This is a genomic window from Clostridium sp. AM27-31LB (assembly GCF_003480745.1).
Classification (GTDB): domain Bacteria; phylum Bacillota; class Clostridia; order Lachnospirales; family Lachnospiraceae; genus Butyribacter; species Butyribacter intestini.
The window spans coordinates 1-230,686 of sequence record NZ_QUJS01000004.1 but is presented as its reverse complement, the minus strand read 5'-3'; the positions used below and the strand labels follow the sequence as shown (position 1 = coordinate 230,686).

184 protein-coding genes, 2 tRNA genes, 1 pseudogene and 1 other annotated feature (1 of these 188 cut by a window edge) are annotated in these 230,686 nt (G+C 36.5%); of the genes and pseudogenes, 32 read left to right on the top strand and 155 right to left on the bottom strand.

The window, feature by feature from the left end; translation table 11 throughout:
- The 9 genes from DW721_RS08100 to DW721_RS08060 form a co-directional block, all read right to left on the bottom strand.
- Nucleotides 1-1,469 carry the 5' portion of a methyl-accepting chemotaxis protein gene (locus tag DW721_RS08100; protein ID WP_118745431.1) on the bottom strand. Its footprint begins 427 nt before the window's first position, so only the first 1,469 of its 1,896 coding nucleotides appear in the window; the start codon lies at nucleotides 1,467-1,469; its stop codon lies off the left edge, out of view.
- A 32-nt stretch (nucleotides 1,470-1,501) separates the two neighbouring features.
- Complete coding sequence (locus DW721_RS08095) at nucleotides 1,502-2,032, bottom strand: chemotaxis protein CheW (RefSeq protein WP_022013355.1); 531 nt, start codon at nucleotides 2,030-2,032, stop codon at nucleotides 1,502-1,504.
- 12 nt (nucleotides 2,033-2,044) lie between these two features.
- Complete coding sequence (locus tag DW721_RS08090; RefSeq protein WP_118745430.1) at nucleotides 2,045-4,228, bottom strand: chemotaxis protein CheA; 2,184 nt, start codon at nucleotides 4,226-4,228, stop codon at nucleotides 2,045-2,047.
- A gap of 283 nt (nucleotides 4,229-4,511) precedes the next feature.
- The gene (locus DW721_RS08085) at nucleotides 4,512-4,907 is read right to left on the bottom strand and encodes a response regulator (protein WP_022015018.1); all 396 of its coding nucleotides are present in this window, start codon (nucleotides 4,905-4,907) and stop codon (nucleotides 4,512-4,514) included.
- Between the two features lie 158 nt (nucleotides 4,908-5,065).
- Nucleotides 5,066-6,094 carry a chemotaxis response regulator protein-glutamate methylesterase gene (locus DW721_RS08080; protein ID WP_118745429.1) on the bottom strand — a complete coding sequence of 343 codons (1,029 nt, stop codon included), beginning with the start codon at nucleotides 6,092-6,094 and terminating at the stop codon, nucleotides 5,066-5,068.
- Between the two features lie 51 nt (nucleotides 6,095-6,145).
- A complete protein-coding gene (locus DW721_RS08075) occupies nucleotides 6,146-6,952 on the bottom strand; it encodes a protein-glutamate O-methyltransferase CheR (protein ID WP_022015016.1) in 807 nt (268 codons plus the stop codon).
- Between the two features lie 116 nt (nucleotides 6,953-7,068).
- Nucleotides 7,069-7,557 (bottom strand): metallophosphoesterase, encoded by a 489-nt coding sequence (locus tag DW721_RS08070; RefSeq protein ID WP_243020521.1) that lies wholly within the window; start codon nucleotides 7,555-7,557, stop codon nucleotides 7,069-7,071.
- Nucleotides 7,558-8,154 (bottom strand): XTP/dITP diphosphatase, encoded by a 597-nt coding sequence (locus DW721_RS08065; protein WP_118745428.1) that lies wholly within the window; start codon nucleotides 8,152-8,154, stop codon nucleotides 7,558-7,560.
- Nucleotides 8,151-8,963: an N-acetylmuramoyl-L-alanine amidase gene (locus DW721_RS08060; protein ID WP_022015013.1), complete on the bottom strand. Its 813-nt coding sequence runs from the start codon at nucleotides 8,961-8,963 to the stop codon at nucleotides 8,151-8,153. The genes DW721_RS08065 and DW721_RS08060 overlap by 4 nt, the downstream gene beginning before the upstream one ends.
- 202 nt (nucleotides 8,964-9,165) lie before the next feature.
- Between DW721_RS08060 and DW721_RS08055 the strand changes: the two genes are divergently transcribed.
- Nucleotides 9,166-12,066, top strand: a complete 2,901-nt coding sequence (locus tag DW721_RS08055) for a sugar-binding domain-containing protein (protein WP_118745427.1) — start codon at nucleotides 9,166-9,168, stop codon at nucleotides 12,064-12,066.
- A 199-nt stretch (nucleotides 12,067-12,265) separates the two neighbouring features.
- On the opposite strand, the gene DW721_RS08050 is transcribed toward DW721_RS08055, so the two are convergent.
- The 3 genes from DW721_RS08050 to DW721_RS08040 form a co-directional block, all read right to left on the bottom strand.
- Entirely contained in the window at nucleotides 12,266-17,743 is a 5,478-nt protein-coding gene (locus DW721_RS08050) for an immunoglobulin domain-containing protein (RefSeq protein WP_118745426.1), read from the bottom strand.
- Between the two features lie 223 nt (nucleotides 17,744-17,966).
- Nucleotides 17,967-19,712, bottom strand: a complete 1,746-nt coding sequence (locus DW721_RS08045) for an ABC-ATPase domain-containing protein (protein ID WP_118745425.1) — start codon at nucleotides 19,710-19,712, stop codon at nucleotides 17,967-17,969.
- A 116-nt stretch (nucleotides 19,713-19,828) separates the two neighbouring features.
- Nucleotides 19,829-20,704 carry a LysR family transcriptional regulator gene (locus tag DW721_RS08040; protein ID WP_022013880.1) on the bottom strand — a complete coding sequence of 292 codons (876 nt, stop codon included), beginning with the start codon at nucleotides 20,702-20,704 and terminating at the stop codon, nucleotides 19,829-19,831.
- A gap of 348 nt (nucleotides 20,705-21,052) precedes the next feature.
- Here DW721_RS08040 and DW721_RS08035 point away from each other — a divergent pair, with 348 nt between their 5' ends.
- Nucleotides 21,053-21,778, top strand: a complete 726-nt coding sequence (locus DW721_RS08035; RefSeq protein WP_022013879.1) for an NAD-dependent protein deacylase — start codon at nucleotides 21,053-21,055, stop codon at nucleotides 21,776-21,778.
- A gap of 253 nt (nucleotides 21,779-22,031) precedes the next feature.
- Nucleotides 22,032-22,289: a TIGR03905 family TSCPD domain-containing protein gene (locus tag DW721_RS08030; RefSeq protein ID WP_022013878.1), complete on the top strand. Its 258-nt coding sequence runs from the start codon at nucleotides 22,032-22,034 to the stop codon at nucleotides 22,287-22,289.
- Between the two features lie 157 nt (nucleotides 22,290-22,446).
- Here the strand turns inward: DW721_RS08030 and DW721_RS08025 are convergent, their stop codons facing one another.
- The 4 genes from DW721_RS08025 to DW721_RS08010 form a co-directional block, all read right to left on the bottom strand.
- Nucleotides 22,447-22,827 carry a BlaI/MecI/CopY family transcriptional regulator gene (locus DW721_RS08025; RefSeq protein WP_022013877.1) on the bottom strand — a complete coding sequence of 127 codons (381 nt, stop codon included), beginning with the start codon at nucleotides 22,825-22,827 and terminating at the stop codon, nucleotides 22,447-22,449.
- Between the two features lie 222 nt (nucleotides 22,828-23,049).
- Nucleotides 23,050-23,757: a LytTR family DNA-binding domain-containing protein gene (locus DW721_RS08020; RefSeq protein WP_118745424.1), complete on the bottom strand. Its 708-nt coding sequence runs from the start codon at nucleotides 23,755-23,757 to the stop codon at nucleotides 23,050-23,052.
- Between the two features lie 27 nt (nucleotides 23,758-23,784).
- Nucleotides 23,785-25,701 (bottom strand): LTA synthase family protein, encoded by a 1,917-nt coding sequence (locus tag DW721_RS08015; RefSeq protein ID WP_118745423.1) that lies wholly within the window; start codon nucleotides 25,699-25,701, stop codon nucleotides 23,785-23,787.
- Between the two features lie 137 nt (nucleotides 25,702-25,838).
- On the bottom strand, nucleotides 25,839-27,680 hold the full coding sequence (locus DW721_RS08010; RefSeq protein ID WP_082440576.1) for a trypsin-like peptidase domain-containing protein: 1,842 nt from the start codon (nucleotides 27,678-27,680) through the stop codon (nucleotides 25,839-25,841).
- A gap of 343 nt (nucleotides 27,681-28,023) precedes the next feature.
- Between DW721_RS08010 and DW721_RS08005 the strand changes: the two genes are divergently transcribed.
- Together DW721_RS08005 and DW721_RS08000 are read left to right on the top strand one after the other, a co-directional pair.
- On the top strand, nucleotides 28,024-29,454 hold the full coding sequence (locus tag DW721_RS08005) for an undecaprenyl-phosphate glucose phosphotransferase (protein ID WP_055940966.1): 1,431 nt from the start codon (nucleotides 28,024-28,026) through the stop codon (nucleotides 29,452-29,454).
- 63 nt (nucleotides 29,455-29,517) lie between these two features.
- Complete coding sequence (locus DW721_RS08000) at nucleotides 29,518-31,083, top strand: HAMP domain-containing sensor histidine kinase (protein ID WP_182436267.1); 1,566 nt, start codon at nucleotides 29,518-29,520, stop codon at nucleotides 31,081-31,083.
- Nucleotides 31,084-31,244: 161 nt separating this feature from the next.
- On the opposite strand, the gene DW721_RS07995 is transcribed toward DW721_RS08000, so the two are convergent.
- From DW721_RS07995 to ftsH (DW721_RS07935), 13 genes are all read right to left on the bottom strand, one after another.
- Complete coding sequence (locus DW721_RS07995) at nucleotides 31,245-32,219, bottom strand: Rpn family recombination-promoting nuclease/putative transposase (RefSeq protein ID WP_118745421.1); 975 nt, start codon at nucleotides 32,217-32,219, stop codon at nucleotides 31,245-31,247.
- Nucleotides 32,220-32,330: 111 nt separating this feature from the next.
- Nucleotides 32,331-33,020, bottom strand: a complete 690-nt coding sequence (locus tag DW721_RS07990) for a response regulator transcription factor (RefSeq protein ID WP_022013870.1) — start codon at nucleotides 33,018-33,020, stop codon at nucleotides 32,331-32,333.
- Nucleotides 33,021-34,162: 1,142 nt separating this feature from the next.
- Nucleotides 34,163-35,140 (bottom strand): GTP-binding protein, encoded by a 978-nt coding sequence (locus tag DW721_RS07985; RefSeq protein ID WP_022013868.1) that lies wholly within the window; start codon nucleotides 35,138-35,140, stop codon nucleotides 34,163-34,165.
- A gap of 96 nt (nucleotides 35,141-35,236) precedes the next feature.
- Nucleotides 35,237-36,373 carry a CobW family GTP-binding protein gene (locus tag DW721_RS07980; protein WP_118745420.1) on the bottom strand — a complete coding sequence of 379 codons (1,137 nt, stop codon included), beginning with the start codon at nucleotides 36,371-36,373 and terminating at the stop codon, nucleotides 35,237-35,239.
- A 138-nt stretch (nucleotides 36,374-36,511) separates the two neighbouring features.
- Nucleotides 36,512-37,234 (bottom strand): TrmH family RNA methyltransferase, encoded by a 723-nt coding sequence (locus DW721_RS07975; protein WP_118745419.1) that lies wholly within the window; start codon nucleotides 37,232-37,234, stop codon nucleotides 36,512-36,514.
- A gap of 89 nt (nucleotides 37,235-37,323) precedes the next feature.
- Nucleotides 37,324-37,776, bottom strand: coding sequence for a chemotaxis protein CheX (locus DW721_RS07970; protein ID WP_022013387.1), 453 nt, complete (start codon nucleotides 37,774-37,776; stop codon nucleotides 37,324-37,326).
- A gap of 315 nt (nucleotides 37,777-38,091) precedes the next feature.
- Nucleotides 38,092-39,132 carry a peptidyl-prolyl cis-trans isomerase gene (locus DW721_RS07965; RefSeq protein ID WP_118745418.1) on the bottom strand — a complete coding sequence of 347 codons (1,041 nt, stop codon included), beginning with the start codon at nucleotides 39,130-39,132 and terminating at the stop codon, nucleotides 38,092-38,094.
- Entirely contained in the window at nucleotides 39,119-42,730 is a 3,612-nt protein-coding gene (gene mfd, locus DW721_RS07960; RefSeq protein ID WP_118745417.1) for a transcription-repair coupling factor, read from the bottom strand. Before mfd ends, DW721_RS07965 begins: the two co-directional genes overlap by 14 nt.
- A gap of 99 nt (nucleotides 42,731-42,829) precedes the next feature.
- On the bottom strand, nucleotides 42,830-43,390 hold the full coding sequence (pth, locus tag DW721_RS07955) for an aminoacyl-tRNA hydrolase (protein WP_022014414.1): 561 nt from the start codon (nucleotides 43,388-43,390) through the stop codon (nucleotides 42,830-42,832).
- A 23-nt stretch (nucleotides 43,391-43,413) separates the two neighbouring features.
- Nucleotides 43,414-44,535 carry an HD domain-containing phosphohydrolase gene (locus tag DW721_RS07950; RefSeq protein ID WP_022014413.1) on the bottom strand — a complete coding sequence of 374 codons (1,122 nt, stop codon included), beginning with the start codon at nucleotides 44,533-44,535 and terminating at the stop codon, nucleotides 43,414-43,416.
- Nucleotides 44,536-44,568: 33 nt separating this feature from the next.
- Complete coding sequence (gene hprK / locus DW721_RS07945) at nucleotides 44,569-45,531, bottom strand: HPr(Ser) kinase/phosphatase (protein WP_118745473.1); 963 nt, start codon at nucleotides 45,529-45,531, stop codon at nucleotides 44,569-44,571.
- Complete coding sequence (uvrC, locus tag DW721_RS07940; RefSeq protein ID WP_022014411.1) at nucleotides 45,531-47,405, bottom strand: excinuclease ABC subunit UvrC; 1,875 nt, start codon at nucleotides 47,403-47,405, stop codon at nucleotides 45,531-45,533. The genes hprK and uvrC overlap by 1 nt, the downstream gene beginning before the upstream one ends.
- Nucleotides 47,406-47,449: 44 nt before the next feature.
- Entirely contained in the window at nucleotides 47,450-50,314 is a 2,865-nt protein-coding gene (gene ftsH / locus DW721_RS07935) for an ATP-dependent zinc metalloprotease FtsH (RefSeq protein WP_022014410.1), read from the bottom strand.
- Between the two features lie 417 nt (nucleotides 50,315-50,731).
- Here ftsH (DW721_RS07935) and DW721_RS07930 point away from each other — a divergent pair, with 417 nt between their 5' ends.
- A complete protein-coding gene (locus DW721_RS07930; protein ID WP_022014409.1) occupies nucleotides 50,732-52,345 on the top strand; it encodes a CTP synthase in 1,614 nt (537 codons plus the stop codon).
- 223 nt (nucleotides 52,346-52,568) lie between these two features.
- Nucleotides 52,569-53,912: a family 10 glycosylhydrolase gene (locus DW721_RS07920; RefSeq protein ID WP_182436266.1), complete on the top strand. Its 1,344-nt coding sequence runs from the start codon at nucleotides 52,569-52,571 to the stop codon at nucleotides 53,910-53,912.
- Nucleotides 53,913-54,118: 206 nt separating this feature from the next.
- On the opposite strand, the gene DW721_RS07915 is transcribed toward DW721_RS07920, so the two are convergent.
- From DW721_RS07915 to pta, 30 genes are all read right to left on the bottom strand, one after another.
- Nucleotides 54,119-54,796, bottom strand: a complete 678-nt coding sequence (locus DW721_RS07915) for a polysaccharide deacetylase family protein (protein WP_118745414.1) — start codon at nucleotides 54,794-54,796, stop codon at nucleotides 54,119-54,121.
- Between the two features lie 178 nt (nucleotides 54,797-54,974).
- On the bottom strand, nucleotides 54,975-56,360 hold the full coding sequence (locus DW721_RS07910) for a PD-(D/E)XK nuclease family transposase (RefSeq protein WP_118745413.1): 1,386 nt from the start codon (nucleotides 56,358-56,360) through the stop codon (nucleotides 54,975-54,977).
- Between the two features lie 706 nt (nucleotides 56,361-57,066).
- Nucleotides 57,067-58,425, bottom strand: a complete 1,359-nt coding sequence (locus DW721_RS07905; RefSeq protein ID WP_118745412.1) for a hypothetical protein — start codon at nucleotides 58,423-58,425, stop codon at nucleotides 57,067-57,069.
- A gap of 412 nt (nucleotides 58,426-58,837) precedes the next feature.
- Nucleotides 58,838-60,226 (bottom strand): glycine--tRNA ligase, encoded by a 1,389-nt coding sequence (locus DW721_RS07900; RefSeq protein WP_022014826.1) that lies wholly within the window; start codon nucleotides 60,224-60,226, stop codon nucleotides 58,838-58,840.
- A gap of 207 nt (nucleotides 60,227-60,433) precedes the next feature.
- Nucleotides 60,434-61,180: a DNA repair protein RecO gene (recO, locus tag DW721_RS07895; RefSeq protein ID WP_182436265.1), complete on the bottom strand. Its 747-nt coding sequence runs from the start codon at nucleotides 61,178-61,180 to the stop codon at nucleotides 60,434-60,436.
- On the bottom strand, nucleotides 61,119-61,322 hold the full coding sequence (locus DW721_RS15900) for a hypothetical protein (RefSeq protein ID WP_022014828.1): 204 nt from the start codon (nucleotides 61,320-61,322) through the stop codon (nucleotides 61,119-61,121). The genes recO and DW721_RS15900 overlap by 62 nt, the downstream gene beginning before the upstream one ends.
- A gap of 158 nt (nucleotides 61,323-61,480) precedes the next feature.
- The gene (gene era, locus DW721_RS07890) at nucleotides 61,481-62,389 is read right to left on the bottom strand and encodes a GTPase Era (RefSeq protein WP_022014829.1); all 909 of its coding nucleotides are present in this window, start codon (nucleotides 62,387-62,389) and stop codon (nucleotides 61,481-61,483) included.
- A gap of 201 nt (nucleotides 62,390-62,590) precedes the next feature.
- A complete protein-coding gene (locus DW721_RS07885; protein WP_118745410.1) occupies nucleotides 62,591-65,548 on the bottom strand; it encodes an insulinase family protein in 2,958 nt (985 codons plus the stop codon).
- Between the two features lie 26 nt (nucleotides 65,549-65,574).
- Complete coding sequence (locus DW721_RS07880; protein ID WP_118745409.1) at nucleotides 65,575-67,497, bottom strand: EAL domain-containing protein; 1,923 nt, start codon at nucleotides 67,495-67,497, stop codon at nucleotides 65,575-65,577.
- Complete coding sequence (locus tag DW721_RS07875; RefSeq protein ID WP_118745408.1) at nucleotides 67,487-69,421, bottom strand: EAL domain-containing protein; 1,935 nt, start codon at nucleotides 69,419-69,421, stop codon at nucleotides 67,487-67,489. Before DW721_RS07875 ends, DW721_RS07880 begins: the two co-directional genes overlap by 11 nt.
- Nucleotides 69,418-71,289: a diguanylate cyclase gene (locus DW721_RS07870; protein WP_182436263.1), complete on the bottom strand. Its 1,872-nt coding sequence runs from the start codon at nucleotides 71,287-71,289 to the stop codon at nucleotides 69,418-69,420. The genes DW721_RS07875 and DW721_RS07870 overlap by 4 nt, the downstream gene beginning before the upstream one ends.
- Nucleotides 71,290-71,767: 478 nt before the next feature.
- The gene (gene trpA, locus DW721_RS07865) at nucleotides 71,768-72,544 is read right to left on the bottom strand and encodes a tryptophan synthase subunit alpha (RefSeq protein WP_118745406.1); all 777 of its coding nucleotides are present in this window, start codon (nucleotides 72,542-72,544) and stop codon (nucleotides 71,768-71,770) included.
- A complete protein-coding gene (trpB, locus tag DW721_RS07860) occupies nucleotides 72,537-73,721 on the bottom strand; it encodes a tryptophan synthase subunit beta (RefSeq protein WP_118745405.1) in 1,185 nt (394 codons plus the stop codon). Before trpB ends, trpA begins: the two co-directional genes overlap by 8 nt.
- Nucleotides 73,722-73,853: 132 nt before the next feature.
- Complete coding sequence (gene trpC, locus DW721_RS07855; RefSeq protein ID WP_118745404.1) at nucleotides 73,854-74,660, bottom strand: indole-3-glycerol phosphate synthase TrpC; 807 nt, start codon at nucleotides 74,658-74,660, stop codon at nucleotides 73,854-73,856.
- Between the two features lie 2 nt (nucleotides 74,661-74,662).
- Complete coding sequence (gene trpD, locus DW721_RS07850; protein ID WP_118745403.1) at nucleotides 74,663-75,670, bottom strand: anthranilate phosphoribosyltransferase; 1,008 nt, start codon at nucleotides 75,668-75,670, stop codon at nucleotides 74,663-74,665.
- Between the two features lie 131 nt (nucleotides 75,671-75,801).
- Nucleotides 75,802-76,365 (bottom strand): aminodeoxychorismate/anthranilate synthase component II, encoded by a 564-nt coding sequence (locus DW721_RS07845; protein WP_118745402.1) that lies wholly within the window; start codon nucleotides 76,363-76,365, stop codon nucleotides 75,802-75,804.
- A 12-nt stretch (nucleotides 76,366-76,377) separates the two neighbouring features.
- Complete coding sequence (trpE, locus tag DW721_RS07840; protein ID WP_118745401.1) at nucleotides 76,378-77,835, bottom strand: anthranilate synthase component I; 1,458 nt, start codon at nucleotides 77,833-77,835, stop codon at nucleotides 76,378-76,380.
- Nucleotides 77,836-78,549: 714 nt separating this feature from the next.
- Complete coding sequence (locus DW721_RS07835) at nucleotides 78,550-80,349, bottom strand: AAA family ATPase (RefSeq protein ID WP_118745400.1); 1,800 nt, start codon at nucleotides 80,347-80,349, stop codon at nucleotides 78,550-78,552.
- 159 nt (nucleotides 80,350-80,508) lie between these two features.
- Nucleotides 80,509-82,989: a YfhO family protein gene (locus tag DW721_RS07830; protein WP_182436262.1), complete on the bottom strand. Its 2,481-nt coding sequence runs from the start codon at nucleotides 82,987-82,989 to the stop codon at nucleotides 80,509-80,511.
- A 135-nt stretch (nucleotides 82,990-83,124) separates the two neighbouring features.
- Nucleotides 83,125-84,087 (bottom strand): glycosyltransferase family 2 protein, encoded by a 963-nt coding sequence (locus DW721_RS07825; protein ID WP_243035972.1) that lies wholly within the window; start codon nucleotides 84,085-84,087, stop codon nucleotides 83,125-83,127.
- 32 nt (nucleotides 84,088-84,119) lie between these two features.
- The gene (locus tag DW721_RS07820; RefSeq protein ID WP_118745398.1) at nucleotides 84,120-84,362 is read right to left on the bottom strand and encodes a hypothetical protein; all 243 of its coding nucleotides are present in this window, start codon (nucleotides 84,360-84,362) and stop codon (nucleotides 84,120-84,122) included.
- A complete protein-coding gene (locus DW721_RS07815; RefSeq protein WP_118745397.1) occupies nucleotides 84,349-85,896 on the bottom strand; it encodes an NAD(P)/FAD-dependent oxidoreductase in 1,548 nt (515 codons plus the stop codon). The genes DW721_RS07820 and DW721_RS07815 overlap by 14 nt, the downstream gene beginning before the upstream one ends.
- 38 nt (nucleotides 85,897-85,934) lie before the next feature.
- Nucleotides 85,935-88,037 (bottom strand): hypothetical protein, encoded by a 2,103-nt coding sequence (locus DW721_RS07810; RefSeq protein WP_118745396.1) that lies wholly within the window; start codon nucleotides 88,035-88,037, stop codon nucleotides 85,935-85,937.
- 3 nt (nucleotides 88,038-88,040) lie between these two features.
- Entirely contained in the window at nucleotides 88,041-89,522 is a 1,482-nt protein-coding gene (locus tag DW721_RS07805; RefSeq protein WP_118745395.1) for a glycosyltransferase family 39 protein, read from the bottom strand.
- Between the two features lie 13 nt (nucleotides 89,523-89,535).
- Nucleotides 89,536-90,039 (bottom strand): acetolactate synthase small subunit, encoded by a 504-nt coding sequence (gene ilvN, locus DW721_RS07800; protein ID WP_055942933.1) that lies wholly within the window; start codon nucleotides 90,037-90,039, stop codon nucleotides 89,536-89,538.
- 132 nt (nucleotides 90,040-90,171) lie between these two features.
- Nucleotides 90,172-91,893, bottom strand: coding sequence for a biosynthetic-type acetolactate synthase large subunit (gene ilvB / locus DW721_RS07795; RefSeq protein WP_118745394.1), 1,722 nt, complete (start codon nucleotides 91,891-91,893; stop codon nucleotides 90,172-90,174).
- A 111-nt stretch (nucleotides 91,894-92,004) separates the two neighbouring features.
- Nucleotides 92,005-92,325: a binding site (T-box leader), on the bottom strand.
- Between the two features lie 100 nt (nucleotides 92,326-92,425).
- Nucleotides 92,426-94,525 (bottom strand): serine hydrolase domain-containing protein, encoded by a 2,100-nt coding sequence (locus DW721_RS07790; protein ID WP_118745393.1) that lies wholly within the window; start codon nucleotides 94,523-94,525, stop codon nucleotides 92,426-92,428.
- A 288-nt stretch (nucleotides 94,526-94,813) separates the two neighbouring features.
- Nucleotides 94,814-95,050, bottom strand: coding sequence for an HPr family phosphocarrier protein (locus tag DW721_RS07785; protein WP_055940859.1), 237 nt, complete (start codon nucleotides 95,048-95,050; stop codon nucleotides 94,814-94,816).
- A 134-nt stretch (nucleotides 95,051-95,184) separates the two neighbouring features.
- A complete protein-coding gene (locus tag DW721_RS07780; protein WP_182436261.1) occupies nucleotides 95,185-96,315 on the bottom strand; it encodes an AraC family transcriptional regulator in 1,131 nt (376 codons plus the stop codon).
- A 193-nt stretch (nucleotides 96,316-96,508) separates the two neighbouring features.
- Complete coding sequence (gene pta / locus DW721_RS07775) at nucleotides 96,509-97,501, bottom strand: phosphate acetyltransferase (protein ID WP_118745391.1); 993 nt, start codon at nucleotides 97,499-97,501, stop codon at nucleotides 96,509-96,511.
- Nucleotides 97,502-97,709: 208 nt separating this feature from the next.
- Here pta and DW721_RS07770 point away from each other — a divergent pair, with 208 nt between their 5' ends.
- Together DW721_RS07770 and DW721_RS07765 are read left to right on the top strand one after the other, a co-directional pair.
- Nucleotides 97,710-98,792 carry a CPBP family glutamic-type intramembrane protease gene (locus tag DW721_RS07770; RefSeq protein ID WP_118745390.1) on the top strand — a complete coding sequence of 361 codons (1,083 nt, stop codon included), beginning with the start codon at nucleotides 97,710-97,712 and terminating at the stop codon, nucleotides 98,790-98,792.
- A 401-nt stretch (nucleotides 98,793-99,193) separates the two neighbouring features.
- A complete protein-coding gene (locus tag DW721_RS07765) occupies nucleotides 99,194-101,188 on the top strand; it encodes a beta-galactosidase (RefSeq protein ID WP_118745389.1) in 1,995 nt (664 codons plus the stop codon).
- Nucleotides 101,189-101,319: 131 nt separating this feature from the next.
- Here DW721_RS07765 and DW721_RS07760 read toward each other — a convergent pair whose 3' ends face one another.
- Entirely contained in the window at nucleotides 101,320-101,505 is a 186-nt protein-coding gene (locus DW721_RS07760; RefSeq protein ID WP_022015341.1) for a hypothetical protein, read from the bottom strand.
- A 465-nt stretch (nucleotides 101,506-101,970) separates the two neighbouring features.
- Between DW721_RS07760 and feoB the strand changes: the two genes are divergently transcribed.
- A complete protein-coding gene (gene feoB, locus DW721_RS07755) occupies nucleotides 101,971-104,313 on the top strand; it encodes a ferrous iron transport protein B (RefSeq protein ID WP_347560365.1) in 2,343 nt (780 codons plus the stop codon).
- A gap of 169 nt (nucleotides 104,314-104,482) precedes the next feature.
- Here feoB and DW721_RS07750 read toward each other — a convergent pair whose 3' ends face one another.
- The 3 genes from DW721_RS07750 to rplM form a co-directional block, all read right to left on the bottom strand.
- A complete protein-coding gene (locus tag DW721_RS07750; RefSeq protein ID WP_118745387.1) occupies nucleotides 104,483-104,656 on the bottom strand; it encodes a hypothetical protein in 174 nt (57 codons plus the stop codon).
- 776 nt (nucleotides 104,657-105,432) lie between these two features.
- Complete coding sequence (rpsI, locus tag DW721_RS07745; protein ID WP_118745386.1) at nucleotides 105,433-105,825, bottom strand: 30S ribosomal protein S9; 393 nt, start codon at nucleotides 105,823-105,825, stop codon at nucleotides 105,433-105,435.
- Nucleotides 105,826-105,844: 19 nt separating this feature from the next.
- Nucleotides 105,845-106,285 carry a 50S ribosomal protein L13 gene (gene rplM, locus DW721_RS07740; protein ID WP_022015334.1) on the bottom strand — a complete coding sequence of 147 codons (441 nt, stop codon included), beginning with the start codon at nucleotides 106,283-106,285 and terminating at the stop codon, nucleotides 105,845-105,847.
- A 468-nt stretch (nucleotides 106,286-106,753) separates the two neighbouring features.
- Here rplM and DW721_RS07735 point away from each other — a divergent pair, with 468 nt between their 5' ends.
- The gene (locus tag DW721_RS07735) at nucleotides 106,754-109,054 is read left to right on the top strand and encodes a glycoside hydrolase family 3 C-terminal domain-containing protein (protein WP_118745385.1); all 2,301 of its coding nucleotides are present in this window, start codon (nucleotides 106,754-106,756) and stop codon (nucleotides 109,052-109,054) included.
- A 151-nt stretch (nucleotides 109,055-109,205) separates the two neighbouring features.
- Here the strand turns inward: DW721_RS07735 and DW721_RS07730 are convergent, their stop codons facing one another.
- The 3 genes from DW721_RS07730 to DW721_RS16605 all read right to left on the bottom strand — a co-directional run bounded on the left by DW721_RS07730 (nucleotide 109,206) and on the right by DW721_RS16605 (nucleotide 111,650).
- A complete protein-coding gene (locus tag DW721_RS07730) occupies nucleotides 109,206-110,096 on the bottom strand; it encodes an MYG1 family protein (RefSeq protein WP_118745384.1) in 891 nt (296 codons plus the stop codon).
- A gap of 204 nt (nucleotides 110,097-110,300) precedes the next feature.
- On the bottom strand, nucleotides 110,301-111,512 hold the full coding sequence (locus DW721_RS07725) for an NADP-dependent isocitrate dehydrogenase (protein WP_055942925.1): 1,212 nt from the start codon (nucleotides 111,510-111,512) through the stop codon (nucleotides 110,301-110,303).
- A 3-nt stretch (nucleotides 111,513-111,515) separates the two neighbouring features.
- On the bottom strand, nucleotides 111,516-111,650 hold the full coding sequence (locus tag DW721_RS16605; RefSeq protein WP_270393378.1) for a hypothetical protein: 135 nt from the start codon (nucleotides 111,648-111,650) through the stop codon (nucleotides 111,516-111,518).
- A 339-nt stretch (nucleotides 111,651-111,989) separates the two neighbouring features.
- Here DW721_RS16605 and DW721_RS07720 point away from each other — a divergent pair, with 339 nt between their 5' ends.
- Nucleotides 111,990-113,009, top strand: a complete 1,020-nt coding sequence (locus DW721_RS07720; protein ID WP_118745383.1) for an Ig-like domain-containing protein — start codon at nucleotides 111,990-111,992, stop codon at nucleotides 113,007-113,009.
- A gap of 45 nt (nucleotides 113,010-113,054) precedes the next feature.
- Here the strand turns inward: DW721_RS07720 and DW721_RS07715 are convergent, their stop codons facing one another.
- From DW721_RS07715 to DW721_RS07705, 3 genes are all read right to left on the bottom strand, one after another.
- Complete coding sequence (locus tag DW721_RS07715; protein ID WP_147353231.1) at nucleotides 113,055-114,482, bottom strand: AMP-binding protein; 1,428 nt, start codon at nucleotides 114,480-114,482, stop codon at nucleotides 113,055-113,057.
- Nucleotides 114,428-115,561, bottom strand: a complete 1,134-nt coding sequence (locus tag DW721_RS07710) for a thiolase family protein (protein WP_118745472.1) — start codon at nucleotides 115,559-115,561, stop codon at nucleotides 114,428-114,430. Before DW721_RS07710 ends, DW721_RS07715 begins: the two co-directional genes overlap by 55 nt.
- 134 nt (nucleotides 115,562-115,695) lie before the next feature.
- Entirely contained in the window at nucleotides 115,696-116,637 is a 942-nt protein-coding gene (locus tag DW721_RS07705; RefSeq protein ID WP_118745382.1) for a hypothetical protein, read from the bottom strand.
- 295 nt (nucleotides 116,638-116,932) lie between these two features.
- Here DW721_RS07705 and DW721_RS07700 point away from each other — a divergent pair, with 295 nt between their 5' ends.
- Entirely contained in the window at nucleotides 116,933-117,493 is a 561-nt protein-coding gene (locus DW721_RS07700) for a biotin transporter BioY (RefSeq protein WP_243035971.1), read from the top strand.
- A gap of 120 nt (nucleotides 117,494-117,613) precedes the next feature.
- Here the strand turns inward: DW721_RS07700 and ispF are convergent, their stop codons facing one another.
- The 3 genes from ispF to DW721_RS07685 form a co-directional block, all read right to left on the bottom strand.
- Nucleotides 117,614-118,159 carry a 2-C-methyl-D-erythritol 2,4-cyclodiphosphate synthase gene (ispF, locus tag DW721_RS07695; RefSeq protein WP_118745381.1) on the bottom strand — a complete coding sequence of 182 codons (546 nt, stop codon included), beginning with the start codon at nucleotides 118,157-118,159 and terminating at the stop codon, nucleotides 117,614-117,616.
- Nucleotides 118,160-118,341: 182 nt separating this feature from the next.
- Nucleotides 118,342-118,415, bottom strand: a tRNA-Met gene (locus DW721_RS07690).
- Nucleotides 118,416-118,448: 33 nt separating this feature from the next.
- A tRNA-Val gene (locus DW721_RS07685) sits at nucleotides 118,449-118,521 on the bottom strand.
- A gap of 513 nt (nucleotides 118,522-119,034) precedes the next feature.
- Here DW721_RS07685 and DW721_RS07680 point away from each other — a divergent pair.
- Nucleotides 119,035-119,901, top strand: a complete 867-nt coding sequence (locus DW721_RS07680; protein WP_022013910.1) for a VanZ family protein — start codon at nucleotides 119,035-119,037, stop codon at nucleotides 119,899-119,901.
- Nucleotides 119,902-119,958: 57 nt separating this feature from the next.
- Here DW721_RS07680 and ytvI read toward each other — a convergent pair whose 3' ends face one another.
- Nucleotides 119,959-121,086, bottom strand: coding sequence for a sporulation integral membrane protein YtvI (ytvI, locus tag DW721_RS07675; RefSeq protein WP_118745380.1), 1,128 nt, complete (start codon nucleotides 121,084-121,086; stop codon nucleotides 119,959-119,961).
- Nucleotides 121,087-121,512: 426 nt separating this feature from the next.
- On the opposite strand from ytvI, the gene DW721_RS07670 reads away from it, so the two are divergent.
- Nucleotides 121,513-123,651 carry a lectin like domain-containing protein gene (locus DW721_RS07670; protein WP_118745379.1) on the top strand — a complete coding sequence of 713 codons (2,139 nt, stop codon included), beginning with the start codon at nucleotides 121,513-121,515 and terminating at the stop codon, nucleotides 123,649-123,651.
- A 138-nt stretch (nucleotides 123,652-123,789) separates the two neighbouring features.
- Here DW721_RS07670 and DW721_RS07665 read toward each other — a convergent pair whose 3' ends face one another.
- On the bottom strand, nucleotides 123,790-124,470 hold the full coding sequence (locus tag DW721_RS07665; protein WP_022013913.1) for a 3'-5' exonuclease: 681 nt from the start codon (nucleotides 124,468-124,470) through the stop codon (nucleotides 123,790-123,792).
- Nucleotides 124,471-124,656: 186 nt separating this feature from the next.
- Here DW721_RS07665 and DW721_RS07660 point away from each other — a divergent pair, with 186 nt between their 5' ends.
- Nucleotides 124,657-124,896: a Veg family protein gene (locus DW721_RS07660; RefSeq protein ID WP_022013914.1), complete on the top strand. Its 240-nt coding sequence runs from the start codon at nucleotides 124,657-124,659 to the stop codon at nucleotides 124,894-124,896.
- Between the two features lie 54 nt (nucleotides 124,897-124,950).
- Here the strand turns inward: DW721_RS07660 and DW721_RS07655 are convergent, their stop codons facing one another.
- The 14 genes from DW721_RS07655 to spoVT form a co-directional block, all read right to left on the bottom strand.
- Nucleotides 124,951-126,234 (bottom strand): ATP-binding protein, encoded by a 1,284-nt coding sequence (locus DW721_RS07655; RefSeq protein WP_118745378.1) that lies wholly within the window; start codon nucleotides 126,232-126,234, stop codon nucleotides 124,951-124,953.
- Between the two features lie 58 nt (nucleotides 126,235-126,292).
- A complete protein-coding gene (locus tag DW721_RS07650) occupies nucleotides 126,293-127,375 on the bottom strand; it encodes an HD domain-containing phosphohydrolase (RefSeq protein ID WP_055940796.1) in 1,083 nt (360 codons plus the stop codon).
- 6 nt (nucleotides 127,376-127,381) lie between these two features.
- Nucleotides 127,382-128,872, bottom strand: coding sequence for an ATP-binding protein (locus DW721_RS07645; protein ID WP_182436260.1), 1,491 nt, complete (start codon nucleotides 128,870-128,872; stop codon nucleotides 127,382-127,384).
- 84 nt (nucleotides 128,873-128,956) lie between these two features.
- Complete coding sequence (locus tag DW721_RS07640; RefSeq protein ID WP_022013918.1) at nucleotides 128,957-129,463, bottom strand: SEC-C metal-binding domain-containing protein; 507 nt, start codon at nucleotides 129,461-129,463, stop codon at nucleotides 128,957-128,959.
- Between the two features lie 494 nt (nucleotides 129,464-129,957).
- Nucleotides 129,958-131,853 (bottom strand): ATP-dependent zinc metalloprotease FtsH, encoded by a 1,896-nt coding sequence (gene ftsH / locus DW721_RS07635; RefSeq protein WP_055940788.1) that lies wholly within the window; start codon nucleotides 131,851-131,853, stop codon nucleotides 129,958-129,960.
- Nucleotides 131,854-131,949: 96 nt separating this feature from the next.
- Complete coding sequence (hpt, locus tag DW721_RS07630) at nucleotides 131,950-132,480, bottom strand: hypoxanthine phosphoribosyltransferase (RefSeq protein ID WP_055940785.1); 531 nt, start codon at nucleotides 132,478-132,480, stop codon at nucleotides 131,950-131,952.
- Nucleotides 132,481-132,495: 15 nt separating this feature from the next.
- Entirely contained in the window at nucleotides 132,496-133,923 is a 1,428-nt protein-coding gene (gene tilS / locus DW721_RS07625) for a tRNA lysidine(34) synthetase TilS (protein ID WP_118745376.1), read from the bottom strand.
- 3 nt (nucleotides 133,924-133,926) lie between these two features.
- Nucleotides 133,927-135,750, bottom strand: coding sequence for a SpoIIE family protein phosphatase (locus DW721_RS07620; RefSeq protein ID WP_147355390.1), 1,824 nt, complete (start codon nucleotides 135,748-135,750; stop codon nucleotides 133,927-133,929).
- 169 nt (nucleotides 135,751-135,919) lie between these two features.
- Nucleotides 135,920-136,231 carry a septum formation initiator family protein gene (locus tag DW721_RS07615; RefSeq protein ID WP_055940776.1) on the bottom strand — a complete coding sequence of 104 codons (312 nt, stop codon included), beginning with the start codon at nucleotides 136,229-136,231 and terminating at the stop codon, nucleotides 135,920-135,922.
- A 31-nt stretch (nucleotides 136,232-136,262) separates the two neighbouring features.
- The gene (yabQ, locus tag DW721_RS07610) at nucleotides 136,263-136,613 is read right to left on the bottom strand and encodes a spore cortex biosynthesis protein YabQ (RefSeq protein WP_118745374.1); all 351 of its coding nucleotides are present in this window, start codon (nucleotides 136,611-136,613) and stop codon (nucleotides 136,263-136,265) included.
- The gene (gene yabP / locus DW721_RS07605) at nucleotides 136,610-136,915 is read right to left on the bottom strand and encodes a sporulation protein YabP (protein ID WP_055940771.1); all 306 of its coding nucleotides are present in this window, start codon (nucleotides 136,913-136,915) and stop codon (nucleotides 136,610-136,612) included. Before yabP ends, yabQ begins: the two co-directional genes overlap by 4 nt.
- Before the next feature lie 57 nt (nucleotides 136,916-136,972).
- A complete protein-coding gene (locus DW721_RS07600; RefSeq protein WP_022013926.1) occupies nucleotides 136,973-137,212 on the bottom strand; it encodes an RNA-binding S4 domain-containing protein in 240 nt (79 codons plus the stop codon).
- A 213-nt stretch (nucleotides 137,213-137,425) separates the two neighbouring features.
- Nucleotides 137,426-137,701, bottom strand: coding sequence for an HU family DNA-binding protein (locus tag DW721_RS07595; protein WP_022013927.1), 276 nt, complete (start codon nucleotides 137,699-137,701; stop codon nucleotides 137,426-137,428).
- A gap of 139 nt (nucleotides 137,702-137,840) precedes the next feature.
- The gene (gene spoVT, locus DW721_RS07590) at nucleotides 137,841-138,386 is read right to left on the bottom strand and encodes a stage V sporulation protein T (RefSeq protein ID WP_055940767.1); all 546 of its coding nucleotides are present in this window, start codon (nucleotides 138,384-138,386) and stop codon (nucleotides 137,841-137,843) included.
- Nucleotides 138,387-138,946: 560 nt separating this feature from the next.
- Here spoVT and thrS point away from each other — a divergent pair.
- Complete coding sequence (thrS, locus tag DW721_RS07585) at nucleotides 138,947-140,719, top strand: threonine--tRNA ligase (RefSeq protein WP_055940763.1); 1,773 nt, start codon at nucleotides 138,947-138,949, stop codon at nucleotides 140,717-140,719.
- A gap of 234 nt (nucleotides 140,720-140,953) precedes the next feature.
- On the opposite strand, the gene DW721_RS07580 is transcribed toward thrS, so the two are convergent.
- On the bottom strand, nucleotides 140,954-142,657 hold the full coding sequence (locus DW721_RS07580) for a methyl-accepting chemotaxis protein (RefSeq protein ID WP_118745373.1): 1,704 nt from the start codon (nucleotides 142,655-142,657) through the stop codon (nucleotides 140,954-140,956).
- A gap of 142 nt (nucleotides 142,658-142,799) precedes the next feature.
- Here DW721_RS07580 and DW721_RS07575 point away from each other — a divergent pair, with 142 nt between their 5' ends.
- The 3 genes from DW721_RS07575 (at nucleotide 142,800) to DW721_RS07565 (ending at nucleotide 146,778) form a co-directional block, all read left to right on the top strand.
- Entirely contained in the window at nucleotides 142,800-144,002 is a 1,203-nt protein-coding gene (locus DW721_RS07575) for a helix-turn-helix domain-containing protein (protein ID WP_118745372.1), read from the top strand.
- A gap of 138 nt (nucleotides 144,003-144,140) precedes the next feature.
- Nucleotides 144,141-144,848: a response regulator transcription factor gene (locus tag DW721_RS07570; protein ID WP_022013932.1), complete on the top strand. Its 708-nt coding sequence runs from the start codon at nucleotides 144,141-144,143 to the stop codon at nucleotides 144,846-144,848.
- Entirely contained in the window at nucleotides 144,820-146,778 is a 1,959-nt protein-coding gene (locus tag DW721_RS07565) for a HAMP domain-containing sensor histidine kinase (protein ID WP_118745371.1), read from the top strand. The genes DW721_RS07570 and DW721_RS07565 overlap by 29 nt, the downstream gene beginning before the upstream one ends.
- A 242-nt stretch (nucleotides 146,779-147,020) precedes the next feature.
- Here the strand turns inward: DW721_RS07565 and DW721_RS07560 are convergent, their stop codons facing one another.
- Nucleotides 147,021-150,221, bottom strand: a complete 3,201-nt coding sequence (locus DW721_RS07560; protein WP_118745370.1) for a CAP domain-containing protein — start codon at nucleotides 150,219-150,221, stop codon at nucleotides 147,021-147,023.
- A 317-nt stretch (nucleotides 150,222-150,538) separates the two neighbouring features.
- Between DW721_RS07560 and DW721_RS07555 the strand changes: the two genes are divergently transcribed.
- The gene (locus tag DW721_RS07555; protein ID WP_118499947.1) at nucleotides 150,539-150,823 is read left to right on the top strand and encodes a helix-turn-helix domain-containing protein; all 285 of its coding nucleotides are present in this window, start codon (nucleotides 150,539-150,541) and stop codon (nucleotides 150,821-150,823) included.
- Here the strand turns inward: DW721_RS07555 and DW721_RS07550 are convergent, their stop codons facing one another.
- The 7 genes from DW721_RS07550 to DW721_RS07520 all read right to left on the bottom strand — a co-directional run bounded on the left by DW721_RS07550 (nucleotide 150,824) and on the right by DW721_RS07520 (nucleotide 157,785).
- Complete coding sequence (locus tag DW721_RS07550) at nucleotides 150,824-151,660, bottom strand: hypothetical protein (protein ID WP_118745369.1); 837 nt, start codon at nucleotides 151,658-151,660, stop codon at nucleotides 150,824-150,826.
- A 6-nt stretch (nucleotides 151,661-151,666) separates the two neighbouring features.
- The gene (locus DW721_RS07545) at nucleotides 151,667-152,302 is read right to left on the bottom strand and encodes an ATP-binding cassette domain-containing protein (protein ID WP_022013936.1); all 636 of its coding nucleotides are present in this window, start codon (nucleotides 152,300-152,302) and stop codon (nucleotides 151,667-151,669) included.
- A 114-nt stretch (nucleotides 152,303-152,416) separates the two neighbouring features.
- The gene (locus DW721_RS07540) at nucleotides 152,417-153,283 is read right to left on the bottom strand and encodes a hypothetical protein (RefSeq protein WP_118745368.1); all 867 of its coding nucleotides are present in this window, start codon (nucleotides 153,281-153,283) and stop codon (nucleotides 152,417-152,419) included.
- 4 nt (nucleotides 153,284-153,287) lie between these two features.
- Nucleotides 153,288-154,547 carry a hypothetical protein gene (locus tag DW721_RS07535; protein WP_118745367.1) on the bottom strand — a complete coding sequence of 420 codons (1,260 nt, stop codon included), beginning with the start codon at nucleotides 154,545-154,547 and terminating at the stop codon, nucleotides 153,288-153,290.
- 72 nt (nucleotides 154,548-154,619) lie between these two features.
- A complete protein-coding gene (locus DW721_RS07530) occupies nucleotides 154,620-155,246 on the bottom strand; it encodes a hypothetical protein (RefSeq protein WP_147353229.1) in 627 nt (208 codons plus the stop codon).
- Entirely contained in the window at nucleotides 155,225-156,073 is an 849-nt protein-coding gene (locus DW721_RS07525; protein ID WP_118745366.1) for an ATP-binding cassette domain-containing protein, read from the bottom strand. Before DW721_RS07525 ends, DW721_RS07530 begins: the two co-directional genes overlap by 22 nt.
- Before the next feature lie 20 nt (nucleotides 156,074-156,093).
- The gene (locus tag DW721_RS07520) at nucleotides 156,094-157,785 is read right to left on the bottom strand and encodes a hypothetical protein (protein WP_147355389.1); all 1,692 of its coding nucleotides are present in this window, start codon (nucleotides 157,783-157,785) and stop codon (nucleotides 156,094-156,096) included.
- A 419-nt stretch (nucleotides 157,786-158,204) separates the two neighbouring features.
- On the opposite strand from DW721_RS07520, the gene DW721_RS07515 reads away from it, so the two are divergent.
- The 3 genes from DW721_RS07515 (at nucleotide 158,205) to DW721_RS07505 (ending at nucleotide 159,417) form a co-directional block, all read left to right on the top strand.
- Complete coding sequence (locus DW721_RS07515) at nucleotides 158,205-158,558, top strand: PadR family transcriptional regulator (protein ID WP_182436259.1); 354 nt, start codon at nucleotides 158,205-158,207, stop codon at nucleotides 158,556-158,558.
- Between the two features lie 64 nt (nucleotides 158,559-158,622).
- Nucleotides 158,623-159,078 (top strand): hypothetical protein, encoded by a 456-nt coding sequence (locus DW721_RS07510; protein WP_118745363.1) that lies wholly within the window; start codon nucleotides 158,623-158,625, stop codon nucleotides 159,076-159,078.
- A gap of 15 nt (nucleotides 159,079-159,093) precedes the next feature.
- A complete protein-coding gene (locus tag DW721_RS07505) occupies nucleotides 159,094-159,417 on the top strand; it encodes a hypothetical protein (RefSeq protein WP_118745362.1) in 324 nt (107 codons plus the stop codon).
- A 108-nt stretch (nucleotides 159,418-159,525) separates the two neighbouring features.
- Here the strand turns inward: DW721_RS07505 and DW721_RS07500 are convergent, their stop codons facing one another.
- The 26 genes from DW721_RS07500 to DW721_RS07375 all read right to left on the bottom strand — a co-directional run bounded on the left by DW721_RS07500 (nucleotide 159,526) and on the right by DW721_RS07375 (nucleotide 185,827).
- A complete protein-coding gene (locus DW721_RS07500; RefSeq protein WP_118745361.1) occupies nucleotides 159,526-160,314 on the bottom strand; it encodes a hypothetical protein in 789 nt (262 codons plus the stop codon).
- A 33-nt stretch (nucleotides 160,315-160,347) separates the two neighbouring features.
- Nucleotides 160,348-162,117, bottom strand: a complete 1,770-nt coding sequence (locus DW721_RS07495) for a hypothetical protein (protein ID WP_118745360.1) — start codon at nucleotides 162,115-162,117, stop codon at nucleotides 160,348-160,350.
- Complete coding sequence (locus tag DW721_RS07490) at nucleotides 162,101-162,781, bottom strand: ABC transporter ATP-binding protein (RefSeq protein WP_118745359.1); 681 nt, start codon at nucleotides 162,779-162,781, stop codon at nucleotides 162,101-162,103. Before DW721_RS07490 ends, DW721_RS07495 begins: the two co-directional genes overlap by 17 nt.
- A 119-nt stretch (nucleotides 162,782-162,900) precedes the next feature.
- Nucleotides 162,901-163,080 carry a hypothetical protein gene (locus tag DW721_RS07485; protein WP_118745358.1) on the bottom strand — a complete coding sequence of 60 codons (180 nt, stop codon included), beginning with the start codon at nucleotides 163,078-163,080 and terminating at the stop codon, nucleotides 162,901-162,903.
- A gap of 36 nt (nucleotides 163,081-163,116) precedes the next feature.
- On the bottom strand, nucleotides 163,117-163,248 hold the full coding sequence (locus DW721_RS07480; RefSeq protein ID WP_118745357.1) for a cyclic lactone autoinducer peptide: 132 nt from the start codon (nucleotides 163,246-163,248) through the stop codon (nucleotides 163,117-163,119).
- A 128-nt stretch (nucleotides 163,249-163,376) separates the two neighbouring features.
- Nucleotides 163,377-164,669 (bottom strand): GHKL domain-containing protein, encoded by a 1,293-nt coding sequence (locus tag DW721_RS07475; RefSeq protein ID WP_118745356.1) that lies wholly within the window; start codon nucleotides 164,667-164,669, stop codon nucleotides 163,377-163,379.
- Nucleotides 164,666-165,394: a LytTR family DNA-binding domain-containing protein gene (locus DW721_RS07470; RefSeq protein ID WP_118745355.1), complete on the bottom strand. Its 729-nt coding sequence runs from the start codon at nucleotides 165,392-165,394 to the stop codon at nucleotides 164,666-164,668. The genes DW721_RS07475 and DW721_RS07470 overlap by 4 nt, the downstream gene beginning before the upstream one ends.
- Entirely contained in the window at nucleotides 165,394-165,906 is a 513-nt protein-coding gene (locus DW721_RS07465) for an accessory gene regulator B family protein (protein WP_182436258.1), read from the bottom strand. The genes DW721_RS07470 and DW721_RS07465 overlap by 1 nt, the downstream gene beginning before the upstream one ends.
- A 239-nt stretch (nucleotides 165,907-166,145) precedes the next feature.
- Complete coding sequence (locus DW721_RS07460) at nucleotides 166,146-167,852, bottom strand: AAA family ATPase (RefSeq protein ID WP_118745353.1); 1,707 nt, start codon at nucleotides 167,850-167,852, stop codon at nucleotides 166,146-166,148.
- A gap of 292 nt (nucleotides 167,853-168,144) precedes the next feature.
- Nucleotides 168,145-170,160, bottom strand: a complete 2,016-nt coding sequence (locus DW721_RS07455; protein WP_118745352.1) for an ABC transporter permease — start codon at nucleotides 170,158-170,160, stop codon at nucleotides 168,145-168,147.
- Between the two features lie 25 nt (nucleotides 170,161-170,185).
- The gene (locus tag DW721_RS07450) at nucleotides 170,186-170,956 is read right to left on the bottom strand and encodes an ABC transporter ATP-binding protein (protein ID WP_022013718.1); all 771 of its coding nucleotides are present in this window, start codon (nucleotides 170,954-170,956) and stop codon (nucleotides 170,186-170,188) included.
- Nucleotides 170,957-171,130: 174 nt separating this feature from the next.
- A complete protein-coding gene (locus DW721_RS16680) occupies nucleotides 171,131-172,009 on the bottom strand; it encodes a sensor histidine kinase (protein ID WP_118745351.1) in 879 nt (292 codons plus the stop codon).
- A complete protein-coding gene (locus DW721_RS07440) occupies nucleotides 172,010-172,384 on the bottom strand; it encodes a hypothetical protein (protein ID WP_118745350.1) in 375 nt (124 codons plus the stop codon).
- A gap of 94 nt (nucleotides 172,385-172,478) precedes the next feature.
- Nucleotides 172,479-173,150 carry a response regulator transcription factor gene (locus tag DW721_RS07435; RefSeq protein ID WP_055940708.1) on the bottom strand — a complete coding sequence of 224 codons (672 nt, stop codon included), beginning with the start codon at nucleotides 173,148-173,150 and terminating at the stop codon, nucleotides 172,479-172,481.
- Nucleotides 173,138-173,497: an Hpt domain-containing protein gene (locus DW721_RS07430; RefSeq protein ID WP_022013721.1), complete on the bottom strand. Its 360-nt coding sequence runs from the start codon at nucleotides 173,495-173,497 to the stop codon at nucleotides 173,138-173,140. The genes DW721_RS07435 and DW721_RS07430 overlap by 13 nt, the downstream gene beginning before the upstream one ends.
- Before the next feature lie 175 nt (nucleotides 173,498-173,672).
- On the bottom strand, nucleotides 173,673-175,007 hold the full coding sequence (locus DW721_RS07425) for an aminotransferase class III-fold pyridoxal phosphate-dependent enzyme (RefSeq protein WP_118499933.1): 1,335 nt from the start codon (nucleotides 175,005-175,007) through the stop codon (nucleotides 173,673-173,675).
- A 40-nt stretch (nucleotides 175,008-175,047) separates the two neighbouring features.
- The gene (locus DW721_RS07420; protein WP_118745349.1) at nucleotides 175,048-176,202 is read right to left on the bottom strand and encodes an iron-containing alcohol dehydrogenase; all 1,155 of its coding nucleotides are present in this window, start codon (nucleotides 176,200-176,202) and stop codon (nucleotides 175,048-175,050) included.
- 230 nt (nucleotides 176,203-176,432) lie between these two features.
- Complete coding sequence (locus tag DW721_RS07415; RefSeq protein WP_118745348.1) at nucleotides 176,433-177,671, bottom strand: PucR family transcriptional regulator; 1,239 nt, start codon at nucleotides 177,669-177,671, stop codon at nucleotides 176,433-176,435.
- 43 nt (nucleotides 177,672-177,714) lie between these two features.
- Nucleotides 177,715-178,182 (bottom strand): hypothetical protein, encoded by a 468-nt coding sequence (locus tag DW721_RS07410; protein ID WP_055940695.1) that lies wholly within the window; start codon nucleotides 178,180-178,182, stop codon nucleotides 177,715-177,717.
- A 136-nt stretch (nucleotides 178,183-178,318) separates the two neighbouring features.
- Nucleotides 178,319-178,762, bottom strand: a complete 444-nt coding sequence (locus DW721_RS07405) for a DUF1292 domain-containing protein (RefSeq protein WP_055940693.1) — start codon at nucleotides 178,760-178,762, stop codon at nucleotides 178,319-178,321.
- Nucleotides 178,763-178,967: 205 nt separating this feature from the next.
- Nucleotides 178,968-179,627 carry a PilZ domain-containing protein gene (locus DW721_RS07400; RefSeq protein ID WP_055940690.1) on the bottom strand — a complete coding sequence of 220 codons (660 nt, stop codon included), beginning with the start codon at nucleotides 179,625-179,627 and terminating at the stop codon, nucleotides 178,968-178,970.
- Nucleotides 179,628-179,780: 153 nt separating this feature from the next.
- Nucleotides 179,781-180,653 (bottom strand): ATP-binding cassette domain-containing protein, encoded by an 873-nt coding sequence (locus tag DW721_RS07395; protein WP_182436257.1) that lies wholly within the window; start codon nucleotides 180,651-180,653, stop codon nucleotides 179,781-179,783.
- 61 nt (nucleotides 180,654-180,714) lie between these two features.
- The gene (locus tag DW721_RS07390; protein WP_118745346.1) at nucleotides 180,715-182,754 is read right to left on the bottom strand and encodes a hypothetical protein; all 2,040 of its coding nucleotides are present in this window, start codon (nucleotides 182,752-182,754) and stop codon (nucleotides 180,715-180,717) included.
- A gap of 7 nt (nucleotides 182,755-182,761) precedes the next feature.
- On the bottom strand, nucleotides 182,762-183,955 hold the full coding sequence (locus tag DW721_RS07385; protein ID WP_118745345.1) for a hypothetical protein: 1,194 nt from the start codon (nucleotides 183,953-183,955) through the stop codon (nucleotides 182,762-182,764).
- Complete coding sequence (locus DW721_RS07380; RefSeq protein WP_118745344.1) at nucleotides 183,930-185,423, bottom strand: hypothetical protein; 1,494 nt, start codon at nucleotides 185,421-185,423, stop codon at nucleotides 183,930-183,932. The genes DW721_RS07385 and DW721_RS07380 overlap by 26 nt, the downstream gene beginning before the upstream one ends.
- 17 nt (nucleotides 185,424-185,440) lie before the next feature.
- Nucleotides 185,441-185,827, bottom strand: a complete 387-nt coding sequence (locus DW721_RS07375) for a hypothetical protein (RefSeq protein ID WP_147353228.1) — start codon at nucleotides 185,825-185,827, stop codon at nucleotides 185,441-185,443.
- A 192-nt stretch (nucleotides 185,828-186,019) separates the two neighbouring features.
- On the opposite strand from DW721_RS07375, the gene DW721_RS07370 reads away from it, so the two are divergent.
- From DW721_RS07370 to DW721_RS07350, 5 genes are all read left to right on the top strand, one after another.
- Nucleotides 186,020-186,409, top strand: coding sequence for a DUF6120 family protein (locus DW721_RS07370; RefSeq protein WP_055940672.1), 390 nt, complete (start codon nucleotides 186,020-186,022; stop codon nucleotides 186,407-186,409).
- Between the two features lie 24 nt (nucleotides 186,410-186,433).
- Entirely contained in the window at nucleotides 186,434-186,829 is a 396-nt protein-coding gene (locus tag DW721_RS07365; RefSeq protein ID WP_118745343.1) for a DUF6120 family protein, read from the top strand.
- Between the two features lie 18 nt (nucleotides 186,830-186,847).
- A complete protein-coding gene (locus tag DW721_RS07360; protein WP_118745342.1) occupies nucleotides 186,848-187,345 on the top strand; it encodes a hypothetical protein in 498 nt (165 codons plus the stop codon).
- Nucleotides 187,346-187,507: 162 nt separating this feature from the next.
- The gene (locus DW721_RS07355) at nucleotides 187,508-187,855 is read left to right on the top strand and encodes a PadR family transcriptional regulator (protein WP_022013737.1); all 348 of its coding nucleotides are present in this window, start codon (nucleotides 187,508-187,510) and stop codon (nucleotides 187,853-187,855) included.
- A gap of 515 nt (nucleotides 187,856-188,370) precedes the next feature.
- Nucleotides 188,371-188,934: a MerR family transcriptional regulator gene (locus tag DW721_RS07350; RefSeq protein WP_022013738.1), complete on the top strand. Its 564-nt coding sequence runs from the start codon at nucleotides 188,371-188,373 to the stop codon at nucleotides 188,932-188,934.
- Between the two features lie 232 nt (nucleotides 188,935-189,166).
- Here DW721_RS07350 and DW721_RS07345 read toward each other — a convergent pair whose 3' ends face one another.
- The 10 genes from DW721_RS07345 to DW721_RS07300 all read right to left on the bottom strand — a co-directional run bounded on the left by DW721_RS07345 (nucleotide 189,167) and on the right by DW721_RS07300 (nucleotide 197,426).
- Nucleotides 189,167-189,754: a VanZ family protein gene (locus tag DW721_RS07345; RefSeq protein ID WP_118745341.1), complete on the bottom strand. Its 588-nt coding sequence runs from the start codon at nucleotides 189,752-189,754 to the stop codon at nucleotides 189,167-189,169.
- Nucleotides 189,755-189,956: 202 nt separating this feature from the next.
- Nucleotides 189,957-190,217, bottom strand: a complete 261-nt coding sequence (rpsR, locus tag DW721_RS07340; protein ID WP_022013740.1) for a 30S ribosomal protein S18 — start codon at nucleotides 190,215-190,217, stop codon at nucleotides 189,957-189,959.
- A 42-nt stretch (nucleotides 190,218-190,259) separates the two neighbouring features.
- Nucleotides 190,260-190,724, bottom strand: coding sequence for a single-stranded DNA-binding protein (locus DW721_RS07335; protein ID WP_022013741.1), 465 nt, complete (start codon nucleotides 190,722-190,724; stop codon nucleotides 190,260-190,262).
- Nucleotides 190,725-190,744: 20 nt separating this feature from the next.
- Nucleotides 190,745-191,032: a 30S ribosomal protein S6 gene (rpsF, locus tag DW721_RS07330; protein ID WP_022013742.1), complete on the bottom strand. Its 288-nt coding sequence runs from the start codon at nucleotides 191,030-191,032 to the stop codon at nucleotides 190,745-190,747.
- Between the two features lie 174 nt (nucleotides 191,033-191,206).
- A complete protein-coding gene (locus tag DW721_RS07325) occupies nucleotides 191,207-191,392 on the bottom strand; it encodes a DUF951 domain-containing protein (protein WP_022013743.1) in 186 nt (61 codons plus the stop codon).
- A 5-nt stretch (nucleotides 191,393-191,397) separates the two neighbouring features.
- Nucleotides 191,398-193,491 carry an ABC transporter substrate-binding protein gene (locus DW721_RS07320; RefSeq protein ID WP_118745340.1) on the bottom strand — a complete coding sequence of 698 codons (2,094 nt, stop codon included), beginning with the start codon at nucleotides 193,489-193,491 and terminating at the stop codon, nucleotides 191,398-191,400.
- Between the two features lie 97 nt (nucleotides 193,492-193,588).
- Nucleotides 193,589-194,212 (bottom strand): NUDIX hydrolase, encoded by a 624-nt coding sequence (locus DW721_RS07315; RefSeq protein WP_118745339.1) that lies wholly within the window; start codon nucleotides 194,210-194,212, stop codon nucleotides 193,589-193,591.
- Nucleotides 194,213-194,332: 120 nt separating this feature from the next.
- Entirely contained in the window at nucleotides 194,333-194,812 is a 480-nt protein-coding gene (gene ybaK / locus DW721_RS07310) for a Cys-tRNA(Pro) deacylase (protein ID WP_118745338.1), read from the bottom strand.
- 36 nt (nucleotides 194,813-194,848) lie between these two features.
- Nucleotides 194,849-196,081 carry a polysaccharide deacetylase family protein gene (locus DW721_RS07305; protein WP_118745337.1) on the bottom strand — a complete coding sequence of 411 codons (1,233 nt, stop codon included), beginning with the start codon at nucleotides 196,079-196,081 and terminating at the stop codon, nucleotides 194,849-194,851.
- 139 nt (nucleotides 196,082-196,220) lie between these two features.
- Nucleotides 196,221-197,426, bottom strand: a complete 1,206-nt coding sequence (locus DW721_RS07300) for an asparaginase domain-containing protein (protein ID WP_182436256.1) — start codon at nucleotides 197,424-197,426, stop codon at nucleotides 196,221-196,223.
- Nucleotides 197,427-197,717: 291 nt separating this feature from the next.
- Between DW721_RS07300 and DW721_RS07295 the strand changes: the two genes are divergently transcribed.
- On the top strand, nucleotides 197,718-199,175 hold the full coding sequence (locus DW721_RS07295) for an aminoacyl-histidine dipeptidase (RefSeq protein ID WP_347560362.1): 1,458 nt from the start codon (nucleotides 197,718-197,720) through the stop codon (nucleotides 199,173-199,175).
- Nucleotides 199,176-199,518: 343 nt separating this feature from the next.
- On the opposite strand, the gene DW721_RS07290 is transcribed toward DW721_RS07295, so the two are convergent.
- Complete coding sequence (locus DW721_RS07290; protein WP_182436255.1) at nucleotides 199,519-200,412, bottom strand: phosphatidylglycerol lysyltransferase domain-containing protein; 894 nt, start codon at nucleotides 200,410-200,412, stop codon at nucleotides 199,519-199,521.
- A gap of 338 nt (nucleotides 200,413-200,750) precedes the next feature.
- On the opposite strand from DW721_RS07290, the gene fliD reads away from it, so the two are divergent.
- Nucleotides 200,751-201,266, top strand: a complete 516-nt coding sequence (gene fliD, locus DW721_RS07285) for a flagellar filament capping protein FliD (RefSeq protein WP_118745333.1) — start codon at nucleotides 200,751-200,753, stop codon at nucleotides 201,264-201,266.
- A gap of 275 nt (nucleotides 201,267-201,541) precedes the next feature.
- Here fliD and rplA read toward each other — a convergent pair whose 3' ends face one another.
- The 5 genes from rplA to rpmG all read right to left on the bottom strand — a co-directional run bounded on the left by rplA (nucleotide 201,542) and on the right by rpmG (nucleotide 203,927).
- On the bottom strand, nucleotides 201,542-202,234 hold the full coding sequence (gene rplA / locus DW721_RS07280; protein WP_022013752.1) for a 50S ribosomal protein L1: 693 nt from the start codon (nucleotides 202,232-202,234) through the stop codon (nucleotides 201,542-201,544).
- A 142-nt stretch (nucleotides 202,235-202,376) separates the two neighbouring features.
- Nucleotides 202,377-202,802, bottom strand: a complete 426-nt coding sequence (gene rplK, locus DW721_RS07275; RefSeq protein ID WP_022013753.1) for a 50S ribosomal protein L11 — start codon at nucleotides 202,800-202,802, stop codon at nucleotides 202,377-202,379.
- Between the two features lie 60 nt (nucleotides 202,803-202,862).
- The gene (gene nusG, locus DW721_RS07270; RefSeq protein WP_022013754.1) at nucleotides 202,863-203,387 is read right to left on the bottom strand and encodes a transcription termination/antitermination protein NusG; all 525 of its coding nucleotides are present in this window, start codon (nucleotides 203,385-203,387) and stop codon (nucleotides 202,863-202,865) included.
- A gap of 11 nt (nucleotides 203,388-203,398) precedes the next feature.
- The gene (gene secE / locus DW721_RS07265; RefSeq protein ID WP_118745332.1) at nucleotides 203,399-203,716 is read right to left on the bottom strand and encodes a preprotein translocase subunit SecE; all 318 of its coding nucleotides are present in this window, start codon (nucleotides 203,714-203,716) and stop codon (nucleotides 203,399-203,401) included.
- A gap of 46 nt (nucleotides 203,717-203,762) precedes the next feature.
- The gene (gene rpmG / locus DW721_RS07260) at nucleotides 203,763-203,927 is read right to left on the bottom strand and encodes a 50S ribosomal protein L33 (RefSeq protein WP_270393414.1); all 165 of its coding nucleotides are present in this window, start codon (nucleotides 203,925-203,927) and stop codon (nucleotides 203,763-203,765) included.
- A gap of 850 nt (nucleotides 203,928-204,777) precedes the next feature.
- On the opposite strand from rpmG, the gene DW721_RS07255 reads away from it, so the two are divergent.
- Entirely contained in the window at nucleotides 204,778-205,179 is a 402-nt protein-coding gene (locus DW721_RS07255) for a NusG domain II-containing protein (RefSeq protein WP_055940631.1), read from the top strand.
- 58 nt (nucleotides 205,180-205,237) lie between these two features.
- Here the strand turns inward: DW721_RS07255 and DW721_RS07250 are convergent, their stop codons facing one another.
- The 16 genes and pseudogenes from DW721_RS07250 to DW721_RS07175 all read right to left on the bottom strand — a co-directional run.
- Nucleotides 205,238-206,524, bottom strand: coding sequence for a hypothetical protein (locus tag DW721_RS07250; protein WP_118499922.1), 1,287 nt, complete (start codon nucleotides 206,522-206,524; stop codon nucleotides 205,238-205,240).
- Nucleotides 206,525-206,846: 322 nt separating this feature from the next.
- Nucleotides 206,847-207,257, bottom strand: coding sequence for a C-GCAxxG-C-C family protein (locus DW721_RS07245; protein ID WP_118745331.1), 411 nt, complete (start codon nucleotides 207,255-207,257; stop codon nucleotides 206,847-206,849).
- Between the two features lie 275 nt (nucleotides 207,258-207,532).
- Complete coding sequence (locus DW721_RS07240; protein WP_118745330.1) at nucleotides 207,533-210,103, bottom strand: ATP-binding cassette domain-containing protein; 2,571 nt, start codon at nucleotides 210,101-210,103, stop codon at nucleotides 207,533-207,535.
- Nucleotides 210,104-210,170: 67 nt separating this feature from the next.
- The gene (locus DW721_RS07235; protein ID WP_118745329.1) at nucleotides 210,171-212,765 is read right to left on the bottom strand and encodes an ABC transporter ATP-binding protein; all 2,595 of its coding nucleotides are present in this window, start codon (nucleotides 212,763-212,765) and stop codon (nucleotides 210,171-210,173) included.
- 376 nt (nucleotides 212,766-213,141) lie between these two features.
- Nucleotides 213,142-213,579, bottom strand: a complete 438-nt coding sequence (locus DW721_RS07230; protein WP_243035970.1) for a helix-turn-helix domain-containing protein — start codon at nucleotides 213,577-213,579, stop codon at nucleotides 213,142-213,144.
- 103 nt (nucleotides 213,580-213,682) lie between these two features.
- Entirely contained in the window at nucleotides 213,683-214,966 is a 1,284-nt protein-coding gene (gene serS / locus DW721_RS07225; protein ID WP_118745328.1) for a serine--tRNA ligase, read from the bottom strand.
- Nucleotides 214,967-215,270: 304 nt separating this feature from the next.
- On the bottom strand, nucleotides 215,271-217,781 hold the full coding sequence (locus DW721_RS07220; RefSeq protein ID WP_118745327.1) for an EAL domain-containing protein: 2,511 nt from the start codon (nucleotides 217,779-217,781) through the stop codon (nucleotides 215,271-215,273).
- Nucleotides 217,782-217,802: 21 nt separating this feature from the next.
- Nucleotides 217,803-220,265, bottom strand: a complete 2,463-nt coding sequence (locus tag DW721_RS07215; RefSeq protein WP_118745326.1) for an ATP-binding protein — start codon at nucleotides 220,263-220,265, stop codon at nucleotides 217,803-217,805.
- 511 nt (nucleotides 220,266-220,776) lie between these two features.
- The gene (locus tag DW721_RS07210; RefSeq protein WP_118745325.1) at nucleotides 220,777-221,241 is read right to left on the bottom strand and encodes a low molecular weight protein-tyrosine-phosphatase; all 465 of its coding nucleotides are present in this window, start codon (nucleotides 221,239-221,241) and stop codon (nucleotides 220,777-220,779) included.
- A 167-nt stretch (nucleotides 221,242-221,408) separates the two neighbouring features.
- Nucleotides 221,409-223,508, bottom strand: a complete 2,100-nt coding sequence (locus DW721_RS07205) for a zinc-ribbon domain-containing protein (RefSeq protein WP_118745324.1) — start codon at nucleotides 223,506-223,508, stop codon at nucleotides 221,409-221,411.
- A 108-nt stretch (nucleotides 223,509-223,616) separates the two neighbouring features.
- Nucleotides 223,617-224,000 carry a tyrosine-type recombinase/integrase gene (locus tag DW721_RS07200; protein WP_347560364.1) on the bottom strand — a complete coding sequence of 128 codons (384 nt, stop codon included), beginning with the start codon at nucleotides 223,998-224,000 and terminating at the stop codon, nucleotides 223,617-223,619.
- A gap of 3 nt (nucleotides 224,001-224,003) precedes the next feature.
- Nucleotides 224,004-224,114, bottom strand: a pseudogene (locus DW721_RS07195) (transposase); the annotation flags it as partial.
- Nucleotides 224,115-224,507: 393 nt separating this feature from the next.
- Nucleotides 224,508-226,157: an extracellular solute-binding protein gene (locus tag DW721_RS07190; RefSeq protein WP_022014680.1), complete on the bottom strand. Its 1,650-nt coding sequence runs from the start codon at nucleotides 226,155-226,157 to the stop codon at nucleotides 224,508-224,510.
- Between the two features lie 3 nt (nucleotides 226,158-226,160).
- Nucleotides 226,161-227,720: a response regulator gene (locus tag DW721_RS07185; RefSeq protein WP_182436254.1), complete on the bottom strand. Its 1,560-nt coding sequence runs from the start codon at nucleotides 227,718-227,720 to the stop codon at nucleotides 226,161-226,163.
- Between the two features lie 27 nt (nucleotides 227,721-227,747).
- Nucleotides 227,748-229,511, bottom strand: a complete 1,764-nt coding sequence (locus tag DW721_RS07180; protein WP_118745322.1) for a histidine kinase — start codon at nucleotides 229,509-229,511, stop codon at nucleotides 227,748-227,750.
- A 154-nt stretch (nucleotides 229,512-229,665) separates the two neighbouring features.
- Nucleotides 229,666-230,686: leucine-rich repeat domain-containing protein (locus DW721_RS07175; protein ID WP_147355388.1), on the bottom strand; the 1,021-nt coding region annotated here is incomplete at its 5' end.

Sequence of the window (230,686 nt, the reverse complement as noted above, 5' to 3'; positions counted from 1 at the left end):
TCCTCAACATTTCCTGCTATGGCTGCAAGTTTTGAAGCTGTTTCACTTGCTATAACTGAACCGTTCTGAGTCTTTTCGATAGAATCTTCTATCATTTCTGCTGTCTCACTCGCTGCTGCCGCACTCTTTGCTGCAAGGTTTCTTACTTCCTCAGCTACTACTGCAAATCCCTTGCCATGCTCACCTGCTCTCGCTGCCTCTACCGCTGCATTAAGTGCAAGTATGTTCGTCTGGAATGCAATATCATCAATCGTCTTGATAATCTTTGATATATTTTCTGATGACTCTGTAATATCCTGCATTGCCGACATCATTCTGTTCATCTCATCTGTTCCGGCTGATGCCTCATCCTTTGCCTGATTCACAAGATTTTCAGCTTCTTTTGCTTCCTCTGCATTCTGCTTAGTTCTGGATGTTACTTCTGTAATTGATGCTGTCACCTGCTCAATTGCACTTGCCTGCTGTGTAGAACCCTGTGCAAGTGACTGGCTTGCTATTGCCACCTGCTGTGCTCCTGCACCTACCTGATATGCAGATTCTTTAATATTTCCAAGCGTCTTATTATTTGAGTCAACCATCAGTTTAAATGCAAAACCAAGCTGATCTGCTGTTGTCTGTGGATTTATCTGCATTGAGAGATTTCCTCCTGCAACATCATTCGCTACGGCAACCTCTCTCTTCATTCTTTCAACAACTTTATTAAAGCTGTTTATCATTTTTCCAAGTTCATCGTTTGTCGTCGCAACAATCTTATCACCTGAAAGGTCACCTGTTGAAATCTTTTCTGCCAGGTCGGTAAGTGCTTTGATAGGTTTTGTAAGAAATCTTGTATATGTAGTGGCAATAATGATAAAAAATACAAGACATATAAATGTTATAATACTCAAAACAACACTTGACTGCTCATTTCGTTTTTCAACATTTTTTCTTCCTGCATCACTCTTATCACTAAAATACTTTGATACGCTTGAAACTTCCTCGTCAACATCATCTGATACTGCTTTTACGGAATCATTGTATATCTTCATTGCCTGAGTATATTTTTTCTGTGATACAAGTGTCATTATCTGCTTAAATGCTGCAGTTCCGTCATTCAATATTTTTTTAACATTTTCAAGAGAAGTTTTAGCCTGTCCGTTCTCATCCGTCTTTGGAATAGAGTCTATAAGATCATCAAGCTCTTTTGTACAGGTTTCTGACGATTCCGTAATCTCTTTTGAAAGTGAACTCAAATCTATACCGTCATTTGCTGCATATGCATAGTCAGACAAAAGACTTGCAAGTTCTTTATAATTCTTAGTAAAAGTTCCTATATCAATGCATTTTTGTGTATATGTATCATATACCGTATTATATTTATCGGCTATTGTTCTCTGTGCATTTATTCCCATAATACTAAATACTATCAAAATAATTCCTGCGACTCCATATCCAATAAAAGTCCTTTTAGCCAAACTCAAATTCTTCATATGTTTTTTCCTCCATTTATATTGATTTTTATTTATTCTTCCTCTGTTTCATCTTCCGCTTCATCATCCTTTTCAGGCTCCGGGTCATTGATAAGCTTGTCCGGGTCAAGTAAAAGCTTAACCTCGCCGTTTACCCTGCCTATTCCAAACACATATTTTTTCGCCTGCATTGCAAGGTCGCTGACGCTTGGCGGAGGAGTTATCTCATTTTCAGCAAATGCTGCAACTTCATCAATCGCATCTACGATAAGACCTATGACTGTTGACTTGACATCTATAACTATAACGCAAGTTCTGTCATTGTATTCAAGTGGTTCTTTTCCAAACCTTATCCTTACATCTATAACAGGTATAATCTTTCCTCTAAGATTTATAAGCCCTATAAGATAATCCTGCGTTTCAGGTACTTTTGTTATCTGCGATAAGCCGATTATCTCGTTTACATATTTGATTGAAATACCATATATCTCGTCCGAACACTTAAATGTCATATATTGTTCTTTTTGAATTTCGTCCTCAACAATAACATCAGGTATATCCATTTTTCCATCGGTTAAATCCATTCTGCACCTCCATCAATTCATCACAAGTCCGCCTGTGTCAAGTATCAGGCTGATGCTTCCATCACCAAGCTGCGTACATCCCGATATACCCTTTACTTTCTTTACATAGGAAGGTATAGGTTTGACAACTATCTCCTGTTCACCTGCCAGTCTGTCAGCAAATACAGCAAGTTTTCTGTCCTCATGATTAAGTATGATAACTATTCCTTCATCAATTTCTTCAACCGCATTATCAAGATGGTAAAATCTGTTTAATCTGATAAGCGGATAACATTCCTCCCTTATCATGACATATTCTTCACCGTCAGGTTCTACTATAAGTTTATCTTTCTCAATGCGTATAAATTCTGTAACAGAGTTCGTCGGTGTAACAAAATTCGTCTCTCCGACAGAAAAAATTATTCCATCAATTATCGCAAGTGTGAGAGGAATCTTCATCGTCATAGTAGAACCCTGCCCCTCAACACTCTCAATGTCAAGCACACCGCCAACCTGCTGGATATTCTTAACAACAACATCCATTCCTACACCTCTGCCCGAATATTCGGTAACTTTCTTCTTTGTAGAAAAGCCCGGTACCGTTATGAAATTGAATATTTCTTTTTCTGTAAGGTCTTTTTCTGTTCTGTTTCCCAAGAGACCATTTGCCTTTGCCTTTTCAAGGATTTCATCCTTTTTAAGACCCTTACCGTTGTCTGATACCGATATCCATACCTGACCGCCCTCATTTTTGGCTTCGAGCACAACCTTTCCCTTTTCCGTCTTTCCGATGGCTTTTCTGTCCTCGTCACTCTCAATTCCGTGGTCAACAGAATTTCTTATAAGATGCATGAGAGGATCTGAAATATGTTCGATAATATTTTTATCAACCTCAGTGTCCTCACCGATAACCTCAAGTTCTATATCTTTGCCAAGCTTTTTGGATGTATCATAAACTATTCTGTTCATCTTCTGGAATGTATTTTTAAGCGGCATCATACGCATTGCCATTATGGCATCCTGAAGTTCTGATGTTATTTTTGAAAGCTGGCCTGCTGACTTTTGGAAGTTTGTAAGGTCAAGTCCCGGCACTTTAAGGTCAGGATTTTGCAAAACTACTGCTTCTGCGATAACAAGCTCTCCGATAAGATCCATCAAAAGATCCATCTTTTTAATATTTACACTGATAAAACTCTGTGCTTCACCTTTCTTGACCGGAGCACGCTTTGGCTTTTTCTTTGGCTTTGCCTTCTGCTCTGCCTTATCCGTTTCGTTTTCCTTTGTCTGTTTGTCAGCTTCTTCTTTTTCTTCCCGCGAACTGCCCGGCTTCTGGCTGTCTACAAGTATCGTAGGTTTCTCTACCGGAGCTGTGAGAACATCTCCTGCACTCGATGCCGGTTTACTCTCAGCCTCCACACAAAAATCAAGAAATTCATCACTGGTACACTCTTTTATCTCTATGTTTTCTATTCCTGCACTTGAATTTATAAGTTCAGTTATAGTTTGTGGTCCCTCTGTAGTCTGAAGTGCAATCCTAAAACCAAATTCAAGAACAACATCTGCACTGTCAGGATTTGAGATAATGTCAGATGGCGTATAAAGTATATCCTCCGCAATCCCTTTAAGTGAATTGACAGCCATATATGCTCTTATGTTCGCCATCTCAGTCTCTTTATAATATGTAATATATATATTGTAGAACTTGCTGTCATCCGATGCCACAGGTGCAATATAAAAATGTGGTTTTTCACTTTCTTTTGCTTTTTCCTGTTTTTCAGCTATAACCTGTTCTGCGTCTTTATCTGATTTGTTTTGAATTTTCTTTAAAAACTTATCGAGTTTCTCTATCAATGCTGCTGGATCTTCGTCAGGATCAGCGCCATCTTTTATCTTTTCCAGTTCTTCTGTTATAAAATCCGATACTTCAAGTACATCATCGACAAGCTCGTCATGTGGTACATCATCAGGATGACTTTCTCTGATAAAATAAAATACATCTTCTAGTTTATGTGCAAGTGTTGCAACATTCTGAAACATCATAACTGCCGATGATCCCTTTATAGTATGCATGATACGAAATATCTCGTTTACATTGTCTTCGTCAAACTCTCCAACATCCTTACTTTCAAGACATATGTTTTCGAGGTTTTCAAGTCCCTGCTCTGTTTCAAAGATGAACATATCGAGCATACCTTCGGTAATCATATCATCTCCCATAACACCCTCCTATTCTGTCTGTACTATTTATCCGGCCGTTTCATAGCGGCGATATGTTTTATTTTCCGTGTCCCAATCCCTTTTGCATAACACAAAAATTTATGATAAGTAAACCGGTGCGGTTCTAGTGCACTGTATCAATGACATTTCGCCAAATAACTTGTATAAGTTTTCATCTGCTGCGTTGTCGTCAATCGCCGTAGCACGCTACGGCTCATTCCTCCGCCTTGCAGAATGAAAATTTACCCTGCGTTATTTAGTTGAAAATCAATGATACAGTACACTAGTCAATAAGTTCAAGTTTGCGAAGCACGCTCTCAAATTTCACCTGGTCGATAGGTTTTCCTGCGTATGCTACACAGCCAAGATCAAATGCTTTGTTTACATTTGCCCCCTCATTGAGTGCCGTTGTCATAATTATCTTTGCTCTCTGATCCTCCGGAATCTTTCTCTCCTGCTCAATATCTCTTATCGCTTTAAGCGCCTGATAACCGTCAAGTGCCGGCATCATAATGTCAAGGCACACAAGATCGTATGGTGTATCAGCGTCAAGTGCCATAAGATATGCATCTACAGCCTCCATACCGTCTACTGTAATATCACATTCACCAAATTTTGATAAAAATTTAAGCATAAACTTTCTGCTTGCAAAATCATCCTCTGCTATTAATATTCTCATAATTTCTTCCTCCTGTTATCTGGAATTTTTATATTTATTTCTATCTGTTTTCTATAAAAAAGTTTTACTATGGAACGATGTTTTGCTTGGACATCGTTACTATGGAATGATGTTTTGACATCGTTACTATGGAATGATGTTTTGCTTTGACATCATTACTATGGAATGGTATTCAAAATATTATATATTTTTGATGCTATATTCTCAAGCGGTTCCTGATATTGCACAGCCCCTATGTCATATGCAACCTTTGGCATTCCATAAACAACACAGCTTTTCTCATCCTCACCGATAGTATGTGCTCCTCTTTTCCTCATGGCAAGAAGCCCTCTCGCACCATCCGAGCCCATACCGGTAAGTATAACACCGACAGCATCACTCGCCGCCGCTTTTGCAACAGATTTGAACAAAACATCCACTGACGGACAATGACCGTTTACTTTTTCTGCTTCAAAACATTTAACATAATATCTGCCATTCTCACGCATAAGCGTCATATGCTTGTCACCGGGGGCTATAAGTATCTTGCCATCCTCTACAAGATCGCCGTCCTTTGCCTCCCTGACTTTAACACGGCATTCTTTGTCAAGTCTTGCTGCATACATCTCTGTAAATCCCGGCGGCATATGCTGCACTATTACCGTTCCCGGAATATTGGGATAAAAATTTTTGACAACACTGAGTATTGCCTCCGTCCCACCGGTAGATGCCCCTATCGCAACTATTTTATTGTTGTATTTTCTTTTAATATTGTTTGGAGAAACCGCAATCTGCTTTTTCTTCTCCTCTGCAAGCTTATCATGATATGCCGCTTTTACTTTTGCAATAAGTTCTTCGTGCACCCATTTATATATCGCATCACCGTCCATGTCATGCGGCTTCTGAAGATAATCAACTGCCCCGTAGATAGCATAATCCGTCGGTGTCTGCTGCATCGAACTAATCATTATAACTTTCATCGGATGCTGCGGCATAAGTTTTTTCATAAATTCTATACCGTTCATCCTCGGCATCTCTATATCAAGTGTCATAACATCAGGATTAAATCTGATTATCATATCTCTTGCCTGATATGGATCTCCCGCCATGGCAACGACTTCTATCTCAGGATCTTCGTCAAGAAATTCCGACAACATTTTTCTAAACATAATCGAATCATCAACTACAAGAACCTTTACCCTCCTCATATAATCCCTCATTTCCTGTGTCAGTTACTCCCGTATTTTTTGAAAATAACCTTATATTTTTCTGTATATCGACGGCTGTATATACTTAAATCCGGAACTTATCTTATCTATACTCTCCGTCGTACCAATAAAAAGATACCCGCCGTCTTCCATATGGTCATATATCTTTTTCAAAAGATTAAGCTTTGTCTGATCCTCAAAATATATCATAACATTTCTCAGGAAAACCACTTGAAATCTCCCCTTAAACATTATGTCATCCATAAGATTAAACCTCTTAAAGACAATCTGTTTTCTGAGCTCTCTGCTTACCTGAAACTGCTCATCATTTATTTTTCTGAAATACTGTCTTTTCCATCTGTCGGGAATACTTTCTATCTGTTCTGTAAGATAAATCCCATCACTTGCTTTTTGCAAAACTTCCATTGAAATGTCAGTTGCAAGAAGCTGGGTATCCCAACCGGGCTCCATGCCGAAATAATCATTTAATATCATCGCTATGGTATATGGTTCTTCACCTGTTGACGCTGCCGCCGACCATATCCTTACATCCTTTGTCCCCGCTTTTTTTTCTCTTATCCAGGGAAGTACATATCTGCTAAGATATTCAAAGTGCATGAATTCACGCATAAAGAATGTATGATTTGTCGTCAGTATATTTATCATGTCGCCTGCCTCTTCACCATCCGGCGATGAAGCTATCCGGTTGATAAACTCACCATAACTCGTATAACCGTTTTTTAAAAGATAATTTTCAAGCCGTCCCTCTATCAATACTCTTTTATGTCCAAGCTCTATACCATAACGGTTATGCATATATTCAACTATCCAATTAAATTCTTTTTCTGTCAGTTTCATTTTTAGAAAATTCCCTATTATTTCCTGTTACGGATTAATGTTTTGTATTATGTTTTTATATTGCTGCCGCATCTCAGATGCAGGTTATAAAATTTTATTTGTATCTTACATCTGCATCACATAGTTACAAGGACAAAATCCGTTCTGCCATCATCCTCTATGTTCATAACCATATAGGTTGGTCTGAATCCATCCTGTCTCGGTCTTGAAATACTTCCCGGATTTATGACTGTCACATCTCCACTCTTTTCAATAACAGGTTTGTGTGAATGCCCAAACATCACTATATCTGCACCGTTTTCCTTTGCAATATCTTTCATCGTCGGTATTCCAAACTCGCCGCCATAGTGATTTCCATGTGTTATGAATACTTTATGCCCACCTATCTGAATAAGCTTCGCACCCTGAAGTTCATTGCCATAATCACAATTTCCTTTTACCAGCTCGACCGGACAGTCAACAAGCTCTCTTATCCTGTCAGGACTGCACTCCATGTCTCCAAGATGTATCATCATATCCATTGTACCAGACATATTTTTGACAGCCTGTATCAGGTTTCTGTTATTTCCATGAGAGTCACTGACAATAAGTATCTTCATCGCCATCTATAACACTCCCTCCAACTTTTTATACATTGCCGTAAGAGCACGGCCTCTGTGGCTTATCTCATTTTTATCCTCAGGTGAAAGTTCTGCCGTTGTGCATCCCTTTTCAGGAAGATAAAATATAGGATCATATCCAAATCCGTTTTCACCTTTTTCTTCATATCCTATCTGACCCTCTATCGTACCTCTGGTCGTTATTACATTTCCATCAGGCATAACGCAGGCGATGACGCATACGAACCTTGCACTTCTCTCCCCGCCCCTGGCATCCTTAAGAAGCTCTATGATATGATTGTTTTTTACGGTGTACGGAGTATCTTCACCCATATATCTTGCCGAATATACTCCCGGTGCCTTATCAAGATAATCAACTTCAAGTCCCGAATCATCGGCTATAACAATAGTGCCTGTGATGTCGGCTATCGTTTTTGCCTTAATAATGGCATTTTCCTCAAATGTATCTCCATCCTCAACGATTTCAACATCAGAAAGTCCCTCGTCTTTAAGAGATACAAATTGAATATCATCTCTTTTTATTATCTGTCTTATTTCTTTCATTTTATTTTCATTGCCTGTGGCAACTATAATTTTTGTCATCCTCGTTTCTTCCTCCTGCTCATTTCTTTAAGAGTCTTTATTATACCTTTATAAATTCCATCTGCAATCTCATACTGTCCCTTTTGTGAATTTATGTAACTCATATCCTTTCTGTTCGACATATATCCTGTCTCAACTATAACAGCCGGCATATCCGTATGACGAAGTACAAAAAGATCCTCTCTTCTTATACATTTTCTTGCTTTATTTAAAGAAGAAGCCTCTACGGTATCTAACAAAATATGTGCAAATCTGCGGTTTGTCATAAGCCTGTTATCACCTTTACGCTTTGCATAAAGTGTCTCGATGCCTGATGCCCTTGAATGAATATTATCTGAAGCATTGCAATGTATGCTTATAAACAGATCTGCTTTTTTCATATTTGCTATAACAGTCCGCCTCTTTTTAGTAATATATCTATCCTCCAGCCTTGTATATATAACATTTATATCTGTCTGATCTAACATCTGCTTCAGCTTTTTTACCATGGCAAGATTGCAATCTTTCTCTCTGTATCTGCGGTTATTTGACCTCGCCCCCTCATCTTTTCCGCCATGACCGGCATCCACTACAACCGTAATATTTTTAAATCCTTCCGCTTTATAATCATCCTTATCAAATAAAGCATTTTTTACGGTTTTACTTTGCTTTTTTTCTTCATGCACAACACCGTTTTTATTTTCTTCTTTTAATACATTTCTGCTTTTTGAAAGCTCTGCCGTATAGAGACAACTTACTATTACTAAAGCTATCAGAAGTATGCAGCTTTCAATAACTACCTTTACTCTTCCATTATTACTCATATACATCTAAGTATATCTCATTATAAAATGGCTTGCAATAAAAATACCGATATTACACCATCAAAAGGAGATATTTTCTTTTGCCACTTGCATCATACTGAGTTTTTTAAGGTAATTTGTGTAGGCTTTTTATATTGAAAGCCCTTATATCAGCGTTTATAATAAATAAGATAATGCGAAAACATCATAATTGATACGGAGGACTTAAATGATTAAGAAAATTGATTTATCAGGAATTTGGAATTTTGAACTTGACCCTGACAAAAAGGGAATTGAAGCAAGATTATTTGACAAAACAAAAAATGACACTATCACTCTTCCGGGAACCACTTCTATTGCCAAAAAAGGAACTTTCAGTGATAAAAAGGAAACGGGATTTCTGACCGACCCTTATCTTTTTGAGGGATATGCATGGTACTCTAAAGATGTACATATTGATGAGAGCGATACAGATAAAAATATCTTTCTTTTTTTGGAGCGAACAAGACTTACAAAAATATGGATAGACGATACCTTTGCAGGTGAATTTGACAGTCTCACGACACCGCATTATTACGATATTACAAGGTTTGTTAAAAAGACTGATTTTAGGATAACCGTGCTTGTGTCTAATGTGAATTACCCTACAAAAGGCGGTCATCTCACTTCACCGGACACACAGACTAACTGGAACGGTATCATAGGTGAAATTTCACTCCGCATATTTGATAAGATATACATTTCAGATGTTAAAACTTATCCTGATGTTGACAAAAAATCCGTGACCGTCATATTAAAAACAGTTAATGACACGGCGGAGGATAAGAAAGTCACTTTAAATGTCAATGCTTTTCTTACGGACATAAATGGAGACACAGGTATAAAAGCACCGGCAGCAGAGATTCAGGTTATATTTGCAAAAGGTGAAAGCACGGCAGAGTTTGAATACTTCCTTGGTGAAGATGCCGTTTTATGGAGCGAATACACACCTGTTATCTACCGTCTTGAGATTTCTTTATGCGGTTCAGACGAAAAGACAGTCACTACTTTTGGTCTTAGAAAGTTTTCAACAACCGAGACTAAATTTCTTATAAACGGTGAGCCGGCATTTCTCCGCGGAAAACATGATGGACTTGTATTTCCACTTACAGGTGCAGTTCCAGCTGATGTGGACGAGTGGGTACGCGTTATGAAAATTTCAAAGTCTTACGGCATAAACCACTACAGATACCATACCTGCTGCCCGCCTGAAGCCGCCTTTATCGCAGCAGACCTGCTCGGTATTTATATGGAACCACAGCTTCCATTCTGGGGAACACTCACAGCACCGGGTGATGAAAACCACAATGAAACCGAGCAGAATTATCTTATCGAAGAAGGTTTCCGTATGTTAAATACTTTTGGAAACCACGCTTCATACTGCATGATGTCACTCGGAAATGAACTCTGGGGCAGCAAAGAGCGTATGGCTGAAATAATCACGGGCTACCGCAATGTAGACAACCGCCACCTATACACACAGGGTTCAAACAACTTCCAGCACACACCGGTTCTTCTGCCTGAAGACGATTTCTTTGTCGGTGTCCGTTTCAGCAAGAACCGTCTTATAAGAGGTTCTTATGGTATGTGTGATGCACCTCTCGGTCATATCCAGTGGGAAGAACCGTCAACAACACACAATTATGATAAGGAAATAGTTCCTGATGATGAAAACTCCGGCAATGGCACCGATGCAGGTGAGGAGATTGAAATCCAGTACGGAACGGGTGTAAAAAAAGTCAAGGCGGCAAGTGCAGACGGACCGCTCATACCACACATCCCTGTCGTGACACATGAAATCGGTCAGTATGCCGTATATCCAAACTTTAAGGAAATACCTAAATATACCGGTGTATTGAAAGCAAGAAACTTTGAGGTATTCAGGGATAACCTTGACAAGAAAGGTATGCTCGACCAGGCAGACGACTTCTTCTATGCAAGCGGTATGTTATCAGTACAATGCTACAAAGAAGAACTTGAAGCTGCCGCAAGAAGCAGTCTTGTAGCAGGTTACCAGATACTCGATCTTCAGGACTTTCCGGGACAGGGTACGGCACTTGTTGGAATACTTGATGCATTTATGGACAGCAAGGGTCATATAACACCTGAAGAATGGGCTGGCTTTTGTTCAGATGCAATACTCCTTGCACAGTTTGAAAAATATGTCTACACATCAGGCGAAAACTTTAAGGCTGACCTTGCCATAAGATATTACAATCCTGAAAAACTCACCGGCAAAAAACTTCACTATGAACTTATCCGCCGTGATGTAAGTGCCGCAGAAACCACGGGCTTTGCCGTAAACGGTGAAACAAGCGTGGTAACAAGCGGTGATGTGAAAATTCCTGACGGAGCAAAAGAACTTGTTCAGCTTGGCGGGATTTCCTTTGCAATGCCTGAGACAGACAAAACTGCCGTGTATGACCTTATCCTTACGATTGACGGCACACCATACAAAAATAAATATGAACTTTATTGTTATCCTGTCAATGATGATGTTTTATCACTTGAAAATATCGCAAGCATAGGCGAAGGTGATAATCAGGTATTTATAACAAATGAATTTACTGAAACAAAATCACTCCTTAAGCAGGGCAAAAAGGTTCTCTTTATGCCAAATGAAGTAAAAGAAAGCCTTGAGGGATTTTATTGTACTGACTTCTGGTGTTACCCGATGTTCAGGGATATATGTGAATGGATGAAAAAACCTGTCGCAGTAGGCACAATGGGGCTCCTCATCGACAGCAGTCACCCTGCACTTAACGATTTTGCCACACACAGATACTCAACCCCTCAGTGGTATAAGATAGTATCTCACAGCCGTTGTGCAATACTTGATGATGTGACCGATAAAGATTACAGACCTATAGTACAGATGGCAGATAACTTTGAGCGAAACCATAAACTCGGTATCCTCTTTGAAGGAAAAGCTGGTGACGGAAAACTTATGGTATGCACATCAAAACTTGGAGAAATAGCAGAAAGTACTGAAGTAAAACAGTTTATAAAATCCCTTGTAAACTATCTTACCTCAGATGTATTTGCACCTGAAAAGGAACTTGACTTAGAGAAACTTGAAACTATATTTTAGCACCATCAGGCATTTTCTTTCTGATATGCTGTGATAACAGCTAATAGTATTATAAACAGACAACCGAACATACAACAAATATCTGCCTGACAATCAAAAAACACCACCGGCTGGCAAATGCCAGCCGATGGTATTTTTCTTTACACATCTTAAGATGTGCGTTTATTTAAGAAATATTCACTGCTTTAAGAGCCGGTTATTATTTAACCTTAACTGTTACAACAGCTTTCTTCTTGCCTATAGTTACTGTAATCTTAGAAGTTCCCTTCTTAAGACCCTTAACTGAGACAATAATCTTCTTGCTTGAAACTTTCTTCTTTGTAATCTTAGCAACTTTCTTCTTAGATGTCTTGTAAGTTATCTTATCAGATGTCTTCTTAGCCTTGTTGTAAGATGTTACCTTGAATGTAAGCTTAACTGTCTTTTTCTTCTTAACAGTGGCTTTCTTCTTGGCAGCCTTTACTTTCTTAACAGGGTTGTTGATAGTAACCTTGATAGTTGCTTTCTTAGTTCCGTTTTTAAGAGTAATCTTAGCTGTTGCTGCTCCCTTAGCTTTGCCTGCAGCCTTGATAGTAACCTTTCCTGCTGCAACAGAAACTGTTGCAACTTTCTTGTTAGATGTCTTAGCTGTAACCTTAGTTGTATCACCAAAGTTGTCAAGTGCTCTGTATGTGATTGTTGCACTCTTGCCTGCATTAAGTTTTACACTCTTCTTGCTTACAGAAAGTGTTGAGTAATCAATGTCAGGATTGATTGCCTTTTCAACTGTAAAGCCGTCAGTTCCTGATGTATATTTATCTGAACCTGCACTTGTAAGTTCAAATACACACTTACCACTGTCAAATACATATGTGCGTCCTGCAAGGTCATAACCGTCAAAACGATGAATCTTCTGTGTATCAAGCTCAAATACATATAATGCTGCATTACTGTCATAAAGATTTGAATCTTTGCTGAATGTCATTCTAAGCTTAGATGCACCATCAATACCATAACCAAAGTACTGATTGTAGTTTGTCTCTTCATCAGCATCTTTATTGTATGCTGCAACCTTTCCTGAAGGAAGTGTAGTCATGTCAGATATATTAAATACATCTACATCTGCATATGCATAATAACTTACATGTGTCTCATCGCTTCCTTTTTCTGCTACTACCTTATATCTGTTATTATCAAGTTTCTTGCTGTCATCACTTGTTGCGATTGCAGAAATTGTAGCTGATGTAGCTTCCGGTACTTTTACATACTCATCACTGACTGCGTCTTTCTTATACCATGTGTACTTCCAGTCACCGGCTTCTTTCATCTTTATACCGATGTCTACAGTATCACCTTTCATGACAAAATCTTTAGTCTGGCTTATAGTTCCCCAGCCTGCAAAGTTGATGGAAATCTCATCTGAAACCTTGTCAATATCTGTTGATACTTCACATTTGTATGTAACAGATTTTTCATCATCTTTAAGTTCATTTAAATCACTAAAGAGTGCTTCTGTTGTATATGTTGCTGCCGTAGCACCATCAATCTTCTTGCCATTCTTGTACCACTGATATGTTGCTGTCTTGTCTCCAAGATTTGTAACCTTTGCAGTAAGAACTGCTGTCTCACCCTTTTCAAGACTTGTCTTGTCAGCCTTAACACTTACCTTAGGCAGGTCTGTACGCACAAGTTTAAAGTAAACATTTACTGTATATCCGCCATTTGTAATCTCAAGCTTATAGCGTTTAAATGCATCTTTAGTCATCTGGTTAAGTGCAAGTGTGTCAGTTGTCTGACCCTGCATAATCTTATATGCACCTTTTTCTACATTATCTTTTGCGTAGAAATTATAGTGTGTATCTTCCAAATTCTCTTCATACCACTGATATGAGATAGCATCACCTGTTGCACTTGTCACAACCGCTGTAAGATTTGTTGAATCTCCAATCTTAGCCTTAACTGTCTTGTTGTAACTTGCACCACCGCCATAAATGTCAAATTCATCATTATTCCAGTCAACTGTGATAGCATCTGCCTCTGATACACTAAATGTAATAAAGTCTATTAATTTACCTGCTTTAGCAACACAAGTATATTTACCAAAGTCAGATTTTCTTAAGTTTGTAAGGTTAAGTGAAGAACCAGTCTCGCCTAATATGGCATCTCCCTTATTATATGTATCATCGTCATCATCATAATATCCGCCCTGATACCACTGATATGTTACGGTGTCTGTTGACTCTGTACTGAGTTCTGTCGCAAATGTAACATTTCCGCCTACTGAACGATAGTAACCTGTCTGTCCATTGCCGACAGCACTTAATGTAAACTTCTTTGCTGCTGCATCTTTCTTTGATACCTCGAAATAGTGAGTGATAACAGGTGTATCATCATCTGCTGCACTTCCCTCGTAAATGCGAAGTGTATATCTTCCTAAATTGTCTTCCGTGATATTTGAAAGAGTAAGCTTTTCTGTTGTGCAGTCAAGTGCTCTCTCATAATCATACTCATATTTTGTATCATCTTTATGAAGTTTTTCAAATGACCACTTGTAAATAAAGTTCTTTGACTCAGGATTTTTAACAACTGCACCAAACTCTTTTGATGAGCCGAGTTCAACATCAATACAAGATGTACCTGAACTGTCATATGCTCCGTCAAGGTCAGTAAATGTTATGTCTGTTGTATCATATTTCTTTACATAGAATGTTACTGTCTTTGTCTCTTTTGTGAGTTCGTTCTTAACTTCACAATAATAATAATTTACATCAAAATCTGCATCCGTAAGAGATGAAATCTCATAAACTGATGTTGTATTTGCAAGTCTCTTCTGCACATAACCGTCACCGATAGTGTACCAATCGTCATCGTCTTCGTTCTTATAAGACCTGTGATTAGAACTACAAGCATACCACTTATAGCTGAATGTAGCTGCTGCATCATCAGAGCCGTTTACGACCTGCATCTTTACGCTTTCGCCGGCTTTCTTAATGAATGTTTTATTATCTGATTTTGTTGCTGCTGCATAAGCATAGAAATTATCATTCTTTAAAACATTAAAGGTAACTTTCTGACTGTGAGCACCGTTTGAAACAGTACAACGATATGTTGTAAATGCATTTTCATCCGCTATATTTAAAGCATAGTCAGCAGTTGAAACTGCTTTTCCGTCTGCTCCCATAACATCAACATATTTGCCATATGAATCACTGTATGAGTCTTTTTCAATCTTCTCCCACTTGTAAGTAAGAGGATATTTTGCAGCATCTGCTGTCTCAGCAGCTACGCTTAATGTTACATTGTCACCTACATTCTTGTGATTGACAACATATGATGACTCTGATTTTAATGTTAAAGTATCATTTTCAGCTTTAACAGCCTGTTTGATATTAAACTCAAATTCTGCTGGCTTAACATCACTTATTACTGCTTTTGTCGTCTTGTCAATAACAGTGATAACGCATTTGTATTTTCCAAAATCATCTGCTGTGATGTTTTCTTTCTTGTAATCCGCTGTTGTGGCATCTTTAATATCTATATATGCCTTTGTTTTGCTGTCATATTTCTGCCACTGATATGCTATGTCATATTTCTGATTGTTAGCTTCTGTATTTGCAATAGAAGCAGTTACACCGAGGTCGATGGTTCCTCCTACTTCAAGAGTATAATTGTCCTCAGTATTCTTTGGAAGTGCTGCCGTAAATCCATTAAACTGCTCAAGATCTACATAGAACTCTCCGGATGCGACTGATTTTGCATTTGTAAGATCAGTCGTTCCTGCCTTGTATGCGTTATACTTAAGTCTGTACTCACCAAAATCAGATTTTTCAGCAGTATCTGTCACACTTGCGATAGCGTATGTATCTGCTGTTGCATCTTTTATGTCAGTCCATTTGTACTCATCTTTATCAATCTTAGTAAATTTCTGCCACTGATAATTGAGCTGGTACTGACTGTTCACAGATACCTTAGGTCCTGAAAGTGTTGCAGATGAACCTATTGCTGTTTTAAGTGCATTGTCTTTTGCATTAGATCTTGATGTACTTCCATACTTAACATTTGAATAATCCTCATACATTTCAGGATCTCTGTTTTCAATGAAAGTAAAAGATGACTTGTCATATGTAAGAGTACCATTTGTGGCTGTTACCTTACACTTATACTGCTTAGATGTAGTGCTGTCAAAATCTGCTGTCTCAAATTTCTTTGAGTAAACATTAGTCTTGGCATCAGTTATCTCTTCCCACTTTTTATCCTTGTACTCATACCATGTGTATGTAAGTGAATATCCTGTATCTGCTTTTACATCTACAGTCATATTGTCTGTATCACCCGGTACAACATTATTTGATAAGCTGTACTGCGAATAATATTTTCCATCTGCATCATCTTTTTCTGCATTTTTGCCATATCCTGTCTTATTATTAACAGAGTATGGTGGATTTTCTACAAGCTGGATAGTTTTCTCAAATGAAGTATATAAACACTCTCCAACAGAAATCTGTATCTTAGCTCTATAACTTACATAGTCCGCATCTGTGCACTTATCTATTGTAAGTGTTTTGCCTGACTTTCCATCTATTGTCTTGTATGTTTTTTCCTTCTCATCATACTTCTGCCATGTATATTTTGCTGTTGCTCCGTTTATGGCTTCATATCCGCTGTTTAATACGGCTTTTCCATCTTTCTTTGCATATGCCCAGCTATAATTTGAATAATCATCATCCATTGTATATAAAGACTCTGAACTGACCTTATAAACCGTGTAATCATACTCAATTGACTGAATTTCAATGCCATCATATTTTACTGTTGCAATACATTTTAACTTATCATCAGTCTTGCTCTGAGGATCAATGACATTTGAATTTTTCAGATAAACTGACCTTGATGTCTGGTTGTTTATCTTTGTGTATTCTCCTGATGCATCAGCCTTATACCACTGATATGTGTATGAACCAATGGAATAAGCATTGTCAACAGTTGTTAATCCTGAATATAAATAATCGTCATTTGTGATAACATCTGCATTGTCATCATCAGTCTCATATTTATATATTGCATACTGCTCATAATCTTCTGATTTCTTGTAACTGTCACTTAATGTAAAGGCAAGTTTTACTTCACCACTCTGCCTGTTATTATCATCATCATCATGATGATATGATAACTTAGCATAGATTTTATTTCCTGCTTTTACAGCTGCTTGCCAGTCATCAGATACCTGTTTATTCAATTTGTCAGAATAATCAAAATCGTCTTCATCGACACCGGCTTTCTTAAGTTCTGCCGCTGCCTTCTCTTTATACATATCTTCTATGTCTAATGATGAACTGTCTTCACTTCCAATGGCACTGCTTGTTGTAACTGTTGTAGCATTATAATCAAAATCATAGAATAAAATAGAATCCGTATAAATTCTGTTGCCATCTTCACTTTCAAATTTCATATTGTTATAACTTGAAAGATTAGAATTAAAATACGCCTTATTTGTATAGGTAAGCGTTCCTATCTTTTCTCCGCTCTCATCTTTAAGCGTTTCCTGCGTCTGGTAAGCAGGGTCATAGTAATAGCTCTTTGCACTCATCTTTCCAGATGCCGCAGCCGTTTTTGACACAACTCCGACATTTGACGGTGCAAGCGATACTACCATCGCACCTGCCAGAACGAGAGATAAAATTTTTTTATTTAATCTCATCTGTTTTCCTCCTTTTTGTTTTTTTAATGTCAATTAGTTTCCGGTTGGCTGAATATAGTTCAAAATTATTGCAAAATATCACTGATAATAAGTGTATTTTGTTTTTCATACCTCCTGTTTTCCAAAATTTGCCAACTCTATATTCATTATATCACACTTTGTTCACATTTAAATGGTTAAATCTTACAAATTAGGCGTTATTTGTGATAATTTTCTCTAAATCTTATTTCACAAACCTGTTTATACATCCTGCAATCTCAAATCTTCTCGGTCTGCTCATATCAGGCACACTTCCTCTGCCCGTAAGTGCTTCAACACCTTTTTTCTCCATAAGATTTTCAATATCATCAAGCAATAAATTAAGTGATATTTCCTTACCGCCGTATTTTTTTATAAGATATTCAAGTGCTTTTGATATAGCAAGCATCTGCTCTGCATCAGTTATCTGTTCCAGATACCTCAGATCCACATTCGTCTTGTTATATAAAAATCCGTCAGTGCCCATCACCTTAATCTTTGTCCTGTCATCAGATTTTGGAAGTTTTACTTTTCTTTCTCCGTTTATCTCTATCTCAGGATTTTCATTTATGTTGTCCATATTTTGTGAATTATCCGTGCTTTTAATACACATACCGTCTTTGGAAATCCCGTGCATTTTCAGAGGATAGTCTGCCGCTGCTTCTTTTGCCGCTTTTGTTATCTCCTTTGGCATATATCTGTCCATTTGTATGACCGTGTCAGCCACATGAAAAAAAGCACCACAGCTTCCGGCAACAAGTATCGTTGATATACCGTTCTGCTCATAAAGCTGTCCCACCCTTTTTATAAACGGAACAATAGGTTCTTTATCCGCTGATATGACACGCTCCATAAGTTCATCCCTTATCATAAAGTTTGTCGCACTCGTGTCCTCATCTATAAGAAAAAGCCTGCTCCCAGCTTCAAGTGCCTCAATAGTGTTTGCAGCCTGCGAAGTTGAACCGCTCGCATCGAGTGTCGAGAAGTTTTTTGTATCTTTTCCATTAGGAAGGTTTCTTATAAAAAGACTAATATCTTCATTCTTAACGCTTCGTCCGTCCTCGGCACGAAGTTTCACACCGGTCGCATCGGTCACTATATACTCCCTGCCATCACCCGCTATATGCGGATATACGCTTTTTTCAAGTGTCTGAAGAAGCGTTGACTTGCCGTGATAACCTCCTCCGACAATAAGCGTAACACCTTTTTTTATTCCCATTCCCGTTATTTTTCCCTTATGCGGAAGTTCAAAAGTAACTCTCATCGATTCAGGTGACTTAAACAAAACAGCATTTTTCATCGGTCTTTCTGACACTCCGCTTTCTCTTGGCAAAATCGAACCATCCGCTATAAATGCCGCAAAACCGTTTTCGCCTACCGCCTTTCTCAATGTTTTCTGATCGTCTGAAAGTTCTATCTGCTCTTTTAACTTAACTTTCTCATTTTCCGTAAACAGCTTAAATATCCCTGATTTTTCAACAACACCCGGCAAAAGCCTGAACAATATCTTTTCAAGCTCTCCCGCATCTATCGAACGCCCTCTTGCAGGAAATCCCACAACAAATCTGAGTATTATATCGCCCGTACTCTCATCAACCTTGCACGCACTACGCTCCATAATCTCCTGCCCCGGCCGGCTTGCTGATACCATACCGCTCTTTCCTGAACCTTTTGCCTTAAAGCTGATTCCTGCAGCAAAAAAGCTGAACCGTCTTAAGATAAAATCCTCAAAAGCCGTCTTTCTGTCATACCCGTTATAATATTCCTTTGGAAAACCCGCCGCCTTCCCCTTTATCTTCACACTCAAAGACGATGGAGACGCAAACGGATCCCCCTGAATATGCTCAATATTTAAAATATACTTACCAAAATCATAACTTCCACGCAAATCCTTATATGCCGGATACCCCCTGTGGTCAATTCTTCTCAATTCACTCTGTAATCTGTTCATCTAAAATTCCTCTTTTCTATCTATTGATATTTTTACCTAAACTGATGCCACGGATTGCTCCATTGCTATGCAATTTGTATGTAAACATACATTGCTATTTGCTTTTGACCCTTGCATCATATGTTCTTATAATTCTTAATTATATGATTATACATTGTCCTGACCGCCGGTGCCATAAAATCAGAATTCATCGTCGCTATCCCCACAATTCGATATGCATCAGGCTCTATCTGATAGCAGTCAACCTCGTACGGAATATCTCTCATTACAAGTTCGGGCATAAGACATATTCCAAAGCCGTTTGCGACAAGTGCTATAGTTGAAAGATCATCTACCACATGATAATTTGACTGGACATTCAATGAGTTTTCTTTTAAGAAATTCTGAATATCTGCATCCGTCGACTCTCTCTGTGTAACAAACTGATGATTCCTGAGTTCGCTTATGTGCATTACTTCATCCGTATTTTTGTCAAACAGACCTTTTGGAACAACGCAGACAAGTTTATCTTTGTAAAGGGGTTCTATCGGAATATCGCCTGCACTCGACACCGACAAAAATCCAATATCAACAACACCGTTTTTCAGCCAATAAGAAACATCATCATATGTCCCCTGAAAGACTTCTATCATAATATCCGGATATTTTTTCTTAAATGAATTCATAATGTCAGGCAGCCAGCTTGTGCAAATACTTGAAAAACACCCAACCTTTACCTTTCCTTTTTTTAATCCGTTAAACTCTGCTATTGCCTGCCATAAACTTTCATCACTGTTTAAAACAGCATTTACATATGGGAGAAGATTTTCTCCATAATTAGTGAGAGTAACACCCGATTTACTTCTGTTCAAAACAGAAAAACCAAGTTCATTTTCCATTGATGAAATCGCATGGCTTATTGCCGACGGCGTAAGACCAAGTATGTCTGCCGCCTTTCTGAAACTACCGTGGTCTGCCACTGTCTTAAAAACCTGATATGTTAATAATGTCATATACTACTCCATTTCTGTGCTTTTATTGTAAAACGGACATTCAAAATCCGCTTTCTCTGCCTGCTCATGAACGCAGCCGCTTTTTAACCTGTCAGTATAGAAATATTTATTCTGCGTTCAATTTCTTTTATGATACCATCTAAAAAATCCAAATACAAGAAAAGCCGCATAACTGCGACTGACAACCTGTTTGCTGATTTATAAATATAATAAGCAAACAGCTATTCTACCATAAAAAGATAACGCTTTCCAATCATAACGATTGCCAATTATAATAATTTGTGCTATATTCAATTTAATACCATCAGGCATCCAAAAGGTGCCTGATTTTTTAAAAGGAGGGACATCATGCAGCCTGACAAAAAAGATTTGGAATTATTTAAGAAATGGGTATCTGAAAGCAGTCATATAGTATTTTTCGGTGGTGCCGGAGTTTCTACCGAAAGCGGTATCCCTGATTTCAGAAGTGTTGACGGATTGTACCACCAAAAATATGACTATCCGCCGGAAACAATTTTAAGTCACTCATTTTTCATCAGAAATCCTAAAGAATTTTATAAATTTTACCGGGACAAAATGCTTATTGAAAATGCAAAACCGAATATTACACACTTAAAACTTGCAGAACTCGAAAAATCCGGAAAACTTTCGGCAATCGTCACTCAAAACATCGACGGACTTCACCAGGCAGCCGGAAGTAAGACCGTTTATGAGTTACACGGCTCAACCCTTAGAAACTACTGTGAAAAATGTCATAAATTTTACGATGTAAACTACATAAAAAACAGTCAGGGTGTACCTCTCTGTGACTGCGGCGGAATTATAAAACCTGATGTGGTATTATATGAAGAGGGACTTGATGATTCGACCATAAGTAATTCCATCAAAGCCATAGCAAATGCGGATATGCTTATCGTCGGCGGTACATCACTTGCCGTATATCCTGCAGCCGGATTATTACAATACTACACCGGAAACCGTCTTGTACTTATAAACAAATCGTCAACTCCACTTGACAACAATGCAGACTTACTGCTACAGTGTGGTCTTGGTGAAGTATTTTCGCAAATTTGAGTTATCACTCATTTTGGCATACTTAGCCTGCGTCAGTATTTGTTATATCTGCAAAATTAACACAACATACAGACAATTTCGCAATTAATAATATGTACTCTTAAAATCTTCTGATTGAAGAATTTCAATATGTTTTTTTGATATACAATGACATTTTCGCAATGAAAATGGAAACAGTATATCGGAAATGCAGCCGAAACGACTCGTTTTGAGAAGATACCGAGAGCACATTAACAAATTAAGGAGGAATATCATGGAATATTCATACAAAACAAAAGGAACATGCTCAACACAGATTGATTTTGAATTAAACGGAGACATTGTCTCAAATGTAAGATTTACCGGAGGATGCAACGGAAACTTACAGGGAATTTCATCACTTACAGACGGACTTACCGTAGAGCAGATTGAAAACAAGCTTAAAGGTATCAGATGTGGTTTTAAACCTACTTCCTGTCCTGACCAGCTTGCTATTGCCGTAAGAGAAGCATATGAAAGTGAAAACAAATAAACATTTTAATTTATGCTTATCTAAAAAAGAGTAAAACCAGCGTTTTGCTCCTGGTGTCACACTACTTTACGGGCATTTTCCTATACAATAAAAACAAAAAGTACCATACCTGCATCAATTAAGATGCAGGTACGGTACTTTTTTAACTAATGACAATTTATTTAATAAGTCCTTTAATCTTTTTCTTGTCCTCAGCAGTAATTGTATCTAATTTAAGCACTGCCTCGACAAAGTCTGCTACAGAATCATTAAACCAGAATTTTTTAGACTGCTTTAAAAGATCTGTTCTGTAATCTTCTTCCTTACGAATAGGTGTATAGTATGTAATTCCTTTTTTCTCTGATGATACAAAGCCTTTATTGATAAGGTTTTTCAAAAAAGTATATACTGTAGTGTCTTTATATGTAAGACCATAATCTTCTTTTAGCTTTTCCATGACCTGTGCACATGTAACCTCACCTGTCTCAGCCTTAAGATCCCAGATACACTTCATTACAGTAAGTTCACACTGTGAAATTTCCGTAGTTCTTCTATTCATAGTAAAATTGCCCTTCCTTTCTTCCACTCTCTTTTAAAATAGTATGCCTTATCTTTGCATTTCATTTACATATTACCATATACATATAAAAAAATAAAGCAAAATTTACGCTAATTAATCAAAAAAAACAAAAAAAATGTAAAAAAAGGCTGTTTATATGTAAAAAAAGTCAGTTTTCAATTTTTCACAGAATTTTAACAGCATGAGACACTGTCATCAAATTTATGCATTGTGTTTTACCAGCCATTCCCTAAAACTTTTCTTGTATGATTTGCTTATCGGTATCCGAGCTGAATCGCACATTATAACCTTATCACTCTTAAATACATCAACATAAATTGAATTGATAACAAAAGATTTATGCACACGGCAAAATTTATTATCATCAAGTTTATCAATAACTTTAGATAATTTATCATAAAATTCAACATCACCATCAAATGTCTTTGCCACAACTTTCCTGCCAATGCTTTGAAGATAAATAATATTGTCCTGTTTTATAATATGGTCCTGCTTAAGCCATCTATAATGCAGATATTTATTTTTACCCGAAAATATACTGAAATAGGTATCTAACATCTTAAAAAGCTTTTTTTTCTCTACCGGTTTTACAACAAAATCAAATGGTCTTGTCTTAAACAGCTCCATAGCATAACTGGTATCTCCTGATATATAAACTATCTGAATTTTATTATTTTTTAATTCATCGCGTATCTGTTTGCCTATCTCAAAACCTTTCACATCTCCGAGGTCTATATCCAGAAAAAGTATATCATATTCATTCTGTGCTATTTGAAAAGCCGCATTTTCACCACCCTGAAAGATTTCCACATCAATCTCTTTATCATTTTCCTCTGCATATCTATACAATAGTTTTTCAAACAATAATGAAAATTCTATATCATCATCATAAATGCACATTCTCGTCATTTTACCCTCTCCAATCCTAAATAATGTTTATTTCATTACATTGTAATGTTTATCCAATCTGTTATCTTTATCAAAAAGATAATTATACTGAATCATTTCATATTCCTTCAACATCTCTACATACTTTCCGGTACTTTCCTTATTGTCATGCAATACTCCATTTTTGTCATAAAATCCGGTTGCACTCAACGACGGAATTTCCTTATAAAGTTCCAGCAAATACCTGTTATAATCACTCATCTTAAGACCAGCCTTTTCAAGAAGCAGCGAAGAAAGATAATTTATGGATGTCCTCTCTATATTTTCTTCTCCTATATCATAATTTGCCCATATCATAAAAGGAATCAAGTGTTCTTTCATACTATCCTCCCTGCTAAACTGCACCGGATTTTTTCCAAATAGTTTTTCATAAAATGAATCCGGCAAATGCGGCTGATGATCTCCAAATACTAAAATGATAGCAGGCTCATCCGACTTCTTAAAATAAGTGATAAGCTCCTTTAAGGCATCATCCGACTTTCTCATAAGAGAAAGATATTGTTCCACTTGTGATGAAACTGAAAAATCTGTCACTTTCACATCACCTACATAGTCGAAATTGTATGGATTATGGTTTTGCATTGTAACATTAAATACACACAATGATTTGTCCTTTTTCTTATTCTTATACAAATCTATTATCTTTTCATAGTCTGACTTATCACTTATATAATCTCTTATAAGCAAAGGATTTTTAAAATCATCTATGCTTAAAAATCTGTCGAAATGCAATAACGGATATACTCTGTTTCTGTTATAGCCTGACGGATTGTAAGGATGCACGGCAACCGCCTCACCATAACCTTTCTGGCTTTTTATGTTACTTATAACAGATGGCAGGTAGTCATCAATATATTGCAGATACGGATTTCCAGGCAGAAAAGTTTTTGTACATCCTGTCAGGAACTCAAACTCAGAGTTTGCCGTATATCCTCCATAAACTGATGATTCGGCATAACCCTTTACCACATTTTTATTAAGGCTGTCAAAAAAAGGCATAATTTCTTTATTTGTAGTGTATTTTCCTAAAACCCTTAAATCTGAAAATGATTCATTCATTACCATTATAATATTAGGATGTTTTTCTTGCAAATCCGATGTTTTTTTCTTATCCTCATATTTTGATAATATCTTATCGACTTTTTCTACTGAATAGCCATCAGGTGCATCTACCGTTGACTCTCCTGCATTTGCAACAAAATAAAGAAGATAACCATAGTCATTTATCCCTATACTGTGATCCCATGAAAGCGAACTTACATTATCAAAGAATGTTGCTGAGGTGTTCAGCCATACAACAAACACTGCAGCTATAAACAAGGCAGAAACGGATGCACACATATCTTTTACATTAAAATACATTCTCTTTTTTGACGGCAGGATAAGGCTTATTGCAATTCCCGCTATACAGCTTAAAACTCCTGCAATAAGATAAATATCAACCCCGTATTTATATCCGCCTGCAACAGCTGCCGCCGTCTTTATGGCATAAAAATCCATAAAAACTATACCATACCCTCTAAATGATATGACATAATAATTTGCTATCCCTATGAACATTGTCAACATAAATGATATTAAAAATGCCGGCTTCATTCTGTGAAACAATGCGACAAGCACAATATTGGCAGTGGCAAACAATGCCATATTTTTAATTATAAGTTCCGTATTGAAATTATTGATGGTCTGTTTAAAAAATAATTCCAATGATGAAAACTGCCATAATGTAAGCACCAAAAACAGCAGAATAACACCCAGTCTTTTTATATCATTTATAAATTTTTTCCTGCCTGTTCCCATTTCCGGCTCATAACCAATGACTCCATTTGTTGTTTCCGGTACATTTTTTCGGGCATCATCCTTTTTGTTATCATTTATTTTTTCACCCGCTGTCCCATTTTGCATTATTTTATTCCCCTTATTCGCTTTAATTTTTGTCTCTTATTCCTAAAAACGCCAAATGCCAGCCGTGCATTAATCATCACGGCTGGCTGATGTTATCCACAGTCCAAACACTATATGCTTAAACTGAATTCCACTATTTAATTTCCAAACGGATTAGAGAAGAAATTGCCAAATCCGCTGTCGTCACCACTGTCCGAACCGTTGTCCGAACCGCTGTTTCCATTATTATCATAACCGTTACTTCCGTTTCCACTGTTTCCGTTACCCTGATTATAACCATTGCTTCCGTTATTACTGTCATTATTTGAACTGTCAGAACCGCTGCCATTTGACAAGCCGTCAAGAGACTTTGAACCCTGAAGTTTTACTTTTACTTTCTTCTCTTTATAAGTTCCATTGTCACTTCTCTGTATCGTAAGCTCAACTTCTGTTCCCTTGCGGTAACCGTTTGCTTTTTCCTTAAGACTTTCAATACTTCTGACATCCTGATTGTTGATAGCTGTTATAATATCTCCGACTTTAATGCCGCCTTCTTCTGCGGCACCGCCCTTTGATACTTCTGCGACATATACACCGCTCGGAATATTGTAGCTGCTTGCTTCACTTCCGACTGTTCTTCCTGATATACCAAGATAGCCTTTTTGTGAATCCGACAATTCTTCTTTGTCCTTAAGTTCATCAATGATAGGTGTTGCCTGTGAGATAGGAATCGCATAACCTACACCCTCTACTGACGAATCAGCAATCTTTGCTGAATTTATACCGATAACTTCACCTTTGAGGTTGATAAGCGGTCCTCCACTATTACCCGGATTGATAGCAGCGTCTGTCTGGATTGCCTTGATTGAATTTGTTGAACCATCTGTCTCTGAAGTCTCTGTTATCTCTCTGTTCTTTGCACTGATGTATCCAACTGTAACTGACTGTCCGTAACCAAGTGAATTTCCAATTGCTACAGCCATCTCACCGACCTTAAGTGAATCTGAATCACCTACATCAGCAATCTTTATTTTATTCATTGTTGATTTTTTAATCTTTTTAAGTTTTACGGCTACTACTGCAAGATCATTACTTGAATCCTTACCTTTAACCGATGCTTCATATACCTGCTCATCAATAAACTGAACTGATATTGTCTTTGCTCCGTCAATTACATGATTGTTTGTTGCTATAAGAAGCTCGCTGTTACTCTGACCGATTATAAATCCGGTACCACTGCTCTGCTGTTCCTGCTGCTGACTATTTCCAAACAAACTGTAATAGTTTGTAGCCTCGCTTGTGCAAGTGATAGCAACAACTGCCGGCATTGTCTGCTCAACGATTGAAGACACATCATTTGTACCTCCGGCTATTGCAGCTCCTGTTGCAACCTTTTTGCTGCTTCCCGTTGTCGTTGTTCCTATCTGTTTACTTGTGGTTATTGCCGGTGTGTTTATACCAAGAACTTTACTTGAAAAATAACATACACTTTCAAAACAAACCGCCGCAACAATACCAAATACCAAAGCACACGCAGCACATATCAAAAGCTTTTTTCCTAAAGAAGACTTCTTGTCATCTTTTTTAGAAGATTTATTTTTCTCCTCATTATCATTAAAAGAATAGCTCTGTCCGTTTCCCCCATTGTTTCCATATGGATTTGTATTATTATAATTATTATTCATATTCGTTTCATAAGGATTAGCTTTCTGATACGGATTTTCATTTCTGTATGAAGATTCAAATCCGTTCTGTGTGTCATTGCTGCTTTGGTAACCCTGCTGTCTGCTGTCATTCATTGTACTCTCTGCATTATTGTTTCCTGCATAATAATCACCTGAATGTGTAGACTCTGCATTGTTTGCACCATTTTTATATGAATAACTGTAAACAGAATCAGCAGAACCATCTGTTTCTACAGAATTTCCATACTCTCCGGTATATTCATTCTGTGGCTGACCGCTATCTGTTCCATTTAAATTGTTGTTCTCATCCATCATCGGTACCTCCCTTTACTTTTTGTTACTGTCCACATCTATAGTGAGGCCTGTAACCTCTTTTTCTTATCTGTAAAACAGATTTTAGCAAGTTTTTGTGTTTAACTTGTGAAAAAAATATAATTTTTTCATTTCATATATTATATTAAATTTTATTGTTGCGCAAAATAATTATACCTTATATAATGATGCAAGGGGAAAATTCATATAACAAAGAAGCAATAAAAAGCTTCTGCCCAAACATCTATAATAATTAATGCACATACAAACATTTAACATTTTAGCACATTTTATTTTTAAAAGCCATAGGTTTTAAAAAGTTACAAGAGATTGAGAGGATGAAAAATTGATTAAAGAAAACCAGCGATTACTAAACATTTTACACATTATTGTTGATGCAATAATAATTTATTTATCGTTTAACTTAGCATATATCTTAAGACTTGATGAATTTAACAGCCCGCTTATCAGATGGCATATTATTTCTCCACCGCTCGGATATTACAAGGATATGTCACAGTATCAGAATCTTCTGACTATGATAGTTCCCTGCTATCTCATCATATATGGTTTCTGCGGGATGTATGACCCAAAAAGAACAAGTGGCAGGCGTGCGGAGCTTTTCTGCCTTATCAAGTCAAACTTTTTTGGTATCATATACTGTCTTGCAGCACTTTACTTCTTCAAACAGTGGGATTACGCAAGACTTTTGCTCGGTTTCTTTGCCTGCATAAATATTGTTATCGACTATGCTTTCCGACTTGTTGTTATTTCTATCTTAAGAAAAATGAGAAAAGACGGAAAAAATCTTAAACATGTCCTTATCGTCGGCTACAGCCGAACCGCCGAAAATTATATAAGGCGTTTAAGACTGCATCCTGAATGGGGTTACAAAATACATGGTATTCTCGATGATAACAAAAAAATAGGCGATGAATACCGTACCATCAAAGTTGTAGACAGGCTCGGTGCCCTTGAACATTATCTCTCATCAAATGAATTTGACGAGATAGTCATTACACTTAGCATCGATGAATATTCAAAACTTGAAGGACTTGTAGCAATCTGCGAAAAATCAGGTGTCCATACAAAATTTGCTCCTGATTACAACAACATCATTCCTACAAAACCTTACACTGAGGATTTAGATGGAATACCTGTTATCCATGTGCGCCATGTACCACTCAGTTCTTCATACAATATTGTATTAAAGCGTGCCGTTGACATTTTCGGTGCTACAGTCGCACTTATACTCTTTGCGATTCCTATGCTTATAACAGCAATAATCGTAAAAACAACATCCCCGGGTCCGCTTATATTCAAACAAAAACGAATCGGACTTCACAACAGGGAGTTTGATATGTATAAATTCCGCTCAATGAAAGTTCAGGAAGCAAGTGAAGAAAAGAAAGCATGGACCACTAAAGATGACCCTAGAGTCACCCCTATAGGAAAATTTATGCGTAAGACAAATATTGACGAGCTTCCTCAGATATTTAATGTGTTAAAGGGTGATATGAGTCTTGTCGGTCCAAGACCTGAAAGACCATTCTTTGTAAATAAATTCAAGGAAGAAATACCAAGATATATGATAAAGCACCAGGTTCGTCCGGGCATGACCGGCTGGGCACAGGTAAATGGCTTTAGGGGCGATACTTCCATAACTGGCCGCATCGAGTGTGACCTTTATTATGTTGAAAACTGGACACTTGCACTTGACTTTAAAATACTTTTCCTTACATTTTTTGGACGAAAAGTAAATAAAAATGCTTACTAATATTTTTTTCACAAAGCTATTTGCTCTTAAACGGGCAGATAGCTTTGATTTATGGAGGTTTTTATGAAGATTAGAGGTAAATTGATTATTTCGTTTTTGATTATCGCAATTTTTCCGCTTTGTGCGGGTCTTGTCTGTTTTCACCTGATAGTGCAGAACCAGACGGATATATTATCATCTTATTACAGTACAGAAAGTGAAAATAGCTATGATTATGGTCTTGTCTTAAATCCTGTACAGCTTCTTTATAAACTTACCCTTAATGATTATAATAAACTTGTTAAACTTGCGGACGAATATCCTGACAAATTACTTGACAAAAATTTTTTAAATGACACTTCCCGTTCTATTTCCTCAAAGGATTCTTTTATCGTTGTGTTTAAAGGTGAAAATGAATATTACATAGGCAATAAAGATTTTTATGGCTGTGTTTCCACGCTGCCGTCTTTTGGTGAATATTCCTACGGCAAAAACGATAATATCCTTATTGACCAGAAAAGTTCGACACTTACCCGTGGCAAAGACTTTTATTTTTCTGATGGAACTACGGGACAGCTTTTTCTTATAACAAAACTTTCTAATCTCATACCAAGGTGGGAAAGTTCCGTCAGAGACATAGCCATAGCGTTTACACTTATCCTTTTTATAACTGCAGCTCTCCTTATAATATGGCTATACCACAGTATCATAAAACCTTTGAACATACTTCGTATCGCCACAATGCAGATAGGTGCCGGAAATCTTGACAATCCCGTTCATGTAAATTCCTGCGATGAGATAGGTGTGCTATGCCGTGATTTCGAGGAAATGCGTATAAGACTTAAGTCAATGCTTGAGGAACGAATCCAGTACGAAAATGACACAAGAGAAATGATGAGCAATATATCACATGACCTCAAGACACCGCTCACTGCTATAAAAGGCTACTCTGAGGGACTTATTGACGGTATTGCAAAGACACCTGAGAAACAGCAGAAATATCTTAAAACCATTCATTCAAAAGCAAATGATATGACATATCTCGTAGATGAATTGTCGCTGTTTTCTAAAATAGAGCAGAATTCTATCCCGTACAATTATGTTACATTTGATATTTCAGAATATCTTGAAAATTATATTGATTCAATTTCTTTTGATTATGAGTCAAACAATATGAATGTATCTTATGAAAATAACGCACCACAGGGTATCATGGTATCTGCTGACCCTGAGCAGCTTCGCAGGGTTTTAAATAATATTACCGGAAATGCTCTTAAATATAAGGACAAAGAACATGGCAATATAAGAATTGCTCTTTCCTACAAACCACACAAACCTAAAAAGCCTTTATACCGCCAGATAAACAAGGATGGCACGGATATAAATCCACCGATAAAACCGGATGAATTTGTACGCATAGAAATCTCCGATGACGGTCCGGGAATTTCGGAAAAAGACCTGCCAAACATATTTGACCGATTTTTCAGGGCAGATGCGTCAAGAAATTCTGCCAAACGTGGAAGCGGTCTTGGTCTCGCCATAGTAAAAAAGATAATACTCGACCATGGTGGAAAGATATGGGCAAAGAGTACACCCGGAACAGGGACAAGTATTTATTTTACATTGAAAGTAAAAGACGGGCAAAAATGATAATTGCCCGTCTTGTGGTATCAGACTTTAAATCTGTATTGTAATAACAAATTGATAAAATCTATATCACCACAACATCAATGCAACGGATTTCTATCAATTTATTATTTTTATGGCTGAACTGTTATTTTTTTTAAATACAAACTCCAAATTTTATTTTACTATTTGCTAAACACAGCAAAATATTCCTGTGCTTTCTGCAATGATATGTTCAGTTTTATCTGAAGTTTGGCAAGAATATCTTCCTCTGAAAGTCCAAATTCAAGACCTATTTCAACAATTCCCTTTGCCTCTCCTTCCAATCGTCCTTCCTGTCGTCCTTCTGCCCTTGTTTCTTCAAATACCGTACACATATCAACACTCCCCTTCTTTGTTACAAAATCATAATCTATCTTACAATTTGCTGCTCCTGCCACTGTCATTATAACCGACTTTTCTACATCGTGCTCTCTTGCATATTTTATTGCCTTTTCCCTTGTTTCTTTCAGCTTTTCTTTTCTGTTTAATAATATTTCAAGCAGATTAAACAAGTCCCTATTGTTAATATTATGCAATTTCAGTTTATTCTTTCTCGCCTCTATAAGATGTATTTTATAATCATTGACAAACGGCTGCATCTTTTTAGGTATATCCAACATATCACATAACGATACAGCACCATCCCACGGATTTTCTCCATAATAAACAACTATGGTGATAACCGGAATAAACTTGTCTGTCTTTTTCATTTTAGACATATATTCATCGCTTGACATTCCATTTGCACTTTTGTATTTCGCTGCATTATCATCATACTGTTTCTTATATGTCCCATAATCATAACCCATCACTCTCATAGGCATCGCATAATGTATTCTTTCCTGCCCTTCGATTCCCAGTATGACCATTTCTACATTATATATTGTAGACTTTTTTCTTATTTTTACATTATCCCTGGCTGCCCCTATGCTCTCTGCATATTCTTTATGCTCAAGAATTGATGACTCCTCAGTGTCAATATCTTCTAGCTCATCCGCCTTTATTATCTGCTCTCCGTCAAACAATACCGCATTAAAAAAATCTGCAAACTGCTCATTATTCCGCCAATAATTTTTTACAACTATATCTGGTTTCAATTCCTGTTTTTTCTTTCCCATAATTACCTCCCCAAAAATCAGACACATATTTTCACTATTAGCCGCTCATAACACTATTTTCAAAGAACAAGTCCAGCTTGCACTTATATTCTCTGGTATGATATATCATATTCACACTTTAAATCTGTAACCGACGCCCCAGATAGTCTCAATATACTGCGGTTTTGCCGTGCTTTCCTCAATCTTTTCCCTTATCTTCTTGATATGTACCGTCACGGTAGCTATATCACCGACTGACTCCATCTCCCATATTTCTTTGAACAATTCCTCTTTTGAATATACATGATTTGGATTTGATGCAAGAAATGTGAGAAGGTCAAACTCTTTTGTCGTGAAATTTTTCTCAACACCGTTGATATAAACTCTTCTCGCAGTCTTATCAATCTTAAGACCTCTTATCTCGATAACATCATTCTCCTGTGTTCCCGATGCCGTAAGTCTTTTGTATCTTGCAAGGTGAGCCTTTACCCTTGCTATAAGTTCACTCGGACTAAACGGCTTAGTGATATAATCATCTGCACCAAGTCCAAGTCCCCTTATCTTGTCAATATCATCTTTTTTTGCCGAAACCATAAGGATAGGCGTGTCCTTTTTCTCCCTGATATACTTACAAATTTCAAAACCATCCATCCCCGGAAGCATAAGGTCTAAAAGGATAAGGTCAAAATCCTCATCAACGGCATGGGCAGCACCCGAACTTCCGTCAGACTCAATGGCAACCTCAAAATCGCTAAGTTCAAGATAATCTTTTTCAAGCTCTGCAATAGCAGCATCATCCTCAATTATTAAAATTTTACTCATATCTATATCACCTTTCATTCTCACAAATTCACAGATAATTGCGAAACTAATTGTATGTTGTGCTAAAGCACAAATATAACAAATACTAACGCAGGCACACTCTCGCTGCCTGTCACTCGTAACAGTACAAAACCGCATCTGCTATTATCTTAACAGATGCGGTTTTGTATGTCAAAGCGAACAATAACCGGTAATCATATATTCACAGTTAAACCAGCAGCCTTTCCATGTGCTTTTCCAAGACTTTTATATTTGTAACCGTATTTTTTAACATAATCCTCTAACTTTGTCTTGAAATATTCATCATCAGAACTGTAATAAAGCGTTTTATCATATCCGCTGTTTTTATACCTTTTGGCATTGTATATTTACCTTTTTTAGCCTGAGGATATAATACAAGCTCTGTCATGTCATTATTATATAAAATACCATCCTTAGATTTAAAATAACTTTCCTAACTTCATAAAAACCGCCTACTAAAACACTTTTTTAAATCCTATAGAAATTGCCTATAATCACTGTCACTTGCACCATTGATGTAAATGAAAGCAATCTCTTCTTACATATAAAGACAGAAGAATGAAATAAATGTTGCAAGAAACATACAGTAAATAAAACCAAAAATTAAAAATCCAATGACAATTAGCCTGATAGTTACTTTTCTATCAAACCACAAAAGAAAACCTCTCATAAGTTGACGGCTTATGATAGGTTTTCTTTTGTGCCATATATGATCCTATTTTCTTTTACAATCAATACTTTTACATATAAAATCACTAATAACATATACGATTATTTCACGAACAATTTTTAAACACTCCGCTACTATAGCATTAAGTAAAATCATATTCATCTCAAGCACCTCCCTTTTGATTTTATGATTTTACTTTACAATACTTTTTTCAATACTTAAAATTCTCACAATGTTTTAATAAGATATTATACATAATATAACAAAAATAACTATATTCTCACCAACAAAACAGAAAGTCAGGGTGCATATATGTTCTGCAAGCGGCATTTCAAACACGCCGGCACTTGCGCACCGTATTTTGGTGCGTTAGTACCGCTGCGTGTTTGCATAGCAAAAGCGTGCCGCCTAAGAACATATGTCACCCTGACTTTCGTCCGTCTGCCAAAAATCAGTTAAAATAAACCAACTCATCCTCCGGTTTCTGTGCCGGAACTATTTCCTCCGCATAAAATACAGGTCCTTCCTCGCCGTACTCAGCCATAAACTTGTACTCCATGCGTGCCGTTACTGTCACATACTGTCCGCTCTTTATCTGCGACCAGTCATCTGCCTTGCACAAAAATCCCATAAACTGAACATCATCTGCACAACAGGTCATTGCGTATCTTCCAAATACCGCAAAACCTTTATCAAGTCCACCCGGTTTTTGTATCATTCCGGTAAGTTTTAATGTCTTTCCGTTGTATGTTTCCTGATGGTCTATCATATCGACATACCAGAGTCCGAAGTCACCCTCATTTACTTCTATAACATCAGCATTTACATCAAATGGCATTTCTTCTTTCATCTCATAAAATGCATCATCTTCTGACTCGTAAACTATCTGTGCACGAGGATTTACGGCTTTTACACTTCCTCTTATCGCAGATTTCTTTGTATTCTCAACAGTACATCTGTTTACGATTATCATCTCCGCAACCTTAAACTGTTCAACCATCAGAGACGGCATATTCTTCATATAAAGTGAAAATGTCTCATCATTGACAACATCAAGTGTCTGCATAATGACTTCCCTGTCAAAACAGATTTCCTCAAGTTCATCATAAAGCTCAGGAATTTTTGCCGCAGACCACATTCCATTGTACTCGATGATTATCCTGTCAGGTCTGTGTTTTTTTAGGAATTTCTGGATAACTTTTCCGTTGAAAGACTCCTCGTCCTCAATATACTCGCAGACAGCACAGCCTTTCTTAAGGTCAGCCTCCTCATATTCTTCCTCACCCTCCTCGCAGGCAAGAATAAGTGTCTTTATCTTATCATCAAACATATCGTCAACTATAAGATCTCTTACAAGGCTTGTCTTACCAGCCTCAAGAAATCCCATGACAACATAAACCATCATTTCTTCTTTTCTCTTACCAAACATATTTTTCCTTCCTACTTACTAACTATAAATTGCACATACCACAAAACTATAAATAAATCTTAGATTGTGCAAGTATATATTTAGTTTTATATCTGTTTATGCCACATGAAAAAGTTCTTTTATAGCATCCTCATTGAGATTTGAACCGATTACGCATATTCTTCCTGTATAATCTGCGGCACCTCTTCTAAGCTCAGTCTCCTCAGGTACAAGGTCGAAGTGGAACCATTCACCCTCATCTGAAGCAACAATTCCCTTAGCACGGAGAACATCACCAAATGACTTATCACTTGCAAGTTTTGATACAATATCCTTAAGTTCTTCCTCTGTAAACTTGTGAGCTGTCTCAACACCCCAGCTTGTAAACACATCATCTGCATGATGATGGCCATGTTCATGGTGGTGTCCGCAGCCACATTCTCCGTCATGGTCGTGATGATGGTGCTCATGTCCGCAGCCACACTCCACGTCATGGTCGTGATGATGCTCATGTCCGCAGCCACACTCTTCGTCATGGTCGTGATGATGATGCTCATGTCCGCAACCGCACTCTCCGTCATGGTCGTGATGATGGTGCTCATGTCCGCAGCCGCACTCTCCGTCATGGTGATGATGTTCCTCAAGAAGTTCTTTCTCAAGCGTATTTACTTTTTCCATAGCATCAAGAATCTTCTTTCCATCTATCTGATCCCACGGTGTCGTGATAACAGAAGCTTCATCATTCTTCTCTTTTATCATTGTAAGAACTTTTGCAAGCTTCTCCTCTGAAACATTCTGTGTGCGGCTTAAGATTATCGTTCCTGCACTCTCAATCTGGTTGTTGTAGAACTCACCATAGTTTTTCATATACATCTTGCATTTTGATGCGTCAACTACTGTTGCCGTACTATTTATCTTCACATCATCTCCGATATTTTTAACTGCTTTTATAACATCAGAAAGCTTACCTACACCTGACGGCTCAATGATAACTCTATCAGGGCTGTATTTTTCAAGTACATCTTTAAGTGCATTTCCAAAATCTCCAACAAGAGAACAACAGATACATCCTGAATTCATCTCTGTTATCTGGATGCCTGACTCTTTAAGAAATCCACCATCTATTCCTATCTCACCAAATTCATTTTCAATGATAACAAGTTTTTCACCCTGAAATGCATCTGCTACAAGCTTTTTAATAAGTGTAGTCTTTCCTGCTCCTAAAAATCCTGAGATAATATCAATTTTTGCCATTTTTATAACTTCCTTTCTCAATTTTATTATATATTAATATTGTGATGCCACTGATACCGCATATCTATACAGTTACCACGTTCCTGCAAACAGCTTTAATCTTATTGCTATTGTCTGCCTGACATTTGCATCATATATCTAAAAATCTGCCTTAGTTGCTTCGTACATTGCTATACTTGCTGCTATAGGAAGATTTAAACTGTCTATCCTGTCTGAATGGGGTATTATGACCGACTTTCCTATCTTAGAAAACTCATGTGGAAGTCCTGTTGCCTCATTACCAAATATAAGTGAAAATTTACCCTGTGGCTTTACATCATGAAGTTTTATCTTTGCATCGAGCATAAACGGATATAACTCCCTGTCACCGTATTTTTTCATGTATTCATCAAAAGAATCAAAATAAACAAACTCCGTTGAGAATATTGCTCCCATAGATGCTCTTACTACTTTTGGATCAAATGCGTCAACGGCAGGCCTTATAATAGCCATACGGTTCATTCCAAAGCCGAGTGCACTTCTCATAATCGTGCCCATATTTCCTGCATTTGAAGGATTTACGAGAACTATGTGCGAACTATCCTTATCAAGTCCGGACTCAAATTTTCTAAACTCACCTATAACATAACAATTGTCTTTCTGTGACAAAACATTAAATATCTTATCCGCATAAACAACCTCTATACCTGAGTCCTTGCAAAGCTTAAGAAGTTTATCCAATGTGTCACCCTGCTTCATTGCCGAGTGAACAAATACCCGGTTCACATACTCAGTCTTAAACTTTAAAAGTTCAAAAGTAAGTGTTATACCAAGTGAATAAGACACACTGTCTTCCTTTCTGTACCTTTTATAAGCTGCCATCCATCATTCCTCCAATTCTGTCTTTACATCTTTAACTCACGGAAAAGAGAGGATATAAAAATCCTCTCCTAATCATTAAAATCCAAAAATCATTCTTCAATAAATATGTTTATTGATAATTCTCCTATATCAGATTCAAACGGAATACAAAACACCTGCTTACCGCTGCCTGCATAATCTTTTCCCACACAATAATCCGGTGTCGTTATGTCTATAATAATACTGTCATTTGCAAATACCGTAGCTGCATTCCCTGCAATCATATTTCCAAGCTCTGATATGGCACTTTGTCCGATAGCATCAATCTCATTGACGGGCATCATCATCATCTTTGAAATAACCGCAAGTGCTGTTTCATAGTGGAGACTGAGAACAACTTCACCCTTTAAGGCACCGATAATTCCAAGTTTAATCAAAGAACTATCCCCCTCGTATTTATCATCTTTTACGAAAGGCTTACCCATCTTTAAATCAAGCATACATATATCTTTCATAATTTTACATACTGAAATGATAAACGGATTGATATGTTCTGCCTTCACTTAATCACCTACCTTTTCTTTTGTTTCATTTAAATGATGTTGGGACAAAATTTATTTTGCCCCTTGCATTATATAAATTTAATTATAACAAATCGTGTACTTTATGTAAATGAAATTTTACATCTAAAGTTGTAACAGTTCAGCCATAAAAAGATAATTGGCAATACAATGAGCTTGTTCATTGTAATGTTAAGTACCTTTTTATTGCAGAATAGCCTTTCATTTATGAAATGAAGTAAACACAAGCTGCATAGCAGCGACTGACAGCTTGCTGTCAGGTTTACGAATGTAATAAATGAGAGGCTGAACTGTTACCTAAAGTTTAAACACATCCCAGAACTTATTGCTTATATCGACGCTTGACTCTGAGAGCCACTTAGAATACTTTTCTTTAAACATCTTAGTCTGGCGTTCTTCAATAATAGCCTCTTTTCTGGCATATGTCGCATCTTCGTCATTATCATTTTCACAATAAATGATGTAATATCCGTTTTTGCCTCCTATTACATTGCTCATCTTACCTTTTTTCAACGAAAATGCTGCATCTACGGCTTCCTTATCCAGAAGCTTTGTATCCTTTCCTATCGTAACCTCACTCTGTCTGCTTTCCGTATTGACAGCGGCATAGTCGGAAAAATTATCAGCCTTTTTCGCTTCTTTAAGCATCTCTTTCATTCTCTTATAAGTCTTTGCTTTCCCGGCTGCATTCATATTTACTTTTCGTCCGTTTTTGTCCGTTCCCTTAGTGATAAACTCAATATAACTGATTTTTATCTGCTTTGCCTCATCATCGGTCACATTTGTATCCGCATCATCCGTCGCAACATAAAACATTTTGTTTGCAAGTATATTGTCCTCGAACAGCTCTTTTACGCTGTTTACATTAAGCTCATATTTTTTTCTGTCAGCTTTTGAAGCCTTTTTTATAAGCTTCTGTGCATCCTGCAATGCATGATCCTGCTCGTCATTATCAAGAGTCACACCCTGTTTTGCAGCATTTACACCAATAAGCTTTAACTGTGTAAGTGTACTTACAATTTCTTTTTTAGCTTTGTCCCCTATCGTTGTCTTATCATCAATCTTATATTTCCATAATTCACTTCCAAAGCTGCTTTCATATTGATTTTTGAGAAGATAACAGTAGTTTAACACTTCACTGTACTGAACACCGGCATTACCTACCTTTATCACATATGAATTTGCCGTAATATCTCCTCTTTCAAGACGAATTGTTTTTGTCGTCTCCGCTTTTTTATCTGCGGTCTTTGTACCCTCTTTTTTTCCGCATCCCGTAAATATCATCGACACGGCAAGCACGGCACACGCTGCCGCTTTTGTATATCTATTTTTTATCATATAGCCCTCCAATGCTTTTTATCACACTCTCAACAATATTAAATATTTCGTCTGCTGTCAACTTTTTTTCTTTTTTTATCATATTTTTTGACGGCATTCTATACATATTTCTCGAAACCGCCTTTTTTTTATCCTTTTGCATCATATATAAAAGATACGGATCTTTACTTCCGGCATATTTTATTTTGCCCTGATATTCATCAAGCATTTTCTTAAGTTTTTCCGTATCCGGAAGTTTACCCTCATACAGATAAAACCTGACACCGTCCTCTTTCTGTAATATCCTGCTTATATATGCCTTATGTGCATCAGCTTTAAGAAGTGCTACACGCAGCAGGTTATCGGCTGACTGCGGCATATCTCCAAATCTGTCGGTAAGTTCTTCCTGCATATCGTTATATTCTTCCACATTCTCTATCGCTGCTATCCTCTTATACATATCAAGTTTCAGGTATTCACTTCTTATATAAGTTTCAGGAATATACGCATTTACATTTATATCTATCTCTGTCTCAAATTCCTCAGAAATATCGGTATCTCCTTTTAGATGGTGCACCGCTTCGTTTAACATCTTGCAATAAAGGTCATAACCGACAGCCTCCATATGCCCCGACTGTGCTTCTCCGAGAAGATTTCCAGCTCCTCTTATCTCAAGATCACGCATCGCAACTTTTATGCCTGAACCAAGCTCGGTAAACTCTTTTATTGCGGCAAGTCTTTTTTCTGCGATTTCTTTAAGAACTTTGTTCCGCTTATACATAAGAAACGCATATGAATTTCTGTTTGACCTTCCGACACGCCCTCTAAGCTGGTAAAGCTGTGAAAGTCCCATCTGGTCGGCATTATCTATGATAATCGTATTTACATTTGATATATCAAGACCGGTTTCTATGATAGTCGTTGCCACCATAACATCTATTTCACCGTTGATAAATGCCATCATTATCTTTTCAAGCTGTCTCTCGCTCATCTGCCCGTGTGCATATGCAACATTCGCATCAGGCACGAGTTTTTGAATTTCCATAGCTGCCTCGTCGATTCCTTTTACCCTGTTGTAAACATAGAATATCTGACCGTTTCTTGCAAGCTCCCTGTTTATTGCTTCTCTTATTATCTCAGGGTTGTGCTCCATAACAAATGTCTGGATAGGCAGTCTGTCAACGGGCGGTTCTTCAAGCACACTCATGTCCCTTATTCCTGCAAGGCTCATGTGGAGCGTTCTCGGAATCGGTGTCGCACTAAGTGTAAGAACATCCACATCGCCTTTTATCTGCTTTATCTTTTCCTTGTGAGCAACACCAAAACGCTGTTCCTCATCAACTATTAGAAGTCCCAAATCTTTAAATTCAACATCTTTAGATAAAAGTCTGTGCGTTCCTATTATTATATCGACATCACCTTTTTTCAATCCCTCCAGTGCTTTTTTCTGCTGTGCCGGGGTCCTGAATCTTGAAAGCATCTCTACCCTGACCGGATAATCACCGAGCCTTTCCTTAAAGGTGTTGTAATGCTGTTGTGCGAGTATCGTCGTCGGAACTAAAAACGCAACCTGTTTTCCGTCATTTGCAGCCTTAAATGCCGCCCTTATCGCAATCTCCGTCTTTCCATATCCAACATCCCCGCATATAAGCCTATCCATTACCTTGTTGCTTTCCATGTCTTTCTTTGTTGCATCTATCGCATCAAGCTGGTCTTTTGTCTCGTCAAACGGGAACATATCCTCAAATTCGGTCTGCCATACAGTATCTTTTCCAAAGCAATAGCCTTTTGTCTGCTGCCTTTTCGCATAAAGAAGCACAAGTTCCTTTGCGACCTCGTTTACTGCGTGTTTTACCCTGCTCTTTGTCTTTTTCCACTCTGAAGAATTAAGTTTATTTAGTTTAGGTTTCTTTACAACATCCTGTCCTGCATATTTTTGCAAAACATCAAGCCCCGACACCGGAACATAAAGGTTTCCACCGTCACCGTACTCTATCTTAAAAAAGTCTTTAGTAACATTCTCGACCCTTATCTTCTCTATTCCTCTGTATATTCCAAGTCCGTGTTCTTCATGTACGACATAATCACCGACATTGAGTTCATTAAAACTCTGAATTGATTTTCCGTCAAATTTTTTTATCTTTTTCTTTCTACGCTTCTGCTTTGCACCGAATATATCTCCCTCGGTGACAACAATAAATTTCTGTGCCCTGTACTCAAAACCTCTGCGAAGCCATCCATAACTCGTCATAACTTCACCGGATTTTAATTCATCACTAAGAGATTCACGGTAAAATGCTGGAATTTCATATTCATTCAAATCTTTTGCAAGTCTCTCGGCTCTTATCTTTGAACCTGATAATATAAGTACCCTGAACTTTTCACTCCGCCACTTTTTTATATCCTCAATAAGCATCTCAATGTGCTGGTTATACGATGGCAATGATTGTACTGCTATATTTGCTTCATCTTTTACTTTAATTTCCTTAGGAAGCATATCAAGCAACGAAAGATACACTGTTCTTTTTTGTTCTAGCCTTGCCATGACATAAGACGATGAATATATGACATCTGCCTGTCCCGGCAAAATATAACCCTTCTCAAGTCTACCCTGCATACTCTCCCTGAACTCACTCTCAACCGCCCCCAGCTTTTCTATACAATGTATCGGTTCATCAACAAAAAATATCGTATCTTTATCATCAAACAGGTCAAAAAAACTGCTTGTCGATATATCAAAATATTTTGTGAAACTCTCAAGTCCCATACGGCCGTGGTACATATCAAAATTTACTTTTATCTGCTCTACAGTATCGGTAAGCCTGTTAATCGCATCATGATTTTTTTCTTTTCTGAACTTTTCAAGCATCTTCTGATATTCTTTTTCAATCTTTTTCAAAGCCGCCTTTAACTGTTCATCCGACAATGTCATCTCGGCGGCAGGTGTCACCTCAACCTTATCCATTCTCTCTATCGAACGCTGGCTCTGCACATCAAATGCCCTTATTGTATCAACTTCATTATCAAAAAATTCTATACGGACAGGACAATCCATAGTTATTGGAAATATATCGGTTATACCTCCACGGACGGAAAAATCTCCCGGCTTTTCAACCTGTGTCTGTCTCTCATAACCCATATCAACAAGTTTTTTTTCAAGAATATCCATATTCACAATATCGGTTTCTCCAATAACAAATCTTGAACTTTTTGAAGCCTGGCTGTCCATAATACAGTCAAGTCCGGCATCTATTGTAGTCACTATCGTTCCGGAATCATTCTTTAACATTGCATCGACAACTTTTAATCTCTCAGTGCTTATCGCACTTCCCTGAATGTCCGCACCGAAAAATATTATGTCTTTTGCAGGATAAAAGAGTACATCCCTGTCAAAGAGTTTGTAATCATCGTATATTTCCCTCGCCTTTATCTCATTTGAAGCAATGATAACTCTCCAGTGCTCTGAATGTGATAGTCCATATATCAGATGACACTTCTGCGTATCGATACAGCCTGATATATGAACTGGAAACTTCTCCCGCTCTATATCCTCAGCCACCATTTTGTAGGCATTTATCTCCTCCAACGGCTCTAGCAGTGTTTTGAGCAGCTCAGCCATCTCTTTTCCTCCTTTCATTAACCTTAACAACAAAACTCACAGACCCAAAATGTCTGTGAGTAATTTTAATTAACAGTTCAGCTTTTCATTTCTTACATTTTAATTGAATTTATTCATCGCCGTTCTAATCTCATCATCGACAATAATGCCACAAGCTTCGGCTGCATTGTCAAGTGCTTCTCTTATAACAGGTTCTTCATCCTTTGCAAATCGTCCAAGTACATAGTCTGCAAGGTCCCAGCCTTTTGGCTTTTCACCAACTCCTATGCGTATTCTCGGAAATACCTGCGTTCCAAGGTGGCTTATGATATTTTTAATACCATTATGGCCTCCCGCACTTCCCTTTTCACGGATACGCAGTCTGCCCGGTGCAAGATTTATGTCATCATATATAACTATAAGTTCACTCTCAGGGTCTATCTTATAGTAATCCACAAGTTCTCTCACACTCTCACCGCTTAAGTTCATATATGTCTGCGGCATCGCAAGTATGACTTTCTGTCCCTCTATATAACCTTTTCCGCAGACAGCCTTATGTTTCTTAATATCCATTGATATGTTATATTTATCCGCTATAACTGTTATTGCTGAAAATCCTATATTATGTCTTGTGCCATCATATTTTCTCTCAGGATTGCCAAGACCAACTATAATAAACATATTTTTCCTCTTTCCTGCAGCTGTTATTTCTCACCCATATGTAAAGTTTTACCCATGTACTGACTGAGAAACTCGCGGTCAACGACATGACGGTTATCCATTGTTTTCATTATGTCTTTTATCTTCATCTGCTCTGCAACCTTGCTGTCAGCAAGGTTGTAAAGCTTATTATCATTGAAAGATAATACAAACGGCTCTAATACATTACTGTCATTTGCAGTAACTACAAGTCCTTTATCACCATTTGTAAACTCTACACAGACACCGGGACTTAAAATATTTATACTATCTAACAGTGCATCAACTATTTTCCTGTCAAACTGGTCTTCCATCTCTAAAAGGTATCTTATTGCCGCTATCTCCGATAACGGTTCATCACCAAACTTCATAGCTGTCATATTATCAAAACAGTTTGCGACTTTGAGTATCTCTGCCCCGATAACCTTAGGTACATTTTCTGTTGCCGACGGTATATCAGGATGCAGAAGCATTAATCCCGCTGACAATATCCTTTTTATATCAGGAGAAAGATCTAAATTTGCCTTGAACGCATCATATGAATTCTGATAACACATAGTGATCTTCTTTTCATCCTCCATTGTCAGATCTATAGTCTTTTTTCTTCTGATATTATTTGGTATTTGCAATCCGCCTATATCATGCAAAAGTGCCGCTGCCGTAAGATCAAGCTGTGTCTTAAATTCAAGACCAAGCCTGCTTGAAATCAACGCACACAATATTGCTGTATTGAGTGAATGTTTATACACATAGTCATCATTGCTTCTGATATTCTGTATAAAGTTAATCTTATGATGAAGTGAGCCATATTTTTTCAAAAGCTGGTTTATGAACTGATACATATTATTTTCTTTTTTACCCTCGGAATATGCATCAAGTATTTCTTTTATCTCAAATATAGACATAGCCTGAAATCTCTCAAACTCTATATCATCCTCTGACATAGGCGGTACCGGTTCGGCAGGCTCAAGTATATAAATTCCTATCAGTCCAAAATTGTTTACGCTTATGATACCTTGACTTGTGATTTTAGAATTGCGTTCATAAAGCATAACCCCATTTCTGTTATATATAGGTTTTGCAAGTCTCATCCCGGGTTTTAAATCTTCTGTTTTTACAAATAACATTTCTTCCCTCCACTTTCATTCTCTTTCACTTCATCATTTATTGTTTTTGCGTTTTTCAGCCAGATTATTTGTAACTCTGTTGTAAAGCTCTACCGCTGCGTTATATCCCATCTTTTTCTGTCTGTGGTTTACTGCTGCGGATTCGCAGATTATCGCAACATTTCTACCCGGTCTTATCGGAATCGAATGACACACTACCTTGCTGTCAAGAAACTCTATATACTGCTCCTCAAGTCCGAGTCTGTCATATTCCTGTTCTTTATTAAATTCTTCAAGCTTGATTACAAGATCTATCTCCTGCCAGTCCTTAACACTCTCAACACCGAAAAGTGCTTTCGCATCAATAATTCCTATGCCTCTAAGCTCAATAAAATGTCTTGTAATATCAGGTGAACTTCCTATAAGTGAGTTGTCACTCACTCTCTTTATCTCAACTACATCATCCGAAACAAGACGATGACCTCTGTGGATAAGCTCAAGTGCTACTTCTGATTTACCAATTCCACTCTCACCCATGATAAGTACACCCTCGCCGTATATGTCTACAAGTACGCCGTGAACAGAACATCTTGGTGCAAGCTCAGCTCCAAGCCATCTTATAAGTTCAGCCATAAACGGTGATGTCGCTTTGCGGCTTCTAAGAAGAGGTACACGATATTTGTTTGCAAGAGCAACTATCTCATCCTCTACCCATATCTCCCTGCAATACACGATACATGGTGGCTGCCCTTTATCCTCGCTTCCTGCCATGATTCTTTCCATCATTGCCACACTATGCTCCATGCCTTTCTGCTGCATATATGTGTGTTCTACATGACCGATTATCTGAATACGGCTTGAATCAAAATAGTCAAAATATCCTGCAAGCTGTAATGCCGGTCTGTTTACTTCATTTTGCGTTATCTTAATGTCGTTTATATCGACATCCGGTGTGCAATTTTCCAATTTAAGTGCCTCTATCATATCTTTAAGAGACACGCTGTATTCTCCCTGCATCATTCCTTTGCTCCTCCTTGATGAAAAAATTTATAAACACTTGCCGCTGCTTTTTCATTCATACTTTCTGCCTGTGCAAGTTCATCTATCGCTGCATTTTTTATCGCTTCTATTGATGCGAAATGTTTCATAAGAGCTTTACGCCTTTTCTCTCCGATACCCGGAATATCATCCAGTATCGACTTTACCTGCTCTTTGCTCCTGAGTGAGCGGTGGTATTCTATGGCAAAACGATGTACCTCGTCCTGTATTCTTGTCATCAGGCGAAATCCCTCACTGTTTGTATCTATAGGTATCTCATGTTCATCAAAAAACAGTCCTCTCGTCCTGTGGTTGTCATCCTTTACCATTCCACACACGGGAATGTCTATGTCAAGCTCTGAGAGAACCTGCATTGCTATGTGAACCTGTCCGACACCTCCATCCATCATTATAAGATCCGGAAACTTTGTAAAACTTCCAAACTCAGTAGAAAATTTTTTTTCATTTAACTGTTCTATCTCCATAAGACCATGACTGAATCTGCGTTTTAGTACCTCATACATACTGGCATAGTCGTTTGGTCCCTCTACTGTTTTTATCCTGAATTTTCTGTATTCACTTTTTTTAGGTTTGCCATCGTCGAATACAACCATTGAGCCGACCGATAAAAAACCACTTATATTTGATATGTCATAGGACTCAACCCGCGATACATCTTCAAGACCCAGCCATCCTGAAATCTGTTTCATGGCTCCCGTAGTCCTCTCCTCCTCACGCTTTATCTTTTCCATATCCTTTGTGAGAACCATAGCGGCATTTTTATGTGCAAGCTCGACAAGTCTTTCTTTCTGTCCCTTTTTCGGAACAATGATACTGACTTTGCCGCCCCTTTTTTCACTGAGCCACTTTTCTATCAGCTCAGACTCCGTCACTTCATATTCTACCATGACTTCACGAGGAATAAAAGGTGTTCCGGCATAAAATTGTTTAATAAATGCCTGAAGCATATCATTTTCTTTCTCGCCGTAACTTCCCTTTAAGTGAAAATGATCCCTGCCGATAAGTTTTCCCTCTCTTATAAAGAAAACCTGTACTACAGCTTCCTCATTTGTCCTCGCAAGTGCAACAACATCCCTGTCCATTCCGCCAAAATCATTTATCTTCTGTTTCACGGACATTTTCTTTACACTTTCTATCAAATCCCTGCAGACTGCCGCCTGCTCATATTCCATTTTTTCAGATGCCTCATACATCTTTTCCTCAAGATATTCGATAACCTGCTTATAATCGCCCTCTATCAGCTTTAAAGCCTTATTAAAATTCTTGTTATATTCCTCTTTGCTGATATAGCCCTGACACGGTGCATTGCATTTTCCGATATGATAATTAAGGCATGGTCTTTCTTTTCCTATATCTCTCGGAAGAACTCTGCGGCAGGTTCTTATCCGGTATATCTTATGTGCAAATTCAAGCGTATCCCTAGCAGCCGTCACATTCGTAAACGGTCCGAAATATTTGCACTTATCTTTTTTTTGCTGTCTTGAATAAATAAGTCTCGGAAAATCTTCATAAACCGTTGCCTTTATATAAGGATAAGTCTTGTCATCCTTGAGCATTGTGTTGTATTTCGGCTCATGCTCTTTTATAAGATTGTTCTCAAGAACGAGAGCCTCCACCTCGGAGTCAGTGATTATATATTCAAAATGGTCTATCTGGGAAATCATTCTCTCAATCTTTGGAGATACTCTCCTGCCCGCCTGAAAATACTGTCTCACCCTGTTTTTTAGGCTTATCGCCTTTCCTACATATATGATGGCATCACTCTTGTCATGCATCAGATAAACACCGGGCTTTGCAGGCAGTTTCTTTAATTCTTCTTTTATGTCAAACACTTTTTTTAACCACCTGCCCCTCCCTTTTTTATAACAGCAATTTATTAAAATTTTTCTTCGTCAGTGTCCTCTGCATTTTCCTTTGACAATGTAACTGTTTTGTTTTCTATGCTTTGAGCTTCCGTATTCTCTACTTCTCTGTTCTCTGCTTCTGCATTTTGAGCCTCTATATTTACTGCTTTTTTATCTTCACTGTCCTGTGCAGCTTCTTCATTTTCTTTCTTCTTTGAAGCAGGTGTCATAAATTTATTTATAACATTTGCAACACCATCCTCATTGTGTGAGAGTGTTACATAGTCTGCCGCCTGTTTTACTTTGTCCTGTGCATTGCCCATTGCAACACCCATTCCGGCATATCTGAGCATTGGCATATCATTTATGCTGTCACCGACGCAGATAACTTTTTCCCTGTTTATATCGAGATAACGCATAAGTTTCTCAACTGCAACTCCCTTGTCAACATACTTTGGAAGAAGTTCAACAAAATGAGGGTCTGAACGGAACACATTGACCTTATCACCAAACATCTCTCTCATATGTTTTTCAATGTTTTTCATGCTGTCAGGCTCACCACTGAGCATTATCTTGTTAAATCCAAAGTTTACGACTTTGACAAAATCATCTGTCTCCCTGACAGCAACATCACAATCCCTTGCATCAGCGTCTATATATCTCGTCACACCATTTGCGGCGATAAGTTCTTTTTCGGCATCATTATAAACAGCTATTGAAACCTCTGCCTTAACTGCTTCTTTATATACCGGTTCTAATATCTCACCAGGAACCATCTGATTATAGATGCACTCACCTGTCTTACAGTTTACTACAGTAGTTCCGTTGTAAGCGATAACAAATCCACCGAACTTTTCAAGCTGTATTTTTGACGCGTTTTTTCTGATACCTGCTATTGAGCGTCCCGATGCTATGGCAATCTTCTTACCTCTCTTCTGAGCATCAACGATTGTCTCTACCGTCTTTTCGCTTATCTGCTTGTCTGAATCAAGCAAAGTTCCATCAACATCGATAACTATCGCATCATAAAGGTCACCCTCAGGTTCTTCTATTCCTTTTACTTTGCGGAATATCTTCATAAATTCCTTACCGGTGATTGTCTCATGCTTGATAAGAAATTCTGCAAGTTTGTCAAGTGCATCCCTGTCACCTCTTAAAAGCTCCTCAGCTTTTGCATAGCACTCTTTAAGAATACGCATAACTTCCTGATCTATCTCTGCTTCTGTCGCATCACCACAGTTTAATACAGTTCTTCCGTCAAGATATTTATTCTGAACCGATTCTAGTCCTATCATTCCAAACTTGTCCGTCATTCCATACTGAGTTACCATCGCTCTTGCAAGTGATGTAGCTTGTTCTATATCATTTGACGCTCCTGTCGTGATTGAGTTAAATACAATCTGCTCTGCGGCACGTCCACCGAAAAGTGTCGTTATTCTTGTCAATATCTCATCTTTGCTCATAAGATACTTTTCTTCCTCAGGCACCTGCATAACATAACCTAAAGACCCCATCGTTCTTGGAACTATTGTAATCTTTTGCACCGGCTCGGCATCTTTTTGCAATGCCGTTACGAGAGCATGACCTACCTCATGGTAAGCAACTATTCTCTTTTCTTCTTTTCCTAATATCCTGTCTTTCTTTTCCTTACCTGCAATGACAACCTCGACTGCCTCAAAAAGATCTGCCTGGCTTACTGCTTTTCTTCCTGCACGGACCGCCATTATCGCACCCTCATTTATCATATTGGCAAGATCTGAACCTACGGCACCACTCGTTGCAAGTGCAATCGCATCAAAATCTACAGAATCGTCCATAAGTACATCTTTTGCATGAACCTTAAGAATATCAACACGACCCTTAAGGTCAGGTTTTTCAACGATTATCCTCCTGTCAAATCGACCCGGACGAAGAAGTGCCTTATCAAGTACCTCAGGTCTGTTTGTAGCACCGAGTATTACAAGACCTTTTGATGAATCAAAACCATCCATCTCTGACAGCAACTGGTTGAGTGTCTGCTCTCTCTCATCATTTCCGCCACCGTACTGGCTGTCCCTGCTCTTTCCTATCGCATCTATCTCGTCAATGAAGATGATACACGGAGCCATAGACTGTGCCTGTTTAAACAAATCTCTTACTCTCGATGCACCTACACCGACAAACATCTCAACAAAATCTGAACCTGAGAGTGAGAAGAAAGGTACTCCTGCCTCACCCGCAACTGCCTTTGCAAGAAGTGTCTTACCTGTTCCCGGAGGTCCTACAAGAAGTGCACCCTTAGGAAGTTTTGCACCTATCTCAGTATATTTTCCCGGATTATTAAGGAAATCAACGAGTTCATTAAGAGACTCCATAGCCTCCTCCTGTCCCGCAACATCCTTAAATGTAACACCGGTTGCCTTTTGCACATACATCTTTGCCGTGCTCTTTCCGACTCCCATCATACCGCCTGAATTTTTTGACATCATGCGGAAAACAAAAAACAGTCCGCCCCAGAGCAATAATATAGGCAGCAATGTTGTTATAAGCATATACATAAGGCTTGAAGAACCTGACGAAACTTCTTTTGAAAACTCAACATTCGCTTTTTCAAGCCTTGTTATAAGGTTATAATCCATTGATATAACACCTGTATAATATGTTACTTTATAAATATTATTTGCCTGCTGTGCCGGTGTTATCTTAATCTCATCTGATGTTATAACTACCTTTGACACCTGACCATTATCAAGCATCTGTAAAAACTGGTCGTAAGTTATCTCCTTATTTGAAGCTTTCTCAACCTGACTGTTCATAAATGAGAACATGAGAAATATAACTAATGCCACAACCAGACAAACTATTATGCTTCTTCTATTTTGATTTTTTTTCGGATCCTGATTATTATTATTTTCCATCTGCAAGACCTCCCCGTTTTATTCTATGATGTTGAGGTCAAAAAGTCTTTTGACCCTAAAATCATTCTATCCGTATTATTATAAAGCTACTTGCCGTATAAATCAATAACCTACAATCTGAATAAAATGTGAAATAATCTTTATAAAATATAAACCGCATACATTTTTGTGTATTTTATACAAAAAAAATCATAAATACTGTCATAAATACTAATTGAACAAAATATACTTTATGAGTTATAATAGAAGATATTTGTTATTGACAAATAAGAAAAACGATAATAAAAATATTTATTTATGAAAAGCAAAATCTACGGCTAGCGTACTGTATCATTGATACACTGCACTAGAGTCGATAACAATCTGATAACATTTTTGGACATACTAAAAGTAATAAAATACAAGGAGGATATTTTAATGGCAGTCAAATATGTATTTGTAACTGGTGGCGTTGTTTCCGGTCTTGGAAAAGGTATCACAGCAGCATCTTTAGGAAGATTGCTCAAAATGCGTGGATACAGTGTAACAATGCAGAAGTTCGATCCATATATCAATATTGACCCGGGTACTATGAATCCGGTACAGCATGGTGAGGTTTTCGTAACAGATGATGGTGCTGAGACAGATCTTGACCTCGGACATTATGAGCGTTTCATCGATGAAAGTCTTACAAAACAGTCAAATGTGACAACCGGTAAGGTTTACTGGTCAGTTCTTAACAAAGAACGCCGTGGTGATTATGGCGGAGGTACGGTTCAGGTAATCCCTCATATCACAAATGAGATAAAGAGCCGTTTTTACCGCAATGACGGCTGCAAGGATACACAGATAGCCATCATCGAAGTGGGCGGTACGGTAGGTGATATTGAAAGCCAGCCTTTCCTTGAGTCTATCCGTCAGTTCCAGCATGATATTGGACACGACAATGCTATCCTTATCCATGTGACACTTATTCCTTATCTTAAAGCCTCAGGCGAGATGAAAACAAAGCCTACTCAGGCGAGCGTAAAAGAACTTCAGGGAATGGGTATCCAGCCTGATGTTATCGTATGCCGTACAGAACTCCCTCTTGAAGAAGGGCTTAAGGATAAGATTGCACTTTTCTGTAATGTTCCTACAAAGAGTGTTTTGCAGAATCTTGATGTGGAGACACTTTACGAAGCTCCTCTCGCAATGGAAAAAGAACACCTCGCAGATGTAGTATGTGAAAAACTCTGTCTTGACTGCCCAGAACCTGACATAACTGAGTGGCAGAATATGGTTGACACACTTAAAAACCTTGATAAAGATGTTACTGTCGCACTTGTCGGCAAATATACATCACTTCATGATGCTTATATCAGTGTTGTTGAATCCTTAAAACACGGCGGACTTGCACATAAGAGCAATGTCAACATCAAATGGATTCCTTCCGAAGAATTAAATGAAGACAATGCTTCAGAGCTTCTCGGCGATGTCAGCGGAATATTAGTTCCGGGCGGATTTGGTGACAGAGGAATAGACGGTAAGATAACTGCCATCAAATATGCGAGAGAAAACAACATTCCATTCCTCGGTCTTTGCCTCGGAATGCAGCTTGCGATAGTTGAGTTTGCAAGACATGTTGTAGGTTTCCATGATGCACACAGTATCGAGCTTGATCCTCAGACCACACACCCTGTTATCCATCTTATGCCTGAGCAGGATGGTATCGAGGACATTGGCGGTACATTAAGACTCGGCTCTTATCCATGTGTACTTGATAAAACTTCAAAAGCCTATGAGCTTTACGGTGAGGAAACTATCCATGAGAGACACAGACACCGCTACGAAGTAAACAATTACTACCGTGAAGATTTAGAAAAAGCAGGGCTTCTCCTCTCAGGACTTTCTCCTGACGGAAGAATTGTTGAGATGTGTGAGATACCTACTCATCCGTGGTTTATCGCAACACAGGCTCATCCTGAATTCAAATCAAGACCAAACAGACCACATCCTTTATTCAAGGGATTTGTTGGTGCTGCACTTAAATATCAGGACGAAAACAAATAAAATGATGCAAAGGTCAAAGGCAGACAGCAATGCTGCAGTCCATGGCATCAGTTGGGGGCAAAATGCCATTTGACCACAACATTATAAGATATATGCATACAAATGAAGTGCCTGCCCCTGTTTTTCAGTGGCAGGCATTTTCATATACATTAAAACAAATTTTGTGTCTGTGCACACATGACACAAATATAATATTAAAAAGTGTGCAGAAATGGGGATAAATATGAAAACAACAAACACTAACAAACACAACTCAGGTCGCCAGCCGTTTTTTATGGCTCTCGCCCTTTTTCTCTGTTGTGCAATTATCGTATGTATAACAGGACAGCAAAATGACGGCTATGCATCATCACAGAATAACACACAGGTAAATTCCGTGAAAGCGGCTGCCACTGCTGCTTCGGGAAGTGCTGTCTCCAGCGGAAGTGCTGTCTCATCTAAAGAGCTTCGCGGTGTGTGGGTGTCATTTTTAAGCTATAGCAACAAGGGATACACAAAGAAAAGTTTCACCAACTACATAACAAAAGTTTTCAAAAAATGTAAATCAAACGGATATAACACGGTATTTGTCCACGCACGAATGTTTTCAGATGCAATGTATCCATCTAAATATTTTCCGTGGTCAGTATATGCATCAGGAACTGCCGGAAAAAATCCGGGATTTGATCCGTTAAAGATAATGGTCGATAAAGCTCATGGAATGGGACTTTCAGTCCATGCATGGCTCAATCCTTACAGGATTTCTTCATTGACAACAAACATAAATACACTTCCAAAAAGCTCATATGCATATAAATGGGCGAAATCTTCTTCAAAGGCAAAGAGAAGAAATGTATTAAAATACAATGGTGGACTCTATTACAATCCCGCAAAACCTGATGTGCGAAATCTTATCAACAACGGAGTAAAAGAGATAGTTAAAAATTATAATGTAGACGGAATACATTTTGATGATTACTTCTACCCAAATCTTGGAACTGCATACAAGAAAAACTTTGACCGACCTGAATATAATTATTATGTCAAAGCCAGAAAAAAGAGTGGCAAAAAATATTACGGCATCGTAAATTGGAGAAGACAAAATGTTGACCTGCTTATCAAAAAAGTTTACAAAACAGTAAAAACAACAAGAAAAAAAGCTGTCTTTGGTGTAAGTCCTGCCGGAAATCTTGACAATCTCTATCTAAACAACAGTTATTACTGTGATGTTAAAAAATGGATGTCATCAACCGGCTATATCGACTATATCTGCCCTCAGATATACTGGACATTCACACATACTGTATGCCCTTACAAAGCAACTTGCAAACGATGGGCAAATCTGAAAAGAAATAAAAATGTAAAACTCTATATAGGTCTTGCAGGATACAGAGCCGGTCTTTCAAAGGCACAGGCAAAAGCCGTGTACGACATAGGCTGGTCAAAAAGCAACACCATCTTAAAGCGTGAAGTTTTATATGGAAGAAGCACTAAGAAAGTCAGCGGTTATGTTCTGTTCTCATATGCTGACCTCAACAGAAAAGCAGCGGCAAAAGAGATTGCTAATCTTAAGAAGGTTTTTAAGTGATTTATTTGGTTAACGGCTAACGGACGGAGAAGCCGTATATATAATTCCTCGATGTCACGCGCACGCTTACAAGCACGCAGCGGATACATAACGCACCTAAATACTGTGCGTAAGTACCGGCATGCTTGTAAATGCCATTACAGAATTATATATACGGCTTCTCCTGTTTGTTATCATAATTTCAAAAAATATACTATAATCCAAAATCAATCAACAAGACACTCCCTATTGGTTCCGTAGAAAATGTCGTCCCTGCCTGCCATCATTTTACAGAATTTTTCTATTCTGTCCCAGTTATTGTTTACATCAAATTCATAGCTGTGTCCCCACACATAAAACAGCATCGGCTCATCCTCTTTTGGTTCTGCTTTTATGAATTTTTCGGCAAGTTCAAACAGCATTTCATCATCGTGGTGACAGGTTGCTTTTAATTTTATAGGTTCTTTTGGTATTTCAAACGAATGTGATGACTCTACTGTTCTTCCATATTTTATTCCGATTGATTTGAGATACTCAGCTACCGTATCATTCACACAGCCATACGCATATGCCATTCCTACAGGATATGTGCCATATATTTTTTCAATATTTTTCATATCCGTTATAAATTCTTTGTCAAGTTCCTCTTTTGTCATATCTGTTGGTGCTGCATGAGTAAGACCATGTGTTGCTATCTCATGTCCTTTATAAAGCTCGGCAAGTCCATCCTGTTTCATCCTGTTTATGTGCACACCCTCTATTTCAAAATTACTTTCAGGAGACTGTATTCCTGTGTTTAGATTAAATGTTGCTTTCATACCATATCTGTTAAATATCTCAACAAGTTTTCTGTCCTGCTCTATTCCATCATCATAACTGAATGTAAGTGCTTTCCTGTATTTCATTATATCTTTCTTCCTTTCTGTTACATCATTATATACTTATAATATTGGGACAAAAATTTTTTGTCACCCAGCTATTCTCATATACACTGAAATTTTTGTAGTTGAATTTTCACATACACACAACAAAAAATTCTCTCTAAATATATTTGTATGTGGAATTTTTCTGTCGTAGTCTGCTTTATTTAATAATGTTTTTAATCACCTCAATATCATCTCCTGTGATTTCAGCTATCTGCTCTATCGTAAGATTAGCTTTATACATATTTTTGATAACTTCCTTTTCTTTTTTGTCCTGTTGCAACTGTTTCTTCTGAAAATCAATTATCTTGTCATTTAGTTCTACATTCATTCCCTTAAGTTCCGTATTCTCTCCTTCTAGCTGAGTATTTTTCCCCTTCAGTTCTGTATTCTCACCTCTTAACTCCTTGTTCTCAGCCTTAAGTTCATCTACCATATACTTTACCGTATTTTCATCTAATATTCTTAATGCTTCTGAATACATATCAAACACCTCCTCAGGTTTTACAAGATATTCTGCCATCTCAATATATATTTCTTCCAGCCACGGATATTTTTCGATATTTCTATCTATCTTCTCTATATCATCAGTTACAAGAAGTGACAGCCATGCATTTACATCCGTTCTTTTATTATTTCCTTTATCATTACTTAAATAATATTCGCTTTTCTTAAACTCGTCAAGTGCTATTATATAACATTCCTGATACATTTCCATATCAAGTCCAGTGTCAAATTTCATTCTTCCCTTATGCAGATATTCACCTTTTAAATTCTCAGATTTACAGATTGACGGTGAATTTTCGTATATTACTATTGTTATCACTTTATTAAGATCTTTGTATGTAAAATAATTTCCTTTTTCTGATTTTACCTTTGCATACTGTCTCGTCATTGTGTCAGCCAGGTAGCAGGTTATCCTTTGCCCCGGAAATGTATATGGAATTTTTTGTATTTCTACATTTACAAGTGAACCATCCTCCAGTTCAACCAGCATATCCATTATGAGAAGTGATGCTTCATTAACTATCCTGTTTTCATTTGGCAGCATACATTTTACTGTTACTTTTTCACCCAGCACCGAACTGATAAAATCTGATAATCTTTCTGAATGAATGTCAACTGAAAACAGCTTTTTGAAAAAAGGGTCATATGTAAGCGGTAATGTTTTCTTTCCCGCCATATACTCCTGAAACCGCCTTTTCCATTCACCTGAAAGGGCAAGATAACCCTGATATAGCAATGGATTTTTTGATAATCTTCGTTCAAGTTCTTCTGCCTGACATGAATTTTCTTCTATATATCTTTTTAGTTTTGTTATGCCTTTTGTTTCTATATTATTACTTTTGATATTACTTTTTGTATTATCACTTTTGATATTATTGCTTTTTGCATTACTACTTTTTGCTTTGTTACTTTTTACATTATCACTTTCTGTATTGTTATTTTTTTCATCATTACTTTTTACATTATTACTTTTTATATTGTTGTTTTTGACATTGTCACTTTTTACATTATGTGTTTTTATTATCTTTTTGTCTTCCATATTCCTCCTCATTTTCGTATAAATGCTGTTAGTTACATGTCCACACCTACGGCATGACCGATACTTATTGTTTTTGTTGAATTTTTCATTGAACATCTGTGATTTTAGATGATTAATTAGAAAATTATAATTCATGAATTATTTTCGTTTTCCTTTAGTGATTTAATCATATCAGATATTTTTTAATTTTAATATGTATATATTGTATGAAATAATTTATATGTTTTATTACAACATAGATAATTTTATAATAATCAAACAAATAGTATTTTATGCAATGTGCATTATTTTCTCTGACTTTTTTGTGAATATATGACAAAAAAATCGACGCTTATCTACTGTAAACGCCGATGTAATCATTGTTTGCTTTACTTTTCTTGTTTGCCTCGCTTTCCGACCTGCTCTACTCTCTTGCCTGTATTATTACTTGTCTGTTTTACTTTCTTATTTGTATCACTTTTCTTTTTACTCTACTTCCTTGTTTGCTTTTCTATTTACACTACTTTCTTGTTTATATTATTACTTTTGGCATTATTAATTTCCAACCTACTTTTCTTTCCTGTCTGCCCTATTTCCCCTTTGCATCATTCCCTTTCTAAAAAAGAAAAACCAGCCACACGCTATTGCATGTGGCTGGTATATAATTTGTATTATCAAGATAAGTTTATCAACTTTTTAAAGTTTTCCCTCACTATCGCTCGGTCAATTATTTAACTTTAACAGTTACCTTTACTTTCTTGCTTCCTACTTTGATTGTTACAGGTACTTTGCTAACTTTCTTCTTCTTAGCCTTAAGTGAAACAACTACTTTACCCTTAGAAACTTTTGCTGACTTGTATGTCAAATATTTCTTCTTAGACTTAGGAATTGTAACCTTAACTGTATCTGTTGTAGCTTTCTTCTTGTTCTGAGCTTTAACCTTAACTGTAACCTTAGCTGTCTTATTCTTCTTAACTGTTACTTTCTTCTTAGCAGCCTTAGCTTTAGTTGTCTTGTTCTGAACATAAATCTTAATCTTAGCTGTCTTCTTTCCAGCCTTAAGTGTTACTGTACCATAGTATCCCTTATATTTCTTAGCTTTCTTAGGTACTGTAATCTTAATCTTCTTGCTTGATGTAACCTTAACTGTAGCGTACTTCTTGTTAGCTTTCTTAGATACTTTAGCTTTGATTGTCTTACCCTTTGTATCCTTAGCTGTGTACTTAATTGTCTTAGACTTTCCTGCTGCGATAACAACTTTCTTAGCTACTGTAAATTTAGCTTTACTCTTTGCAGGCTTCTTTGTAGGAGCTGTTGTAGGCTGCTCTGAAGGAACTGCTGAAGGTGTTGTTGAAGCTGCCGGAGCTGTTGCTGTTGCTGCTGGAGCTGTTGCTGTAGCTGCTGGAGCTGTTGCTGTTGCTGCTGGAGCTGTTGCTGTAGCTACTGGTTTTGTTGATGGAGTTGTAGCTGCTGCTGTAACTTTAACAACGATTGTAGCAACTTTTGTCTTCTCTTCAACAACCTTCTCAACTGTCTTTTCTTCAACTGCTTTTGCAGCTTTCTTTGAAGATTTTAATGACTGTGTTGCTTTTGTTGCTTCTGTTGTTGCAGCTGGCTCTTTTGTTGCCTCTGTTGTTGCAGCTGGCTCTTTTGTTGCCTCTGTTGTTGCAGCTGGCTCCTTTGTTGCTTCTGGAGCTTTTGTTGCTTCTGGAGCTTTTGTTGCTTCTGGAGCTTTTGTTGCTACAGCTTCTTTTGTTGCTACTACAACTTTGCTTGCATAAACATCAACTATGTACTCTGCTGTTGCTGCATTTGTTGCTGCCTTTGCTATTGCAACAACACCGTTTGTTGCTGCACCAGTAAGTTCAACGCCTGCGAAAGTTGAAGGTTTTACAAATGTAATCTCTGCACTTGTTGCAACTTTTACATTCGTTTCAACTTTGATACTGTTTGTAGTACCTGCTGTTACTGCTAAAACCTGATCTTTAGCAGATGCCTTTCCATCACTTACATAAACACCTGAAACTACAAGTGCAGCTGTAAGAAACATAGAAAGGGCTTTTTTCATTCCTGTGGATAACTTCATTTCTGTTTCCCCCTTAATATTGGTTTAATTTTAGTTACATCAAGGATTTTAGCATGGTTTATAAAATCACGCAATCGTAAATTGTCCTAAAAACTTTGTATATTTTTCATTATTATAGGCAATTTTCAACAATAGTCATATGTTATATGTGATTTTTCCACAATTTACATTGATTTATGTGCATTTTTTTATGTAATATGCACTAAAAAGTATGGTATTGTTGTGTCATGACACATTTTTTTCAAATATTACATTTTTCTTAAGGTGATAATTAATTAGTAACAGTTCAGTACACTAGAATAGCCTTTCATTTCTGACATGAAATAAACAAAAGCTGCAAAGCAGCGGCTGACAGCTAGCTGGCAGGTTTATGAATGTAAGAAATGAAAGGCTGAACTGTTACTAATAACAATTAAAACTCAAATTTATTTGCAAAGTAATTCTCAAGGTCTTCTATCTTGATACGCTCCTGTTCCATTGAATCTCTGTCACGAACTGTCACTGCTCCGTCCTCTACTGAATCAAAGTCATATGTGATGCAATATGGAGTTCCTATCTCATCCTGACGGCGGTATCTCTTTCCGATATTTCCTCTGTCATCAAATTCACAATTGTATGTTTTGCTAAGCTTTGTATAGATTTCTTCTGCCTGCTCTGAAAGTTTCTTTGAAAGTGGAAGGACTGCAACCTTTACAGGTGCGATTGCCGGATGGAAATGCATTACGGTACGGGTATCTCCTCCCTCAAGTTCTTCCTCATCATATGCACTGCAGAGGAATGCAAGTGTCACACGGTCTGCTCCGAGTGATGGCTCGATTACATATGGAATATATTTCTCATTTGTCGAATCATCAAAGTAGCTCATGTCCTCACCTGATACATTCTGGTGCTGTGTAAGATCATAGTCTGTACGGTCAGCTATTCCCCAAAGCTCGCCCCATCCGAATGGGAAAAGAAATTCTATATCAGATGTTGCTTTACTGTAGAAAGAAAGCTCTTCTTTCTCATGGTCACGCACACGCATCTCTTCTTCTTTAATGCCAAGTGTTTTAAGCCAGTTGATACAATAATCTTTCCAGTATGCAAACCACTCAAGGTCTGTGTCAGGCTTGCAGAAAAATTCAAGTTCCATCTGCTCAAACTCTCTTGTACGGAATGTAAAGTTACCCGGTGTTATCTCATTTCTGAATGACTTACCTATCTGTCCGATACCAAATGGCACTTTCTTGCGTGATGTACGCTGAACATTTTTAAAGTTTACAAAAATACCCTGTGCCGTCTCAGGACGGAGATAAACCGTATTTTTAGCATCTTCGGTAACGCCCTGGAATGTCTTGAACATAAGATTGAACTGGCGAATTTCAGTAAAGTTGTGTTTTCCACATGAAGGGCAGGCAATCTCATGTTCCTCAATGTATTTCTGCATCTCTTCATTTGACCAGCCGTCAACACTTCCCTCTATCTCAATGCCGTTTTCCTGCATATAGTCTTCGATAATCTTATCTGCTCTAAATCTCTCATGACAATCTTTACAATCCATAAGCGGATCTGAGAAACTTCCAAGATGACCTGATGCTACCCATGTCTGAGGGTTCATAAGGATTGCACAGTCGATTCCTACATTGTACTTGCTCTCACGGATGAATTTCTTCCACCATGCCTGTTTAACATTATTTTTAAGCTCAACACCAAGGTTTCCATAATCCCATGTATTTGCAAGTCCGCCATATATCTCTGACCCCGGATAAATAAAACCTCTTGCTTTTGCAAGTGCAACCATCTTGTCCATTGTCTTTTCCATGTCGTTTTCCTCCAATTTCTGTTAGTTCGTTTTAAATTGTTTATTACGCACACAATAAGTAAACCATAACTATTATTGTGCATATGTGTACCCATTGTATAAAACCAACAGGTTTCCTGCTTCATTGTCCTTGCAACCGGCTAACTCCGCAGGTATTCAAACACTTATACAAAAATATACCATTGAACCTCATTTATTGCAATGTTTTCAGACAATAAAGTCCAAAGTCTTAAATTTATGCGGCAGATACCTTGTAAGATAACTTTTCATAAACCGCTTTAATTCATCGAGCACACTGTCAGTGACCGTAAAAGCATAAAGCTTTTCAGGGGTACTTGTAAGTATATACTGTAATGTGTATTTCGCATCTGCACTAAGCACCATCGGATATTCTTTTGAAAGCTTTTTGTCTTTTGCCGCACATTCCCGACAGATAAGACCGCCCTCTGAAAGATATACACTATGTACTTCCTCTTTTCCGCAGCGCAGACACCTGAAAAGTTCCAGCCCCTCACCTTCCGTCAGCATAAGACGCATCTCAAATATAACTCTTATAAGTTCAAACGATATTCTTCTGTTTTGAAGTGCACGCATAGTAATATACATCAGCAGAAGTTCCTCCGCCGCCTCAATACCCTCCCTTGAAAGATACTGTACCATTTCAGCAAAATATGATGCATAACACAATGCATCATAATCCGTCGTAATCTCTTCAAAATAAGTTTCTATATCTCCACTCACAAGATTGTAAGCATTTCTTCCCTCATAAAAGGTAAATTTTCCAAATGTAAAAGGAACCGTACACGCCGAAAGGGTGCTGTTTAATCTCCTGGCACCCCTTGCAAACGCTGATATACGACCTCTTTCTTTTGTGAGAACCTCCACCCTCTTATCAAATTCTTTCATCGGTGATGCCGTCAGTATCATCCCGGTAAATGTAACTGTCTCTGCCATCTTTTCTTTCCTTATCAGCAATTTCACTGTCATCAAAGCTGTTTCTTATCTCAGTCCTGTACTTAAGATAATCCTCTACGCTTCCAGTACTGACAAATCTCGTCCATAAATCCTCATCATGTTCCATCATCTCCACACTCATATAAAGAAACCTCCTTTGTATTTCTATATCTGCTACTAATATGATTTGTATGATGAAACGATTATATTCCTGCATTTATTTCCATATATGGTAATACACATTTAGATTTGAACAAACCTATTGCAAAAAAATATGTATATGTTTTTTCGGCATGCTATTTACTGCTCCAGCTCCTTACTGTCATAACCAAAGTTCTTCATAAGAAAATCGCTGTCTCTCCAGTCTTTCTTGACCTTGACCCACAGCTTAAGATTAACCTTACAGTCCAGCAGATTTTCAATATCTCTCCTCGCATCTGAGCCTATCTTTTTGAGCATACTTCCCTGCTTTCCTATTATAATACCCTTGTGGGAGTTTCTCTCACAGACTATCGTGGCATCTATATCTATGATATTGCTTCCTCTGCGTTCTCTCATCCTGTCAATGCCGACAGCTATTCCATGCGGTACTTCCTCGCTTAGATTTCTAAGAGCTTTCTCCCTTATCATCTCGGCAACTATCTGTCTCTCCGGCTGGTCCGTAATAGTATCTTCATCGTAATAGCAAGGTCCCTCCTCAAGATGACTGAATATAGTTTTCATAAGATCTTCCGTATTTTCACCTTTAAGTGCCGATACCGGAACAATATCATCAAAATCAAGCAAATCCTTGTAAGTTGAGATAAAAGTGAGTATTTCTGCTTTTGAAACCGTGTCTATCTTGTTGATAACAAGAACCACGGGTGTGTCAACATTTTTAAGCTGCTCGGCGATATGTCTCTCACCTGCACCTATAAAGGTCGTTGGCTCAACAAGCCATAATATAACATCAACTTCCTTTAATGTACGCTCGGCAACGGATACCATGTACTCGCCAAGTTTATTTTTAGCCTTGTGAATACCGGGAGTGTCAAGAAAGATTATCTGTCCTTCCTCACCTGTATAAACAGTCTGGATACGGTTTCTCGTCGTCTGCGGTTTATTTGATGTTATGGCTATCTTCTGACCGATAAGTCTGTTCATAAGGGTTGATTTGCCGACATTTGGTCTGCCTATAAGGGTCACAAAACCCGATTTGAATTTCTTCATGTAAATCCTCCGTATATATACTATAATTATTGCGAAACTGATTATATTATATGTTACTTGCACATCTCTAACAAATAATAACGCAGGCACGCTCTCGCTGCCTGTCACTCGCAGCAGTACATAAGTCAGTGAAAAAGCAATAATATATAAATAATAGTCAGGCGGATATTAGCAATCCGCCTTTCTACTTGCCTGATATTCCTATGATAGTGGTTTGATTACTTCAAACATTGAAGCTTCATCTTTTATATGCTGCTCGTTTCCGATTACACAGATGTTTTCTGCATCTGCTACTTTTCTCACTGCGTCCGCTGTTTTTCTTATATCTTCTTTTGTACAGGCGAGTATCTGGTCTCTCTCTTTTTGCAATACTTCAAGCGGTGTTTTTGTGAGATAAATGTTCATTGAACGTTTTCCATCCATTGCCGGTGTGAGCGGTGTGTCTAATCCGCTTATCGTTCCTATGATAGTTTTTGTGACTTCTCTCTCGTCTGCTTCATAAGTTGCAAGGTAATCTGCTGCTTTTTTATATACTTCATAAGTTGCTGAGAGATTAGGGTCTCTGTAAGATACAAAACTTCCTGAGCCGTCTCTTGTAAATTTGCACATTACTCCGTATGCTCCGCCTTTGACTCTCACTTCATTCCAGAGATAACCATAACTTAAAAGATGTCTTGTCACTGTCATCGCACCATCATTTACATCCGGCACATCTTTGTATGAACCTGACACTGCCGCATACTGTATTTCAGCAGGTGTTGAAAATGCTGTTTTTCTGTATTTCACATCAGGTCTGTATTTTTCAAGAGTGGAAACATCTGCCTTATTTTTCTTTTCAAAGTCGTCAAGTTTTCCGATAAAACTGCTCATTGCTTCTTCAAACTTAGCATAATCTTCATCATCACAGGTACATGATATAAGCATATTTTCTTTTTTAAACATTGCTTTTACAAGTTCTTCACAGCCTTTGATGAGTTTTTCTTTCTCCCCGTCAAAGTTTTCGTCAAGTTTTACAAGATAATCATAGTATCCTATTCCCATTGAATAGTCATTGTACCATCCGTCAACCGTAATTCCTGCCATGCTGTAACTTACCGCTGCCTGATGTCCGGCTGACATAAGACGCACTTTAAGTCTTGAGCGTGTCTCCGCCACGACTTCTCTCAAATGCTTCTCATCAGTGAACACTGTCTTAAACATCATTTCTGCCATAAGCCTTACAGTATCTTTTATCCTGCCTGCCAATGTCTTTGTCTTTACATCAAACTTAAGCTCTACATCCTCCAAATTATATAATGAATAGATATTTAAGTCAGAGCCGATACCACCCGAATAGAAATTAGTCTCCGTGTCAAACTCCCTGAATGTATGCTCTGTCGTATCCATATATCCAAGAAGTGTTGCAAGAAAACTTATCTGCGGTACATACTCCGAAAGACTGTTCACATCAAAGAGCATATCAAGATATATGATTCCATTTGTGTGTATGTCATGGTGAATAGTCTTTACTCCACATATCTGCTTTTCTTCATTGTGCAGCGGTCTTACTTTCTTTCTTATATCCTCCCTTTTAAGAAGCGGAATTTTCTCAAGCACTTCCTTAGGTGACTGCTCCTCCTGGTATGCTTTCAGAGCCTTTGTCTGTGCAACAAGCTCATCTAACTCCTCATCTGAGAGTGAAGCCTTGTAATCTTCAAGCTTTTTCGCAATTGCTTTCTCGTTTTCTAGTGCAAGTCCCGGCTTTGGATTCATCTCTACAAGAACTGCATGAGGATTGCCTAATATATATTCCTCGATAAGTTTCTCATAATAATCTGTTCCAAGTTTTTCTCTGAGATTTTTATATATATCTTCATATATAAGTCCGTCATATGGAAGCGTATCATCATAAAGCCATGTCTTAAATGTCTTTAATACATAGAGAAGTCCCTTTGGAAATCCCCCAAAATCAGCCTCTCTCTCCCTAAATTCCGTACTGTTTATCGCAGCTTCAAGATCTTTTCTATCAATTCCCTCTTTGACGATTTCTTTAAGTGTTGACACTATTACCTCATAAAATTTGTCCCTGAGTCCCGGCTTTGCATTTTTTGTAGTAATACTAAACATACTCTGTCTTAAAATATCGCAGAAATCAGCATCTATATCTGTTCCGATACCTGCATCTAGAATTGCCTGTTTAAGCGGAGCACCCGGCATTTCAAGAAGTACATATGAGATAAGTTCAAATGCCCTGCACTTTTCCTGGTCGAGTGTCACATCCATTGCCGTACAGAATGAATAATATGTCTTTTCTGAGCAGTCTGCATCTGTTGCGACCGCATATTCTGTTGAAAGAACTTTCATCTCATCAAAAGGTTTCTGTGGCTCAATATGTGAATCAATCTCTATTGCCGGAAAATTCTTAAGATAATTTTCATCCATCCAGTTTAATCTTTCCTCTATATCAACATCTCCATAAATACAAATATAACTGTTTACCGGATGATAATATTTTCTATGGAAATCAAGATACTCCTCATAAGTAAGGTCAGGAATGTTTTTAGGGTCTCCGCCGGACTCATGTGCATAAGTATTATCAGGGAAAAGGCTGTTCATCGTAAATCTCTCTAAAACACTTTCCTCTGAAGAATAAGCACCTTTCATTTCATTGTAAACAACACCGTTGTAGGTAAGCGGTGCATCCTTGCTCTCAAGCTCATAGTGCCAGCCCTCCTGCTTAAAGATTTCCTCATGCTTATATATATTTGGATAGAAAACGGCATCCATGTAAACACTCATAAGGTTTGCAAAATCTTTATCATTGTAGCTTGCAACCGGATACATAGTCTTGTCAGGATATGTCGTCGCATTAAGATATGTGTTTAATGAACCTTTTACAAGTTCCACAAACGGATCTTTTGCAGGATATTTTTCCGAACCACATAACACCGTATGCTCTATGATATGCGGCACTCCGGTCGCATCCTTAGGTGGTGTGCGGAATGCAATATCAAATACTTTATTATCATCTTCATTGCTGAATATAAGAACTCTCGCACCACTCAATTTATGCTTAAGTGTAAGCATAAAGCTGTCAACTTCTTTTACATACTCTCCATTTACCAACTCATAAGTTTCAGGTATTTTTACTTCATTTAAACTCTTAATACTCTTAGCCATCTAAAGCCTCCTAAATTTATTTTTAATCATGCTTCTGCACCATTGTTACGGGCATCTAAAAATCTGATAAAGTTTTCTTCATTTAATGGTTTTGAATAATAATATCCCTGAAGAAAATCTCCACCCATTCTTCTAAGTATCTCAATGTGCTCCTCCGTTTCTATACCTTCTGCAATTATCTTTTTTCCCTCTCCTCTTATCATTGGCATAAGTTCATTCAAAAATTCATTATCACCACTTGCGTATGACCACAAAAGACTCTTATCAATTTTAACAAAATCAATAGGCATAAGCATTATGCTCGCAATATTTGAATAACCGGTTCCAAAATCATCAAGTGCTATCTTGGCTCCGTTTTCCTTTAACTTAGTAAGAGTTTCTCTTACCGCTTTTTCGTCGGTGAGCCTGCTCTCCGTTATTTCAAAATGAAATCTTTCAAATGGAATACCATATTTTGCGGCAATCTTTTTTAAATCCTGAACAAGATGCTTATCCTGACATTGAATAGGCGAAATATTGATGTTCATATCATTTATTCCCCTGTCAAATATATTGTTGTCAACAGCAAAACGACAGGTCTTTTCAAACATCTGCCTGCTTAACTGTATTATTGTATGATTTATCTCTGCCACATGAATAAAATACTCAGGGTTTATATAATTATGTTTTCCATCTTTTAATCTCGACAAAACTTCAAGAGATGTAATCCTGTTTTTTTCAAAAGAATATATCGGCTGAAAATTTAACTCCAGGGAATTGTCTAGAATAGCCTCCTCAATCCTGTGGGCAACTTCCTTAAATCTCCTCGCTTCCTCAAGAGCTTCCTTTCTAAGATGTATAAGTTCATTTGGCTTGTGGTGCCCTTTATGATCTGACCTCGCATAGTGGATACGCTGAATTATATCTTCGGCATCATCTGAATCATCCGGATATGTCACATAATAATAACTGTACTCATGTGATAACGCCTCTCTCTTGACATTCCACTGATGCGGCATTACCTTAACCACTTTCTCATACAGTTTCTTCGCCATCTCCGTGCTGTCAACAAATACCGCAAATGTTGCTGCACCTATATGATATATGTTTTTATCCTCAGCCTTATAATATAATATTTCAGCAATCTGTCTCTGGACTTCCTGTAAGCTTTCCTCATCGTATATCCTGCATATTGCATGATAATTCTGAACTCTTATAAGAAAACATGACACACTTTCATTGTAATCAATTTTTTCCCTGAGCACTTCCATAAAACCATTAAGATTAAATCTTCCTGTCCTTATGTCAAGATAATAATCAGGACTTTTCATTGAAAAATATAACAAAAATGTACACATATTTGCAACTATCATTGTAATTCCAACACTATTTTTACTAATGCTATCAGCAATCGCTGCCATTGTTATGATAATATCGGTTACAAGTATCATTCTGTATAATTTCTTATCTTTCTTTTTTCCTGACATTTTTGCAACAGCTATCGTCATAAACATTGTTATCAGATACAGCACATTCATTATGTTTCTCGCCATTCCAGAATGAATTATCCCATCACTTCCTATATAAAAATACCACCCTGTCAGTGGACTTGTAACGATTAAAATAGCTGCTGCAAGGAAAATACCATAATTTATAACGGAATAAAAATTTATCACTTTTTTATAATGAAAAATTGACAATACATAACTGTTATAGCATACAATAAATATGATACCTGTCAGATAAACAAATATATTAAGCACACATATATAAATATCCGGTATTTTCCCAACAAAGCCACCGGCATAACACTGTAATGCACTTAAAATCGTATCAACAATAAGAAAGAAAAGAGTTTTCAAAAACTGTCTGTTTCTTCTTATCGGCAGGCTTTCCCTGATAAAATATACCAAAACCAGTATAAACAGCATTACAGCCGTCGCCAGTTCAAAATGTATATTATATATCATTTAAAATTCCCCCTTCCGCTAACTCTGAGAGGAATTTTTCTATACTGTCTTCCGAGATAAATTCTATCATTTTCTCTCCCTGAACATAATCGACATTCATCTTTGTAACCAATTTAAAATCCTCCTGACAACCAACTCCATCCAGACATACTATCCACCCCTTTTTTTTAAACATGCGTATAAGATATATAAGCTGCATACTCTTTTCACTGCAGTATCTGGCCACCAGCTGATGACTTATCTTTACACCCGAAAAAGGCATTTCCATAAGATTTTTAAGATTGCATGCTTTTATTCCAAAGTGATCCCATATAACAGAAACTCCGTATTTTCTGAAATATGCTATGCTTTTTGCAAGAACATCCTCAGGCAGTTCCACACCGATATATACTTCCAAAATTATATTTTCAGGATTTATGCCATATTCTCTTATATAACTCATAAATTCTTCACATATTGCTTCTGATACTATATGAAATCCGGCTACATTTACCCTGATATGACTGATTCCCTTTTCAAAAAGTTTTTCCCTTTTGGTAAACTTTAATATATTTTTTAAGAACATTATATTTACATCTCTGCTGCAGCCTATTTCTCTTGACATCTCCCAGACTTCCTCTATAGAAATTCTTCTGTCACCTGTCTTAATGACCGGATTTATCTCAAGTCCGTTTACCTCTTTTTTGCTAACATCATATACCGGCATACATTCAAGCTTACATTCATCATTCTCAAGCATCGACCTTATAAGTCTTATATTCTCAAGCTCTCTTTCTATCCTTTCCTTTACCTCACCATCATATAAGACAACTTCCCTGTCTAATGAATCCTCTGTTGCAATTTTTTTCATACTGAGGATAATTCGCAAAAAATCAGATAACGAATATTGTGAATCAACATTCCCCACAATGTAAAATTTATAATACATACTTATATTTTTATCATTTATCCTTATTGTCCCGGGAAGTTCATACTTGAGTTCATCATAAATTCTTTTGACATCTTTTTTGTTTTTTACTACTATTACATATTCATAACTGTGTATATGATAAACATTGTGCCGTCCACCAAATTTTCTGAGTAGTTCACCCAGAATAGCATGAACCTGGTTTATCTCATCCTCAAGACAGTAATTTGACATATTCTGCATACTGCTTGCACACACTGAAATACAATAAAAACTTTTATTATATTTTATTTTTTCCTCTATAACCTTCTTAAATCCTGCCATTGAGAAACAGCCGCTTGCACTCACAATATACATATCTACATTGTGTCTGATAAGGTAATATATTATGATTACTGCCGCCACACAATAATATATGAGCATAAGCTTCTTTTTCGGAAGATAATATAATCCTAAGAAACATATTATTACGATATTCCATGTCTGCATAAAGATATACTGTTTTATTCCAAGCTTTTTTCTTGTTTTAGTAAGTGCATAAATACCTGAAAGAACATAAAATATTATAACAACTGAAAACAATCTCAATGAATTTTCTTTATAATATATGATTCCGTTTCTGACATAAAAGATTTTTTTATTATAAATCGAAGCAAATACCGCCACCATCGTAATAACTGCAGGTATAAACATTATGACGGCCACTTTTCTTTTTAAAAATGTAAGAGATAATGTCTGTGCAAGATAATACAGCCAGAATAATACTGATGCCACTATAACCCCTGCAAAAGAAAATGCCGTAAGTATGACGCTGACACTGTTTGAAAGCCTTATAAGTCCACTTTCTCCAAGTCTCTTTACCAACTCTATGGTGACTACTCCAAGTAATATATGCAACAGATCTGAAAAGAACCTGTTCCTGTATAACGGCAGCCAGTTTTTATAATGATAAAAAAAGGTTACCAGTCCTATCAAAAATAAAGCTACGATTTCATACGCATAGATATAATTTATCATTTTTTCCACAACTCTCCATTGTATAATGTATAACGGTCTTTACCCGTATTTTTTGAATGATATAGTGCTGAATCTGCCTTTTTATATATCGTTTCAAAATCATTTCCATCCTTTGGTGCAACCGAAACCCCTATACTGCTCGTTATATTGACAACATTTACCCCATCCGTATAACTTCGCTGATTTGCCTTTTTAACCTGTTCAGCCTTTTTTATGATATACTCCTTAAGGCTCTCATCGTCAAAGGCATCGTACACTGAACAGACGGCAAACTCATCACCTCCAAGCCTTCCTACTAAGGCATCATTCTTGAAGATTTTGCTAAGCTCTGCCCCTGTGTCAGCTATTGCTTTGTCACCATATATGTGTCCTAAAGTGTCATTGACATTTTTGAAATTATCAAGGTCTACCATATAAAATATATAGTACCTGTCTGATTTATTTTCATTGAGAAGCAATCCCATCTTTTCTTCTATCGTCTTTTTGTTTAAAACACCTGTAAGCATATCATTTTCTGCTCTCTGAACAAGATTTTTCTCCATTGTGATCTGCTTTGAAGCATCCATAAGTTTACCTATGAAACATTTTGGGGAACCATTATCCTCTCTCTCCACAAAGCCTGACACCCTGTACCAGTCATATTCGCCGTTCCTGTTGAGCACTCTGACTTCAGATGTAAAGAAATCCTCTTTACTCTCAAAAAATTTTCTTAATCTGCTCCTTATAGATAAATCGTCAGGATGAATATAATCATAAACATCATATATAGCTTCACCCATCAGCGGTTTTGTTCCTTTATCAATGATTATCCCAAATTTATCTTTTAGTTCAAATTTTTTAGGATTAAAATAATATTGGAATATTATAGTCTTGTCAATTTTACTGACTGCATCGTAAATCTTCTCAATATCCAATAACTTTTCCCTGCTTTTTACCGCAAATATAAGCAACGTCATAATGCATATCAGATTAACTAAAAGTATCTTGATAAAGTTCATGCTTTTGCTTGTGATAAAAAACTCCGACAAATTATTTCTGCTGCCTTTTGATACAAACATAAACGACCAATTATTTATACGTGTTGGAGCCGTGGTCACTATATAGTTGTATTTGTTATGCCTGAATAAAAAATCTGTCTCTCTTGCGTTCCTTATGCTTGTTCTCACTCCACTGTTGTCAATTCCTCCATATACCTTACATTCATTTAGATATGTAAAAATATTTGTATCTGCCGATATTTCAAGTTTTGAGCTGACATTCGTATCTGCAAGCACATCCCCACTGTCGGATACAATGATTACACTGCCATATTTTGTTATTCCTGAAGCAATAAGTTTATTCTTCAAATCACGAAGAAGCATTGAGCCTACGATTACTGCCCTGACTTTATTTTTATATATAACCGGTGCAAATATGTTTATCTCATCATTTCCCTCATAATTTATCGTTATCTCATCAGCCACATTTGCTTTTTTATCAAGTGCTTTTTCAAATCCCTCGCTGTTGCTCACGGACTTATAAAGGCAGTTTCCGTATAATCTTATACCGTTTATATCAAGTATGGATATATCATCAAAATAACCATTAAGCTCTTCAAATACGGCTGCAAGTTCTCCTCTGTTACTAAGATCCTGTTCGGAAATCCTCTCAGCAAGTAGCTCCATATTGGAAATTCTTTCACTAAATATCTCTTCAAAATAAGCTTTTCCAATACATGCATTGCTATTTACAACCTTTTTTATATTGCTTACATTATTTCCTCTAAGTTCTCTGCCAAAGCATACTACCGTGAAAATCCCACTTAATACAGATATAATCAACAGCAGATAACATATTTTTTTTAAATTTATCATCTTATTTTTTTTCATAATCCTGTGCCTCATTTACTTCCGTAAACTCCATACCTCTAAATGTATGTATTCTCCATTTTTTTAACAAAAACCATCTTTATAATATCACAATCTCTTCTATATCGCAATTCTTTGTATCGTTTTTGTAACAGTTCAGCCCCAAAAAAGATAAGTCAATAATACATGAGCTTGCTCAATGTATTATTGACTTGTTTTTTGGGGCGGAATAGCCTTTCATTTATGAAATGAAATAAACACAAGCTGCATAACAGCGACTGACAGCTTGCTGGCAGGTTTACGAATGTAATAAATGAGGGGCTGAACTGTTACTTTTTATGATAATGGCAAAGAAGGCAAATCCAGTGTTTTGCTAACAGAAATTGCTTCGCAATTCTCGTTGGCATCCACACTATATTACGAGTATTTTCCTATGCAGCAAAAAAACGGAGCAGTTATATCTCTGCTCCGTTTTTTCAAGTCAGCATATCGCCGCTCATTATTTTTCAGCAAGTCCGCCAGTCATCTCTTTTACATAATCATAGATATACTTTCCTGCATCTCCGCCGTATTTTGCAACTATCTTTATGATGGCACTTCCGACTATCGCTCCGTCTGCTATCTTTGTATATTTATTTACCTGTTCAGGTGTGTTTATTCCAAAGCCGACTGCTGCCGGTGTGTCTGTCACTTCTTTTACTGACTTTACAATGCTTTCAATATCCGTCTTTATCTCGCTTCTGACACCTGTTACGCCAAGTGAGGATACGACATATATAAAGCCCTTTGCTTCTTTTGCTATCATCTGAATACGCTTTTCTGAGGTAGGTGCTATCATTGATATAAGATACATTCCGTATTTTTCCGCTATCGGTGCAAGTTCATCTTTTTCCTCGTATGGAATATCAGGTATTATAAGTCCGTCTATTCCTATCTCCTGACATTTTGCACAAAATCTCTCATAACCGTACTTGTAAAGTGAGTTTGCGTACCCCATAAATACAAGAGGTATATCCGTTTTTTTACGAAGTGAGCTTACCATATCAAAAATCTTGTCTGTAGTGCAGCCACCTGAAAGCGACCTTATATTAGCTTCCTGTATAACCGGTCCTTCTGCTATCGGGTCTGAAAACGGAATTCCTATCTCAACAAGTGCAGCTCCCGCCTTTTCCATCTCAAGGATAAACTCCTCAGTCTTTTCAAGATTTGGATCTCCCGCCGTTATAAATGGTATAAATGCTTTTTTATCTTCAAATGCCTTACTTATTCTATTCATGTAAATCAATCCCCCTGTATCTTGCTATTGCTGCCACATCCTTGTCTCCTCGTCCTGAAAGACAACAGATGATTATCTGGTCTTTATCCATCTTCGGTGCTATCTTCATAACATGGGCTACTGCGTGTGAGCTCTCGATAGCTGCGATTATTCCCTCTTCTTTTGCAATATATTCAAATGCGTTTACCGCTTCCTCATCTGTCACCGGAACATATTCTGCCCTGCCTATATCTTTAAGATATGCGTGCTCAGGTCCTACTCCCGGATAATCAAGTCCGGCTGAGATTGAATATACAGGTGCTATCTGACCATATTCATCCTGACAGAAATAAGATTTCATACCGTGGAAGATTCCCTCTGTACCGGTTGCCATTGTTGCGGCTGTCTTGTCAGTGTCAACTCCAAGTCCTGCTGCTTCGCATCCGATAAGTTTTACATCTTTATCATTGATAAATTCATAGAACATTCCCATAGAATTGCTTCCGCCGCCGACACAAGCCATTACCACATCAGGAAGTCTGCCCTCTTTTTCAAGTATCTGTGCTCTCGCTTCACGGCTTATGACACTTTGGAAATCCCTTACTATTGTAGGGAACGGATGTGGTCCCATAACCGAACCGAGTACATAGAGCGTATCGTCAATTCTGTTAGTCCACTCTCTCATACACTCGTTTACTGCATCTTTAAGTGTCTTAGTACCGGTCTCAACAGGGTGTACCTTAGCACCGAGAAGCTCCATACGATATACATTGAGAGCCTGACGAATAGTATCTTCCTTACCCATGTATATCTCACATTCAAGGTCGAGAAGTGCTGCTGCTGTAGCTGTTGCAACACCATGCTGGCCTGCTCCTGTCTCTGCGATAATCCTTGTCTTTCCCATCTTCTTTGCGAGAAGTGCCTGACCGAGTACATTATTTATCTTGTGAGAACCTGTATGGTTTAAATCCTCTCTCTTAAAATAAATCTTTGCTCCGCCTAAATCCCTTGTCATCTTCTCTGCATAGTAAAGAAGTGAAGGTCTGCCCGCATATTCTTTGAGAAGTGTGTCGAGTTCTTTATTAAACTGCTCATCTTTCTTGTAAAATTCATATGCTTCTTCAAGTTTCTGTATCTCGTTCATAAGTGTTTCAGGTATGTACTGCCCTCCATGAACACCAAATCTTCCCTTACTCATTCTGTTTATCCTCCATAATCTGACTACATCATTAAGTTATATTCTCATCATAACCGCAATCATAAAATAATGTTACGAATTGCCACATCTATACACATTTTGCAAACACTTCAAATTTTCTTTCAGCATTTATCAAATCTGTCCTGCTTTTATAAGTGACTTTAAAGTCTCAATGCGGCTCTCTCCGGCACGCATCATAGTCTCACCGATAAGCACACCGTCAACTTTTCCCTGTGCAAGCTCTCTTATCTCTTTCTCACCTTTTATCCCACTCTCTGAAACAAAAGTAATATTATCCGGCACGAGATTTCTAAGTCTGAGACTGTTATTTATATCAACAGTAAAATTTCTTAAATCCCTGTTGTTTACACCGATAAGTCTTGCTCCCGCTTTGACCGCTCTATTAACTTCTTCTTCGTCATGCGTTTCAACAAGGGCACTGAGTCCAAGTTTATCTGCTGTCTGCATATATTTTTTAAGGCTATCATCATCAAGTATCGCACATATGAGAAGCACCGCATCAGCTCCGATAACCTTTGCTTCATATATCATATACTCGTCAACGGTAAAATCCTTTCTTATTATAGGAATATCTACCGCAGCCCTTATCTCTTTTAAATATTCGTTGCTGCCCATAAACCAATACGGCTCAGTCAGTACTGATATGGCACTCGCACCGCCTTTTTCATATTCCTTTGCTATCTCGACATAAGGAAAATCCCCGGCTATAAGTCCTTTAGACGGTGAAGCCTTTTTCACTTCACATATAAATGAAAGACTTCCCTCTTTAATCGCATTTTCAAACGGAAAACCAGTTTCAGTGTTAAGACTTTCGGCTTGTTGTTTCATTTCTTCAAGAGAAACTTTATTTTTCTCCTCGGCTACACGCTCCCTTGTCTTTGCCGCAATTTCTTCTAATATGTTCAATGTTTTCTCCATTTCTATTTGTTGCTGTCCTCTATAAACTGTTCAAGTTTTGCCTTAGCTTTTCCGCTTGTTATCATTTCTTTTGCTTTTTCAATTCCCTGCTCTATTGTAATTCCGTCTGTTGCGATATAGATAGCCGCTCCGGCATTAAGTAATACCGCATCCATCTTTGGTCCCTCAACTCCGTCAAGAATTTCTCTTGCTATCTGTGCATTTGCAGCAGGTTCTCCACCGACAAGGTCCTCTTTCTTGCAGCGTGTAAATCCAAACTGCTCCGGTGTTATCTCATAACTCTTAACCTCACCGTCTCTGTACTCACAAACTTTTGTCGGTGCTGAAAGTGAAATCTCATCAAGACAATCCATTCCATAAACTACCATAAGTTTTTTAAGTCCGAGATTTTTAAGTACATGAGCAAGCGGCTCCACAAGTTTTTCATCATATACACCCATAAGCTGCATATTTGCCCTTGCCGGATTTGAGAGTGGACCGAGTACATTAAACATTGTGCGTATTCCCATCTCTTTTCTGACTGCACCTACAAAACGCATTGCAGGATGATATTTCTGTGCAAATAAGAAGCATATTCCATCCTCTTTCAAAAGTTTTTCGCTGTGCTCCGGCTCAATATCAATCTTAACTCCAAGTGCCTCAAGACAATCAGCAGTTCCGCATTTGCTGGATGCTGCCCTGTTTCCATGCTTTGCAACATGAACTCCTGCTGCTGCGGCTACGATTGCAGAAAGTGTAGATATATTAAATGAATTTGCCTTATCTCCGCCCGTTCCTACAATCTCAAGAGCATCACCCTCATTGTTAAAAGGTGTACATTTTGATGACATTACCTTTGCTGCCGCTGTTATCTCGTCGATAGTTTCACCTTTTATCGAAAGAGCAGTAAGAAATGATGCTTTCTGTGCGTCAGTTGCTTCCCCCGTCATAATCTCTTCCATTACCTGTGTCATAACCTCGTCAGTAAGGTCTTTGCCGTTTACAAGTGTATTTATTGCTTCTTTTATCATGTTCAAACCCTCCATTTTTATATTAATATCTTAATATTTCCATACAACATCTACAAAATGAGTTTTGTCATATCATAATGTTGCCTTTATAATCATCCTGCCTATATCTAATACTATATGTAACTAAATCGTTACTCAAAGAAATTCTCTAACATTTTCATGCCGTCAGGTGTCATTATTGATTCTGGATGGAACTGAACACCATATATTTCATAATCCCTGTGCTTTACCGCCATTACCTCACCGTCATCTGTGACCGCCGTTACAATAAGCTCATCAGGTATTGTATCTTTTTTTGCGATAAGCGAATGGTATCTCGCCACCTTTGCCCTGTCACCTATCTCCCTAAAAATCTTACAGTCCTCATCAAGTTTAACCTCTGACTGCTTACCGTGCATAAGTTTAGGTGCATATGTAACTTCTGCTCCAAATGTCTCACATATTGCCTGATGACCGAGACAAACACCAAGAATAGGTATCTTTCCTTTAAAATATTGTATAACATCCTCACATACTCCCGCATCAGCCGGCTTTCCGGGGCCGGGTGATATAATAATATGACTCGGTGCAAGTTTTTCAATCTCACTTACCGTCAGCTCATCATTTCTTATCACCTTAGTATCTGGATTTATCGTTCCCACAAACTGAAACAGATTGTAGGAGAAACTGTCATAATTATCTATAAGTAATATCATATAAGCCTCCTTTTATATACTTTCCTGTCCCATTGAAACTGCGTTCATAACTGCTTTTGCCTTATTAATACATTCGTTGTACTCGCTTTCAGGTACACTGTCTGCAACAATTCCCGCACCTGAACGAACAAAAACTTTTCCATTTTTCTTAAATGCCGTTCTTATTGCAATACAGGTATCAAGATTTCCCGTAAAGTCAATGTAACCTATCGCACCACCATAAATTCCACGCTTGTTATTTTCAAGTTCATTTATTATCTCCATCGCACGGATTTTGGGTGCTCCAGAAAGTGTTCCTGCCGGAAGTACCGCATCTACGGCATCAAGACTTGTTTTGTCATCCCTTATCTCACCTTTAACCGTTGAACCAATGTGCATTACATGGGAATATCTCAAAATATCCATATAATTTTCTACTTCAACCGTACCGAATTTGCTTATCTTTCCTATATCGTTTCTTCCGAGGTCAACAAGCATATTATGTTCGGCTCTCTCTTTCTCATCGGTAAGAAGGATTTTTTCAAGTTCATCATCCTCCTCTTTATTCTTTCCCCTAGGCTTTGTGCCTGCAAGTGGAAATGTATGGAGTACACCGTCCTCAAGTTTTACAAGCGTTTCCGGTGAAGCACCCGCCACCTCTATATCATCACTGCTAAAGTAGAACATATAAGGTGATGGATTTATCGTTCTGAGCACTCTGTAAGCATTAAGCAGGCTTCCCTCATAATCAGCCTCAAGCCTGTTTGAAAGCACAACCTGGAAAATATCTCCTTCATATATATAATGCTTTGCTTTTTCAACCATCTCACAATACTCTTTTTCGGTAAAGAGAGGTCTGAACTCTGATGTAATCTTTCCCGGATTAACCTCGACCATCTCTCCCGTTCTTACAAGCTCTATTATCTTATTTATCTCATCAACACATCTGTCATAATCTTCTCTTAAATTTTCAGTCCTTGCATTTGCGATAACGATTATCTTCTGGCTGAAATTGTCAAATGCGATAACCTTGTCAAAAAGCATCAGGTCAACATCTTTGAAGCCCTCCTCGTCATTCGCATCAAGATTTAATTTAGGCTCACTGTATTTTATGTAATCATATGAGAAGTAACCCACCAGACCGCCTGTAAATGTAGGAAGTTCTTTTATCTTAGGACTTGTGTATTCCTTTAATATTTCTTTTATCTTCTCACCCGGATGTTTAACTTCACTTACTTTGGTCTTTCCATTCTTAACCGTCATCACTCCGTTAGTGCAGGTAATCTCTAACTTCGGATCGTATCCGAGGAATGTATATCTTCCCCATTTTTCCTGATTTTCCACACTCTCTAACATATAGCAGTGTGAACTTACGCCTTTCAGGATACGAAGCACCTGCATCGGTGTTCTTATGTCTGACATAATTTCCATGCTTATAGGTACAACTTTGTACCCTTTCGATAATTCTTTTGCTTCTTCAAATGTTATCATGCTTTGCCTCCTTAATAGCTTTCTAAATGAATCAGGTAATTGCGAAACTGATTATATGTTGTGTTAATTGTAAAATGGCAGGATATAATAAACTTTTGTTTACCTTGAATGAACCGGCTCGAAAACTGAAGTTTTCTCGCTGTGGTTTCACTTTTTTTCTTACAGTACACTTTTGTTTACCTTGAATGAACCAGCTCGAAAACATAGTTTTCTCGCTGTGGTTTCACTCACCTAAACTCTTATAAAAAATACTTTGTATGTAAACATACAGTAGTTTTTTATAAGAGTTTAGGTTCATTCAAGGTAAACAAAAAGTCCTTGAACATTATCATACTTATATAATAATGTTCAAGGACGGTTATACAATAATAATATACCGCGGTGCCACCTTGTTTTATGGTCTGCCCACACTCTTAGCGAAATACCAACATATTCCCGGCAACTAACGCATGCCTGCGCGTCATAGAATACTCGGAATAAAATTCCTTTGACTATGCCCTCAGTGGTCCATTTAATAAACAGCTTTCTGCGGGTTCTCAGCATCCCCTGCTCTCTGTAAGCGCCTCTTTTATTTTTATCTCCACTTCAACAGTTTCAATTTATTTAACTGGTTAAAAGTATATACCCTTGCAAAATGATTTGTCAAGGATTTTTTATCCAAATCTTTTATATCTGAAAACAAACTGCAACAGATTTTGGCAATGCTTCTCATCCTTAATTGCCGTCTATCAACACCTCTTTACTTTTAAACGCAAATCCGTAATGATGTATGTTTTCCTCTTTTACTCCACGGTTTATCAGTTCTGCATCATAATTCTTTTCTTCTATCTGTTTTAGTGCAGCTTCAACAGTTTCTTCAAGTGAGTTCTCTTTTCTTGGATTTATCACTTTAAATTCTATAACTATTCCCGGATATTTTTGAGTCTGTTTGTCTTTTGGTTCAAGCATTATATCATAGCGTCCGAAACCGCTCTCACGGTTTGAAGTTATAATATAGTTTTCTGACTGGTCTACCATAAGCCCTAAAACAAATCCATGGAAAAAGTTTTCAGGTGCTTTTTTCTCAGATGTATGTTTTCCTGTATCAAATGAACTGAATGTGCGTAATGCAACATCATTCATATACTCATTCATGCTCTCTATATCTCCACTTATAAGTGCCTTTATGAATTCATTTGTTTCACTTTTTGCAGGACTGAACCAGCGGAGTATCATTTTTTTGAACATAAATAATATCTCACGGTTTGTCAGAGCAAGTTCATACTCATTATCACTTTCTCTTATAAGATTTAATTCTTCTGACGAAACAACTTTCAAATAACCGCTTGCAAGCATAAGGCTCCATACGGCATCCTCCGAATAATCAAGTTCTGAAAATACTATCTGTTCATCTATCGGCACATTGATTGTTGAGCCATTTATAAGTTCTTCAACCATCATTTTTATATTTGAACTTCCCTTTTGCACTAAGCTGTTTATCAAACCATTTGAACTTGACTCCGCCCAATACAATGCTATTTTTTTCTTATCCAGACAATTTATTATCGACCACGGATTATAAATATCATTTTTACTGCCAAATCTAAAACCGTCATACCATATCTTAACATCGTTTTTTTTGTCAGAAAGTCCCTGTTCATCTAATGCCTTAAACACTTCTTCTTCTGTAAATCCAAATGCAGTTTCATACTTTGGAGTCAGTGTCGTAACTACCTCAAGATTGTTCAAATCAGAAAAAATACTCTCTTTAGACATAGTCTCGGCTTTAGCCGAGCCATTAGAAGTTTGCTTAGCAAACTTCCTAACAGCTGAATATTCAGCTGTTGTTATACCGGTCATTATCGCTCGCTCTAAATACGGATTTGTCTTAAATGTTGAATTAAAAAGGCTTCTTGTAAAAGCAACAAGTTCTTCCCAATATCCATTTACATATGCCTCCTGCATCGGAGTGTCATATTCATCTAGAAGAATTATAACCTTTTTTCCATAGTATCTGCTTAAAAACAGTGAGAGATTATTTAAAGCCCTATATACAGTTTCATTTGCAATTTCTTTATCTACACTTATATTGTTTGCATATCTGTCAAAACTTTCAAATATTTCTTTTTCAGCATCCGATAATACATCACTGTCTAAAAGATAACTATGACTTCTGAAAGCACCGTTTATAACTGCTACTATATCATTTTTTGTATCTGTAAAATTATTCGATTTAATGCTGGCAAAACTCAGAAATATAACCGGATATGTTCCCTGTATCTCACGATATTTCCCATCTTTCCATATCTCAAGTTTCTCAAATAACTCCCCTCTGTCCGCATACTTATTTGAAAAAAAACAGTTCAGCATACTCATGTTTAATGTTTTTCCAAAACGGCGTGGTCTTGTTATAAGTGTAACCTCATCTTCACTCTCCCACCATTCTTTTATAAAACCTGTTTTGTCTACATAAAAACAGTTTCTCTGTATCATTTTCTCAAAGTCCTGAGTTCCTATACTTACCGTTCTTGCCATATCCATCCTCCTGCTATATTATATGTGCTCTCGTTGTAAACTCCTGTTATTTTCTATTGTATTATTTAGCTACATTCTAACATTGAAGTGTTTTTCTGTAAAGAAAAACAAGCCACTCTGAAGTGCTCAAAATAGCTTGTTTTTATCTTTCTCCCTTATCTATAATGTCATGGCAATTTTATTTTCTCTGCTTTTTCTCATAGGATGCAGTATAAATACAAATGCAAATGCGAGCAAGCCGATTATTCCGACAATTACTCCCTGATAAAATCCTGGTGATACATATTTCATTGTTATGGTATGCTTTCCTGATGAACAGTCAAATTTGATAAATGAGCCTGCATATTTTGTATAGTCTGCTTTTTCCCCATCAATATATATTGTCCACCCCTCATCATATGGAATAGAAGTCATAATTTGATTTTGCCCATTATCCAATATTATCTCACCTGAAATACTATTGCCATTTTGCTTTTTTATTTTCAAACCGTGCTTTTGCAATGAAGCCGTTGTATTTTTAAGTGCCGCCACATCCAATTGTACAATATCCGTAAATGTCTGTGAGTAAGTATTTCCGTCATCAGCAGCCACTACCTGAACAGTCACCGTCTGTCCTGTGGTAAAATCGCCAAGATAAAGTGCACCTGTTTTTCGTTCTGAAAAATAATCACTTATGCGGTTGTTGTTTACATAAACATCCGCATAGCCTGCATTTGACTGCATATATAAATACATAGGATTATCTGAAACTGCCTGTATGCTATAAGTCCATGTATTTGCAGTGTCCTGTGTAACACTAAACTTACAGCCTGTAAAATAATTTACAGAAGTTCCGGTAACAGATGAAAGGTAATTGTTCTGATTTGCAAAAATTCCCGGCTGATTTAAATCAGGTTCAGTACATTTATCTGATACAGCATACACAAAAGGAAGTGCCATGTCATTTTTATAACTGCTTCCGCCTTCTGCTGTAGTATCAAGCTGCGTATAGCATGATGCCGGCATTGTTTCATCACTTATCGTATATTTACATCCAAATATACTATCTGTAAGCGGAGTTGACGAATATCCTGAATTCCAAAAATAACTCTGACCAAGACCAAGTTTAGGTATAAGATTATTTATATATGCATTAAATGCTGATGAATAATGTGTCATGCCATGATAACCAAGAAGCATTGCATCATTTTTTGAATAATCATATCGCTGGTTTATTCTGTATAAATCATTGTCATTCTTTTTTATACCATCAATCAACGGTTTTGTCTTCCTTATAAACGATGTGTATTCTTCCATTTCGCCATAGCCAAATTCATTTCCAAGTCCCTTTATAAGAATTGCACCATTATTTGCCATTTCAAGTAAAACACCAACAATTATAATAAATGCAGCTATTTTATACACATATTTTGGTATAATTTCCAGCAAATGCATTTTCAACTTTGCCTGACTTAAATCAATTGATATAAGTGTACGAAGTGCCATATAAATCAATGTAAAGCTAAACAAAAAAGCATACCTGTATGGAAACCAGTTTGGATATTGAAATCCGTGCCACACCTTGTCAAGTCCAACAAAATAAAAGCTCAATAAAAACAGGCATATCAATAGTATCATACCGATTTTTTCTCTGATATTTATATTTTTCATAAAGAAAAATAACGCTGCAAAAATAATTATCACGAAGCCGCAATATATTGCCGGAAGTCCTGTATTCGTAATACTGTCATATTTTCCATATAAGAACTTGGTAAATATTTTTGCAAACACAAAGTTTGTACTTTCAGCAGGTTCATAACCTGTATATACATCTGAAAGTTTTCCTGACATTAAATCCTTTAAAGAAGCTAATAGCAGTGGTGCAGCCAATGCAACAGACATAAGGCTTGTCATTATAAAATGTATCAAAATTGACAGCTCTTTTTTTATGTTTCTTTTTGAAATATCATATTGACTTACGATTTTTATAATAAAATAAAGTCCGGTAAAAATAGCAACCATATATCCGGTATAATAATTACTTATAAACAATAAAGTAAGACACAGAACATACTGAAGTCCCTTTGAACCATCAAATATTTTTTCAAGCCCCATAAGTATAAGCGGCAAAAAAATAACTGCATCCAGCCACATGATACTTAGCGAATATACCATTGTATATGACATAAAAGCATAACATATTGATGGAATTATTAAGCATATATTTAATATTTTTGACTTTGCATTATACTTGTCAAAAAGATATTTAGCATATATACAAAAACTGATACCACATAGTCCAATTTTTAAACATGTGAGAAACTCAATGGCAACAGGCATCTTTTCAACTGAAAAAAGCAATGTTAAAAAAGAAAACGGACTTGCAATATAATAAGCAAAAACACCTATATAATTTCCTCCCATAGAGCGTGACCATGAAAAAAATATTGAATCTTCTCCTCTTATAATATTTCTAAGAGAAGTTATAAATTCAACATACTGATTTTTCATATCCATTATAAGCATTGATTTTGTACCAAACGGATAAAAACCATTATTTTTCAAAATATAAAGCATCATTAATTCTGCCAATATAAACACACTTATAAACATAGGAAAATCTTTGTATATTTTCCCTGATTTCACAGTTTGAACTTTCATTGAATATCCTCTCATTTCATTAATAATTTTAAATAATAAACATGTTTGGCATATCAATTTTTATGCCATTCTTATTTACATCATCAGCCAGCCGGCATCACCGATTGTGAATATACGGCTGACCGTAAACATAAATCATTTTATTTTTTCTATATCATCTAAGCTGCTTTCTGAAACTATATAATGCGGTCTGTTTTTCACCTCTGAATAAGTCTTAGATATATATTGTCCCATAATTCCCATACAAAAAAGCTGTATGCCGCCTATCAAGGTTATGATACACACTGTAGATGCCCAGCCTGCAACAGGATCTCCAAATATAAGTTTACGAATAACAATAAAAATGATTGCGAAGAAATCTATAACTGTCATAAAAATACCAAACCACGATGCGATATTTAATGGAACATTTGAAAAATTGATAATTCCCTCAATAGCATATTTAAACAACTTCCAAAAGCTCCACTTAGTTTCTCCTGCAATGCGTTCATGATTTTCAAAAGGTAACCAATATGTTTTAAATCCTATCCAGCCAAAAATGCCTTTTGAAAAACGATTATATTCTGACATTGATACTATAACATCAACCATTTCCTTCTTCATAAGTCTGAAATCACGAGCACCATCAACTATATTGGCATCAGATATACGATTTATCAATTTGTAAAACTGTCTTGCGAAAAAACTCTTGATTGCAGGCTCGCCTTTTCGTGAAATACGCCTTGTAGCAACACTGTCATATCCATCCTCCTTTATAAGCCGGAGCATTTCAGGCAGCAATGCCGGGGGATCTTGTAAGTCAGCATCCATTACCGCAATATATTTACCATGTGCATTGCAAAAACCTGCATACATCGCACTTTCTTTGCCAAAATTTCTTGAAAATGAAATATATCGTATATGCGGATCATTTTCTGATGCTGCTTTTAAAATCTCAAGAGTATTGTCAGAAGATCCATCATCTACAAAAAGTAATTCGTATGTACAGCCCATCGTTTTCATTGTTTTGTTTATTTCATTGAAGAAAACAGGAAGCGACTCCTGCTCATTATAACATGGTACAATCAATGAAATTTCATTAAGGATATAAGTTTTCAAAATTAACCTCCATAATTTATCTAATAATAATCTCATCCTCTTGTATTATAACATATAACCATCCATATATAAGTACCCATCACCGCATATAATACAACCATTGCAAATAATATTTTTCTCACAATGTCTTTAATGCCAAGAGTATTCTGAGGAACATTTCCCTCCGAACCAAAACAAAGCAAATTTGCCATAAGACATACCAAAAACATTGACAGGTACGGATGTTTTGCAATCGTGTTTATTATATTTTCAGTTATTTGTTTATTTTGACTCATAATATTCTTTCTCCGTATTTACATTCCATATATTTGTTTTATCAGTTACATTGTCTTTTATTGCTTTTGCAGTATTTATTGCCGTAAGCATTGAGTGGTCCATATTGTTGTATCTGTGCTGACCGTTTCTTCCCACACAGAAAAGATTGTCATAACCGTCTAAATATGTAACCAGCTTATCAAAATCGCTGTATGTATCAAAATATGCCGTGGATGCTTTCTTTACTCTCTCCCTGTGTGCATCAAGGACTGCATCCGATTTTATCACTTCCATTCTCACAAGCTCGTCTTTTGCAAATGCGATACATTCTTCATCAGTCATATTCCAGAATTCATCACCCTCGGCACAAAAATATTCAAGTCCTATCCAAACCGCGTCCTCAGGTTTTTCAACCATATACGGTGACCAGTTGTTAAATATCTGTATTCTTCCGAGTTTGTATCCTTTATCCTGAACATATATCCAGCAGTCGGGTACTATATCTGATAATGTTTTCTTGTCCGTCTTATTTACAAGTTCAAGTTTTTTTACAAGAAGTCCAACCGTAACAAAATCCCTGTATGGAAGTCCTGCCGCCACATTCCTGATATCGTCAGGCACATCGTTCATTCCCTCAACAAGGTCTTTTACAGGCATTGATGAAATAAATACATCACCTGATATTTCTTTTTCACCCTCCGGTGTATCACATATTACCGAAACTATCTTACCATCTTTTTTATTTATTTTTTTTACACTATGTTCAAATAAGATACTTCCGCCTTTTTCTTTTATCTTCTCTCCCGTAAGTTCCCAAAGCTGACCCGGTCCGTACTTCGGATACCAGAACTGTTCAATAAGTGAGGTCTCTGCATTTGAGTTGTCTTTTTTACCGAATATCTTAGAAAAAATATCTTTAATTATCGCACGGATAGAAAGTCCTTTAACACGCTGAGTTCCCCAATCCGCCGATATTTCTCTCGGATGCCTGCCCCAGAGTTTTTCCGTGTAGCCCTCAAAGAACATACTGTATAATACTTTTCCAAAACGGTTTATGTAAAAGTTTTCAAGATTTGTCTCAGGTCTTTTCTTTATGCATGAACCAAGATAACTCATACCTGCTTTAAATGTAGTAAACATTCCCATGTTTTTAATGGTTTCAGGTTTCATTGATATAGGATAATCAAAGAAATGGCGGTTGTAATATATCCTTGAAACCCTCTCCCTGACAAGCATTACCTCATCTTCCTTTTCAGGGTCAGGACCGCCTTTTGCAAACTCTTTTTCTCTGCCAAGCACCTTGTCATCATAAGATGGTTTACCCTGTACCGGGAGTATATCAGACCACCACTTCATAATCGTATCATCTTTTGAAAAGAAGCGGTGTCCGCCAATATCCATCCTGTTGCCGTGGTATCTTACGGTCTGTGACTTACCGCCGAGCGACTTACTCTCCTCAAGTATCGTAACTTTAATATCATCATTATCCTTTAATAGTTCATATCCTGCTGTAAGACCAGCCGGACCTCCTCCAATTATTATAACATTTTTCATTTTTTCGTATTATTTCTTTTTAACTGTTATCCCTCATTTTATAACTCATTACATTTGTATATAACAACATTCTGAGCATCATATACCTTTTCTGCAATCTGTCCTAATCCCTCAAAATTAATCTGGAATTCGTCAGTTTCCACATCACTTACAAAAATATATGATACATTATATTTTTTATACAATTCCTTATTTCCAACCGGGTCAGCATACATATTTGCGACCTCACTTTTACGCTCCACCGTGTTAATTCCATGATAACATAAAAATGTATCAGCCCCACATACAATACTTCTTCCCGTCAATGCCGCAACTGCATTATTATGATTGTCTCCCGTAAGAAATACCGCTCTTTCATCAGTATTTTTTTCTATATATTCAGTTGCATCTACCTGTGCTTTTGAATACAGTTCATAGTCGGACACACATTCTCTCGCAATAGTCATGCCTGAAGAAAACACTCCTACAAACAGCAAACTTACCGCTAATGCACCTTTAAGTATTATATTCCAATTTTTCTTAAATAATTTTATTACAAAATCTGAGACAATTCCACACATAAATACAAATGCTACAAACAATAATTTATTATTGTCATATTCATTTGGCTGAAATACTACTAGCTCAGCAATAAAAAATATCAGTAACATTGGCGAAGCAGTCTGAAGTTCTTTTTTCTTTGCCGATACCCAAGCTGGGAAAAAAATCAAAAAAGTAATTCCTATATTTTTCAGATAAAATATAAAATAATTATCATTTGTATTAGACCAGTTAAAGTGGCTTCTCAAAAATCCATCACCTGATGCCTGACCAAATGTCCAAAATAATAACTGTGGAAATGCAAATAATATTACTGGAATAAGAAATACTCCCCATGTTTGTATATAACTTTTAATAGTCGAATTTTTAAAACATGATACAATTTCTTTAACAAAAAGAACTGCTATAATGCCTAAGCCTGCAATCATTATAATAAAGCCATTTTTTTCTATCAATCCCGTCTTGTCATTATACATTCTCAACAAAAAGAAAAATACTACCCAGATTATTCCAGCGAGTTTTAATAACAAATAACTTTCTTTTTCTTTATACATATCCCAAAACAGCCATACTGCACATATTATGCCCAGTGCGAGAAATGAATGGGTATGTATCATAGGTAAACCTGCTGCCATTATCCCGGCTATAAGAAAACTCTTAATGCTTCGATTTTCTTTTGCATAATATAAAAATGCAAGAAGCGGAAATAATACTGCCCAGCCAAACAAAGTCGCGCGTTGCGGAATTAACATATTTGCTATTATCTGTGCCCAGCGATAATTGTAATCGCCAATACTTGTCGGTGTAAAATAAAACTCTGTAAAATTTTTAGAAAAATTTACCTTATTTAAGAAGTGTATAAAACCAAAACCTCCATCGTAGAAAAATAATATAAATGCAACAAAAGCTACCGAACCTTTTTTGAACCAAAACTTAATAAAACAGTAAAATCCGCCAAAAACCTGCATTACTGCAACAAGCATTGGGATAATATATGCTACTCTGAGTGATGCTCCCAACAGATAAAGACTCGAACTTATACTGTCACTCAAGAACGGATATGCAAGTTTTACTCCCGGATAAATAGAATATTCCGGTGGAAATGTATGCTGTTTTGCAATGCTTGTGATAAATCCTATATGCATATTCATATCACTGTAAGTTGCCTGTCCCGTATGTAAACTCCCGTCTGAATTCAGTAATATCGTGTGCGTATTCAGACAATAAGCAAATATTACAAAACTTGCAAAAATAATTATAGATGCCGGATTTTCCCACAAAAATCTTTTCCATTCCATCGGTTTTTTATAAGTATTTACAAATCCATGTCCCCCATTTGTTTTCAATATAACTAATATAAAAACAAGCACCTGAATAACCAATGCACATATATGTGCCCTAACCGTAAAATCCATGAAAAAAGCAAATATTATCGGAATCCATTGAAATTCAAGTGTTCCGAAAACACTTCCCAAAAGACATTTAAACATAATACTTAACTTTTGACCATTCAGCAGTCTAAACATTATAATAATACCACTTATAACAAAGAACATATAGTACAAAACTGCTGTAAGATTTCCTATAATCCCCTCTGACATAAATTAAACTTCCCCCTTCTTCCAATACAATGTAAGTGAAGCACACACTATCAATATCGGTACATAGTTAGTAAAATATCTTCCGCTTGTTTCCCATAATATTAGAAAGCATAGTATCCCAAGCATCGCAAGTCTTGGAGCTGTCGGCAAAATCGACTCTCTATATTTAACTTTGTCAATAATGTCCCTACCAGCACCAACAATTGCGAGCAGATATAAAACTATCAATAATCCTGTTGAAAATGACTGATATTTGCTATAACTTTTTCCCGCATATAAGATATAATCATGAATATTGGTTTCATTTGCCGGATTATCGTCTAAGAAATCTGACAATGCATATGTTCCATCGCCAAAACAGATTACCGCTTTGCTAGTCCAAAGTTTAAACAGACCTGATACACCCAGTTCTTTAACTCTCTCCATTGCCTTTTTACGGCAGGCTGCTGACCTTTCATTTACATCATACGACCTTGTATATTCATAGTCCTCCGGATTATAATAACCATTATTTTGCAATCCCATCATTATCCAATGCCAATATGGTGTTTTTAAGTTCTGATATTGTTCGTCACTTATATAATTTTTATAGATATTATGATTATATATTGACACTGTTACCCCGTAAAATACTAAAGAAACAACCAGTATCAACAACGCTTTCTTCCACGGAATATAAAGAAACGCATCTATGACTACTGCTATCAGAACTATGACAACGGTGAATTTTATCATCATACCTATTGTTAAAGACAACCCCATAGTTATAAGATATGTTATCTGTTTCTTTTTATCGTTTTCATCTTTTAAACACAGATACAAATAATAGAATAACACCGGAAATATTAATGATAACGAGTCTGTATAAAATGCCGCACCCATAAAATAAAACGGAAAACATAATAAAACTAAGATTAATGACATCAAAGCTGTTTTAGAACCTGCTATTTTTTTACAGATAAGTGAAACAAATACGGCGGTTCCTGTTATAAATGCACTATTTACAATTATTCCTACCGCAAAAAAATCTTTTATTCCAAATAATGATGCAATTTTAAATACAATATGTAAAAATCCCATTGAACCAAGATTGTTTGGAAAATAACCAAAATACTCATAAAAATTTGAGAAATTTCCCTCATTAGTCCATTGAATTGCTCCGCTATAGATTGCATCCATATCAAATGACGGTGTAAATCTCAAGAGAAATCCCATTCTGATTAAAATAATATAATATACGATTGAAAATAAAATCAACACTTTTTTAAAATGGCGGTCAACTTTATCCTGAGCTATTTTACTTAATATAAACATCCCTATTGCCACTACAACACCGCCAACTATCATCCCCGGAAGAAGCTGAGTTATTTTATATGAATGAATTTTGTCCACAAACAAAATATTCAATGATATAAACCCAAAAGCTATAACAAACAACACATAGCTGCTCTTTGTAAGTATTTTCCTTACACTCTTCTCTTTCATCCGTCACCTCTCCTTATCTCGTAGTAGTCGAAACCGCTTCAATAGCAACGCTTCCACCTCTGACTACTTCTATTCTGTTTATAAAAGTTTTATTAAACAAATCTATTATATCATTAACTTTGCCTTCTGTCTCCACATATCTTACAATAACCGATTTTTTTCCATAGTCAGCAATCTCAAGATGGTCAAAAGAATTTACTATCCTGAATATCTCATTCTTATCTTTCTCTGTACAACTGTTTATCTTGATATATACAAGTTCCGTCTTATGGATAGGAATATCAGAAAAATCCATAACCTTGATAACGACAACATTTCTGTTAAGCTGCTTTTTAACCTGCTCAAAAGTCACATCATCCATAGTCATCTCTATAGTCATTCTTGAAACAGTAGGGTCCTCAGTCTCACCCACCGTAAGCGTATCAAGATTGTAAGACTTGCCCGCAAAAAGACCGGAAATCTTAGCAAGAACTCCTATCTGATTTTCCACATAAAGCGAAATACAACGTTTCTTCATTTCCATATCACAATCATCCTTTCTATTTTTTCTTATTTTTTCTTATCAGTTCATATACAAACCATATTTTGTAAAATTTTCACTAAATTATATTTGCACAATCAGCACAACCTAAATCTAATTTTACAAATCTTAACAATCCATAATCATATCCGCAAGCGTTTTTCCCGTCGGTACCATCGGCGATACATTTGCCTCTCTCTCTATCACGCACTCAATAAGTGTAGGTCCCTTTTTAAATTCAAGTGCATAGTCAAACGCTTTCTTTAATTCTTCCTCTTTTGTTATCCTTATCCCCCTTGCTTCATAACTCTCAGCGAGTTTTACAAAATCAGGTATATATTTCGGACAGCATTTATCCTTATTCATGCAGTCACGGTTGCAGCTCTTTCTGTATGTAAGGCAGGTACTTGAATATCTCTTGTTAAAGAAAAGCTGCTGCCACTGTCTTACATTTCCGAGATAACCGTTATTGAATACTACTACAATGACAGGAAGTTCATAAACCATAGCTGTAGCAAATTCCTGAATGTTCATCTGCATACCGCCGTCACCTGATATTGCTATAACAGGTCTTGCAGGATTTCCTATCTTTGCTCCTATGGCTGCCGGAAATCCATAACCCATTGTTCCAAGTCCGCCCGATGTAAGAAGCTGTCTGTTTGTTTCTATATCAAAGAACTGTGTTGTCCAGAGCTGATTCTGACCTACATCCGTGCTTACGATAGGTCTTTCAAAGTTATCATTTATGTATTTTATTACTTTTTCAGGTGTAAGTCCCTCATATTTATCCATATTTATAGGATATTTTTCTTTCCATTCAAGCGTCTGAGCTACCCATTTTTCTATCTTGAGCGGTGCTCCGTACTCGATAAGTTTTTCTATGGCAAGTTTTGCATCTGCTACTATAGGAATATCTACGACAATATTTTTTGAAATAGAAGCGGAGTCTATATCTATATGCACTATCTTTGCATCTTTTGCAAATTCACTTATCTTTCCCGTTATCCTGTCATTAAATCTTGTACCTATAGAAATAAGAAGATCACATTCACTTACCGCATGGTTTGCCGCATAACTTCCGTGTATTCCGATGTTTCCAAGATATAATCTGTGCTTTGATGATATTGCACCTTTTCCCATAATGGTTGTTATCGCAGGGATGCCCGTCATCTCGACAAGCTCTTTCATCTGTTCGTTTGCCCCCGACAGATTTACTCCTCCTCCGAGTAAAAACAATGGCTTTTTTGCCCTTTTCATCATGCTCACGGCTTTTTTTATCTGTCCAACATGGACACCCTCACTAGGCTTATAACCTCTTATATTTACTTCCTCAGGATATTCTTCACTTCCCATCGCAACCTGAATATCTTTCGGTATGTCAACAACTACAGGTCCCGGTCTGCCTGTTCTTGCTATGTAGAAAGCTTCTTTTATTATTCGTCCGAGGTCCTCTCTCTTTCTTACTGTTACGCTGTATTTGCATATACTGTTCGTTATTCCTACTATATCTACTTCCTGGAACGCATCATTTCCCATAAGGTTTAGCGGAACCTGACCTGTAAAGCATACAAGCGGAACGCTGTCATAATTTGCTGTAGCAATTCCGGTTACAAGGTTTGTTGCACCCGGTCCGCTTGTGACAAGGCACACACCTGTCTTTCCTGTTGACCTTGCATATCCGTCTGCCGCATGGATAAGTGCCTGCTCATGTCTTGGCAGAATGACTTCAATATCATCCTGGTCATACAGTGCATCAAAAAGATCTATCGCCTGACCTCCCGGATAACCGAAAAGTGTATCAACCCCCTCCTCTTTCAATGCCTTTACAAATAATTCAGTTCCTTTAATCATAGTTAAACACCAAACCTTTCTTATATAAGTAGTAACAAAAGTCTGCTTTGCAAACTCAGTGCCGCTATCACTGCATCTTTCATCAAAAAAGCCCTAAACTGACAAATGTCAATTTAGGGCGAATATTTTCGTGGTACCACCTAATTTCAGATAAAATCTGCACTCATCCGATACTCAGATAAAAATCTTTTATATCGTTTTCCATATAACGTTGGAAAATCCGTTGAAGCCTACTTGCATCGGTTTGCAGCAAAACACATTTTGATACAAACATCATTGATATACGGATATATAAAATCTGCTAATCCATGTCACTGCTTTCAGTTCAAAGCTCAAAGGCTACTTCCATATATCAGATACAAGGATTTTCACCATACATCCTCTCTCTATGGAATCTTAAATATATGTACTCCTCCTCATCACAGCCATCACTTTTAAATCAATTGTCCAAATTTCATATACTATCGACCACAACCTGCCGTGTGACCGCTAATAATACTGCTTAATTGAAAAAATATTAACATAATCCTTTTTAGTTGTCAAGGTCATCATCCGGCTCGACAACAATCTTTACAGGCATTCCCTTTTGAGGATTATATCTCTTTTTTATCTTTGGAACTGCCGTCTGCATCTGCGAATCAGACTTGATATCCTTAAGTTCATCATTGGTATCGTCTGAATTTTCATGCTCATCTGTTTCTAAGGCTTTTACAGCTTCTCTCTCAAAGCTGCTCTCGTATTCCTCAGTCTTTTTGTTTTTGCCGGACCTTGTCTTAAATTCCTTTACGACCTCATCCTGTGTTTTTAAAGCATCTGCCTGTTCATCTGGGCTTTCTGTTTCTGATATATCGTTCTTTGTTTCGACATTCTCTATATCATCATCTTCTTCCGCCGCAGCTGCAATTTCTTCTGTTACATTTTCCAATTCTGATATATCCTGTTTACTGTCAGATATTTCTGCATTATCATCGTCCGATACTCCCTGCTCTGTTTCTGAAATATCTGCATTTGTTTTATCAGCTATATCATCTCTGCCGTCTGAATTTTCATCTCCGTTTTTTTCTGATTTTTCAGATGTTTCATCACTTTCCTGCTGCTTGACATCATCTGCTGTTATCTGCTCTGTTTTTTCCTCTTTATCTTCATCTGACTTTTCTGCATCATCACCTAAATTTTCAAACAATTCATCTTCCGGCATTTCTTCGTCCTCATCGACAGGACCTTTCTTCATTGCAACAATAGCTGCAATTACCTTGACTGGCACGCCGATAAGTAATATCGCATCAACAATAAGAGTGATATAGTAACATTCCGGAAGGAACTTTTTGATCATAAACCACGAACCGAGCGAGTTGCCTAAAACATTTTCTATGATAACAGGTACAAATTGATATATCACTATAGGAAGGGCAATATGAACAACCACATCCACAATAGTCTTAACTATGCCAATCCCTTTATTTCTTGTTCTTCTATACCACCAGCTCATCATGAACATAGGAAGAAGTGACGCAAAAAATGCAATGACATATACAACATCAAACTCAATATGCGGCATCATGACTGCTTTTGAATCTATTGTTCTCGCTTTCTCGCCTATTGCAAGACATACAACATTTGACATAAGTTCAGAAATTACATCATTACCTGAAATTACATCAGATGTGTCAAAAAGCATAGCAATTCCAACATCCTGACCCGGTACGAGAAAAGCTGCCGAAATGTAACCATCTATAGCTCCTGAAACATAATATACATCCTGCTTGCCGACTTTTGTTTTTATCCATCCAAGACTTGATGTTCCATTTGTTCCGAATATTGTTTTTCCGCAATCTACACCATCAGAATATATTTTTTCAATCTGATTATAAGAAAGGGTCTGTCCACCCGCTGCGAGATACATACTCAAAACATTTCCCATGTCTTTTGCATCTGAAACAATACCTGTAGCTGAAACTGCATCCCACTCTTTGTCGTCATTGCTCACTGCTCTTTTTGCAACCGGAAGCCCAAAAATATTATCATGACCACCCACAATATCTTTTCCTGACATCTCATCGGTAGTATATGTTGACTCAAGTTTTAATGGTTTTACTATCTTTTTCTGAATATATTCTGAATAGTCACTTTCAGACACAGCTTCTACTATTTTTCCAAGTATCGCATAGTTTATCCTTGCGTCCTTATATTCTCCCTTTTTTCCATCCGGAGCAGGAATCCTGTCACCCTTTATACTCTGTTCAGCAGTATAGCCGCTTGTCTGTCTCAAAAGCTCCTCAACTGTCACATCACTATTTCCATCAAATCCTGTAACCAGCTCAGAAACACTTGTGTCAAGTTTTAGTTTTTTTGAATCCGCAAGCTGCAATACGGCTAATGAGGTAAATACTTTACTCACTGAACCAATCTTTAAATCAGATGTTGTCTCCGGCACATCTCCAAAAGATGCACTATACACCTCTTTTCCGGATGTTACTATAGAAACGGAACCTCCCGGTATCTTTGCATTTGATAACTGTCCCATAATATATTTTTCAATATCACTTTCATGATACCCCATCGCTGATGCAGTAGTCACAAATGATAATGACAGCACAAATGCCAGCATAAATGTTAAAACTTTTTTCTGCATGGTATATTCTATCCTCCACCATTATTTTTTTGTCTCTATTCACTCCTCTGAACAGTAGCCATTTTTCTGCAAGTACATTTTATTACTGTTCGCATTAAATCTGCGAACAATAAGCATTTTTTATTTTATCACAAAACTATATGTTTGTAAAAGAAAAAAACTCTGCCATCTCACAACTAATGTGAAATGTAGGCTGCAGTTTACATAACAGATGTAATCTGCAACAAGCGCAGAGTTTTGTGCTTTTTCAATCTATATCCATATCTTCCGGTCTGCTTTCATAACAAATTATGCTGCAACGAAGTCTCCTAATTCACGAATAATCTGATTTGCTTCGGCCGGTTCACAGTTTCCTGTCATCCACATACTGTTTCTAAGATCCATAGTCATAATGCCAAGCAAAGATTTTGCATCTACATAATAACTTCCACAGTATAAGTTAAAATCAGCATCGTATTTTGAGAGAATGTGAACAAACCTGTTTACGTCAGCTACATCTCTAAACTTAATGTTTACTTTGTTCATTACAAAAACACTCCTTTTCATCTCAAAAAAATACATTTTGCAACTTTCACGCTACTATATCATCAATGAAACTTTTGTTATATACATTTTCTACTGATTTAACTACAAAAAATACTGTTTTTTTCTGTTTTTTTCTATTTTTTCCCTTTTTGATACATTTTTCTATATTTTGCAGGTGTGATACCATTTTTTCTTTGAAAATATACACTAAATCTGCTCTGCGAACTGAACGCACAAAAACTGCTTATCTCCTGAAGAGAATAATCCGTAAATTTTAACAGATATTCGCTTGATTTTATTTTTTCATCAATAATATACTGTTTAAGTGTAACTCCTTCAAACCGGCTGAACTGTTCTGAAAGATAATTTGGTGAAACCCCTATATATCTGGCAATATTTCTTACCATAAGCTGTTCGTGTATATGAGAGAATATATAATCCTTAACCTGATGTATCAATGGATTTTTTATGTTTTTTCTATTTAAATCATGCACATCCCTGGCATAATTAAACTCGGCTTCCCTTACAACCCGTTCTATCTCTACCGGATCATTCATCTCTTCTTCTATATACATTATATATCCGTCAGCCATTGAAAATGCTTTCTCCGCATTTAATCCACCCTCTATGGCACACCTTGAAGCACAAGTTATAACCGCTATCGCAACATTTTTTATACTCCTGACCTGATTTTCCGCAAGTTTCCCTATCTCACCCGGATAAACCTCATTTATACTTGCCTTAAGTCCCTCTATATCGCCACGCCTTATACTGTCATGTTCCCTCTGCTCCTGTGCATATGGATTATGCAGCTTTCCATTCTCCTGATATTCAAATATATTCTCTGTTACAAACTTACTGACAGAATCATCAAGAACTATGTTCTTTGTCCAGAGATCACCTTTACCTATCATTTTACCCGTAAGTTTATTCCATATAAGTATTATCGCAGATGTATATGTGTCCTTGGGACATTCAAGTATATCATGGTTGCGATTTTCAAATTCACTGTAAAGTGCAGTCTTTCCTATAACAATAAATTCTTTTTCTTGCTCATTCCACATAACACATACAACAACACTTGTATCAATAAGTATAATATATGGGAAATCTTTCCTTGACTTTTTAATAATTTCTGAATATAGTTTTAAATCTTCTTCTCTCGATTCAGATAATTGCTCTTTTACATTTCCATTTTCATCAAATATCGCAATATGAGCCCTCACTATAGGCATCATATGCATTAAGAAAAACTTATCTTTCATATATACCAGTCCTATTATCCGATAATGATAAACAAAGCGGAATCTGCTGTCTTTGCACAATATAACTCCTGCCATTTATTTTAGAAGCCGTATTGTCTTATTAATTCAAACATCATTTTCCGCTTTTATTTATAGTTTGTAATTTATTGTCAGTCAGGCAGATACCCGCAATCTGCTCTGCTGCCTGATAATGTTAAATGTTGTTAGCTAATGCTGCTGTAATGATTGCCATAGAATAAACCTCTGATGCATTACATCCTCTTGACAGATCATTAACCGGTGCATTAAGTCCGAGAAGTATAGGACCATATGCCTCAAAATTACCCATACGCTGTGCAATCTTGTATCCGATGTTTCCGGCATTAATATCAGGGAATATAAATGTATTTGCGTGACCTGCAACCTCTGATTCAGGACACTTTGTCCTTGCGACTCTAGGTGATACGGCAGCATCAAACTGAAGCTCGCCATCTATAGGAAGATCAGGGTACTTTGCTCTTGCTTTCTGAGCTGCATTTCTCATCTTGTCAACATCTTCTCCCTTTCCTGAGCCATGTGTCGAATAACTTAAAAATGCAACCTGCGGATCTACACCGAATATCCTTGCACATTTTGAAGCCTCACCTGCTATCTCTACAAGTTCATCCTCAGTCGGTTTGATATTTATCGCACAGTCACCCATAGCGATAACCTCATTTTCACCTGTAGCACTTGGTCTTACAAGTATAAAGCATGATGATACGATACTGTGTCCCGGCTTTGTCTTTATCAACTGGAGTGCCGGACGAACCGTGTCAGCCGTTGAATATGTAGCACCGCCAAGTAATGAATCAGCAACACCCATTTTTACAAGCATAGTTCCAAAATAGTTTGCCTGTGAAAGAACTTCTCTTGCCATTTCAGGCGTCATACCTTTTTTCTTTCTGATTTCACAGAGCATTTCAACCATCTCGTCCATCTTCTCATAATTTTCAGGATTTATAATCTCAGCACCTCGAATGTTAAAACCACACTCCTCTGCTGCATCCATAATCTTTTCTTCATTTCCAATAAGAATAGGATGAAGGAAATTACTTGCAAGTAATCTTGAAGCAGCCTCAAGAATACGCGAATCCTCACCTTCCGTAAAAACGATCTTCTTTGGACTTTTCTTTAAAGTGTCTATTAACTGACCAAAACCAAACATTCAATCATCTCCATTTCTAAATTTTATATATATAATTATGTATTATTGAATACCATGCCTATTTTCGTATAATTTGATAAAAAAGTCAATATAAACAATGCCAATTTGATAAAAAAATGCAATAGAAGTATGATATGATTATATTATGTAACAGTTCAGCCATAAAAAGTTAGAACTGTTACCAGATTTAACAAAGCGAGGTATTCCTATGTCACCACAATTTCCGGCAACCATATCTGCCGACCAGAAAAATATGATATTTGAAAATATGTCAGACGGGGTCATAACCCTTGACTCTGACGGCACTATAACTTATTGCAATTCAGCAAGTCTTGAAATTTTAAGAATTTCATCAAAAAAAGATATTCTTGGACAGTCCTTTAAAGAACTTTTTATGAATAACAAAAAAAACAGAGCTTTCAACAAACTTTTCCGTGAAAGTATCGACAAGGGAAAAGTAATGCCAAAAACTTCAATAAGATACCGTTTTGGCAAAGAAAAAGAAGTACACTATTTTAATATAGATATAAGTCTTTTAAAACCATCGCAGACGGAACTGTTTGACCCCGATGCCGATTATAACTCGGACACCGGTTTTAACGGCATGGTAATACTTATAGAAGATGACACCGACAAATATAAATTAAGACAGCATGAACATGACTGTGCTTTTATTTTTGCAGGTCTTATACTCTGTATCAGTGTTTTCCTTATGACATGGAGTCTTTTGCAATTTACTTTACATATATATTTAAAATCCTCCGTTTACACTCAGATTATAGAATGTATAACCTTTTTGCTTTTTCTCGTTATAGTCTTTATGACAAGTTTTTCAATGCGTGACATAGGACTTATTCCACGGAAAAACACAATAAAGAAAACTATTGTCGAGTCTCTATCCATAGCGGCTGTCGCTTCATGCATACTTCTGCTTAGCAAAGCCATACTTATGTTACTCGGTTACAAAATAAAAGACTACTATATAGGCGGTTCGCTCTCAGGTGTCTACACCTATGTATTCACCGCCTTTGTTCAGGAATTTCTTGCCCGTGGCGTGATACAGACAAGTGTAAAATCACTTATGAAAATACGCTTCCAGAAATTTTTCAGCATATTTTTAACTTCTCTGCTCTTTTCACTTATGCATATGCCGTTCGGTTTCTATTTTATGATGAGTGCATTTTTACTAAGCATGGCTCTCGGATATGTATATGAAAGGCACCAAAATCTGTGGGGATGCGTGTTTTTGCACTGGTGCTGCGGCTATCTTGCCATGTGCCTGTATTTTTAACTCATATCACTTCAACCTTATAAAGATAATCAGCAAGACATTTAACTACTCATTGTATTGTTAAGTACCTTTTTATGGTAGAATAGCCTTACATTTATTGTAACTGTTATTCCAATCTTGCATTGTGAATATCCCTTATAAATGTTATAATCTTAATACTTTACAGATGATTGTGAAAATTTCATAATATGTAATTAGATTGTGCAGCTATAACAATAATGTTAGCAGTGCACTTTGTCACCGTCAGCACTTAGTCAGCGTATTTTGCTGACTTAGTACTGTTACGAGTGACAGGTAGCGAAAGCGTGCCTGCGGGATTATTTGTTATAGTTGCACAATCAACTCAGAATATAATTATTTTCACAATCATCTGTTTACACTTAATTTTGGAGGTATGTTATATGAGTAAAAAAATTTTATTTCCTCAGATAAAGGGACTGCTCCACGGCTCAGACTACAACCCTGACCAGTGGCTTGACCGCCCCGACATTCTTGAAAAAGATATTAAACTTATGAAAAAAGCAAAGATGACAAGTATGTCCGTAGGCATATTCGCATGGGCAGCATATGAACCGTCAGAGGGCGAGTTTCATATGGACTGGCTCAAAAACATTATGGATAAACTCTATGAAAATGGCATCTATACCATTCTTGCAACACCTTCAGGTGCCCGCCCTGCCTGGCTTGACGAAAAATATCCTGAATGCATGCGTGTAAATGCCGATGACCACCGTGCACACCACGGTTTCAGACATAATCACTGTATGTCATCACCTAAATTCAGAGAAAAAACCAGTATCATTATAAATAAGATAATCGACACTGTAGGCGACCATCCGGGACTTGCAATGTGGCATATATCAAATGAATTTGGCGGTGAGTGTTTCTGCCCTCTGTGCAAAAAGAAATTTCAGGACTATCTCGCTGACAAATTTGACCACGATATAAATAAGTTAAATAAGGCATGGTGGACAAGCTTTTGGAGTCATACATACAATGATTTTTCACAGATAGAACCTCCATATGCCAACGGTGAGTTCAGCATAATGGGGCTAAATCTCGAATGGAAACGCTTTACCACATGGAATACTACTGATTATATGAAGTCAGAGATTGAAATCCTAAAAAGGAGAACACCAAATATTCCTGTCACAACAAACTTTATGCAGCTTTTCCCAGGGCTTGATTATCGTGTGATGGCAAAAGAGCTTGATGTTATTTCATGGGACTCTTATCCTTTCTTCCATAATAACTATGAAACTTTTGCCGACACAATGGCGAGAAGTTCTTTTGACCACGCAGTTATGCGTTCAATGAAAAAAGACCAGCCTTATATGCTTATGGAAAGTGCTCCGGGACTTGCAAACTGGCACAGATACAACAAACTCAAGCGTCCCGGTGTGCATAAACTCTTTTCTGCACAGGCTGTAGGATGTGGTTCTGACACGGTACAGTATTTCCAGTGGCGAAAGAGCAGAGGTGCTTTTGAACAGTTCCACGGTGCAGTCGTAGACCATCTAGGCACCGATGATACCAGAATATTTAAAGAAGTTGCCAAAGTCGGAGAAATGCTTGACAATCTCTCAAAGGTAAAGGGAACACTGGTAAAACCTAAAGCAGCACTTCTCTTTGACTGGGATAATATGTGGGCTATTGAAAATATGCGTGGACTTTCAGACGAAACAAAAAATTATCCTCAGACCTGTGCTGACATTTACCATGAATTTTTAAAACTTGGAATAGACATGAATGTAGTAGCATCAGATGATAATCTTGACGACTACAATGTAGTTGTCGCACCTATGCTATATATGTTAAGACCGGGCACAGCTGATAATCTCAAAAAATTTGTAAAACGAGGCGGTCAGCTCCTTGCAACATATCTCACGGGTTATGTAGATGATAACACACTCTGTTTTCTCGGTGGTTTTCCAGGCAACGGACTTAGCGAGCTATTTGGCTTAATAAGTGAAGAAATTGATACACTTTATGACTGCGACAAAAATTCAGCCACATTCACAAATGGAAACAAAGCCAAAATCCGTGATTATGCTGAAATTCTCCGTGTATCAGATGCAGATGTTATCGCAAGATATGACAGTGATTTTTATGCCGGAACTCCCGTTGTAACACGAAAAACATATGGTGATGGCAAATCATACTATGTTGCTGCAAGACTTGATATGAATACAATGTCTGAGCTTTTCAAGACTATGCTTGAAGAAACAGAAACACCATACTATGTACTCCCCGATGGAATAGAATATCATAAGCGTGAGGACGAAAACGGTGATACAATAGAATTTTACCTGAATGTCACTGATAAAGAATTAAGTTTCAGCACTATATCAGGTGATAAACTTACATTAGAACCCTATGGAGTAAAGATTTTTTAATTTAACATTACAGATTTTAAACAAAAATTTGTGATTTTTCCAAATTAATTTCAATGTAAAAATTCAAACAAAAAACTACCGCTTTATTATAGGATAATATTGCGGTAGTTTTAATTTCTGGCAGCACTCTTTTATTTGCCTCCATTTTTATTTTTTAATTCGATGAATCTCAGTTCATCTTCCAATTCGCATTTAAGTTTGAACGCTTTAACAGTCTGATCAGAAGACATATCAATCAGTCTCCCATATTTCATAACATACGAACAAAACTCAATCTTCTCTTTTAATTCTTTAACTTCCTGATTAACATCAGCCATAAGACCTACCTCCCGAACTTTCGTCACTGTTCACATATATGATGTGGCTAATAACTATTTTCTTTTGTCATAATATAATACCACAAATCTGAAGCAATTAAAATATAAAATTTTATTTTATTTCTTTAATTTTTTTAAACACTCTGTATTACTCTATTTTATCTCCCCTCGTTTTCTAGTGTATAATTATTCACATATGTAGTATAGATATTAATACTATACATTCATTGTCTTTTCATGACTAAACTGTGGCTTATCATCTGATTGATTTTTATTTAACTATTGCGAACAGTCCCGCTTTTTGATAAGATTTATCAGTAATCAGATGTTTTTTGATAAGTCATATCAAAAAGTGGCTGTTTGTACCTGAGCAAAAACAAATGGCTTTTATATTACAAATACTAATTCGTATCTTAGCTTAATAACTAATCATTGCTCGGAAATGAGGATAAAATGAACAAAAAAATAAATCTTAGTGACTTAAAAGCCGGTGACAGTGCCAAAATAATATCCGTTGGCGGTGATGGTGCTTTAAGACAGCATTTTCTCGATATGGGACTTATAAAAGGAACTACTCTCTCTCTTATAAAACTTGCACCTATGGGTGATCCGCTTGAATTACAACTTCACGGATACGATCTGACACTTAGACTTGACGATGCCAAAAAAATTGAAGTTGAACCGATTGTATCCGATAAAACACCGAAGAAAAGCAAACCACACAAGTCGATTCCTCATCCAGGATTTGGCGAATATAACGAAGAACATAAAAAAGAACACCACAATCCTCTGCCTGATGATGAAGTATTGACTTTTGCCCTTGTCGGCAACCAAAACTGTGGCAAAACAACACTTTTTAACAGACTTACCGGTTCAAACCAGCATGTAGGGAACTTTCCCGGTGTAACGGTAGACAGAAAAGACGGTGTGATAAAAGACCACAAAAACACCCTTATCACCGATCTGCCCGGTATTTATTCAATGTCGCCTTATACAAGCGAGGAAATAGTAACCAGAGAATTTATACTGAAAGATAAACCAAAAGGTATCATAAACATTGTCGATGCCTCTAATATAGAAAGAAATCTATATCTGACAATGCAACTTCTTGAACTTAATATTCCAATGGTCATTGCCCTTAATATGATGGATGAGGTAAGGGAAAATGGTGGTGCAATACATATAAATGAGATGGAAAAACAGCTCGGCGTCCCGGTAATTCCTATATCTGCTGCAAAAAACGAAGGCATAGAAGAACTTATAGACCATGCACTCCATGTAACAAAATATCAGGAAACACCTATAAGAACCGATTTCTGCTCTCCTGATGATAACGGCAGTGCCGTCCATGCTTGTATTCACGGAATTATGCACCTCATCGAGGACAAAGCCAAAAAGGCTTATATCCCTGTACGATTTGCAGCATCAAAACTTGCCGAAGGTGACTCTCTTATCAAAGAAGCCCTTAACTTAAATGAAAAAGAATCAAATATACTTGAACAGATTATCCAGCAGATGGAAGAAGACAGAATGCTCGACCGTGCAGAAGCCATAGCCGACATGAGATTTCACTTTATATTAAAAACCTGCGATGGAACTGTTGTAAAACCACACGAAAGTAAAGAACATACGAGAAGCCGAAAAATCGACAAGGTACTGACCGGAAAATACACGGCACTCCCAAGTTTTGCCATCATCATGGCACTCGTATTCTATCTTACATTTAATGTAATCGGTGCTGCACTTTCAAACCTGCTTGAACTTGGTATCGAGTTTCTCACAAATGCTGTCGACAAAGCTCTGACATCACTCAATGTAAACAGTGTCCTTCATTCTCTTGTAATTGACGGAATATTTAACGGTGTGGGAAGTGTACTCAGCTTTCTTCCTATTATAGTAACATTATTTTTGTTTTTGTCATTGCTGGAGGACAGCGGTTACATGGCTCGTGTTGCATTTATCATGGATAAGCTTTTAAGAAAAATAGGACTTTCCGGCAGAAGCATAGTCCCTATGCTCATAGGCTTCGGCTGTACAGTTCCCGGTGTTATGGCAAGCAGAACTCTTTCCTCAGAACGCGACAGAAAAATGACGATACTGCTCACACCTTTTATGAGCTGCTCGGCAAAACTGCCTATATACGCATTTTTTGCAACTGCGTTTTTCCCCGGCAACGCAGCACTTGTCATGATACTGCTCTATTTTATTGGCATTATTTTTGCCATAACTGCCGCACTGATATTTAGAAGAACACTCTTCAAAGGCGAACCCGTTCCATTTGTTATGGAGCTTCCTAACTATCGTATGCCGGGCATAAAAAATGTGGCTCAGCTTTTATGGGAAAAAGCGAAAGACTTTCTCCAGAAAGCCTTCACCATAATCTTTCTTGCTACAATCGTCATATGGATATTACAAAATTTTGATTTCAGATTCAATGTGGTAGAAGACTCAAAATCAAGTATTTTAGCATCCATAGCGGGCGTTATCGCTCCTGTCTTTTCGCCTGCCGGATTTGGCGACTGGCGTATATGCACAGCACTTATCTGCGGATTTATGGCTAAAGAAAGCGTGGTATCAACACTTTCGGTACTTATACCAAAAACATCATTTTTACTCGGAATCATATCACCTGTAAACGCAATGGCACTCTTAGTATTCTGTCTCTTGTACACACCTTGTGTTGCGGCAATAGCTTCAATAAAGCGTGAACTTGGCGGAAAATGGGCATTGCTTGTCATATTACTTCAATGCAGTATCGCATGGGTTGCGGCGGTTGTTGTTAATCTCGTTGGTGGAGTAATCTGGTAAAAATATCACGAATAAAGTAATAAAAATAGCAGAAAACATTTAGAATATAAGTGTTTCTGCTATTTTTATTACTTAAATATCAAATGCATATTGGAGTTTCTGCGTAATTCCTTAACATTGCAATTTTTACGCAATGCCAACATAACAAATCATTTATTATTTTTTTTAACTATAAAACATACTCCGATAACATTCTGCCTATCTTTCCAATATCCACCGCACCCTTGAACTCAAACTCTATCTGCTCCCCAGCTATCAGTAAGCCGTCAACCTCACTGCGAACCTCATCATTGCTTATCGGTTTCAAATTAAATACACTGTCCTGATTAAAATTTACTGCCATTTTCTTTCTCCCTTCGCTGAATTATAAGAAGTAAATTGATACAAGTATTATAACTCCGTAGCTATGCATTGAAAAGCGGACTTTATATAATATTTCATTTATGAAATGAAGTAAACTCAAGCTGCATAGCAACGACTGACAGCTTGCTGGCAGGTTTACGACTGTAATAAATGAATGGCTGAACTGTTACTTTTTGATTCATATAATCATTATGCGCATATTGCAAATCATTTTTGCATATGCTATAATGTCAATAGACAAAAGGAAATAATAGTCCATGACGGACAGCTAACGAAAACCCCGAAAGTGTGCAAGACTTTCGGGGTTTTCTATTCCTATTTTGGTATGGAAGGCTTAACACCATAGGTTAGTTACCAACTATTTGTCTCCGTCTAACCATTTGTTGATGCAGTGTCAAACTACACCAGCCGCAACGGCAACAATAAAGGAAATAATAATATCCATGACAAACACCTCCCTTCCTTACCTGTCTGGGAGCGGTAACAGACATATTCTATCATATAAATTCACAAATTTCTACAAATTAAAATCACACTCTTTCCAGCACTTCTGTTCCACATTCAAACAACAATAGTATTGCATTACCTATTGAATACTGTCTAAAAATGTGTCTTGCACAAGACGCCTGTTTTCGTGTTTGTTACCGTGAAATTTTTTTGTGTTTTTATACCATCTGACAGAATATCAAGGCATAAAGAAATCCCCAAAAAACAATGTTTTCGGGGATTTTTGTATATATCCGATATTCTCTTGAATTATCTCTTTGAGAACTGTGGTGCTCTACGAGCTTTCTTAAGACCGTATTTCTTACGCTCTTTCATACGTGGGTCACGAGTTAAGTAACCAGCTTTCTTAAGTGCAGGACGGAAATCTCCATCTACTGTAAGGAGAGCTCTTGAGATACCATGTCTGATAGCTCCTGCCTGTCCTGTTAATCCGCCACCACGAACTGTGATGATAGCGTCATATTTATCTGTTGTGTTTGTAGCCTCGAGTGGCTGACGAACGATAATCTTTAATGTTTCAAGACCAAAGTACTCATCAATGTCTCTTTTGTTGATTGTGATTTTACCTGTACCCGGTACTAAATATACTCTAGCAATACTGCTTTTTCTTCTACCTGTTCCATAAAATTTTGCGTTTGCCACTGTATTTTCCTCCTCTCAATTATGCTCTCTCTTTGATTTCTAATACTTCCGGCTTCTGAGCCTCATGTCCGTGCTCTGCACCGGCATATACATGAAGTTTTGTAAACATCTGACGACCAAGTGGTCCCTTTGGAAGCATACCTTTTACTGCATGATCTATAACATACTCAGGCTTCTTAGCGAGCATTTCCTTGAGTGTTGTTTCTTTCATTCCACCAACATAATCTGAGTGATTGTAGTAAATTTTCTGGTCAAGTTTCTTACCAGTTACTTTAATCTTGTCAGCGTTGATAACGATAACATAATCACCTGTATCAATATGTGGTGTATAAGTAGGCTTATTTTTACCTCTTAATACATTTGCAACTTCTGTTGCAAGACGTCCTAATGTATGTCCTGTAGCATCAACTACATACCATTTTCTTTCAATTGTGGATGGGCTAGCCATATAACTCTTCATCCCAGTACCTCCTAACTTATTCACTTAGAATCTTATCTACTACATAAATTAATTATACTGCGCGTAGATGCTCTACCGGGGCTTTGGTTCAGCATGTCACACGCCACATTTCACTATTTTACAATATTCTTGTGCATAAGTCAAGCATTTTTCGCTTTTTATTCCTATTTTTTAATCTCTATCAACAATTTATCTATTTGAGCAGTTTTATATCAACAATCACGCTCACTCACAGCAGAATATATCCTCAAACTACTATTTCGATAAATAATAGAATACTTATAACATTACTACTTTGACCCTCTCATCATATTGTGATAAAATTCTTATTAAATGATGTGTGGTTTTAAAGATATTTTAATCACAGCTAAAACTACAGCTTGCGGCATTGCTATGTAAATTACAATGTAAATGTGCAAAAGCAAAAAAACTTGTAAAAGAATTATAGAAGATGGGAGAATTAATTTTATGGAAAAAATCAATATTGACAAACTTATTTCAGAGATGACACTTGAAGAAAAAGCTTCTCTTTGCTCTGCCGCTGATGCCTGGCACACAAAAAGGATTGACAGACTCAACCTTCCTTCGGCTATGGTTTCGGATGGTCCTCACGGACTCAGAAAAGAGGATGACAGTCCAGCACATTTCGGACTTCTTGACAGCATTGAAGCCATCTGCTTTCCAACCGCTTCTGCCCTCGCCTGCTCTTTTGACAGGGAGCTTATAGAAAATGTTGGAAATGCTCTTGGTAAAGAGTGTCAGAGTGAAGATATATCTGTTTTGCTCGGACCGGGCATTAATATGAAACGCTCACCTTTATGCGGACGAAATTTTGAATATTTTTCTGAGGACCCTTATCTTGCCGGCGAGATGGGTGCTGCTTTTGTAAATGGTGTGCAGAAAAATGACATTGGTACAAGTCTTAAACATTTTGCCGCAAACAATCAGGAATGGCGCAGAATGAGCATAAGTGCCGAGATTGACGAGCGTACGCTCAACGAGATTTATCTTACTGCTTTTGAAAAAGTCGTAAAACAGGCTCAGCCGTGGACTATAATGTGCAGCTACAATCAGATAAATGGCGAGTATTCATGCGAAAATAAAATGCTCCTCACTGATACATTGAGAGACAAATGGGGGTTTAAGGGGCTTGTCATGACTGACTGGGGTGCAATGAATGACAGAGTAAAGGCTCTTAAGGCAGGACTAGACCTTGAAATGCCGTCAAGCCACGGTGAAACAGATAAACTTATCGTGAAAGCCGTAAATAATGGCTCGCTTGATATGGAAACTTTAGATACTGCCGTCAGGCGAATACTCACACTTGTTGATAAGTCACTTATCTCAAAGGATAAACATTCCGGTTTTAAATACGATATGGAATGGCATCATGCGATTGCAAAGGAAACTGCTGAAAACTGTGCCGTTCTTTTAAAAAATAACGGTGCACTCCCACTCAGCAAAAACCAGAAGATTGCATTTATCGGCGAATTTGCCGACAAGCCCCGTATTCAGGGTGGCGGTTCAAGCCACATAAACTGCCATAAAATAGACAGTGCATTAAATTCGGCAAAACAGTTTGCTGATGTTACATATGCTAAAGGTTATAATACCGATAATGACATTACTGACGAGGCACTTTTAAACGAGGCGGTTAATGCTGCAAAAAATGCGGATATTGCCGTGATTTTTGCCGGACTTCCGGACGCATTTGAAAATGAAGGCTTTGACAGAAAACATATTGATATGCCTAAATGCCAGAACGAGCTTATAGCGGAAATATGCAAGGTACAGAAAAATGTTGTTGTTGTGCTGCACAATGGTTCTTCCATTACTATGCCGTGGCTTGACAAAGTAAATGCCGTTCTTGAAATGTATCTCGCCGGAGAAGCCTCAGGAGCAGCAGCCGTCAATCTTTTGTTCGGAGTTGCCAATCCATCCGGAAAACTTGCAGAGTCTTTCCCTCTCCGTATTGAGGACACACCTGCATACTTAAACTTCCCGGGCAACAGAGATAAGGTAAATTACAACGAAGGAATTTTTATCGGTTACAGATATTATGATAAGAAGAAAATGGATATACTTTTCCCATTTGGCTACGGATTAAGCTATACTAAATTCAGATATGATAATATGAAAATAAACGGTAAGAGTGCATCAGAAAATGATTTTTCATTTAAAGATAACGATAATGTAACAGTCAGCGTTGATATAACGAACATCGGCGAAGTCGAGGGTGCCGAAATCGTGCAGCTTTATATTGAAAATCATATAGATGAAGATAACAGACCTGTTAAAGAATTAAGGAATTTTGCCAAAGTAAAACTTGCTCCCGGCGAGACAAAAACGGTCAAATTCACTCTCGGATTCAGAGCATGGGCATATTATAATGAAACAATACACGACTGGTATGCACCGTCAGGTGATTATAAGATACTTATCGGAGCATCATCAAGAGATATAAAAGAAGCAAAGAAAGTATCTGTCTTATCTACAGTAACAATTCCGTTTGTCGTAAACAAGGCTGCAACCTGCGAGGATGTAGAACGATTTGCCAAAAACAAAGCTCCTCTTGACGATATGCTTATGAAATGTGTAAAAGCACGGCATAAAGAGGACTCTGAAAAGACATTAGAAGAAGAATTAAAAGACCTTAAATGCGGTTTTGGCGGTGTCCCTATTCACTCAACACTTTCATTTACACCTGATGAATTAAAATATGAAGATATACAGCAGACAATTAAGGCAATAAATGAATCTGAAAAATAAAGCGTGACGGATTACTCAAAAAATGTCGGAAACCAAAAATTTCCGACATTTTTTAATCAAATAACTATAATGTGAAACTTATCTATTCATTTCCATAAAAATAATGTATGCACACACACTGCTTTAAAATTTTTAATCTAACCTCCCAATTTTATCCCTGCGTAAGCATATTTATACCACCGTATGAAATTTCAAGTGAAAGTCTTGCCGCTTTAACCGCATCCTCAAGTGTATCTGCTGCCGCAAGAAACCCATTCGGATGACAAAATCTAAGCGTTTTTATACCACTTATCTGCCTTAATTCATCTGCGTCCTTTCCGCACCATTCCTCAGGAAAATCACATACAAGCGTATTGTCATCCGCACTTAACGGAACTCCCTGCACACTGTAACCACCTCTGTTTGACGGATATACAACATATTTATATCCGCTGTCAATAACTGCATTTTTCCACGGAGCAAATTTAGATAACACGAGTACCTCGCCATCACATTTTTCCATGTCAGCCTTTACAAGTTCGGTTGCCCTCAATATTCCTGCGACCGCATTAAAATGATTTACAAGTATCACTTTTGCAAATTCTACGGCTTTTTTAAAGCAGCCGTCATAATCCTGCTCAGTATCCCATCCCGGATTAAACTCACCTATTATCTTTGCTATATCATTGTCACATCCCGTATTGTCAGACTCATCAAGTGGCTGTATAAATTTTTCATCAAACCTTGCCGCTTCTTCTTCGCCGACACACGCCGCTCCGAACTCTCTCCACAAAAGACCGAAAGCCGCATACGGACATCCGTTTTCTCTGTACTCCTTATCTTTCTGGTGATGATCAAATTTGCCTCTGCCAATATCATATATGATACCGTCAAAGTCTTTCGGAACTTCAAATCCCCTTTTCACCTCAATATCAGGTTTTATCATTTCAAGAAATGCTGTTGCAAAAACATCATCTGAATGAAATTTTGCACCATGCGTAAAAGCTTTTGAAGGAAGCTCAACTTTTCCCTCAAATATTTTTTCATCTACAACAAAACTCATAATAAAAACCTCCTTTTTTTAATGTACTCAGATAATTGCGAAACTAATTATATGTTGTGTTAATTGCACAATTTAATCAAGGATTATGATAATACATTTTAAAACAGGCACCCTCCAAACTCCAAAACTTTAAGGGTGCCATTTAAAATCTAATTACATTGTGCATGACCTGACAACCCGGCCACGCTCTCGAGTGAACAATATCTATGCAAGTTCTTTGTCAAGGTTTTCTTTGATTGCCTTGATAAAGTCCTGACTGTTAAGTACCGTTACATTCTCAAGTGATGTGATAAGTGCAAGATCTTTTGTCATCTTTCCTGACTCGATTGTTCCAAGTGTTGCTTTTTCAAGCTTTTCTGCAAATGTCATAAGCTCAGGAATGTTGTCAAGCTCACCTCTCTTGCGGAGTGCTCCCGTCCATGCAAATATCGTTGCAACAGAGTTTGTAGATGTCTCCTCACCTTTGAGGTGCTTATAATAATGTCTCTGAACTGTTCCATGAGCAGCTTCATACTCATATACTCCTGAAGGTGATACAAGCACTGATGTCATCATTGCAAGTGAACCGCAGGCTGATGATACCATATCACTCATAACATCGCCATCATAGTTCTTACAAGCCCAGATAAATCCGCCTTTTGCTTTCATAACACGTGCTACTGCATCATCGATAAGCGTATAGAAATATTCTATGCCTGCTGCTTCAAATTTATCCTTATATTCTGCTTCATAAAGGTCATTAAATATGTCCTTAAAGTTGTGATCATAAATCTTTGAAATAGTATCTTTTGTGGCAAACCATAAATCCTGTTTTGTATCAAGTGCATAATTGAAACAAGCCTTTGCAAAACTTGTGATAGATTTGTCAGTATTATGTATTCCCTGGATGATGCCCGGTCCGTCAAATTCCTGAATAGTCTTGCGTATTTCTTTTCCGTCCTCGCCCGTAAATACAAGCTCTGCTTTTCCCGCTCCCGGTACTTTAATCTCTGTATTCTTATAAACATCACCATATGCGTGTCTCGCAAGTGTGATAGGTTTCTCCCAGTTCTTTACACAAGGAGTGATTCCTTTAACCTGAATAGGTGCACGAAATACTGTTCCATCGAGAGAGGCTCTGATAGTACCGTTTGGTGACTTCCACATCTCTTTAAGATCATATTCTGTCATTCTTGCTGCATTTGGTGTAATAGTCGCACATTTAACAGCAACACCGTATTTTTTTGTAGCTTCAGCAGAATCAATAGTAACCTGGTCGTCTGTCTCATTGCGGTGCTCAAGACCAAGATCATAATATTCTGTCTTTAAATCTATATATGGAAGTAAAAGTTCATCTTTAATAATCTTCCAAAGAATACGTGTCATCTCATCCCCGTCCATCTCTACAAGTGGCGTTGTCATTCTAATTTTGTCCATCATTTAACCCTCCGATATTCTATTATGTACTCTCGGCATCTTCTCGAAACGAGTCATTTCGGCTGCATTTCCGATATACTGTTTCCATTTTCCCGTCGTACCGTTCCCGCTTTGCTTAACGGCAATACGCATCTGCACAGCCTGTCACTTAAGTATTTTATCATATTTTTTTTATTTTGTGAAGTGCGGCTGTTAGTCAATGTCTCAACTTCGACAATAAATGTCTAATCTTTTTTCTTTTTACCCAGTCAATTTTTAGTCATTTTTCACAAATCCACATAAGTTTCTTTGTCATATTTCACGGTTTTTTTCATATTTTATTGACTTTTTATCCCCTGCCGTTTACGATACGGATATGTGCTGCCTGTTGCTATCAATCATATTCACATACAGGGCACAGCAAGTGTTATAACTGCCTGTTTTGATGTGAACAGCAGCATAACAATATTATCGCAGCCTTCCGTTAAGGAGGGTATTATGAAATCGACCGATTCAAAAAAATTATTTTTTCACAATAAACTTATAACTTTATTTCTTATTGCTGCAATCTGTATCGGCATCATGCCTGACAGTGTCTTAGCAGCATCACAATATCCCGTCATCATTTTGACAAGTTACAACAGAACGCTTAAGATAGGGGACACTTTTTATCTTGCCGCATTCACCTCAAACGGCAGTATTCCGACATATAAGAGCATGAGCAGTAAGATTGCTTCCGTAACTTCGCTTGGCGAGATTACGGCGAAATCTCCCGGAACTTGCAAAATAAATGTCAAATCAAAAAAAACTGAGGTCAGTTGTAAGATAACAGTAAGCAAAACAAAGCTTGTTTTATCCAAAAAATCTGTTTCAATAGAACACGGTGAAAATTTCAAATTAGATGTAAAATCTTCCACAAAATCACAGATTACTTATAAGAGTAACAAAACAAGCGTTGCCGCAGTTGACGATTCGGGCAATATAACAGGCTGCAAACCGGGTGATGCGATAATCACCGTAAAAGCTGACACTTCAACGGCTTTGTGTAAAGTCAAAGTAAAGACACCGACAGTTAAACTTTCACATTCTTCTCTGTCCCTTTATAAAAATCAGTCAGCTTCAATAAAGTGTGAAGTCTCATCAGGTCTTGCACCCGTCTGGAAATCAAACAAGCAAAGTATAGTTTCCGTAGATGAGAACGGTCTTGTCACTGCCCACAAACACGGCAGTGCGGTCATTAGTGCCACTGTTGACGGTGTTAAAAAAATATGCAGTATCGAAGTTAAATCTCCTGTCATAAAACTCAACCATTCATCACTAAAACTAAAACCAGGCGAAACTAAGACTCTCACCGCTTCTGTTTCGTCAGGCAATGCTCCGACATGGACTTCTAAGAAAACAAGTATTGCTACGATAAATCAAAAAGGTGTAGTTAAAGCCAAAAAAGCAGGCACAACCATCATAACTGCATCTGAAGATGGTGCATCTGCTTCTTGTGCCGTCACTGTAACAAAGTAACATAGATAAATTTTTCATTTAAGGAAGGCTGCGATTTTTTCATTTTTATTTTAATAACTGTTTTTTATCAATCTTTCCCGTGTCCTTATTGTGCGGCATATCATCGAGAATAATTATTCTTCTCGGCATCTCAAAGTGGGCAAGTTTTTTTCGCAAAAAAGCATATATTTCTTTCTCTAACTCATCCCGTTTCTTATCACCTTTTAAATATTTATCTTTTACGCTCTCTTTAAGTGCCACATAAAGCGTGAGTATATCTCTGTCCTTTTCCAATATCACAACAGCCTCGCTTATTTCCTCTTTTTCGCTCACCGCCGCTTCTATCTTCGCTTTTGAAACTTTTCTGCCCCTTATCCCCACTATATCATCTGAACGCCCGTCAAAATACAGATTGCCGCAATCATCCATATATCCTCTGTCTTTAAGCGTAAACGGACATTTCACTCCATACACATGAAAATCATTTGTGACATATATCTCCCCTTCTTTTACGCTGACATCAACTTTCGGAAACGGCTTACCTATAAGATTTCTCTTTTCCGTCATATTCTCATCCGTTACATATGATATATAATTCAACTCGCTTGCACCATAATACAAAATGACTTTCGTATCTGGAAATATCTTTTTTAAACTTTCTGCATCTTTTCTTCCCAGACTCTGCGAACCAGACAATATCATTTTTATATTAACATTCTTCTCCTTAAAACACTCCGGTATGCACATTAATTTTGATGGAATAAGATAGATAGTGTCTGCTTCCCACTGTTTTATGGTCTTTTCCCACTGTTTTGGATTAAACCTGTTTTCCACAATGGTAACTGCCCCTGCATATAGCTGTGCCATCACAAGATTTAGATTGCCCGTAAAAGCAAGACTTCCCTGCACAAACAATCTGCTGTTTTCACCAATCCCGAATATCTCATTTTGTATAGGAAAGAAATCAGCCCAGCTCTCATATGTTCTGTAAAGTATCTTTGGCACGCCTGTCGTCCCCGATGTCATTACCGCCATACAGACCTCATCCGGTATCTCATTGATTTCAGGCAGTTGTGTCATATCTTTTTGGACTATCATCGGTATATCTCCATTTTTATTGCACGCAATAAATAATATAAGCTGTTCCAAAAAAGACTCACTTTTTATCATATAAACTTTTCGTCCGGACTCCGTGCACTGTCCAAGTTTTTGCCACATTCCTTTAACTGCGGTTCCATAATTTCCATCCGCATTTATTTTTATCTTTTCTGCATATTCATCTGCCGCTTTTTCAAGTTCTTCATATGTATATGGAATTCCGTCCTCTACAAAAGCAAGTTTATTTTCATCTTTTTCACATAGCATCTTATAATAATTCATTTTCTTTCCCCTGTCCTTTAAACTATCATAACTTATATAAGTCTGGTTTCCACAATCCCCTATTTTTTCAATAATATCGCACTTCCTACCCCGCCAGCCGCCGCAATACCACACACGGCATATCCGCCGCCTTTTAACTCTAATGCCCTTAATGCATGAAGTGTTATAATCGCTCCTGAAGCTCCATAGGGATGACCGTAGGCAAGTGCACCACCGAAAACATTATATTTTGATACCTGCTCCGGAAAAGTCCTTGCAAACAATACATCTATAACGGCAAATGCTTCATTACACTCATAAACATCAATATCCTGCGGACTTAAGCTGTTTCTTTTAAGAATTTTCTCTATTGCGGCTATGCATGACTTAGGACTACGATCAGGTGTTCCTCCTGTCTCCGCAATATCGATAAATTCTCCCTTGATTTCACAATTATTTTCCCTGACATACTTTTCTGAGCACAAAATCACAAAAGCCGCACCGTCATTTGTAAGACACGCATTTCCTGCCGTTATTATATTTCCATTTTCAAGTATGGCTGGCAGTCTGTTCAGCAGTTTCTCACTCATCCTGTCACGGATTCCCTCATCTTTATCACATCCGTCTGCCACACTCACGACAATGTCCTTTAAAACACCTTTATCTCTTGCTTCTTTTGCAAGCCTGTGGCTTCTAAGTATCCATTCATTCATTTCTTCCCGTGATATTTTTTCGTCTGCCGCCGTAAGTTCCGCACCCTCTAACATCGCAGTCTGACGGTGTGTACCCGGCATAAACTTCGCCACCTTATACCATTCATCTCCAAACTCTGCATAGTCCGGATGATTAGAATTATATGCTCTTTTCGGTGCAGTCGAACTACTCTCAAATCCTCCGGCAATAACAATATCTGCCTGTCCTGCATCTATCTTTGCCGCCGCAAGTGCTATACTCTCCAAAGATGAACCACATTGCATATCAACCGTAAACGCCGGAGTTTCCACCCCAAACACCGTCGAAAGTGACATGACTCTTGCTATATTTCCTCCTGCACCAACAGCATTTCCGGCAATGATACAGTCAACTTTATCTATCCCCGTCCTCTCTGCCAGCCTGTCAAGCACACCTGCACCAAGCTGCTCTGCAGATATATGTCTATACATACTGTTTTCAATCCCTATATAACTCCTCAGCCCGTCAATTATATATGCCATAAATACTCCATTCTCTGTTTCTGCCGTGTTCCACACTTATGAAGCACCCAGAAGCCTATATTTAAAATTTTTATAACTTCCTCTTACCTATTATCTCAAATCCGTTAAACACGCTATCTGTATGCCTGCTTTTTTTAATCTCCCTTGCATTTTATCTCAAACACTTTAATTCCTTTGTTCTCATCGCTGCCACAACCGCTTCTTTGCACCATTCCCGTAATCATATTTCCATCTTTATACAGATATATACTCTCACCTGCAAAAACCGGAAGAATATATTTTATCTCAATTTTAAATGCAGACTCCATTTTTTTATTGTCATAAGTGGTTTTATTTTCTTTTCGTCTTTTTTTTAAATCAAAAATATCTTTATCTGTTTCTTTTCCAAACAAATCTTTATCTTCAAGAAATTTTTCCAAAATAAGAAATCCGGGTACTACTGCTTTCTCATTTCTGTGTATCGGATTTTTATCATCCACGCTCTCCACAAAATCAATTATCTCTTTATTTCCAAAAAGCATATCACAAATTTTTCCGTTACTTTCCACTCCCATGTATTCGGCACTTATATGCTCTTTATCTTTTGCATCACTATCCGTAATGCTGTCTTTTATCCTATCCGCTGATGAGTTAAATGCATTTTCACTGCTGCTTATTAGTTTTATAAGATGTATATCAAGTCTAATTTTAGAACCATCCAAAAAACTCTCACTAACCGACATAAGTGCATAATTCTTTTTCTGCCTTAAAATTTCTGCTGCCGTCTCATCGTTATAATATATACAGTCACTTAAACGGCACTTAACTTTATCAGCATCATACCTGTTTCTATCACAATCCCCATTATCCATTTCAGAATGTCCTGTTTCTGTCTGATTACACTTATTAGACATTTCAGAACATCCCGGTTCAGCATACTTATTTCCCATTTCTGAATGTCCTATTTCTTTCCTAAGACAAATATTTTTTATTTCAGGCTTTTTTAATTCAAGACTTGCTTTTGCTATGACCCAGTTTGAAAAACCCGGGATTTTAGAAAAAGCTGCAAAATATCTTCTTAACAATCCATGTTCCATATAAATCCTCTTAACCGCAAAAATTTAATTTCTGTATATTTTATCCCTGTAGCATATCAACTATTACCATTCACACCTTAGATATATTTTATCGATATGCATAATTGTATCCTAAAAACTTCCAAAAAAAGTATATAATTTTGTCTTATTTATGTCAACCCGTATATTTTTTAGGTTGACAATCTAATTTTACATCTATATACTTGCAAATAAATAATTAAATGTTTGCAAAACCATTATAATCTTTAATTATAGTTTTGCAAACACTTAATAACACTTATTTAGGAGGAAACAAATGAACAACTCAATAACTAAGAACAAAACAACTTTTACAACCCAGAATCTCGTACTTATGGCACTTTTTGCCGCCGTACTCTGCGTATCGGCATACATAAGCATCCCTCTTCCAAACGGAAGCCATATCACGGCACTTAACTTTGTAGTGACACTTATCGGACTTGTCTTTGCCGTTGAACAGTCCTTCTTCATATCTCTTGTATGGCTTTTACTCGGTGCTGTCGGTGTACCTGTATTTATCGGCGGTCAGGGTGGAATCGGATACCTGCTCGGTCAGTACGGCGGATATTCTTTCGCTTTCGTAATTATCGCAATTGTACTTCCAATCGTATGTAAACGCACATACAGCAGAATATATTTCACAATAGCAGCTATTGTTTCAGCAGTATTTGTAGACCTTTTCGGAACTTTATGGATAATGATAATCGGAGGAATCAATTTTAAAGCGGCATTTATCGCAGGCTTTGTACCATTTATCGCACTCGATACCGTGAAAGCCATTGTTGCCGCTTTTATTGCTCCTTCATTCAGAAAAATATTAAACAATGCCATAGATTAATGTCATGATGTTGATGTCAAAAGGTATTTTGACACCAACTAATGCCACGGATTGCTTCATTGCCGTGCAATTTTCGCAATCCTGCAAACACCTCCAATTTTATTGTCGGTGTTTAGCGGATCATTTTTTCATACATCCTTTACACCCGGCACAACCTGCCGGGTTTGTTTTTGTCATGTCCACCGAATAATCAAACATTGAGGACAGTGAACATACAGCCTGTGATGAGATACCCTCACCTGTTCCCGTAAAGCCAAGTCCCTCCTCGGTTGTTGCCTTTACATTTACCCTGCGAACTTCGATATTAAGCGTTTTTGCTATATTTTCCCGCATAGTGTCAATATAATCCCGAAGTTTCGGACGCTGTGCTATCACGGTCGCATCAATATTTTCTATAATATAACACTCCTCATCAAGAAGCTTTCCAACCTCACCAAGAAGTTTTATGCTTGATATTCCCTTATATCTGTCATCCGTATCAGGAAAATGTTTTCCTATATCTCCGAGTGCGGCCGCACCCAGAAGTGCATCCATAATAGCATGGAGAAGCACATCTGCATCCGAATGTCCAAGAAGCCCTTTTTCATATGGTATATTCACACCGCCTAATATAAGGTCACGCCCCTCGACTAATTTATGAACATCATAACCCATTCCTACTCTCATATTAAACCTCATTTCCGTGCAATATCATCCGCACTTACATAAAATTATTATAATAACATTACATTTACCATTCACACTGTTATCATTACGATTAGTCACATCATACTATTTTCGGTACAAAAACAAACGAACCATAAATATACGAAAATCCCCTGAAGCATATGTTTCAGGGGATTATATAGTAGCGGGAGAGGGATTTGAACCCACGACACCACGGGTATGAACCGTGTGCTCTAGCCAACTGAGCTATCCCGCCATATTAAATTATATCAGTGAAAATTCACTGTAATGGGACCTACAGGGCTCGAACCTGTGACCCTCTGCTTGTAAGGCAGATGCTCTCCCAGCTGAGCTAAGATCCCTTTTTTGATGTCGTGTGTGTTTGTCTTGTCTCACGCGACTTCCTTACTATACCAGACAACGAAACATATGTCAACACTTTTTTTAAATTTTTTTTAATTGATGGTAACAGTTCAGCCATAAAAAGATAATTGGCAATACAATGAGCTTGTTCATTGTATTTTTAAGTACCTTTTTATGGTAGAATAGCCTTTCATTTCTGAAATGAGTAAACATAAGCTGCAAAGCAGCGACTGACAGCTCGCTGGCAGGTTTATGAATGTAATAAATGAAGGGCTGAACTGTTACAATTGATGCACCCGCCCACAAAATTTGTAAACTCTTTCCAATTCGTATTGACTTATTTTTATTTCAGCTTATTATTATAAATAGTCTATAGAAGATATGCTTTGTTCTATAACAGCATCCAAAATCTTCTTTCAAAATAATGTGAAAAATCACGCAAGATTTGTGTCCGTGCACACCCGGCACAAACCTGATAAGTACAAAAAATGTGTGCAGAAATGAGGATTATTATGAACAAAAGAACCGTAAACATAAGCAGTCTTGTACTTTTACTGAGTCTGCTTTCACTTATCACTACAATGTGTCTCTACTACCTTGTACCTATGCACTATGTGTCTGTTATATTTGCCGGAGTTGCATCAGTACTTCTTGCACATTTTTTCTTAGAGTCATCTCTGAATTATGATTACAACTTTTTACACGCAGCAAGTATGACTGTTTCAACGCTTGTCTTTGCCATAGCTATATATGTCATTCAACCAAATGAATGGATATGTTTTGATTTCTGGCTCCCATGTCTTGTACTTGCAAACTGGATTATTCCTTTCCTTTATTGCACGCTTCGTGACCTGTTTGACAGGGGACCAAGATTTGACGGCTACCATAAATTTTTCAATCGTATGTGCATTTTCTTTACACTGATATATATTTTCGTGATTGCAAAACAATATTTTATAACACCTATTGTCCCACCATATCACAGCCTCAAATTCGGTGCACACAACTTTATACCTTTTATGGCTACCGGAACTTACATTGAACACACATTCAAAGCAGGTAAAAGCATAAATGAATTTGTCTTTTATGCATTACAGCTTGTCTGCCTGGGTATTCCTTTCGGTTATCTTTGCAGGGTTGCACTCAGAAAATTAAATTTTGTGTTTAGGATAATCATATACATCCTTTTCCCTGCTGCCCTTGAAGCCGCACAGTATATGACAGGACTTGGCCGTGGAGATATTGATGACTGCGTATTCTCCCTTATAGGTATTTTCATCGGTGTTGTCTTATTCCACATTATGAACGGTGCTTTCCAGACTATTGCCACACGCGATTTTATGATAAGCAGAGCACAGCAGAAAAAATATCATTTTTAATTTCAAACCAAGAGGTCACGGATTATCTCAAGATATTCCGTGACCTCTTATTTTCATCTAAAATTTTCTATATTCATTTATATCTTTTACAAGTATCTTTATGCCGCGAATCGTATTGTCAAATACTCCACCCTCATAAAATGCCTGCAATACCATTGCTATCGGAATACCAATTATAAGTCCAAGCATACCTATAAGCCTGTAAAAAATAAACATTGATATAAGTGTCAAAAACGGACTCATACCCACACTGTCGCCTATAAGCTTAGGTTCAAGTATTCGATGCACAAACAAAGAGATAAAGTATGCTGCCACAAGTATTACCGCTGCTTTATAATCACCTGTTATTATCTCATAAATTGCCCACGGTGTAAAAATTATTCCCGTTCCCAAAAAAGGAAGAAAATCCAGAAATGCCGTGATAAGTGCGATAAGTGCCGCATATTTTTGTCCCATTAGCAAAAAAATTATAAACAGTATCACAAATACTACTATCATTATCTGAAAGCAGGCTTTAAGGTACCCACCTATAGCCTTTACGATAATATCCTTTACCATCTGCCAGCCTTTTTTTATCGACTCCGGCATATGAGCTGCAACTTCTTCTTTTATCTTGTCGTGGTCTGCCACAAAGAAATATGTCATCATAAGTGTAAGTATCAATAATACAAAGAAGTCAATAAGCGAACTTGCAACATTTCCGACTGTCGATACCGGACTTGTCTTAAGTGATTTTAACGCAGTTAGTATATACTCGTTGAGCTGCACATTTTTCTTTCCCAACATACTCTGCACATCTGCCGGAATTATATTTATCTTTTCGTGAAGGACGCTCATCGCCTGCTGGATATTGTTTACTACTGACTCATATATGCTTGGCAGGTCATCTATAAGCAGACTCGTCTGCACAACAATAAACGAAATAATACCATATATAGCCGCACATATCAGTGCAAGAACAAGCACTATAACTATTACAGTTCCATGTTTTCTCATTATCTTTATCTTGTTTTCAAGAAATCTTACAAGCGGATTTGCAATCATTGCTATAAACCATGCCACTATCAGCGGCAGACACAGTCGAAACAGCGGCGGTATTGCAAATATTGCAATAAGTATAAATGCCAGGCATACAGCCAGGTGAACACATATCTTTTTTCTTAACTCCCTATTATTTTCTTCCAATTTTTATTCCAATTCCTTTCTATATTATTCATGCAACTTTTCTGACATAATGATATTGTAGCATAAAGTCATATATATTTTTTACATATTAAAAAAGTTTCATAAAATATTTATACTTTGTTTAAGGTATTTCTGCTATTCTTATATATGCAGTGTACAAGGTTATTGTATCCAAGCTGATTTTACTGTAAAATAAAAAAGAGCAAAACCGGCGTTTTGCTCCTGGTTCCACACTACTTTACGAGCATTTCTCTATGCTTTAAAAAGAGCAAAACCGGCGTTTTACTCACAAATAAATATTTTATTACGCAAATTTAGGTAATTGCGAAACTATCATAATGTGAGATTAGATTGTGCATCTATAACACAACATATAATTATTTTCGCAAATACCTATTACATAAATTATGTGAAAGGATTTACACTATGAAAAACATTTACTTAAAAAAAGCATTCTGCGGTGCACTCGCAGCAGGTGTTGCAATAGCAGGCTTAAACGCTCCCGTGCAGACAGATGCGAAAACAACAACCAAAAAAAGCATAGACAATATGTCTGTAATGTCAAGAGTTGTCTCAAAAAACAACGACGGACTTCTCCGTTATTCATATGTTGATGAAAACGGCAAAAAAATTGATTTTGACGGTTCTTCCGCTTCCCTTCCTTCAACTCGAAAAAAGGCAACTTCTGTCCCATCATCATATGATCTTAGAAAATACGGACAGACAACCTCTATCAAAGACCAGGGTGTTACAGGAAGCTGCTGGGCTTTTGCCGCCGTAAAAGCCATGGAATCAAACTCTATATTAAACGGACTTAACACCATTGAAACTGCTGACTATTCAGAAAGCCATCTTACCTGGTATTCATACAATCCTATTACAAACACACAAAGCCCTATGTATGGTGACGGATGCTCTATTAAGGGTACAGACCTTCCATCAGATGTATTTAACCCATTTGGTCAGGGACAGACTTTAAACGCTTACGATGCAGGCGGAAATGCACTTTCAGCCATATTCACTCTTGCCGCATGGTCAGGTGCCGAAAAAGAAGAAGCAGCACCTTTTAACGCTGATACAACAGACAAAGAGCAGGAAATGATAAATACTATGACAGCAAACGGTGAATCTTTGCGATATGATTCATATGTTCATCTCCAGAATGCAGATTGTCTAGACTATACTACAAGAAGCACTATCAAAAAAGCCATAATGAACCAGGGTGCATTAAATGCATCACTCTACTACGATGCATCAGGTTTTGAGACAAACACAAATTCCGGTAAATCTTATTATCAGACTACATACACCGGAAATATTGCAAAACAGGCTGCAAATCACTGCGTAACCATTATCGGATGGGATGACAGTTACTCAAAAGACAACTTCAAGGAGGGCAGTCGTCCATCCTCAAACGGTGCGTGGCTTATAGCTAACAGCTACGGAACAAAGTACAATGACGGCGGATATTTCTGGCTCTCATACGAAGAACCGTCAATAAGTGATATTTACACAATGGCAGTTGAAACTACAGCAAACTATGAAAATATATATCAGTATGACGGAAACGGCTGGTCTGATGCAGTCAGTATTCCTGGAAATGACTTTACCGGTGCAAATGTCTTTACAAGCAGTTCATCATTTGAAGAGACATTAAATGCCGTTTCATTCTACACGATAAGCAACAATCAGAAATACACGATTAAAGTTTATAAAAACCTCACCGGAAATACTCCTGACACCGGTACTTTAGCAAGTGCCTGCACCATATCAGGTACAGCAGATTACAGTGGTTATCACACCATAAAACTTCCAACAAGCTGCACTCTTTCTCCGGGAAGTAAATTTGCCGTTGCGATTACATATAAATATGATGCTTCAACAAAAAATCAGGCTTATATCCCTATAGAGGGAAGAAGTGAGTTAAACAGCGGTGTGCTTTACTCTTATGCCAGCGAACCTGGACAGAGTTATCTTTACAACGACAATTCATGGATAGACTGTGCCACATATGATGACAGAACTTTAAACAATATTCCTATAAAAGCATTTACTTCAAACGGTATTGCAGCTACAAACACTAAAGTTTCCTTCTCAAAAAAATCAGTAAAAATCGGAAAAGGAGAAACTTATACACTTAAAGCAAAACTTTCTACGAAAACAGACAGCTCAAGTATAAGCTACAAGAGCAGCAACAACAAAGTTGTTTCCGTAAATAATACTACCGGTAAGATAAAAGGACTTTCAAAAGGAAGTGCACGCATTACCGCAATATCAAATGACGGAAACATTGCCACTTACTCAGTTAATGTTTACAAGGCACCAAAGCGTATTTCAAGCCGTCCTTACAAGAGAAAAACTGTGCGCCGCGGTCATTCCTTTACGGTCAAAGTCAGATTTTCAAAAGGTTATTACAGTAAAAAGATTAAATTCTCATCTTCAAGAAAATCTGTTGCTACCGTAAATTCAAAAGGAAAAGTAAAAGCAAAAAGACGCGGCAGAACAACTATCACATTAAAAGCATTTAACGGTAAAAAAGCCCGCGTACGCGTAACAGTCAGGTAAAAAGGGCACCGCTATATTACAGTATTTTCCTAATTCCATAAAAAACTAAAAAACAGCGTTTTGCCCTCCAAAAATTGCTATATAAGTTAATAATTCCTATATATATAGTTATAAAAAAAGGAATAGATATTTGATTATCTATTCCTTCTTTTTTGTTTCATCCTTTTTTAACGCTTCCGCAAAAAATTCCGGACACATATCAATCAGTGTCGAGCCTCCCTGATCTTTTCTGAACAAGTCAAGTATCGGTTTCATAACACGCTCAAATTCCTGCGGATTCTTTGACAACTTTAATATCTCAGCCGTATTTACCGCATCAGCAAGTGCAGTATGCTGTGCCCCTTTAAAATCATAATCAGCCGATGATACTGCCTGCTTAAGCTTAATCCTTTTGTCTATTCCGAGCAGCCTGCTATACTCTTCTTGGAAATCAATCCAGTTTTTCTCCATCTTACGGAGTGTCTCCGACTGATATTCCTTGAATGCCGACTCCGTCTGAAACTGCCTTATATCTGCCATGCTCCATGAATAAAATGTCACTGCACCACCACCTATCCACTTTTCAAAATCCTGCATGGCATCTTTAAATCTCGGTGCACCCTCAAGTTTTTCATCCGTTATCCCGGTCAATTTGATAATATGAGAATCCATTTTTCCATAATCAGGCATAACATAAGACTGATACCTGTCAACTTCATTAAAATCATCATCCATCTTCACGGCACCAATCTCAATAAGTTCATTTGCCAGTTTCTTATCATCTCTGTACTGTTTTTTTATTTTGTTCATCTCAAGGTCTATCATTATATGTTTCAACATTCCACCTCCTTATGCGGTATTTTAAAATTCTTTAATTATGTTAAATTAACTTATTGTTCATGTCAATCATATATTTACGAACAGCACCTAAATTGACTTATACTTTATTTTATGGTATAATTTTACTTGTAGCGTTTTGTACAGATTGGTGTCATACCAGTCTTTTTTGAAAGGAACAGGTGAAACATGAGTCAAGCAGATATAAGAAAAGTTAAATCTTCGGTTGATAAAAATGTCGGAAACAGAGTTAAAATCCGTGCCAACCGCGGAAGACATAAGATTGATATTACAGAGGGTGTTATCAGCGAGACTTATCCAAGCATCTTCCTTGTTGAAGTTGAAAACAAATTAGATGATACAGTACAGACAGTATCTTTCAGCTATACAGATGTCTTAACAAAAGATGTCCAAATGCAGCTTATCTGATCTGTCCGATACACATAGGATATAAAGGCTGTCCATACAGGACAGCTTTTAATTTTATACTTCTATTTCTATTTTAGTTCCAAATCCTTCTTCTGAAGTTATATTTAACTTTCCTCCGATTTCCTTTATTGAATGATTTATAACATCCATTCCAACCCCTCTTCCTGAATAATCATTAGGAATATCAGTTGTGCTTATGCCATTCACCAATAAAAGCTCCATTATTTCTTCTTTTTTATACTCTTCCGGTTTCTTTTTTAATACACCTGCTTTTTGAGCTGCTTCAATAACTTTTCCGCCGTTTATACCTGCACCATCATCTTCGACTGTTATCCTGATATTTTCATTTTCATTTTGAAATTTTAATTTTATCAGACCTACCGGTGTTTTGCCAAGCCTCTCTCTTGTTTCTAAATCCTCAATTCCGTGGTCGACCGAATTCCTTATTATGTGAATAAGTGCCGTTGAAATCTTGTCGCGTTTATACTTGTCTATCATAATATCCTCACCTTTAACTAAAAGACGGACATTTTTGTTTAAAGCCGCAGACATCTCATCGACAAGAATTTCCATTTTTTCCGCCACAGCAGTAAAATCCCCTTTTGTAAAACCTTTAGCCACATTGCTAAGTTCTTTATTTATATCAACAAGACTGTTTATCTCAGGCAGTGCAAGTTCATAATTTTCCCTGTCAGAAACTTTCTTAAGCGTCTTTATCACACTGCCCATTTTCGTAATGTTTAGCTGAATTTTATTTAAATCCGACTTTTTTATTACTATGACTCCATTTAAGTCCTTATTTTCATATTTTACTACCCTTTTTTCTTCTTTATCCGATTTCTCCACCGGTGCCTGAACCCCCGGAATATAATATATCTGTCTTTTCGCTTTTTCCTTTTTATCAGCTGTCTTTTTACCTGTTATCTGAGATTCATCAAGTTCATACTGTTCCTTAAGATTGTCTACATATTCAGAAATATTTTTTGACAGTTCTTCCGGTACATTTTCCAGTGCTTCCCCATGAGAAATTTTATCAAGCTCCTGTTCAACAAAATCTACATATCCGCAAAACACACCGTCAAAACGCTCTGTATCCTCAATCACCTTAGGACCATTTCTAAAACAGTACAATAATCTTTCAAATTTTTTACTTAATGCCGCTATACCGTCAAACAGCATCATTGTGGCGTCAGCTTTTATTGTATGGACTGCACGGAAAATTTCCTGTATGAGTTCCTGACCATATATATCTTTACCAATATATTCTGAAAAATTTCTCTTTAACTCTTCTACAAGCCTTGAACTTTCTTCATAAAATATTCCCATCATAGAGTCCATTGCCTTTTCCTCCTGCCTGTATAAATTATGTACTGTATTTATGTCTCTCCTGTTTTTCTTACAGCTCACAGGATAACTGTTTCTGAATCTTACTGAATATATCTATTATATCCGGATCAAATCTCCTGCCGGCTTCACTCTTTATAATCTCAACACTCTCCTCCCGCGTATATGCGTCTCTGTAGCTTCTTTCACTGTTCAATGCCATAAATGTATCTATAACCGCTACTATCCTCGCAGAAAGGGGTATATCTGTGCCTGAGAGTCCCTCCGGATAACCTGTTCCATCCCAGTTCTCATGATGATATTTTGCTATTTCGACTGCCATCTCAAGATAACCGTTTTTATTTTTGTCCGTATTTATCTTTTGCAAATAATCTGCTCCAACCACCGTATGCCGCCTTATACCTTCCAGCTCATCTGCTGTAAGATTGGTGTTTTTATATGCAACTGCATCGTTTACGGAAAGCATACCTATATCATGTAACAAAGAAGCAGTCTCTATCTTATCAACGAAAGCACTCGATATTTCCTTATCAAACTTAGGTGAAAATTGAAGACTTATGGCAAGCATACGACTGTTTGCCGAAACCTTATCAATTCCTCTCTCATAAATGTTTGCACGCATTTTTAAGATTTCTGCAAGTGCTGCAAGTACATTTTTCTGTTCTTCATTAACTCTCGTTATCTGCTCATTTACTACCTGATGAAGTTTTTTGTTATACGACTCCATCTCCTGCTGCATTTTGTATATCTTAAGATGTGTATTTAACCTTAATGTTACTTCCTCTTTTTCAAAAGGCTTTGCTATATAATCAACAGCTCCAAGTTTAAACCCTTTTATCTTGTCTTCAACAGAATCAAGTGCTGAGATAAATATAATCGGTATATCCCTGGTTTTTATGTCAGCTTTCAGCATGGCACAAAATTCAAATCCATCCGTGTCAGGCATGGATATATCCAGCAATATAAGCTGTGGTGTCTTTCTTTCTATGGCTGTCTGTGCCTGCCTGACACTTGTGACCGGTCTTGGAATACATCCGGTCTGCTTTATCATTTCGGAAAGAATAACAAGATTAGTAGATATATCATCCACTATCAGTATATTTGGCTGTTCATTCACATGTATGTTCGATGCCACGCTAAATCACCGCCTTTCCAACTGTAATCTAAACTCCTCTATAGCCTTTTTGAGAACATTGTAATCATTTAAAGCTGCCTCATGGTCGCCTTTTCTGACCGTCATCTGAAGTCTGAATGCCTTTCTTTTTAAATTCATAGGGTCATCAGCCACAAGCGTTTTTATGGTATCCGCAAAACCGTTTGCCTTGTTCCAGTTTTCCATTTCGATACAGAGGACAAGATTTTCACAAGTATCGGTAATTGCTTTCATATTTTCATCCGAGCCGAGTTTATATAATTTATTTTCTGTTACCTCCGGCTCAGCAGACAATGCATCTCCATAATTAAATGAATATTCTTTCTTTTCTGTTTCATTCGCATTGTTCCCGATACTGTTTTCAGATTCCTGTAATACTACTTTTTTCACTTTTATTGAAAATGAAAATGTACTTCCTTTTCCTTTTTCACTCTCAACATTTATATCTCCACCCATCATTTCAACAAGACTTTTAACGATGCTTAGTCCAAGACCCGTGCCACCAAATTTTCGTGTGATAGATGCATCCACCTGTGAAAAGCTCTTGAACAGTTTATCTTTTTCCTGCTCCGATATTCCTATTCCTGTATCCGTAACCATGAAAAAGAGCTCTATCTCTTCACCCGTCTCAACACTTTTCACAACATTAAGATTTATCTGACCCAGTGATGTAAATTTTATTGAATTGGACAAAAGATTGTTTAAAACCTGAGTCACTCTAAGCTCATCACCTATAAGAACCTCCGGTATATCCTCACCTACATTACAGATAAGCTTAAGTCCTTTTGACTCTGCCTGTGGTCTGTTTAACTTTACAACATTATCCATCATACGGTAAAAATTAAATTCTGTGTATTCTATCGTAAACTTACCGGCTTGCAATTTTGAAAAATCAAGGATATTGTTTATGATCTTTATCATATTTCTGCAGCATTGCTCTATAAGTTCTACATTTTCACGCTGTTCTGAATCAAGCTCAGTATCAAGGAGATTTTGTGCAAGTCCCAGAACTCCATTTACAGGGGTCCTAAGCTCATGTGTCACATTTGCAACCATCTCATTACGCTCTTTATGACTCTCCTCAACTTCTATCTGTGCTGTCCTGAGTTCTTTTTTTGCTTCTTTCTGCTGTACTATATCATGTATTATACAAAATCCATAGCAGCCTGTATTCTCAGGAAGTCTGGCGAGATATGCAACAACCGAAAAACAAGTCTGGTTTTTCCTGTATGCCACTGTTTCAAAACTGACACCATACTTATGACCTATAAGGTCTATACAACCGTCTTTGACCGTCATGCAAGTCCTGAATATATCCTGAATACAGATAGTCTCATCCATATCGCATCCAAGATTTCTACACACTGCATCATTTTTTTCACAGACCGTGCCGTCTGCGTCAAAATAAAGTATCATATTGTTCGTCTGGCTGAACAATGCTTTGTATCTGTCTGTGCCTGTCTTATATTCTTCATTCACACCGGACACCTCCATTATAGCAGCAGCCCTCATATGTAACAATGAAGGCAGCTTGCAAACCGTCATGCAAAAAAGAGTTTATTACTATTTATTTGCACCACAGCAATATTTATATTTTTTACCGCTTCCGCAAGGACAAGGGTCATTTCTTCCAACCTTCTTGTTTTTAACAATAGTTCCTGACTTTTTCTGTTCACGATAAAGTTCTTTACGCCTTTCTACAGAGAGAAGTGTGTTCCACTGTGGAAGTTCATATAACCACTCTGCCTTTGCTTCAACCATGTTGTAATAAAGTTTCTCAAGGTCTATGTCAAGCTTAACTACCGTATCAGCAGTCATGTCCTCGATAGGATTTGGCTCTTTAAGACTTTCATTTATACCATCTAAAAATCCAACCATATAGTTTAATTCCATGCCATACTTTTCTGCAAGTTCCCTGACTGTTCCTGTAACTATATCTGATGGATTTGCAAGAAGCTTTTCATATATTGCTTTCTCCTCTTTAAAATATTTATCCCAAATTGCCTTTCCTGCTTTTGAATTAATCTCTACGCCATATGCGTATTCTCTCCAATCCTGTAATAATCCCATAATAATTCCTTTCCTGTTTTCTTTGTTCTTTACTAAGACACATTATACCATACATTTAACTGCAAGGTCAACGAAACCATAACTATATTTTTGCAAAGTAGTAACAGTTCAGCCCAAAAAAGATAAGTCAATAATACATGAGCTCGCTCAATGTATTATTGACTTATCTTTTTTGGGGCAGAACTGTTACGCAAAGTAAAAGAGAGATTGCGATTGCAATCTCTCTTTTGGAGAAGGTATTTTTGTTACTTATGGGGTGTAGCAAAAACTATATAATGTATTGGGGTTTACGATTATTAGTATAACAGGTTGTATAAATAAGTGTGCACAAACTTAGTATATTTTTCAAAGAAGTTTTTGTGCATATTTGCCATGCTTTTTTCGCATTTATCATTTTTGTCAATCAAAAGTCATTTTCGCTCTTTCCTATTGTGCACATTTACAATATAGTGTAATGACTTTTTTTCATAGTTCCACAGAACAAACTAAATTCCTTACAAACTGTCAGGTTCTACATCAACCTCTTCTGAAACAGCTTCTTTCTTTTCAAGTACAACTCCGTCCGGCTCAAATAATGCTTCAAATTCTTCTCTATCTATCCTTTCTTTCTCAAGAAGAAGTTTCGCACATTTATGAAGCACATCCATATGTTCCTCAAGTATTGATTTTGCCTGTGCATATGCATCATCTATTATTGCTTTTACTTCGTTGTCGATAGTCTTTGCAACATCTTCACTGTAGTCTCTGCTTGTGCGTCCAAAATCCCGACCTATAAACACTTCATCCTCATCAGCATAATTTATCATGCCGACATTTTCTGAAAATCCGTATTTCGTAACCATCGCCTTAGCTGTACTTGTCGCCTGTTTTATATCCTGTGATGCACCTGTTGTGATGTCATCAAATATAAGCGACTCCGCAATTCTTCCTCCAAGACTTGCAATGATGTCCTGCTTCATCTTTCCCTTTGTCATAAAAGTCTCATCACGCTCCGGAAGAGGCATTGTATAGCCTGCTGCCCCTGAGCCGGTAGGTATTATGGATACCATGTGAACCGGTCCCACATCAGGAAGTACATGGAAAAGTATAGCATGACCTGCCTCATGGTAAGCCGTAATCTTCTGGTCTTTCTCTGAGATTATCTTACTCTTCTTTTCCTTGCCTATGCCTATCTTTATAAATGATTTGCTTATATCTTCCTGTTCAATGAACTTTCTGCCCTCTTTTGCACAGACGATAGCCGACTCGTTCAAAAGGTTTTCAAGGTCAGCACCCGTAAAACCTACTGTAGTACGTGCAATCTTCTTAAGGTCAACATCATCGCCAAGCGGCTTGCCCTTTGCATGAACCTCCAGGATTTCTTCTCTTCCTCTTACATCAGGTCTGCCGACAGTAACTTTTCTGTCAAATCTTCCCGGTCTTAAAATAGCAGGGTCAAGTATATCTACACGGTTTGTAGCAGCCATAACGATTATTCCCTCGTTTACACCAAATCCGTCCATCTCAACAAGCATCTGGTTAAGTGTCTGCTCACGCTCATCATGACCGCCGCCAAGACCTGAACCTCTCTTTCTTGCAACGGCATCTATCTCGTCGATAAACACGATACAAGGTGCATTTTTCTTTGCTTCCGCAAACATATCTCTTACTCTCGATGCACCGACACCGACAAACATCTCCACAAAATCTGAACCTGAAAGGCTGAAAAACGGTACTCCTGCCTCTCCTGCCACTGCTTTTGCAAGAAGTGTCTTACCTGTTCCCGGAGGTCCAACAAGGATGATTCCTTTAGGAATACGTGCTCCTACATCTGTATATCTTCCGGGATTTGCCAGAAAGTCAACTATCTCCTCAAGTTCTTCCTTTTCCTCCTTAAGACCTGCAACATCCTTAAATCTCTTTGCGTGCGGTTCTTCAGGGTCTATTCTTCTGGCTCTGCTTTTTCCAAAATTCATCATCTTTGAATTTCCGCCGCCTGAATTTGCAGATTGTGCAGACAGAAATGAAAACAGCAAAAATATTGCGACAAAACCAAGACCATACGGAAGAAGTGTCGTTATTACCCATGATGTCTTTTTTACATCACCAAGTTTGTACGATACATTCCACTGGTCTAAAAGTTCCTGCACATCTTTTACATCTGATACATAAAAATCAACATTTTTTCCTGATTTCAATTTGACTACAACCTCACCTGTCGGTATCTCCTGGTTCTGGCTTATGGAAGCACTCGTGACATTACCGTTGCCGAGGTCTTTTTTAAGATTAGCAATGCTATAAGAATCACTGGAACTGCTTTCTATGTTGCCTGAAAAATAAACTGCACAAAAAATCACAGCCAGAACAAGCAAATAAAAACCTATTCCACTCATCTTCATCTGTTTCTTCATGAATTGTCTCCTCTACCTTTTATTCTATGATGTTAGTTTCAAAAAATATTTTGAAATCAACTGATACAATATATGTCCATTGACACTTGCATCATTTTATTCCTCAACGAAATCCAAAATCCCAATATAAGGAAGATTTCGATATTTCTGGGCATAATCAAGTCCAAATCCTACAACAAACGCATCCGGTATCGTAAAGCCTGTATAATCCACATTAACTTCCGTTTCCCGTCTGTCAGGCTTATCGAGCAATGTGCAAAGCTTAAGACTTGCAGGGTTTCTTCCCTCAAGCATTTTCTTTGTCATGCTAAGTGTATTTCCTGAATCAATTATATCCTCGACTATGAGGCAGTGAAGTCCGTCAATCTCCTCATCAAGATCCTTATTTATCTTAAGTTTACCCGTACTTTTTGTCTCATTGCCATAGCTTGAAGCTGACATAAAGTCAATAGTTACAGGCACCGTAAGCCTTTTTGCCAGTTCACAGCAAAAGAAAATACTGCCTTTAAGTATGCATATAAGATGAATCGACTTTCCTTCATAATCTTTGCTTATCTGCTCTGCCATCTCCCCGATTTTCTTATTCAGAACCTCTTCCGAATACATAACACTAATTTCTTCCTTCATCATTTCCGCCTTTCTCTAATAAATGCTCGCACAAAGCACTTTTTTAGTATTTTCATCAATGTAATAATATGCACTGCATCTTGCAAGCTCCGGAATCCATAAAATATGACTTCCTTCCGCAAGCACAAGTATATCTTTTCTCTCGTCAGCCGGCACTTTGCTGTCTATAAGCACCCTGCTCAGCTTTTTCTTTGCTCCATCCGTTCTAAGCCACATATAATCCCCCTCTTTAGGGTATCTCAACTTAGGCATATTTTTTATCTTAGCATAATCAAACCATTTCGTACAGTCATTTTTTTTGATAATGTCTGTAATTAAGTCATTTTCTTCTAAATGGAAACGAATCGTATGACTTGTATTATTTGTAAATGTAACATTGTACTCCTGTCCCTCGGATATTCTTTCTTCATATATCTCCTGAGGACTATGTGAACTGTGATACCATTTATCCTTGTGGGACATCAGCACAAAGTCATAATATTTTGCAACAATTATATCGTATGGGAGGTCTATTTTTCTCCCTGTCTGACCGTTTAGCAGCCTCATAAGAGAGTCTATATGCCTTGCGGTTATATCCTTTCTTCTGCCGGACATAAATTCTATCATACGCATAAAAATCTCCCTTTGCAATACGATATGCAGCTTTTTCATCTCACTAAGCCCCGCTCTTATCTCTTTAGGAAATGACTCCTTACACACTATGACTCTGTCCCATACAGCATCAGTCTGTATATCGATAAACTCTGTAACATCCTGAAGATATGATGCTGTTTTTGCGATATGACTAACTGTCTCTTTTTGAAGATTTTCCTGAAGATATGGTATAAGATGGTGTCTTATCTGGTTTCTCGCATACTCGTCATCATTATTCGTGGAATCTATACAGTAATTCTGACCACTTTCATCGAGATAATCAAGTATCTCCTGCTTTTTTACCGAGAGCAGCGGTCTTATGATGCAGCCGTTTTTTGCTTTCATACCGCCAAGTCCCCTGAATCCGCTTCCTCTTATAAGCTGGAATAATACTGTTTCCGCCTGGTCGTCCTGATGATGTGCCACGGCTATCTTATTGTAACCAAGTTCCTTTCGCATCTTATCAAAACATTCATAGCGGTACACTCTTCCCGCTTCTTCCTCAGTCATTGACAATTCATCTGCCATCTGTGGAATATCCTTGTAAAAAACTTTATACATCACATTTTCTCTTTTACATAGTTCCTCTACAAAATGCTGGTCATTTCCGGCTTCACTGCCCCTTATTCCGTGATTTACATGAACAAAACACAATTTCAGATTATACTCTTTTTTTATGTGTATCAGATATAAAAACAAAAACACGGAATCCGCACCGCCAGACAATCCTGTCACGATGCTATCGTTTTTTTCTATAAGGCCGTTATCATCACAAAATGATTTTACCCTTTTGTAAATATATTTATTCATCGTCTAGTTCTCCCATACTCCGGCGACTATAACACTCATATCATCAGACACGGCTCCTTTATTTCTGCTTACCGCTTCATCAACAATAGCCTGAGCCATATCTCCCGGATTGACAATCTCTATCTGTTTAATAAATTTTTCCAAATTGTATCTTTCCTGCGAAAACATATCCGCAACGCCGTCTGTCATCATTATAACATAATCTCCCGGATACAGACTCATCTTGCCTATATATGGCTCTGCATCAGATACCACACCCATAGGCAGCGACTGACCCTCTATACAGTACATCTTTCCCTGATTAAGCACATATGTACCCACAGCACCGTTTTTCAAAAAACTGCACTCTCCCTTATACAGATTTATAAGAGAAATGTCAAGTGTCGCATAATTTTCAAATTCCTGGTCAGACATATACAGAGAATTTATAAGCCTTATCGCTGATGTCTGCGAAAATCCTGCCTCCGACATTTGTTCCAGAAGTTCTATAACATTTTTACTGTCATCAAACGCACTTGTCCCACTTCCCATTCCGTCCGACAATGCCATCAAAAGCTCACCGCTCGGAAGATTTATCATTGAAAAAGTATCTCCTGACACTGACTGGCCATCTTTTGTGAGCCTTGCAACTCCTGTGAGCACCTTATATTTTGTCTCCTCAACAAAAATATATTCGCCAAACCCGGTATCTATTACCTTTCTTGATGCATCTGACGGTTTCAGCCTTTTCTGCATGATATTACTCATTATCTTAGATAACTCCGTAGCAGTTACAAGCCTGCCTTTCACAGTCCTCGCATTCATGATTATCTCTATCTGCCCGTCCTGTTTTTCATAGGCATATATATTTTTACATATAACCCTTTTCTTTCTAAATTCTTTTTCAAAAGCTTCTTCAAGCTCTATCGAAAGCCGCTGCATCCTCGGTAAACTGTCAAGCATATTTTTTACTGCCGCACTTATCTCTTTCATCTGATTTGCAACAGCTTTTCTGCTCTGTTTCACCCTGTTTCTGTACCCTATAATATTTCTTGCTATATAAAGATTTTGATTTGCCTCCTCCAAAAATCTGTCACAGTGAATACACTCCCTTGCGAACTCAACCGGCATCTGCTCAAGCGTTATGCAGCCGTCAGGCGATACACTAAGTGTCTTAAATTTCTCCGGTCGGCATATAGCCGTCTGACCTGAGCACTCCTCATACTTTTCACATCTGGTGCACACATTTTCTGACATTTCCCTGAAAATCTTTCTTATATCACGGCTCTCCATATACCTGTTTTCCTCTGTCCCATCTGACATCATTATGGAAATCCTGTCAAAAACATGAGAAAAATCATTGAGCCTGTTGCCGATTATATTTTCATATTCCTTATCTCCTGAACTTTTTCCGCCTTTAACATAACAAACTATCTCGCTAAACAACTTCGTGAGCGACAGCACAAGACCTGTCCCAAACATCAAAAGAACTATATCATACTCATTATAAGGAAACATATACAGCTTTAGTCCACCGTAAATAAGAAATGTTACCGCTGCAATAAGTGCCGCATGAATCGTCTTTATGCGTATTCTCTGTCTTTCCAGCGTATCGTATATAAGGAGCATCGACAATATGACCATGCTGCCGCACAATGCCATTTCCATAGGAAGACCCAAAAACATTCCTGCGATAACGCAAAATGCCAGAAGAAGTCTCGCCTTAGCCTTTTCAAACACCGCCGCAAAATATGCCACTCCGAGTACACACATACCACATATTCCTACCTGACCTGCAAAAAAACCTATTATCATCTGCAAAAAAAGTTTTTTCCCGATATACTTCATTATACTCTCCTTTTCACGCCTGCCGGCAAATTTATAAAAGAAAGTATATATAATCAAATTGGCATATTTTGTCAAAACTCAACCTCAAAAAAAGAACTGTTTTATTATGAAGTAAAATCATAAAACAAACAGCCCTTAATATGTCATTTTAATGTTTCGCAATCTTAGCTCACTTTGAGTCATCAGGTTCAAAGATAACCTCACCCTTATATACCAGACCCAGACGCTCTCTCGCAATCTGCTCTACATACTCGTCCGTGTCTACATACTTCTCAAACTCTTTAAGATCTTCTTTGCGTTCATCAACACTTTTTTTCTCTTTTTTAAGTTCAGAAATCTGGGATTTGTACTCTCTGCACTTTGCATCTAATGCTGACTTATGATAAAGAACAGTAAAACAAAGCACTGCACATAATACTATAATCCCTGTAATCGTAAATTTATTCATATGTTTTTTATGACCATAATGCTGGCGTGCCATGTTATCACCATCCTTTCCGCAAACGCCTGTTCTAAAGGCTTTTACGACTTTTAAATATGTTCTTATCATACACCTTTTTTATGATTTTTTCAATAATTTTCTTTGCCGGAGTATATATTCCCTTTTCATATAAAATCATCCCTGCAAATAGCATAAATACACCATACCATCTTATTATTCCGGAATTTATCTCATAAAAAATATAAAAGACGGGAATCGACAGTGCCATCCAGAATAAAACATCAATGATTATCTTTAAAATCATATTCTTTTTCAAAAATAATTCAAAAATCCTGACAAAGCCGTACAAGAACATACACGCCATGCCGCAGCAGGTGCTTGCGAGCAGATACAAAACCTGTCCATGTATAATCTCACTCATTGAAAAAGTCTCCCAAGAAATGATGCTGCTTTCTTTCCAGCTTCCTCAACATCAGAATACGCAAAACTATCTATCCTGCCGTCAACATCAACCTCACCTTTTTCAAGTGAAAGACGGTTTACATGAAGTTCGTCACCTTTTATAAGAAGAACTCCCTGTTCCGTTTCTAAATATACTTCCTTTGCATCAAACGAAAGCACATCCTTAACCCCTGACATAACAGCCGACTTTCGTGCATTCAGATACACTTTATGTACTCCCTTTGCCACACCGCCCTGTCGCTGTAAACTTTTCTCTTCCAAAAAAACACCCTCCTTGCATCTTTTTATAAATCAATATATGCCGGAGAGTGTTTTTTATTACAACATTTTGTAAAGCTCTTTTGCCGCTTCCTTATTATATGTTTCCTCGATGCTAAGCACCTCTACTTTAACCTGTTTATCACCAAAACTTATCTCAATGATGTCTCCCGGTTTAACATTCAAGGATGCTTTTGCAACCTTTCCATTTACCGTAATCCTGCCGGCATCACACGCTTCATTTGCTACCGGTCTTCTTTTGATAAGTCTTGAAACCTTTAAATATTTATCTAATCTCATACTATATCTCATTTCTGCACACATTTTTTCATATGAGATTTGTGTCGTGTGTGCCCAGACACAAATCACGGGTATCAAAAATATATTTCACAATATTTTAGAAAAAGGGCGGGTTCAGATACAACGAAAATCAAATATTTGAATATTATAATTACTCGTTGTACTTAGAACCTGCCCTCAAATTCAAGTCTGCCTCAAAATACAAATCTTATCTTATTTGTTTACAGCGTCCTTTAAAGCCTTACCAGCTTTAAACTTAGGAGCCTTAGAAGCAGGAATCTTTATTGTAGCACCTGTAGTAGGGTTTCTTCCTTCTCTTGCTGCTCTCTCAGCAACTTCAAATGTACCGAATCCTACTAACTGAATCTTCTCTCCAGCCTTTAATTCATCTGTAACCACATCAATAAATGCCTTTAAAGCTTTTTCTGAATCTTTCTTTGAAAGTTCTGCTTTTTCAGCTATAGCTGCTACTAACTCTGTTTTGTTCATGGATAAATCCTCCTCGATATTTGTATTTCCGTAAAAACTTACAAATCTATTTATACCCTCATTATCCCCTTTTGTCAAGGTTTTTTATGCTAAAAATCCCATAAAATCAAGGTTTTTTAGCCTTTTTTCATATTTAATGTCACCCCTCCATCTGTTTGCCTAAAAAACTTGCCGCAACAGCTATCATTTTTTGCTCTGTTTCCCCAAATTTTCGTTCTGTATTTTTATTAAGGAAAACAATAGAACCTGCCACATCACCATTACATATAATAGGAGCTATTGCTTCAATATAATCTCCCTCCATGTCATCTGCCACCCTGCAAAACTCCTTTTTACTGCTGTCTGTCAGGATTATCTTTCTGTCAAGAGCTGCCTTTTCAAGTTCCCTGCTTATATGCTTTCCCACCATATCTTTTTTCACTCCGCTCGAAGCCGCAATAACCATATCCCTGTCCGTCACTATTACAAGATAACCTGTTGTCTGTGACAGTGCATCAGCATATTGTTTTGCAAACTGTCCTATATCGCCTATCATCGAATATTTTTTAAGAATAACCTCTCCTTCTCTATCAGTATATATCTCCAGCGGATCTCCCTCTCTGATACGCAAAGTACGCCTTATCTCCTTTGGAATAACAACTCTTCCTAAATCATCTATTCTTCGTACAATTCCCGTTGCTTTCATATCCCGGTTATTTCCTCCATTTCTTTTTTTCTATGAATATGCTTTGAAGTTATTATGTGGAAATTTCTGTTTTATTATGCACATAAAAAGTAACAGTTCAGCCATAAAAACAGTAACAGGCAAATTAACCTATTGAATTTGCAAAAACTTTATGTTAAAATAAATGAAGTTTTTCAAAGAACATTGCTAAATATGTAGCAGACAAATATTTATATATTTTTAAAGGCGATGACGGAACAAGTAATGTTATCCTGCCATCCAGAGAGAACGGCATTTTGCTGTAAGCCGTTTATGGGCAGATTTCATGAAAACCACTCCCGAGCCGTGCGTAGAAGAAATATTTATCTCAAAATATTTTGAAGCGTGACCGTGTAGCTGCGTTATAAGCTGTAAAAGACATTCCAATTATTTAATTTTATATTATTAACATAATTTAAACGAATGTACTTTTCTAAGTTAAAAATTAAGGTGGAAACGTGCGTAAGCACCCTTAGATATGATTATATTATATCTAAAGGTGTTTTTTGTTTTCCCAAAAATCAAAAAAGGAGATAAAATCAATGGTAAACTTTAAAAATGACGAACAGTTAAACACATTAAACCATTCATGTGCTCATCTTATGGCACAGGCTATCAAACATATTTACCCACAGGCAAAATTCTGGGTTGGTCCTGTAGTCGCTGAGGGATTTTACTATGATGTAGATCTCGGCGAGGATGTTATCCATGATGATGACATCGCTAAGATTGAAAAAGAAATGAAAAAAATCGCAAAATCAGGAAAGAAGATTTTCCGCCGAGAAGTTTCTAAAGCAGAAGCCTTAGAGATGTTTAAGGACGATGAATATAAACTTGACCTCATCTCTGACCTTGAAGACGGAAATATTACGGTTTACGACCAGGGCGATTTCACAGATCTCTGCCGCGGACCTCATGTAGACAATGTAAAGCTCTGCCGCAACTTTAAGCTTATCCGCCATTCAGGTGCTTACTGGAAAGGTGACAGCAACAATAAAGTTCTCCAGAGAATTTATGGTGTATGTTTCCCAACTCCAGAGGAACTTGAAAATCACCTCACACTTCTCGAAGAAGCAAAAGAGAGAGACCACAGAAAAATTGGTAAAGACATGAACCTTTTCATGGTCGATGACCTTGTAGGCCGCGGACTTCCTATGTTCTTACCAAAGGGATATACAATCTGGCAGGAACTTGAAAACTACATTAAAGATAAAGAAAGAGACCTCGGTTATCTCCATGTTATGACTCCATGTGTAGGTACAGTAAACCTCTACAAAACATCAGGTCATTGGGATCACTACAAAGAAAATATGTTCCCTCCTATGGAAATGGAAGGTGAATCATTTGTACTTCGTCCGATGAACTGTCCTCACCACATGATGATATATGCAAACAAAAGACATTCATATAAAGACCTCCCTATCCGCATCGGTGAAATTGCACATGACTTCCGTTATGAATCAAGCGGAACATTAAAGGGAATTGAGCGTGGAAGACATTTCTGCCAGAACGACGCCCATCTCTTTGTAACACCTGAACAGATAAAAGATGAGTTTACAAAGGTTGTAGACCTCATTTTCAGCACATACAAAGACTTTGGTATTGAAAATTACCGCTGTGTACTCTCACTTCGCGACCCTGAGAACAAAGAAAAATACCACGATGATGATGAGATGTGGAACAAGGCAGAATCTGCACTTCGTGATGTAATGAACGGACTCGGCATTGAATATACTGAGGAAATCGGAGAGGCTGCTTTCTACGGACCTAAACTTGATGTTAATGTTCAGCCTGCTGTCGGAAATGAGATTACACTTTCTACCTGCCAGCTTGACTTCTGTCTCCCTGCAAAATTCAACCTCTCATACATTGACAGAGACGGCGAAAAGAAAACACCTGTTGTACTTCACCGTGCAATACTTGGTTCACTCGACCGCTTTATGGCATACATTCTTGAGGAGACAAAAGGAAATCTTCCTACATGGCTTGCTCCTGTGCAGGTTCGTGTAATGCCTGTTAAGACAGATGATGACTCACTTAACGCTTACGCAAAAGAAATATGTGACGCACTCAAAGCAAACAAAGTCCGTGTAGACCTCGATGACCGTTCAGAAAAACTCGGTTACCGTATGCGTGAAGGACAGATTCAGAAAGTACCTTATCTCCTCGTTGTCGGATTTAATGAGAAAGACGAAAGAACAGTTTCATTCCGTCTCCACGGTGAGAAAAAGACTACTGTTCTTCCACTCGATGAGTTTGTTGAGAAACTTGACACTGAGATTAAGGGCAAACTCAGAACACATATCGGGATGTAGTAATAACTGAGCTTAAAATGCACAAAACAACGGCAGGAGTACTGTGTTACTCCTGCCGCTGTTTATTTTATATAGGTAATTGTTAAACAACTATCATAATCATTGATTAAATTGTCTTACAGGCTTAAAATAATATTTAATGGCACTCAGATAACCTATCGTCAGAACACTGCTCAAAGTTTTGTTAAGTATAACATAACAATATATAATAATGTTATGTTATACTTTATTTTGTTATTTAATTTTAGCTACTTTAATCTCACTTATCATATTGCGTAAATGTTCTGCTTCACTGTTCATTTCCTGACTCGCTGCAGCACACTCTTCTGAAGTTGCCGAATTACTTTGTACAACATCATTAATCTGTTCTATTCCTTCATTAATCTGCTGTATTTCTACTGTCTGGTCTGCAAGCGTTTCCGCAATACCGGATACTTCTTCAGTAATCACCTTAGAATTTTTTGCAATTTCCTCAAGCTGTTCTGCTGTCTCTTCTGCAAGTAACATTCCCTTTCCTACCGCATTAACAGATGTTTTAATTAAGGCTGCTGATTCCTTCACCGCCTGTGAACTTTGCTCTGCCAACTGGTTGACCTGATTTGCTACAACTGCAAATCCTTTTCCGGCTTCCCCTGCTCTTGCGGCCTCAATAGAAGCATTTAATGCTAGAAGATTTGTCTGTGACGCAATATCGTTGATTGTCTCAATAATCTTGTCAATCTGCATTGAAGCATTTTTAATTTCAAGCATTGACTTAACCATCTCATGCATCTTTGTATCATTTTCTAATATATCATCTCCAAGTACCACAACTTTTGTACTTATTTCACTTGCTGACTGTGAATTATGTCTTACCTGTTCTGCGACATTCTCAACTGTAGCAGTCAATTCCTCTACTGCAGCGGCCTGGTTTGTGGCACCATCTGCCAATTCTGTTGCACCTGATGATACCTGCTCTGCACCACCTGATACCTGATTTGAAGCCCGTTGTATTCCCTTTACCATTTTCGCCATGCTTGCTTCAAAATCCATAAAGGAATGTAAAATTCCGACAAAATCACCTTTCCACTCCACATTAGGCTGAACATCAAAATTTCCTTCTGAAAACAGCTTCATTGCACGGTCTATATCGTCTACATATGACCCTAAAATACGAATAGATTTACGCATACTATGCGCCAATCGCCCAATTTCATCTTCTGAACGATAATCTAATGTACTATGTAAATTTCCTTCTGTCAATTCCTTTGCAACATCCTCAATAGCATGCAATGGCTCCAAAATACTGCCAAGAACCCTTTTACTGGTTTTTCCTGAAATCATACATGCCATAACTAAAAAGAATACGATAAAACCAACACCTAAGATAGCATATACTACAGTATTTTGCACCGCCTTAGCACTGACTGCATCTGTAATCTCATCTAATTCCTTAGCAATATTTACCAATTTGTTCAATGCCGGTGTACATTTATTAAGAATATCATCCACACCCTGCTGTTGATTTCCTGATTTGATTTCTTCTAATATGGATGAACTAATTTTGCTCCAATCAGATAATGCTGTTGCATATTCTGTATATTTTTCATCATAAACAACACCTTTATTTTTTATTATTTCCAATTGGGAATCAACATCATCCAGTAATTTTGCTATTGTTTTTTCATAACTATCATAAGAAGATGCATCGTCATTTAACGCCATCTCTCTTACATTTCTTGCCGCAGCATTTACATCTACTCTGCACATTTTGACTGCTATATCTGAAGCATTAATTTTTCCAACATAATTTACAACACTTGCAAATAACATACCTATTGCAATAATAGAAAGCAACCCTGAAATAATCATCAGAATAATTACTTTTTTATATCCGTAATTTATCCTTTCTCGTAACTGCATACTTTCAATTTTCTTTTTAACAAATTTGGTGTACATAATTCATAGGTTCCTTTCTTTTTTTATTTTTACTTTTCATAAACATTTTCGACAAATTATATCATCGCTTCGTTAATATTTCTTGCATATTTGTATCCATAAATGATATAATTGTATCAAAAAAAGCAAGGAGGTTCATGCCATGAAAGCTATCGATTACAATTATATTGCCATTATGATAAACAGTTTTTCCGGAGTTCCCGTGCGTATTTATAAAGATAATAAACTAACTTTTTATTATTCCTCAGTTAATCTTATTAAAGATCCCATTGCATTATATCAGTCAGATATTTTAAATATTTCTGAGCATATCGGTTATTTTTTCACAGTACATTTTAGTTACTATGGAATTATCAATTTCAATGAATATAAGATTGTAATTGGTCCGACAAGACAGGTTTCTGATTCTATACCAGAACTATCAGAACTGGCTTGTCAATTGAATATATCAAAAAATGATACTGAAGCTTTTATAATTGCTATGCAGGAAATCAATCATATATCATTAGAACATCTTATGCAGCTTTTATGCTTTTTAAATTACATACTAAACGATGAAAAATATTCCCTTCATGATATTTTTATCAAAAATTCCTTACAGGAACACTTTGCAGAATCAATAAACCGCAATGAGGCTGACAAACTCTTTTTTAATGATTTTTCTGAAAATGATATAATAATTCACAACACTTATGAACTGGAGCAAAATTTAATGAGTATGATAAAAAAAGGAGATTATATCTCTTTATCGGAACTACTTGAAAATTCGCCATTACTCGATACTGGTGTAATAGCTGACAACCAGCTCCGTCAATTAAAAAACATCTTTATTATTACCGCTACAATCGCTTCACGTTCGGCCATCCAGGGCGGCATGACTCCTGACGATGCTTTTAAACTAAGTGATAACTACATTCTCAAATGTGAATTATTAAATGATTATTGTCAAATCAATAACCTCCTGCATTTTATGCTTATAGATTTTGCAAAACGCGTAAATCAATTACATGAAGGAGCTCCTGCATCTAAGCTCGTTTCAGATGTATCAAATTACATCAATCGTCATATGTCAGAAACAATTACCGTGGAAGCCATTGCAAAAGAATTTTTTCTGAGCAGATCCTATCTTTCAAAACTTTTTAAAGCTGAAAGCAATATGTCTCTCTCAGATTTTATACTTACAAAGAAAACAGACGAGGCAAAATACCTTCTCCGCTATACAAATAAATCTTTAACTGACATCAGCCTTAACCTTGGTTTTTCTTCACCCGGTCATTTTTCCCGTGTTTTTAAGAAATATGCATCTATTACTCCCCATAAGTATCGCAAAAAATATATAAACTGACTTTGGTATAAGCTATTCACTAATGCTGTATTCCACAATACATCATCATTTAAGAAATTCGTAAGAAATATCTTGGGAAAATATCAGACTTTTAGTTTAATATATAATCATACTTAAGCTTAAGCAAAGGAGATTCCTATGGAAACTATAAATATACTTGTCGTTGATGATGACAGAGAAATTGTTAATGCTATATGCAAACTGTTAGAAAGCGAGGGTTACAAAACCTTAAAGGCTTACGACGGTTTAGATGCTATAGATATTTTAAATCAGAATACGGTTCATCTCATAATACTTGACATTATGATGCCAAATCAGGACGGACTTACAACTACCATGAAGATACGAAACGAAAAAAACATTCCTATTATATTGCTGTCAGCAAAAACGCAGGAAAGTGATATTGTTCTCGGTCTTTCAATGGGTGCGGATGATTATATATCAAAACCGTATGCTCCGTCAGAGCTTCTGGCAAGGGTAAAGTCACAGACAAGAAGATACTTAAAACTCGGTTCATACGGCAATATTTCTTCAAACGAAGAAATCATAACTAATCTCGGTCTTGAACTGAATGTCACAAAAAAACAGCTTTTTGTCGATGGCGTGGCAGTTAAACTTACGGCAAAAGAATACAAGATTGTCAATTATCTTATGCACAATCTTGGACGGGTATTTTCAGCAGAAGAAATATATGAACATATATGGAATGAAACTGCCTACAGTGTTGAAAATACGGTTATGGTACATATAAGACGAATTCGCGAAAAGATTGAAATAAATCCAAGCGAGCCAAAATATTTAAAGGTGGTGTGGGGAATTGGCTATAAAATTGAAAAATATAACTAAAACTAAAAAACTATACGTACTCAGGTCAAAAAAGAAAAGTATATCAATATTAACTTACATTTCTGTATTTATTCTTATCATTACAGGAATATTATTGATATTGTTTGCACGAAACGGAATTTACCGTGATGCTTTATCTGAAACTGAATATGGACGCTCGGCTGCATACGCAAGACAGATATGCAAAGATATTAAAAAAATATGCAGCTACGAAAACAATGCCGTTGACGGTGCGAAAAAGAGTAAGGAAATGGGCAGGGATTTTTCTTATCTGTATGCAAAAATATATATAAGTGAAAATGTCGATATCTTCATCGACCATGAAGCCTGCAACAATGAGATAAATTTAAAGATGCAGCAGCTTTCAACTACTATAAAGCAGAACAAATTGATGCTCCAGACCTACAATATCCAGCGAAAAGATGCACTCACAAAATGTATTACTGAAAAGTTTGATACATCAACAACACGTGTAGTTGCCGTTTCAAATAATACGAACCTTATTCATTCGGATATTCTCGAAACAAACGGTTATGACTATGAAGATGTGTTTGACTATGAAACAGGCGACTCGGCGGTAATATTACTGATATATAACACTGATATATTTAATGCTCAAAAATCACAATGGCAGACCCTTTGCACCTGTATAAAGATAATAACAACTCTTGCCGTCATATCAGCACTTTATCTTTTGTATATCCATCTTTTCATGAAAGGATATATAACATTTTACGCAAAGGCATTGAGAAAATTTCTTCACAATATACGGATATTTATTACGGGGCATATATATTATCCGCTGTGCACCAAAAAAGGCGTTAAATTCCTTTTTATAAGCTCAACTATATTGGTTGCACTGATTGCCGTTTTTCTTATTATATTTACAATGCTAAGAGAATATTTTATAAATCTTATACCAGTCGGTTACTCATTAAATACGCTTTCTGACTGGGTTCCGGATAAATGGTATAATCTTGCTTATTATGTGACAAGTGACAATTACTGCAGACTGTGCTGCGGCTGTTTTGTAATATATGTTTTAATTTTTGCAATCTACCACTATTTTTCATCAAAAGTCATAAGCTCCTGCAGCCTGCTTGAGAAAGATATTGATGAAATCTACAATGGCAACTACAAATTTGATACGGCAGACGCAGCAGACAGCACATTTTATGAGTCAATATTAAAACTTTCAAATATAGGTGCAGGATTTGAGAAAAGTCTCGCCGAAAAGGTAAAAAGTGAACGCATGAAAACGGAGCTTATAACAAATGTCTCACACGACCTTAAAACTCCGCTCACATCAATCATAAGCTATGTTGACCTGCTTGAAAGACGCGACGACCTGCCGCCTGAAGCAGTAGATTATATAGAAATAATCTCAAAAAAAGCCATTCATTTAAAGAAAATGGTATTTGATGTATTTGAACTTGCAAAGACGGCAAGCGGTGAACTTGTAATTAAAAAAACAAATTTAAGCCTTAACAAACTCATCGTCCAGACTCTCACCGACATGGATGATGCCGTGCAAAAAAGCGGACTTGACATTAAATTAAAAATGCCTGAAAAAGATATTTTCATAAATTCGGATGGAAGCAGACTTTACCGTGTAATGCAGAACATTATAGGAAATGCACTTAAATATTCACTAAAAGGAACACGGATTTTTATAACTGAAACCACCGAAGAAAGTACAGTGAAACTTATACTCAAAAACACTTCATCTTATGAAATGGATTTCACGGAGGAAGAAATACTCGAAAGATTCAGCCGCGGTGACAAGGCAAGAAACACAGAAGGAAACGGACTTGGACTTTCGATAGCCAAAGAATTTACAAATGCCTGCGGTGGCACATTTAAAATAAAAATTGATGGCGACCAGTTCAATGTAATCATCGTTTTTCCCATTGCAGCCGATAAAAACTGATACAAACACTTAATAAAAACTTTTCTTCATAGCTATACTTTTATGATGCAAGGCTCAAAATACCTTTTGACCCCAACATCAATTTTATTGTAACTTTAACTCACAATAATAGCAAAAAATGTGCTGATGTCTTTTTATGGCAACAGCACATTTTTATCTATTGAATCATTTTTTTCATTTTTCTAACTATAATATAATCTATTCACTAATGATGTACTCCCCAATACATCATCAAATGCTTTTTACTTACCTTTCACTGTCAATGTGACATTCTTTCCGGTTAATTTAAGCGTGTATTTATTTCCCTTCTTACTCATAACACTTGCATCTAAAGGCATATATGATTTAACTCCATTTTTGTCCGTGCAGATAAGATACTCTTTCTGCATGGCTTTGATATTTTTAAACTTCATTGTTCCTGCACTTGTAGTCACCGATTCATAACCGGTACAGTCAGTAAACATCTGTACCCAATAAGCCGGGTCTGTATTCATATATCCGACACCAATATATCCAAATTTTGCATTGAGTATATTTGCACGGTCACGCTTAACTTTCATCCAGTCAGACACGACTTTAGCTGCACTGTGCTGACCTTCTGCTATGTTTTCAGCTTCATTTTGATGCTTAAATTCTTCCGAAATTGCAGAGTATGCTGTTTTGCCATTTGGACGGGTATGGTCATATAGCAATACAATCTCTTCTTCACGGATATCGCACGCTTTCTGTAAAGTCTCAGGCATAGTAAACAGCGGAAGTTTATTCGCAAATCTTTCTTTATTTATGGATTTTAGAACACCCCATTCATTTTTATCAACCGAAATCCCATTGTTTGGATATTTTGTCTGCACTTCGGCAGCTGCTGTCGATAACTTATCATTTGCTGCACCTATCTTCTTTGCAGCTTTAAGTATCGAGTTGACTTTGCTCTTTGTGCGGACTCCATTGTAAATTTTTACATTATTGTCTCCGTTTACCAAAACAAAACAAGGCATATCAAGAGAATCTGACTTTGTATAATTCCAGACAAATTCCAGTGATGAATAATTATCAACACATCCATAAATAGAAACCTTCGCCTTTTCTATGGCAGATTTTATGATTTTCTTCATCTTTTTTGAATAAACGCAGTCTGTCTTTGTAATGAGCAGCAGAAATGTTTTTCCTTCACGCGAATATGCATCCGCTTTACCGACCGTAATCTGGGAATAATATTTTGAACTCATATACTTAGGTGCATCTGTTTCAACCGGTGTACCTTTTTTGATTGCCGGAAAATTTTGTTCCAGTACATTCTTGCTCACAAGATTTACATAATCAACCGTTGATGTTTTCTTTTTAACCGCCTTAGTAATCTGAATCGCATTTGAACATTCCCATCCGCCAAGTTTCGCAGCCATTGCTGCTGCCGATGCCGCAGGATAAATCTGTGTCATCCACATAGAACCATCTGTGCGTTCAAGCAGAATCGTGTTTCCACTCTTATTATCCATCCGGTAAGAACTTCTCGCAACATTTGGCAAAAGATCAAGATTAGGCATTGTCTTTCTTCCTGTTGTAGTATTGATTGCACTAAATATCTCGCTTCTGTCATGAAGATAATGAAAAGCAGTTGATTTCTTTTTAAAACTTCTTATAGGCGTGCCATCATCTACATCATTGTCAAACACATATGCATAACCATCAAGTCCTCTGTAACCGCCCGGTACATCTGTGAGATAATCAACCCCTGACTTTAGTACAACAGGTCTTTCATTAGAACAATGATTGTTTACAAGCATAGATACAACATTGCTGTCCTCAGGCACAAATCCGGCAAAGTTTCCATTGTCAAATCCTGAAGTTTTTATGCTCTGATACACTGGAAATATATGTCTTATAAGAGACTTTGTACCTTTACTATCCGTCATAGTACCCATATTTTCAGTATCCTGTAAACCAAATGCCCACATCCGACCGTCAGCATTTTCAACAAAACCGGTCTTTGCAACTTCAATAGTTCCGGTCGCTGAGTTGATTGAATCTTTCTGCCTTGTGTAATACTCATACGGAAAAACACGCACTGCATTCGATGTTAAAAGTTCAAGTTTAAGATTAAGTGTATAGGATTGTGAAAATGACCCCTTACTTGGATCCATCGTATATCCACCGATTTCAACATCTTCTACCCAGCGATAGAATTTACCGTTTTTAGTACATACACCACCCGGAACGATAGTCGTTACATTTTTCATCTCCCCATATGTAAGTCCCTTTTTATAATATTTTTCTTCGCCGAGGTATGTGTAACCCATCGTGAAAATGCCGTCATTTTTCAATACACCGATAACTCTGCCATAGCAGTGTTCAGAAAATGCTTTACAGTCAGTCGCTATAGTCTTTCCGCTTTTGATTTCTTTTACTTCTCCGTCATTTGTCAGATAATGCAGCATACCCGCCTGTTTAACACCTTTTGCAAGCTCTTTCATTTCATAATTGCTTGAAATACCATAGAGTGTACCATCTGAAGCTAAAACTGTTCTCCTTGTAACTCCGTCAGCCACCGAAATAACATTCTCCGAGTAATCCGTAACATTCTCAACTTTGTTCATGACACTTGGATCTACATCACCTTTTTTGTGTCCGACCTGATAATATGTATTATCAGGAGCAATAAATTCATTGACACTTAATATGTTGTTTGTCATGTACTGTGGTGTGCCCTTAAGTTCAGCATTTTGTGTATATTTATAATCTAATTTACTGTCTGTAGAACTTATAAGATTATCCGCAACACTTTTGTCATCCAGCCATATATGTTCAGCATTAAAATGCGTATAAACACTTGAACTCTTATCGTCTGTTCCTTTAAACAGATTGTCCTGTGTTGAGAAAAAAATGGAACAGGTATATCCCTGCGGCATGGAACAGGTAACAAACTGTCCATCAGGTCCTGCTGCCATGATAGCCGCAGCCGGACTAACAGTTCTGACAAAGTTCTTGTCTTCGTCATAAAGATCAACAGAAATAATGATGCTGTCCTTTGTAAGCCACTTTCTCGTATTCTCATAAATCACTGCATTAGGATCCCCCATTACCTGCAGATAGTCATTTTCTTTAAGGTCGAAATATCTCATTATATCAGCCTTTTTCAAAGTTCCAACAGTACCAAGATAATTTATCTTAAAAAACTGTCCCTGCATCTCACTTCGCTTAAGTTCATCCGCAAATATAATGGTCTCTGCTGTTTCATCCTTAAATCTGGTACCGATAGAAAAACTGTAACTTACTCCTTGCGTAACGCTGAACGGACTTACCTTTGCAGAATATGCCTGATTGACCGGAATGTATCTGTCAAATAAAGTCTCTGTTTCCTCCGCTGCAGACCTGCGTGCCGGCATAATCGGCAAAACGCTAAAAAACATAACCAAAACCAATAACAATGACATAATACGCTTCTTCATATCTATCACATCTCCTTTCTTAATCCCCAAAATAATGCCACGGATTGCTTCATTGCATCACATTATACTACCCGCCACTCTTTTATTGTGATACCCTGCACGAATCGACCCAAAATCCGTCCAAATCTACCCCCGAAATTCACAAAAAAGACAAAAAGTTGTTTATAATTAACTGAAAAAAAGTGCAACACGCTACATTACGAACATTTTCCTATACATTAAAAACAGGCTGTGCACTAACGATTAAAAATCATCAATGCACAACCACATCTAAAATCTTTCTACATTTTGAAGACTTAGGAATTTACAATCTACTTATGAGCATAACAGATAAAGAGGTTTTTAAAGATTATTATAATGACACTCTCGGTGAGCTTATAGAATACGATAAAAATAACGACAGCAATATACTTGAAGTTTTAAAATATTATCTTGAAAATAACGGCAGTGTGCAAAAAACTGCGGAACACTTTTATGTGCACCGCAATTCAATAAATTACAGATTAAACAAAGTACAGGATATACTCGACATGGATATATCTGACCTAGACAACCGCATACAATTGCGGCTTGCTTTTATGGTAAGAGATATGCTTGACTGATTACTCTTTCTCAAATATATCTCTTTTTCTAAATTTCAGATAACCCCATATAATACATATCAAACTTGCAGCTATCAGTACAAAAAAACATTGAACCGTACTAAATCCACTTTTAAGTACAGGCTTCATACGGTATGGCATACCAAGATTCCCAACCAGCAGCCATGACTTCTTATAGGCAGATGCTACAAGCCATATAAACATTATAATAAATACATACACCGGTCTGATATACAAACTTAACACCATCTGTATAATACTTAAAAACAATGCCATAAGTAATGGCAGGATTAACACCGCCACATATAAATTTCTATTCCCAAATTTCATAAAAGACTCGGTTGCCTGTGATTTCATAATATCCAAAGTCGGTTTAAAATTTACAGCAACATTCCTTGAAATACAATAGATAAGTACAGTACAAAAACTCACAAAAAAATAGCATAATGTATAACTTATACTCCACATCAGCTTGCTTATCCACCAGTTTAACCTGCTCTTAGAATGAACAAGAACCTGATAACCCCATCCTTTTAAATCACTCAACATATAATTGTTGACACCGATAAGCAAAAAAGTAATAAAACATATCCATCTTATCGGAATTACAAATGAATTATACCAGTCAAATTTATATGCCTGACAGCCATCTACAAGATAAATCCAATAATCCATAAATGTACCGTTTGATATATTTTCCGTTTTCTGATGTTCTATAATTGATGAGTGTATCCCCGTGCAGGAAAAAAATGCTGCCAGAACCGAAAGTATAAGATAAAGTTTTCTGTGCCATATTCCCTCCAGCCAATCATGCTTAAACATCTTCATTATTTTCACTATCCGTCACCCCTTTTCAACAATCCTGCCCTGCTGCATACAAATAATATCATCTGCAAGCAACTGCATTTCCTCTTTATCATGGCAGGCAACCAGAACTACCCTGTTTTCATCACGCAGTCCAAGTATCAACTGTCTTATCTGCTCAACTCCCTCGCCATCAATCGCATTTATCGGCTCATCGAGAAGTACGATCTCAGGACTTCCCATAATGGCAGCCGCAATGCCAAGTCTTTGTTTCATTCCAAGTGAATATTTTCCAAACTTTTTATCTGCCGCATCTTTAAGCCCGACTTTCTCCAACAAATCTTTTATCTCTCCATCAGACACCTTATCATCAAGCATTGCGAGCATTTTCAGATTTTCATATCCCGAATATCTTGGCAAAAAAGACGGGTTTTCAATAAGAACCCCTATACTTTCAGGTATTGAAATATCCCTATGAAGCACTTTTCCATTTATGATTATACTTCCGCGTGTCGGTATCACAAGTCCTGCTATACTGCGCATGAGCATCGTCTTTCCACATCCGTTTTTTCCCTGAATACCATATATCTTTCCGCCTGTAAGCGTTATATTTACATTGTCAAGAATAACATTCTTCTTTATTTCCTTATAAAGGTCTTTAATCTCTATTTTCAAAACTTCTCCCTCCCAATCTTATAATCAGCACATATTTACTATTTTTCACATCCATATTGCAATAAACAATGATTGCAGCCTATACCGTCCACATCTTTACCATTTAACAATTTTTCACACTATCCGCTCCCGCTTTTTATTCAGCACAACGAAAAATCCGAAGCACAACAGTATTGCGGCAAAAATCTCAGCAAATACAGAAAACATACTTCTTCCCTTTATATACTCTGTCATCATAGGATTCATAATATTGGACGGAACATATTTTTCTATTTTTAATTCCATTGCGACATAATCAAATGAAATGTTAAATAAAAATGGAAAAAACATTACAAAAAGACTATTTTTAGCGGCAAATGAAACACATAACGATAATGTTGCAAAAACACCGCCACAAAGCATTATGATAAGCAGATATACTCCAAAATAAAGAAACGGTTTTTCATAATACCAGTCAGACATATTGTTTAGCTGATTGACAAAATTATGTCTTGCAAGCTGATTTGGTTTTATCGCCGGAACATAAAGTAAATTCATCATAAAGCTAAAGACATAAGGAAGTCCCGCTGCAATTCCCCCTGAAATAAATGTAACTATGAACTTACATACCAGATAAATCTCTTTCTTCTTTTTAATATATATATTTTTTAAATATCCTGAGTCCTCATCTTCAAAAAAGCTTGTCCCAAACGGCAATACGGCAATTATAGGCAACAGATAAAAATAAACTCCGTTCCAAAAAGTGTACTGTTCACCGCCTATAAATCCCTCAAAAATATTTGCAGGATATATTCCAAGCACACTCTGACCTGCCTTTAACAGCTTGACAGCTTCTTTATCCGTTATGATACCACCATATTCATTATGCAAAAAACATATACAAAATGCAGTAAAATGACCTGCCGCCAATATAAGTGAGATTAAAAAAGCCGCTTTGAAACCTCTGCCCTTCATACATCTTTTCAGCTCAAATCGAAACATTTTATCACCTCACCCTCATAAATATTCCACCGGCTGCCTGACCTTTTTCCAGATTATAATTTTCACTGTCAGCATCCGCTAAACTTATATACAGCTTTTTACTATCATCCCCAATATAATACCTATAAGATTTATCCTTATCGTTATGATTTTCAGCTAGATAGAATATACTCTTTACATTGACCTCAGAACCGGCACCAACCGTATAACTTGAACTATTTTTTTTATGCTTAATCTTTTTGTCCATACTCATAAAATAATATTCATTATACCTCTTTCCAATATAATTATGTAAAAATGGATAAAAGTATATCGTTCTGTCTCTTTTTGTGTCATTGACAAATGTGAAATTTACAACAACAATACTAAAATCTGCTTTCTTGTTGCCATACCTGTCAGACCAGATTATTTTATCATCTTTCCCAATGCAGGCTTTGTTAAACATTCCTCCATCAACATCCTCGCCAAGTTCCTTATATCCACTAAACTTTTTCCGATATATCTCACAAGACTCCGCATATACCTTAATACCATTTTTTACATATGGTTCATCCTGTTTTAATATGGTGTTCTCCTTAGTGTCAGGCAATGAGACTTCCTCGGTATCATTTTTAACGAGGTCCTCATAGATAAGTTTCGCATCATCATCCGCTTTTACATATTCTGTATGCGACAATTTTATATTTTTCATCACAGGATACCCCGATACCATAATAGAGTTATCCATATTTTGCAGATTTTTATAAATGTCTTTATCAAAAACCCTGTCGCTTATCTGATATACCAGTTTAACCTTATATGAACATTGGGATTTCACGCCTATCCCCGAAGCCTTATTTATGTATTCCACCTCTGTCGGATAAAAATCAAAAGCATAATTTTTATCAACATACAGTTTATATTCAAAATATGGGATTTCTTCTGTCTTGTCACCTGTATTTGTAACTTTTAGAACGATAAAAAAGATTTTCTTATATGAGCGTAAAACATCATTTCCCCCATCAAATTTTTCATAATAACTTCCTTTATATGTATATAAATCCCTGATTTCAGGATATTCTTTAACATATTCTGCCACATCATATAACTTCTGCTCCGCCACCTCAATTTTAAGATTTCCTGCCTGCACAGATTTACTGTCCGAAACATATTTAACCTCAGCCTTAGCATTGTCTTTGTTTACATATGATATACGCACCATATAACAACATACCAAAATAATGCTGACAAAAGTCATAGCTATGTATCTTAATTTTTTGTTCATTTTACCACTTCTCCTTCTTAAGTTCCCACCTTATTATACGCTATATTATTATCGTTTTTTAAGCAATCATGCCTACGCCATTTTTCTCCTTTTCTCAACAATCCCAAGTATCAACAGACATACTCCGACAAAAATATATCCCTTAACATCCCTGAAATCATTTAACCTAAACTTTTCCCATATCTCATCAAGTATCGACTGCGACAACAGCGTATATCCTAATACAGATACCACCGCCGCAAGTATAGACCTGAATGTGAATGTCATAAATATTATCAGACCAAAATAAAATACACTCTGAGCCATAAACATTTCTATTGTATCAACATCAACTTTCCAAACTTTAACCGCAAACACAGAAATAGGAATAATGCTTAAAATATATATTGCAAAGTAAAAAAACATCTCCGGCATCTTATTTTTGTCGTATATCCTTATAACCTCACTCCCAATCCCTTCAACATATTCCTGCAATATAAGTATCATCCACCATACCGACATAAAAGGAATAAAATATGAACCGTTTTCTGCAAAATAATAATCTTCCTTATTCATATATGAAGCATTTGCACAAACTACTACAAATAACGGCAATACTATGTAATTGACTATAAACGGGAGATATTTTGTTTTTCCAAGTCCTCTCCATTCAAGTCTTATCTTTTCAAACCACGCACCTAATCTTCTTTCAGTAAACATAAATAACCATCCTCCACTGTGGGCTCAATACCATCTTCAATGACATTTTTTGTAATAACACGATATATTTTTCTTCCATCCTTTATATATGACTTCTCTACGAAAAGTATATTGTCATCAGCAAGAGCTTCTTCCGGTATCTCTATTATCCTGTTTTTTGCACATTCCTGTATCTGCTCGACCGTTCCCTGCTTTTTTATCTTTCCGTCACTTGCTATAAGCACACTCTCACAGCACGCCTCAACATCCTCAACTATATGTGTTGATATGAGTACGATACTATTGCCCGTGAGATTATTTATGATATTTTTAAATCTCATTCTCTCCTCAGGGTCAAGTCCTGCCGTAGGTTCGTCAAGCAGGATAACATCAGGTTCACCGAGTATTGCCTGTGCAATGCCAACTCTCCTAACCATTCCTCCCGAAAGCTTTCTGTTCTTTTCATCCTTTTTATCATAAAGATTTACCTGCTTCAGGCAGCTATCAATCGCAGCTTTTCTATCTTTCTTTGAAATCTTCTTAAGATTGCAAAAATATTCCATCATCTGGTAAACCGTAAGCTCCGGAAACAGCCCAAACTGCTGTGGCAGATAACCTATCTTTATTTTTTGTTTTTTTATATTTTTTCCATTAAATAAAATCTCACCGTTATATGTATAAATATCTGCAATACAACGCATCAAAGTTGTCTTTCCGACACCGTTTGGTGCCAGGATAGCATATACCCCACTTTCCAAAGTACAGCTCAATTTTTTTAATACCTCATTCTTTTTAAACTTCTTTTCTATATTGCATATTTCCAATCTGTTTTTTATTTTCGAACTCATTTTTCACCCTCCATATAAAATTAATACATCTTTCCTGTCTCCAAATAATCAGCGACACTTATGAGATTTCCATAGACAGAATCCTCATTTGCATAATTATAACTCTCTCCACCATTATCAATTAAAAACAGTTTAATGTTTTTATTTTTATATTTCTTCAAACCCTTTAATACAATTTTAAAATCTTCTTTATTATACTTTGGATCTTGTGCCCTATCTAATCTTGAATAAACAATATGTACTCCTTTGTATTCTTTTTCAATGAGATATGGTGACCCAAGTATTGTTAATGTTGTACTGTCTCCTTTAAAATACTGCGTTTTTCCTATACTTTTATATTCGTTCAAGTTACTTATCACCCTATAATTACCCTTTAATGATATTTTTACATTAAACTTTGCTTTATTCTCCAGGTAATTTTTCTCTGTCATCTGTTCCTCTCCATCATATATAATATGCCATCCCGGTATTGGATAATAAACAAATCCTCCCGGAAGTTTCAATGCCTGGGTTGTTGAATAAAAAAATCTTGAAAAACCCGAATACTCAAATTTTATTTTTTCAATTTTACCAGCCGGATTATATATTTCAATATAGTCTCCACCTTTTCTCACATAATCAAGCTTTTCACCTTTCTCATTCGTTATGTTTTTTATATTATAACCATGATATAATGTGAATTTATAACTCTTTTTACACTTATTATCAGGAATAACAATAACTTTCCCGTCTAAAACATCGGAAACTTTATAATCCATGTCATATGACAAAACTTTAAAATCCGTTTTGCTCTTTTTAACACTCTTAATCAATTCTTTATTTTTTTCAACATAGTTTGATTGAAAATCAGAATAATATATACTATCGTGATGCCAAGAATCTATTATATAAAATCCAAAAAGATTATAACTTGCTCCGCATGGCCTTACAGATAAAATAAACAATGAAAGTGTTAAAAGAACGTATATAACTGAATATATTTTTATTCTAAATTTCCTCACAGCTATTATGGTAAGACAAAATAAAATCCAAAATAACATCCTGTAAATATTTATATTTTCCATTGTCAAGAAATAGTTTCTATCTATTATCATCCCAGCACATCTGTAAAATAATCCAAAAATTAACAAATAATTACTTACTAATTCATTATCTGAAAACAAAGACAGAATAAACTGCATAAATGTATCACTAAACACAAAATAAAACATTATCAACAAACATATCCCAGTCAACCTTTTAGAAGCCTGTGCTGCAAGCATCCCTAAAAACATTGCCACTATCAACAATAAAAACACATAAACAGCAATAACTTTGAATGTATATAGATAAAAATCATAATCAACTATATTTTTCATCCTGTAATATCTCATTGTACCTACAAGAATATATACAGCAGAAAGAAAATCAATAGCAAGTATTATCGCTGCTTTGCTTAAATTTTCCCTAATAAGTCCCATTTTATTTACTAATATACATTCTTCAATCCTACATTTTTTATTTTCATTAAAAATTATATATGATATAACCATAAAAGAGAAAAATAGTATCGGTATTATTTTAACAATATTTATCAGTTCAAGTTCAGGACTTGTATCTAGTTTCATACTGCTGTCCATATAAACAAACAGCGTAATCCATAAAAAGATAAATGCAGTAACTCCAATAATAATAGGATTTTTTATTATTTTTCTTAAGTTCAAACTAATCATGATAACTTCTACTCCTTTATAACAGCCATCCTGCATAATTTTTCTTATACAGAACAGCCCATTTTCAAAAATTTGCCCGACAAACATTGATTATACTTTTATATCAAAAACAATTACACCTTAACATATTAAAAGCTTCTTGTGTAAAATCATGTCTAAATGGTCGTATTTTATGCTTAAATGGTCAAATATTAATGAATTATGTTAATTACACATATCCTTTGTTGAAAACATTATCACTTTTTATATTATTTGTCAAATACTATTTACTAAAAGGTATTTATGTTATACTATTTATTATAGTTTATATTGACATATAAAATTACTTGTAATACTATTAAATAGTGTACTGTATTTTTTGAAAAATGATGACATATCGCATTAAATATAGTACACTGTTCACAGAAAGGTGAATGATTATGCCGAAAACAACGAGAAACAAAAATAATATAAAACATGGAACCATAGAATTAGTTCTATTATTGCTTTTGCAAAAAGAACAAAAATATGGCTATCAGCTTTCTCAGGAACTTTCTGAATTTAGTGAGGGAAAGTATGAGCTTAAGGAGACCACCATGTATCCGACATTATATCGTCTCACACAAAATGGTTACCTAAGTTTTGAACAGGTCAAGGTGGGCATCAAAAGAACCAGAGTTTACTACCTTATTACTGATGCCGGTCGCGAATATCTGCAAAAAATCATTGATGAATACAATACAATAACACAGGCAATCAGTTTGATTATGCAGAAAACCGGAACCATATCCTGACTGAAATCTGATTTTTAATATATAAAAACAACTACGGGCACTATAAAATATAAGAGGAAAAATTATGAAACATAAAAAAAATAAAGCACTTAAAAAATATCTCCATGATGTTAAAAAAGACTGTCATGGCAATTATAAATCAAAAAAACTATTTATAGAACAGTTAAAGGACTCTTTAACAACATATACAGAGGAAAATACAGACTATACATATGAAGATTTACAACTTACATTTGGAAATCCTCAGGAATTGAGCACTTTCTACGAAATACCTTCAATAGCTGCAACAGTCAAAAAAGCATTTCGTAGAGCAATTGCGTTTTCTATTATTACAGTCAGTATATTTCTTATAGTACACACAGCTAAATACTTTTATGAAAGCTGGGATTATTCAAGAGGATATGATATTGAAATACAGGGGGCTCCTGATGAGATTGACAATAATATAAATCCTTTTACCCATGAGACAGATCCACCTGCAATAAAAACTTACAATTTTGGAACTGACTATGCTAAATAAAACAGGAGCAGCTATATGATTACAACACGACAGATAAAAAAAATAGTAAAACAGGCTTACCCTTTCAATAAATACCCTTTTGCTGAAAGGCGTAAATTACGCAGACTCCTTACTGATGAAATACTCAGTTATCTTGAAGAACACCATGATACTACATGTGATGATTTAAAAAAACTATTTATCAATGAAGAACTTGCTTTTTTATCTGACACACCAAAATTTCAGATTAACCTAAAAATTTTATTTTTGATTTTTATAATAATTGTTTTAATTTGTATAGTTGTTATATTTATTGCTAATCAACTACATCCACCTATATATTATTATAGAATAAAATAAATGTGTTTAACACTTATTAGTTATAAAATATTTAAAACAAAGACCGTATATATCGTCACTTATATATGCGGTCTTTGTTAGTATATAACACCATCAAGGAAGTCCATTCTACCCTTTCAAAACAACCACCTTTTCCTCAACCTTATCATTCTCAACAAGTTTAATCACAACTCCCTTATAAATACTGCCATTATCATCATTATCTTTGAGATAATCTTTTCCGTTTTTAATCAACAGCTCTTTGAGTTTCTTTTTATTTTCCTGTTTCACGACAACTGCCGTTGCCATATACCATTCTCCGTCAATTTTTTCTCCTGTTTTCTTATCATTATAAGTGTATTCTCCATCTTCAAGGCAGTCGAAAAAGTATCTTGTATTTTTAATATCATTATTTTTAATGCCTTTTAAAACAGACTCCGAAGCATCCATGCTGTCAGATTTCACCGACTTTTTATCCTCTTTAAGCTGTGCCGTCGTACTCCTGTCATAGTCCGCATATCCTATGGACACATCCTTTATTGCCTTACCGCTCTTATCATCAACCTCACATTCATACATGACTACATTTGATGAGCCGTTATCCATATATTTTACCAATGATGCTTCGGCGATTTTTAAAGCCTGTTTGTTTGTCACATTCCCCTTAGCCCTGACTTTTATCTTGCCGCCCCATCCTTTTATTTCTTTACCATCTCCTGATAAATACTTCACTTCCTTATAATCCACACCACTCGATTTTACTTCAAAATTCTTTGTAAAATCCTGTGAAGCAAAATATTCTGCCGATATATCCGCAAAAGAAATATCAGCTTTTTCACTCTTGTTTTCATTCTTTGAACATCCGGTAACTATGCTTATCATCAGAAAAAATACCAAGACCATAAATTTCTTTTTCATACCAAGACCTCACTTTCACACATAATCTATACTTTAACCATTCTGCTCCCTCATCAGCAGTTCAACATCTGTTCCTGACAGCTTTATTCCAAGTACCAAAATCCCAAGCAATACACTGCCGGCTGCCTCAGCCGCTAATATCACAGCAAATATGATATTTTGATAAAAATACGCCCTTATTATATAAGCCGCTGCAACTGCCGCAATAAATACAAGCATTAGTATGTTTCCGGCAAATTCGATAAGTATCATTTTACGGCTCCGTCCGTTCATCAGTTGTATTCCAAACTTGTCCTTATTTAATTCTATCTTCACAGTTATATTCAGCATAAATGAAAAGGCATTTGACACGGCTATCAATATAACAAACAAAAACAGGGTATTTACAAATTTTTCCGACTGATTTAAAAAGGTAATTATCGCAGGTGTTGAATTTACACAATATCCGACATTTAGATGATTATCTCTTAAAATCTCATTAATCTTTTTCTGGACTGCAAGAACATCTGCATTACTGCTGTCCGCACTCATAACTATAGTCCCATTGTCAAAATTAAAATAATTCATCTGCATAAAAAATTTCTGGCTTGAATTATGTGCATCATCTTTTATGTCAAAAATCGGCATTATAATATAATAATCAAGCAGACTCTTGTTGCCACCTCTCTGCTCAAGTGTCCTGTCCGATATAAATTCTGCATTCTTCTTTAAAAAACCTGTTATCTTTGCCTTTCCAAATCCTTTTATCCCGAATGTCTCTCCAAGCTTATAATATTTCTCATATTTATTTCCTAAAACTACAGGAAATGTCTTTTGTTCAAAGTTATATATGAAATCTTTTTTATTAAATTTTCTTCCCTTATCAAGCTGATTAAGATAAATATCGGACGCATTTTTATCCATCTGACATACTGCAAGTGAAATAATTTTTCTGCCGCTTTCTGACTCCTCAGGCTCATCAGCAAAATCAACATCACCAAAGCTCTCCTGTGCTGAAGTTGTAAACAGTCTGTAATCATTTTTCTTTAAATGCTTTTTTAATACATCAAAATCCACATCTGCACTGACTGATGACATATCAGCCCTCATATACATAAAATCTTTTTGTTTATCAATCTGTGCTATCGCATTTCTCACATTTTTATAAAAATCAGGCTGATTTTCATAGTGTATTGTATTTTTATCATCATTATTTTGCAATGTATAAAACTTATATCCCATTTTTTCATTTTCAACCCACTTCTGGGTATCGATATTTACATAATATGTACCTATTTCAATAAACAAAACAAAAAATACTACAAACTGTACTACCAGCATGGCATCATGAAATCTTAACGCTCTAATGCGTCCGTATTTAAATGTCCTGCACAAATTTATATAAGTAAATACTATTCCTGTCAGAAATATCAATAAAAAAACGATGATTATCACTGACATATTCATTTTTTTAATTATCCCCAAAAATCTTGCAGCCATTGTGAGCAGCGAACCTGCCACACTTCCAGCCAACACCGCAGTCCCAAACTCCGATATAAGATTTATGGCTATCTGAATCTTTGATGCTCCCATTATCCTTCCGGCTTCGATAAAATCAAATCTGCAATGAAACCAATAACTGAAACCTATTATAAATGATATAAAAAATGAAACCGTTATCTCACCATATATCAGTCTGACTTTCTCAGTTAAATAGCTGACTTCAAGATAATTTGAAATTATCATCAGCACGCACAAATCAAGAAGCATAACAACAAGAAACAATATAATACTTCCCTTAGATAATTTATTTCTTATTTTCATCCACAATCTCTCCATCCCTGATTTCTATTATACGGTTACACTGTCCGGCTATCTTATTGTCATGCGTAACAATAATAACCGTTTTTCCGCTCTCATTCAGTTCTTTTAAAACTTTCATAACATTTCTTCCGTTCTCCTCGTCCAAAGCTCCTGTCGGCTCATCCGCAAGTATTATCTCCGACTCTTTCACTACTGCTCTTGCGATTGCAACTCTCTGTTTCTGACCTCCCGACAGTTGGTTAGGATAAGCCTTTATCTTACTTTCTATCTCAAAATATCTAAGTGTCTCAGTAACCTTTTTTCTTATCTCACTTTTCTTTCTTTTCTGATATTTAAGAGGTAATGCAACATTCTGATATACATTTTTATCATCTATCAATCCGAAATACTGAACTATAAAACCAATCTTATTTTTGCGAAACTCCGTTGCAACACGCTCCTTAGAAAAATCCATTTTATTGTTTTTATAATAATATTCACCTCCGTCCGACCTCATCAGACTGCCAATTACATTTAACAAAGTAGATTTTCCAGAACCGCTTTTTCCTATTATTGCCACAAGCTCTCCCTCATCTATCTTAAGAGAAATATCCCTCAATGCAGCAACCTTTCCGTCACCCTTTCCAAAGTTTTTTGTAATATGCTCTAATCTTAATAATTCCATGCCTTTTCCCTCCCTTTTTATAAAGGCATATACATAGTAAAATTTGTCATACCATATATACGCCTTATATCCAAACTATAATTATCTCTATAATCTATCTTTATTCTATAGCTTCAAAATCACTGAGCAAGATATGCACTTAAATATTCATATTTCCATGCTGCCTCCGGAGAATTTGTCGTTGCATATTTTTTACTTTGAAAGAATTTCCTTTTTGAAACAACTTTAGTTTTTTCTTTTGTATTCGACAATACAGCTTTAAAATATGATTCACCTGCATCGAGCTCTGAATAGTGCACATTTCTTTCCTTTACAACTGATAAATTTAAAATACACTACTTATCCTTCTTAACCATCTGCACAAGTCTCTTAGGCATCTTTGGTTCAAAAAACATATAACAGCTTGCACTTGTTGCGTGTTTTACTGCTATACGTTCTAAAAATTCTTCAAGCTTTTTTTCAAACATCTTCTTCACCTCCTCTGTATATATTGTTCCGAAACAATTACACCTTAACATATTAAAAGCTTCTTGTGTAAAATCATGTCTAAATGGTCGTATTTTATGCTTAAATGGTCAAATTTTAATGAATTTTGTCAATTTACCGGTATTTTTACCACTGCTTTTACTGTATTTTTATCCTGTGTTATTGAAAAAGTGCCACTAAGTTTTTTAACATTTTCTTTCACACTGCTTAATCCAATTCCATGTACTTTAGACTCTTTTTTGCTACTCTTCTCAAAGTCAATTTTATCGCACCCCACACCATTAAGTACTTTTATATTTAAACTTTCAAATATATAAGAAATATTAATCTCAAAATATTTTTCTTCTGTCTGCGCTGTCGCCCTTATTGCATTATCCAATAGATTACCCAAAATCGAAGACATTAGTAAATTATCAATCTGTAACCCCTTTGGAATATTGATATTATATATCGGATGTATGCCCTGCCCCTGTGCATACATTAGTTTTGAATTTACTATCGCATCTATTCCAACATATCCACTTTCAACATATATTGACTGTCTTTTTAATTCACCTATCTCTTTATTCACAATCTCTGCTATATGCTTATACTGCTCTTTCTCCAATAATTCTCTCATATATATAAGCTGGTTTTTATAATCGTGCAGTCTTTTTCTCCACATATCAAAAGTTGTCCGTTCCTGTTCCAATGAGTTATACAAAATTTCACTATGTAATGCCACAAGTGCCATTTCTTCATCTTTGTTCCGATTATCTTCAAACATAAAAATGCTGAATATTACTAAAATATACATAAATATCAATATTGCCATCATAACCATTTGTAAGAAAGAAATTCCATCTTTTTTTAGACTGTCACTATACATATATAATGCTAACATTATTATTCCTGAAGACAAAAGTGTTATTATTACGACACTGCTTCGCCGTAATGCCCTTACATCTTTAAAGCATATTTTTATTGCAAATGCTAAAATAGCTTTAGATAAAAATACCAACACTATTCCAATAAGACGGTATTTTGTTTCCACTAAAAAAATGCTTAAAGGTTTTTGAAAAACATAAGCCACAATATATGATACTACATCTTCTAAAAACAGCATTGAAAGTATATCTACTATCTTTGCCAGAATTATTCTGTCATACTTTTTTCTATATGTAAAACACAATCCGATAAAGCTTATTGACTGTGCTATCAGAAATTTATTTACCGAAAAAATGGCAGCTCTATCCGCAAAGATTACAAATATAAACTGACTTATCACTGTCAACCCTGCAATTTTCTTCCTTCTTTTATCAAACCTTTCTCCCATAAAAGCACTTACAAATACAATCGAAAAAAATGGCTCCATCAACGATGAAACCAAGTTTAATAAATCACACCAATTATTTATAGTCATCGTCTATCCCCCCAATAATCTATCACAATCTTTTCAACTTCTGTCTTTTTTCGTCTTGATATTTGAAATATTTTATCCTGTTCAAGACCTATATCTCCTTTACTCATAAATCTTATATGCCTTAATCCCACTACACACCCACTATTTACCTGAACAAATGCGTCATCTTTTTCTTCTACTATTTTTCTTAGTTCTTTAATTTTATATTTAGTAAAAAAAACACACCCGTCTGCCAGATACACATTGCACCTTCTGTTTTCCATCTGATAATACAATATTTCACTTGTTTTAATATGATAATTTCCGTCAATCGCTTTTATTAGAATATACTCATTCTTTTTTGTATCAACATTGTTGCAGGCAGCAATAAGAGCATACAATAATTCTTCCTTTATAAATTCTTTTCTTATGTATCTAAGTGGTGCAAATTCAAATGAACTGTAAACATATTCATCATGTCCAGTAAGAAAGATAATTACAATATCCAGCTTATTTTGCCTTATGTATTTTGCTATATCAAGACCTGACATCTTAGGCATATCTACATCAATTATCAGTATATCACTCTCAAGTTCACGATTATTTATTCTTTCCATCAGATAATCCGTATCAGTATATGTTATCACTTCTACAGGATATGGCAGTCTTGTTTTTATTCTCTCTATTTCATCTTGCGTTCTTTGTAAGCTTTCAACTTCATCATCACAAAGTATTATATTAACCATTACCTCTCCTCTTTTACACTTAAATTTAAAATTTCTATCAATTTTTGAATTATAAACATAAACAACACACAAATGTTAAATATTACTGCCCATGCCACACTTTTAATTTTAAAATAAATCCCCATAAATATTAAAGCAATATCAACAATTATGATTATATTTACTATTTTTTTATTATAATTTTTATCTTTTAATGCTGGCATAAACAGACATATTATCGACATTATAAACCATATAAGCAATATTCTATTTTCATATAATTTATATATTTTACATCCCAAAAACATAATTGCCAAATACATACTTATTGATATCGTCATGCACACATATTTATTTTTAAAATGAAAACCGCCCAGATTTCTTCTAAGCATTATAAAAAATATAATAAACATAACAAAGCTCTGAATATTACGAGTAAATATACTTATGAGAAATGTTATCACAAGCAACATTGCATTATACAATATAACTTGTATTGCATATTCATATACATCCCTTTTCTTATAATCCATGAGCAATTTGTTCCTGTACGCCCAAATCACAAAATCATCAACCAAATATTCAATCATAATAATCCTCATTTCTGAATAATTTCCTGCTAGATAAATACCATATAAGTTATTTATTCCCGCAAAAAAATAAATAATGGTAAATTTCTATAACTTTTTATTTATTGGATATTATATTACATTCACATGATAATTTGTAAAATCATGCTTAAATGGTCGATTTTAATGCCTAAATGGTTATTTTACCGTCCATCTATCAAAACTTCCTTATTTCTAAACGCAAAACCGTAATGATGGATATTTTCTTTATCTACTCCACGATTTATCAGCTCTGCATCATAGTTTTTTTCCTCTATCTGTTTTAAAGCAGCTTCTACAGTTTCTTCAAGTGAATTTTCTTTTCTTGGATTTATCACCTTAAACTCTATAACAATCCCCGGATATTTTTTACTCTGTTTATCTTTTGGTTCAAGCATTATATCATAGCGTCCGAAACCGCTCTCACGGTTTGAAGTTATGATATAGTTTTCTGACTGGTCTACCATAAGTCCTAAAACAAAGCCGTGGTAGAAATTCTCAGGTGCTTTTTTCTCAGATGTATGTTTTCCTGAGTCAAATGAACTGAATGTTCGTAATGCTACATCATTCATATACTCATTCATACTTTCTATATCTCCGGTTATAAGTGCCTTTATGAATTCATTTGTCTCACTTTTTGCCGGACTGAACCATCTGAGTATCATATCCTCAAACATAACCTGTATTTCCAAATTTGTAAGTGCAAGTGTATATCTGCGTGCTTTCCTGCGATTTCCAACAAGCGGTTCTGCTGATACCACTTTGAGATACCCACTTGCCAGCATAAGGCTCCATACAGCATCTTCTGAATAATCAAGTTCTGAAAATACTATCTGTTCATCTATCGGTACATTGATTGTTTCTCCTTTAAGAAGCATTTCCATCATCGTTTTTATATATGAACTGCCTGTTTTTACTAAACTATTTATCAATCCATTTGAACTTGAGTCTGCCCAATATGTTTTAAAAGTTTTAAATTTTAATAAATTTATTATCGACCACGGATTGTAAATATCTTTTTTATCTCCAAAAGTAAATCCGTCATACCACTTTTTAACTTCTCCCTTTTTATCTAAAATTCCATGTTCATCAAGTGCATTAAACACTTCTTCTTCCGTAAATCCAAATGCTGTCTCGTATTGATTTGATGTAGTTGTAACTACTACAAGATTATTCAAATCAGAAAAAATACTTTCTTTAGACACCCTTGTTATACCTGTCATTATCGCTCTTTCAAGATATGGATTTGATTTAAACACTGCATTAAACATACTCCTTGTAAATGCAACAAGTTCTTCCCAATATCCGTTTACATATGCTTCCTGCATAGGCGTATCATATTCATCAAGAAGTATTATTACCTTTTTTCCATAATATCTGCTCAAATAATTTGAAAGGTCAACTATTGCTTCCTGTGCAATAACATCGCTCATATCATAACTTATATTATTAAAATTTTCTTTTTCCTTGTCCGTAAGACCGTTCCATTTTCCGATAAAAGCATACTCCTGATATAAATCAAAAATTATCTTTTTTATCTTCTCTATTGTCTCTTTATAAGTTGTCTGCTTTATTTTTGCGAAACTAAAAAATATCACCGGATATGTTCCCTGAATTTCACGATACTTCTCATCTTCCCATATCTCAAGTCCCTCAAACAACTCTCCTCTGTCTGCATATTTATTTGAGAAAAAAAATTTTAACATACTCATATTTAATGTTTTTCCAAAACGGCGTGGTCTGGTTATAAGAGTGACCTCATCTTCATTTTCCCACCATTCCTTTATAAAACTCGTTTTGTCTACATAAAAACAGTTACGCTGTATCATTTTTTCAAAGTCCTGATTTCCTATACTTACCGTTCTTGCCATATAATCCTCCTTCTCATTATCTCTTATAACCAGATAATGGTAATTACGAAACTAATTATATGTTATGCTAATTACACAGACTATGATAGTTTCGCAAATATCTATACAAACAAATAACATTTCAGCAATCCACAACATTAGTTATATAGCAATATAGTAACATTGAAGATTAATAAAGTAAAGCGGAAACAGGCAGTATAGTAAAGCGGACATTCGCAATCCGCTTTGCTACCTGCTCATAACACTAATGCAAAAGGCACATCAAACATAATATGCCTGATGTGCACTACTCCTATTTTACTATTTTGTAATATGCCCTCGATGTCACCTTAAATACAAGATAATAGATAACGGCAAATACTATTATCGTGGCTGCCAGACATCCTGCAAACAATTTTTCATTATTAAGATTTAGCATTTTAAGAATTCTGTTTACCATCGGAAATGCCGCTGTCACATGAACCGCTGCCGCAAATATCGGAAGAACAAATACTATCCTTATCTGTGATTTTATCGTATCTTTTACTTCCCTGCTGCTCATTCCGACCTTTTCAAGTATCTGGTAACGCTCTCTGTCGTCATATCCCTCTGTAATCTGTTTGTAGAATATTATCATTACCGTCACTATCAAAAACATTGTTCCGAGGAAAATTCCAAGGAAGAAAAGTCCACCATATAAAAGATAAAAATTCTGCTCATTTTCCTGTCTGCTCTCAACCCAATATGACGAAATTTCCTTTTTGTCATTTTTATTTTCCTTAAAATACTTCTTGACTACATTGTCTATCTTTTTATAAGCCGCTGCTTTCTGCTTTTTATTTCCGGATTTAAAATCAAACCTGATTTTATTTGTATAGTAATTTGCCCCCTTTCCAAGCATTTTTTCCTGCATATCATATAATTCCTGCACACTTTCATCATTATCAAGAATTATATATCCCAATCCATTAAGTGTGCTTATCATATATAAATCATTATCTTCCGTATGTTCAAAGCTTTTATTAACTTTATAATTCTTACCAAATATTTTTATATCTTTTTTATCGTATTTTTTATTTAAAACAACTACTGCCTCACCCTTTGAAATGTTCCCTATTTTATCTTTAAAACTACTATCCTTTTTGATGAAATCATCTTTTGAAAGTATATAAAAAAGATATGAATTCTGATATGATAAATGTTCTTTATCAGTTGTAAAATCATCTCCCTTTTGCCCTACAAAAACTGATAAATACGAAAACGCTTTTTTATTTTTTACTTCCGCACTATCAATTTCATCAAATATGGCTTTTTCTATTTCACTGCTTTTGTCAATTACACTGTTATAGTCAACCGTGACACATACATCATTAGGATACCTTGCCATAAGTTCATCCTGTATTCCGACATACATACTCACCGTAGTTGATATTACTACAAGCACCATTGTTGAAAGAATACATATACTTGCAAGTCCTGCCGCATTCTGTTTCATTCTGTAAAGCATACCTGAAACTGCCATAAAATGTCTCTTATTATAATAAAACTTTTTATTGTTTCTAAGTAATTTTAACAATGCGATACTTCCCGCCGTAAATAACGCAAATGTTCCGATTATAACCAGCAGCACGGCAACAAAGAAAAGCGTAAGTACATTAAGCGGATTCTCAGTTGTTATCGCTATATAATAAGCTATTGCAAGGCATACCACTCCAACTATTGTCATAAAAATCTTTGTTTTTGGTTCTCTCTCACCTACATTTGTGCCGCGAAGAAGTTCAATAGGATTTGCCAGTTTTATCTGCATAAAATTGTATAAAAATGTCAGCAAAAATAATATTCCAAATGAAACTACACATAAAATAATTCCGTGTATATTAACAAAAAATTCTACTGTCTTGTGTATGCCTATAATTCCATATAAGACCATAAGGATAAATTTAGAAAATGCTATTCCCACGATAATTCCGCATACCAGAGAGATTATTGCAGAATAAATAGTTTCTACAAAAAGAACCTTTGATAAATGTCTTTTTTCCATTCCGAGAATATTGTAAACACCTATTTCTTTTTTCCTTCTTTTGATGATGAAACTGTTTGTGTAAAACAAAAATATATATGAAAATATTACTATAATTCCGACACCAAGTCTGAATATGGTTGCAAGACTGTCTGCCCCCATTATTTTATTAAGTCCTTTATTGTCACTTAAAAATGACATCATATAGAGCATTGCAACCGTAATTATACTTGAAATTATATATGGTATATAAAACGGTTTGTTATTAGACAGATTTGTCTTTGCCAGTTTAAAATATAATTTACCCATCTGTGATTACTCCCTTTTTTAATTCTTAATCGTTCACTTTGTCTCCTCCGGTTGTAAGTACCGTCAGCGTATCAGAAATCTTTGCATAAAGCTCCTCATTTGACAGACCACCTCTGAATATCTGATGAAATACTTCACCATCTTTTATAAATAAAATCCTGTTTGCATGGCTTGCCGCCTTTGTGCTGTGCGTTACCATAACTATCGTCTGACCGTTTTCATTTATCTCATTGAAAAGTCCTAAAAGGTCATCTGTTGCCTTTGAATCAAGTGCCCCTGTCGGCTCATCAGCAAGTATAAGTTCCGGCTCTGTTATAAGTGCCCTCGCCACTGCCGCCCTCTGTTTCTGTCCGCCGGAAACCTCATACGGATATTTCTCAATTATCTGTTCGATACCAAGCATTTTTGCTATCGGACGAAGTTTAGTTTCCATCTCATTATGTTTCTTTCCCGCAAGCACGAGCGGAAGATATATATTGTCTTTAAGTGAGAAATTGTCTAGCAGGTTAAAATCCTGAAAAACAAAGCCTAGATGCTCCCTCCTAAATGCAGAAATTTCCTTTTCCTTGACCGTTGAAAGATTTACTCCGTTTAAAAGCACATTGCCAGCTGTAGGTTTATCAAGTGCCGCCAAAATATTTAACAATGTTGTTTTTCCTGAACCGGACTCTCCCATAACTGCAACATACTCACCTTTGTCTACGGAGAAATTGATATTCTTAAGTGCCTGAACCTGATTGCCCCCAAATCTTGTAGTGTAAACTTTCTTTAAATTAGAAACTGATAATATTTCCATGACTTCCACCTTTCTTATAACAAAGCTTTTTAAACATTTGCGAAACTATCATAATCCGCAAGTCAAAATGATATTCGCAATTCGCATGACTTGCATTGCTTTCTGTTCTGATATTATCCTAACAAAAAAGAGAAATGTCTGCTATCGAAACAGCTTACATTTCTCTTTTATTTCTTACATTTTTGTAAGATACACTCTCACTTTTGTTCCTTTTTTCTCCTCCGACTCTATCTCCAATCGGTGTCCAAGTTTATCTGCTGCCTGTTTGCACAGATAAAGTCCGATACCGGTTGATGTTTTATTTTCGTGTCCGTTATAACCTGTATATCCTTTCTCAAACACTCTCGGTATGTCCTCTGCACTTATGCCTATGCCCTCATCTGCAATCTCAACAAAAATTATCTTGCTTTTACTTTCTTTTTCAACTCTTTTTTCAATTCTGTGAAAAACATTTTCACAATTTTTATATTTTAGTTCTTCTTTATCAACATTATTTAACGCATCTGTTTTTAATGTGTTCATTCCAATACTAATTGTTATGCTTCCAGACTTGGTGTATTTAACCGCATTTGATAAAAGCTGCTCTATTATAAATCCAAGCCATTTTTCATCACTCACTACTGTTATGTCAGTCCCATCATAATTCATGGCAAGTTTTTTTCTTATAAATATCTTTGCATATTTTCTTATCGACTCTCTTATCACTTTGTCCAGTTTTACTTTTTCAAGTACAAAATCATTTGTTTCTGATTGCACACGCTGGTATTGAAGTGCCATTTCCGTGTATTGTTCTATCTGAAAAAGTTCATTTGACAATTCTTTTTTTAATTCACCAAAACCAAGATATATCTTTTCTAATTCATCCTCTTTGTTATCTGTATCTATATATTCAGTGTCTAATCCGGTGGCATTTATACTTTCTTTATATTCATTCTTTAATTCGACAGCATTTATATTTTCTTCACTTTTATTTTCGTTATCGGCTGCAAATTCAGATATATCAGTCTGCAATAAAAGACGCATTGCTGCTATCGGTGTCTTTATCTGATGCACTCACATCCCGTAATATTGCAGCATTTCACTGTCTGCCTTATCTTTGTCAGCTTTTATTTCTTTGCGGCTTATTATCTGATTTTCTATAATTTCCTGATACAACTGCTCTACGCTGTCTGAAGTCTCAGGCATATCCGACTGCTCATCAATGTCAAGCATTGATGTTCTTTTAAGCTTATTATATTTGATAAGATAATTTATAAAGCCAATGAAAAAGACTACTATAAACACCATACTTTCAAGAATAATTCCATATATACAGTCATTTTGTTTCATTCCTGAAAGCCGCATAAATACCATTTGAAATAATATAAGGACTGCACAAAAAACAACCCATAATACATTTGTCTTTATATATGATACAAATATCTTCATAATATTTTCCATTCTAATCTGGTACAGTGAATAATTGATACATTGAATACACCTGCACTTTCGATAGTACATTTATGCTCAATTTATCAAAGATTTAATTTAGTTTATATCCAAGACCCTTCTTTGTCATTATAAAATCATCAAGACCTATTTCCTTAAGTTTTTTTCTAAGCCTGTTCACATTGACTGAAAGTGTATTTTCATCTATGTAATCATCACTCTCCCAGATTTTTGCCATAAGGTCATCTCTTGATACTATCTTTTCCTTATTTTCCATAAGGGTCTGTAAAATCTTAAGCTCATTTTTTGTAAGCTCTATTTGTTCATCTTTATAGTTAAGTGTCGCATCTGTAAGATTAAGTATCGCATCTCTGTGTGATATAACACTGCTGCCCACCGAAAAGTCATAACTTCTTCTTATAAGTGCCTGTATCTTTACCGTGAGCACATCAAGGTCAAACGGCTTTGAAATAAAGTCATCTGCCCCCATATTCATAGCCATAACTATGTTCATGTTATCGGATGCCGATGATAAAAACATAATAGGAAGTTTTGAAACTCTCCGTATCTCACTGCACCAGTGATAGCCATTGTAAAATGGAAGTTTTATATCCATAAGAACAATGTGCGGTGAATAATCGGTAAATTCTCCCATAACATTTGACAAATCCGCTGCTATATGTACATCATACTGCCACTGTTCCAAATGTTTTTTAACCGTCCCTGCTATAATATCATCATCTTCAACAATCATTACTCTATACATTTTTTAAGACCTTCTAAAACATCTTCATAATGCTCCATAAATACTCTGTGATGCTTCATTGCAAAATCAACATCCCCATTTTTGACCGACTGCTCAATATCCGCAGCCTCCTCATGGAGTTTTTGAGCACCTATTGTAAGACTTGTTCCCTTGACCGCATGAACTTCAATCTGGTAATCTTTCCAATTTTGATTTTTAAAGTTCTTCTCAATAGAAGCTGTCATCTCCCCCTCGACAAACTCCCCGACAACCTCCTCAAAAAGTTCCTCGTCATCTCCACAGTACATAATACCGGTTTCAATGTCAATCTCCGGAAGTATGCTTTCAATCTTTTCGATAAATGTCATAATTTTTTCCTCCTGTCACTTAATCTATAATACTGTTGTTATATTTTTATCAGCTCAGCACCCAATAAATGCTCAACTGTATTTCTCAATTTTAATCTTTCCCCCATATGTAAAAAGAGTGTGGCAAAACCACACTCTTTTTATATTAACCGCAATCAATAAAAAAATCAACTTCTTATATCATTTTATCTACTTCACCAAGCACTTCATCCATAATATCCATCGCTGCCCTGAGTTCATCCTCTTTTATGATAAGCGGAGGTGCCACGATTATGCAATTTTCATGTGAATATGTAGAAAATCCTTTTTTCTTAAGTGAACCGATTATCTTACCCATTGTATTGTCCGGGTCTGAGTTGTACTCAACAAGCGGTTCTTTTGTTGCCTTGTCCTTTACAAGTTCAAGTGCTGAGAACAGTCCCTTGTAACGGACATCTCCTACACATGGATGCTTTCTCTTTAATTCCTCAAGAATTTCTCCGAGTATCTTGCCCATTGCCTTTGAATTTTCAACAAGTTTTTCCTCTTTATATACATCAAGTGTTGCAACACCTGCCGCACATGAAAGTGGATGTCCAGAATATGTAAGTCCACAGAGAAGTTTGTGGTCATCAAAATATTCTGCAATCTTCTTTGACACGATTACACCTCCGAGCGGTGCATATCCGCAGGTTACACCTTTTGCAAATGATACAAGGTCAGGTTTTACATCCCAGTTCTGGAATGCAAAATACTCTCCCGTTCTGCCCCAGCCCATCATGACTTCATCACATATCATCATTATTCCGAACTCGTCACATATATCTCTTATTCCCTGAAGATAACCGTCAGGAGGAATGATACATCCGTTTGAACCGGTAATTGTCTCACATTCGATAGCTGCTACCGTTTCAGGATTTTCATAGATTATCTGCTCTCTGAGTTTTGCAAGATAATATTTTGTTGCCTCTGCTTCTGACTTAAATTCTATAGGCTCTCTGTAGATATATGGGTCGAAGAATTTAATATATCCGGATACGCCGTTTGTCTCACAGTTAAATCTTCTAGGTTCACCTGTAAGATTTCCTGCACCCATTGTTGAACCGTGATATGAACGATAACGGCTGAACACCTTATTTCTTCCCGTATAAAGCCTTGCTATCTTCAATGCATTTTCATTTGCATCTGCACCGCCTAATGTAAAGAATACTTTTCCCATATTATCAGGTGCAAGCTCAATAATCTTTCTTGCAAGCTCTGATTTTACATCAACGGCATAACCAGGTCCGATAAACGGCAGTTTGTGAGCCTGCTCTGCTATTGCATCTGCAACTTTCTCATTGCCATAACCAATATTTAAGTTTACAAGCTGTGAACTCATATCATAATATTTATTGCCGTCGGCATCATAAAAATAAATTCCCTCAGCTTTTGTAACTACCATCGGGTCAAGTGTTCCCTGAACACTCCATGAATGTAATACATGCTCTTTATCTAATGATTTAATCTCTTCCTTTGTCATATCTCTCATAATATACCTCTTTTCTGCACAAATCTTGTACCCTTAACTTTTATTTCCACAAAGCATCATATATTTTTAATACATCATCTTTTGTAACATCTTTAATTGTATTTCCGGGACTTCCGCTTGCCAGTGCATCATCCGCCATCTTATCAACAGATGCGAAGAATTTTTCCCTGTCAACTCCATATTCCTCAAGTGTAGGAATTTCACAGACTTTGCAGATATTTTCAACAGCATCCAGAAACTTTTCTGCCGCTTCTTTGTCACTGTCCGTCTCTGCCGCAACCTTAATGGCTCTGCCAAGGTCTGCAAATCTTTCGTATGCTCCGTCAAGTGCAAATGAAAAACATTCTTTCATAAGCATTGCATTTGACATTCCATGCGGCACATGAAACAATGCACCTATAGGTCTGCTCATTCCATGAACTATCGTAACTGATGAGTTGTTGATAACAACCCCTGCCTCAAGTGCCGCAAGTGCCATCTGCTCTCTTGCTTCTTCGTTACTTCCGTCATTGTATGCAATCGGAAGATATTTGAAAATCCTCTTTACTGCAGATACTGCAAATGTGTCCGTAAGCGGCTGAGCCTTTCTTGAAGTGTAACCCTCTATCGCATGGGTGAGTGCATCGAGTCCCGGTGCCGCTGTCACCGATTTAGGTGAGGTCAGTGTAAATGTATAATCAATAATCGCAACATCAGGCATTAGCACCGGCCCTTTGAGTAGCATTTTTATATCCTTCTCACTGTCTGTGATAATAGTAAACCATGTCGCTTCTGAACCTGTTCCCGCCGTAGTCGGAATAGCTATCATCGGCGGTACTTCATTTGTAATAATCTTTCCCATATAATCAGGAATTTTTCCTGGGTTTGTGACAAGTGCTGCAATAGCCTTCATTGAGTCAAGCGGACTGCCACCGCCAAGTCCTATAAGAAAATCGCAATTTTCTTCTTTATAAACTTTTAAGCCGCCCTCAATCATCACATCAGTAGGCTCTCCGGTTATATCTGTATAAATGGCATATTCTATCGACAATTCATCAAGAATTTTTGTTACTTTTGCGACATTCCCGACTTTCTCCATAACTTTACCGGAAACGATAAGTGCTTTCTTTCCGGCTTTCTTAAAAACATCTTTTGCATCATTTAATGCTCCGGCACCTGAAATAATCTGCTTAGGCATAACAAAATTACTGCTCATCTTATCCCTCCATTCATTTATTCTACATTTAAAAAGCAGACAACTAAGGCATTTATCGTTACTCAACCGCCTTTGGTCGTCTGCTTTGTTTTTGTTGAACATATAATATCATCATGTCAGATAGTTTCATATAGCCATAATATACAAAGTATTTTGCACCGATTTGTTCACTATGGACAAATCATTTTTTCACCTTCAAAATCAACACTGCCTGCCACACCAGACCTCAATCATCCCAGATAATGCATTATCTTAAATGCAAGCCGCAGATTAAACTGTACCGTCACATCTTTAAGGTCTATATTCATTATCTCCTCTATTCTTTTTATGCGATACTTCACGGTATTTCTATGCACATAAAGAGCGTCGGTTGCCGCCGCTATATTGCAGCCCTGTTCCAGAAAAACCTCCAATGTGTGAACCATGTCACTCCCATTTTCATCGTCATATTGCATAATTGCTCCAAGTGCCTCCGTCAAAAGATTGCGAAGCACCTTATCATCGGACAGATTAAAAAATATCCTGTATATTCCTATCTCATCATAATATCTGAGATTTCCCGTCTCACCATCTGTCTTTATAACTTTGTTCGCTTTTCTCGCTTCTGTAACACTCTTTTTAATAGAATCTGCTCCAATAAATACTTTTCCTATTCCCATGCTTACAGAGACATTTTTTCTGCTGTATCTGAGATTTTCCTCAATTTCCTTTCTCTTCTGACACATCAGCTTATGAACCTTATCACCGGCTTCAAGCTCGATAACCGCCGCCACTCCATCTTCCTCTTTCAGGTAAAGAAGCTGGTTCTGCCTGACAAACGACATTCTGACTGCCCTCAAAAGCTGTTCCGATATATCGTCATTTTTTGAATTAATGGAACTATTTTCATTCTTACTTTCACCGTTTTCATTAACCTTCTCAACAGATTTTATCTGACTGCTGTTATCTTCCGCCTCAACACTCACATAAACGGCGATATGCTTCTTCTCTGCATTATATTTAAAAAGCTCTATTCTCTCCAATGCTTTCTTTTCATCTTCATAAAGAAGTTCCGTCATAAATTTTTCAACGGATTTGTTTGTCTCCTCTTTACTATATTTATCATAATAAATCTGTGAAATTATCTCCGAAACATGAATTTCATAAGGTAGTGACAGCAGCGGAAGATTAAGCTCATTGGCAAGCTCGATAATATCATCCGTCACTTCCTTAATATATGGTCCAACCTCAAGCACAACACCAGCCACCTGTTTTTTTGACAGCTCACATATTGCTTCTGTCAGATCCCTTTTCACATCACGAAAAGCAACACCACTCACAAAAATGAGTTCTCCTCTCTTGACCCAGTCCTGTGCCTCTACTATCTCAACGACATGAGCACCCGAAATCTCCCTGCCAAGAATAGACTTGCCTGCAAGAAGCTTTGCCTTTTCCAGTCCCTTAAGTTGAAATAATTCATCGTATGTCATTCTTTACTGTCCTCCATGCATCAACTTACTTAAATTTTTCTGTCTATTCCTTATTCATAAAACGATCCCATTCCTGCGTATCGTGATTTGCTTTCACTACAAGCAGATACGAAAATTCCTCATATTCTATCTCAAACTCATAAACATTTTCACCCGCAATTTCATCCCTCTTAACCGTTGCTTCAAGCATATATTTATCTGCAAGCAGGTCAAATGTCTCCTGATACTTATCTACAGGAATTATCTCGTCAGGTATCTCCCTCTGGAACACACCATCGGCATTGTAAACTTTCACTCCCTCTTTAACAAATGAAGTAACTACTCCGTCCTGAAGCTTCAATACAAGGTCATTTGTACGCATCTCACGAATATCCCTGTTACAGGAATTGTCAGCAGCTATCATAACATTGTCAAGATATAAAAATACATGACCGCTTTTAATCTCTATCCCACTTATATGAGCCTCATCAAAATTAAACTTTTCAAATTCATCAACTGTTCTAAAATTCATCGTATTTCCTCACTTCCTTATATTATGTACTCCCGGTATCTTCTGAACGAAAAGTTTCGAGAGTACATATATTATCTGAAAAAGGGACACCCAAAAGATGTCCCTCTGTCTATACACTATGTATATAGCACTCAGTCTATTTATAATCATCAAGATGAACAACAACATCTCCGAGGTCAATAGAGTTTCCACCAACTGAAGCTGTAGACACCTCTTCTTCATCCTCTGATTCATCCTCGCTAAATTCAATATTTATATCGCCGTTGTCAATCATAGACTGGAAAGCCTCAACTGCTGTCTGTGCAATATCGTCATCCTCGATAGGTTCAAAATTAGGATCTCCGTCCTCATCCTCAAAATATCTAAAGATAAGCACCTCTCCCTGACCGCTCTCAATAGCTTCCTCATCCTGTTCCATAGGCATAAGCACGGCAAATTCATAATCAGGATACTGCTCCTCAAGCTGAAAAACAGCCATAACTGCTGCTTCTACTTCGTTTCCCTCCTCATCATTGAGAGTGATAACTGCTACTTCCTCACCATTGTTGTTAAAAAATAAGTTTGCATTTCTATCGTTCATAATAATCTCCATTTCTTCACTTTTTATAAATAGTCCCTTGCATCACAATGTTAAACTATATCAGAAGTATATCATATATGTATGGCGAAAAACAATAAAATACTGATTATTTAATGAAATTTAGTAACAGTTCAGCCATAAAAATATAATCGGCAATATCTAAGCCTGCTCATTGTATTGCTGATTATATTATGTATCATCCTATTTATTCATTATTTTTTCTTCTAAGCTCATCACGCTGCTTTTCTGCAATAAACTTTTCGATACCAAATGGCTGCCTAAGGCTCTTGCATCCGACAACAGTCCTGCCGTCCTCAAGGCTCTCCTCCCTGACAACCTCTCCTATAAATACCATCGGAATACGCTCCTTACCACCATGATAAAAAACTGCTTTTATCTGCTGCCCTACCCAGCCGACAATTCCATCTATTTCCTCACTTCTTATAACAAGCGAAAATCCGCCTATACTTACATCCTTAAGTATAGCTTCCGTAGTCACATTGATACTTGCTAACTGTGCGTTGACATAACTCCCCACATATACTCTGAAATCATCTCTCCTGTTTACCTGAATACCCTCTTTATCACAAAGGACTATATGATATTTTTTATTGTCGAGCATCGTTATCCCTACCTCGACATTTATATACTTCTCCGGTAATGGTTCAGTTTCGACAACTATATTCTTAATAATATCATTATTTGAAAAATTTAAAATCTTATCATCATGCTTAATCGGCTCAACTATTATATGACCTTCACCTGCCTGGACAATGCTCGTATCAAACTCAAGTGTATTAAGACCTGCACTTGCTGTCAGATGAACTTTTGCACCACTCTGCATCTCACTTAATTTTTTTCCCATCTCTCGTTCCTCTCTAAAGTCGTTTTCCCCCTATCAATACAATTTTAAACCAGCACAAATATTTGTCAATGATTTATGCCGGCTTTACACAAACTTTTTTCGGAACGATACTATCGGTTAATCTATGTCTGTGATGCGACTGATGGAATAAAATTAAACAGATGCAAAATAAAGGTACACATCATCAAGTGTAGGCAATGTTTCTGCAAGTTTAAAAATATTTCCGTCAAATTTTTCTCCAATAACCCTGATACTTATACCCTCCTGACACTGACGCATATTGCTTACCACATAATCCTCCTGTATCTTTTCAATCTCACCGAGATTACATACAAATTCCCTCACATATGGTTTCACATCGTCAAGCCAGACCTCCGGAGTTTTACACCCTACTAACTGTCCTTTTTTCATAAGTACGATTTCATCGGCTACACACTCTACATCGCTTATAATATGCGTCGCAAGTATAACAATCCTGTCAAGAGCCTCCTTTGCTATAAGATTTCTCATGGCAATACGCTCATTCGGGTCAAGTCCCGCAGTCGGTTCATCAAGAATAAGCAATGATGGATTTCCGAGAACAGCCTGTGCAAACAACAGCCTCCGTTTCATACCACCTGAAAGCTGTGAAAATTTCTTTTTCATATGTTCCTCTAAATGCACCTGTCTCAGTAAGCGTAATATCTGCTCTTTCACCGAAGGTTCTTTTAACGACAACCCCTTTAGGACAGCCATATACTCCATAAATTCCTGTACTCTCATACCGGGATACCCGACTGACTCCTGCGGCATATAACCTATCCTTTTTCTATATTCTTCGGGAGCAAGTCTTATATCCTTTCCATCAGCAAGTATAACTCCCTCATCCTGTACGAGATTACATGACAATATTTTTATCAGTGTCGACTTTCCTGCACCGTTCTCCCCAAGAAAACCATACAGACCGTTTTCCATATGTAATGAAAAATCATTTAGCGCAACAACATCTTTATATCTTTTAACAATATTTTTTATATCTAATACCATTTTACTCACCATCCCATAACATTTAAACAGATATTTGCAATCCGCTCTGCCTGCTATTTGCTCATAACATTATCAGCGGAAGCGTCATCAATATCCAGCTTATCGCAACTGTCAGTATCTTTCCGTGCACAAGTTTCTGAACCACCCTTACTGCCATACCTGAAACTGCCAGATATACGGTTCTTATGACATAACTTAAAAATGTCACCTGTCCTATACTCAAAAATTCTATATTTTTAAGTGCTCTTATACTCGCCGCAGAAGCACCCATATCCCCCACTTGATATGCCCTTGACACCTGAACTATCCACGGTACATAAATGATAACTGCCACAATAATTCCATATATGACATTTAATATCATCTTTCTTTTATTTATGCTTTTTAGTCCGTATTTTGTCGAACGGCACAACACATCTGTCCCATACCATTCCTCCATTCCCCACATTGAAACAGAGATAAGAACTACAACTAAAACACCTAAAATATCACACCATCTAAGATAACTTCCTGGTATATTCCTGCCAAGCAGCATAAGATAACCTTTTTCATATACAATATGTGCATTTTTCTTGGTTTTAAGGTACTTTGAATAATCTATGATTTTTTTCAGCGGCTCCATTTTTTCAAGTTCATCTGATGCCGCTTTTGCCGCAAGTTCAGTATATTTGTCACCGTTTAATTCCAAATCTTTCTCTAAATCTTCCAGTTTTTTATAAGCATCAGAAAGTTTAATACATTTCTTATCCGTGCAATTTCCATGATATTTGATGACATATTCACGATAATAAAAATCAGAAGAAGCAGATAAATTCTCCTGTGGCGGATAATAAAATACAAACACTGCCACAACAGCAAAAAACAGAATTGCCAGACCTCCTCCATATTTTAAACTCTTAACACTTTCAAAATAAATAAGAAACTTTTTTAATCCGTTTGTGCCTTTTTTATTTTTCTCCAGAGTTCTTACCTGAAAAGACACACCCGCTGATGCACTGCTTATATTAAATATCACAGCAAGCATTGCTACAAACAATATAAGTGCATATATCAGCCATGCCGTCATATAATCAACAGGCTTCTCAAAAAAATTCAAAGCATTATACCCGGACATAAGCATCTGCTGGTCAACACATCTCAACGGATTAAAATAACTAAAAAATGCCATATTACCTGAAAGCGGTATTTTTAACATCAAAAACAACAACGCTGCCGAAATGATAATCTCACTTAAAAATGTCAAAACCGGAGTTTTTATTATTTCTGCTATAAGAAAAAACAGAGTATATAAAAATATAAATCCTATTATCTTAAATATAATAAAAAATACAGTATATAAAGCTATCGTAAACTCTCCCGCAACTGCCTGATACCCCCGCACGGATTGTATCAGTGCACCCCAGCTTGAAAAGCCATACTCTCCTGTATATATAATAAGTTTTATCAAAACCGATAATCCGGTCAAAAAACATACAAGACAAAGACCCACGACCCACTTTGCAAATGTTGTTTTTTTAGTTCCATTTACCGAACCTGCAAGCAGACATCCCATACTTGTCTCACTCTCAATAGTAACAATCCTAAACACTATAAAAAGCACCATAAATGCTATTACAAAGTCCGTAGTATCAGTCTGCATAAACAGTTCAATACCCCTTGAAGCTGAATATCTGACCTTTGATGCGTCAAGTTTCTTATAAAGTTTCTTACACTTTGCCCTTACCCTGCTTTGAAAACTATCCTGTTTTTCTGCCAACAGCCCTCCGCTTGAACCATTTTTAAGATTATCAAGATAATTCTTATAACTTTTTATATTTTCAAGTTCCTCAAGTACAGTCTTATTTGCAGCATAAGAACCCGAACCAGTATTCAGACTTTTTTCCTGTTCCTTTTCAAGTTTCTTAACTGCCTTATTTATGTCGGTTTCATATATGCTTTTTGAGATACGGCAGTAGTCCTTTGGCTGACACTTCGCTGCATCCTGCACATTTACCGCATTATAATAAGATATAAAAAACGACAATAATAATATTGCAATAATAATTCGGCAAAAAACATCAAATTTGCACACCTTTTTAAATTCCTGCTTTATCAAACCCATAATAAAATCATCCCCACATTGACTTATACTTCTTCACACCTGTAATATCACCTTTAACAAAATCGTAAAGTGCGATATATGAATACTCCGTTTTCTCTCCCTCCGCATTTGACAGATAAACTTTATCCTCATAAACGGCACAAAGGATATAATCTCCCTGTGCTATTATGTTCATCTCGTCATTTGATGTATCATATCTTAAATAAGTTCTCTTTTTTGTCTTTTTATCATATGACATAAAATACGCATACTGTTTATCCGTGCTTTTTACAGGTATAAGGTTGTCACCGCTTATCTTTTGAGTCTCTCTGGTATTTTCATCATAATATAAATTGTCTTTTCCCGTATTATAAAATAATTTTCCTGAAACATATAAAAGCGTATTATTATTTCCATAACCGTCTAACGAAACTTTTTCTTTTCCTGATTTTACATCAAGACCTTTAACAAATTTCCGACTGTGCTTTCTTTCATAATACTTGTCAGACTTATGTTTCAGAACATCTGAATTAGATACATTTGAGCACACATAAGACATATATAATGTATCTTTTCCCATAACCATTCCGTCAAACGAAAAACCGTATGCTTTTGTCTCAAAATAAACATTGCCCTGTTCACTGCCAATATCATATTTGTATATTCCAAGTGTAGTTTTAGAAGCATCATCAGTATAATTTTTATACATATATGCAATATATACCGTATTGTCATGATACAAAGCCTCAAAAATATAGTTTGCCTTAGGAAGTTTAACAAGTTTTTTCCTGTTTTGTCCCTCAAGATCTTCACTATATAATGAATAATCCTCACCTGTATCCCCAGCACCGATATAATAAATTTTATCACCACGCTTTGCAAACCCTGTGGTGTTTATATTATCTACATATGCCCCACATTCCTCTGTTCTCGACTTTTGATGCTTACAATTCGGTCTTGCACAAATAAGTCCGTCTTCATTTGCAGTATTAGAGCAAAATCTCATATAATTGTCATCTACATACAATATACCATCTTCAAAATACTGCTCTGTATAACCGGTAATGCTGTCGTGCAACTGAGCCTTTTGCTCAGATTTTTTATTATCCGTACTTTTCCTGCTGCCAAAGTTTATCTTAACCACGACACACACTAATGCAATTACAACAATACCAACTGCCACAAACAAAAATTTATTATTTTTTCCCGTTCTGTTTTTCAACTTTATACTCCTCCACCTGTGCACTTAACTCTTTTACTAGTCGCTCTGACTTCTTTGTTATTTTTAATTTTATATCATTATACATCTTTTTGCCGAAATCTGCTTTTTGCCAACAGTCCTGATACATTTCTAGTAATTTTGTATAAACCGACAACTCTTTCTTTAAATTACTATAATCCGGATTAAATCCAGCAATAGCCGACTTTACCCTAAGTTTTGATGAAAGACACTTCTTTTTATATACCCTCATATCTGTTGCTTTTGCACCTTTCAGCTGAAAAGTTCCATCACTAAGACCAATCGCCGCAGGCTGATATATAATACCGTTTTTCACTTTATCCTCATCCACAAATCCGTCTGCATCAGTGAGTTTTGATTTATCCGCGTCACCCCATAACAGGATATTTGCAAGGTCATCATCAGTACGCAATGCCTTAAGAAGCAATAATGCCTTATCTTTCTTATCAGAATTTGCACATACAGCAGTTCCAATACCTATATCATTTGAAACTACAAATTTTCTTTTCTTATATACCATATCTGCATTGCCGCTGTCATCCGCAACATTAAACATCATTGCAAACTTACCTGTGTCATACTGTTTTGTCTCATTATCATCTGTCACACTGTAATCATCCATACCATGTTTAATATACTTCTTAAGATAACATTTATGCAAAAATGATAAATACTCATAAAATCCTTTCGTATTAAAAGGATTAGTTATCTCCCCTGTTTTCACATTATAAAATAGTCCGTCTTTATATGTATAAACTTCTCTTGAAGTCATATCCTGAAAAGAATTTATTGAAGGAAAGCCTAAAATCTTAGCAGCATCTTCCTTAAGCTTAAGTCTGTCCATTATGCTAAGTAACCCTGCCCATGTTCCATTCCATGACTCTATCTTATCCTGAGATATATACTTTTTATTAAAACCAATCACATTTGATGGTGTATATGACATATTTTCATTTGGCAGAAAATAGTTCTTATTATCAATCTTTGCACAGTCCCATATTTCCTTATCGTAAAGCTTATATACTGCATTGCCATCAGATGATACAAGCCACTTTTCCAAAGGATAAAAATATCCTTTCCTGATAAATTCTGTCATCTCGCCGGGATAATCTTCATATTCCCACCCACAAAATGCAATATCCGTCTTTTTTTCTTTGATTGTTTTCTCCAATGCACTATGATATTCTTTCGGACTGTTTTTTACATAATCATTTTTAAGATAATTAAATCTGACAGAAACATCATAACCTTTCTTATACAATGCTTCATTTAGCTTTTTTACATTATCTTCAGGTACTTTTGCCCCCTCCTCAAGAGTCCACACAACCTCATTGTCTGATGTCTTTTTATCAGACTTCAAAGGGGCTGTCTTGCTGCCAGCCCCACTTGAATTACATGAAGTTAAAATAAGTGCAGATATTAAAAAAACTGCTGCTAATTTCTTTTTCATATATTAATTACTCCTCTTTAATATGCAACTGCTGTATGCCCTGTGCCAGTCGAACCCGCATAACTTGCATAATGTGATGATGAAACACTAAGGCTTATTCCATTATTAACGGCTTTAAACCCAACTTGCGCAATTGAACTATAACTCAATTTACTACTTGTTACAGGTTTTTTCTGTTTACCATTAACAGCACATATATAAGTTGATGTAACTTTAACTTTTATCCATCCATCATTACCTGTAGTTCCAGAAGCACTCGTTCTAGTTATTTCACTATTACAAAATACATTCTTTTCAGAAAGATGTATAATCGTTGATTTAGTCTTTGCACACCCATACTGCGGAACCAACATAATACTTAATGCTACTACTAATGACATAATTACTTTTACTGCTTTTTTCATAAATTTCACTTATCCTTTCTCTCTTAAATTAAATAACTATACATGACCATGTATTTAGATATTACATCTTTTTAATATTTTTGTCAACAATATTTTTATATTCAAAATATTGACTTTTAAATATTTTCTTTTACAATAAATACATATTTAAGTATTATTATAAACTACATATACGAAAAAAAGGAGTTTACCATGATCTTCAAAAATAAACTACGCCGGAAATATATGTCACAAGTCAAGGCATTTTTTCCTGTAAAAGCTAAAAATGAACGAAAATTTTTAAAAATAATATCAAACTCAGTAGATGATTACTGCACAGAACACTCTGATGCAAATATACAGGATATATATGAACAATTTGGTTCTCCCCAGGAAACTATCAATAACTATATAATGACAACCACCGACTCCTTAAAGCCATATTTTAAAAAAGTCAAACGGGCAAGAACTTTTAGATATATCTCAATCATCCTTATAGCCGTTATTATGATTGCTTCAACTCTCGAAGTAATAAAACTGCATAATGACTACAAGACTTTAAAAGATACAGCCATTTACGATTACGAAGAAACCATAGAATAACACAATATAATAAGGAGGGTTAATATGAATTCCGAAAAAAAGACTAAACTATGCAAAGAATATATATCGCAGATAAAATGCTTTTTTCCTGTAATTCGTCAAAATGAAAAGAAATACATAAATTATATTTCAACTTCAGTTAATGATTACTGTATTGATAATCCGGATGCTGCTATAGAAGATTTATACAATATTTTTGGTTCTCCACAGGAAACAATCAACAGCTATATGTCTGAAAATCCAGATAATATTGTACCATATTTCAAAAAAATAAATGTTAAAAAATGGATAATCAGAATTTTGACATTTTTGCTAATTGCATTTTTAATTGTCAGCTCAGCGTCAATTTGGTACTATCACAGAGCCAGTCAAATTTTTGAATATGAAAAAAATTTAATTGAACAACTTAACAACAAATAAATTACAAGGAGTAAAAACATGAAAAATATTATTACTATTATAACCACTTTAGCCATTATATTAACTACACCAGTAAATGTTTCTGCACAAACGGTAAACAACACAGATTTTAATTCTCAAATCATATATTTAGAAAATGGTGACTATCTTGAAACAAAAATTCAAAGCGAGCAAACAAAATTACCACTTTCTGAAATCAGCTTATTTACAAGAAGCACAAAACAGATTACAAAGACAAAAACCAGCACATATAAATCAGCTAGTGGAAAAAGCATGTGGTCAGTATCAATTACAGGTACATTTACCTACAATGGTTCAAGTGCAAAATGTGTATCATGCTCACACAGTTCAAAAACCTATGTCGCAAGCTGGAGTATAAAATCCATATCATCATCAAAAAAAGATAACTCTGCCACTGTAAATGCTGTTGTCGTTCATACATACAATAATACTTGCAAAACTAACATAAATAAAAATGTTACGATAACCTGTTCTAAAAATGGTACAATCTCATAAAAACTATTGACATTATGCTTGTTTTTATATTACATTATTGTATCATAATGTATGTGCATAAATTTTGCACACAGCAGAGTTTCAAAGAAACTCTTAATATGAACGCATAAGCGTTCATTGTATCATATTAAAAAATATTATTTAAGGAATGGCAGGGATTTTATGGCTGCAAAGAATACACTTACAACCGGCATTGCAGAATTATTAATACTATCTATATTAAATGAAAAAGACAGCTACGGATATGAGATTTGCAAGATTATCAAAGAAAATTCTGATGGTCTTATCTCTCTCTCATATAACACAACATATGCTGCAACCTGCAAGATGATTGATAGCGGTCTTGTTACTGAAAAAAATGTAAAGGTTGGAAAAAAACGCACTAGGATTTATTTCCATCTCGAAGATAAGGGGCGGGACTACTACAACAAACTATACGAAACTTATCAAAATATGTCACTGGGCGTTGATAAGATTTTTCACAGTTTAAAAGAACAAAACGAGGAGTAAACATTTTATCGCTGTTCATTTGCACATAGCTTTGTATCACTGACTACAAAGCTATGTGCAATTTTTTATTACTGACACTCTCACGAAGTATTTTTTATGTTCCAGGAAACTTCTCGTTTCCTGGAACATAAAAAAAAGAATCGCCTGGAGAAGCGATTCTTAAAGGAGAAGGTATGAAAAAAATTTAAGCACTTATCAAATGATTCCGTTTCATTTGATGGTTATATATTACCTAACTATTATGAATATGCAATGTTGTTTTTGTTAATAGTTTGTGAACAATAGCATAACATTTTATTACAGATATTGTCTTTTGTGTATTTTATCATTATTTTTGTGTATTTAATCTCATTTTTTTACTTTCTAAAGAGATTGCAACAGTTCAAACTTTTGTGTGATACGAACTTTTTCAATTTTTTTCAAAAAAAGCTTGCTTATTCCCTAAGGTTATATGGTAATTTTATTACAGATACCAAAAACAACAGTTTAATATCAGTCAGAAATGAGGGATTATTATGAAAATCAAAGAATTATCAAATTTACTTAATGTCAGTCAGAAAACCATACGCTACTATGAAGGTTGCGGATTTATAATGCCGCTTACACAAAATAAATCAGGCAGAATTTTCAGAGATTATGACGAAGCAGCAATAACCCAGTTAAAAACAATTATCGGACTGCGCAAGCTCCGTTTTTCCATTGATGAAATAAAAGATTTATTTGCTGAACCTGAAAAACTTGCTGAAATATGCAATACGCACAGAAATAATCTTGAACGCGAAATCGGCGTTATGACTCAGATATGCAAACTTCTTGATGATGTTGATTATAGCCATATAAATGAAGCCAAAGACCTTACTGAACAAGTTGAAATGCTCCGCCGTGAAACTATACTTGATGACTATTTTTCCGATTATGACCTCAGCACTTTTGATGAACCTTTTACCGATTATGATTTACGCAAACAAAAAACTGATGAACACAAGGAATATTCAAAATTGGTTGCATCCAGCTATTATTTCGCACATCCAAAAGTAAAAAGCAATCTTCAGGGAGGTGCTATAGGAATCCCAAGATAATGTATAAAAAGGTGAAAATAGCGTTTTACCTCTGAAAGAATCGCTCTATGATCCAAGCAATTTCCTATTACTTAAAAAGCCAGCCCGGCAGACAAACCGCCGGGCTGGTTATAATCAAGCGTATATTTCTGATACGCTCTACGACTTGCTCATAACACTATCAATTTATTATATGTAGTTTGTGAACAATGCCATAATATTTTATTACGCATTTAATTTTTCGTGTATTTTATTATTGTTTTTGTGTATTCCAGACAATTTTCTCCCCTATGAAATCATAAATTTTTTTCTGTTCTTTTAATATTTTAAAAATAATCATACCTATTAAAATTCCAATTCCATTAAGTATAATATCGTCCACATCAAATATTCTGCTCGGATAAGACAGCAGTATGTCAATGATAAGCTGTATTATCTCAATCCCAAATGAAAATAATATTGATTTAAAAAATAATACTTTATAATTAACTTTTTTACTTAAATACCCTATAAGAACAGGCATTGGCATTAACAGTATAATGTTTCCTATCAACTGTATATTTATAATTCCACTATTCTTAACAATATCAATAATATCCTTAAAAGGTATTAACTGGCAAAAATCCAAGATGCTGTTTTTACCGGTTCTCATTTCAGACGGAATTATTCTGATAGGAAAAATCGTTACACTTATCAGCAACATGATATATAACTCAATAATCCCTATGTAACACAGTCTAATCCTGTGTCCTCTTTTTATAATCCTGACTAAAAATGTTATGATAAAAACAACCAAAAACGCTACACAAAACAACGGTGGATGTATCGCAATCGTAAACATGGCTTCTCCCTCCCCTCAAAATTCTGTTAATATCTTTAAGCAACGCTTTAATTATATCATTAATAATCATTCTTTTTCAATAATATTTTTATTATCAAAGCATTTTAATAGAGTTATAATATAACTTTATCATTAAATCAAAAAGAACCATCATATCAAAAGATACAATGGTTTTTTTTTAAATGTGTAAATCACACAAAAATTAGTCTGTTGTATAAGGCATAATTGCAACGTGTCTTGCACGCTTAACTGCAACTGTTAAAGCTCTCTGATGCTTAGCACAGTTTCCTGTAATTCTTCTAGGAAGAATTTTTCCTCTTTCAGAGACATATCTCTTTAACTTGTTTACATCTTTATAATCAATTACATCATGCTCTTTATCTGCACAAAAAGCACAAACCTTTTTTCTTCTACGCATAGGTCTTCTTCTTGCGCCATCTCTATCGCTCTTATTGTAAGCCATGTCGAAATCCTCCTTAATTTTTCCGTAATGTTTTGATAAACATTAACACTTAAATGGTAATTCCTCTTCGATGGCATCCGGAATGTTCATAAATCCGTCACCTGCTGCCTGAGTAGGTTCCGGTCTTGTTGGAGCTGCTGCCCCAGCCTGCTGGTATCCACCGCCTGCATTCTCTGATGCTGCTGCCTTACTCTCAGCAAATTCCTGTTCCTCTACAACTACATCCGTTGTATAAACACGATTGCCATCTTTGTTTGTGTAGCTTCCTGTCTGAATACGACCTGTTGCTACAATCTTTGTGCCCTGATGAAGATATCTCTCTGCAAACTCTGCACCTCTGCCAAATACTACGCAGTTGATAAAGTCTGCTGTCTGCTCATCTCCCTGGCGTCTAAATCTACGATCTACTGCAAGTGTATATCTTGCAACGGCTGTCTGATTTTCTCCTGCTGAATATCTTATCTCAGGATCTCTTGTCAGACGTCCCATTAAAATAACCTTATTCATGAAGGAAACACCTTCCTTTCTTATGCTTCCTGTCTAACGCATAAGTATCTGAGAACATTGTCCATGATGCGGACTGCCTGCTCAAGCTGTGCAGGAACATCTGCTTCTGCATCAAACTGGATGAAGTAGTAGAATCCTTCTTTCATATGCTGAATTTCGTAAGCAAGTTTCTTCTTGCCCCATTCCTCAACATTTGTAATGTTACCGCCGAATTTTGTGACATATTCTTTTGCCTTCTCGACAGTAGCTACTCTTGCATCGTCCTCGATCTTTGCATTGACAACTAATGCTAATTCATATTTGTTCATAGCTGTCTGTACCTCCTTTTGGTCTCTGGCTCTCTTCATGACGCCGACTTTGTGTGATAATTCAAAATCGATGTGTTTCAACACACTTTGTCCTAACAGAAAAGAGCAAGGAAAAATTTAACGTATCACAGTTTCTTATCATACCACATTTTTTTATCTCATGCAAGCATTTTTTCATGCGAAACCTCTAAAACCTTTTTCTACCTGTTTTCTCGGAAGCATAACCTGATGATTGCAGCCGGTGCAGCGAAGTCTTATATCCATTCCGACACGCTTTATCTCCCATGCGTTTGTTCCACAGGGATGCGGCTTTTTCATCTTTATTATGTCGCCTATCTTAAGTTCAACCTTGTCTGCCATCTTTACTACTCCTTCATCTCAACATTTTGAATTTCATTTATCCAGTCATAGTAAGTCGTTGTATCTTTTGTCACAGTGCTCATTTTTATTCTCTTTGCACTAAACAATGTGGCTTTTTGTTTTTGAAATACCGGCACTTCTACTGCCTGCTCAAGTATGTTGTTAAAGACTTTTTTATAAAGCTTTTGTTTTCTCCCCATTTTTACGGTGGCATCGGTCTTTTTAAGATATGTTGAAAATTCAGGTATCTTAATTCCAAACATATTTGTCTTTGACATATATTTTTTATAGAGGCTGTACCCGTATGATGTATCTGTTTCAGCACACCACAACTGTGCTTTATTTATAAATTTCTTTGAATTCATCTGTTTTTTTGTTACTGATACAATCTTAAGGTTAAACCCTATATCTTTAAGCAATGCAGATGTTTCTTTTATCATCGGATAGAGCATATTTTTTCTTCCATTTTCAACATATATCCTGTATGTTTTAGATGCTCCCACCGGAATACTTTCCAAAACACCGTCTTTAAATGTGTATCCTGCTTTTTCAAGATATTTAGTGGCTGCATCCTTGACCGCTATCCTTTTATCTTCGTCTGTCATATCATCATTATATATTTCTTCGCCATCTATTGTGTCACTGTATGCCCTATTATAATCCTCATCACCTGTATTTGGTGAAAGCCATGATTCTGATGTGTAAGGATAATTTAATATCTTTACCTTACCTGCAAGTTCTTCTGCCCTCTGTATCCTCTGTGCACTTATAGCAGAAGCTATCGCTTTCCTGAGTGCTTTTGACTGTTCAGACTCACTCTTGTTTGCGACACGCACATTCTTTGCATTTATTCCTACATAACTGAATTTCTTGTCAGAAGTAAAACTTGTATTTATATCTGAACCGTATAATTTCCCATTTGAGTTCGCTTTTGCTATCCACTCAAGGTCATCTCCGCTGATGTTTCTGTCCAATACATCAACTGTTCCCTCCGTTACCTCTGTCACTTCCGCAACATGATTAACAGTTTCTTCGTCAGATGCATTTTCGTCTTTTGCCTTATCGTCTCCTGCTTTGGCATCTTCATTGTTGTCCTGAGTCTTTTCATCTTCACCTGCTGCTTCTGCCTTTTTTTCCTCCGCTATAACTTTAGCAACACGCTTGTTTGCTTTTTTTAAAATACCCGACATTTCCTTTATCTGCACAAATGCCGTTTTAGGACAGCCGTTAAAATAAAGCTCATTGTAGGTGTAATAAACTATCTTTTTTTCGTATTTTACATATCTGTACGGTCCTGCTCCCATAGGAGATCTCTTATTCGCACGAACTGATGATATATCACCTTTTTTAAATCCAAATCTGCCTTTTTTATAATTATATTTCGACTCATCACCATAATAATGCAGCGGACATATCGGTATTTGCAATGCTTTTATTGTATCATCACTGTAACCGTCTGTTGTCAGGGTAAGACTGTATTTTCCGGTCTTTCTTATTCCTGATATTTTTCTGACTTTTTTATTTTTCCTGTATTTTTGAAGTCCCGTTATTTTCTGTTTACCTATCTTCTCATCGCCCTTATAAGATTTATCACAAAATGCATATAACGAAAAAATAACATCATCTGCCGTTACATTTTCGCCGTCACTAAAAAGCAAATCATCATCAAGCTTTATCGTATAAACCGTTCTGTTTTTCTTCTTTCTATACTGTACCGATATATCAGCAGGACCATAATAAGTGTACCCATTATCATTGTAGAGCCTTACTTCTCCCTCGACACCTTTATAAACCGGTTTTCCTGCTCTGTCATTTGTGACAAGATATGCCTGTGTAAGTCTTACTACCTCTTTGTCACCTGCACTTTTAGCACTAAACGGATTAAAGTTTTTGTTTAACTTATCACAGCCTATCACTATAGGCGAATCTGCCTGTCCATCACCTTTTCCGCCCGCCTGTGCACTTCCTTTTTTTGTTGAAATTGTCACCTTTGGCTTCGGCTTTGGCTCTTTTTTAACTTTCTTTCCACAACCTGTCATACCTAATATCATAGAAAGGCATAAAATTACACTTATCGTCTGTTTTATTTTACTTCTCATCTTCCACCTCTGAATTTATTTTAGCATTTGCAAAAATGTTATGATTTTTATATCAAGCAGATGCTTGCAATCGAAGCAGCAGACCTGCTTAATAATATTAAATCTTCAAAAAAGCAAACGGGTCATTTTTATCACTGTGAAGAAAATTTATAAGAAGATATGCACCTCTTATAGTCACAATCTCCTCTTTCAATATCTTCTTTACCATTGCCTTATCTGCAATAACCACCTCAATGTCCTCTGATGCTTCATTGCCTGAATTAGACGGCTCGCCTGTGGCAAAACCAAACACTGCAGTATCACATTCATCTGACATACCCTGATTTTGCGTAAATGGTCTTTTAAGACAGTCATCATAATCGGTAAACGGCTCAAATGTAAGCCCTGTCTCCTCTTTCATCTCCCTTATTGCAGTCTGCTCAGATGTTTCGCCCTCATCAATAAGACCAGCCGGAAGCTCATAAATATACTTGTTTATAGGATATCTGTACTGTCTCACAAGAACAATCTTCTCCGGATCATCCTTAAGCACCGCATAAATAACCGTACCATCTGCTTTCAGTTCACCCGTCTGGCACATAAGGTCACCGTCTTTTCTTCTCGTTGCAAAATAATACGGATGCTCCCTGCCATTCCTATCCACGGCATTTAACTCGTACATATTCAAAAATTTATTGTCCGTCTGCTTCTTCATACCTCTTACATGTTCTCTATCACTCATATTAATCCTCATTTCTGCACATATTTTTTGCATATCAAGCTTGCGTCAAGTGTGCACAGACACAAATCTTGTGTGTGAAAAATCTTGCATATATGGATTTTTCAATCTAATCTCCCATTTTCAGTGCATAATAATGTCCGCATATCTTCCATTAGTCACCTTCACGAGATCATCCGGAGTCAAAATTATCTGGAGTCCTAATCTTCCTCCACTGACAATTATCTTCTCATGCTCTTTTGCACTCTCATTTATGACCGTCGGATAATTTTTCTTCATTCCTATCGGTGTGCAGCCGCCTCTTATATATCCCGTAACGGCATTTATGTCTTTTACATGCACCATCTCTATATTCTTCTCACCGACTTCTTTCGCAGCTTTCTTCATGTTTATCTCTTTGTCAACAGGAATCGCAAAAACATAATATTTGCCGCTTTTTCCGACCGTAACGAGCGTCTTAAAACTCATATCATAACTCTGTTCAAGCATATCTGCTATCGACACGCCATCCTTAAAATCATCACATTCGTATTTGTTAAGTTCATATTCAACCTTATTTCTGTCTAGAATACGAACTGCATTTGTCTTAACTTCCTTACCCATTTTATCTCACGCCTTTCAATTTTATTGATAATATTTTTATCTGAACGCACTGTAGGAACTGCCCTTTTTCATTGCTTTTCTGCAATCTGAAAGTTCACTTACCGTCACTAGCTGATACCCTCTTTTTACAAGTGTCGGTATTATCTTTTTCGATGCATCTGCCGTACTTTTGTATAAGTCATGCATAAGAACAATATCACCATCTTTAATATTTTTCAAGACGGCATCTGTCACCATTGCGGCATTTCTGTTCTTCCAATCCTTGGTATCAAGCGACCATATAATGACCGGTGTGTTTATTATCTTATCAATAACAGCACTATGATTTCCTCCGGGCGGTCTGGTAATGATAGTCTTTTTTCCAATTACTTTTTTAAGAACATTGTTTGTGCCGTTTATCTGTTTTTTTATCTCTGCCCTGCTGCATCCGGTAAGAATTTTGTGCCCATATGTATGATTTCCAATCTCACAGCCCATCCTGTCAATCTTTTTAACGATGCTCTTATACGATGCTATCCTGTTTCCAACCTCAAAAAATGTTGCAACTGAATTATTCTTTTTCAATATATTGAGAATGGTATTTGTATTTTTTGACGGACCGTCATCGTATGTAAGTGCAACAAGTTTCTTTTTTGTATCAATCTTTCTATACAATGCCCCGGACTTTCTAAAATAGCACATATATCTGCCTATCTTCTTTTTGCTGCATACCTTAACACCGTTTTTTCCAAAATAATATTTCTTTCCGTTGATATTCACAAATCCCGTGTACATCACACCACTGCTTGTAAAATAATAACCTTTTCCGTTGATGTTCCTATAGCCTATCGCCGCCGCTCCATTGCTTTTGAAGTAGTATTTCTTTCCATCTATCTTCATCCACTTGTTTTTTACCATTTTTCCATCTTTATAATAATACCTGCCATTTGCATTTACAACAAATCCGTTCTTACTGCTGTTAGGACTTTTTGTCGGCTTTACTGTCGGTTTGATAGTAGGTGCAACCACATAATCAGGTTTTATCGTCGGTGCTATTATGACACCGCCCGATGTTGTTTCAGACGGCTCTGCCGCCCCCGGTGTCGCTGTCTTTGTAACAGGCATTTCTGTCTGTATAGCTGCATCACTTGCCACCTGTGCCGTATTTACCATATTTTCAGAGTATGCAAAAATATGTTTTGGTGATATTTTTTTGTTAAAACCGCCGCTTACCGTCACGACCATTGCAATGCACAACACAATGCATATTATTTTTTTATTTCTATTCATAAAATTCCTCCTAAAATCAAAGTTAAGCAGATACTTACAATCCGCTCTGCTCCTGCCTGATAGTGTTAAAATAAATTCATTAAAGCATAAACTGACAGCCACTATCAAATTTGTGCAATATCAGTCAGAACTTATCTTCTCAAAAATCAAAATCTCCTGATATATCAGCAAACATAAATTCTACAAGTTTATCCATATCATCATAAATGATACTTCCAAGCCACAATTTTACTGTCATTGCCGTTAATGATGACACAGGCAATACTTTAAAATTTAATTTATCATAAATCTTTACACTGTCATAATCAACGCTGTCACCCGCCCCATATATAAATACAGGGATATTTCTCTTTATTGTTTCAGCCGCAAACTCCTCAAGCCCCGGATTTTTGCTGCACATAGTTCCTGAATGGTAAGTAAGATGAATAACCGCTTTCACATCATTAGACAAAAGCCCGTATGCCATCCCCGGAAAAGGCTTTATAATCTGTATGCCCGAAAAACTTTTGTCAATATCTGCCTTTTTCAATATAATATCGGCTATATCAGGTTTTTTAAACAATGCAGGTTTTTCTTTTGATTTATCTGTAAATGTTCTACTATATTCTTCTGATTTATCGTCTTTTATCGTCATGTCATTTTCTGATGATTTATAGTCTGCTTTCGTATATGTTTTGTTCTTTCTATATAAATCAACTTTTGTATTTTTAACAAACTTACCATCTTTAAAACAACCATACTCAGAATTTTTTACGCTGAATACATCATCAGTGTACGCACAATGCTCCATCACTCTTGTTCCACGGTGAATACGCGGTACATCGCCCGTATTATAATAGGAAACAAATAAACCGTTTCCATATCTGCCTTTGACAAATTCCACGGCATATGCGAAATTGATAAGTCCGTTTGCACGCTTATCCTCAAGCACATAGTTTGAGGATACCAGCACTATCGGTATCGATACATCGTCAAACATATAGCCAAGCATAGCCGAAGTGTATTGCAATGTATCAGTCCCGTGCGTAATAATTATCCCATCGTATTTTTCTGACTCAATCTGTTCCTTTATATATTTTGCAAGAAAAAGCATTGTTGAGCAGGTATTATTTTCACTCAGTTCCTGATACGGTGACTCCATAACAAACTCCATTTTTTCAGTTTCAAGTCCCGAAAACAATGAACCTGCACATTCATCACCTTTAGTTTCTCCTGCCTTGCTGCTTTTTATCTTCTCCTCGTACATATTAATAAGCCTGTATTTTTTATCAGCATCAGGTGCGGCATAGCCGTCTGTAATCGTACTTCCAATAGTTCCACCTGTAAAAGCGACCAATACTTTCAAAATCCAAACCTCCGTTTTTCGCTTTTTAAGACATTGTACCCTATTTTCAGCAAAAGGTCTATTAAATCTTGTCGAACATATGCAGTCCGTCAGATTTTCATAATATACTCTGCTGCTTGCTCATAACACTATTAAAAATTAACTTTTTCTTATCATTCCAAATATTTACTTAATCATGCACAAATCCACTTGTTTTGATTTATTTTTGTGGTATATTTGTAATATAATGCAAGAGGCAAAACACCTTTTGGCACAAATATAATGATATATCAATTTTTTGGAGGTAGCATTTTGAGTAATAATATTTTATCAAATTTAGAACCAAAATCAGTATTTAATTATTTTGAACAGATATGCTCTATACCACACGGTTCAAGAAACACTAAGCAGATAAGCGATTTCTGCGTTTCTTTTGCCAAAGAGCACAATTTAAAATATTCACAGGACGAGTCTAACAATATCATTATCTGGAAAGACGGAACAAACGGGTATGAAAACTCTCCATCCGTTATCATCCAGGGGCATCTTGACATGGTATGTGAGAAAGAGCATGACTGTGATATAGACTTTGAAAAAGACGGACTTTCCCTTATAGTTGATGGGGACGATATTCATGCCGACCGCACAACCCTCGGCGGTGATGATGGTATTGCTGTCGCTTTTGCACTTGCAATACTCGATTCAACAGATATTCCTCATCCTCCTATCGAGGCTGTTTTTACTGTTGATGAAGAAATCGGTATGCTCGGAGCCGCAAGTCTTGACTGTTCCCCTCTAAAATCAAGAATAATGTTAAATCTTGACTCAGAAGATGAGGGTTCACTTCTTGTAAGCTGTGCCGGCGGTGTTTCTACTACTGCACATCTCCCTCTCACATTTGAAAAAACAAATGGACTTACGGCTGAGATTACAATTTCAGGTCTTGTCGGAGGACATTCAGGTACAGAGATAAACAAAGACAAGGCAAACTCAAATAGACTTATGGGAAGAACTTTATATGCTCTTTCTAAGAAATATGATTTTAGTCTTGTGAGTGTCAATGGTGGTCTTAAGGATAATGCCATACCTAACAAGACAACTGCTGTTCTTATGCTGACAGACGACGGTGTAAAAGATGCTTTTGCTTCTTCAGTCTCAGAAATGAACGATACTTACAAACATGAATATGCTGTCACAGACCCATCACTTTCAGCCACGGTATCATTTAGCAACAACACTTCCGCCGATGCAATGACAAAACAGTCTACTAAAGCGTTTATCACAGCTCTTGTAAATCTTCCGGGTGGTGTTCATCGCATGAGTCACGATATTGACGGGCTTGTTCAGACTTCCCTTAACATGGGCATATTAAAAACCACTGAAAATGAGATGCAGGCAAGCTTTTCTATCAGAAGCAGCGTAAGCAGTGAAAAGTTTATGCTTATGGATATGATTTCATGTCTTATGGACTCACTTGGCGGTTATATCACAAACTTTGGTGAATATCCTGCATGGGAATTTAAAAAGGAATCACATCTTAGAGATTTAATGTCAGAAGTATTTGAAGAACAGTACGGTTACAAACCTATTATCAATGCACTTCATGCCGGTGTTGAGTGTGGTCTTTTCTCTGAAAAACTTCCCGGACTCGACTGCGTATCATTTGGTCCTGCAATCTATGATATTCATACGGCTAAAGAAAGACTTTCAATAGAAAGTGTCATAAGAACATGGAAATTTACGCTTGAAGTTTTAAAACGACTTAAATAATCATACACCCTTCACTCATATGTATAACGAAATGTTCGTATAACGAAACATTCGTATAACGAATTGCTCGTATAAAAAAGAGTCCCCATTGGTTTGATCCAATGGGGTGGGGTTGAGGGGTATATCTCTTCGTTGCTCTGTTGCAACTATGTCATTAGCTTATTTATATGTCAGATTTTTATATCTTATCTATCTGACAATTATCATTATACATATTTTTTCAGAAATTGCACCCCTTTTGTAAAATAAGACAAGTTTTTGTAAAATATTACATTTTCCTTCTTTTTTCGGATGCAATCGGCTTGCAAAAATATACATTTTCTCAGGTAAATTTATAAGACTATCACCCGATTTTGTAGGCGTTGTATTTCTCTAGTAATATGTCCGGGTGATAGGAAAGTTTTGCTTTTCTTAAGCCTTCTTCTCCATCATCTTCCTCTCTGTTTACATATTTATAACCCTGACATTCATGCAATACAAATTGTTTATTTATCATAGGGTATGCACCCTGAACATCAGCGTATGCCTTTTCAAAATGAACAACAAATGTATCATCATTTAACGGCTCACCAATCTCAAATGCAACGACCTCGCCATATTTTTTCAGCACACCGCCGACAAGTCCAAGCCTTTTATAATCAATCAGTGCACCTTTTACAACATCATATTCATCCTGCACTTCCTGACTCCATGCATCATCATCATACTTTTTCTGAATCCAGTTATTGTTCATATCTATACATTCATGTAAATTTTCACTGTTAAGCTTTTCATATTCCCAGTCATCATCATCCATAAATCTCGCAATATGATTTCTCTTCCCATGAAATTTCTTTCCTGAGAGATTTGCAAGATGCTCTGTCTCGTAGATATAATCAAACATATCCCTGTCAGCCTCGTATCTGAAATGTTTCGGATACCACTCCTTAAGCTGTTCAACTTCGTAATCGAGCAGTCCATAAAGGTGTATCTGCTCTCCCTTAGCCTGACCATATAAAAACAACTGCTCCAATGCTTTCTTTTTATCTCCGTTTCCAATAGGAAAAACATACATAGCATCATTCTCGGCATAATATCTCAAAATGACACAATCACCCTCCGTGGCTATCTGGGTCGGAAAATATTTTCTCCATAAATAATTGTTGGCAAAACAAAACTCGCAGGCTTTTTTATTATCTTCCTTGAACTTTTTGTCAAGCCAATCCCTGTCACTAAGTTCTATATCTCTAAAAATCATTCTAATCTCCATTTCCGGTTACTGGTAAATTTCTATATTATTTTATCCCTGCATCCTACTATTATATACATTTAACACATTCTTGCAAGTGCAAAACTGCGTTTTTTCGACACTATACACTTGTATGCTATTTATGCCCGCCATGTGCACAATACATATCTACACCGATAGTAAACTTATAACATGATTTCTCCGATATTATATATAGGTTATATTTTGCATTTTATTGAAATTTTTAACAGGTGATTGCGAAACTATCATAACCTGAAATTAACACAGCATATAATTAGTTTTGCAAATGACTATTTATTTTTTAATCATATAAGGAGGATTTACACATGGCTATAGATTATTCAATTACAAAGTCATATGATATGTATTTTCGTGATTTTTACTCGATTGACAGAAATGCTTCAAAAAGTGAACAGCGTGCTTCATATAAAACAAATAAACTCGCTAAAGCAGACTCAAGTGCAATGACAAAGATTTCAAAAACACTTCGTAAAATGGATTTTTCACAGGACAACGGCAATGATATATTTTACACAGTAAAATCCTTTGTAAATGCTTACAACAATCTTATGGAAAGTTCGGGCTCATCAAACGAGTATGATATATCGCATCCTGAAAAATTTATCAAAAGTCTTACAAAAGACCAGGAAAAGGCTCTTTCTGATATTGGAATTACAATATCGGCATCAGGCAAGCTCAAACTGGACGAGGATAAACTTATGGAAACTAAACCTGCCAAAATTGGTAAATTATTCTCAGAAGACAGTGAATTTACGAAAAAAATAAACTTCTATGCAAACAAAATTTACCGTGCATCAAACCGCATAGATGTGACATTGTAGGTTATTAAGTTAAAATTTAAAACAAATATTGGAAGTTTTTGGGACTCGTTTATCTTATTGGATTTCAATCAAAAAGTACCAATCGCTTTCAGATTTTGCTTACTTTCCGGCTAAAGTCAAAAATACATCATTTACTTTTGTCTCAACAGTATTCTCTATGTCTGCAAAAAAGTACCATCAGGACGACCACTTACCCGTCTGTCCCGATGGTACTTTTTTATATTAAATATGCTTTTTTGGTATCAAAACCCATGCACGCTCAAATCTGTTTATAATTAAACGAGTTTAGCTACATTAAGTTTAACTCCAGGTCCCATTGTAGAAGCAAGTGTAAAGCTTCTGTAGTACTGACCCTTTGCTGAAGCCGGCTTAGCCTTTGTGATAGCTGCGATCAATGTGTTTACATTGTCTGTAAGCTGCTCTTCAGTGAAAGATACTTTTCCTACAGGAACATGAACGATATTAGCCTTGTCAAGTCTGTACTCGATCTTACCTGCTTTGATATCGTTTACGGCTTTTGTTACATCCATCGTAACTGTTCCAGCCTTAGGGTTTGGCATTAAGCCCTTTGGTCCAAGTACACGACCAAGACGACCAACAACACCCATCATGTCAGGAGTAGCTACAACTACATCAAACTCAAACCATCCATCGTTCTGAATCTTTGGTACGAGTTCCTCGCCACCTGCATAATCAGCACCTGCTGCTAATGCTTCGTCTACCTTATCACCTTTAGCGAAAACAAGAACTCTTACTTTCTTTCCTGTTCCGTGTGGTAATACAACGGCACCACGAATCTGCTGATCTGCATGACGTCCGTCTACACCAAGTCTGATATGAGCTTCAACTGTCTCATCAAACTTTGCTGTAGAAGTTTTCTTTACAATACCTACTGCTTCTGCAACATCATACTGCTGAGTCTTATCGTACAACTTAGCAGCCTCTACATATTTCTTTCCTCTTTTCATAATAATAAAACCTCCTGGTGGTAGTAACGGCGGGTTCTAAGACATACCGGAATTTTATGTATGTCGCCTCCCACAACGTTCAATCTATAACAAATCTTCCTATGCGATATTCTTTTTAAATATTATACCTGATTTTTGCTTATTATTCTTCTACAGTAACACCCATGCTGCGTGCTGTACCAGCGATCATGCTCATAGCAGCTTCAAGGTTTGCAGCATTTAAGTCAGGCATCTTTGTCTCAGCAATTTCCTGAACCTGTGCCTTTGTGATTGTAGCAACCTTAGTCTTGTTAGGAACACCTGAACCAGACTGGATGTTACAAGCTTTCTTTATAAGAACTGCTGCTGGTGGAGTCTTTGTGATGAAGCTGAAGCTCTTATCCTGATATACAGTGATAACAACAGGAATAATCATTCCTTCCTGTCCAGCCGTCTTAGCATTGAACTCCTTTGTGAACTGTACGATATTAACTCCGTGCTGACCAAGAGCAGGACCAACAGGTGGTGCTGGTGTTGCCTTTGCTGCAGGAATCTGTAATTTAATATATCCTTCGACTTTCTTAGCCATTTTTAATTTACCTCCTAAATAATAAATACATGGTAACAATCTGAAACTGCATTGCTTTAATTAGTCACAAACTTTTACATCATTAAAGCTCAATTCAGTTGGTGTCTCACGACCAAACATATCAATATTTATCGTGACTGTTTTGTTCTTGAGATCTATCTGGCGAACAATACCAACCGTATCTTCCCAGATGCCCGATGTGACGATTACAGAATCGCCTATGCTAAATGGAGCTTCAGCTACCGAACTCATAAGTCCCATGCTTGCCACTTCCTCATCCGTAAGTGGAACCGGCTTTGATCCCGGACCAACGAATCCTGTAACACCGCGAGTATTTCTGACAACATACCATGTATCATCATTCATAAACATCTTTATCAAAACATATGCAGGGAACATTTTCTGCTGAACAAGCTTTTTGCTGTCCTTTCCTTCCCTTTCAACCTCTTGCATAGGTACATATACCTCTAAAATCTGATCTTGAAGATTACGATTTACGATAGTATTCTCTATGTCTGCTTTTACTTTATTCTCATACCCTGAATAAGTATGAGCCACATACCAACGCGCTTCTGTATCTGCCATAATCTATCACCTTAACCCATCTGAATAATCTTATCAAGGCCTGTCTTGATAACAAAATCAAGCAGAGCAATGATTGCGCCCAAAATAACTGTTACAATAACTACCGCAGTAGTTTCTTTGATGGTTGTCTCCTTGTCAGGCCATACGATTTTCTTGAACTCTGACTTTAATGAACGGAAAAAACCACCTTTTTTTCTCACAGATTTATCTGTTGCAGCTTTATCTTTTACAGGCTTGTCTGCTTTTTTTGTATCAACAGCATTGTCTGCCTGTTTATTTTCTGCAACTGCTTCGTTCTGTAATACTTCTTTGTTTTCGGAATCTCCCATAACTGCCTCCTACTGTAACAAGCATTGCTTGCATATTTACTAAGACTTATTTTGTCTCTTTGTGCATTGTGTGCTTTCTACAGAATCTGCAATACTTCTTTGTTTCCATTCTGTCAGGATGATTTCTCTTTTCCTTAGTAGTATCATAGTTACGCTGCTTACATTCTGTACATGCTAATGTAATTTTTACTCTCACAGGTTTCACCTCCATATAATATTTTGTGTTACGATTAGTTCTGTTTTCATGGCTTTTTACCATGACCTTTTTCTTAATATCGCTAAAGAATTTTAGGCATAAAAAAAAGACCTGTTACATCGCTTATCAAATATATCATAAAAATGCACCCCTCGTCAAGTGGTTTTTGGGGAATTTCATTGTGCAATTAACTGACGCTTAGAATGGAATTTTTTCTGCATCAGGGACGTTTGCACTCGGAGAACTGCGTAGCGGTACATAAGTGAGCAAATAACGCTCACTAAATACCGACGCAGTTCTAACGCCCTTCTGCCAGAATAAAATTCCATTCTAAGCTGATTGTGGTATATTTTTACATATTTTCTAATAAATACTAAATGTTATATTATTAAAATGTTTTATATTTTTTGTATCTGCTTTTATATACACTTTAATATTACAAACTCATTTGTCAGTATTTCACTTAACAGATAATGAGAAGTTTATGTATGAACAGTAACGATTATTTTTATCTTTTTAGTATATTTTTTTCTTTTACACTTTTATATAGATATTTTTTTGTATATAATAATACTTGCTTTTTGTTACACGCTTAATATATAAAATTTCAAAAAATTATATTATGGATATTTGCGAAACTATCATAACCTGCGATTAAATTGTGCAGATATAACAAATAATGTTAGTCGGCATTTTTGTCGTCGTCAGCACTTAATCAGCGTTTTTTGCTGATTTATGTACTGCTACGAACGACAACATAGCGAAAGCGTGCCGACGGTATTATTTGTTATAGCTGTGCAATTAACACAACATACAATTAGTTTCGCAAATACCTACCATTATTTATAATGAAAGGATTTTAAACATGAATTTACAAGATACAAAAAAACGCAATGACATTATCCTTATCATATGCGTTGTCGTCGCCGCTGTCATTTGTTTTGCGGCTTACAAGTTATATTTTAATAAATCAGGTAAGTTTGTCACAGTTAAGGTTGATGGCAAAGTTACCGCTTCTTATCCCATTGATGTTGACAAGACCGTTACGATAAATGGAGTAAACGGCGGTAAAAATGTTCTTAAAATAAGCGGCGGTACTGCCGACATGACCGAAGCCGACTGCCCTGACCAGACCTGTGTTAAAAAGCACAGTATAAGATATGAGGGCGAGACTATCGTGTGTCTGCCGCATAAAGTCGTGATTTCCATTGACCATTCTTCTAATGACAAGACAGATGATGATGCACCTGACGCTGTAGTTAAATAACAAAAAAAGCCCCATCACCCAAGGGTAATGAGGCTTTTCTTCGTATCTTACCAGACAATCAGCAATAGTAATTAAACAACATTCCGCTATAAAGCGAAGTGATATAGGAGTAACCCACACCCTCTTTTGTGTAGTTTGGGTATGAGACAAGAAGTTTGTCTACATACTCCATAGGGTCAAGTTTTACACTCTCACTTTTACCGAGCAGGCGTTTTGATAAATCCGAATCTGATGCAAAAAGCTTCTGCATATCTCCATCGTTAATCGCCTGAGTTGCAAGTGATTCATCTATTTTCATCGTGCCGTCTTCTTCAAATAAAAGACCACATGATTCCATCTCTGACTTGAACGGCTCGACAAGATATTTAAGTTCTGACGCAAGTTTTGATGTCTTGTTTGTTATCTTTGCGTACTCATCTGAGCCCTCTATCATATAATTGTAAGCATCTTTTACTTTATTTAGGCTCGTGAGTATCTTCTCACTGTCGGGTCTGTACCGGATACTGATACCGTCACCGTCAATATTTATTCCCTTTAATGATACCCTGAGTGCTTTTCCAATGGTAAATTCATTTGCCAGCGTACTCTTTTCTACGCCATCCATATAAAATTTTGAACTTGTTGCACTCTTTTCCTGCTCATTTAATCCAAAATAATCGACTATCCCCAGCTTTCCGTCACTGTTCCTGTCAGTGAGTGTAAATATCCTCTCGTCTCCGCTGTTTCCCGTTGCATCGGAAACAATACTCATCCTTACTCTGTCATCGCTATCATTTGGAACGACTCCAACATTCAGACCGATATTTGCTTTATTTATAAATGACGCAACTCCATTCATAACTTCCGCATTATCCGAGTCTTTTTTAATATTATACTGAAAATCATACATATCATCAAGAACACTTATCCTGAACTTGTATGTTCCCCCCGGAAGACTCTGGCTTGAACCATAAACCGGATTTCCAATGTTATACTGTGGAGTGGCAAGCTTCTCAACTTTAAGTGAAAACTCATCGGGAAGTTTTTCCTCGTCCTCATCTACTATTTCAACTCCGACTTTTTCAGGATCAGATGCATATGCTTTCTTCTTAGAAAAAACACCATCTGCTGAAGTGTCTGAAAGCTCTTTAAGTCCTGTCCCAAGAAGCATGGACGACTCTTTGACACCAAGTGCATATGACTGTTTTGCATCTGTAAGCCTAACCATATATATCGGAGATGTCTTTGTTTTTTTAGCAATCTGATTTACAACACTTCTAAGTTCTGATGCTTTGTGTGTATCATATTTAGTCAGCTCTTTTGGTCGATACTGCGTCATCAGATGATTATAAACAGCGGTATCCATCTCAAACATCCCCTTTCTTTTTCATTTACTATCTTCACTTTCCTTATTTATAATAACTCAGATAAAAAATTTCATCTAAAAAATTGTACTCATTTACAATATACCACAACTTTTATTATTTTTAAAGGGGGAGAGAAATTTATTTTATGGCTGAATGTAACAGTTCTGAAAATATCTGTAATTTACTTACTCGGCAAACACTACTGTCCACAAACTGTGGACAGCAGGATTTTGGCAATGCTTCGCATCCTTAATTGCCAAAATCTTTATGTTCTTCTTTTTCCATACGATATTTTCAGTTCTGAAAATATCTGTAATTTACTTACTCGGCAAACACTACTTCTTCCAAAAACTTTGCAGCATCTTTTATGCAGTCCTGGCAGCTTCTTAAGACAACTCCTGTTTCCACACCTTTTAAGTCTTTGCAGCGTGTGGCTTTGTTCTGGTCAAGGAATTTTTTTAATATCTGTCTTGAATAACTGTATGTTTCACCTTTACTTACAGGATTTTCAAGGTCTCCGCAACTGTTTTTCATTCCTGCTACAACACACGCACCGGTAAGTGCACCGCAGGTTCCTTCCATGCCGCCCATTCCAAGTCCTAATGCTTCTGTTGCCTTGAACATTGTTTCCTCGTCCATTCCGACAAGGTCACAGTATGTGCAGGCAACCGCCTGTGCACAGTTATATCCTTTATTGTGTCTTTCTATTGTTTTCTCTACTCTTGTTTCCATGTCTTTGATTTCCTTTCTTTTATCTTAATTCTCTAGTTAATTACGAAACTCTAGGCAGGCTATATTTTTTTTGTGCAACTTTACATATCATAAGCAAGGTGCTTCTGACACCGTCGGTACTTAAGTTGCGTCTTTTGCAGCTTTATGTACCGCTACGAGTGTCGGGCAGCGAGAGCGTGCCTTGTGGTTGATATTGTATATGTTGCACAAAAATTCACAACCTATAACGAGTTTCGCAATCACCCAATCTTTATTCTTTCTTCGCTGCATATCCATCAGTCCTTTACCGCAAGTTCTGCAGGTGGTCTTGATATTATCTTGTTTACCGGAAGTATGCTGAGTATTATGTTTATTGCAAAAATAATGATTATCAGCAGCAGAACCGCCCACCACGGATATATCATTTTTATCTGAAGCGATGGCACCTGTGCCATAAATTTTATAATACTGCTTGTTATCAATGCCCCCGGCAGTACGGTGTATGCACAAAGCATCATCATTTCGAGTACATATGCCTGTAGTATGCTTCCCTTTTCTATTCCAAGAAGTCTGTAAACCGTCAGTTCTTCTATTCTCGAAACAGCATTTGATTTTATTGAAAAGTATATCATTATAAATGCAAGTAACGCAAGTGCGATTGTGACAATATTTTTTGTACCAACATTCATTTTACGCTTTTCCCTATATTTGTTAAGCTGATTATTGTATTGGCATTTTACACTCGTCGTAAAATATTTTTTTCTGTAAGCTGATGCTTTTTTCTTTAAATATTTTATTGCACCGTCTACATCATCAGTATAAACATCAAATGACTTTGAATATGCATTATAAGTAGTTCGTATATTTTCGCAGTCCTGCTCATTTGCAATATAATCTACATTTATATCATCATCGAAATACCCTACAATCTCAAATGTTCCATACCTCTGATCCGTAAACAAAAATGAACCCATCATCTTATCCTGATTATATATGGATTTTCTCGCAAGCACTTTTTTGCTTTCAAGCTTAGTATCTGATTTTATTCCACTGCCTTTTTTATCCGCATAAAGCCGTTTCATCTCATCAAGTGAAGCAAGATTCATAGCAGAATATGAAAGACCTAGCAGTTTATTTTCTTCAACAAATATATCCGGTTCTCCTGTGTCGGACACTCCTGTTATCTTAAACTCAATCTGATTTGCCGGTGATATTATCGTTGTTCCGATAAAATCATCAACTTTTTTGTATAACGGTGCTATGGCACTGTCCGATTTCATAAAGTTTTCAAGCACCCATTTATCGACTACCGCTTCATCCCTGTTTTCCGGCATTTTTCCACATATAAGTGATGATTTTTTCAAATGTTTATTTGAAATAAACGAATATCCGCTAAGTTTTGCAACACTTCCCCCAAGCTGACTGTATCCGTTATATTTTATCGCCATATCGCAATTTGCAGAAATAAATATATCTGAATATTTGTTTTCCTGCTTTATTTTTCCGATAAAATCTTTCGCCGCTTTATTGAGCTGATCGTCAAAAACCCCCTCCACCGGACTTAACTGCACCGTAACAACATGAGAATCACTTTTCACAACACTCTGTTTATCTATCGACATACGATTTGTAAAATCCGCCGCACCTACGGATAACAGCACTGATACCATCAAAAGCGTTCCTATCATAAATGCCTGTTTTTTTCCGAGAAGTTTTAAATTTTCTCTCGCCATTTTTACTATCTCCCTAAACGGAAGCTTTGCAGTTCTGCCTGCTTTTGGCTTTTCAAGCGAATAATCTATCTCATCGACACTGCTTATGTCTATCTGTGGCTTTTTGTCATCCACCATCTGACAACCTGACTCCTCCCCTTCAAAAGCTATCTCTGTGTCAGAAAGATTTTGTATGTAGAGTTTTCCGTCTTTCCATGCAAAATTGAGCACTATCTTGTCAGTCTCATTTTTTATTTCATTCCCTTGATTTTCCTTATCTTGTGCAGCCACAGTTTTTATTTTTTCACTTATATTTTCTCCGGATATTATTTTACTATTTTCTTTATCCGCATTACCCTTTATCTGCCGGCTGTCCTTATATATATTTATCCTAAAATCATCATTTTCCATGCTCTCTTTTGAAAGCTCTCTTAAATATATATTAGAGTCGTCCGCCTTTTCATAGCTTTTTGTAGCTTTATTTTTATAATCTTTCTTTACCTGTCCGTCCTGTATCTCGATTATCCTGTCAGCAAAAAATTTTGATATGCGTTTTTCGTGTGATACAACTATTACAAGACATTCCTTTGAGATATTTCTCAAAAGACTCATAGTGTTTATCGTGTTTTCTTCATCGAGATTTCCAGTCGGCTCATCGGCAAGTATTATTGATGGTGCTTTTACAAGTGCTCTTGCTATAGATACTCTCTGCTGCTGTCCACCTGAAAGTTCCGAGACAAGTTTCTTTTTGTAACGCCCCATATTTAAGGCATCCAGAACATACTCCGTCCGCTCCTGCTTCTCCTCATCCGTCATATCATAAACGCTAAGTGCAAGTTTTACATTATACTCAACAGAGTTATCCATCAAAAGATAATAATTTTGAAATATATATCCGAATTTGTCATTTCTTATTTTTTCTATCTTCTTTGGCGAATATCTGTTTACAGTCTCACCGTCATAATCTATCTCACCATCGGCAAACACATCAAGTCCGCCTATCGTATTTAAAAGCGTTGTTTTTCCCGAACCGCTCTCACCTAAGATTACGACAAGTCCATTATTTTCAAACTCCAGATTTATATCATTTAACACATGGAGTTCATTATTTTTTCCTTTATTAAAATATTTATTTAATTTTTTAACTCTGATCATCCTTCAAGCCTCCCTCCGGTACAAGTCATGCCGATATTTGCAATCCGTTCTTCTGCCTGCTCATACATCAATTCTTAATCATTCGTTGTACAAGTAACTTATTAAACGCTTTTACCGTAACACCACACAAGATAAGATTATACACTATAAAAATCAGATAAAATGGTATCGTATAATAGGCAAGCATATCAATCATTACACGGCTGCCGCACAATGCGATAATATTTGCCGCCACTATCACAAAAACAATCGTGACCGCACAATACGAAAACATTTCCATAATACTTATCTTGTTTATCGTATTTAACTTCATACCTATAAATTTAAGTACAAAATAATCTTTAATCTTAATCTTCATGAGTGAACGAAGAATAAATATTTCAAGTATAATAAGCATTACAAGAACTCCAAGTGCTATTCCAAGTGTTACAAGCCGCTCTGATACTTTTTCATCATTATATTCTCCAAGTGACATTCTATAGGCACTTACAGCCTCATAGTTTTTATCAAGCTTTTCAATACTTTTTATAACTTTATCCGTCTTTGCATAATTGCTGATATAAACCGCTGCCTGATTGCTCTCATTCTTGAAATACTTATAATAAAGATGCTTTGAAATTTCTATAAACCTGTCCGAATAATCAGTCACTTCTTTTGTCACTTCAAGCACAAGCTTATCACTCTCTCCTGTCAGCTCACCATTTTTATCTTTTTTGGTGATGGTAAGTCTGTCTGTTCCCATCATCGCAGTTGCATCTTCATCGTATGTTTCATCATAAGTACCTAAATTATTTAATGTAACCTGTGTATTGCATGAAGCTCTTGCTTTTTCGCCGGATGGCACTCCATTCCTATAATCATAATCTCTGTCTTTTGTGTCCTCATCCTCAGTCATGTCCACACTACTGTCATACAGGTTATCCCTTGTTTCACTGTATATCGGAATCAATTTGTAACTTCCCTGATAACTGTCAGTCTTTGTATCATACATAAAATCAATCTTAAATTTTGCTCCATCAGCCGATGATGAAAGCATATTACAAAGGCTTTCAGCAAAATATGCCTGCTCTGTCTCTTCCTTAAGACAGCCTGTTATCTTCATATCCTCGTAGTAATATCCGTCCATTCCCCAAATGTTTTTTGCCGTAAAATAAAACCTCTTCGTCGTTCCGACTACTGAACTGTCCTTTGAATATACGACAACCTCGTTGTTTTTCTTTGGAAGCCTTCCTTTCACAAGGTCTGATTTTGTAATGCAGCTAACTGACCTCATAAACTTATTTTTTTTGATAAAATTAACATTCATATCCTGTTTTACGGCTTTTTTAATACCTTTTGCAAATGTCCAGTTGTTCTCCGACTGTGTACGGATGCTATATGAAGATGATGAATCATCCGGATCCAATGCACCATATGATGAACCATCTGACTCTACCGCACCATATGAATATTTATAATCCTTTCCCTCCTCGCAGTAATAATTTATATCATCTGCCTTGTCGCATATATCTGTATTTTTTACATATTTTATCTTATTCAGTTTTTCTATATCACTCTTATTAAATGATGTTCCGTTTTTTTTCCTTACGGATATTCTTGTCTTATCACCGTTATAATAAACTGAATCGTCATATTTTTTTGTTGATGAATCATCAATATTGGAATATATCTGACCTAAAAACAAGAATGATGCAGTTGAAACAACCATAAAAAACACTATAAACAACAGCCCTCTTAACTTTTGGGTAGAAAAGTTTTTCCACGCAAAATACCTTGCGATGCTGTTTTCTTCTTTCCTCTTTTGATTTAAATCTTCTTTTATGTGTTTTGTATTTTTATCCGTACTCTCATTTTCTGATTTTAATAAACTTTTCTTATCTTTTAAATCTGCCTGTGTGTTTTTCGACTGATTTCTTAATTTTTCCCCGGCATCCGCATTTTTATCATCACTCGGCTGTTCAGCTTTATCATTTATCCTCTTATCCGTATTTACTGCCACATCAAGCACTATCTCACCATCATGTATCTTAACCTTTCTCGTCACATAGTCCTGTGCCTGTTCATAATTGTGAGTTACCATGATAACAAGTTTTTCTTTTGATAATTCAGCCAAAAGTTTTATTATCTGAAGTCCAGTCTCGCTGTCAAGGTTTCCTGTCGGCTCATCCGCCATGATAATATCCGTCTCTTTTGCAAGTGCTCTTGCGATGGCAAGTCTCTGTTTCTGACCGCTTGAAAGTTTTGAAGCCCTGCTTTTCTCAAAACCTTTCAGTCCGACTTTCTCAAGATATTTTAACGCCTTTTTCTCTGCTTTCTTCTCGCCGACACCGAGTATAAGGAGTGCACTTATCATATTGTCGAGTACGGTATAGTGACCTATAAGATTGTAATTCTGAAAAACAAAGCCTATCTTATTTCGGCGGTACGCCTCCCAGTCGTCATCATCATATTGGAATGTAGGCTGTCCATTGACATACATCTCGCCCTCGTCGTATGTATCAATACCACTTATCACATTTAAAAGCGTCGTCTTTCCACTGCCACTCTCTCCGGTAATGGCAACAAACTCACCTTTTGAAAATTCAAGATTTACATTTCTGAGTGCTTGTGTGACCGATGACTCAGAATAGTAATATTTGTATATATTCTCTAATCTTATCATTTTACTCCTCCCCTTTTTTCATTATGCTTTTTTGTGTTTGTAAAACTGTCATAATCAATGATTAACACAGCATATAATCAATTCAGCAAACAACCTGCTTATTTATTTATAACGATATATAAGCTGACTTTGACGCAATATATATCCACAAAATATTGCTGCAATCAATACAAAACATTTGAAATCTAAATCTATCATATCATTTCTTACATTTATAAAAAGCCACAGAAATCAGTGCTGTTTTGTGCAATTTGTTATACAATTTGAATATAAAATAGCAAAGCAATTCTCATTGGCATTACATTACTAGCATTTTACTACATTAAAAAAGAAGCAGCACGAAAAAAACCGCACTGCTTCTTTTTTATTCTTTATACTAATATCTTTTGCCCTCTTCACTTTTACCTAAAAATCTCATTGCACTTTGTATATCATCATCACTATAAGATTTTTTTGCATATATGTGAAGACCATTTTTCCTTCTACATTCAGGACATACAGAACCAAAATCTATGGTTTTTCCACATATCTGACAATGAATTGGTGTAATATTTTCCCCTTCTTTATACTGAATACGACCTTCTTTTATCCATCTGCGGACTTTTGAAACAGGTATTCCAAAATGTTCTGCAACATCTATTTCTTTTACATCATTTTCCCGGATATAATCTTTTACTTCCGCAAACAAATTCAAATCCTTGCACTCCGGACAAAGGTCATCCTTATACACCTTATTTAATATACGACCACACTGTGCACATTCATGCACATTTTCATCCAGCTTTTTCTTAAAGTCTTTTCTGTCAAGTGTCATGTGCAATCCCTCCAATTCATCTGCTGTATAGTATATGCAGACAATGACATACCTTATAGATGTAACATTACGGTCTGCAATAAAACAAATCTAAATGTTATGATTATTTACCTAAAAACTCCTTGCCACCCATATACGGTCTGAGTGCCTCAGGAATACGGACATTTCCATCTGCCTGAAGATTGTTCTCAAGAAATGCGATAAGCATTCTAGGTGGTGCAACAACCGTATTGTTGAGGGTGTGTGCAAAGTATTTTTCACCATTCTCGCCACGAACACGAATCTGAAGGCGGCGTGCCTGTGCATCACCAAGATTTGAACAGCTTCCAACCTCGAAGTATTTCTTCTGACGAGGTGACCATGCTTCAACATCAATAGATTTAACTTTAAGGTCTGCAAGATCTCCTGAACAGCACTCAAGTGTGCGAACAGGAATATCAAGACTTCTGAACAGGTCAACCGTATTCTGCCATAATTTATCAAACCACATCTTGCTTTCTTCAGGTTTACATACAACTATCATTTCCTGCTTTTCAAACTGATGTATGCGGTAAACTCCACGCTCCTCTATACCATGAGCACCTTTCTCTTTTCTGAAACATGGTGAATAGCTTGTAAGAGTCTTTGGAAGCTCTTTCTCATCAACAATAGTGTCGATAAATTTACCGATCATTGAATGTTCACTTGTTCCGATGAGGTATAAATCTTCTCCCTCGATCTTATACATCATGGCATCCATCTCAGCAAAGCTCATAACACCGGTAACTACATTACTTCTAATCATAAATGGTGGTATGCAATATGTGAATCCTCTGTCAATCATAAAATCTCTGGCATATGAAATAACTGCTGAATGAAGTCTTGCAATATCTCCCATAAGATAATAGAAACCGTTTCCTGCAACTTTTCCTGCTGCATCAAGGTCTATACCATCAAATTTTTCCATAATCTCTGTGTGATATGGCACTTCAAAATCAGGAACAACAGGCTCACCAAATTTCTCAATCTCAACATTTTCGCTGTCATCTTTACCTATAGGAACACTAGGATCGATAATGTTTGGAATGACCATCATTCTCTCTTTTACTTTTTCCTGATACTCTTTTTCAAGTTCTTCTAACTCAGCAAGTTTTTCAGCATTCTTTGAAACTTCTGCTTTCTTTGCCTCAGCTTCTTCTTTCTTTCCCTGAGCCATAAGTGCACCGATTTCTTTTGAAATTGATTTTCTTGAAGCACGGAGTGCATCTGCATCCTGCTTTGCCTGTCTTGACTTAGTATCGAACTCTATAACTTCATCTACTAAAGGAAGTTTGTCATCCTGAAATTTGTTTTTAATATTCTGCTTTACAATATCCGGATTTTCTCTCAGAAATTTTATGTCTATCATCTTTTATCTCCTTTTACTTCTTTTATCATTTTAATAGTCATAATCATGCGGCTTTTCAAAGCTAAATTTTAAAGCCGTTTATAAACGAATTTCGCTGCCGGATGCATCATGCTTAAATGTCACCCGACATCCATTTTATTTTACACATATTATCGAAATATTGCAACCTGAAACATTGACTGTCATCCCACAGATGTAAACAGCAAAAATATTTTTCTTTCCTACTGCACTATTATAAACAAGTCCCAACTGCTTATTGCTCTATTCTGTAAAACCGGGAACTCCTTTTATAAAATTACAGTTCTTATGAATTTGACAGAAAACATTTTTCAAATACATTTGCCCTGACTGCACCGTAATACATATCACCCTCAAACATCTCGCAGCCTATCTTTTTAGCAAATTCCTCATGCATAGGCGTGTGTATTCCTCCACAGGTAACTGTTAGTCCAAGACTCTTTGCCATCTCAACGGTCTTACTTAATATAATGCACTCTTTCTCCGATGTCATGTATTCATTGAAATACTCTCCGTGGAATTTGATTCCCGTTACATTTAACTTTCTGATAGAGTGGATAGCCGTGTGGTCTGTTCCAAATCTGCTTATAACTACATTGTAACCCCTGCCGCACAGCTTCTCTATTGCCATTTCAAGCACCGTTGTCATATCCGCAAGATACCTCTCATGAATTTCTATGATAACATCCTTTGGTTCAAGTCCATTCTTTTTAACAACAATATCATCTATTTTTTTGACAACATTATGTATTGAAAGCTCGCTCGCCGTCATTTCTATTGAAAACGGCACGATTTTGTTTCCAAGTTTTTTCCATGCCCCGACGCTGCAGCATACGGTCGATAAAGTAGCCAATGCAAAACTGCTCAGTTTTCCGCCACGCTCGATAAGTCTTGTCAATTCATCAGATTCAAGGACATGACCATCCTTTAACTGTACTCTTGGAACAGCCTTGCAGCCGACAATCTTTTCCCTGTCACCTTTTATTCTAGGCATATAGCATATCTCTATATCATTATTTCTTACCGCATCATAAACTTCACTTATTGTTTCTTCTTCCTTGAACTGCTCACTCTTAAGGTCATCGGTATATATCGCATAATGGTTTCCACGAAGCCCTTTTATACTTCTTCTTGCCATATCTGCCTTTTCAAGCATTTCAAGCAGTTCACAGTCTGACTCCTGAACAAGATAAATTCCTGTGGTAGTTCCAAACTCTATATTTACATCCTTTTCTTCTTCCTCAGCAACATTTCTTGCTCTTACCATCTCGGACATCATACGCAAAAGCTCTTTGTGACTCTCATATTTTGTGAGCAATACAAAATAATCTCCGTCAACTCGTGAGCAAACACCCTCTTTTGCAAGATTGTTGAGAAGTGTTTTTGAGAATTCTTCCAAAATCCTGTTGCTTATTGAAAAACCATAATGATGGCTGAATTTTCTAAACTCATTTATATCGGCACATACAAGTGCATAATGCTCTTTTTCTTTTCTCTCACTAAGAATTTTTTCTGCCTTATTCATAAATGAAGCATACGGCATAAGTGATGTAATATTGTCCTCAGCCTGTGCCTGTGCTGACTTAGCCATATTTACAAGCTTGTTGCGCTCTGAAATCTCTTCTCTCTCATGGTCGAGTCTTGATGAAATTTCTTCGGCATTATCTACAAGTCTGGTAACCGTATAAATTTTATCCGGCTTATCATCGCCATTATCAGATACAGACACGGCACATATCTCAACATTTCTAAACATTGAACTGTTATCTCTTATCCTGTATATATAGCGGCTGCTTCCGATATTTTCAATTCTGTTTTTTACATTCTTTTCAAATATCTTTGCATCATCCGGATGGAAAAGTTCAAGCATCTCAGGCATGTCATCCCATGTCCTTAAAAAGTTTTCTTTTGAAAAAGATTCGCCGAGACTTCCACTCCTCGTAAAAGTTTTATTATTTATGTCATATGTCCACATAGTCTCCTTTAGATACTCTGAGACATACTTAAATCTTCTGATATTCTCCTCAAACTCTGCCTCCATGCTTTTTCTGGATGTAACATCCATAAGAACACATAAATATACATCCTCACCGCTCTCATCATCAATCTTGCGGCCGTTCACATAAAGCCATTTTGTATGACCGGTCTTGCCAACGATGCGATGCTCAAAGCCAAGAAGACCATTGTTCTCGACAGTCGTTCCAAAAACACTCTTAACCATCTTCATGTCAGCAGGATAAATTATTTTATCACAGTAGTCTCCAAAATTTATATGAAATTCGGCTCTCGAATACCCTGACAACATATAATATCCGTCATTGGCATAAAGAATCTTCATGTCTTTCATACGGATTTTCAAAACTCCTCCCGGAATACTGTTTGCGATAACATCAATCTCATGTTTTGCCTTAAACATATTTTCAACATTGTTCCTGGATTTTGTTATGTCCAGGCAGGAACAGAAAAATCTGTTTTCCGACATATGTAACAGGGTTTTCGCTGAAATTGAAAGCCATGCGGTAGTCCCATCTTTTCTTTTTACCCTACATTCAATGTTTACTGCACCGCCGGCTGCAAACTGTCTTGCTATAAGATTTTTAACTTTCTGTTTTTCTTCCGGCAGGATTACAGCCATAAGACTGTTTTTGAACTTCTCCTGAAACTCCTCTTTTGTGTATTGTAATATTGAATAAAATTTTTTACTTGCATATGTTATTTCCATTTCGCCGCCCGGCTTTGAAATAAAGAATGCACACTCTGACACCTCAATAAGCTTTTCAAAAATTTTTCCATCCATATTAATCCCCCTTATTCAAACCTAAGACACCTTTTCTTTTGATACAAACTTAAGTAGTATCTCCTTAAAATCATCAAGTTTTACCGGTTTAAACATCCAGTCGTTCATTCCAGCTTCTTTATATTCTCTCTCTACACCCGTAACCGCATTTGCGGTAAGTGCTATGATAGGAACATCTTTGCAACTTTGCGAAGCCATATTTCGTATTACTTTAGTGGTCTCAATACCATCCATTTCAGGCATCATATGATCCATAAATATCATATCATATTTACGCTCTCTTTCAAGTGCCTTAATAATTGCACCACCACTTGAAAACACCTCTGCCATAACACCCAGCTGCCTTAACTGAATTACTGCAACTCTAAGGTTAACCTTGTTGTCATCAACAATTGCAACTCTTACATTCTTAAACATATCACCCGAAACTACGGCAAAATCCTGTTTTTCAGAATTTTCTTCCTTAATATTTCTATTCGGATTTTCTCTAATATCCTCAATTTCATGAGCTTTCTCAATGTCATTATCACTGCCATTGACAGCCTTTTGTTTACTCTCAGGCTGGTTATTTTCTATATGTGAATGTGACTTATCAACTTCAACTTCTGCATTATCAAGCTGTATGAGTGAATTATCTGCACAACCACTTTTTAACAATTTTCCACTGCCATTGACATTATACCCATCCGATTTTTCTTCAAATAAGACTCTGTAAATTTTGAACAAATCATAGGGCTTTCTTATATATAGTCCCGGCATCTCGTTTTCTTCAAAAACAGTATAAAATTCAAGCAGAGCAATGTTTTTTATCTTTTTTAACAACTCCATACTTGAAAATTTATTTTTAACCCTAAGATAAGCATTATAATTGTAAACAAACAATTTTTGTTCATCTGAATATATATTATACACTTCTCTGCCTATCTCGTCTATGGAATTAATACAAATAACATGCAGATTAAGCTGTTCAAAAATCTCTATCAAATGCGTTCTGCTGCTATAGTCATTTTCATACAAAAATATAGTCTTATTTCTGTACTTATCTGCTGCCTCCCGTCTCAACTCCTCGCTATCATCATTGCATATTCTCTGGTTAATCCTTGCCGTAAAACAGCTTCCAACATTGTACTCACTCTGCACTTCAATATTCCCACCCATAAGCTGTGCTATTTTTTTAGCAAGTGCCAGTCCCAGACCAGTTCCCTCACGCTTTCTGTTACGCATGGCATCAACCTGGCTGAACTGATTGAACAATTTACCCATATCCTCTTTTTTAATACCTATACCGGTATCGCTAACGGCAAAACTCAGTTCAATAGTGTTCTTATTAATCTGCTTTGAGCGTATATCAAGTTTAATCTTTCCCGAATCTGTAAATTTGACTGCATTGCTCAATATATTGATAAGAATCTGGTTAATCTTAGTATAGTCACCGTACATATATATCGGGATTCCTTCGGACATAGAAACCTCAAACTCAAGTTTTTTATCAAAAATCCTGGCAGAAATAACATTTTCAATCCCCTCTATAAATGAATCAAAACGATACTCAACAGGGCAGAGTTCCATTTTTCCCGCATCTATCTTTGAAAAATCGAGTACATCATTTATAATGGACAACAATGACCCTGCTGCCGTCTGTATCGTTTCTACATATTCATGTTCAAGTGGCGTGAGTTCACATTTTTCAAGAATATCTGCCATACCACATATTGCATTCATAGGTGTTCTTATCTCATGTGACATATTTGCAAGAAATGTTGACTTTGCTCTATTTGCCTCCTCAGCAGCCTGTCTTGCCTCAATCTCCTTGTGGTTTGCCTGTCTGATAAGAATATTGTTTTGCAATGTCATCTGCATAATAAGACATCCTAATGCACTACTCGCACCTATAACTACAATTTCCGGGTTAAGCATCTGTGTAAGCATAGCTGCAAAACTTAAAAGCATAAACCATATTGTGACAAGTTTATAACGGCGTTCTAAAACACTTTCTTTTGAAAATGCCTGCACAATAGCTGCTGCAAAGTAATAAACAGTACATACTATAAGAACCGGCATAAATGGTCCACGCCGGTATCCCTCACTGACCGAATAACTAAATAAGGCATCAGTAAAATAATCTGTCCATATCATAACCTGCTCTATTATCGCGGGAATCGCCCAAAAAAACATCTTTTTTCTTATGGTCTTTATATCTCGTGCCATTGATACTATATAAAAAAAGTACATACACGGTATCAAATGCTGAAAAGTATATCCAACCATCTGACCAAAATAATTAAGACCTGTCATATCCGGAAAATACTTTCTAAGAACTACTGTCGAAAACATATCCGTCACACAACTTGCCAGACAGATTATCTGAAAATATCCATATATTCTCCGTGAAAGTTTATTAAGTTCAGCAACCCTGTAATAATATATTATAAGAACTATTAACACAACTGATGATGCTATGTAAAAATCATAATTCCATTTCATTAAGAGTTTCCTCTCTTTCAAAAAAGTTTAACCCTTTTATATCCTTTTATATAATGATGCAAAATGTCTTTTGCCACAACATCATATAAAATTCCATTCACACCTGGTATATTGTATCAATGATACAATACACTAATTACAATTCTAACATAACACAAGTCTTACATCAACGATTCGTATCACCCGTAGATGATAAATTTTTGGCGGTTTAATGTTGTCATATATATAGCATGACTTTATCCGTACTTCCGTCATTGATAAACCAGAATTCAGGTTTGACGCTGTCATATATGCATCATGGCACTCAACGGGCTGAACTTATTTTAAGTAATCACGCAAATTCTAATCACTGTTGTATATACAGCATGGCACTCAATGGGCTGAACTTATTTTAAGTAATCACGCAAATTCTAATCACTGTTGTATATACAGCATGGCACTCAATGGGCTGAACTTATTTTAAGTAATCACGCAAATTCTAATCACTGTTGTATAAGCCTGACAATCTATGTCAGGCTTTAATTTCACCGACACATTTGTATAACAGTGCCTCGCATCCCTCTTTTACATCTCTGTATGTGTCATCAAAATTTCCCGTGTACCACGGGTCGGCAATATCCCTGCCACTTCCCGCAAATTCAAGCAGAAGCGACACCTTTCCATCCGGATCACCGCCAAAAATACGCATCATATTCTTATAGTTCCACTTGTCCATTCCTATTATATAGTCAAATTTATTGTAATCGCTCTTTGTGACCTGTGATGCAAAATGTGGCTGCATCGGTATGCCAAGCTCGTTCATCTTGCGAACCGTGCCACGGTGCGGCGGATTGCCTATTTCCTCCGTGCTTGTTGCTTTTGAGTCGATGAAAAATTCATCGGCAAGACCGGCATGGTTTACCATGTCCTGAAAAACGAATTGTGCCATTGTGCTGCGGCAGATATTGCCGTGGCAGATGAATAATATTTTTATCATAGTTTTGTTTCTCCTTGAATTGCCCCGGAAAGCCCTGTTTTGCAAGGGATTTCGGGGTTATTGTGATATGTTTTAAAATTACAGATTGTGGCAAATCAGAGCAAGATTGAGCAAGTTGTTACTACCTGTTAGTAGTAAAATTGGTAGTAAAACGAAAATTCTTACTACTAAGGGTTTTTACCACAAACAGGACAACCGTCTCCTCTTCTAGTACGATTTGCAATAATTGCTTCCCACTCATGCCCTTCTTTACACTTCCACCACACTTTTTTATTACTTTGAGACTTAAATTCACATGGAAGCAATTTTCCATTTTTATTATAATTCCATTCACTAGCAATTTCTGGTCTTAATGTCTGCAAATCATTTTCCCCCTTAATAGCGTATCTTCCAGAACAATAGGGACATCCACTTCCCTTTGCCCTTGTTGATATTGTAGTTTGCCACGAATGATTTTTGCAGCATTTCCACCAAATGCGTTCACCACTATTTGACGAAAACATATATGGTGTCAACATTCCATTCTTTTCTGAATCCCACTCTACAACCAAATCAGCATACTTACTTCCAAAAGAATTATTTTTTATTTCTGTCTTATAATTTTCTTGTATATGAACTCTATCATTTTTCACATCAATTTCATTCGGAATTTTGATGTATTTACTAAGTTGCATAAACAGTGAACTATACGCCTCATTATTAAAACTATCATCTATTCGTAACATAACATCACATGAATTTTCTCTAGCATTACCGCCCTTTTCTTTTACTCGAATTAAAAAAATATCGTTCCTTTTACATTCAATATATTTTTTTACTTCTTTCTCCAATGCTTTATCAGATTCATGCCAAACACTTCCATCATACTCTATTCCCACATTAATTGATGGTATAAAAATATCAATTTCCATTCCATTAGGCAATACATCTGTACATCTATTTACCGCATCGGGATATATCTTTTTTACATAAAAATATATAGCCTGTTCAGGGAATGAAGTTCTTATACCAGAGTTGCATTTTGGGCATCCGTCTCCCCTACTTCTATTGCTAATCGATGTTTTCCACTCATGCCCCTTTTCACATTTCCACCAAACCTTTATTCCAGATTTACACGTATATTTTTGTGGAATTTTATTTCCATTTTTTTCATAATTCCATTCTTTTGCAATATATGGATTTATATGTGCTAAATCATTAAATCCCACCAACACTCTCTTGCCCGAGCAATATGGACATCCATCTCCTCGACTTCTATCAGAAATAGATGAACACCATTCATGCCCCTTTTTACATTTCCACCATATTTTTCTTGCACTATGCTCTTTAAAATCACTTGGTGTAAGCCTTCCATTTCTATCATAATTCCACTCTTTTAATAGTGGAGAATCGACCGACATTAAATCATTTTCGCCTTGAATAGCATATCGCCCAGAACAAAACGGACATCCACTTTCATTCACAGTTCTACTACTTATTACAGCTTGCCATTCATGACCTTTATCACATATCCACCAAACTTTATCAGAGCTACCAGCCTTCACCATATTTGGAGTTAATAATGTATTCTTTTCGTAATTCCATTCACTTATTAATTCCGGGTTAGTTGTGAGCAAATCTGTTTCTCCCTCTATAGGTAATAAACCAGAGCAATATGGACATCCCACATATTTATTGCCAGTTCTACTAGCAATTACTGCTTCCCATGAATGATTTCTTTTACATTTCCACCATACTCTTTCTCCACTTCTGACAGTATAATTAGCAGGAGTTTTCTCTCCATTTTTCTCATAGTCCCATTCCGATGCAATATTAGGTTTTAATGTTGTTAGGTCATTATACCCTAGTAGTACCACTTTGTTAGCACATATAGGACACCCTCTTCCCTTTGTTCGATGATTAGGTGATGCACTCCACGAATGACCAAGTGAACACTTCCACCATACTTTCGTTCCGCTACCTGCTTTTATTTCTTTTGGTGTTATAATATTCTTACTATAATCCCACTCTTTCAATAATTCAGGATTGGTTGTTTCCAAATCAGTCAACCCTACTATCGGAAGCTTGCCACTACAATAAGGACAACCAACTTTTTTCTGTCGATTATTCATTGAAGAGAGCCATTCATGTCCCTCTTTACATTTCCACCACACTTTTCTTTTTGACCAAATTGATATATTAATAGGCTCTACATCATTTCTCTCATAATTCCACTCTGATAATAATTCGGGCATATTGTCAATCCAGTTAATAGGTTTCTTAGCCATATCAATCCACCACCTTTTATCTAAGTATATATTATACTGGTGTTATCGTATAAATTCCACCAAAAAATAACGCTCCAGCCTAAGCCAGAGCGTCATCTCTTTTCCATATTAAACTACCTTAAACCTCTTCTGTGACATCGGTTTCTCTTTCTTCTGCTCAACCTCTGCCTGTTCCTTCCTAAACTCTTTCATCCGCTTCAGTTCTTCCTCTGCATCATCGAATCCGATATGCGTGTACACATTCATTGTAACTGATATATCCGAATGCCCCATAAGGTACTGTAACGTCTTCGGATTTATTCCCGATTTTGCCATATTCGAGCAGTAGGTATGGCGGCACATATGAGGGGTTATCTTAGGCATCTGCACCTTGTAAATCTCATTGTACCTGCCAAGCATACTCCTAAATCGGTGTTCCCAATGCATAGCCACAAGTGGCATTCCGTTCTTGTCAAGTAGACTAAATGTTCCGTGGTACTTGTATCGGTTTATCGGAATATCTTCTCTTAACTTTCCATACGCTACCTTTCTTCTATACTTTGGTGCAAAAACTATATGATACTTACAATTCCATGTAGTATGTGATAAACTGTTATTGTTGTTCATACGGACAACCTCCTTTGCTTTTAATGTGGTTGGCAGACCATCATTATTATAACAAAGGAGCTTATCATTGCACATCACTTAAGCTCTTTCCACCACTCGCATAGCAGGTGGTTTATTTATTTGCTACATTCCATTTCTTCTCCAAGAGAAACTACATTTCGCAAATGAGGCCTCTAGGCCTATACAATTAAAAAAGCTTTCGTCCTAAAAAGGACGAAAGCCAATGTTCCGTGTTACCACCTTTATTTACAGCCTGCTTACGCAAAACTGCCTCTGTGTACTGCTACTTCTTCTTATCACAGCCTGTGTTCTTTATATTATTATGATCATAATGACCACAAGAATAAGGTCATTATATGCATAAAAAATTGATTTGTCAACTCATAAAATTTATCATTTTATACGGTTTTTCATACGGTTTTGGATTTCAATATCCAGCTGTTTCTCATACGCTTTAACATTGATCGTACTGTTATACATATCCACATAATGATCCCATGCTGCATCAAATTCGTCCGGCGATGTCATGATAAGTTTCGGCAGCCATTCTTTTTTGAGAAGTTTCATATCTTCTTTGGCTTTTCCATATTCCGTATCCATTCCCCAGTCTTCTGCACTAGGATAGATCGGATACCATGGATCACCTTCTCTTTCTTCTCCTAAAAAGTCTGACCATATCTGATAACCATAAGCATCTAAGACCTTCTTATCATATGCTGATAAGGACGCATAATATTCACCCGGCTGTTCTCTCGGAAGTACGGTATTGATTCCATCCGGAAGCATTCCCTCGTACGTTGGAAAATATTCATATGTACAACTGTTCTGCTTGAGATAATCATCATTGTCCCAGTTATCCCGCTGCTCTTTGGTGCGGTAAAATACACCATTTTCACCCACTTCGTAATCTCTGCCTTCTTCTCCCCAGTAGCGGAGTTTCATCACTTCGTCCGAAAGCAGATCGTTTAAGAACTGTAAGGCACCCTCTACGTCCTGACAGGAAGTAGAGATTCCGATTCCCTCCCCTGTCTGCAAGTTGTATTCTATACAGTTATAATCAGGCTTGATATCTTCTGATGCGGTAATTGGGAATGGCACATAAGTATATTCCTCTTTTCCATTTGCATACAGGCTGTTTTGTGCACTCTGGATCTCCCAATATTGATCTACCATGCCAAGTACATTTCCCTGCTTGATTTTTTCTATATACTGATCATAAGAGAGCATAAAGGTTTCCGGATCGATCACACCTTGTTCGTATATGCTGCTTAGTTTCTTATAGTACTGCTTTGCTTCCGGTATCGTATCATAGACTTTCGCTGTCTGCGTTTTTCGATCAATGACCGCACAGCCGTCATTTGGGTATCCGGCTAAAAACATCGGTGGATTTTCCAGACAGAAATACCGCCAGTCATCACATAAGATCTCAAATCCGATCGTATCTTCTCCGTCCGTCTTAGGATGTTCTTTCCGATAATCACAGATAAGATCAAAATAGTCATCAAGTGTCTGCAATTTAGGGTAACCTGCCCATTCCAGCACTCGTTTCTGTATCCAGAATGCCTCTCCCGATTTCATTACTTTCGTATCATGCCCACGGATCACCCCATAAGATGGAATAAAATAGATATGTCCGTCTTCTTTACGGTAGGATTCCCACTGTTCATCTGTCATATAATTTTTAAGATTCGGATAGTCATCTAAATAATCCTCAAGCGGAATAAATGCCCCTGCATCCAACAACTCCTTTGTAGCATCACTTCCCTGAATAAAATCAGGATATTCCCCCGATACGATCATACTTTTTACAAGATCAGATGGATTCTGCCCATCTAACCATGTTACTTCTGCTCTTGCTCCTGTAAGTTCGGCAATCTTATCTTCCATATAATTATCCGCTTCCATTTCACTTCCCGGAAAAGCCAGCGTTGCCGTAAAAACTTTGACTTCCTTCTGCTGCGAACTGACCATATGCCAGATACATCCCGTCGTGATAATGACTATGATTCCCAATGCAATACCAATTTTCCTTCTCCTGTTCATATGCTAATTCCCCCTGCCTGACTTTTTAAACTTCATACGATACTGATTCGGTGTGATCCCATATACTTGTACAAATTTATTGATAAAATAATCTGCTTTGCCAAATCCGGTTTCTTCTGCAATACGATAGATCCTCGTATCTGTATCTTCTAATAATTCTTTTGCCTTCTCTAAACGAAGCTGGTTCAGATAATCCCGGAATACGATATGATACCGCTTTTTATATAGCTGTCCTAAGTAAACATTGTTGATATAAAACATTTCTCCTAAAGAACGCAGGCTGATCTTTTCCATATAATGTTCTTTGACATAAGCATCGATTTTATCTAAGATATTCCGGTTTTCCTGACTGCGTACCTGTGCAAAATAACCTGCATAATCTGCAAAAAAATCGGTAATTTCTTCCGGTCTGCCCATCATTACAAGATGATGGAAAGATTCATTGCCGATATATTCAAAAATCTCCTGCTGGTTCGTTTCATCATCAAATTCTTTTACCATTTCCATCAGACGGTATAAAATATGATAGATACTTGCACTGATCATTTCAAGATTCATCTCACTGTTTCTGATCCCGGCAAATACCTTCTGGGCTGCTGCCTCGATCTTTTCCCTGTCGTTTTCTCTTACAGCCGATAAAAGTGTATCAATATCACTTTCCGATATTTCAAATGATGTCTTTCTTCCTGCTGCATCTTCATAAAATACCTTATTCTTATCTTCACTCAACCCATAAAGACAACGGCTTACCCGCACTGACCGGAAAGACTTTCTGATATCCTCAAGCGAATTTTCCTGACTGCCTGCATATACCTGAAACGTCTGTGAAAAATGATGGCTCATCCGCCTTTGGAGTGCATCTAAAAATTCTGCCTCTGTCTGGTTATTTTTCTGATACATTTCCGGTATTAAAAGCAGTGCAGCCCCGCTTATTTCTTCTTCTGTTTCCATGATCGGTACTCCATGTCCGCAAAATTCTTTAAGGATCGCCTGTAAATAGGACACTATTTCCTGTTCCTCTGGTTTTAGCTGAGAATCTGCATCCATACATTCGATGCTGACATACTTCCACTGATTCGATGGAACCACATGGCTATATACGGTTTCTAAGTCATCTTCGGTATATTTTCCATGCACTACAGCTGAAACAGCAAAGAAATAATGCTCCTGTTCCTTTACCTGCATGATCTGATGTTCTTTGTTTAATTTATGGAGGATATCGGATAATTCTTCTTTCTGGATCGGTTTTAACATATAATTTTTTACATGCATACGGATTGCCATTCTGGCATATTCAAAATCCGCATATCCGGTTAAAATTACAAACTGTATATTACGGTGCAGTTTTTCCTGTACATACTCGATCAGTTCAAGCCCTGTCATCTTCGGCATACGGATATCCACAAACACGACATCTACCTGACTTTCCTCTAAAATAGCAATGGCATCTACTCCATTTCCCGCTTCACCGATGATCTCATATCCATATTCTTCCCAGTCTACTAACTGCCTTAGCCCTTCTCTGATATACTGTTCATCGTCCACAAGTAAAACTTTTATCACATACATTCCCCCCATTTCTATCTGGTTTTATGACTGTTCTCTGTGATTTGGCATACGGATACAAATCTCCGTTCCCTCATCGATTTCACTGCTGATCTCAATCTGTACTTTATCCTGATAATATTGCCTTAATCTTAAAACGGTATTTGCGATCCCGATACTCTTTTTTGCCGTCTGGATATAACTGATATCGGTCTGTGATACGGTTTTCTGAAGCTTTTCTAATTGTTCTTCTTCCATACCGCTGCCGCTGTCAAGTATCTCAAAATACAGATCTTCTCCATCTTCTGAGGCAACCACTGTGATCTGCCCGCCATTGATACTCTGCTCAATTCCATGCACACAGGCATTTTCCACAAATATGATCAATACAAAACGTGGGATATAATACCTTCTGGCGGAATCCTGTATGCAAAGAGAGAATTCAAACCTGTCACCAAACCGGTACTTTTGAATTTCTAAATACCTCCGGACATTTTCACATTCTTCATCAACCGTTACAAAATCCTGACTCCACTGGATATTTTCCCTCATCAAAACAGCAAAATTTTCAAGGATCTTTGCCGTTTCCATCTCTTTTTTCAATACACTGTGCATTCTTATACTCTCTAGGGCATTAAAGATAAAATGCGGATTTAACTGGCTCTGTAAGGCATTTAATTCTGCCTGCTTTTTGGAAAGTTCAAGATTCTGCTGTTTCTCTTTATTTTTATATACCACTTCGATTAATTCCCGGATACGCATGATCATCAGATTATAACTGCGGATCATGCTGCCGACTTCATCGCTGCCTTCTTCACAGTGAATGACTTCATAAGTCCCTTCCTTGACCTGATCCATACAATGCTGTGTCAATGCAATCCTGTCATGTAAGGAATGATAAAATAAATACAAGACCACACATGGAAGAAGCAGATTCATAATATATAAGAGTAATAATCCGTATCTCTGACTATTCAGGACTTCCGACAAACCATGATGATCCTCTGTCAGTACAAAGAAAAACTTTTTTCCATAAAATTCTAACTCTGTTTCTTTTTTGCATTCTTTGAGAAAAGAATCTGACCAATTCTTCATCTGCTTTTTCTGCGTATTTTTCTCTGTTGTAGAAAAAAGTATGGTATCATCCGTACAGATATAACAGTCTGCACTACCGCTTTCCATCTGGATCTTTTTTAACAGCTTATCATAATTAAAATCCATCATTACAAAATCATTGGTATTTCCTTCAATCTTACGAATCCAGACAAGATGTCTGCCCTTTCCGATATATCCACCGGATTTTTTACCATCTTCATAAAAACTGTATAACATGACCTGCTGGCTGCTGTTTTTAAATGCCTGATACCAGTCGGCATCTCCTACCGTATCACTCTTCACAAAATATGAACCATTTGTGATCGTCCGGTTATCTGTGCAGACTGTGATCCCATAGGCAGACTGCCCTGTATAATAATACTGGATGACATCTGCTCTCTGCAAGCGTGTATATGCACTATAATAATCTGATTCTGACTGATAATATGTTCCTAAGAAATTTTTGAGTCTTGCATCCCTGTGCAGATAATCTGCAATGGAAGTCTGCTCAGCTACTGCGTTCTGAAATTCATACACGATCGCATTTATACTGTTCTCTAATGTTTTCTGCTGTTCACTGTCACTTCGTTTTTTCATATTCCAGAAAATAAAGCTGTTTGTCGTGATCAACGGAACAAATACACATACGATGATCAGAATTGCAATCTTTTGCTTTAGCCCTATGTTGTCCATACTCATTCTGATTTTCTCCATGTCCGTTTCCTATTCCTTCCACTTTCCATGCACAATAAAATCATTTCTCTCATTATACCATAGATACAAGGATAAGTGTATGGAAATATAATAAACCGGATATAAGAAAAACCGCGCAAAGGGCGAGCGCGGCTTTTCATTTTCAATTTGTCATTTATTTGACTTTGTAACTGGATGTCTTTGCTTTTTTCAGCATATTCTTGTAAGCCTTTGCTTTTCCCTTTGGAACTTTAAAGGTTGCTGATTTTTTAATTTTCTTAAACGCATTCTTTCCAATTTTCTTCAGATTTTTACCTTTTATTGTTACTTTTGAAAGTTTCTTATCACCATAGAAGGCATTTGCACCTATATTAGTAACATTCTTTCCGATTGTTACTTTTGAAAGTTTCTTATCACCATAGAAGGCATTTGCACCTATCTTAGTAACATTATTTCCGATTGTTACTTTTGTCAGCTTCTTCTGCTTCTTAAATGCATTCTTTGAAATTTCTGTTACTTTAAACTTCATCTTCCGGTAAGTCACAGTTGCCGGGATCGTAATGCTCTTTAACTGCTTCTTAGAGCCGATAACGGTTACTGTTTTTACTTTTTTGCTGCAGGCTGTGACTTTATAGGTCAGTTTCTTTCCAATCGTAAAGGTCTTTCTTACATAACTCTGCATGGAATCCTTTGAAGGTGTCTGGGTATTACCATCTGTACCGCCATTTGCCGGTGTCTGGGTATTACCATCTGTACCGCCATTTGTCGGTTTCTTGGTACTACCATCTGGTTTTTTGGTATCATCATCCTTTTTACCACCGTCTGAGATTGTTGCTTTTGCTGTATTGTATGCCTTGCTTAAGCTGTCAAATACTTTATCGATCTCACCCTGGTCTGCATCTGCTTTTTCTAATAATGCTTTTGCTTCTGCAATTGCTTTTTCTAAATCTGTCTTTGCACTTCCTGTCAGACTGGAAAGTAATCTTTCTGCTTCTGCGATCTTACTGCTTAATGCTTCTGTCTTGGTATTACCTGCTGTACCGCCATTTGCCGGTGTCTGGGTATTACCATCTGTACCGCCATTTGCTGGTGTCTGGGTATTACCATCTGTGCTGCCATTTGTCGGTTTCTTGGTATTACCATCTGGTTTTTTGGTATCATCATCCTTTTTACCACCGTCTGAGATTGTTGCTTTT

Coding starts and splice junctions, on each gene's coding strand:
- DW721_RS08095 (WP_022013355.1), bottom strand. CDS start 2,032: ATGGATTTAACCGATGGAAAAATGGATATACCTGATGTTATTGTTGAG.
- DW721_RS08090 (WP_118745430.1), bottom strand. CDS start 4,228: ATGGGAGATGATATGATTACCGAAGGTATGCTCGATATGTTCATCTTT.
- DW721_RS08085 (WP_022015018.1), bottom strand. CDS start 4,907: ATGAGAATATTAATAGCAGAGGATGATTTTGCAAGCAGAAAGTTTATG.
- DW721_RS08080 (WP_118745429.1), bottom strand. CDS start 6,094: ATGAGGAGGGTAAAGGTTCTTGTAGTTGATGATTCGATTATGTTTAGA.
- DW721_RS08075 (WP_022015016.1), bottom strand. CDS start 6,952: ATGAAACTGACAGAAAAAGAATTTAATTGGATAGTTGAATATATGCAT.
- DW721_RS08070 (WP_243020521.1), bottom strand. CDS start 7,557: ATGGCGATGAAGATACTTATTGTCAGTGACTCTCATGGAAATAACAGA.
- DW721_RS08065 (WP_118745428.1), bottom strand. CDS start 8,154: ATGACAAAAATTATAGTTGCCACAGGCAATGAAAATAAAATGAAAGAA.
- DW721_RS08060 (WP_022015013.1), bottom strand. CDS start 8,963: ATGTATATGAGTAATAATGGAAGAGTAAAGGTAGTTATTGAAAGCTGC.
- DW721_RS08055 (WP_118745427.1), top strand. CDS start 9,166: ATGATTAAGAAAATTGATTTATCAGGAATTTGGAATTTTGAACTTGAC.
- DW721_RS08050 (WP_118745426.1), bottom strand. CDS start 17,743: ATGAGATTAAATAAAAAAATTTTATCTCTCGTTCTGGCAGGTGCGATG.
- DW721_RS08045 (WP_118745425.1), bottom strand. CDS start 19,712: ATGAACAGATTACAGAGTGAATTGAGAAGAATTGACCACAGGGGGTAT.
- DW721_RS08040 (WP_022013880.1), bottom strand. CDS start 20,704: ATGACATTATTAACATATCAGGTTTTTAAGACAGTGGCAGACCACGGT.
- DW721_RS08035 (WP_022013879.1), top strand. CDS start 21,053: ATGCAGCCTGACAAAAAAGATTTGGAATTATTTAAGAAATGGGTATCT.
- DW721_RS08030 (WP_022013878.1), top strand. CDS start 22,032: ATGGAATATTCATACAAAACAAAAGGAACATGCTCAACACAGATTGAT.
- DW721_RS08025 (WP_022013877.1), bottom strand. CDS start 22,827: ATGAATAGAAGAACTACGGAAATTTCACAGTGTGAACTTACTGTAATG.
- DW721_RS08020 (WP_118745424.1), bottom strand. CDS start 23,757: ATGACGAGAATGTGCATTTATGATGATGATATAGAATTTTCATTATTG.
- DW721_RS08015 (WP_118745423.1), bottom strand. CDS start 25,701: ATGCAAAATGGGACAGCGGGTGAAAAAATAAATGATAACAAAAAGGAT.
- DW721_RS08010 (WP_082440576.1), bottom strand. CDS start 27,680: ATGATGGATGAGAACAACAATTTAAATGGAACAGATAGCGGTCAGCCA.
- DW721_RS08000 (WP_182436267.1), top strand. CDS start 29,518: ATGAAGATTAGAGGTAAATTGATTATTTCGTTTTTGATTATCGCAATT.
- DW721_RS07995 (WP_118745421.1), bottom strand. CDS start 32,219: ATGGGAAAGAAAAAACAGGAATTGAAACCAGATATAGTTGTAAAAAAT.
- DW721_RS07990 (WP_022013870.1), bottom strand. CDS start 33,020: ATGAGTAAAATTTTAATAATTGAGGATGATGCTGCTATTGCAGAGCTT.
- DW721_RS07985 (WP_022013868.1), bottom strand. CDS start 35,140: ATGTTTGGTAAGAGAAAAGAAGAAATGATGGTTTATGTTGTCATGGGA.
- DW721_RS07980 (WP_118745420.1), bottom strand. CDS start 36,373: ATGGCAAAAATTGATATTATCTCAGGATTTTTAGGAGCAGGAAAGACT.
- DW721_RS07975 (WP_118745419.1), bottom strand. CDS start 37,234: ATGGCAGCTTATAAAAGGTACAGAAAGGAAGACAGTGTGTCTTATTCA.
- DW721_RS07965 (WP_118745418.1), bottom strand. CDS start 39,132: ATGATAAAAAATAGATATACAAAAGCGGCAGCGTGTGCCGTGCTTGCC.
- mfd (WP_118745417.1), bottom strand. CDS start 42,730: ATGGCTGAGCTGCTCAAAACACTGCTAGAGCCGTTGGAGGAGATAAAT.
- pth (WP_022014414.1), bottom strand. CDS start 43,390: ATGTTTATTATAGTTGGTCTTGGCAATCCTGAGAGAAAATATGATGGC.
- DW721_RS07950 (WP_022014413.1), bottom strand. CDS start 44,535: ATGTTATTTGTAAAAACAGAAGATTTAAAACCCGGGATGAGACTTGCA.
- hprK (WP_118745473.1), bottom strand. CDS start 45,531: ATGCAGGGAGAATACAGCGTGTCTCTTAAAGATATGATAGAGGCACTT.
- ftsH (WP_022014410.1), bottom strand. CDS start 50,314: ATGGAAAATAATAATAATCAGGATCCGAAAAAAAATCAAAATAGAAGA.
- DW721_RS07930 (WP_022014409.1), top strand. CDS start 50,732: ATGGCAGTCAAATATGTATTTGTAACTGGTGGCGTTGTTTCCGGTCTT.
- DW721_RS07920 (WP_182436266.1), top strand. CDS start 52,569: ATGAAAACAACAAACACTAACAAACACAACTCAGGTCGCCAGCCGTTT.
- DW721_RS07915 (WP_118745414.1), bottom strand. CDS start 54,796: ATGAAATACAGGAAAGCACTTACATTCAGTTATGATGATGGAATAGAG.
- DW721_RS07910 (WP_118745413.1), bottom strand. CDS start 56,360: ATGGAAGACAAAAAGATAATAAAAACACATAATGTAAAAAGTGACAAT.
- DW721_RS07905 (WP_118745412.1), bottom strand. CDS start 58,425: ATGAAGTTATCCACAGGAATGAAAAAAGCCCTTTCTATGTTTCTTACA.
- DW721_RS07900 (WP_022014826.1), bottom strand. CDS start 60,226: ATGGAAAAGACAATGGACAAGATGGTTGCACTTGCAAAAGCAAGAGGT.
- recO (WP_182436265.1), bottom strand. CDS start 61,180: ATGGCAGAGACAGTTACATTTACCGGGATGATACTGACGGCATCACCG.
- DW721_RS15900 (WP_022014828.1), bottom strand. CDS start 61,322: ATGAGTGTGGAGATGATGGAACATGATGAGGATTTATGGACGAGATTT.
- era (WP_022014829.1), bottom strand. CDS start 62,389: ATGAAGAAATTCAAATCGGGTTTTGTGACCCTTATAGGCAGACCAAAT.
- DW721_RS07885 (WP_118745410.1), bottom strand. CDS start 65,548: ATGGCTAAGAGTATTAAGAGTTTAAATGAAGTAAAAATACCTGAAACT.
- DW721_RS07880 (WP_118745409.1), bottom strand. CDS start 67,497: ATGATATATAATATACATTTTGAACTGGCGACGGCTGTAATGCTGTTT.
- DW721_RS07875 (WP_118745408.1), bottom strand. CDS start 69,421: ATGATAAATTATATCTATGCGTATGAAATCGTAGCTTTATTTTTGATA.
- DW721_RS07870 (WP_182436263.1), bottom strand. CDS start 71,289: ATGAAAAAAAATAAGATGATAAATTTAAAAAAAATATGTTATCTGCTG.
- trpA (WP_118745406.1), bottom strand. CDS start 72,544: ATGAATAGAATAAGTAAGGCATTTGAAGATAAAAAAGCATTTATACCA.
- trpB (WP_118745405.1), bottom strand. CDS start 73,721: ATGAGTAAGGGAAGATTTGGTGTTCATGGAGGGCAGTACATACCTGAA.
- trpC (WP_118745404.1), bottom strand. CDS start 74,660: ATGGAGAAAACATTGAACATATTAGAAGAAATTGCGGCAAAGACAAGG.
- trpD (WP_118745403.1), bottom strand. CDS start 75,670: ATGATAAAAGAAGCAATAAATACACTTGTAAACGGCAAAGACCTTACT.
- DW721_RS07845 (WP_118745402.1), bottom strand. CDS start 76,365: ATGATATTACTTATAGATAATTATGACAGTTTCTCCTACAATCTGTTT.
- trpE (WP_118745401.1), bottom strand. CDS start 77,835: ATGATAACATTTGAAGAAGCAAAAGAATTATCGAAAGGGTACAAAGTT.
- DW721_RS07835 (WP_118745400.1), bottom strand. CDS start 80,349: ATGGCAAGAACGGTAAGTATAGGAACTCAGGACTTTGAGAAAATGATA.
- DW721_RS07830 (WP_182436262.1), bottom strand. CDS start 82,989: ATGAAAGTTCAAACTGTGAAATCAGGGAAAATATACAAAGATTTTCCT.
- DW721_RS07820 (WP_118745398.1), bottom strand. CDS start 84,362: ATGAGTCAAAATAAACAAATAACTGAAAATATAATAAACACGATTGCA.
- DW721_RS07815 (WP_118745397.1), bottom strand. CDS start 85,896: ATGAAAAATGTTATAATAATTGGAGGAGGTCCGGCTGGTCTTACAGCA.
- DW721_RS07810 (WP_118745396.1), bottom strand. CDS start 88,037: ATGTCAGAGGGGATTATAGGAAATCTTACAGCAGTTTTGTACTATATG.
- DW721_RS07805 (WP_118745395.1), bottom strand. CDS start 89,522: ATGAAAGAGAAGAGTGTAAGGAAAATACTTACAAAGAGCAGCTATGTG.
- ilvN (WP_055942933.1), bottom strand. CDS start 90,039: ATGAAGAAACGTTGTATTTCGCTTTATGTGGAAAATCAGATAGGAGTT.
- ilvB (WP_118745394.1), bottom strand. CDS start 91,893: ATGATTAAAGGAACTGAATTATTTGTAAAGGCATTGAAAGAGGAGGGG.
- DW721_RS07790 (WP_118745393.1), bottom strand. CDS start 94,525: ATGCAGAAAAAAGTTTTAACATTTATGCTGGCATTTGTGCTGTCATTA.
- DW721_RS07785 (WP_055940859.1), bottom strand. CDS start 95,050: ATGAACAAAGTAAACATTAAGTTTAGAGATGTAGCTGACGTAAACAGG.
- DW721_RS07780 (WP_182436261.1), bottom strand. CDS start 96,315: ATGAAAGATAAGTTTTTCTTAATGCATATGATGCCTATAGTGAGGGCT.
- pta (WP_118745391.1), bottom strand. CDS start 97,501: ATGTTTGGTTTTGGTCAGTTAATAGACACTTTAAAGAAAAGTCCAAAG.
- DW721_RS07770 (WP_118745390.1), top strand. CDS start 97,710: ATGTCACCACAATTTCCGGCAACCATATCTGCCGACCAGAAAAATATG.
- DW721_RS07765 (WP_118745389.1), top strand. CDS start 99,194: ATGAGTAAAAAAATTTTATTTCCTCAGATAAAGGGACTGCTCCACGGC.
- DW721_RS07760 (WP_022015341.1), bottom strand. CDS start 101,505: ATGGCTGATGTTAATCAGGAAGTTAAAGAATTAAAAGAGAAGATTGAG.
- DW721_RS07750 (WP_118745387.1), bottom strand. CDS start 104,656: ATGGCAGTAAATTTTAATCAGGACAGTGTATTTAATTTGAAACCGATA.
- rplM (WP_022015334.1), bottom strand. CDS start 106,285: ATGAAGAGTTATATGGCTAGCCCATCCACAATTGAAAGAAAATGGTAT.
- DW721_RS07735 (WP_118745385.1), top strand. CDS start 106,754: ATGGAAAAAATCAATATTGACAAACTTATTTCAGAGATGACACTTGAA.
- DW721_RS07730 (WP_118745384.1), bottom strand. CDS start 110,096: ATGAGTTTTGTTGTAGATGAAAAAATATTTGAGGGAAAAGTTGAGCTT.
- DW721_RS07725 (WP_055942925.1), bottom strand. CDS start 111,512: ATGGACAAAATTAGAATGACAACGCCACTTGTAGAGATGGACGGGGAT.
- DW721_RS07720 (WP_118745383.1), top strand. CDS start 111,990: ATGAAATCGACCGATTCAAAAAAATTATTTTTTCACAATAAACTTATA.
- DW721_RS07710 (WP_118745472.1), bottom strand. CDS start 115,561: ATGGCATATATAATTGACGGGCTGAGGAGTTATATAGGGATTGAAAAC.
- DW721_RS07705 (WP_118745382.1), bottom strand. CDS start 116,637: ATGGAACATGGATTGTTAAGAAGATATTTTGCAGCTTTTTCTAAAATC.
- DW721_RS07700 (WP_243035971.1), top strand. CDS start 116,933: ATGAACAACTCAATAACTAAGAACAAAACAACTTTTACAACCCAGAAT.
- ispF (WP_118745381.1), bottom strand. CDS start 118,159: ATGAGAGTAGGAATGGGTTATGATGTTCATAAATTAGTCGAGGGGCGT.
- DW721_RS07680 (WP_022013910.1), top strand. CDS start 119,035: ATGAACAAAAGAACCGTAAACATAAGCAGTCTTGTACTTTTACTGAGT.
- DW721_RS07670 (WP_118745379.1), top strand. CDS start 121,513: ATGAAAAACATTTACTTAAAAAAAGCATTCTGCGGTGCACTCGCAGCA.
- DW721_RS07665 (WP_022013913.1), bottom strand. CDS start 124,470: ATGTTGAAACATATAATGATAGACCTTGAGATGAACAAAATAAAAAAA.
- DW721_RS07660 (WP_022013914.1), top strand. CDS start 124,657: ATGAGTCAAGCAGATATAAGAAAAGTTAAATCTTCGGTTGATAAAAAT.
- DW721_RS07655 (WP_118745378.1), bottom strand. CDS start 126,234: ATGGACTCTATGATGGGAATATTTTATGAAGAAAGTTCAAGGCTTGTA.
- DW721_RS07640 (WP_022013918.1), bottom strand. CDS start 129,463: ATGGGATTATTACAGGATTGGAGAGAATACGCATATGGCGTAGAGATT.
- ftsH (WP_055940788.1), bottom strand. CDS start 131,853: ATGAAGAAACAGATGAAGATGAGTGGAATAGGTTTTTATTTGCTTGTT.
- hpt (WP_055940785.1), bottom strand. CDS start 132,480: ATGAAGGAAGAAATTAGTGTTATGTATTCGGAAGAGGTTCTGAATAAG.
- tilS (WP_118745376.1), bottom strand. CDS start 133,923: ATGAATAAATATATTTACAAAAGGGTAAAATCATTTTGTGATGATAAC.
- DW721_RS07620 (WP_147355390.1), bottom strand. CDS start 135,750: ATGAAGTATATCGGGAAAAAACTTTTTTTGCAGATGATAATAGGTTTT.
- DW721_RS07615 (WP_055940776.1), bottom strand. CDS start 136,231: ATGGCACGCCAGCATTATGGTCATAAAAAACATATGAATAAATTTACG.
- yabQ (WP_118745374.1), bottom strand. CDS start 136,613: ATGAGTGAGATTATACATGGACAGGTTTTGTATCTGCTCGCAAGCACC.
- DW721_RS07600 (WP_022013926.1), bottom strand. CDS start 137,212: ATGAGATTAGATAAATATTTAAAGGTTTCAAGACTTATCAAAAGAAGA.
- DW721_RS07595 (WP_022013927.1), bottom strand. CDS start 137,701: ATGAACAAAACAGAGTTAGTAGCAGCTATAGCTGAAAAAGCAGAACTT.
- spoVT (WP_055940767.1), bottom strand. CDS start 138,386: ATGAAAGCAACGGGAATTGTACGAAGAATAGATGATTTAGGAAGAGTT.
- thrS (WP_055940763.1), top strand. CDS start 138,947: ATGGTAAACTTTAAAAATGACGAACAGTTAAACACATTAAACCATTCA.
- DW721_RS07580 (WP_118745373.1), bottom strand. CDS start 142,657: ATGTACACCAAATTTGTTAAAAAGAAAATTGAAAGTATGCAGTTACGA.
- DW721_RS07575 (WP_118745372.1), top strand. CDS start 142,800: ATGAAAGCTATCGATTACAATTATATTGCCATTATGATAAACAGTTTT.
- DW721_RS07570 (WP_022013932.1), top strand. CDS start 144,141: ATGGAAACTATAAATATACTTGTCGTTGATGATGACAGAGAAATTGTT.
- DW721_RS07560 (WP_118745370.1), bottom strand. CDS start 150,221: ATGAAGAAGCGTATTATGTCATTGTTATTGGTTTTGGTTATGTTTTTT.
- DW721_RS07555 (WP_118499947.1), top strand. CDS start 150,539: ATGAGCATAACAGATAAAGAGGTTTTTAAAGATTATTATAATGACACT.
- DW721_RS07540 (WP_118745368.1), bottom strand. CDS start 153,283: ATGTTTCGATTTGAGCTGAAAAGATGTATGAAGGGCAGAGGTTTCAAA.
- DW721_RS07535 (WP_118745367.1), bottom strand. CDS start 154,547: ATGAACAAAAAATTAAGATACATAGCTATGACTTTTGTCAGCATTATT.
- DW721_RS07530 (WP_147353229.1), bottom strand. CDS start 155,246: ATGTTTACTGAAAGAAGATTAGGTGCGTGGTTTGAAAAGATAAGACTT.
- DW721_RS07525 (WP_118745366.1), bottom strand. CDS start 156,073: ATGAGTTCGAAAATAAAAAACAGATTGGAAATATGCAATATAGAAAAG.
- DW721_RS07520 (WP_147355389.1), bottom strand. CDS start 157,785: ATGATTAGTTTGAACTTAAGAAAAATAATAAAAAATCCTATTATTATT.
- DW721_RS07515 (WP_182436259.1), top strand. CDS start 158,205: ATGCCGAAAACAACGAGAAACAAAAATAATATAAAACATGGAACCATA.
- DW721_RS07510 (WP_118745363.1), top strand. CDS start 158,623: ATGAAACATAAAAAAAATAAAGCACTTAAAAAATATCTCCATGATGTT.
- DW721_RS07505 (WP_118745362.1), top strand. CDS start 159,094: ATGATTACAACACGACAGATAAAAAAAATAGTAAAACAGGCTTACCCT.
- DW721_RS07500 (WP_118745361.1), bottom strand. CDS start 160,314: ATGAAAAAGAAATTTATGGTCTTGGTATTTTTTCTGATGATAAGCATA.
- DW721_RS07495 (WP_118745360.1), bottom strand. CDS start 162,117: ATGAAAATAAGAAATAAATTATCTAAGGGAAGTATTATATTGTTTCTT.
- DW721_RS07490 (WP_118745359.1), bottom strand. CDS start 162,781: ATGGAATTATTAAGATTAGAGCATATTACAAAAAACTTTGGAAAGGGT.
- DW721_RS07480 (WP_118745357.1), bottom strand. CDS start 163,248: ATGTTTGAAAAAAAGCTTGAAGAATTTTTAGAACGTATAGCAGTAAAA.
- DW721_RS07475 (WP_118745356.1), bottom strand. CDS start 164,669: ATGACTATAAATAATTGGTGTGATTTATTAAACTTGGTTTCATCGTTG.
- DW721_RS07470 (WP_118745355.1), bottom strand. CDS start 165,394: ATGGTTAATATAATACTTTGTGATGATGAAGTTGAAAGCTTACAAAGA.
- DW721_RS07465 (WP_182436258.1), bottom strand. CDS start 165,906: ATGGATTATAAGAAAAGGGATGTATATGAATATGCAATACAAGTTATA.
- DW721_RS07460 (WP_118745353.1), bottom strand. CDS start 167,852: ATGGCAAGAACGGTAAGTATAGGAAATCAGGACTTTGAAAAAATGATA.
- DW721_RS07455 (WP_118745352.1), bottom strand. CDS start 170,160: ATGGGTAAATTATATTTTAAACTGGCAAAGACAAATCTGTCTAATAAC.
- DW721_RS07450 (WP_022013718.1), bottom strand. CDS start 170,956: ATGGAAATATTATCAGTTTCTAATTTAAAGAAAGTTTACACTACAAGA.
- DW721_RS07440 (WP_118745350.1), bottom strand. CDS start 172,384: ATGAAGATATTTGTATCATATATAAAGACAAATGTATTATGGGTTGTT.
- DW721_RS07435 (WP_055940708.1), bottom strand. CDS start 173,150: ATGTATAGAGTAATGATTGTTGAAGATGATGATATTATAGCAGGGACG.
- DW721_RS07430 (WP_022013721.1), bottom strand. CDS start 173,497: ATGACATTTATCGAAAAGATTGAAAGCATACTTCCGGAGATTGACATT.
- DW721_RS07425 (WP_118499933.1), bottom strand. CDS start 175,007: ATGAGAGATATGACAAAGGAAGAGATTAAATCATTAGATAAAGAGCAT.
- DW721_RS07420 (WP_118745349.1), bottom strand. CDS start 176,202: ATGAGCAGTAATTTTGTTATGCCTAAGCAGATTATTTCAGGTGCCGGA.
- DW721_RS07415 (WP_118745348.1), bottom strand. CDS start 177,671: ATGACATACGATGAATTATTTCAACTTAAGGGACTGGAAAAGGCAAAG.
- DW721_RS07410 (WP_055940695.1), bottom strand. CDS start 178,182: ATGAATTTTAGAACAGTTGATGAATTTGAAAAGTTTAATTTTGATGAG.
- DW721_RS07405 (WP_055940693.1), bottom strand. CDS start 178,762: ATGAACGATAGAAATGCAAACTTATTTTTTAACAACAATGGTGAGGAA.
- DW721_RS07400 (WP_055940690.1), bottom strand. CDS start 179,627: ATGGGAAAAAAATTAAGTGAGATGCAGAGTGGTGCAAAAGTTCATCTG.
- DW721_RS07395 (WP_182436257.1), bottom strand. CDS start 180,653: ATGGTATTAGATATAAAAAATATTGTTAAAAGATATAAAGATGTTGTT.
- DW721_RS07390 (WP_118745346.1), bottom strand. CDS start 182,754: ATGGGTTTGATAAAGCAGGAATTTAAAAAGGTGTGCAAATTTGATGTT.
- DW721_RS07380 (WP_118745344.1), bottom strand. CDS start 185,423: ATGAAAAAGAAATTAGCAGCAGTTTTTTTAATATCTGCACTTATTTTA.
- DW721_RS07375 (WP_147353228.1), bottom strand. CDS start 185,827: ATGAAAAAAGCAGTAAAAGTAATTATGTCATTAGTAGTAGCATTAAGT.
- DW721_RS07370 (WP_055940672.1), top strand. CDS start 186,020: ATGATCTTCAAAAATAAACTACGCCGGAAATATATGTCACAAGTCAAG.
- DW721_RS07365 (WP_118745343.1), top strand. CDS start 186,434: ATGAATTCCGAAAAAAAGACTAAACTATGCAAAGAATATATATCGCAG.
- DW721_RS07360 (WP_118745342.1), top strand. CDS start 186,848: ATGAAAAATATTATTACTATTATAACCACTTTAGCCATTATATTAACT.
- DW721_RS07355 (WP_022013737.1), top strand. CDS start 187,508: ATGGCTGCAAAGAATACACTTACAACCGGCATTGCAGAATTATTAATA.
- DW721_RS07350 (WP_022013738.1), top strand. CDS start 188,371: ATGAAAATCAAAGAATTATCAAATTTACTTAATGTCAGTCAGAAAACC.
- DW721_RS07345 (WP_118745341.1), bottom strand. CDS start 189,754: ATGTTTACGATTGCGATACATCCACCGTTGTTTTGTGTAGCGTTTTTG.
- rpsR (WP_022013740.1), bottom strand. CDS start 190,217: ATGGCTTACAATAAGAGCGATAGAGATGGCGCAAGAAGAAGACCTATG.
- DW721_RS07335 (WP_022013741.1), bottom strand. CDS start 190,724: ATGAATAAGGTTATTTTAATGGGACGTCTGACAAGAGATCCTGAGATA.
- rpsF (WP_022013742.1), bottom strand. CDS start 191,032: ATGAACAAATATGAATTAGCATTAGTTGTCAATGCAAAGATCGAGGAC.
- DW721_RS07325 (WP_022013743.1), bottom strand. CDS start 191,392: ATGGCAGACAAGGTTGAACTTAAGATAGGCGACATAATAAAGATGAAA.
- DW721_RS07320 (WP_118745340.1), bottom strand. CDS start 193,491: ATGAGAAGTAAAATAAAACAGACGATAAGTGTAATTTTATGCCTTTCT.
- DW721_RS07315 (WP_118745339.1), bottom strand. CDS start 194,212: ATGAGTGATAGAGAACATGTAAGAGGTATGAAGAAGCAGACGGACAAT.
- ybaK (WP_118745338.1), bottom strand. CDS start 194,812: ATGGGTAAGGAAGTTAAGACAAATGCAGTTCGTATTCTAGACAGAAAT.
- DW721_RS07305 (WP_118745337.1), bottom strand. CDS start 196,081: ATGAATAGAAATAAAAAAATAATATGCATTGTGTTGTGCATTGCAATG.
- DW721_RS07290 (WP_182436255.1), bottom strand. CDS start 200,412: ATGATTTTTAGAGATATAGAACTTAGTGACAGGGATTGGCTTGACAAA.
- fliD (WP_118745333.1), top strand. CDS start 200,751: ATGGCTATAGATTATTCAATTACAAAGTCATATGATATGTATTTTCGT.
- rplA (WP_022013752.1), bottom strand. CDS start 202,234: ATGAAAAGAGGAAAGAAATATGTAGAGGCTGCTAAGTTGTACGATAAG.
- rplK (WP_022013753.1), bottom strand. CDS start 202,802: ATGGCTAAGAAAGTCGAAGGATATATTAAATTACAGATTCCTGCAGCA.
- nusG (WP_022013754.1), bottom strand. CDS start 203,387: ATGGCAGATACAGAAGCGCGTTGGTATGTGGCTCATACTTATTCAGGG.
- secE (WP_118745332.1), bottom strand. CDS start 203,716: ATGGGAGATTCCGAAAACAAAGAAGTATTACAGAACGAAGCAGTTGCA.
- rpmG (WP_270393414.1), bottom strand. CDS start 203,927: ATGGAGGTGAAACCTGTGAGAGTAAAAATTACATTAGCATGTACAGAA.
- DW721_RS07255 (WP_055940631.1), top strand. CDS start 204,778: ATGAATTTACAAGATACAAAAAAACGCAATGACATTATCCTTATCATA.
- DW721_RS07250 (WP_118499922.1), bottom strand. CDS start 206,524: ATGGATACCGCTGTTTATAATCATCTGATGACGCAGTATCGACCAAAA.
- DW721_RS07245 (WP_118745331.1), bottom strand. CDS start 207,257: ATGGAAACAAGAGTAGAGAAAACAATAGAAAGACACAATAAAGGATAT.
- DW721_RS07240 (WP_118745330.1), bottom strand. CDS start 210,103: ATGATCAGAGTTAAAAAATTAAATAAATATTTTAATAAAGGAAAAAAT.
- DW721_RS07235 (WP_118745329.1), bottom strand. CDS start 212,765: ATGATAAGATTAGAGAATATATACAAATATTACTATTCTGAGTCATCG.
- DW721_RS07230 (WP_243035970.1), bottom strand. CDS start 213,579: ATGACACTTGACAGAAAAGACTTTAAGAAAAAGCTGGATGAAAATGTG.
- serS (WP_118745328.1), bottom strand. CDS start 214,966: ATGATAGACATAAAATTTCTGAGAGAAAATCCGGATATTGTAAAGCAG.
- DW721_RS07220 (WP_118745327.1), bottom strand. CDS start 217,781: ATGGATGGAAAAATTTTTGAAAAGCTTATTGAGGTGTCAGAGTGTGCA.
- DW721_RS07215 (WP_118745326.1), bottom strand. CDS start 220,265: ATGAAATGGAATTATGATTTTTACATAGCATCATCAGTTGTGTTAATA.
- DW721_RS07210 (WP_118745325.1), bottom strand. CDS start 221,241: ATGATAAAAATATTATTCATCTGCCACGGCAATATCTGCCGCAGCACA.
- DW721_RS07205 (WP_118745324.1), bottom strand. CDS start 223,508: ATGGCTAAGAAACCTATTAACTGGATTGACAATATGCCCGAATTATTA.
- DW721_RS07190 (WP_022014680.1), bottom strand. CDS start 226,157: ATGAACAGGAGAAGGAAAATTGGTATTGCATTGGGAATCATAGTCATT.
- DW721_RS07180 (WP_118745322.1), bottom strand. CDS start 229,511: ATGGAGAAAATCAGAATGAGTATGGACAACATAGGGCTAAAGCAAAAG.